At 56.4% G+C, this 230,686-nt stretch carries 201 protein-coding genes, 1 pseudogene, 1 riboswitch and 1 other annotated feature (1 of these 204 cut by a window edge); of the genes and pseudogenes, 93 read left to right on the forward strand and 109 right to left on the reverse strand.

All coding sequences use genetic code 11. The features are described from left to right. Positions 1–27: 27 nt before the first annotated feature. Together tsf and rpsB are read right to left on the reverse strand one after the other, a co-directional pair. Entirely contained in the window at positions 28–879 is an 852-nt protein-coding gene (gene tsf / locus NG99_RS21110) for a translation elongation factor Ts (RefSeq protein WP_034897376.1), read from the reverse strand. Positions 880–1,076: 197 nt separating this feature from the next. After that, complete coding sequence (gene rpsB, locus NG99_RS21115) at positions 1,077–1,802, reverse strand: 30S ribosomal protein S2 (RefSeq protein WP_157032673.1); 726 nt, start codon at positions 1,800–1,802, stop codon at positions 1,077–1,079. Positions 1,803–2,134: 332 nt separating this feature from the next. Here rpsB and map point away from each other — a divergent pair, with 332 nt between their 5' ends. From map to NG99_RS21135, 4 genes are all read left to right on the forward strand, one after another. Beyond that, positions 2,135–2,929: a type I methionyl aminopeptidase gene (gene map / locus NG99_RS21120; protein WP_034897382.1), complete on the forward strand. Its 795-nt coding sequence runs from the start codon at positions 2,135–2,137 to the stop codon at positions 2,927–2,929. A gap of 122 nt (positions 2,930–3,051) precedes the next feature. Continuing rightward, entirely contained in the window at positions 3,052–5,697 is a 2,646-nt protein-coding gene (glnD, locus tag NG99_RS21125) for a bifunctional uridylyltransferase/uridylyl-removing protein GlnD (protein WP_034897385.1), read from the forward strand. A 115-nt stretch (positions 5,698–5,812) separates the two neighbouring features. Beyond that, a complete protein-coding gene (dapD, locus tag NG99_RS21130; protein WP_034897389.1) occupies positions 5,813–6,637 on the forward strand; it encodes a 2,3,4,5-tetrahydropyridine-2,6-dicarboxylate N-succinyltransferase in 825 nt (274 codons plus the stop codon). A gap of 339 nt (positions 6,638–6,976) precedes the next feature. Next, on the forward strand, positions 6,977–7,369 hold the full coding sequence (locus tag NG99_RS21135; protein ID WP_034897392.1) for a DUF3461 family protein: 393 nt from the start codon (positions 6,977–6,979) through the stop codon (positions 7,367–7,369). A gap of 91 nt (positions 7,370–7,460) precedes the next feature. On the opposite strand, the gene NG99_RS21140 is transcribed toward NG99_RS21135, so the two are convergent. From NG99_RS21140 to dgt, 3 genes are all read right to left on the reverse strand, one after another. Next, positions 7,461–8,618 carry a CdaR family transcriptional regulator gene (locus NG99_RS21140; protein WP_034897394.1) on the reverse strand — a complete coding sequence of 386 codons (1,158 nt, stop codon included), beginning with the start codon at positions 8,616–8,618 and terminating at the stop codon, positions 7,461–7,463. Between the two features lie 181 nt (positions 8,619–8,799). Continuing rightward, positions 8,800–10,236 (reverse strand): serine endoprotease DegP, encoded by a 1,437-nt coding sequence (degP, locus tag NG99_RS21145; RefSeq protein WP_034897396.1) that lies wholly within the window; start codon positions 10,234–10,236, stop codon positions 8,800–8,802. Between the two features lie 146 nt (positions 10,237–10,382). Further along, positions 10,383–11,888 carry a dGTPase gene (dgt, locus tag NG99_RS21150; protein WP_034897399.1) on the reverse strand — a complete coding sequence of 502 codons (1,506 nt, stop codon included), beginning with the start codon at positions 11,886–11,888 and terminating at the stop codon, positions 10,383–10,385. A 129-nt stretch (positions 11,889–12,017) separates the two neighbouring features. Between dgt and mtnN the strand changes: the two genes are divergently transcribed. Both mtnN and btuF read left to right on the forward strand, forming a co-directional pair. Further along, positions 12,018–12,716, forward strand: coding sequence for a 5'-methylthioadenosine/S-adenosylhomocysteine nucleosidase (mtnN, locus tag NG99_RS21155; protein WP_034897897.1), 699 nt, complete (start codon positions 12,018–12,020; stop codon positions 12,714–12,716). After that, entirely contained in the window at positions 12,709–13,506 is a 798-nt protein-coding gene (btuF, locus tag NG99_RS21160; protein WP_034897402.1) for a vitamin B12 ABC transporter substrate-binding protein BtuF, read from the forward strand. The genes mtnN and btuF overlap by 8 nt, the downstream gene beginning before the upstream one ends. A gap of 53 nt (positions 13,507–13,559) precedes the next feature. Here btuF and erpA read toward each other — a convergent pair whose 3' ends face one another. Together erpA and clcA are read right to left on the reverse strand one after the other, a co-directional pair. Further along, positions 13,560–13,904 (reverse strand): iron-sulfur cluster insertion protein ErpA, encoded by a 345-nt coding sequence (gene erpA, locus NG99_RS21165; protein WP_034897405.1) that lies wholly within the window; start codon positions 13,902–13,904, stop codon positions 13,560–13,562. 116 nt (positions 13,905–14,020) lie between these two features. Further along, entirely contained in the window at positions 14,021–15,433 is a 1,413-nt protein-coding gene (gene clcA / locus NG99_RS21170) for a H(+)/Cl(-) exchange transporter ClcA (protein ID WP_034897408.1), read from the reverse strand. A gap of 170 nt (positions 15,434–15,603) precedes the next feature. On the opposite strand from clcA, the gene hemL reads away from it, so the two are divergent. Next, positions 15,604–16,887, forward strand: coding sequence for a glutamate-1-semialdehyde 2,1-aminomutase (gene hemL, locus NG99_RS21175; protein WP_034897411.1), 1,284 nt, complete (start codon positions 15,604–15,606; stop codon positions 16,885–16,887). Positions 16,888–17,036: 149 nt separating this feature from the next. On the opposite strand, the gene fhuB is transcribed toward hemL, so the two are convergent. From fhuB to hrpB, 6 genes are all read right to left on the reverse strand, one after another. After that, a complete protein-coding gene (fhuB, locus tag NG99_RS21180) occupies positions 17,037–19,016 on the reverse strand; it encodes a Fe(3+)-hydroxamate ABC transporter permease FhuB (RefSeq protein ID WP_034897414.1) in 1,980 nt (659 codons plus the stop codon). Beyond that, positions 19,013–19,894, reverse strand: coding sequence for a Fe(3+)-hydroxamate ABC transporter substrate-binding protein FhuD (gene fhuD, locus NG99_RS21185; protein ID WP_034897417.1), 882 nt, complete (start codon positions 19,892–19,894; stop codon positions 19,013–19,015). The genes fhuB and fhuD overlap by 4 nt, the downstream gene beginning before the upstream one ends. Before the next feature lie 16 nt (positions 19,895–19,910). Then, entirely contained in the window at positions 19,911–20,705 is a 795-nt protein-coding gene (gene fhuC / locus NG99_RS21190; RefSeq protein WP_034897420.1) for a Fe3+-hydroxamate ABC transporter ATP-binding protein FhuC, read from the reverse strand. A 48-nt stretch (positions 20,706–20,753) separates the two neighbouring features. Then, positions 20,754–22,982 (reverse strand): ferrichrome porin FhuA, encoded by a 2,229-nt coding sequence (fhuA, locus tag NG99_RS21195; RefSeq protein ID WP_157032674.1) that lies wholly within the window; start codon positions 22,980–22,982, stop codon positions 20,754–20,756. Between the two features lie 282 nt (positions 22,983–23,264). Continuing rightward, entirely contained in the window at positions 23,265–25,769 is a 2,505-nt protein-coding gene (gene mrcB, locus NG99_RS21200) for a bifunctional glycosyl transferase/transpeptidase (protein ID WP_034897422.1), read from the reverse strand. A gap of 107 nt (positions 25,770–25,876) precedes the next feature. Continuing rightward, positions 25,877–28,318, reverse strand: coding sequence for an ATP-dependent helicase HrpB (gene hrpB / locus NG99_RS21205; RefSeq protein WP_034897900.1), 2,442 nt, complete (start codon positions 28,316–28,318; stop codon positions 25,877–25,879). A 76-nt stretch (positions 28,319–28,394) separates the two neighbouring features. Here hrpB and thpR point away from each other — a divergent pair, with 76 nt between their 5' ends. The 9 genes from thpR (at position 28,395) to panD (ending at position 35,407) form a co-directional block, all read left to right on the forward strand. After that, positions 28,395–28,934, forward strand: coding sequence for an RNA 2',3'-cyclic phosphodiesterase (gene thpR, locus NG99_RS21210; protein ID WP_034897425.1), 540 nt, complete (start codon positions 28,395–28,397; stop codon positions 28,932–28,934). Continuing rightward, positions 28,931–29,635 (forward strand): DNA/RNA nuclease SfsA, encoded by a 705-nt coding sequence (sfsA, locus tag NG99_RS21215; RefSeq protein WP_034897428.1) that lies wholly within the window; start codon positions 28,931–28,933, stop codon positions 29,633–29,635. The genes thpR and sfsA overlap by 4 nt, the downstream gene beginning before the upstream one ends. Positions 29,636–29,815: 180 nt before the next feature. Further along, positions 29,816–30,271, forward strand: a complete 456-nt coding sequence (dksA, locus tag NG99_RS21220) for an RNA polymerase-binding protein DksA (protein WP_034897431.1) — start codon at positions 29,816–29,818, stop codon at positions 30,269–30,271. Beyond that, positions 30,271–31,212: a tRNA glutamyl-Q(34) synthetase GluQRS gene (gene gluQRS, locus NG99_RS21225; RefSeq protein ID WP_052130826.1), complete on the forward strand. Its 942-nt coding sequence runs from the start codon at positions 30,271–30,273 to the stop codon at positions 31,210–31,212. The genes dksA and gluQRS overlap by 1 nt, the downstream gene beginning before the upstream one ends. A gap of 124 nt (positions 31,213–31,336) precedes the next feature. After that, the gene (pcnB, locus tag NG99_RS21230) at positions 31,337–32,758 is read left to right on the forward strand and encodes a polynucleotide adenylyltransferase PcnB (RefSeq protein ID WP_232298356.1); all 1,422 of its coding nucleotides are present in this window, start codon (positions 31,337–31,339) and stop codon (positions 32,756–32,758) included. Further along, complete coding sequence (gene folK / locus NG99_RS21235) at positions 32,758–33,237, forward strand: 2-amino-4-hydroxy-6-hydroxymethyldihydropteridine diphosphokinase (protein ID WP_034897902.1); 480 nt, start codon at positions 32,758–32,760, stop codon at positions 33,235–33,237. Before pcnB ends, folK begins: the two co-directional genes overlap by 1 nt. A 60-nt stretch (positions 33,238–33,297) precedes the next feature. Beyond that, positions 33,298–34,092, forward strand: coding sequence for a 3-methyl-2-oxobutanoate hydroxymethyltransferase (gene panB, locus NG99_RS21240; protein WP_034897436.1), 795 nt, complete (start codon positions 33,298–33,300; stop codon positions 34,090–34,092). Between the two features lie 15 nt (positions 34,093–34,107). Beyond that, on the forward strand, positions 34,108–34,962 hold the full coding sequence (gene panC / locus NG99_RS21245; protein ID WP_034897438.1) for a pantoate--beta-alanine ligase: 855 nt from the start codon (positions 34,108–34,110) through the stop codon (positions 34,960–34,962). Positions 34,963–35,026: 64 nt separating this feature from the next. Then, positions 35,027–35,407 carry an aspartate 1-decarboxylase gene (gene panD / locus NG99_RS21250; RefSeq protein WP_034897440.1) on the forward strand — a complete coding sequence of 127 codons (381 nt, stop codon included), beginning with the start codon at positions 35,027–35,029 and terminating at the stop codon, positions 35,405–35,407. Between the two features lie 121 nt (positions 35,408–35,528). On the opposite strand, the gene NG99_RS21255 is transcribed toward panD, so the two are convergent. After that, positions 35,529–36,299, reverse strand: a complete 771-nt coding sequence (locus tag NG99_RS21255) for an ABC transporter permease (RefSeq protein WP_034897444.1) — start codon at positions 36,297–36,299, stop codon at positions 35,529–35,531. Further along, on the reverse strand, positions 36,296–37,222 hold the full coding sequence (locus tag NG99_RS21260; protein WP_034897448.1) for an ABC transporter ATP-binding protein: 927 nt from the start codon (positions 37,220–37,222) through the stop codon (positions 36,296–36,298). The genes NG99_RS21255 and NG99_RS21260 overlap by 4 nt, the downstream gene beginning before the upstream one ends. Positions 37,223–37,328: 106 nt before the next feature. Between NG99_RS21260 and can the strand changes: the two genes are divergently transcribed. Next, positions 37,329–37,991 (forward strand): carbonate dehydratase, encoded by a 663-nt coding sequence (can, locus tag NG99_RS21265; RefSeq protein ID WP_034897451.1) that lies wholly within the window; start codon positions 37,329–37,331, stop codon positions 37,989–37,991. Positions 37,992–38,062: 71 nt separating this feature from the next. Here the strand turns inward: can and hpt are convergent, their stop codons facing one another. The 10 genes from hpt to NG99_RS21315 form a co-directional block, all read right to left on the reverse strand. Further along, the gene (hpt, locus tag NG99_RS21270; RefSeq protein WP_034897454.1) at positions 38,063–38,599 is read right to left on the reverse strand and encodes a hypoxanthine phosphoribosyltransferase; all 537 of its coding nucleotides are present in this window, start codon (positions 38,597–38,599) and stop codon (positions 38,063–38,065) included. A gap of 322 nt (positions 38,600–38,921) precedes the next feature. After that, positions 38,922–39,119 carry a hypothetical protein gene (locus NG99_RS21275; RefSeq protein ID WP_034897457.1) on the reverse strand — a complete coding sequence of 66 codons (198 nt, stop codon included), beginning with the start codon at positions 39,117–39,119 and terminating at the stop codon, positions 38,922–38,924. Positions 39,120–39,127: 8 nt separating this feature from the next. Further along, positions 39,128–40,789 (reverse strand): terminase large subunit, encoded by a 1,662-nt coding sequence (locus NG99_RS21280; protein WP_034897461.1) that lies wholly within the window; start codon positions 40,787–40,789, stop codon positions 39,128–39,130. After that, positions 40,773–41,129 (reverse strand): phage terminase small subunit P27 family, encoded by a 357-nt coding sequence (locus NG99_RS21285; protein WP_034897464.1) that lies wholly within the window; start codon positions 41,127–41,129, stop codon positions 40,773–40,775. The genes NG99_RS21280 and NG99_RS21285 overlap by 17 nt, the downstream gene beginning before the upstream one ends. Before the next feature lie 264 nt (positions 41,130–41,393). Then, the gene (locus NG99_RS21290; protein WP_034897468.1) at positions 41,394–41,831 is read right to left on the reverse strand and encodes an HNH endonuclease; all 438 of its coding nucleotides are present in this window, start codon (positions 41,829–41,831) and stop codon (positions 41,394–41,396) included. Continuing rightward, on the reverse strand, positions 41,832–42,125 hold the full coding sequence (locus tag NG99_RS21295; RefSeq protein ID WP_034897471.1) for a head-tail connector protein: 294 nt from the start codon (positions 42,123–42,125) through the stop codon (positions 41,832–41,834). Beyond that, entirely contained in the window at positions 42,118–42,456 is a 339-nt protein-coding gene (locus tag NG99_RS21300) for a phage head closure protein (RefSeq protein ID WP_034897473.1), read from the reverse strand. The genes NG99_RS21295 and NG99_RS21300 overlap by 8 nt, the downstream gene beginning before the upstream one ends. Then, complete coding sequence (locus NG99_RS21305) at positions 42,453–43,670, reverse strand: phage portal protein (protein ID WP_034897475.1); 1,218 nt, start codon at positions 43,668–43,670, stop codon at positions 42,453–42,455. The genes NG99_RS21300 and NG99_RS21305 overlap by 4 nt, the downstream gene beginning before the upstream one ends. 1 nt (position 43,671) lies before the next feature. Continuing rightward, a complete protein-coding gene (locus NG99_RS21310; protein ID WP_034897476.1) occupies positions 43,672–44,235 on the reverse strand; it encodes an HK97 family phage prohead protease in 564 nt (187 codons plus the stop codon). A gap of 51 nt (positions 44,236–44,286) precedes the next feature. Beyond that, positions 44,287–45,459, reverse strand: a complete 1,173-nt coding sequence (locus NG99_RS21315) for a phage major capsid protein (protein WP_034897478.1) — start codon at positions 45,457–45,459, stop codon at positions 44,287–44,289. Positions 45,460–45,786: 327 nt separating this feature from the next. Between NG99_RS21315 and NG99_RS21320 the strand changes: the two genes are divergently transcribed. Further along, entirely contained in the window at positions 45,787–46,263 is a 477-nt protein-coding gene (locus NG99_RS21320) for an Hcp family type VI secretion system effector (RefSeq protein WP_034897480.1), read from the forward strand. After that, positions 46,260–46,844: a glycoside hydrolase family 19 protein gene (locus tag NG99_RS21325; RefSeq protein WP_034897482.1), complete on the forward strand. Its 585-nt coding sequence runs from the start codon at positions 46,260–46,262 to the stop codon at positions 46,842–46,844. Before NG99_RS21320 ends, NG99_RS21325 begins: the two co-directional genes overlap by 4 nt. Positions 46,845–46,871: 27 nt before the next feature. Here NG99_RS21325 and NG99_RS21330 read toward each other — a convergent pair whose 3' ends face one another. The 11 genes from NG99_RS21330 to NG99_RS21380 all read right to left on the reverse strand — a co-directional run bounded on the left by NG99_RS21330 (position 46,872) and on the right by NG99_RS21380 (position 55,008). After that, positions 46,872–47,348, reverse strand: a complete 477-nt coding sequence (locus NG99_RS21330; RefSeq protein ID WP_034897483.1) for a hypothetical protein — start codon at positions 47,346–47,348, stop codon at positions 46,872–46,874. Positions 47,349–47,630: 282 nt separating this feature from the next. Continuing rightward, positions 47,631–49,310 (reverse strand): DUF5906 domain-containing protein, encoded by a 1,680-nt coding sequence (locus NG99_RS21335; protein WP_034897486.1) that lies wholly within the window; start codon positions 49,308–49,310, stop codon positions 47,631–47,633. A 9-nt stretch (positions 49,311–49,319) separates the two neighbouring features. After that, a complete protein-coding gene (locus tag NG99_RS21340; protein ID WP_034897488.1) occupies positions 49,320–49,697 on the reverse strand; it encodes a hypothetical protein in 378 nt (125 codons plus the stop codon). Beyond that, entirely contained in the window at positions 49,694–49,870 is a 177-nt protein-coding gene (locus NG99_RS28460; RefSeq protein WP_072017641.1) for a DUF4222 domain-containing protein, read from the reverse strand. Before NG99_RS28460 ends, NG99_RS21340 begins: the two co-directional genes overlap by 4 nt. Continuing rightward, entirely contained in the window at positions 49,863–50,063 is a 201-nt protein-coding gene (locus NG99_RS21345) for a hypothetical protein (RefSeq protein ID WP_034897490.1), read from the reverse strand. Before NG99_RS21345 ends, NG99_RS28460 begins: the two co-directional genes overlap by 8 nt. Beyond that, positions 50,053–50,259 (reverse strand): hypothetical protein, encoded by a 207-nt coding sequence (locus tag NG99_RS21350; RefSeq protein WP_034897493.1) that lies wholly within the window; start codon positions 50,257–50,259, stop codon positions 50,053–50,055. The genes NG99_RS21345 and NG99_RS21350 overlap by 11 nt, the downstream gene beginning before the upstream one ends. After that, positions 50,252–51,535, reverse strand: a complete 1,284-nt coding sequence (locus tag NG99_RS30290; RefSeq protein WP_332308365.1) for a host cell division inhibitor Icd-like protein — start codon at positions 51,533–51,535, stop codon at positions 50,252–50,254. Before NG99_RS30290 ends, NG99_RS21350 begins: the two co-directional genes overlap by 8 nt. Then, complete coding sequence (locus tag NG99_RS21365; RefSeq protein ID WP_034897500.1) at positions 51,532–52,344, reverse strand: antA/AntB antirepressor family protein; 813 nt, start codon at positions 52,342–52,344, stop codon at positions 51,532–51,534. Before NG99_RS21365 ends, NG99_RS30290 begins: the two co-directional genes overlap by 4 nt. Before the next feature lie 138 nt (positions 52,345–52,482). After that, on the reverse strand, positions 52,483–52,767 hold the full coding sequence (locus NG99_RS21370; protein ID WP_034897501.1) for a helix-turn-helix transcriptional regulator: 285 nt from the start codon (positions 52,765–52,767) through the stop codon (positions 52,483–52,485). Positions 52,768–53,137: 370 nt separating this feature from the next. Next, complete coding sequence (locus tag NG99_RS21375) at positions 53,138–53,788, reverse strand: hypothetical protein (protein WP_034897503.1); 651 nt, start codon at positions 53,786–53,788, stop codon at positions 53,138–53,140. Continuing rightward, on the reverse strand, positions 53,785–55,008 hold the full coding sequence (locus NG99_RS21380; RefSeq protein ID WP_034897505.1) for a tyrosine-type recombinase/integrase: 1,224 nt from the start codon (positions 55,006–55,008) through the stop codon (positions 53,785–53,787). The genes NG99_RS21375 and NG99_RS21380 overlap by 4 nt, the downstream gene beginning before the upstream one ends. A gap of 445 nt (positions 55,009–55,453) precedes the next feature. Between NG99_RS21380 and NG99_RS21385 the strand changes: the two genes are divergently transcribed. Then, on the forward strand, positions 55,454–56,737 hold the full coding sequence (locus tag NG99_RS21385; protein WP_034897507.1) for a cystathionine gamma-synthase family protein: 1,284 nt from the start codon (positions 55,454–55,456) through the stop codon (positions 56,735–56,737). A 51-nt stretch (positions 56,738–56,788) separates the two neighbouring features. On the opposite strand, the gene cueO is transcribed toward NG99_RS21385, so the two are convergent. Beyond that, positions 56,789–58,405: a multicopper oxidase CueO gene (gene cueO / locus NG99_RS21390; RefSeq protein WP_034897509.1), complete on the reverse strand. Its 1,617-nt coding sequence runs from the start codon at positions 58,403–58,405 to the stop codon at positions 56,789–56,791. Positions 58,406–58,590: 185 nt separating this feature from the next. On the opposite strand from cueO, the gene NG99_RS21395 reads away from it, so the two are divergent. The 3 genes from NG99_RS21395 to speD all read left to right on the forward strand — a co-directional run bounded on the left by NG99_RS21395 (position 58,591) and on the right by speD (position 60,739). After that, positions 58,591–58,938, forward strand: a complete 348-nt coding sequence (locus NG99_RS21395) for a YacC family pilotin-like protein (protein ID WP_034897512.1) — start codon at positions 58,591–58,593, stop codon at positions 58,936–58,938. Between the two features lie 107 nt (positions 58,939–59,045). Continuing rightward, a complete protein-coding gene (gene speE, locus NG99_RS21400) occupies positions 59,046–59,915 on the forward strand; it encodes a polyamine aminopropyltransferase (protein ID WP_034897514.1) in 870 nt (289 codons plus the stop codon). A 14-nt stretch (positions 59,916–59,929) separates the two neighbouring features. Continuing rightward, complete coding sequence (gene speD / locus NG99_RS21405) at positions 59,930–60,739, forward strand: adenosylmethionine decarboxylase (RefSeq protein WP_034897516.1); 810 nt, start codon at positions 59,930–59,932, stop codon at positions 60,737–60,739. 56 nt (positions 60,740–60,795) lie between these two features. Here the strand turns inward: speD and NG99_RS21410 are convergent, their stop codons facing one another. From NG99_RS21410 to dtnK, 3 genes are read right to left on the reverse strand one after another with little or no spacing between them, the layout of a single operon-like run. Next, entirely contained in the window at positions 60,796–61,560 is a 765-nt protein-coding gene (locus tag NG99_RS21410) for a DeoR/GlpR family DNA-binding transcription regulator (protein ID WP_034897519.1), read from the reverse strand. Positions 61,561–61,566: 6 nt separating this feature from the next. After that, positions 61,567–62,547, reverse strand: a complete 981-nt coding sequence (locus NG99_RS21415) for a D-threonate 4-phosphate dehydrogenase (protein WP_034897522.1) — start codon at positions 62,545–62,547, stop codon at positions 61,567–61,569. Then, complete coding sequence (gene dtnK / locus NG99_RS21420; RefSeq protein WP_034897524.1) at positions 62,540–63,850, reverse strand: D-threonate kinase; 1,311 nt, start codon at positions 63,848–63,850, stop codon at positions 62,540–62,542. Before dtnK ends, NG99_RS21415 begins: the two co-directional genes overlap by 8 nt. A gap of 209 nt (positions 63,851–64,059) precedes the next feature. Between dtnK and NG99_RS21425 the strand changes: the two genes are divergently transcribed. From NG99_RS21425 to NG99_RS21450, 6 genes are all read left to right on the forward strand, one after another. Continuing rightward, positions 64,060–65,208, forward strand: coding sequence for an iron-containing alcohol dehydrogenase (locus NG99_RS21425; RefSeq protein ID WP_034897526.1), 1,149 nt, complete (start codon positions 64,060–64,062; stop codon positions 65,206–65,208). Between the two features lie 17 nt (positions 65,209–65,225). Then, positions 65,226–66,110, forward strand: a complete 885-nt coding sequence (locus NG99_RS21430; protein WP_034897528.1) for a dihydrodipicolinate synthase family protein — start codon at positions 65,226–65,228, stop codon at positions 66,108–66,110. 51 nt (positions 66,111–66,161) lie between these two features. Next, positions 66,162–67,112, forward strand: a complete 951-nt coding sequence (locus tag NG99_RS21435; protein ID WP_034897530.1) for a phosphoglycerate dehydrogenase — start codon at positions 66,162–66,164, stop codon at positions 67,110–67,112. 85 nt (positions 67,113–67,197) lie between these two features. Next, positions 67,198–68,517 (forward strand): MFS transporter, encoded by a 1,320-nt coding sequence (locus NG99_RS21440; protein WP_034897533.1) that lies wholly within the window; start codon positions 67,198–67,200, stop codon positions 68,515–68,517. A gap of 87 nt (positions 68,518–68,604) precedes the next feature. Then, complete coding sequence (locus NG99_RS21445) at positions 68,605–69,927, forward strand: MFS transporter (RefSeq protein ID WP_052130827.1); 1,323 nt, start codon at positions 68,605–68,607, stop codon at positions 69,925–69,927. Then, the gene (locus tag NG99_RS21450) at positions 69,927–70,976 is read left to right on the forward strand and encodes a cyclase family protein (protein WP_034897537.1); all 1,050 of its coding nucleotides are present in this window, start codon (positions 69,927–69,929) and stop codon (positions 70,974–70,976) included. The genes NG99_RS21445 and NG99_RS21450 overlap by 1 nt, the downstream gene beginning before the upstream one ends. Before the next feature lie 101 nt (positions 70,977–71,077). Here the strand turns inward: NG99_RS21450 and yacL are convergent, their stop codons facing one another. Continuing rightward, positions 71,078–71,440, reverse strand: a complete 363-nt coding sequence (gene yacL, locus NG99_RS21455; protein WP_034897539.1) for a protein YacL — start codon at positions 71,438–71,440, stop codon at positions 71,078–71,080. A gap of 214 nt (positions 71,441–71,654) precedes the next feature. On the opposite strand from yacL, the gene NG99_RS21460 reads away from it, so the two are divergent. The 8 genes from NG99_RS21460 to NG99_RS21495 all read left to right on the forward strand — a co-directional run bounded on the left by NG99_RS21460 (position 71,655) and on the right by NG99_RS21495 (position 80,847). Then, the gene (locus NG99_RS21460; protein WP_034897907.1) at positions 71,655–72,572 is read left to right on the forward strand and encodes a LysR family transcriptional regulator; all 918 of its coding nucleotides are present in this window, start codon (positions 71,655–71,657) and stop codon (positions 72,570–72,572) included. Between the two features lie 137 nt (positions 72,573–72,709). Then, positions 72,710–74,137, forward strand: a complete 1,428-nt coding sequence (locus NG99_RS21465) for an amidohydrolase (RefSeq protein ID WP_034897541.1) — start codon at positions 72,710–72,712, stop codon at positions 74,135–74,137. A 26-nt stretch (positions 74,138–74,163) separates the two neighbouring features. Further along, complete coding sequence (locus tag NG99_RS21470) at positions 74,164–75,759, forward strand: ABC transporter substrate-binding protein (protein WP_034897543.1); 1,596 nt, start codon at positions 74,164–74,166, stop codon at positions 75,757–75,759. A gap of 12 nt (positions 75,760–75,771) precedes the next feature. Then, positions 75,772–76,836, forward strand: a complete 1,065-nt coding sequence (locus tag NG99_RS21475) for an ABC transporter permease (RefSeq protein WP_034897545.1) — start codon at positions 75,772–75,774, stop codon at positions 76,834–76,836. Continuing rightward, entirely contained in the window at positions 76,833–77,768 is a 936-nt protein-coding gene (locus tag NG99_RS21480) for an ABC transporter permease (RefSeq protein ID WP_034897547.1), read from the forward strand. Before NG99_RS21475 ends, NG99_RS21480 begins: the two co-directional genes overlap by 4 nt. Continuing rightward, positions 77,761–78,627 carry an ABC transporter ATP-binding protein gene (locus NG99_RS21485; RefSeq protein ID WP_034897549.1) on the forward strand — a complete coding sequence of 289 codons (867 nt, stop codon included), beginning with the start codon at positions 77,761–77,763 and terminating at the stop codon, positions 78,625–78,627. Before NG99_RS21480 ends, NG99_RS21485 begins: the two co-directional genes overlap by 8 nt. Continuing rightward, positions 78,624–79,382, forward strand: coding sequence for an ABC transporter ATP-binding protein (locus NG99_RS21490; protein WP_034897552.1), 759 nt, complete (start codon positions 78,624–78,626; stop codon positions 79,380–79,382). The genes NG99_RS21485 and NG99_RS21490 overlap by 4 nt, the downstream gene beginning before the upstream one ends. 157 nt (positions 79,383–79,539) lie before the next feature. Further along, entirely contained in the window at positions 79,540–80,847 is a 1,308-nt protein-coding gene (locus NG99_RS21495; protein ID WP_034897554.1) for an MmgE/PrpD family protein, read from the forward strand. Positions 80,848–80,927: 80 nt separating this feature from the next. Here NG99_RS21495 and acnB read toward each other — a convergent pair whose 3' ends face one another. The 4 genes from acnB to NG99_RS21515 all read right to left on the reverse strand — a co-directional run bounded on the left by acnB (position 80,928) and on the right by NG99_RS21515 (position 86,623). After that, on the reverse strand, positions 80,928–83,525 hold the full coding sequence (gene acnB / locus NG99_RS21500; protein ID WP_157032675.1) for a bifunctional aconitate hydratase 2/2-methylisocitrate dehydratase: 2,598 nt from the start codon (positions 83,523–83,525) through the stop codon (positions 80,928–80,930). A 299-nt stretch (positions 83,526–83,824) separates the two neighbouring features. Further along, complete coding sequence (locus NG99_RS21505; protein ID WP_034897558.1) at positions 83,825–84,742, reverse strand: substrate-binding domain-containing protein; 918 nt, start codon at positions 84,740–84,742, stop codon at positions 83,825–83,827. Between the two features lie 88 nt (positions 84,743–84,830). Beyond that, entirely contained in the window at positions 84,831–85,610 is a 780-nt protein-coding gene (locus NG99_RS21510; protein ID WP_034897560.1) for a TIM barrel protein, read from the reverse strand. Beyond that, positions 85,610–86,623, reverse strand: a complete 1,014-nt coding sequence (locus NG99_RS21515) for a Gfo/Idh/MocA family oxidoreductase (protein ID WP_034897563.1) — start codon at positions 86,621–86,623, stop codon at positions 85,610–85,612. The genes NG99_RS21510 and NG99_RS21515 overlap by 1 nt, the downstream gene beginning before the upstream one ends. 326 nt (positions 86,624–86,949) lie before the next feature. Between NG99_RS21515 and NG99_RS21520 the strand changes: the two genes are divergently transcribed. The 4 genes from NG99_RS21520 to NG99_RS21535 all read left to right on the forward strand — a co-directional run bounded on the left by NG99_RS21520 (position 86,950) and on the right by NG99_RS21535 (position 91,694). Beyond that, positions 86,950–88,911 (forward strand): sigma-54-dependent Fis family transcriptional regulator, encoded by a 1,962-nt coding sequence (locus tag NG99_RS21520; protein WP_034897564.1) that lies wholly within the window; start codon positions 86,950–86,952, stop codon positions 88,909–88,911. A gap of 340 nt (positions 88,912–89,251) precedes the next feature. Next, positions 89,252–90,058, forward strand: a complete 807-nt coding sequence (locus tag NG99_RS21525; RefSeq protein WP_034897565.1) for a DcrB-related protein — start codon at positions 89,252–89,254, stop codon at positions 90,056–90,058. Continuing rightward, positions 90,055–91,308 carry a polymorphic toxin type 46 domain-containing protein gene (locus tag NG99_RS21530; RefSeq protein WP_034897566.1) on the forward strand — a complete coding sequence of 418 codons (1,254 nt, stop codon included), beginning with the start codon at positions 90,055–90,057 and terminating at the stop codon, positions 91,306–91,308. Before NG99_RS21525 ends, NG99_RS21530 begins: the two co-directional genes overlap by 4 nt. Then, positions 91,305–91,694 carry an immunity protein Tsi6 family protein gene (locus NG99_RS21535; RefSeq protein ID WP_034897909.1) on the forward strand — a complete coding sequence of 130 codons (390 nt, stop codon included), beginning with the start codon at positions 91,305–91,307 and terminating at the stop codon, positions 91,692–91,694. Before NG99_RS21530 ends, NG99_RS21535 begins: the two co-directional genes overlap by 4 nt. A gap of 1,249 nt (positions 91,695–92,943) precedes the next feature. On the opposite strand, the gene lpdA is transcribed toward NG99_RS21535, so the two are convergent. The 4 genes from lpdA to pdhR all read right to left on the reverse strand — a co-directional run bounded on the left by lpdA (position 92,944) and on the right by pdhR (position 100,029). After that, complete coding sequence (lpdA, locus tag NG99_RS21540; protein ID WP_034897567.1) at positions 92,944–94,368, reverse strand: dihydrolipoyl dehydrogenase; 1,425 nt, start codon at positions 94,366–94,368, stop codon at positions 92,944–92,946. A gap of 182 nt (positions 94,369–94,550) precedes the next feature. Then, positions 94,551–96,443 (reverse strand): pyruvate dehydrogenase complex dihydrolipoyllysine-residue acetyltransferase, encoded by a 1,893-nt coding sequence (aceF, locus tag NG99_RS21545; protein ID WP_034897569.1) that lies wholly within the window; start codon positions 96,441–96,443, stop codon positions 94,551–94,553. Between the two features lie 13 nt (positions 96,444–96,456). Next, a complete protein-coding gene (aceE, locus tag NG99_RS21550) occupies positions 96,457–99,120 on the reverse strand; it encodes a pyruvate dehydrogenase (acetyl-transferring), homodimeric type (RefSeq protein ID WP_034897570.1) in 2,664 nt (887 codons plus the stop codon). A 144-nt stretch (positions 99,121–99,264) separates the two neighbouring features. After that, positions 99,265–100,029 carry a pyruvate dehydrogenase complex transcriptional repressor PdhR gene (gene pdhR / locus NG99_RS21555; RefSeq protein ID WP_034897911.1) on the reverse strand — a complete coding sequence of 255 codons (765 nt, stop codon included), beginning with the start codon at positions 100,027–100,029 and terminating at the stop codon, positions 99,265–99,267. A gap of 503 nt (positions 100,030–100,532) precedes the next feature. Here pdhR and aroP point away from each other — a divergent pair. Then, complete coding sequence (gene aroP / locus NG99_RS21560) at positions 100,533–101,888, forward strand: aromatic amino acid transporter AroP (RefSeq protein WP_034897573.1); 1,356 nt, start codon at positions 100,533–100,535, stop codon at positions 101,886–101,888. Between the two features lie 97 nt (positions 101,889–101,985). Here the strand turns inward: aroP and ampE are convergent, their stop codons facing one another. Both ampE and ampD read right to left on the reverse strand, forming a co-directional pair. Further along, entirely contained in the window at positions 101,986–102,840 is an 855-nt protein-coding gene (gene ampE, locus NG99_RS21565; RefSeq protein ID WP_034897576.1) for a beta-lactamase regulator AmpE, read from the reverse strand. 5 nt (positions 102,841–102,845) lie between these two features. Beyond that, positions 102,846–103,412 (reverse strand): 1,6-anhydro-N-acetylmuramyl-L-alanine amidase AmpD, encoded by a 567-nt coding sequence (gene ampD / locus NG99_RS21570; RefSeq protein WP_034897579.1) that lies wholly within the window; start codon positions 103,410–103,412, stop codon positions 102,846–102,848. Positions 103,413–103,608: 196 nt separating this feature from the next. Here ampD and nadC point away from each other — a divergent pair, with 196 nt between their 5' ends. From nadC to hofC, 4 genes and pseudogenes are all read left to right on the forward strand, one after another. Continuing rightward, a complete protein-coding gene (gene nadC / locus NG99_RS21575; RefSeq protein ID WP_034897582.1) occupies positions 103,609–104,499 on the forward strand; it encodes a carboxylating nicotinate-nucleotide diphosphorylase in 891 nt (296 codons plus the stop codon). Between the two features lie 205 nt (positions 104,500–104,704). After that, positions 104,705–105,157, forward strand: a pseudogene (gene ppdD, locus NG99_RS21580) (prepilin peptidase-dependent pilin). Continuing rightward, a complete protein-coding gene (gspE, locus tag NG99_RS21585) occupies positions 105,157–106,554 on the forward strand; it encodes a type II secretion system protein GspE (RefSeq protein ID WP_034897914.1) in 1,398 nt (465 codons plus the stop codon). Before ppdD ends, gspE begins: the two are co-directional and overlap by 1 nt. Then, complete coding sequence (hofC, locus tag NG99_RS21590) at positions 106,547–107,746, forward strand: protein transport protein HofC (RefSeq protein ID WP_034897585.1); 1,200 nt, start codon at positions 106,547–106,549, stop codon at positions 107,744–107,746. The genes gspE and hofC overlap by 8 nt, the downstream gene beginning before the upstream one ends. A gap of 42 nt (positions 107,747–107,788) precedes the next feature. On the opposite strand, the gene NG99_RS21595 is transcribed toward hofC, so the two are convergent. Next, positions 107,789–108,829 (reverse strand): GMP reductase, encoded by a 1,041-nt coding sequence (locus tag NG99_RS21595; RefSeq protein WP_034897587.1) that lies wholly within the window; start codon positions 108,827–108,829, stop codon positions 107,789–107,791. 236 nt (positions 108,830–109,065) lie between these two features. Between NG99_RS21595 and coaE the strand changes: the two genes are divergently transcribed. From coaE to NG99_RS21615, 4 genes are all read left to right on the forward strand, one after another. After that, positions 109,066–109,677, forward strand: coding sequence for a dephospho-CoA kinase (coaE, locus tag NG99_RS21600; protein ID WP_034897589.1), 612 nt, complete (start codon positions 109,066–109,068; stop codon positions 109,675–109,677). A 4-nt stretch (positions 109,678–109,681) separates the two neighbouring features. Then, on the forward strand, positions 109,682–110,425 hold the full coding sequence (gene zapD, locus NG99_RS21605) for a cell division protein ZapD (RefSeq protein WP_034897591.1): 744 nt from the start codon (positions 109,682–109,684) through the stop codon (positions 110,423–110,425). A gap of 10 nt (positions 110,426–110,435) precedes the next feature. After that, entirely contained in the window at positions 110,436–110,651 is a 216-nt protein-coding gene (gene yacG, locus NG99_RS21610) for a DNA gyrase inhibitor YacG (RefSeq protein ID WP_034897593.1), read from the forward strand. Positions 110,652–111,026: 375 nt separating this feature from the next. Beyond that, entirely contained in the window at positions 111,027–112,721 is a 1,695-nt protein-coding gene (locus NG99_RS21615) for an RICIN domain-containing protein (RefSeq protein ID WP_084110606.1), read from the forward strand. A gap of 78 nt (positions 112,722–112,799) precedes the next feature. On the opposite strand, the gene mutT is transcribed toward NG99_RS21615, so the two are convergent. The 3 genes from mutT to secM form a co-directional block, all read right to left on the reverse strand. Next, positions 112,800–113,225 carry an 8-oxo-dGTP diphosphatase MutT gene (gene mutT / locus NG99_RS21620; protein WP_034897600.1) on the reverse strand — a complete coding sequence of 142 codons (426 nt, stop codon included), beginning with the start codon at positions 113,223–113,225 and terminating at the stop codon, positions 112,800–112,802. Between the two features lie 244 nt (positions 113,226–113,469). Then, positions 113,470–116,175, reverse strand: coding sequence for a preprotein translocase subunit SecA (gene secA, locus NG99_RS21625; protein WP_034897603.1), 2,706 nt, complete (start codon positions 116,173–116,175; stop codon positions 113,470–113,472). A 63-nt stretch (positions 116,176–116,238) separates the two neighbouring features. Continuing rightward, positions 116,239–116,751 (reverse strand): secA translation cis-regulator SecM, encoded by a 513-nt coding sequence (secM, locus tag NG99_RS21630; protein WP_034897606.1) that lies wholly within the window; start codon positions 116,749–116,751, stop codon positions 116,239–116,241. Positions 116,752–116,771: 20 nt separating this feature from the next. Here secM and NG99_RS21635 point away from each other — a divergent pair, with 20 nt between their 5' ends. Continuing rightward, positions 116,772–117,287 (forward strand): DUF721 domain-containing protein, encoded by a 516-nt coding sequence (locus tag NG99_RS21635; RefSeq protein ID WP_034897610.1) that lies wholly within the window; start codon positions 116,772–116,774, stop codon positions 117,285–117,287. A 7-nt stretch (positions 117,288–117,294) separates the two neighbouring features. On the opposite strand, the gene lpxC is transcribed toward NG99_RS21635, so the two are convergent. The 19 genes from lpxC to ilvI all read right to left on the reverse strand — a co-directional run bounded on the left by lpxC (position 117,295) and on the right by ilvI (position 139,065). After that, complete coding sequence (gene lpxC / locus NG99_RS21640; protein WP_034897613.1) at positions 117,295–118,212, reverse strand: UDP-3-O-acyl-N-acetylglucosamine deacetylase; 918 nt, start codon at positions 118,210–118,212, stop codon at positions 117,295–117,297. A gap of 102 nt (positions 118,213–118,314) precedes the next feature. Then, complete coding sequence (gene ftsZ / locus NG99_RS21645; RefSeq protein WP_034897616.1) at positions 118,315–119,469, reverse strand: cell division protein FtsZ; 1,155 nt, start codon at positions 119,467–119,469, stop codon at positions 118,315–118,317. Between the two features lie 71 nt (positions 119,470–119,540). Beyond that, a complete protein-coding gene (gene ftsA, locus NG99_RS21650; RefSeq protein ID WP_034897619.1) occupies positions 119,541–120,797 on the reverse strand; it encodes a cell division protein FtsA in 1,257 nt (418 codons plus the stop codon). Beyond that, positions 120,794–121,639, reverse strand: coding sequence for a cell division protein FtsQ (gene ftsQ, locus NG99_RS21655; protein WP_034897623.1), 846 nt, complete (start codon positions 121,637–121,639; stop codon positions 120,794–120,796). The genes ftsA and ftsQ overlap by 4 nt, the downstream gene beginning before the upstream one ends. A 1-nt stretch (position 121,640) precedes the next feature. Then, entirely contained in the window at positions 121,641–122,561 is a 921-nt protein-coding gene (locus tag NG99_RS21660; protein ID WP_034897626.1) for a D-alanine--D-alanine ligase, read from the reverse strand. Next, positions 122,554–124,029, reverse strand: a complete 1,476-nt coding sequence (murC, locus tag NG99_RS21665) for a UDP-N-acetylmuramate--L-alanine ligase (RefSeq protein WP_034897629.1) — start codon at positions 124,027–124,029, stop codon at positions 122,554–122,556. Before murC ends, NG99_RS21660 begins: the two co-directional genes overlap by 8 nt. 69 nt (positions 124,030–124,098) lie before the next feature. After that, positions 124,099–125,157: an undecaprenyldiphospho-muramoylpentapeptide beta-N-acetylglucosaminyltransferase gene (gene murG / locus NG99_RS21670; RefSeq protein WP_034897631.1), complete on the reverse strand. Its 1,059-nt coding sequence runs from the start codon at positions 125,155–125,157 to the stop codon at positions 124,099–124,101. Next, on the reverse strand, positions 125,154–126,368 hold the full coding sequence (gene ftsW, locus NG99_RS21675; protein WP_034897634.1) for a cell division protein FtsW: 1,215 nt from the start codon (positions 126,366–126,368) through the stop codon (positions 125,154–125,156). Before ftsW ends, murG begins: the two co-directional genes overlap by 4 nt. Beyond that, positions 126,368–127,684 carry a UDP-N-acetylmuramoyl-L-alanine--D-glutamate ligase gene (gene murD, locus NG99_RS21680; RefSeq protein WP_034897636.1) on the reverse strand — a complete coding sequence of 439 codons (1,317 nt, stop codon included), beginning with the start codon at positions 127,682–127,684 and terminating at the stop codon, positions 126,368–126,370. Before murD ends, ftsW begins: the two co-directional genes overlap by 1 nt. Before the next feature lie 2 nt (positions 127,685–127,686). After that, on the reverse strand, positions 127,687–128,769 hold the full coding sequence (mraY, locus tag NG99_RS21685; protein WP_034897638.1) for a phospho-N-acetylmuramoyl-pentapeptide-transferase: 1,083 nt from the start codon (positions 128,767–128,769) through the stop codon (positions 127,687–127,689). After that, positions 128,763–130,124: a UDP-N-acetylmuramoyl-tripeptide--D-alanyl-D-alanine ligase gene (murF, locus tag NG99_RS21690; protein WP_034897640.1), complete on the reverse strand. Its 1,362-nt coding sequence runs from the start codon at positions 130,122–130,124 to the stop codon at positions 128,763–128,765. Before murF ends, mraY begins: the two co-directional genes overlap by 7 nt. Then, positions 130,121–131,608 (reverse strand): UDP-N-acetylmuramoyl-L-alanyl-D-glutamate--2,6-diaminopimelate ligase, encoded by a 1,488-nt coding sequence (gene murE, locus NG99_RS21695; protein ID WP_034897643.1) that lies wholly within the window; start codon positions 131,606–131,608, stop codon positions 130,121–130,123. Before murE ends, murF begins: the two co-directional genes overlap by 4 nt. Continuing rightward, positions 131,595–133,367, reverse strand: coding sequence for a peptidoglycan glycosyltransferase FtsI (locus NG99_RS21700; protein ID WP_034897645.1), 1,773 nt, complete (start codon positions 133,365–133,367; stop codon positions 131,595–131,597). The genes murE and NG99_RS21700 overlap by 14 nt, the downstream gene beginning before the upstream one ends. A gap of 8 nt (positions 133,368–133,375) precedes the next feature. Beyond that, positions 133,376–133,696, reverse strand: a complete 321-nt coding sequence (gene ftsL / locus NG99_RS21705) for a cell division protein FtsL (RefSeq protein WP_034897647.1) — start codon at positions 133,694–133,696, stop codon at positions 133,376–133,378. Further along, positions 133,693–134,634: a 16S rRNA (cytosine(1402)-N(4))-methyltransferase RsmH gene (rsmH, locus tag NG99_RS21710; protein ID WP_034897649.1), complete on the reverse strand. Its 942-nt coding sequence runs from the start codon at positions 134,632–134,634 to the stop codon at positions 133,693–133,695. Before rsmH ends, ftsL begins: the two co-directional genes overlap by 4 nt. Before the next feature lie 2 nt (positions 134,635–134,636). Further along, positions 134,637–135,095: a division/cell wall cluster transcriptional repressor MraZ gene (mraZ, locus tag NG99_RS21715; RefSeq protein ID WP_034897651.1), complete on the reverse strand. Its 459-nt coding sequence runs from the start codon at positions 135,093–135,095 to the stop codon at positions 134,637–134,639. Between the two features lie 545 nt (positions 135,096–135,640). Continuing rightward, the gene (gene cra / locus NG99_RS21720; protein WP_034897653.1) at positions 135,641–136,651 is read right to left on the reverse strand and encodes a catabolite repressor/activator; all 1,011 of its coding nucleotides are present in this window, start codon (positions 136,649–136,651) and stop codon (positions 135,641–135,643) included. A 195-nt stretch (positions 136,652–136,846) separates the two neighbouring features. Then, positions 136,847–137,338 carry an acetolactate synthase small subunit gene (gene ilvN / locus NG99_RS21725; protein WP_034897655.1) on the reverse strand — a complete coding sequence of 164 codons (492 nt, stop codon included), beginning with the start codon at positions 137,336–137,338 and terminating at the stop codon, positions 136,847–136,849. Positions 137,339–137,340: 2 nt separating this feature from the next. After that, entirely contained in the window at positions 137,341–139,065 is a 1,725-nt protein-coding gene (gene ilvI / locus NG99_RS21730; RefSeq protein ID WP_034897657.1) for an acetolactate synthase 3 large subunit, read from the reverse strand. Between the two features lie 266 nt (positions 139,066–139,331). Between ilvI and NG99_RS21740 the strand changes: the two genes are divergently transcribed. From NG99_RS21740 to leuD, 5 genes are all read left to right on the forward strand, one after another. After that, complete coding sequence (locus NG99_RS21740) at positions 139,332–139,799, forward strand: hypothetical protein (RefSeq protein ID WP_157032677.1); 468 nt, start codon at positions 139,332–139,334, stop codon at positions 139,797–139,799. Between the two features lie 182 nt (positions 139,800–139,981). Further along, complete coding sequence (gene leuA, locus NG99_RS21745; protein ID WP_034897663.1) at positions 139,982–141,550, forward strand: 2-isopropylmalate synthase; 1,569 nt, start codon at positions 139,982–139,984, stop codon at positions 141,548–141,550. 2 nt (positions 141,551–141,552) lie between these two features. Beyond that, a complete protein-coding gene (gene leuB / locus NG99_RS21750) occupies positions 141,553–142,641 on the forward strand; it encodes a 3-isopropylmalate dehydrogenase (protein ID WP_034897666.1) in 1,089 nt (362 codons plus the stop codon). A 2-nt stretch (positions 142,642–142,643) separates the two neighbouring features. Then, positions 142,644–144,041: a 3-isopropylmalate dehydratase large subunit gene (leuC, locus tag NG99_RS21755; protein WP_034897668.1), complete on the forward strand. Its 1,398-nt coding sequence runs from the start codon at positions 142,644–142,646 to the stop codon at positions 144,039–144,041. A gap of 8 nt (positions 144,042–144,049) precedes the next feature. Further along, entirely contained in the window at positions 144,050–144,655 is a 606-nt protein-coding gene (gene leuD, locus NG99_RS21760) for a 3-isopropylmalate dehydratase small subunit (RefSeq protein WP_034897671.1), read from the forward strand. Between the two features lie 32 nt (positions 144,656–144,687). Here leuD and NG99_RS21765 read toward each other — a convergent pair whose 3' ends face one another. Next, positions 144,688–145,866, reverse strand: coding sequence for an MFS transporter (locus NG99_RS21765; RefSeq protein ID WP_034897673.1), 1,179 nt, complete (start codon positions 145,864–145,866; stop codon positions 144,688–144,690). A gap of 262 nt (positions 145,867–146,128) precedes the next feature. On the opposite strand from NG99_RS21765, the gene sgrR reads away from it, so the two are divergent. The 4 genes from sgrR (at position 146,129) to thiQ (ending at position 151,231) form a co-directional block, all read left to right on the forward strand. Beyond that, positions 146,129–147,790: an HTH-type transcriptional regulator SgrR gene (gene sgrR, locus NG99_RS21770; RefSeq protein WP_034897675.1), complete on the forward strand. Its 1,662-nt coding sequence runs from the start codon at positions 146,129–146,131 to the stop codon at positions 147,788–147,790. 35 nt (positions 147,791–147,825) lie between these two features. Beyond that, positions 147,826–147,931, forward strand: a riboswitch (TPP riboswitch). 42 nt (positions 147,932–147,973) lie between these two features. Continuing rightward, complete coding sequence (gene thiB / locus NG99_RS21775; RefSeq protein WP_034897677.1) at positions 147,974–148,960, forward strand: thiamine ABC transporter substrate binding subunit; 987 nt, start codon at positions 147,974–147,976, stop codon at positions 148,958–148,960. Beyond that, positions 148,936–150,546 (forward strand): thiamine/thiamine pyrophosphate ABC transporter permease ThiP, encoded by a 1,611-nt coding sequence (thiP, locus tag NG99_RS21780; protein WP_034897680.1) that lies wholly within the window; start codon positions 148,936–148,938, stop codon positions 150,544–150,546. The genes thiB and thiP overlap by 25 nt, the downstream gene beginning before the upstream one ends. Next, positions 150,530–151,231, forward strand: coding sequence for a thiamine ABC transporter ATP-binding protein ThiQ (thiQ, locus tag NG99_RS21785; RefSeq protein WP_034897683.1), 702 nt, complete (start codon positions 150,530–150,532; stop codon positions 151,229–151,231). The genes thiP and thiQ overlap by 17 nt, the downstream gene beginning before the upstream one ends. Here thiQ and NG99_RS21790 read toward each other — a convergent pair. Next, the gene (locus NG99_RS21790) at positions 151,218–151,985 is read right to left on the reverse strand and encodes a DedA family protein (protein ID WP_034897686.1); all 768 of its coding nucleotides are present in this window, start codon (positions 151,983–151,985) and stop codon (positions 151,218–151,220) included. The two genes, thiQ and NG99_RS21790, sit on opposite strands and share 14 nt — an antisense overlap. A gap of 163 nt (positions 151,986–152,148) precedes the next feature. On the opposite strand from NG99_RS21790, the gene polB reads away from it, so the two are divergent. The 3 genes from polB to rluA all read left to right on the forward strand — a co-directional run bounded on the left by polB (position 152,149) and on the right by rluA (position 158,243). Then, on the forward strand, positions 152,149–154,509 hold the full coding sequence (gene polB / locus NG99_RS21795) for a DNA polymerase II (protein ID WP_034897688.1): 2,361 nt from the start codon (positions 152,149–152,151) through the stop codon (positions 154,507–154,509). 132 nt (positions 154,510–154,641) lie between these two features. Next, positions 154,642–157,548 carry an RNA polymerase-associated protein RapA gene (gene rapA / locus NG99_RS21800; protein ID WP_034897690.1) on the forward strand — a complete coding sequence of 969 codons (2,907 nt, stop codon included), beginning with the start codon at positions 154,642–154,644 and terminating at the stop codon, positions 157,546–157,548. Positions 157,549–157,589: 41 nt separating this feature from the next. Beyond that, positions 157,590–158,243: a bifunctional tRNA pseudouridine(32) synthase/23S rRNA pseudouridine(746) synthase RluA gene (gene rluA, locus NG99_RS21805; protein WP_034897693.1), complete on the forward strand. Its 654-nt coding sequence runs from the start codon at positions 157,590–157,592 to the stop codon at positions 158,241–158,243. Positions 158,244–158,331: 88 nt separating this feature from the next. Here the strand turns inward: rluA and djlA are convergent, their stop codons facing one another. Continuing rightward, positions 158,332–159,156, reverse strand: a complete 825-nt coding sequence (gene djlA / locus NG99_RS21810) for a co-chaperone DjlA (protein WP_034897696.1) — start codon at positions 159,154–159,156, stop codon at positions 158,332–158,334. Between the two features lie 206 nt (positions 159,157–159,362). Between djlA and lptD the strand changes: the two genes are divergently transcribed. From lptD to apaH, 6 genes are read left to right on the forward strand one after another with little or no spacing between them, the layout of a single operon-like run. After that, a complete protein-coding gene (gene lptD / locus NG99_RS21815) occupies positions 159,363–161,765 on the forward strand; it encodes an LPS assembly protein LptD (protein ID WP_034897698.1) in 2,403 nt (800 codons plus the stop codon). 54 nt (positions 161,766–161,819) lie between these two features. After that, positions 161,820–163,115, forward strand: a complete 1,296-nt coding sequence (gene surA / locus NG99_RS21820; RefSeq protein WP_034897702.1) for a peptidylprolyl isomerase SurA — start codon at positions 161,820–161,822, stop codon at positions 163,113–163,115. Then, a complete protein-coding gene (gene pdxA, locus NG99_RS21825) occupies positions 163,105–164,097 on the forward strand; it encodes a 4-hydroxythreonine-4-phosphate dehydrogenase PdxA (protein WP_034897705.1) in 993 nt (330 codons plus the stop codon). Before surA ends, pdxA begins: the two co-directional genes overlap by 11 nt. Then, complete coding sequence (gene rsmA / locus NG99_RS21830; RefSeq protein ID WP_034897708.1) at positions 164,090–164,911, forward strand: 16S rRNA (adenine(1518)-N(6)/adenine(1519)-N(6))-dimethyltransferase RsmA; 822 nt, start codon at positions 164,090–164,092, stop codon at positions 164,909–164,911. Before pdxA ends, rsmA begins: the two co-directional genes overlap by 8 nt. A gap of 4 nt (positions 164,912–164,915) precedes the next feature. Next, positions 164,916–165,293: a Co2+/Mg2+ efflux protein ApaG gene (gene apaG, locus NG99_RS21835; protein ID WP_034897711.1), complete on the forward strand. Its 378-nt coding sequence runs from the start codon at positions 164,916–164,918 to the stop codon at positions 165,291–165,293. 17 nt (positions 165,294–165,310) lie between these two features. Then, entirely contained in the window at positions 165,311–166,141 is an 831-nt protein-coding gene (gene apaH, locus NG99_RS21840) for a bis(5'-nucleosyl)-tetraphosphatase (symmetrical) ApaH (protein ID WP_034897713.1), read from the forward strand. A gap of 29 nt (positions 166,142–166,170) precedes the next feature. Here the strand turns inward: apaH and folA are convergent, their stop codons facing one another. Continuing rightward, positions 166,171–166,650 (reverse strand): type 3 dihydrofolate reductase, encoded by a 480-nt coding sequence (folA, locus tag NG99_RS21845; RefSeq protein WP_034897916.1) that lies wholly within the window; start codon positions 166,648–166,650, stop codon positions 166,171–166,173. Positions 166,651–166,841: 191 nt separating this feature from the next. On the opposite strand from folA, the gene NG99_RS21850 reads away from it, so the two are divergent. After that, positions 166,842–167,456, forward strand: coding sequence for a LysE family transporter (locus NG99_RS21850; protein WP_034897715.1), 615 nt, complete (start codon positions 166,842–166,844; stop codon positions 167,454–167,456). Positions 167,457–167,510: 54 nt separating this feature from the next. Here NG99_RS21850 and NG99_RS21855 read toward each other — a convergent pair whose 3' ends face one another. The 11 genes from NG99_RS21855 to ribF form a co-directional block, all read right to left on the reverse strand. Beyond that, positions 167,511–168,254, reverse strand: coding sequence for an acid phosphatase (locus NG99_RS21855; RefSeq protein WP_034897717.1), 744 nt, complete (start codon positions 168,252–168,254; stop codon positions 167,511–167,513). 176 nt (positions 168,255–168,430) lie between these two features. Beyond that, complete coding sequence (locus NG99_RS21860; protein WP_198138821.1) at positions 168,431–169,531, reverse strand: MFS transporter; 1,101 nt, start codon at positions 169,529–169,531, stop codon at positions 168,431–168,433. A gap of 35 nt (positions 169,532–169,566) precedes the next feature. Further along, positions 169,567–170,094 carry a TetR/AcrR family transcriptional regulator gene (locus NG99_RS21865; protein ID WP_034897721.1) on the reverse strand — a complete coding sequence of 176 codons (528 nt, stop codon included), beginning with the start codon at positions 170,092–170,094 and terminating at the stop codon, positions 169,567–169,569. A gap of 187 nt (positions 170,095–170,281) precedes the next feature. Next, a complete protein-coding gene (gene carB / locus NG99_RS21870) occupies positions 170,282–173,506 on the reverse strand; it encodes a carbamoyl-phosphate synthase large subunit (protein ID WP_034897723.1) in 3,225 nt (1,074 codons plus the stop codon). Positions 173,507–173,520: 14 nt separating this feature from the next. Beyond that, positions 173,521–174,666: a glutamine-hydrolyzing carbamoyl-phosphate synthase small subunit gene (gene carA / locus NG99_RS21875; protein WP_072017644.1), complete on the reverse strand. Its 1,146-nt coding sequence runs from the start codon at positions 174,664–174,666 to the stop codon at positions 173,521–173,523. A gap of 467 nt (positions 174,667–175,133) precedes the next feature. Beyond that, the gene (gene dapB, locus NG99_RS21880; protein WP_034897729.1) at positions 175,134–175,955 is read right to left on the reverse strand and encodes a 4-hydroxy-tetrahydrodipicolinate reductase; all 822 of its coding nucleotides are present in this window, start codon (positions 175,953–175,955) and stop codon (positions 175,134–175,136) included. Positions 175,956–176,263: 308 nt separating this feature from the next. Further along, positions 176,264–177,217: a 4-hydroxy-3-methylbut-2-enyl diphosphate reductase gene (ispH, locus tag NG99_RS21885; protein WP_034897733.1), complete on the reverse strand. Its 954-nt coding sequence runs from the start codon at positions 177,215–177,217 to the stop codon at positions 176,264–176,266. Further along, entirely contained in the window at positions 177,198–177,668 is a 471-nt protein-coding gene (fkpB, locus tag NG99_RS21890; RefSeq protein ID WP_034897736.1) for an FKBP-type peptidyl-prolyl cis-trans isomerase, read from the reverse strand. The genes ispH and fkpB overlap by 20 nt, the downstream gene beginning before the upstream one ends. A 9-nt stretch (positions 177,669–177,677) precedes the next feature. Next, on the reverse strand, positions 177,678–178,178 hold the full coding sequence (gene lspA, locus NG99_RS21895; RefSeq protein WP_198138822.1) for a signal peptidase II: 501 nt from the start codon (positions 178,176–178,178) through the stop codon (positions 177,678–177,680). Further along, positions 178,178–180,994 carry an isoleucine--tRNA ligase gene (gene ileS / locus NG99_RS21900; protein WP_034897739.1) on the reverse strand — a complete coding sequence of 939 codons (2,817 nt, stop codon included), beginning with the start codon at positions 180,992–180,994 and terminating at the stop codon, positions 178,178–178,180. The genes lspA and ileS overlap by 1 nt, the downstream gene beginning before the upstream one ends. A 30-nt stretch (positions 180,995–181,024) precedes the next feature. Continuing rightward, positions 181,025–181,963 (reverse strand): bifunctional riboflavin kinase/FAD synthetase, encoded by a 939-nt coding sequence (gene ribF, locus NG99_RS21905; RefSeq protein ID WP_034897741.1) that lies wholly within the window; start codon positions 181,961–181,963, stop codon positions 181,025–181,027. Positions 181,964–182,278: 315 nt separating this feature from the next. On the opposite strand from ribF, the gene rpsT reads away from it, so the two are divergent. After that, the gene (rpsT, locus tag NG99_RS21910; RefSeq protein WP_034897742.1) at positions 182,279–182,542 is read left to right on the forward strand and encodes a 30S ribosomal protein S20; all 264 of its coding nucleotides are present in this window, start codon (positions 182,279–182,281) and stop codon (positions 182,540–182,542) included. Between the two features lie 64 nt (positions 182,543–182,606). Here the strand turns inward: rpsT and nhaR are convergent, their stop codons facing one another. Together nhaR and nhaA are read right to left on the reverse strand one after the other, a co-directional pair. Then, positions 182,607–183,494, reverse strand: coding sequence for a transcriptional activator NhaR (gene nhaR, locus NG99_RS21915; protein WP_034897745.1), 888 nt, complete (start codon positions 183,492–183,494; stop codon positions 182,607–182,609). A 29-nt stretch (positions 183,495–183,523) separates the two neighbouring features. After that, entirely contained in the window at positions 183,524–184,684 is a 1,161-nt protein-coding gene (gene nhaA / locus NG99_RS21920; RefSeq protein WP_034897747.1) for a Na+/H+ antiporter NhaA, read from the reverse strand. Positions 184,685–185,043: 359 nt separating this feature from the next. Here nhaA and NG99_RS21925 point away from each other — a divergent pair, with 359 nt between their 5' ends. The 3 genes from NG99_RS21925 to NG99_RS21935 all read left to right on the forward strand — a co-directional run bounded on the left by NG99_RS21925 (position 185,044) and on the right by NG99_RS21935 (position 187,086). Then, a complete protein-coding gene (locus NG99_RS21925; protein WP_052130828.1) occupies positions 185,044–185,991 on the forward strand; it encodes an SDR family NAD(P)-dependent oxidoreductase in 948 nt (315 codons plus the stop codon). After that, positions 185,981–186,475: a DUF1097 domain-containing protein gene (locus NG99_RS21930; protein WP_034897750.1), complete on the forward strand. Its 495-nt coding sequence runs from the start codon at positions 185,981–185,983 to the stop codon at positions 186,473–186,475. The genes NG99_RS21925 and NG99_RS21930 overlap by 11 nt, the downstream gene beginning before the upstream one ends. A gap of 125 nt (positions 186,476–186,600) precedes the next feature. Further along, positions 186,601–187,086, forward strand: a complete 486-nt coding sequence (locus NG99_RS21935; protein ID WP_034897753.1) for a DoxX family protein — start codon at positions 186,601–186,603, stop codon at positions 187,084–187,086. A gap of 3 nt (positions 187,087–187,089) precedes the next feature. Here NG99_RS21935 and NG99_RS21940 read toward each other — a convergent pair whose 3' ends face one another. Further along, positions 187,090–188,109 carry a LacI family DNA-binding transcriptional regulator gene (locus NG99_RS21940; RefSeq protein WP_034897756.1) on the reverse strand — a complete coding sequence of 340 codons (1,020 nt, stop codon included), beginning with the start codon at positions 188,107–188,109 and terminating at the stop codon, positions 187,090–187,092. A gap of 201 nt (positions 188,110–188,310) precedes the next feature. Between NG99_RS21940 and NG99_RS21945 the strand changes: the two genes are divergently transcribed. Together NG99_RS21945 and NG99_RS21950 are read left to right on the forward strand one after the other, a co-directional pair. Continuing rightward, positions 188,311–189,399, forward strand: a complete 1,089-nt coding sequence (locus tag NG99_RS21945) for a cellulase family glycosylhydrolase (RefSeq protein WP_034897759.1) — start codon at positions 188,311–188,313, stop codon at positions 189,397–189,399. A gap of 74 nt (positions 189,400–189,473) precedes the next feature. Then, on the forward strand, positions 189,474–190,859 hold the full coding sequence (locus NG99_RS21950; protein WP_034897763.1) for an MFS transporter: 1,386 nt from the start codon (positions 189,474–189,476) through the stop codon (positions 190,857–190,859). Positions 190,860–190,951: 92 nt separating this feature from the next. On the opposite strand, the gene dnaJ is transcribed toward NG99_RS21950, so the two are convergent. Then, complete coding sequence (gene dnaJ, locus NG99_RS21955; protein WP_034897765.1) at positions 190,952–192,091, reverse strand: molecular chaperone DnaJ; 1,140 nt, start codon at positions 192,089–192,091, stop codon at positions 190,952–190,954. A gap of 109 nt (positions 192,092–192,200) precedes the next feature. After that, positions 192,201–194,117, reverse strand: coding sequence for a molecular chaperone DnaK (dnaK, locus tag NG99_RS21960; RefSeq protein WP_034897769.1), 1,917 nt, complete (start codon positions 194,115–194,117; stop codon positions 192,201–192,203). Between the two features lie 326 nt (positions 194,118–194,443). On the opposite strand from dnaK, the gene satP reads away from it, so the two are divergent. Continuing rightward, positions 194,444–195,064, forward strand: coding sequence for an acetate uptake transporter (gene satP, locus NG99_RS21970; protein WP_034897775.1), 621 nt, complete (start codon positions 194,444–194,446; stop codon positions 195,062–195,064). A 1-nt stretch (position 195,065) separates the two neighbouring features. Here the strand turns inward: satP and NG99_RS21975 are convergent, their stop codons facing one another. The 3 genes from NG99_RS21975 to tal all read right to left on the reverse strand — a co-directional run bounded on the left by NG99_RS21975 (position 195,066) and on the right by tal (position 198,181). Beyond that, the gene (locus NG99_RS21975) at positions 195,066–196,373 is read right to left on the reverse strand and encodes an MFS transporter (protein ID WP_034897777.1); all 1,308 of its coding nucleotides are present in this window, start codon (positions 196,371–196,373) and stop codon (positions 195,066–195,068) included. A gap of 127 nt (positions 196,374–196,500) precedes the next feature. Next, on the reverse strand, positions 196,501–197,088 hold the full coding sequence (mog, locus tag NG99_RS21980; protein ID WP_034897779.1) for a molybdopterin adenylyltransferase: 588 nt from the start codon (positions 197,086–197,088) through the stop codon (positions 196,501–196,503). 139 nt (positions 197,089–197,227) lie between these two features. Continuing rightward, a complete protein-coding gene (gene tal / locus NG99_RS21985; protein WP_034897781.1) occupies positions 197,228–198,181 on the reverse strand; it encodes a transaldolase in 954 nt (317 codons plus the stop codon). A gap of 245 nt (positions 198,182–198,426) precedes the next feature. Between tal and yaaA the strand changes: the two genes are divergently transcribed. The 3 genes from yaaA to NG99_RS22000 all read left to right on the forward strand — a co-directional run bounded on the left by yaaA (position 198,427) and on the right by NG99_RS22000 (position 201,977). After that, positions 198,427–199,203: a peroxide stress protein YaaA gene (gene yaaA / locus NG99_RS21990; protein WP_034897783.1), complete on the forward strand. Its 777-nt coding sequence runs from the start codon at positions 198,427–198,429 to the stop codon at positions 199,201–199,203. A gap of 157 nt (positions 199,204–199,360) precedes the next feature. Then, positions 199,361–200,362 carry a type III secretion system chaperone gene (locus NG99_RS21995; protein WP_034897786.1) on the forward strand — a complete coding sequence of 334 codons (1,002 nt, stop codon included), beginning with the start codon at positions 199,361–199,363 and terminating at the stop codon, positions 200,360–200,362. Between the two features lie 16 nt (positions 200,363–200,378). Then, positions 200,379–201,977: a hypothetical protein gene (locus tag NG99_RS22000; protein ID WP_052130829.1), complete on the forward strand. Its 1,599-nt coding sequence runs from the start codon at positions 200,379–200,381 to the stop codon at positions 201,975–201,977. A 29-nt stretch (positions 201,978–202,006) separates the two neighbouring features. Here the strand turns inward: NG99_RS22000 and thrC are convergent, their stop codons facing one another. From thrC to NG99_RS22020, 5 genes are all read right to left on the reverse strand, one after another. Next, positions 202,007–203,293, reverse strand: coding sequence for a threonine synthase (gene thrC, locus NG99_RS22005; RefSeq protein ID WP_034897787.1), 1,287 nt, complete (start codon positions 203,291–203,293; stop codon positions 202,007–202,009). 3 nt (positions 203,294–203,296) lie between these two features. Next, the gene (thrB, locus tag NG99_RS22010; protein WP_034897789.1) at positions 203,297–204,226 is read right to left on the reverse strand and encodes a homoserine kinase; all 930 of its coding nucleotides are present in this window, start codon (positions 204,224–204,226) and stop codon (positions 203,297–203,299) included. 2 nt (positions 204,227–204,228) lie between these two features. After that, the gene (gene thrA, locus NG99_RS22015) at positions 204,229–206,691 is read right to left on the reverse strand and encodes a bifunctional aspartate kinase/homoserine dehydrogenase I (protein WP_034897791.1); all 2,463 of its coding nucleotides are present in this window, start codon (positions 206,689–206,691) and stop codon (positions 204,229–204,231) included. A 25-nt stretch (positions 206,692–206,716) separates the two neighbouring features. Continuing rightward, positions 206,717–206,838 (reverse strand) — a sequence feature (Thr leader region). Beyond that, a complete protein-coding gene (gene thrL / locus NG99_RS30400; RefSeq protein ID WP_072017646.1) occupies positions 206,774–206,845 on the reverse strand; it encodes a thr operon leader peptide in 72 nt (23 codons plus the stop codon). (Overlaps the previous feature by 65 nt.) 193 nt (positions 206,846–207,038) lie before the next feature. Beyond that, positions 207,039–207,737, reverse strand: coding sequence for a tRNA/rRNA methyltransferase (locus NG99_RS22020; protein WP_034897793.1), 699 nt, complete (start codon positions 207,735–207,737; stop codon positions 207,039–207,041). Between the two features lie 599 nt (positions 207,738–208,336). Between NG99_RS22020 and arcA the strand changes: the two genes are divergently transcribed. Further along, positions 208,337–209,053 (forward strand): two-component system response regulator ArcA, encoded by a 717-nt coding sequence (gene arcA / locus NG99_RS22025; RefSeq protein ID WP_034897795.1) that lies wholly within the window; start codon positions 208,337–208,339, stop codon positions 209,051–209,053. 58 nt (positions 209,054–209,111) lie between these two features. Here the strand turns inward: arcA and creA are convergent, their stop codons facing one another. Beyond that, positions 209,112–209,582: a protein CreA gene (creA, locus tag NG99_RS22030; RefSeq protein WP_034897797.1), complete on the reverse strand. Its 471-nt coding sequence runs from the start codon at positions 209,580–209,582 to the stop codon at positions 209,112–209,114. A 189-nt stretch (positions 209,583–209,771) separates the two neighbouring features. Between creA and robA the strand changes: the two genes are divergently transcribed. Then, positions 209,772–210,662: an MDR efflux pump AcrAB transcriptional activator RobA gene (gene robA / locus NG99_RS22035; protein ID WP_034897800.1), complete on the forward strand. Its 891-nt coding sequence runs from the start codon at positions 209,772–209,774 to the stop codon at positions 210,660–210,662. A 64-nt stretch (positions 210,663–210,726) separates the two neighbouring features. Here the strand turns inward: robA and gpmB are convergent, their stop codons facing one another. After that, the gene (gpmB, locus tag NG99_RS22040) at positions 210,727–211,374 is read right to left on the reverse strand and encodes a 2,3-diphosphoglycerate-dependent phosphoglycerate mutase GpmB (protein ID WP_034897803.1); all 648 of its coding nucleotides are present in this window, start codon (positions 211,372–211,374) and stop codon (positions 210,727–210,729) included. A gap of 50 nt (positions 211,375–211,424) precedes the next feature. Between gpmB and yjjX the strand changes: the two genes are divergently transcribed. Next, complete coding sequence (yjjX, locus tag NG99_RS22045) at positions 211,425–211,970, forward strand: inosine/xanthosine triphosphatase (RefSeq protein WP_034897805.1); 546 nt, start codon at positions 211,425–211,427, stop codon at positions 211,968–211,970. On the opposite strand, the gene trpR is transcribed toward yjjX, so the two are convergent. Both trpR and sltY read right to left on the reverse strand, forming a co-directional pair. Next, the gene (gene trpR, locus NG99_RS22050) at positions 211,956–212,285 is read right to left on the reverse strand and encodes a trp operon repressor (protein ID WP_034897808.1); all 330 of its coding nucleotides are present in this window, start codon (positions 212,283–212,285) and stop codon (positions 211,956–211,958) included. The two genes, yjjX and trpR, sit on opposite strands and share 15 nt — an antisense overlap. A 53-nt stretch (positions 212,286–212,338) precedes the next feature. Beyond that, a complete protein-coding gene (gene sltY / locus NG99_RS22055; protein ID WP_034897811.1) occupies positions 212,339–214,261 on the reverse strand; it encodes a murein transglycosylase in 1,923 nt (640 codons plus the stop codon). Between the two features lie 333 nt (positions 214,262–214,594). On the opposite strand from sltY, the gene atzF reads away from it, so the two are divergent. From atzF to urtE, 8 genes are all read left to right on the forward strand, one after another. After that, entirely contained in the window at positions 214,595–216,397 is a 1,803-nt protein-coding gene (gene atzF, locus NG99_RS22060) for an allophanate hydrolase (protein WP_034897815.1), read from the forward strand. Next, complete coding sequence (uca, locus tag NG99_RS22065) at positions 216,390–220,007, forward strand: urea carboxylase (protein ID WP_034897817.1); 3,618 nt, start codon at positions 216,390–216,392, stop codon at positions 220,005–220,007. The genes atzF and uca overlap by 8 nt, the downstream gene beginning before the upstream one ends. 11 nt (positions 220,008–220,018) lie before the next feature. Continuing rightward, complete coding sequence (locus tag NG99_RS22070) at positions 220,019–220,729, forward strand: GntR family transcriptional regulator (RefSeq protein WP_034897819.1); 711 nt, start codon at positions 220,019–220,021, stop codon at positions 220,727–220,729. A 27-nt stretch (positions 220,730–220,756) separates the two neighbouring features. Then, positions 220,757–222,025: an urea ABC transporter substrate-binding protein gene (gene urtA / locus NG99_RS22075; protein ID WP_034897821.1), complete on the forward strand. Its 1,269-nt coding sequence runs from the start codon at positions 220,757–220,759 to the stop codon at positions 222,023–222,025. Positions 222,026–222,154: 129 nt separating this feature from the next. Continuing rightward, the gene (gene urtB / locus NG99_RS22080; RefSeq protein ID WP_034897824.1) at positions 222,155–223,729 is read left to right on the forward strand and encodes an urea ABC transporter permease subunit UrtB; all 1,575 of its coding nucleotides are present in this window, start codon (positions 222,155–222,157) and stop codon (positions 223,727–223,729) included. Next, positions 223,729–224,805, forward strand: coding sequence for an urea ABC transporter permease subunit UrtC (gene urtC / locus NG99_RS22085; RefSeq protein ID WP_034897826.1), 1,077 nt, complete (start codon positions 223,729–223,731; stop codon positions 224,803–224,805). Before urtB ends, urtC begins: the two co-directional genes overlap by 1 nt. Beyond that, positions 224,798–225,589: an urea ABC transporter ATP-binding protein UrtD gene (gene urtD / locus NG99_RS22090; RefSeq protein WP_034897829.1), complete on the forward strand. Its 792-nt coding sequence runs from the start codon at positions 224,798–224,800 to the stop codon at positions 225,587–225,589. Before urtC ends, urtD begins: the two co-directional genes overlap by 8 nt. A 1-nt stretch (position 225,590) precedes the next feature. Next, on the forward strand, positions 225,591–226,289 hold the full coding sequence (gene urtE / locus NG99_RS22095; RefSeq protein ID WP_034897832.1) for an urea ABC transporter ATP-binding subunit UrtE: 699 nt from the start codon (positions 225,591–225,593) through the stop codon (positions 226,287–226,289). Positions 226,290–226,371: 82 nt separating this feature from the next. Here urtE and NG99_RS22100 read toward each other — a convergent pair whose 3' ends face one another. The 3 genes from NG99_RS22100 to rbsK are packed head-to-tail and all read right to left on the reverse strand — an operon-like array spanning position 226,372 to position 229,641. Further along, positions 226,372–227,391: an aldose 1-epimerase family protein gene (locus NG99_RS22100; protein WP_034897834.1), complete on the reverse strand. Its 1,020-nt coding sequence runs from the start codon at positions 227,389–227,391 to the stop codon at positions 226,372–226,374. Next, positions 227,388–228,713, reverse strand: a complete 1,326-nt coding sequence (fucP, locus tag NG99_RS22105; protein WP_034897837.1) for an L-fucose:H+ symporter permease — start codon at positions 228,711–228,713, stop codon at positions 227,388–227,390. Before fucP ends, NG99_RS22100 begins: the two co-directional genes overlap by 4 nt. Positions 228,714–228,726: 13 nt before the next feature. Further along, positions 228,727–229,641 carry a ribokinase gene (gene rbsK / locus NG99_RS22110; RefSeq protein ID WP_034897839.1) on the reverse strand — a complete coding sequence of 305 codons (915 nt, stop codon included), beginning with the start codon at positions 229,639–229,641 and terminating at the stop codon, positions 228,727–228,729. Between the two features lie 181 nt (positions 229,642–229,822). On the opposite strand from rbsK, the gene deoC reads away from it, so the two are divergent. Both deoC and deoR read left to right on the forward strand, forming a co-directional pair. Further along, positions 229,823–230,503 (forward strand): deoxyribose-phosphate aldolase, encoded by a 681-nt coding sequence (deoC, locus tag NG99_RS22115; protein WP_034897842.1) that lies wholly within the window; start codon positions 229,823–229,825, stop codon positions 230,501–230,503. Positions 230,504–230,527: 24 nt separating this feature from the next. Next, positions 230,528–230,686: the beginning of a DNA-binding transcriptional repressor DeoR gene (deoR, locus tag NG99_RS22120; protein ID WP_034897844.1), read on the forward strand. Its footprint extends 618 nt past the window's final position; 159 of the gene's 777 nt are visible here — the first part of the coding sequence; its start codon is at positions 230,528–230,530; its stop codon lies off the right edge, out of view.

Here is a 230,686-nt window from a genome sequence, read left to right on the forward strand (position 1 = left end):
CCGCCGATTGGCGGTTCTTTTCGTTCATTAAGACTGCTTAGACATGGCAGCAACTTCTGCTGCGAAATCCGTTTCAGCTTTCTCAATGCCTTCACCCACTTCGAAGCGGATAAAGCTGACTACGTCTGCATTTTTCTCTTTCAGCAGCTGGCCCACGGTTTTGCTCGGGTCCATAACGAAAGGCTGGCCGGTCAGAGACACTTCGCCGGTGAATTTCTTCATGCGGCCTTCAACCATTTTCTCTGCGATTTCTTTCGGCTTGCCAGACTGCATGGCGATGTCCAGCTGAACCTGGAACTCTTTTTCAACCACGTCAGCAGAAACGTCTTCTGGCTTAACGAATTCTGGCTTGCTGGCGGCAACGTGCATCGCCAGTTGCTTAACCAGCTCTTCATCAGCGCCGGTAGCCGCGATCACAACGCCGATGCGCGCGCCGTGCAGGTAGCTGCCCAGCACATCGCCTTCCAGCGCAGAGACGCGGCGAATGTTGATGTTTTCACCAATTTTAGCCACCAGCGCAACGCGCTCTTCTTCAAACTGGGCTTTCAACACTTCAACATCGGTGATTTTGCCGGCAGCCGCAGCATCCAGCACTTTGTCAGCAAACGCCTGGAAACCGGCGTCTTTAGCCACGAAGTCAGTCTGGCAGTTAACTTCCAGAATCACACCGTAGTTGCCTACGATCTTGGTTTTGATCACGCCGTCAGCAGCCACGTTGCCTGCTTTTTTAGCCGCTTTGATCGCGCCAGACTTACGCATGTTCTCGATCGCCAGCTCGATGTCGCCGTTGGCTTCAGTCAGTGATTTTTTGCAATCCATCATGCCAGCGCCAGTGCGCTCGCGCAGTTCTTTTACCAGAGCAGCGGTAATATCAGCCATTCTCTAATCCTCGGTTAGCTTGCATCTGCCAGCGATGCCCAAACGGCGATCGCCACAAATGCCTGGTCTCGGGAGAAACATTCTGCCCCGCCGGTTGTGACAACCGGCAAAGCGAATTCGAATAAATAAAGGGGCCAATGCAGGCCCCTTACAGATTAACATCTGATGTCTAAGGGCTCTCTGAGGAGCGATCCTTATTACTCAGCTTCGGCGAAAGTTTCTTCAGCCTGCTGAGCCAGATCCTGAGAGCGACCTTCACGCACAGTGGTAGCCACTGCGGTCAGGTACAGGCTTACAGCACGGATTGCATCGTCATTACCAGGAATGATGAAGTCAACGCCGTCTGGATCAGAGTTGGTATCAACGATAGCAAAGACCGGGATACCCAGGTTGTTTGCTTCTTTGATAGCGATGTGTTCGTGGTCAGCATCAACAACGAACAGTGCGTCAGGCAGGCCGCCCATATCTTTGATACCGCCCAGGCTGTTTTCCAGCTTGGCCAGTTCGCGAGTACGCATCAGCGCTTCTTTCTTGGTCAGCTTATCGAAGGTACCGTCCTGAGACTGGATTTCCAGGTCTTTCAGACGTTTGATGGACTGACGAACGGTTTTCCAGTTAGTCAGCATGCCACCCAACCAGCGATGGTTTACGAAGAACTGGTCACAGCTCAGCGCAGACTCTTTTACCGCTTCGCTTGCAGCGCGCTTAGTACCGACCATCAGGATCTTTCCTTTACGGGAAGCGATCTTGTTCAGTTCAGCCAGAGCTTCGTTGAACATTGGCACGGTTTTTTCAAGGTTGATGATGTGAACTTTGTTACGAGCGCCGAAGATGAATGGCTTCATTTTCGGGTTCCAGTAACGGGTCTGGTGACCGAAGTGTACACCGGCCTTGAGCATGTCGCGCATGGAAACAGTTGCCATGATTACCTCTATAGAATGATTTGGGGTTAAGCCTCCATGTATCCCATACAACCGACCCGGCAGTCTGCTTGCGCAGCCATTAAGGCACCCCGGCGTACGTGTCGATACATGTGTGTTATTTACACATAATGAGATTTATGCGTTCCCCTGCTAAACTGGCTCGCAGAGAATCGTCGGCGCGCTTTATACCACAAAGCGCCCTGTGAAGCCAATAGTTGTTCTCCAGGCATCCGCCTGCCACAAACTGCAATTGGCAGAGCAAAGGTGGCCTGCTACCATTGCTGCACTTCCTTTATTAGTGTCGAAATTAGCGACAACTGCGGACAAAATTAATGGCAATTACCATCAAAACCCCTGAAGAAGTCGAGAAAATGCGCGTAGCGGGCCGCCTGGCCGCTGAAGTTCTCGAAATGATTGAAGAACATGTTAAGCCCGGTATCAGCACCGGCGAGCTGGACCGCCTGTGTCACGATTATATCGTCAACACTCAGCATGCTATCTCCGCCAGCCTGGGCTATCACGGCTTCCCGAAATCGGTCTGTATCTCAATTAATGAAGTGGTTTGCCACGGCATTCCCAGCGACGAGCGGATCCTGAAAGATGGCGATATCGTCAATATCGACGTGACGGTGATCAAAGATGAGTATCACGGCGATACCTCAAAAATGTTTATCGTCGGCAAGCCGACCATCCAGGGCGAGCGCCTGTGCCGCATCACCCAGGAGAGCCTCTATCTGGCGCTGCGGATGGTTAAGCCTGGCATCCGCCTGCGGACCCTTGGCCGCGAGATCCAGAAATTTGTCGAGGCGCAGGATTTCTCCGTGGTGCGTGAGTACTGCGGCCACGGCATTGGCAAGGGCTTCCACGAAGAGCCGCAGGTGCTGCATTACGATGCGGACGATGGCGGCGTGGTGCTGCAGCCTGGTATGGCCTTCACTATCGAACCGATGGTCAACGCGGGCGATTACCGCATCCGTAGCATGAAAGATGGCTGGACGGTAAAAACCAAAGATCGCAGCCTGTCAGCTCAGTACGAGCACACCATTGTGGTCACGGAAAACGGCTGCGAAATTATGACGCTGCGTAAGGATGACACCATTCCGGCCATCCTGACTCACGATGTCTAAAAGCATAGAGCAATAAAAAACCGGCGAAAGCCGGTTTTTTTTGATCTCAGGCTGGCGCTGGCGCTATTGTCAGTGGAGATTTTCTTATTCTGGCTCGCAGAGCATTTAGCAGGAGCAGTGGCGTGACCAAAACCCTCAAGGATTACAAGAAGTCCGGCTCCCCTACCCACTGGGTTGATGCCGAACTGACCCGTGAATCCCTTAAGCAGCATCTTGACCAGTTTCAGCAGTTGATGGCCGCCGCGTTTGACGCTGGCGAAGAAGTTGAAGTCCTTGTTGATGCGCGCACGCTGTTTATCGACCGGCTTTTAAGGCGCCTGTGGCGCTTCTTTGGCTTCCCGGAAAAGAAAGGTATCGCTCTGGTCGCCGTCGGCGGCTATGGCCGTGGAGAGCTGCATCCGCTCTCCGATATCGACGTGCTGATCCTCAGCCGCCAGCCACTTTCAGAGAAGAACGCCCAGCGGACCAGCGAGCTGCTGACGCTGATGTGGGATTTGAAACTGGAAGTGGGCCACAGCGTACGCACGCTGGAAGAGTGCCTGCTGGAGGGGCTGTCGGACCTGAGCGTAGCGACCAACCTGATTGAATCCCGCATGCTGACCGGCGACGTAGCCCTGTTTCTCGAACTGCAAAAAAACGTGTTCAGCGATGGATTCTGGCCCTCTGACCGCTTTTTCGCCGCCAAAATTGAGGAGCAGCAGCAGCGCCACCTGCGCTATCACGGCACCAGTTACAATCTGGAGCCGGATATCAAAAGCAGTCCCGGCGGCCTGCGAGATATCCATACGCTGCTGTGGGTGGCGCGTCGCCATTTCGGCGCCACCTCGCTGGACGAAATGGTCGGATTTGGCTTCCTGAAAGAGGTTGAACGCAACGAGCTGAACGAGTGCCAGAGTTTCCTGTGGCGCATTCGCTTCGCGCTGCACCTCACCCTCCCCCGCTATGACAACCGGCTGCTGTTCGACCGCCAGCTGAACGTGGCCCAGCGCCTGAACTATCAAGGGGAAGGCAACGAGCCGGTTGAGCGGATGATGAAAGATTTTTACCGGGTGACCCGCCGCGTCAGCGAGCTTAATCATATGCTGCTGCAACTGTTTGATGAGGCCATCCTTGCGCTGGGAGAAGACGAGAAGCCGCGCGCCATTGACGATGAGTTCCAGCTGCGCGGCTCGCTGATCGACTTGATTGATGAATCGCTGTTCTCCCGCGAGCCGGTAGCCATCATGCGGATGTTCTACGTGATGGTGCGGATGCAAAAAATCACCGGGATTTACTCGACGACGCTGCGCCAGCTCAGGCACGCGCGCCGCCATCTTAAGCAGCCGCTCTGCACCATCCCAGAGGCTCGCCGCCTGTTTCTCGCCATCCTGCGTCATCCTGGCGCGGTCAGCCAGGCGCTGGTGCCGATGCATCGCCACAGCGTGCTGTGGGCCTATATGCCGCAGTGGGGCAATATTGTCGGACAGATGCAGTTTGATCTGTTTCACGCTTATACCGTAGACGAACACACCATCCGGGTGCTGCAAAAACTGGAAAGCTTCGCCAGTCCGGCCACCCGCCCGCGCCATCCGCTTTGCGTGGAAATCTGGCCGCGCCTGCCGCAGGTTGAGCTGTTGCTGATGGCCGCCTTATTCCACGACATTGCCAAAGGACGCGGCGGCGACCACTCCATACTTGGCGCGCAGGACGCGCTGGAGTTTGCCGAGCTGCACGGCCTGAACTCCCGAGAAGCCCAGCTGGTAGCCTGGCTGGTGCGCCACCATCTGCTGATGTCCGTGACCGCGCAGCGGCGTGATATTCAGGACCCGACCGAGATCCAGCAGTTTGCCGAGGTGATCCAGAATGAGAATCAGCTGCGCTACCTGGTGTGCCTGACGGTTGCCGATATCTGCGCCACCAATGAAAACCTGTGGAACAGCTGGAAGCAGAGCCTGCTACGCGAGCTGTTCTTCGCCACCGAGAAGCAGCTGCGCCGCGGCATGGAGAACAGCCCGGATCTGCGCGAAAGGGTTCGCCATCACCGGCTTCAGGCGCTGGCGCTGCTGCGAATGGATAATATCAACGAGCAGGCGCTGCACCACATCTGGAGCCGCTGCCGCGCCGATTATTTCCTGCGCCACTCGCCAAATCAGCTGGCCTGGCACGCCCGGCACCTGATGGATCACGATTTGACCCAGCCGCTGGTGCTGGTCAGCCCACAGGCCACGCGCGGCGGCACCGAGATCTTTATCTGGAGCCCGGACCGGCCTTATCTGTTCGCTACCGTGGCGGGAGAACTGGATCGAAGAAATCTCAGCGTCCATGACGCCCAGATCTTTACCAGCCGGGACGGCATGGCGATGGATACCTTTATCGTGCTTGAGCCGGACGGCAGCCCTCTGGCGGGCGATCGGCATGGGGTTATCCGTCAGGCGCTGGAGCAGGCCATTAGCCAGACCAGCTGGCAATCACCCAGGCCGCGCCGCCAGTCGGCCAGGCTCAAGCATTTCAGCGTGGAGACGGAGGCCAAATTTTTGCCTGCTCATACCGACAGCCGCACCTATCTGGAGCTGATCGCGCTGGATCAGCCAGGGCTGCTGGCGCGCGTCGGCGAAGTTTTCGCCGATTTGGGCGTGTCGCTGCACGGCGCGAGGATCAGCACCATCGGCGAACGGGTGGAGGATTTGTTTATTCTCGCTAACAGTGAACGGCGCGCGCTGAGCCCGGAATTGCGCGTAGAGTTACAACAACGGTTGACAGATGCCCTTAATCCAAACGATAAAGTGTGACCCAGATTGAATTTTTAACACGTCTTGTGGGACAACCTCGCCGGGCTTGTGGCGCAGTAAACGGCCCGGACGGTCCCGCAGCTGGAACATGATTTGACACAGGAAATCGGAATTAATGCAACAATTACAGAATGTTATTGAGAGCGCTTTCGAGCGTCGCGCTGAAATCACCCCGGCGAACGCTGACACCGTTACCCGCGAAGCGGTCAGCCAGGTTATCAGCCTGCTGGACAGCGGGGCGCTGCGCGTCGCAGAAAAGATCGACGGTCAGTGGGTAACGCATCAGTGGCTGAAGAAAGCCGTCCTGCTCTCCTTCCGCATCAATGACAATCAGGTGATTGACGGCGCCGAAAGCCGTTTCTACGACAAAGTGCCGATGAAGTTTGCCGACTATGATGACGCGCGATTCAAAAAAGAAGGCTTCCGCGTAGTGCCGCCAGCAGCGGTACGCCAGGGGGCGTTTATCGCTCGCAATACCGTGCTGATGCCTTCTTATGTCAACATCGGTGCTTACGTTGATGAAGGTTCGATGGTGGATACCTGGGCCACCGTCGGTTCCTGTGCTCAGATTGGTAAAAACGTGCACCTGTCGGGCGGCGTGGGCATTGGCGGCGTGCTTGAGCCGCTACAGGCCAACCCAACCATCATCGAAGATAACTGCTTTATCGGCGCGCGCTCAGAAGTTGTTGAAGGGGTAATCGTTGAGGAAGGCGCGGTGATCTCAATGGGCGTCTATATCGGTCAGAGCACCAAAATCTACGATCGCGAAACGGGCGAAGTCAGCTATGGCCGCATCCCTGCGGGTTCGGTGGTCGTTTCCGGCAACCTGCCATCTAAAGACGGCAGCTACAGCCTGTACTGCGCGGTGATCGTCAAGAAAGTTGACGCGAAAACTCGCGCTAAAGTGGGCATCAACGAACTGCTGCGCACCATCGACTAATCTTTCCGGGCCATGTTCCGTGGCCCGTAATCTTTTCTTTACACTTCCCCGGGCAACAACCTGTTTCGCGCAACGAAATAACTGATGCTATTGCGCAACAACTAAGCGATAATCCGCGCCGTTGATTTAAACCCATAAACAATTATCGTGAACCGGACTGCTATTTCACCGCTAAAATTTAACGCTGAAGTACGGAACGAGCGAGCTAAGTGAAGACAAGGCGTAAGCGCGCAGCCAGCGGGACGGACATTCGGTCCCTGAGTATGGCGGGCACTGCATAACGCAGTATTCACGACGCGCAGCCGGAGCGACAATCATTTCACTTAGGAACACATGACTATGTATGACAATCTGAAAGGCCTCGGCATCTCTTCTCCCGACGATATCGACCGTTATAGCCTGCGTCAGGAAGCCAGCAACGATATCCTGAAAATCTATTTCCGTAAGGACAAAGGCGAGTTCTTTGCCAAGAGCGTGAAGTTCAAATATCCACGCCAGCGCAAAACCGTGGTGGCCGACAACGCCAGCCAGGGTTACAAAGAGATTCAGGAAATCAGCCCAAACCTGCGTTACGTTATCGATGAGCTGGACCAGATTTGCCAGCGCGACCAGGTTGAAGTGGATCTGAAACGCAAAATTCTTGAAGATCTGCGTCATCTGGAAAACGTGGTTTCCAATAAAATCAGCGAGATCGAATCCGATCTGGAAAAGCTGACCCGCAGCGGCCGCTAATCCCAGCCAGTTGCTACAAAAAGGCGGAGAATTCTCCGCCTTTTTTGATCCTGAAATTCGCCTTTCCCTCCCAGCCGGGAGCGCTCTATGCTCAGGGCTGCTCGTCCAGTTGCAGAGCAACGTACAGCAGCAGCCTGTCGTCGAAATTACTCAGATTAAGCCCGGTCAGTTCGGAGATGCGGTTCAGCCGGTACTCCAGCGTATTGCGATGAATATACAGCGCTTTTGCCGTAGCCGAGGGCTGAACGTTGTTGCTGAACCAGGAAACTAACGTTCTTCGCAGCAGCCCGTTGTTGTCCATCGACTTCAGCTTTGCCAGCGGGCGGGAAAGTTCGTTAGCCTGCCAGCCGCCGCGCAGGCTGTCCAGCAGCACCGGCAGCACTAAATCCTGATAAAAATAGCTGCGCTGATCGGGCATACGCTGTTTGCCGACCAGCATGGTGGTATGCGCCGTGCGGTACGAACGCGCAATGCTGCCCGGTCCGGTGAAGAAATTTCCCAGCGCGATGCGCATTCGCAGATGACCGCTCTCCTTCATCCGCGACAGTAGCAGCTCGACCCGCTTACGATGGTCATCGGCATCATAGCGGCCATGAGCATTAAACGCCGGTTTCAGCACCACCATTTCCGTCAGCGAGACGATAGCGATCAGATTATCTCTCTCCGGCGTGGTCAGCAGCGTTTGCAGTTGCTGAAGCTCGGACATGGCGCTGTCCACGCCCAGTTGGCCGCTGTCCACCTCCACAACCGCCACTACTCTGGGCTGATTGAGATCGATCCTCAGGCGCTGCGCCCACTCGACCAGCGCAGGAGAAAGTGTATCGCTGCGGATCAGGTTCAGCACCAGCTCTTCGCGCAGGCGACTGTCCTGCGCCAGCATATGCAGCAGGCGTGCCTGCTCAAGCATCATCTCGGCGGTCATGCACACCAGCTCGCCATAATGCCTGAGCGTTTCTGGCTCGCCGGTCAGGCCGATAACGCCGATGATATCGCCGTCGATTCGCATTGGAAGATTGATTCCGGGCCGGACACCGTGCAGGTGTTTGGCTACGCCTTCATCAATATCCACCACGCGCGCCTGCGAAAGCGCCAGCAGCGCGCCTTCGTGCATTTCACCAATACGTTCACGGTCGCCGCTGCCAATGATGCGGCCGCGCGCGTCCATCACATTGACATTGCTGTCAATAATTTGCATGGTGCGGGCGACAATGTCCTGTGCCAGACGAGCGTCCAGATGATAGGTAGCCATTTACTGCTCCAGAAAAGCATCATCCGCCAAGCATACCTGCGGGACCAGAGCGAAACATTGTGCATCTGCACTAAGCGCGAATCGGGCTGTGAAAATTGCGGGGAGTATCACAAAGAGAAAGGTTGAGGCGGCGGGGAAAAGCGAAAGAAGTGCCGACGGCTGGCGTCGGCACCCGGAGAGATTACTGCATCAGCAGATAAATGGAGCTGTCGCCACGCTGAATGTTCAGCGCCAACACCGAAGGTTTGGTATCAAGGATCTTGCGCAGCTCACCCAGGTTAGCAATCGCCTGTTGATTCACGCCGAGGATCACGTCATCCTTCTTCAGACCAATGCTGGCAGCGGCAGAGCCGGCCTTCACATTATCGACCTTCACGCCCTTCACGCCTTTTTCATCAAAGTTGCTCAGATCGGCCCCTTCGATACCGGTGTAAATCGTGGCCGATTCGACTTTAGTCTGGGTGCTCTGCTGAAGCTCAACGCTGACCGACAGCGGCTTGCCGTCGCGGATCAGGCCCAGAGACATTTTTGTCCCCACCGGCAGCGATCCAATCTGGGCACGCAGCGCGGCAAAGCTGGAGATCGCCTTACCGTTGATCGAGGTCACAACGTCCCCGGCCTTCACGCCGGCTTTGGCGGCAGAAGAGCCAGGCAGAACCTGGCTGACAAAGGCGCCGCGCTGTGCGTCCACCTTCATGGCTTTCGCCAGCTCGGAGTTCAGCTCGGTTCCCATGATCCCCAGTTCGCCACGTTTCACCTGCCCATATTCCACCATCTGCGCGGTCAGGTTTTTCACCATAGTGCTTGGGATAGCAAAACCGATACCAATGTTGCCGCCGTCCGGCGCCAGAATCGCGGTATTGATACCAATCAGCTCGCCGTTCAGGTTCACCAGCGCGCCGCCGGAGTTCCCACGGTTAATCGCGGCGTCGGTCTGAATAAAGTTTTCGTAGTTTTCCACGTTCAGGCCGCTGCGGCCCAGCGCGGAAACGATCCCTGAAGTGACGGTTTCGCCCAGGCCGTATGGGTTGCCGATCGCCACGGTGTAGTCGCCCACGCGCAGATCGTCAGAATCGGCAATTTTAATTGCCGTCAGGTTTTTCGCGTCTTTCAGCTGAATTAACGCAATATCCGAACGCGGATCTTTGCCGATCACTTTCGCATCGTATTTACGTCCGTCGCTGAGCTGAACCTGAATTTTGGTGGCGTTATCCACCACATGATTGTTGGTGACAACATAACCCTTAGTCGCGTCGATCACCACGCCAGAGCCCAGCGCGCGGAATTTCTCCTGCTGAGTATCGGCTCCGCCCTGGTTCTGCCCCTGACCGCCGCCCTGACACATTGGCGAACTCTGGAACGGCGAACCGTCCTGACAGAATGGCGAATTATTGCCAAAGAACTGCTGGAACTGCTGCGGCATCCTCGGTGTTTTAACCGTCGTGCTGCCTTCAACATTGATGCTCACTACCGAAGGCATCACTTTTTCCAGCATTGGGGCCAGGCTTGGCAGCTGCTGGCTGGAAGAAGAAGCGGTTTCGGCGGCCGTTGCCATCAGCGGGGTCATCGCCATTCCCAGGCTCAGAGCCAACGCGCTTGCTAAAAGTGTTTTTTTCATGCGTCTGTTTCTCTTGATATCCAATTATGCAACCATTGCTGTGGTCGTGATGATGAGAGTCACTTTTTATCGCGAAGTTCATGAAAAAGTTTCTGACAAAAGTAAATATTTATTGTCTGACTTTACAATTCATACAGTTTTTCGCGTTATTCCACCGCCATCAGGCGACGGTACTCATCCCAGGCATAGAGATCCGTCATGCCGCTGACATAATCCTGCAACATTCTCGCCCGGTAATAATATTCCCAAATGGCAATATCCTCCGCGCGATTATCCAGACGGCCCACGGCTTCACTGTAAGCCAGACGAAATCGGGTAGAAAGTTTATGGAACAGACGTGTCTCAATCGGGTAGCCTTTCAGGTAATCCTTTTCCACCAGTTCTGAAAATTCCGCCAGGCTCAGCTTCAGCAGTGGATGATAAATATCTAACAAACCGCTAATAACCCGATAACCCTGAAGCTCCAGTTGCTCGACGTCAGGATGATTAAACACATGACGGAAAGCGACTTTTTTAAAAATTTCCAGTAACTGATTCTGCTTGCTGCCGTCTTCCAGCAGCGCCTGGTTGAATTTTCCGTCGAACACTTCCGGCAAATTATCAATAAAGCGGCTGGCCGCATGCGGAACCAGGCGGGCAACGGTATTCACCCGTAAATACATAAAAAACTGGTCTTCACTGCTGCGGCTGGTTTGGGAACTTCTGGATTTATCCAGCGCGTTAGTCACGACCAGGCTAAATAAATCACCAGGCTGATGGTCAGGCCAGAGTTCAAATAAGTATTCATAAAGTTTTTCAACGGTGAAAATATTTTTTTCTACCGCATCTTCCAGATCGGCAACGCAATAAGAAATATCGTCAGCCGCCTCCATGATATAGGTCAGCGGGAAACGACAGTGTGGTTGCAGATCCAGTTCTTTACGCAGCCGGGCAACGTATTCTTCTTCCGCCAGATAATATCCTGGTTTTTTCATCAGATAATCGTGGCCCGGCGGAATTTTTCCACTGTGCCAGGCCGGGCGGGTATATTTCAGGATGCAGCCGACCTGCGCCCAGGTCAGGTTCATTTTCAGCAGCGAATGCACCATGCGAATCGCCTGAGCATTGCCTTCAAAATGAGATAAATCTTGACGAATCTTTGCACGCAGATCGTTAAATCCATCGGTTTTATAGTGCAGCACCGTCGGCTCACAGCGATCTTCATGCGCTTCCTCCGGCTGATAACCGGTATCCAACCGCTGGCGGAACCAGTCATTAATCGCGGATTCACCAAAATGACCAAACGGCGGGTTGCCGATATCGTGCATCAGGCAGGCCATTTCAACAATACTTTCGAACGGCCCGGTCAGCTGGGACAGGCCATAGTTCTCCAACTGCCCCAGCTCTTTCAGCCGGGTGAGAACCTCTTTAGCGATATAGCGCCCGACCTGCTGCACCTCCAGCGAATGGGTCAGCCTTGAACGCACGGCGGCATTGCGCTCCAGCGGGAAAACCTGGGTTTTCTGCTGCAGCCGACGAATCGCCGCCGAGTTGATAATGCGCCCGCGATCGCTCTCAAAAATACGCAGAATTTCATGCTCATCTTTCAGACCCTGCATCGGGCGATAGCGGCGCTGATAATTGATCTTTTTTCTGAAATCGATTTCGGTCATGCCTGCTTCCCATTGTCCGGCACCGGATTCATGCCCTGGATGCGCGTTGCGGATTATGTCCCTTATCCTGCCATGATAGACTATGCGCCGAAACCCCAGATTAATTCCACAACATTAGCGAGTATCCCTATGAAAGCAGGCATTATTGGTGCAATGGAGCAGGAAGTTACCCTGCTGCGCGACAAAATTGAAAATCGTCAGACGCTGACGCTGGCGGGCTGCGAGATTTACACCGGCACGCTCAATGGCGTTGAGGTGGCGCTGCTGAAATCGGGCATTGGTAAAGTGTCGGCCGCGCTGGGCACCACCCTGCTGCTGCAACTTTGCAAGCCGGACTTCGTGATTAACACCGGTTCGGCAGGCGGCCTGGCGGCTTCGCTGAAAGTCGGCGACATTGTCGTGTCAGACGAAGTGCGCTATCACGATGCCGACGTTACCGCATTCGGCTATGAACCTGGTCAGATGGCTGGCTGCCCGGCCGCCTTTACCGCAGACGCCGGGCTGATTAAAGCCGCTGAAGCCTCGATCAAACAGCTGGGCCTCCATGCGGTACGCGGCCTGGTGCTCAGCGGTGATGCCTTTATCAACGGCGCGGAACCGCTGGCGCGCATTCGCGCGACCTTCCCCCAGGCGGTTGGCGTAGAGATGGAAGCGACGGCAATTGCCCACGTTTGCCACCAGTTCGGCGTGCCCTTTGTGGTGGTTCGCGCCATTTCTGACGTAGCTAACCAGGATTCGCACCTCAGTTTTGAAGAGTTCCTGACCGTGGCGGCGAAACAATCCTCTCTGATGGTTGAAACGCTGCTAACCAATCTGTCACATGGCTAAGCGTTGGCTTTTTCTGCTGCTGCTGGCCTGCTTTAGTTCGCTGGCGGCAGCGCCGCGAGTGGTTACGCTGGCCCCCAGCCTGACAGAGCTGGCCTTTGCCGCAGGCATTACTCCGGTAGGCGTCAGCGCTTTTTCCGACTATCCTCCTGCCGCCAGCCGCCTTGAACAGGTGGCGAACTGGCAAGGCATCAATACCGAGCGCATCCTGGCGCTTAAGCCTGATGTGGTGCTGGCCTGGCGGGAGGGGAATCCCCAGCGCCAGGTTGATCAGCTCACAGCCTTCGGTATTCACGTAGTCTGGATCGATCCCGCTTCCATCAGCCAGATCGTCGCCAGCCTTCGTCAGCTGAAAGCCTGGAGCCCTGCGCCAGAGCAGGCCGATCGCGCCGCCGATGCGCTGCTACAGCAGCAGCTGGCGCTGCGTCAGCGTTATGCCGCGCTGCCGAAGAAAAAAGTTTTTCTCCAGTTTGGTCAGCATCCCCTTTTCACCGCCTCCGGCAAAACGTTGCAGAATGAGATTTTGCAGCTCTGCGGCGGCGAAAACATTTTTGCCGACAGCCGGGTCGCCTGGCCTCAGGTGAGCCGGGAACAGGTGCTGATGCGAAAGCCGGTGGCGATTGTGGCGGGAGGAGACGCGAAGCAGATTGCGCAAGTTGAGGCTTTTTGGCGTCCTCAGCTAACGGTGACGACGATTGCCGTCAATGATGACTGGTTTAGTCGTCCGGGCCCCCGCATTCTGCTGGCCGCACAACAGTTATGCAGTCAGCTGCATCCAGAACAGCAACCCTGAGGATTTAAAAGAGGGGTCATCACCCCGGCAGCGGACGCGCCGGGGCGGCAGTATCAGATACTGAACGAAGATCCGCAGCCGCAGGTAGTTTTAGCATTCGGGTTGGTCACAACAAACCGCGACCCTTCAAGGCCTTCGGTATAGTCGACCGAGCCGCCTACCAGATATTGCAGGCTCATCGGATCAACCACCAGTGCCACGCCAGCCTTTTCGATGGTCATATCGCCGTCGTTGATCTTGTCGTCAAAGGTAAAGCCGTACTGGAAGCCGCTACAGCCGCCGCCGGTGATATACACACGCAGCTTCAGATCTGGATTTTCTTCATCAGAAATCAGATTTTTGACTTTACTGGCCGCAGCTTCGGTAAACTGCAGGGGCAGAGCTATGTCTTCACTCATTTATTACTCCGGTATGCATTCAGGCGGTTGCCTGTCAGGTCATAATTCGACCTTCTTTCGCCTCATTATCTTATACACAAGTATAGCAATCAAGTATCCGCCGTTTTCCCTTCCGGCTATGTGGCACTCTGTGCTGCCACTTTTTCGTCATCTTTTTGCTGCTGTTTAGCCAGTGTCCGCGCCAGCAGCGAAGAGTAGAGCGGCTTACCGCCAAGAAATTGTGCCACCAGGGTTGCCCCAAGACAGGTAATAATCATCGGCAGAATGAGCTGATAATTGTCGGTCATTTCCAGAACCAGCACGATCCCGGTCAGCGGCGCCCGCACCGAGGCGGCGAAAAGCGCCCCCATTCCGGCAATAGCAAAGGTGCCAGCCTGGAGATGACTGGCGGGAAAAAGTGACGCGCTCGCCATGCCGAAGGCCGTGCCCAACAGCGTTCCTAGCGCCAGCATTGGCGCAAAAATACCGCCCGGCGCGCCGGAGCCAAAGCACAGCAAGGTAGTCACCACTCGGGTGATAAAAATAAACAACAGCATACCGAGCGTATAATTCCCGGCTGCGGCAATCGGGATCAGACTAAATCCGCCGCCCGCCGCCTCGGGCTCAATCACGCCCAGTACGCCACACACGCCGCCCAGCACGCCGCCAATAATCAGGATCTTGCGCAGGTTGCCGCCATGCAGGCGCTGGAACAGGTCCTGGGTGCGGAAGATCAGAGCGTTGAACAGCACGCCAACGCCGCCGAACAGCATTCCCAGCAGCAGATAAAGCCAGAGCGTATTCACTGGCGCACTGGCAAGCTTGCCCACGACGATCACCGCGCCCTCGCCGTTAAAGATGCGGAACACAATGCTCGACATGATCACGCCGATAAAGACGGCTTTGATCGAGATAACGCTGTAGCGAAACTGGAGCCTCATCTCTTCAATAATGAACAGAATGCCAGCCAACGGCGCGTTAAACGCTGCGGAGAGTCCGGCGGCGGCCCCCGTCGCCAGCAGCGAGTGGCGGGCTTCCGTGCTTTTCATGCGAAAAATATCCAGCACCATTCTGCCAATATTGCCTCCCAGCTGCACGGTAGGCCCTTCGCGGCCCAGCACCATACCCGCGCCCAGGGCGCCCATGCCGCCGACAAACTTAACGGGGATAACTCGCCACCAGCGGACGGGGCGCAGCTCTTCCAGCGCCCCTTCTATTTCAGGGATACCGGAGCCGGACGCTTCCGGCGCGAAACGCCTGACGAGGTAATAGCCCACCATTGCCAGCAGGGCCGAGAGGATAAACGCCAGCGGAAAAACCAGCAGCCAGTGATGCTCAACGGTCGCCAACATCGCCAGCCGCTCAGTGGTAACGGCGTTCACCGCTTTTTCAAACGCTATGCCAACCAGCCCGGCCAGCGTCCCCACTATCGCCGCTACAACCAGCACGGCGCCGGGCGTTTTATCTTTTCGCAGGAGCAAGCGGAGAAAGTCACCGCGCCTGGCTGGCACCGTGTTTAACTGCTCAGTAGATGACGTTGATTCGCTCATATCCCATTCATGGTTAAGTAAAGGCAGGCCCGTATCTTACTCCGCTGGCGCGAGCTGTCCCGGGAAAATTCATCGCTAATCGTGTCAAAAGAGCGACTGACCTTTTAACCCGGCCCCATGTTCCCTTAGAATGGCGGGGTTTTTCTTAATGTATTCTCAGGAGCGGAACCATGAGTAAGTCTGAAAATCTGTATGCTCAGGCGCAGCAACTAATTCCCGGCGGCGTGAACTCCCCGGTACGCGCCTTTAGCGGCGTTGGCGGTGTGCCGCTCTTTATTGACCGCGCCGACGGCGCTTACTTATATGATGCCGACGGTAAAGAGTACGTAGACTATGTCGGTTCCTGGGGACCAATGGTGCTCGGCCACAATCATCCGGCAATCCGTAATGCGGTGATTGAAGCAGCAGAGCGCGGACTGAGCTTTGGCGCGCCGACCGAGATGGAAGTGAAAATGGCCAGGCTGGTCACCACGCTGGTGCCAACCATGGATATGGTGCGGATGGTGAACTCCGGAACAGAAGCCACCATGAGCGCCATCCGCCTGGCGCGCGGTTTCACCCATCGCGATAAAATCATTAAGTTCGAAGGCTGCTATCACGGCCATGCCGACTGCCTGCTGGTAAAAGCCGGGTCGGGCGCGCTGACGCTGGGCCAGCCGAACTCTCCGGGTGTCCCGGCGGATTTCGCGAAGCACACCCTGACCTGCACCTGGAACGATCTGGCTTCCGTGCGGGCCGCCTTCGAGCAGTATCCGCACGAGATCGCCTGCATCATCGTTGAGCCGGTCGCTGGCAACATGAACTGCATCCCGCCGCACGCCGACTTCCTGCCAGGCCTGCGCACGCTGTGCGACGAGTTTGGCGCGCTGTTGATTATTGATGAAGTGATGACCGGTTTCCGCGTCGCGCTGGCTGGCGCGCAGGCGCATTACGGCGTCAAGCCTGACCTGACCTGCCTCGGCAAAATCATCGGCGGTGGAATGCCTGTAGGCGCCTTCGGCGGACGCCGCGAGATCATGGACGCGCTGGCACCGACCGGCCCGGTTTACCAGGCTGGCACGCTCTCCGGCAATCCGATTGCGATGGCCGCCGGTTTTGCCTGTCTGAGTGAGATTGCTAAGCCAGGCAACCACGAGAAGCTGGCCGCGCTGACAACCCAACTGGCCGAAGGGCTGCTGGCCGCAGCGAAAGAAGCCGATATTCCGCTGGTCATCAACCATGTGGGCGGCATGTTTGGCCTGTTCTTCACCCCGGCCAAAGAGGTCACCTGCTATCAGGACGTCACGGAGTGCGACGTAGAGCGCTTCAAAACGTTTTTCCACCTGATGCTGAAGGAAGGAATTTACCTCGCGCCTTCAGCCTTTGAGGCAGGTTTCATGTCGCTGGCCCACAGCGAAAAGGACATTGAGCGGACTATTGATGCGGCACGCCGCAGCTTCGCAAAATTAGCCTGACAGCCGGTCATTCCGGCTGCGAGGCGATCCCCACCTCACAGGCATAAAAAAACGCCGGATGAGCCTTTCATCCGGCGTTTTTTGTCGGCTGCCCTGGTGGAGAGTACCGACCTCAGCCCGCCATGTGCTGCTGCAAGCGTCTGTGCTGCTCAGACCTTACGCAGCAGATAAACAAAATAAGGCGCGCCGATAAAGGTAGCCAGCAGCCCTGCCGGGATCTGATTCGGAAACGCCACGATGCGTCCACACCAGTCGGCAATCGCCATCAGCATACCGCCCATTAGCGCCGCCATCATTAGCTGCGGCATTGCCCGGCGGAAGCCAAGCATTCGCACAATATGCGGCGCCATCAGCCCGATAAAGCTCAGAGGACCGATGGTCAGCGTGGCCGCCGCCGTCAGCGCCGCCGCCAGCAGCAGCAGCGAGAAGCGCGAAGGCTTGAGCGCCATGCCCAGCGAACGGGCCGTCTCGCCGCCCAGCGGCAGCAGCGTCAGCCAGCGGCGGCATAGCGGCACCAGCGCCAGCAAAATAACGGCGATGCCCACCGTGCGCCAGGCCTGGGCGGCATCCACGCCATAGGTTGAACCTGAGATCCACGTCATCAGGTTTGCCATTCGCGGGTCGCCGCTCGCCAGCAGCATCAGCAGCAGCGTGGCAAATGCCGTGCTCAGCGCCATCCCGGCCAGCAGCATACGTTCCGGTGAGAAACCGCCCCGTCCGCCCACGACGGTGATAATCAGCAGCGTGATCGCCGCGCCAAGGCTTCCCGCCGGCAGCAGCCAGCCAAAGGCATCGCCTGGCACCAGAAATAGCATCACCACCACGCCAAAGGCCGCGCCGGAGCTGATCCCCAGCACTTCCGGGCTGGCCATCGGATTCCCGGTGAGGCGCTGAACGATACAGCCTGCCGCGCCAAGCATCATACCGGTGGCAATGGCGGCCACCAGCCGCGGCATACGCCACGGCAGCAGCTGGTGCCACAGCTCGCCGCTTACCCAACTCCAGCCCTGCGCGTCGCGACCGAAGCCCAGCGCCGCTACGGAGAGAACCAGCAGCGCAATGCCGCCAATCGCCGCCCACAGCAGCACATGGTGTCGTTCAGCAGGCACATGGTCGCCACGGTTCATCGCCGGTGGCACGGCTGCGGTGCGCAGACGCGGCAATAACCACAGCAGCAGCGGCGAGCCAATAATTGCCGTAGCCGTACCGGTAGAGACCTCTCGCCAGTTATCGGTCAGCCACACCACCACCTGGTCGGCCAGCCACAGCAGCAGCATACCAATCACCGGCGCCAGCAGCAGGCGGCTAATTAACCGTCTTGCCCCCAGCATTTTTGCCAGCAGCGGCGCGAAAAGCCCAATAAAGCCAATGATCCCGGCGGCATTAACCAGCTGCGCGCTGAGCACAATAGCCAGCGCCAGCACGCCAAGACGGGCCGCCGACAGCGCCAGTCCCAGGTTTTTAGCCACGCCGTCATCCAGTCCCATCAGCGTCATCGGCCGCAGCAGCAGTAACGACAGCACAAACCCCACCAGCAGTTTGGGCCAGATAAAGCTGACGCTGTGCCAGTCCATCTGGTTGAGCGTGCCGGTGCTCCACAGGAACATGTTTTGCAGGCGCTCGTGGTTAAACAGCCCAAGAAGCTGGTTTACCGCCCCACAGTAAAGCGACATCACCAGGCCAGCGAGGATCAGCGTGACCGGAGAGAGCCGTTTACCCCAGGCAATGCCAAACACGATCAGCCCAACGACAATCGCCCCGACCATCGCGGCCACCTGTTGGGTAAACAGGCCGCCCGGCAGGCTCCAGAGCGTGACCACCGTCAGCCCCAGCTGCGCACCGGTCGCGACCCCCAGCGTTGTTGGCTCGGCCAGAGGGTTGCGCAGCACCTGCTGGAACAGCAGCCCCACCAGCCCCAGCCCCGCGCCCACCAGCAGCGACAGCGACAGACGCGGCAGCAGGCTGTAGTGAAAGACCATCTGGTCAACGCTGTTTTGATCGACGGCAGAGATCGCGCTTTGCCATTGGCTAACGGGAAGATGCTGGCTGAAGTTGTAACAGGTCAGCGCGACGGCCAGCAGCAGCAGCGCCGTCAGCAGAACGATGGGGAAACGCAGAGACGTTTTCATGCGGCCACCAACGCGCTGTCCAGCAGCCGACAAAAGCGCATCGCCGAGAGCGTGCCGCCGTAAAACCAGACCTGCGGAACCCGATGAAAGCGGTTCTGACGGACAAAAGGCATCGACTGCCAGAGCGGCGTGACGATCACCTGATCCATCATCAGATCCTCGCCGTGATCGAAGCAGACCACATCAACATCCTTCATCGACGCCAGCCTTTCAATGCCAATCACCGCGCTGCCCCAGAAGTTCGTCTCTCCCTGCCAGGCATTCTCAATGCCCAGATTGTCCATCACTTCCAGGAACAGACTGCCCTTACCAAATACCAGCGTATGGCGAGGGTCCAGTACCGACATCAGCAGCAGAGGTCTTTTAGGGCGGTTTGCCAGCCGGGCTTTGGACTGAATAACAAAGGCATCATATTCCGCCAGATGCTGCTGTGCCTGAGGCACACGATCGAGCTTTCTGGCGAGCTGCATCAGGGACTCTCTGGAGACGGTCAGCGGCTTGCCCCGATCGTCGCTAAAGGCAAACCCCATGCTCGGCGCGATTTTATCAAGGGTTGTTACTGAAGGGCCGTAGCCAGAAGAGTAGAGAAGCAGCGAGGGCTTCATCTGGATCATCAGTTCGATATTGGGTTCGGTTCGCAGCCCTACGTCCACGGTTTCTGGCGGCAGCGCCGGCTCACCTACCCACAACCCATAGTTATAGATCTCCGCCGCGCCCATCGGCGACACGCCAAGCGCCATCAGCAGCTCGGTCGGCCGCCATTCCAGAGAAATAATACGCTGGATATCCACAGAAGATTCTGCCTGGGCGCGCCAGGCCGGAAGCAGGGGGGAAAGCGCCATAGCCATCAGCAGGCGGCGGCGAAATAAATCAGGCATTGAGAAAGTCATTCCCTTAGTAAACAAAGCTCACCGGCGCACCGCCGTTAGGGTGAGGCAGGATCCCCATCGGGATACCATAAATTTTCTTGAGCACGTCGGCCTGCATAATCTCACTGGCATCGCCTTCGGCAATGACCCGACCGCTGTGCAGGGCAACCATGTGGTCGCAGTAGCGGGCGGCAATATTAATATCGTGCAGTACCGCGATCACCGTCAGGCCGCGCTCGCGGCTCAGACGCTGGATCAGGGCCAGCACTTCAATCTGATGCGCAATATCCAGCGCTGAAGTCGGTTCATCCAGCAGCAGGCAGCGGCTGTTCTGCGCTACCAGCATGGCGATCCATGCACGCTGACGCTCGCCGCCGGACAGGCTGTCGACCAGGCGTTGAGCAAAAGGTTTGAGTCCAACCAGGGTGATAGCCTCCTCCACACGCTCACGATCTTCTGCGCCATAGCGCCCCAGCGCGCCGTGCCACGGATAGCGGCCCATCGACACCAGCTCGCGTACCGTCATTCCTTCGGCAGCAGGAAGCTGCTGCGGCAGGTAAGCCACCTCGCGGGCAAAAGCTTTACTTTGCCAGTCGGAAATCGCCTTGCCGTTCAGCAGCACCAGCCCCTCAGCGGCGGGTTGATGACGACCCAGCAGCTTCAGCAGCGTCGATTTCCCTGAACCATTATGACCAATCAGCCCGCAAACTTTTCCCGCAGGAAAGGTTAACGACAGCGGCTGCAACAGCGTTCTGCCGGGTACGGTAAACGAGGCGTTATCAAGCGAGAAGATAGTTTCTGATGCGTGAGGATGAGACATAGGGGTCTTCTGATTGGTGGGCGCGGCGAACCGCGCCCGATTTAAAGATTAGAAACGGAAGGTTGCAGTACCGACAATTTGACGGCCTGCGCCCCAGAAACAGCCGTAAGTCTGGAAGCAGCTGGCGACATAATCACGATCCAGCAGGTTATTCACGTTGATTGCCAGGCTTGAGCCATAAAGACCAAAACGTCCCAGATCGTATTTCACCACGGCATCCATCACCGCCGCACTGCCGACCTTAAAGGTATTGTTCGGGTCGCCGTAGCTTGAACCGATAAAACGTCCACCGGCACCCACGGTTAAGCCGCTGATAGCCCCGCTGTTAAAGGTGTAGTCGCCCCACAGTGAAGCCATATGCTTAGGCACCTGCTCTGGCGTGTTGCCTTTCAGCGTGGTGTCTTTGGTGAACTCCGCTTCGGTGTAGGTATAAGAGGCCGTCATATTGATATTCGGCGTCAGCGCAGCTTTGCTTTCCAGCTCTACGCCACGAGCACGAACTTCACCTGATGGCACCTGATTGAGGGCGTTGTTCGGGTCTGCCGTCAGGTTGTCGCTTTTAGTCAGCTGATACACCGCCGCCGTCATCACAATCGGCCGGTCTTTCGGCACATATTTCACGCCCGCTTCATACTGCTCGCCTTTGGAAGGCGCGTACGCTACGCGCGGCGTGCTGTAGAGGCTAAAGGCGTTCGGCTCGAAGGACTGGCTGTAGCTAAAGTAAGGAGATATGCCGTTATCAAACAGGTAGTTAACGCCACCACGCCAGGTAAACTTACGGTCATTACGTTCAATATAACCGTTGTCAGCGCGCACGGTAGTCGCCTGAGTTGACCAGTCGTAACGGCCGCCCAGGGTGAAGACCCATTTGTCCCATTCGGCCTGATCCTGAACATAGATACCGGTCTGTTTGGATTCGTTCATCTGATAAGGCACGGCGTCGCCAAAATCAACGTCGTTCATTGATGGCAGATTATCCAGATCCAGCGACGGCGCATTGCCAAACAGCGCGCTGATATCATTACGCATACGGGAGTAGTCCACGCCCGTTAACAGCGTGTGGTCCATATCGCCGGTGGCGAATTTGCTCTGCAACTGTGTATCGACGCTGAAGTTCTGTAAGCGTTCATTATCCACAACGGTACCACGGCCCAGGTAGTGCGCCTGCTGAGCTGGGGTCAGCGACTGGCAGTAGCTGTTGAAGCCGTTCATGCTGTTGTTACACAGCCCGGTGCCATAAGCACTCTTCTGAGCCGTTTTCATTTCAGTGTAACGAAGGTTCTGACGCACGGTGAAAGTATCATTGAAGCCATGTTCAAAGGCATAGCCGACCATTTTCTCGTTACGGGAATAGGTATTGTTGGTGGCGCCTTCATTAAAGTCAGTCGGCAAGTGACCACCGTTCGGCAGCGGCTGAACGGTCCCCTCTTTCGGCAGCCAGCCGTAGTACCCGGTTTCTGGCTCGTTCTGGAAATAGGAGAGGAAGGTAAAGTTAGTTTTGTCATCCGGGCGCCAGCTGAACGAAGGCGCGATGGCATAACGCTGGGTTTCCGCATTGGTCTGCTGTTCGTTGGCAGAGCGGGCCAGACCGGTCAGGCGATAGGAGAACTCACCGTTATCGTCCAGCGAATCGCTGAAGTCAAAGCCGGTTTGCATCAGGCTATCGGTACCCATTTTGAACTGGATTTCGCGCAGTGGCTCGGTAGTCGGACGCTTGCTGACCATAGAGACGATACCGCCAGGACTGCTTTTTCCGTACAGCACTGACGTTGGGCCGCGCATTAACTCAACGCGCTCCAGGAAATAAGGGTCGATCACCGCATCATTATAGAAGTCGCCCTGTAACTTCTGCCCATCCAGATAGTTGTTCTGGTTCAGACCGCGTGAAGAGAAGCCACGGATGATCACGAAATCATAGGTGTTAGAGGCGCCGCGGCTGCTCACGGTCACACCCGGCGTATAGCCCAGCGCTTCCTTTACCGACAGCGGCTGACGGGTATCCAGTTCCTGGCGGGTAACGATTGAAACAGACTGCGGATTCTTTTCAATCGGCGTATCGGTTTTGGTGCCGGTCGCGCTGTGCTTGGCGGCAATAGTTGGAGCGGGTCCCCACGCACTCTCCTGCGCTGCCGCGCTGTTCGCGTTAGCATCTACGGTGATGGTTTCTTCTCCGGCGGCGAAAACAGAAGAAGAAAGGGCCATTGCAACAAGGAGTGCCAGACGACGAATAGAGGTATTCACTGGCAAGGATAAACGGTTGAAAGACAAAGTAGCCATTTCGCTTTTCTCTGAATGAGATTGGTTGAATGTAAACGTAAACGAGAATTATTATTATAACGATTGGATAATATGCGAAAGAACGGCGGTTCTGCAAGCAGAAATCCCACGTCGGCAGGCCGTTTGCCGCAGGAATAACCCAATGTAAAGTAGGGGAAATGAAGCGGTAGCCATAAGGTTATGTCGAAGAGCCGAAATGTTATGCCTTTTCTCTCGCCCACCCGCTATCACGGACAAAAAAAACCGGCTCATCGCGAGCCGGCTTATTGGGATCGGCAAAGGCTATTTGCCGAACATATCCTTGATCCAGCCAGCCACGCCGTTACTGTCTTTCTGCTCGTTCTGCTGCTGCTGTTGCAACTCCTGTTGCTGCTGTTGCTGCTGCTGAACCTGCTGCTGTTGCTGCTGGCAGAGCGCGTTGGCATCGGTGGTCCAGACTGGCAAAGTCCGCCAGGTGCTGCTGCCCGTGCCGCAGACGAAGTTACCGGCTGAATCAACGCTCATTGGCGCAATGTCCTCCGGCGGCGTTGGCATCAGTGGCATCGGAGCCTGGTTATCCAGATAGCGACGATATAACTGCATCGCACCGCTGGCACCATACAGCTTGGTTGGCTGGTTGTTGTCGCGGCCTACCCAGGTAATCGCCACTTCTTTGCCATCCACACCGGCAAACCAGCTGTCGACCAGATTATTGGTAGTCCCGGTTTTACCGGCCAGATGCGCTTTTGGATAGCGCGCGCCCAGCGCACGCGCGGTGCCGTGATCGGCAACCTGCTGCATGGTGTAAAGCGTCAGATAAGCGGCCTGAGCCGGCACTGCGCGCTCCGCCTGAGGGAAACTCTGGAACAGCACCGTTCCATCTTCCGCAATCACCGAGCGCAGCGCCGAAACCGGCGCGCGATTCCCGCCGCTGGCGATCGTCTGGAACGCCTGAGCCACCTCAATCGGCGTCAGGTTCAGCGCGCCCAGCAGCATCGCCGGAACCGGGTGAAGCTGATCTTTACCCACGCCCAGTTTTGTCCAGGTATCAATCACCTGCGGCAGCCCCAGCGTCATGCCCAGATTCACCGTTGGCACGTTCATGGAGTTGGTCAGCGCATCCACCAGCATCACCTGACCACTGAAACGGCGATCGTCGTTCTCCGGTTTCCACACCTGGCCATTAGGCTGCTTCAGCGCAATCGGGTTATCGGCTATCCAGGTATTCAGGCGGTACTTATCCGGCTGGCTCAGCGCCGTCAGATAGGTGGCCGGTTTTGCCAGTGAGCCAATCGAACGGCGTGCCTGCAACGCACGGTTGTAGCCGGCAAATTGCGGATCGGAACCGCCAACCATCGCGCGCACTTCGCCACTGAAGCGGTCAACAACAACCATTGCCGTTTCCAGATCCTTCAGCCCACGCTGTTTACGCAGCGCCGGGATCCCCTCTTCAACCGATTTCTCTGCCGCATCCTGCGAGACCGAATCCAGCGTGGTAAAGATCTTCACGCCGGAGAGATCTTTGACCTTATCGCCCAGCTTCGCCTGTAGCTCGTTACGCACCATCTGCATAAAGGCGGGCTGAGGCGTGATCACCCCGCCCTTAGGCTGCACGCCCAGAGGACGAGCGCTGAGCATGTCGTACAGCTCCTGGTCAATGACTTTTTGCTGTTGCAGCAGACGAAGAACCAGATTGCGGCGCTCCAGCGCCAACTTCGGATTGCGCCACGGGTTGTACAGCGACGCCCCTTTCACCATGCCGACCAGCAGTGCCTGCTGATCGAGGCTCAGTTCATCAACCGGACGGCCGAAGTAATAAAGGCTGGCCAGCGGGAAGCCGCGGATCTGATCGTTACCCGCCTGACCGAGGTAGACCTCGTTGAGATAGAGCTCCAGGATGCGATCTTTGCTGTAGCGCGCGTCCATTATCAGCGCCATGTAGGCTTCATTAGCCTTACGCCACAGCGAACGTTCGTTGGTCAGGAACAGGTTTTTCACCAGCTGCTGAGTCAGCGTACTGCCGCCCTGCACCGCCCTTCCAGCGGTAATGTTAGCCAGAAACGCCCGGCCAATCGAATACAGGCTGATGCCATCATGGGTATAGAAGTGGCGGTCTTCGGTCGCCACCAGCGTGTCCACCAGCAGATCCGGGAATCCGGCGCGCGGGACGAACAGGCGCTGCTCGCCGTTCGGTGATTGCAGCATGGTGATCAGACGCGGATCGAGACGGAAGAAGCCAAAGTCACGACCGCTGTCGAGGTTTTTGATCTCGTTGAGCGAATCACCGCTGAAGCTCAGCTTCGCGCGGATTTGCCCTTCTTTACTGTCCGGGAAGTCAAACGGCCGACGGATCATCTCAATGCTGTTAGCCTGCACGGTAAACTCGCCGGGACGCGTCATTTTCGTCACTTCGCGATACTGCGTGCCTTCCAGCAGGGCGATCATCTCTTTTTTGCTGTAAGACATACCGGGCTCGAGGTTGACCATGCGGCCATAAACCGTTGCCGGAAGCTGCCAGACTTTGCCATCGATACGGCTGCGGATTTGCGAGTCGAGGTAAACCCCGTACACGGCCATCACCACGATAAAGACCAGCAGCAGCTTGATAAATAAGCTCAGCCAGCGCCTTTTCTTGCCGGGCGGACGCCCTTTTCCTTTACGTGGCACCGGTTCTACCTCCTCGTCATCCTGAAAATCATCATAATCATCCTCGTATTCCTCTTCCCTGCGGCGACCTCGGCCCGCCGCCTTACGCGGGGGTTTGGGCTGTTTTCCTTTGCGCCCAATGGGTTCGCGATCGTCAGACATGCGTTTTTATTCTCCAGGAACGGCTGTCGGCAGCGCCGACTACTTTGTTCTTACTCAGTTAGCTTCGGAACGGGAACCTTCCGAAATGCGTACTCCGGCGACCTCGATCAGGAAGGCGCTGAAAACTTTTTAGTTCGCCGCGTGGGCAACGCGGTTGCCGGATCGTCCGGCCATGCGTGTTTCGGATAACGCCCTTTCATCTCTTTCTGCACCTCGCGCCAGGCTCCCTGCCAGAACCCCGCCAGATCGCGGGTGATCTGCAAAGGTCGCTGAGCCGGTGAAAGCAGCTCAAGCACCAGAGGAATCCGCCCATTCGCCACTGTGGGATTTTGCGCTTCGCCAAACATCTCCTGCAGGCGAACGGCCAGCGCCGGGGGCTTCTCTTCATCATAACGGATGGGAAGCCGACTTCCGGTCGGCACAGTGTAATGAGTTGGCAGGACAGTATCCAGTTGCTGACGCTGTGACCATGTGAGCAATTGTAATAAAGCGCCTGCCAGATCAATCTGTTTCAGCCCTTTCGCATCGCGCACGCCGCTCATCGCCGGTAGCAGCCACTGCTCCAGCGAGGCCAGCAGATCCGCCTCGCCGACGGCTGGCCACGCCTCTTCCGGCAGCCACTGGCGGGCGCACAGCATACGGATACGCAGTTGCCCGGCCAGCGGAGTCCAGTTCAGGACGGAAAGGCCTTTAGCGCGGACCCAGCGTAGCATCGCCGGATGCAGTTCGGCCTCCTCGGGCTTACTCAGCGGTTGAGATTTTATCACCAGCTCGCCGATTTGCTCACGCCGCCAGGCGCGAAGCGTGCCGCGTTCTTCATCCCACTCCACTTCCGTACGCGTCTCTGACAGCGAAGGGCACTGCGCGATTAGCGTGCCGATCTCGACCGGCAGCGCCTGTAGAATACGCGCGTCGGGCTGTGCGCTGCCCTGCAACAGAGCAGGAGCAATCAGCCACTCATAGCGGGTTAACGCGGCGTCGTTGTCCAGCATCGCGCCCATGCCGTTAGCCAGCTGATAGCGCCCTTCGCCACCGCGCCGCCTGGCGATCCGGTCGGGAAACGCGCTTGCCAGCAGCGGAGCGATAAGATCGCTGTCCGCTATGCCGCCGGCTGTGTTAAGACGCCGCTGCAACTGCGCGGCACGCTTTTGCCAGTTTGGCTGGCGGCGGTGGAAGCTGTCCCGCAGGTCTTCACTACCCCGCGCAGGCTCCTCCAGCATCGCCACCAGCCAGGCCGCCGTGGCGACTTTATCCGCATCGCCCTCAGCCTCAACCAGCAGCGCGGCGAAACGCGGTTCGCTGCCCAGCCTGGCCATGCTCCTGCCTTTAGCGGTAAGCATTCCGGCTTTATCGGTCGCGCCCAGCTGATGCAGCAGCCGCCGCGCCTGCTGAAGGTTATACTCCGGCGGCGAATCCAGCCAGCTTAGCTGGCTGACGTCGTGACAGCCCCACTGCAACAAATCCAGCCACAGCGACGCTAAATCGCTGTGCAAAATCTCGGCTTCGGCATGGCTGGCCGCGCGTTCGGCCTGTTCTTTCGCGATCAGATGCAGGCACAGCCCCGGCTCCAGTCTGCCAGCACGCCCCGCACGCTGAGTCATCGAGGCCTGACTGACCCGCTGGGTTTGCAGACGGGTTAATCCCGTACGCGTATCAAACACCCCGGATCTTTCCAGCGCGCTGTCGACGACCAGACGTATCCCTTCAATAGTCAGGCTGGTTTCGGCAATATTGGTTGCCAGTACCACTTTGCGCCGTCCCGCAGGCGCAGGCAGGATCGCCTTCCGCTGTTCGTTCAGCGGCAGCGCACCGTATAAAGGGCAGAGATCGATATCGCTATCGACAGTGGAGCTAAGCAGCGTTTGTATCCGCTGAATCTCACCCACGCCGGGCAGAAACAGCAGCAGCGAACCGTTCTCTTCTCGCAGCAGCTGACTGACCTGACGCGCTACCGCTTCATCAAAGCGCAGGTTTGCCGCCAGCGAGGCATAGCGCCGCTCAACGGGAAAAGAGCGTCCTTCAGAGCAAATCATCGGCGCGGCGGGCAGTAGCGTTTGCAGGCGCTGATTGTCCAGCGTGGCGGACATCAACAGGATTTTCAGGTCATCACGCAGCCCCTGCTGCACGTCCAGCAGCAGCGCAAGCGCAAGATCCGCCTGCAAACTGCGCTCGTGGAACTCATCGAGGATCACCAGCGACACCCCTTCCAGCATCGGATCCTGTTGCAGCAGCCGGGTCAGAATCCCTTCGGTCACCACTTCAAGACGGGTTGCTGGCCCGACCCGGCTCTCCGAGCGCATCCGGTAGCCAATGGTTTCGCCTGGCTGCTCGCCCAGCTGTTCGGCCAGCCGCTGCGCGACGTTGCGCGCTGCCAGCCGCCGCGGCTCCAGCAGCAGGATACGTCCGCTAAAGTCGGCCTGTTGCAGGATCTGTAGCGGAAGCCAGGTGGATTTGCCCGCGCCGGTTGGGGCCGCCAGCAGCACCTGCGGAGAACAACGCAGCGCCGCAAGCAGTCCGGTTAATACCGCGCTTACCGGTAATGAACTCACGTTTTGCTCCATAACGTCATGGTCTAAATCTGCCGGGCATTGTAGCATCCCTGTTTCTGGAAAACCGGAGAGCACCATGAGTGAGCAAAAAAGGCTGTTTTTCGCCATCACTTTGCCGGAAGAGAGCAGGCAAAGCATCATTCAGTGGCGTGCTGATACTTTTCCTGCAGAAGCTGGTCGCCCGGTTGCCGCCGCGAATTTACACCTGACGCTGGCGTTTCTCGGCGACATCGGCGAAGAAAAAACCCAGGCGCTGATGCAACAGGCCGGACGCATCCGACAGCAAGCCTTTTCCCTGACGCTGGACGACGCCGGGCACTGGCCACGATCGGGCGTAGTCTGGCTGGGACCAAAGCAGTCGCCGCGCGGGCTACTCCAGCTGGCGGAACTGCTGCGGTCGCAGGCCGCCAGAAGCGGCTGTTCTCAAAGCCCTTTGCCCTATCATCCTCATGTCACATTACTGCGTAACGCTACGCACCCAGTCTCGTTACCACCGCGGAATTTTAGCTGGTCGTTGCGCGTCGAGCGTTTTGCGCTGTTTCAGTCGGTCTTTGCACAGGGCCGTACGCGTTATCAGCAGCTTGCGGACTGGGCATTAACACAGGAAAGAGTATGAAGTTTTCACCTGCGCTACGTTCTGCGACGTTGATTAAGCGCTATAAACGTTTTCTGGCCGATGTGATCACGCCAGAAGGCGAAACGCTGACCCTCCACTGCGCCAACACCGGTGCCATGACCGGCTGCGCCACGCCCGGCGACACCGTGTGGTACTCCACGTCGGACAGCCTGACGAGAAAGTATCCGCACAGCTGGGAGCTGACGGAGACGCAGCAGGGCGACTGGATTTGCGTGAATACCTTACGCGCCAATAGCTTAGTAAAGGAGGCATTTACGCTGGGGTTTCTTCCAGAATTGTCCTGTTATCAAAGCCTGCGTGCCGAGGTGAAATATGGCGCGGAAAAAAGCCGCATCGACTTTCTGCTGCAGGCAGACAACAGGGTAAACTGCTATATTGAAGTCAAATCCGTGACGTTACTTCAGCAAGGTAAAGGGTATTTCCCGGATGCGGTTACCGAACGCGGCCAAAAGCATCTTCGCGAACTGGCGAAAATTGCCGAAAATGGTGAGCGTGCGGTTCTGTTTTTTGCCGTTCTGCACTCGGGGATTGAGGACGTTTCCCCGGCGCGTCACATTGACGCGCGTTACGCAGAACTACTGGCACAGGCTCAGCAGAGTGGGGTTGAGGTGCTTTGTTATAAAGCCCAGTTATCGCCGGACGAGATGTTACTGATACAGCCGTTAAGGGTAGAGTTGTAAAATCAGGCGCAATTTGCTGTTATAGACTTGGTCTAAGCGGGCGCTAAATACGCTTTTCCTCACAGGCTTGTCAAGGTATGTTCAGGAATAATTGCCAACCTCGATCGCTTCTGCTATTTATAGCGGCCTGTTTTTATCCCCTTTGGGGATCGATAGTGCGTGTTATCCAGGAGAAACAACATGCAAGAAGGGCAAACCCGTAAAACCTCGTCCCTGAGTATTCTCGCCATCGCTGGGGTGGAGCCTTATCAAGAGAAACCGGGCGAAGAGTACATGAACAAAGCCCAGCTGGAGCATTTCAAGAAGATCCTTGAAGCCTGGCGCAACCAGCTCCGGGATGAAGTTGACCGCACGGTCTCTCATATGCAAGATGAAGCCGCCAACTTCCCCGATCCGGTTGACCGCGCTGCACAAGAAGAGGAATTTAGTCTTGAACTGCGTAACCGTGACCGCGAGCGCAAGCTGATCAAGAAGATCGAAAAGACGCTGAAGAAAGTAGAAGACGATGATTTCGGCTACTGCGATTCCTGTGGCGTTGAAATCGGTATCCGTCGTCTTGAAGCACGTCCTACCGCCGATCTTTGCATCGACTGTAAAACGCTGGCGGAAATCCGCGAAAAACAAATGGCCGGTTAATGGCTACCAGATTGTGCAGTGAGGCACCCGCTTCACTGCCTGTCTCTACTCCCGTGAGCACTTCCTGCATTGGGCGTTTTGCCCCCTCTCCCTCTGGTGAATTGCATTTTGGCTCCCTGATTGCTGCGCTAGGCAGCTTCCTGCAGGCGCGTGCTCAGCACGGTCAGTGGCTGCTGCGTATTGAAGATATCGATCCGCCCCGCGAAGTGCCGGGTGCGGCAAAACGGATCCTTGAACAGTTGGAACAGCACGGGCTTGGCTGGGATGGCCAGGTACTGTGGCAGTCGCAGCGACATCAAGCCTACCGGGAAGCGCTGGCCTGGCTGCAAGAGCAGCAGCGCAGCTATTACTGTACCTGCACGCGTAGCCGTATTCAGCAGTTGGGCGGCCTTTACGATGGCTACTGTCGCGATCGGCAGGTTGGCCCGGAAAATGCCGCCGTACGTCTGCGACCAGACCAGCCGGTCAGCCGTTTTCAGGACGAACTGCGCGGAGAAATAGTCGCGGATGCGGGCATGGCCGGCGAAGATTTTATTATTCACCGCCGTGACGGCCTGTTTGCCTATAATCTGGCCGTGGTCGTGGACGACCATTTTCAGGGCATTACTGAAGTGGTCCGGGGAGCGGATTTGATCGCCCCCACCGTCAGGCAAATCACTTTATATCAGCAGTTTGGCTGGACCGCTCCGGCTTATCTGCATCTGCCGCTGGCCCTTGGCCCCGACGGCAATAAACTGTCAAAGCAGAACCACGCCGCGCCGTTAGCCGCTGGCGATGCACGTCCTGCGATAGCGCGGGCATTACGTTTTCTGGGTCAGCCGGTGAGCGAAGGCTGGCAGGATCTGCCGCTGTCAGAGATAGTACAGCAGGCAATTACCCGCTGGGATGTGGCTAACATCCCGCTTCAGAGCGCCAGTAAGAAGAGTGTCGATATCCAATAAATTCCAGGCTTCCGCCCGGAGGATACGAGGATTTCAGATGAGCATTCTCAAATGGGCCACACTGAGCTATGATTAGCCGCTGTTTTTTATCGCCCAGCTTTTAATGTCACTATCGAGGTGTCCCATTTTTACCCGAGTTGCTAATTTTTGCCGAAAAGTTTTGAGTCGCGAAGACGAGGCGCCAGCCGGAATTGCTGAAGTGCATCAGATGACCGTGATCCCTCGCGATCGTCATACTATTTCGCGCAAAGACATCAGTGAAAATGCCCTCAAGGTGCTGTATCGCCTGAATAAAGCCGGTTACGAAGCCTATCTGGTCGGCGGTGGCGTCCGCGACTTATTGCTGGATAAAAAACCCAAGGACTTTGATGTCACCACCAACGCTACGCCGGAGCAGATGCGCAAACTGTTCCGCAACTGCCGTCTGGTTGGCCGCCGCTTCCGCCTGGCGCATGTGATGTTTGGCCCGGAAATTATCGAGGTCGCCACCTTCCGCGGTCACCACGAGGCTGAGCAGGTGGTTGAAGATCGCAACACTTCGCAGCGCGGCCAGAACGGCATGTTACTGCGCGACAATATTTTTGGCTCGATTGAAGACGATGCCCAGCGCCGCGATTTAACCATTAACAGCCTCTATTACAGCGTGGCGGACTTCACGGTACGCGACTACGTCGGTGGCCTGAACGACCTGCAGCAGGGCATTATCCGCCTGATCGGCGACCCGGAAACCCGCTACCGTGAAGATCCGGTACGAATGCTGCGCGTTATCCGCTTCTCGGCCAGACTGGATATGACCATTGCAGCCGAAACGGCGGAGCCTATTCCGCGGCTGGCAACGCTGTTGCACGACATCCCTCCCGCCCGCCTGTTTGAAGAGACGCTGAAGCTGCTTCAGGCCGGCTATGGCTACAGCACCTGGTTGCAACTGCGCGAATACCAACTGTTCCAGCCGCTGTTCCCGACCATTACCCGTTACTTTACGGAAAAGGGCGACAGTAATATGGAGCGGATGATCGTACAGGTGCTGAAAAACACCGATAACCGCATCCATAATCAGATGCGTGTTAACCCCGCCTTCCTGTTCTCGGCAATGTTCTGGTATCCGCAGCTGGAAGCGGCGCAGAAAATTGCGCAGGAAAGCGGCCTGGCCTATTACGACGCCTTCGCGCTGGCGATGAATGACGTGCTGGATGAGGCCTGTCGTTCGCTGGCGATTCCAAAGCGCATCACCACGCTGGTGCGCGATATCTGGCAGCTTCAGCTGCGTCTGTCGCGCCGCCACGGTAAACGTGCCTGGAAACTGATGGAGCATCCTAAGTTCCGCGCCGCCTATGACCTGCTGGCCCTGCGTGCGGAAGTCGAAAATAATCAGGAGCTACAGCGCCTTACCACCTGGTGGAGCGAATTCCAGGTGTCCGCGCCGCCGCAGCAAAAAACGATGCTGAACACGCTGGGTGACGATCCGGCTCCCCGCCGCCGCACTCGCCGTCCGCGCAAGCGCGTTCCCGGCCCACGCCGTGACGGAAACAACAGCAGCAACGCATGATGACCCGCGTTTACCTCGCGCTTGGCAGTAATCTTGCCGATCCTTTGCATCAGGTGCAGGCTGCGCTTGATGCACTGGCGGCGATCCCGCAGACCACGCTGGTCGCCACCTCTTCTTTTTACCGCACGCCGCCGTATGGCCCTGCCAATCAGCCGGACTATCTTAACGCTGCCGTCGCGCTGGATACCGCGCTGACGCCAGAAGAATTACTGGAACATACCCAGCGCATTGAGCTGGAGCGGGGACGAGTTCGCAAAGACGAACGCTGGGGACCGCGCACGCTGGATTTAGACATTATGCTGTTTGGCGATCTGACGTTAAGTACTCCACGCCTGACCCTCCCCCATTACGACATCGGCAACCGCGCGTTTATGCTGGTTCCTTTAGTCGAAATCGCTGGCGATCTTCACTTCCCGAATGGCGATTCGGCCGCTGAGATGCTGGCCAGGCTGGACGCGAGCGCTATTCAGCGCTGGTAGTGCAAACCCGTTCCCCTTCCATTAAGATACGTCCTCCAGAACACGATTACAGAGGTTGCGATGAAACCGACCACGGTCTCGACCCTTCTCCAGTGGAAAAAAAGCGGACGCAAGTTTGCCTCCATTACCGCCTATGATTTTAGCTTTGCCCGGCTGTTTGCCGATGAGGGCATCCAGGTCATGCTGGTGGGCGACTCGCTGGGAATGGTCGTTCAGGGCCATGACTCCACCCTTCCCGTGACGTTGGCTGACATCGTCTACCACACGCGAGCAGTACGACGCGGCGCGCCTCAGGCGCTGCTCCTCTCTGACCTGCCGTTTATGACCTACGCCACGCCTGAGCAAACCTTTGACAACGCGGCGCAGCTGATGCGCGCCGGGGCCAATATGGTCAAGCTGGAAGGCGGCAAATGGCTGGCAGAAACGGTCAGACAGTTAACCGAACGTGCGGTGCCGGTTTGTGGCCATCTGGGCTTAACGCCACAGTCGGTTAATATTTTCGGCGGCTATAAAATTCAGGGGCGTGAAAGCGAAGCGGCTGATGCGCTGTTGGCCGATGCGCTGGCGCTGGAAGCCGCAGGCGCGCAGATGGTGGTGCTGGAGTGCGTACCGGTTGCGCTGGCAAAACGGGTGACCGAAGCGCTAACCATCCCAACCATCGGCATTGGGGCAGGCAACGTCACCGACGGCCAGATCCTGGTGATGCATGACGCCTTTGGCATTACCGGCGGCCACATTCCTAAATTCGCTAAAAATTTCCTCACTCAAACCGGCGATATTCGTGCCGCCGTCAGGCAGTATCTGGCGGAAGTAGAGGATGGCAGCTATCCCGCTGAAGAACACAGTTTTCACTAACACAGGAGAAGGTCCGTGTTGATTATTGAAACGCTGCCGATGCTGCGTCGCGAAATCCGGCGCTGGCGGCAGGACGGCAAACGCATTGCGCTGGTGCCGACGATGGGTAACCTGCACGACGGGCATATGACGCTGGTCGACGAGGCCCGCGAGCAGGCGGATATTGTGGTTGTCTCGATTTTTGTTAACCCAATGCAGTTCGAGCGCCCGGACGATCTGGCCCACTACCCGCGCACCCTGCAGGAAGACTGCGAGAAGCTGAATCGCCGCAAGGTGGATTTGGTCTTCGCGCCAGCGCCAGCCGATGTCTATCCGCAGGGCCTTGGCGAGCAAACCTATGTTGACGTGCCGGGCCTCTCTACCCTGCTTGAGGGCGCCAGCCGTCCGGGGCATTTCCGCGGCGTGTCGACCATTGTCAGTAAGCTGTTCAATCTGGTGCAGCCGGATATGGCGCTGTTTGGTGAAAAGGACTATCAGCAGCTGGCGCTGATCCGCAAGATGGTGGTAGATATGGGCTACGACATCAGCATTGTCGGCGTGCCCACCGTCAGGGCCAAAGATGGCCTGGCGCTCAGCTCGCGCAATGGCTACCTGACCGCTGAAGAGCGCAAGATCGCGCCCGCGCTGAGCAAGGTGATGAACAGCATGGCCGAACGGTTGTCCAACGGAGAGCGGCATGTGGATGAGATCGTGGCCGATGCCGAAGCCGCGCTGGCAGAAAAAGGGCTACAGGCCGACGGCCTGGCTATCTGCGATGCCGATACGCTGCTGCCGCTGAACGTTGGCAGCCAGCGGGCGGTGATCCTGATGGCCGCCTGGCTGGGCAAAGCGCGTCTGATCGATAACCAGCAGGTTGATCTGACGCAGTAACGGTCACTCGCGCTGGATAAGTCCGGCGTGCGTTTTTGTGATTTCCGAGAAAGGTAATAAGGCTATGAACCGTACTATGCTGCAGGGCAAGCTCCACCGGGTTAAAGTCACCCAGGCGGATCTGAATTACGAAGGCTCCTGCGCCATCGATCAGGATTTTCTCGACGCTTCCGGCATTCTGCAATACGAAGCGATCGATATCTATAACGTCAATAACGGCCAGCGCTTCTCCACGTATGCTATTGCGGCGGAACGCGGCTCCAAAATCATCTCCGTAAACGGTGCCGCAGCCCGCTGCGCCTGCGAAGGGGATATTTTGATTATCTGCTCTTATGTGCAGATGCCGGACACCGAGGCCCGCAGCTGGCAGCCGAAAGTGGCCTACTTTGAGGGCGACAATGTGATGAAGCGTCTGGCGAAGGCCGTTCCGGTGCAGGTTGCCTGACCCTTGCCGAAGCGGCTGCCTGGCGTTGGGCAGCCGTTCGGCGCGATATCAGTAAAAAGGCCGATGCAAACTGGTTTTTTAACTGGAAATTCCCCTTCAGGACGAAGGGGAAGCAAAAAAATCAGGTACGCAGACCGCGGCCTCGTTGAATCAGGAACCAGACAAGAATATAAAACGCCACGATAAAGGCAATCAGTACCCCTAGCGTAAAGGCCAGCGGCACGTCAGAAATGCCGAGGAAGCCAAATCGAAAGCCGCTAATCATATAGACAATAGGATTAAGTTTGGAAACCAGTTGCCAAAACGGCGGCAGCAGCGTCAGGGAATAAAACACGCCGCCCAGGTAAGTCAGCGGGGTCAATACAAAGGTCGGGATCAGGCTGATATCGTCAAACGTTTTGGCAAACACCGCATTCAGCAGCCCAGCCAGCGAGAACAGAATTGCCGTCAGCAGTAAAGTGATGGCGACCATCAGCCAGGAGTGAACCTGAAACGGCACGAAGAACAGTGAGATAGCCGTCACCAGCACGCCAACGCAAATCCCACGCGCCACGCCGCCGCCGACGTAACCGGCAATAATGACGTGCGTCGGTACCGGGGCCACCAGCAGTTCTTCAATATTGCGCTGAAACTTAGCGCTGAAAAACGATGACGCAACGTTGGCATAGGCGTTCGTAATCACCGCCATCATAATCAGGCCAGGCACAATAAACTGCATATAGCTAAAGCCGTGCATATCGCCGATGCGGGCGCCGATCAGATTACCGAAGATGATGAAATAGAGCGTCATGGTGATCACCGGCGGCACCAGCGTCTGCACCCAGATTCGGGCAAAACGGTTAATCTCTTTTCCCCAGATGCTTTTCAGGGCGACCCAATAAAGATGTGTCATGCTTTTTCTCCTTTGCGACCGTTCACCAGGTCGACAAACAGCTCCTCAAGACGGTTCGCCTTGTTGCGCATACTTAAAACCTGAACGCCCTGGTGGCTGAGCTGGCTGAACACGCTGTTCAACCCCTGCTCGCGCAGCACTTCAACCTCCAGCGTGGAAGTATCCACCAGCCGGTACTGGAATCCTTCAAGCTGCGGCAGCGGACTTTTCGGCGCAAGATCGAGAATAAATGTTTCCGACTTCAGCTTCGCCAGCAGCCCTTTCATCGTGGTGTTCTCCACCAGTTCGCCGCGCTGAATGATCCCGATGTTGCGGCACAGCATTTCAGCCTCTTCAAGATAGTGAGTGGTCAGAATGATGGTGGTGCCTTTGGCGTTCAAATCCTGCAGAAAGGTCCACATTGACCGGCGCAGTTCAATATCCACGCCCGCCGTCGGCTCATCAAGGATTAGCAGTTTTGGCTCATGCATCAGTGCGCGGGCGATCATCAGTCGACGCTTCATGCCGCCTGACAGCATACGGGCGCGATCGTGGCGTTTTTCCCATAAATCCAGCTGCTTCAGGTATTTTTCGGCCCGTTTCAGCGCATCGGCTTTCTCAACGCCGTACAGACCAGCCTGGCTGACGACGATTTGCAGCACGGTTTCAAACTGGTTGAAATTGAACTCCTGCGGCACCAGCCCCAGCTGACGCTTGGCATTGACCACGTCCAGTTGAAGATCGTATCCAAACACCCGCACCTTGCCCGCCGTTTTGTTGACCAGCGAGCTGATAATGCCAATGGTGGTGGATTTGCCCGCCCCATTTGGGCCAAGCAGCGCATAGAAGTCACCGGCTTCGACATTCAGATCGATTCCCTTGAGAGCCTGAACGCCGCCTGCATAGGTTTTGGTCAGTTTTTCGAGTTCCAGTGCATAAGTCATAGGTAAAAGAGTGCCCTGTTTTGTATGGTTTTCTTGTTTGCCGTTTTAAATCACGTCGCGTTGGCCTATATTGTCGCAACGCATTTTTGTTTTGGTTGACACTAACATGAAAGACATTGATACCCTCATCAGCAACAATCGCGAATGGTCAAAGCTGCTGAAAGAGGAAGACCCGGGATTTTTCGAGCGTCTCTCGCTGGCTCAAAAGCCCCGTTTTCTCTGGATTGGTTGCTCTGACAGCCGCGTACCTGCCGAACGTCTGACGGGGCTGGAACCGGGCGAACTGTTCGTTCACCGTAACGTGGCCAACCTGGTCATCCACACGGACTTAAACTGTCTGTCCGTGGTGCAGTACGCCGTTGAGGTGTTGGAGGTAGAACACATCATCATCTGCGGTCACTACGGCTGCGGCGGCGTGCAGGCGGCGGTAGAAAACCCCGAACTGGGGCTGATCAACAACTGGCTGCTGCACATCCGCGATTTGTGGTACAAGCATAGTTCGTTGCTGGGCGAGCTGCCGCCGGAAAAACGCTTCGACAAACTGTGTGAAATCAACGTGATTGAGCAGGTGTACAACCTGGGTCACTCCACAATTATGCAATCAGCATGGAAACGCGGTCGGAAGGTCACTATTCACGGCTGGGTCTACGGTATTCAGGACGGCTATCTGCGCGACCTCGAAGTTGCCGCCACCAGCCGGGAAACCCTTGAGCAGCGCTATCGCCACGGCATTGCTAACCTGCTTAACGATCTCGAAAGCCCCAACTAAGGGCGGGCATTTTATATCAGGCCGGAAAATCCGGCCTTAGTCGTTTGTGCGGTAAGCCAATCCTGGTCAGCCTACTCCTCCAGCATCACCACTTTGCCGACGAACGGCAGATGACGATAGTGCTGGGCGTAATCAATGCCATATCCCACAACAAATTCATCCGGGATGGTGAAGCCGACGTACTCAACGGTCACGTCCACTTCACGCCGCTCGGGCTTATCCAGCAGCGTACAGATCGCCACCGACTTGGGCTGGCGCAGGCGAAGAATTTCCCGCACTTTGCTCAGCGTATTGCCGGAATCAATGATGTCCTCAACAATCAGCACGTCTTTGCCACGAATATCCTCATCCAGATCCTTGAGGATTTTAACATCCCGCGTGGTGGACATGCCGCTGCCGTAGCTGGAAGCCGTCATAAAATCGACCTCATGCGACACCTCAATTTTGCGGCACAGATCGGCCATAAACATGAAGGAGCCGCGCAGCAGGCCGACCAGCACCATGTCGCTGCCGCTGTCGCGGTATTTCTCGCTAATCTGCTGACCCATCTCAGCAACGCGTTTGGCAATCTCGGCTTCGGAGATCATCACTTCTACGGAATGTTTCATTTTCTATATATCTCACTGATTTTATTCAGTTATATTCCATGTAATTCGTGTATAAAAATCAGATATTGATACACCGATTGATATACGGAGTATCGCACAATCATGTACAACAGCGAAAGCATGAGAACCGTTTGAGGCGAGGATTATATCAGGGAAGGTGATAAGATGGGCTGTAAGCATGAGAACAAATCGGGGCTTTTGGCGGTTTTGCTGTTTTTGCTGTACCACCTGTACCACTTTGCGCTCAGCCCAGTACTGGCGCGGCTTCCAGCTGGTACAGGTGGGGTGGTACAGCTAATTTCGACCTGTGCCACCTGTACCACTATCGGCGGCGGGGATTTGAGGGTTTATTCCAGGTGTAGGTAGTGCTGGCTGAACGTTCACGCTCTGCCCTGCGGCGCTGTGCGGTCAGTGCGCGTGCGAGAGTTTGCCGGATAATCAGACGGTCGCAGGCGTCCAGCTCGTAGCCTTCGTCCTGCATGGTGGCGGCCAGTTGGGCGGCAATGTCGTTATGCTGCATGGGTGGCCTCATACGCCTGTGAAGGTTGCAAGGCGCTGTTTATGGGCCTCGGACATATCAAAGCTGAAATCTTCGTGCTCAGCCTGCCAGGTACCGAACGCCATTAATCCCGCTATCGCCGGGTCTATCTTGTTGGCCGATTTCTTTTTGTTCGGCTTGATATTGGCGTTGGCGTCAGACTCCATCACCACGTTACCAATTGCCCAGGCCAGAACCGGATCGCCGTTGTGCCGGATAACCCTGCGGTTAACGAACACCTCCAGCGACTTCGCTACCGGACTGAACTTGAGGTAGGTCTGCGGGAACGGCTCAACATCGAGTCCCGCCCCCTGTAGCTGGGTACGTAAGTGCGTGGCGTTCCAGGTATCAAAGCCCACCAACTTTATGCCGAACACCTCAGCATCACGGAGAATATCGTCACGGATGCGGTCATAATCGATACAGTCGCCAGGTGTGGTGCGTATCCAGCCCGCTTTGGCCCACTGGCGGTAAATGGCGCGGTTTTTATTGGCTACGTTGTTGAGTTGCGCCTCAGGCAGGTAGTGACGGGTCAGCAGCCGGATTTCGCGGTCAGACGGGAACGCATAGCAGACGCTGGTAATATCCCCGGTAGACGACAGGTCAAGCCCGGCGTAACACTCCATCCCGGCAAGGTCGGATTCGCTGTAGTCGTCCTTACAGGCGTCCCATGCACCGGAACCCATCCACGGCGTGGCACCCTGACACCAGATATTAAAGCGCTTGGTCAGCATTTCCACCCACTGCGAGGGTATGCCTCGGGCCTTCTGGATGGTGTCAGCCAGCGCCGCACCGTCAACGGACACGTCGAGATTAGGATTAGCCTTTATCCACAGTGACATATCGTCAATCTCGCTTTCGTCGTCCAGCTCGTAAATAAGCGCAAACAGCGATTCGTTGGCTTCCTCTCCGGCCAGTATCTGGCAGCAGTAGTCATAGTGCTGCTTACAGGCTGATACCACGTTGCTGCCTGCGGTGGTGATGGCAAACAGAATACCTTCAGGCCGTGCGCCCATGCCCAGCTCAAGCGCGGAGTACACGCCGTTATCCGGGTGCAGGTGGTATTCGTCCACAATCGCCAGGCTGGGGTTAGTCCCTTCGATGGTCGCCGCTTTGGCCGCCAGTGGCCTCAGCAGGCTGTTGGACTTTGCGTAAATCATTTTATGCTGCTGAATGGTCAGGCGCTTTTTCAGCGGTTTTGACAACAGGCACATCTGGCGCGCATCGTCGAACACGATACGGGCCTGATCACGACTCACGGCAGCGGTGTAAATGTCCTGCTGGCCGTGCTCCATCACCAGAAACCAGTTAGCCAGCATCGCGGCCACGGTTGATTTGGCGTTCTTGCGCGGCACCTGAATATAGGCGCTCTTAAACTTCCTGCGTCCGGTTGCCTTCACCCTGAAGCCCAGCAGGCAGGCAAAGGCGAACTGCTGCCACGGCTCCAGCACTATCGGCTGTCCACGCAGCGGGCCTTTGACGTGCGGACAGAGGCGGGAAAAGACAATAAACCGCTCAACCGTTGCGCTGTCGAAACAGTACAGAGGATTATTCAGGTCGCTGAAGTAGCGCTCAACGGCCTGTTTGACGCGCTTACAGGCGGGTATAGCCCCACTTTGTACCGATTCGGCGTAATTATGCCAGGCGGTCAAGCTCGTCTTCCTCGTCAGTCTCAACAGGCGTTTTGCGTCGACTGACCGGATCGAAGCCCAGCAGCGAAGACATTTTAATCATGATCTTCTCTGCATCGGCCTTGGCGCTCAGAGACGGGTTGCGGCTCTCCCCGCCCTGACTGTTAACAATGCTGAAGCCGCGCCGGGCAAGGTCTTCTACCGCTTTGCGGTACATCGAATAATTGACGCAATACAGCTCCAGATTATTCCAGTCGGCGGCGGTCAGATCGCCCCGTTCGGCCAGCTGTTTCGCTTTGGCCTTCCACTGCTGCTGTGCAATGTCATCGAGATAGGCCGGGGGTTTCGGTGCTCCGCTCATAATATATTGTTTTTCCTGTCGTTTTATTTTCAAAAAAATTACCGCACATAAAAATTTGAGGGAGCGGGTGGTTCCTTCCGGCGGGGCGGTCGTCTTTAAAACTCCCCCCACCCGTCAGATGATAATCATTATCGATTTCGGAAGGCGTCCCGAATGTCGCGCTCTCTCTCGTTCATGCGCTTTGGTGTCTTTGCGCTGCTGCGCCTGCTGCTGAACTGCTCACGGCTGCGGGTCAGTGCGGCCACAAGCTGCCTCATCTCCTGCTCAGTCATGGTCATACATCCAGTCTTTGCGGTGACGTGCGGCTTCTTCCTGCTCACGGTACTTACCTGCCCTGCGCTGCTCCTTGGTCACCGGGTCGGTGGTGGTGGTCTTGCGGGAGTGGCAGGAATGGCACATCGGCTGGTGATTGCTGGCAGGCCAGAACAGAACGTCACCCTCTCCGTCAATGGGGATGATGTGGTCAACAATGGTTGCGGCTGTGTAGAGTTCCAGCTTCAGGCAGTGAGCGCACAGCGGATTAGCCTTAAGGAACTGGCGGCGGTATTCGCTCCATCGGTTGGAATAGCCGCGATCGGTACGTGTGCCGCGTCTGGCCGTCTTTTGCGCGTTAGCCTGTCGTTTGTGCTCATCACACTTACCTGACTGCACACGCTTATTGCATCCCGGCTCTGTGCACCTGCGTAAGGGTTGCCACGGCATTTAATAAACTCCTGCGTCACGATAGACAGACCAGAGCGCAGATATCGCCAGTGGCACTACGCTGGTTTCCACATCGTTGATGGTGGTGCGGTACTCGTACAGCTGCGAGACGTACATCAGGCAGCCCACTTTCACAGCCGGGGTAAACTCAAGCCCGTCATCAAACCGTTTACCGATATGCTTCTGGCAGACCTCCAGCGCGGCAGCGATATACCCTTCAATCAGGGTGTCTTCATCATCAACGTCAATGCGGCAGTGCAGCTTTACCTCATCCAGTGTTATCAGGTCAGCCATTGGAAATACCTCCCTTGCAAATCAGCTCCAGCCGTGAATGGTCAGCATCGGGTATGACAGCCAGAAGGCTGAACACCTGACCCCGGACATTCGGCAGGCGATAGAGAATGCGGTTAGCGGTGGTGATATCGGCGCGGTAGCGCGTCCAGATACGAACAGTTGCCTCCGAATAAACCGTTCCGAATGTCATCCGCTCACGTCCGCTAATCTCACGGATTTCAGCCCAGACAGTGGTAAGGTCGCGCCATTCACGAATGACTTCGCCCAACTCTCCCCGGCGTTCTTCCGATACCTGAAAAGTGATGCGGCGTTTCATCTTCCCGGCTCTCATTCGCCACCTGCTTTGCCAGTAGTCTTGACCTGAAATTCCTGCTTCCATGCCTGGCTGAATTCGTCACCGCCTTCACGGGGCGGCATCCCCTCGCGTTCGCGGGCCTCGTTCGGACACATCACGCCGGACTTGATACCCTTCTCATAAGTGGCGTAACGGTCGGTTGGCGTTGCGCGGAGAAGGTCAGCGGAATCAAACTCCATCTGATAACGAATGCCGGGTACGCGGGGAGCCACCAGCAGCGAGGCTTTAATCTGCTGCTCAAAATTGGCGAGCCATGGCCGCATGGTGATGGTGAGAAACGCACGGCTGGCTTCGCTGAAGTTGCTGTAGGTGCTGTTGCTGTATTCCTGGAGGAAGATCGGCGACACGTTGAACATGCGGGCGATATCTTCAATCGTGAAGCGGCGACTCGCTAACCACTCGGCATCCTGATTGCTCATGCCCAGCTGTTCGTACTCCATGCCGCCTTCAATAATTGGCGTTTTCCCGGCGTTCCTGGCCCCTTTGTAACGTTCCAGCGCATCAAGTATCTTTTTGCCGTTGGCGCTGTCCATCCAGTCTTTGGTTTTGATAACACCAGATGACATCATGCCGTTTTTCATCACGCTTGCGCCGTGCCGCTGCTGAGCCAGACCCAGCCCTAACGTTTCCCGGCAGACGGTGATCGGAGAACGGCCAAGAAAGCCATCGTCCGTTGCGTAGCGCAGATGCAGGATTTCTTCCTGAAGGTAAGTACGAACCTCTCCGGTGAAAGGTTCGGTAATGGTGTATTTATAGCGATGTTCGGAGATACGCTCAGGCACAACCGCCCCCGGCGCATACGGATGTAATGATTGCGGTTGTCCGTCACGCCCCCAGCGGATAACCGCGTAGGCGTTACCGTTCAGCAGACAATGGCGCATCATGGTACGTTTGAACTGGTAGGCGGTCTGGCAGTCGTTGGGCGTTTCGTTCAGCAGGTGATCTACCGGGTGATCGTCCAGCCATTCCCGCGCCTCTCGCCCTTTATCATTGCGCACTTTGTACAGATAGCAGGGCATTGTTGCCACCGCCTCACTAATCACCGCTACGGCATTCATGACCGCCGGCAGAGATTCCGCTGTACCCGCAGACACGTACTCGCCTGAACCGGTATTTGGAATCCCTGCCATCGACAGGAACTCGTCTATAGTCATGCTCCGCTGTTCGTCTTTCCTGCGAAAAGGCCACATATCACAACCCCGCGAGTTCAGCCTGACGGCGGCGCATATCGAGACTGAGGCCGGACAGTGAAGGATGTTGTGCCAGCAGAGAGCGAAGGGCAATCTCCACACTGCTTTGGGTGTAGGCGGGCATACTGGTGACGGTGATTTCCCGCAGCTCGGCAGCGGTTACGGTGCGGACACAAGGCGCGACTTCAATGTTCCATTCCTCACTGATCGCCCTGAAAGCGAAGGACATACCAGAAATATCGCCACGTTCCACCAGCGTAAGCACATCGCGGCCAAGCTGGGTATCTGGCGGCGTCAGCTCAAAGCGGAGGCCTGTATTATCTTCAGTGAGTACCAGCGTGCCGGACGTGGTGCGGCCCAGCAGTTGCATATGGTCATGCTCATACAGTGCGCGACAGTCAGCACCCGAGGCCAAACTGGCAGTAAAGGCTCCGGGGGCGAACTGCTCTACAAACTCTCCCCAGATAACTTCTGACAGGCTGTTGTAACGGACCGCATAGCCCACCAGCTTCTGAGATTCAGCGTTCAGGCTGGCAGTGCGGATTTCAAAATCATTATTTTTCATGGGTCGGACTCCAGAAGGCAGGAAAGGGGCCGCAGCCCCCTGAACATCGGATCAGGAACCTGAACCCGGAATTTCCAGTACCTTAATGGCGTTGGAGTCCACCAGCCCACCGCCCAGATATTTATCGGTGTGAACCTTGTAGAAACCCGGCTCGGTGATGTTGTCCGGGCGGGTGCGTACTCCGGTAGTGTGGTCCACGATGTAGTAACCACGTTTGAAGTCACCCACGGCCAGCACCGCCTCACCTGCTGCTGCATCTGCCATATTTTCGAGGTAATACACCGGGCGGCCCAGCAGCAAATCAGGGGAACCCTCAGTCAGCCGATCACGCCAGATATAATCACCGTTGCCGTTCTTCAGCTTTTGCAGCGCAGCGGCTGAATTCGAGTTCATCACCCATACGGCATTTTTGCGGTATTTAGCCTTCAGCTTAAACAGCAGGTCGATCAGCTCATCAGCAACGGGCGAGGCTCCGGCTGTCTCCATTTTCTCCAGCGTGCCGAACGGGCGGGTTTTGTCGCCAGTGGCCGCGCGGGGATAGGACAGGAAGCCCGTAGCCTTTTTAGCGCCGTCTCCGGTCAGCAGGTCGGTTTCTTCAGTCTCGGTGAAGGTGTCGCTGATTTCAGATGACAGCCAGCCCAGAATATCCACATCGCTGAAATCAAGAATTTCCTGGGTGGTTTTCGGGTAGGCGTAGATTGGGAACAGCTTAATGCTCACTTCTTCCAGCTTCGGCGTACTGGTTTCGGTGCGGGCTGTGCCTTCCTCGCCATGATTGACAGTCGCGCCGCCCACGGATACCAGCTTTTTGTATTCGTTGCTGGTTGTGGTCTTCACCGTAGCGATCTGACGCATCACAGAGTCATCAGACAGCTGGCGCATGATCTCTTTGTCGAGTTCAGGGATAACGGTATAGCCGCCATCAGAGCCAACAGCAGTGGAGAGTGCGCGGGTTTCGCCCGTCAGAATGTAGTGACGCAGCTCGTCGTTAGATACCGTCTTGCCGTCTGCTGGCTTGCCTGGCTGGTTGCGTTCTTCATCGGCCAGCGCCTCAAGGCGGGTAATATCAGTATTAAGGGATTCGGCTCTGGCGCGGAGTTCGTCGAACTGTTTGCCCTCGTCAGCGTTCAGGTTGCGTTTTTCCTCAGTCGCTTTGTCCATAATGGCACGCATCTGAGTTTTGAGGGCGGTTTTCTCCTGGCGGAGTTCAAGCAATTTTTTCATGTCGTGGTTTCTCGTAACAGTGAGTATTGAGACGTGAAACCAGCTCGGAATGGGGAGGCCGAAAAATCACTGTACCCGACGCGGTGGATTTTACGGCCTGTGGCGGCTCACGTCTGAGTGCCACCATTCAATATATACATGAAAAATATTAAGAAAACCCCGCACAGAGGCAGCTAAATACACGAGAAAGCACAAGTACAAATACTTTACAAACGAGATGCAGATAACGGGCCGCTGGCTGGCCGTTTTTGATTTAAATCAAACGCATTACCAGCCAGAACACCTACAGTTGACGCTGTTTTTAATCAATACAAGGAATTGAATAAAATGGCTATACCTGCTTACCTGTGGCTTAAAGATGATGGCGGCGCGGATATCATTGGATCTGTTGACGTGCAGGGGCGTGATGGTAGCGTGGAGATATCACAATTCGGACATAACCTGAAGATCCCAACTGACGGAAGGACAGGGAAACTGACCGGAACTCGCATTCATGGTGAAATGTGGTTCGAAAAGGCTTTTGACTCTTCTTCTCCGTATCTGTATCGGGCTGTAGCGCTGGGACAAACGCTTAAATCGGCAGAAATTCGCTGGTATCGCATCAATGATGCAGGTCAGGAAGTTGAGTATTTCAATATGCTCATGGAGGGTGTGAAAGTTGTGTCTATTTCACCATCAATGATAAATGAGCCTAAAAGTAATCATACTGAGCACGTCTCATTGCAATATGAGAAAATCACCTGGAAATACTGTGACGGGAATGTCCAGTTTTCGGATGCATGGAACGAACGAGTTACGGCATGATTACAGTCACCACCGAAATCTTGAGCGCTATCGCTGTTCCATACAGAACAAACAAAGCTCGTGGGGTGGCGCAGAAAGCTAATTTCAGCGTATTGCCATATCATCTTAACCACTGGTTCACTGTATTCAACATCAATGACAATAAGTTACGTGTAGCTCATTTTCTTGCTCAGTCATGTTGTGAAACTTCTCAGTTTTTATCCCTGACGGAAATCCCGAAACATGGAGGAAAGGAGTACGAGCCTAATACAACCGCTGGTCACAATGTAGGGAATAAATATCCGGGGGATGGCCCCAAATTTATTGGTAGAGGGTTACTTCATCTAACCGGGAGGGAAAACTATCAAAAATATGGTAATAAAATACATCAGGATTTGGTATCTCACCCGGAAGTCGTGGCGTCTAATATCTCAATCGCCGTTCAAACCTCCTGTTTGTTTTGGTCAAAGAGAGATTTAAATACTGCTGCCGATAATGATGACTTTGACACCGTAATGAGTCGTGTGAATGGAGGCGTAGCTAATGGCAGGGATGAAAGGTTAGCCGCGTTAAAGAGAGCAAAAAAAACATTAGGCATTTAGATTACAAAGGGGCTTAGCCCCTTTTTCTCAACCTTCATAACTTACTATGTCAACATTACCGATCGAGTCGCACCTGAACAAATCATCCTCGGGGAAAACGTTGAATGTTTCATATATTGCAACAGCCCCCTGATTATTTTTTACTTTATAATATTCCTTATAAATACTCCGCCCTTCAATCTCATTTTTTTCGAAATACTTCAGGCTTTCTTTCTCAGACAAAATTTGCGAGGAAAGCCGACTCACCGTAAATTTTATTTTTTTGTTGTCAGAATCGAATTCATTCAAATAGCCCCATATTCTATCGCGCAACTTCGCGATCTTCTCATCTTCTTTTTTCCTGTAATCAACTTCCGGCAGACCAGATTTCAGGGCAGTGTACACCCCTGAGACAATTGAATTTTCTGGACAAATTTTTGGCATAAAGGAAACCGATTGTTCCCCAGCTTGGGCAACGCCAGTACAAACTACCGATAAAATCAGGGGTAACAGAATTTTTTTCACGACAGGCAATTCCTTTTCAACCAATTAGCAGTACCAGCAATAATAGTACGGGATAGTTCAATAAAAGCTATCCAGAACTCGGGTAAATCCTTACCCCGCATGATTATTGGCTCCATAAAATCATAAACCAGCAAATTCTCCAGTTGTGTGCTTATGGTACAGGTGGTACAGCAATGGTATAGGTTAGTAAATGACCTGTACCATACTCAAAGCCTTGTGTGATGCGGGTTACAGGCAATGTGGTACAGGTGGTACAGGTCAAATGGCTATTTTGCAAAAATATCAGTTAAACACGATCCCGGCGTCCTCCCCTATCAACCCTGCGAAGCGTTCCTGCAAGTCCACCAGCAGCGGCATTTCATAGTGCTTGCCAATGCCCCGACCTGAGCGCCCCATCACTGCCAGACCCAGCCGTGACATAACCTTACCAATGGCTGAGCGTGCGGCGGCCTCTTTAATATCTTCGCCCTGCGTTTCGCACCAAAGCATAAAGCGGTTGACCAGCTCGGCGGCGGTAACGTTAGCCTGACCATTAAACGGGTTGCCACTCCATATCTCGCTGTAGATGTACTGGTATGCCGGGGGCAGGCTTGCCAGCTTTTCTTCCACCAGCGCAGAGGTAACAGGCGGTCGGCGGGGGTCAAAGTTGCCAAGGTCATAATCCAGCAGCCAGGCCAGCAGCTTTGCCGAACCGTTCTCTTTGATCCATTGGTGCAGGCGGTCAAAGTAACCCTTCTCCTGAGCCTTGCTCCCGTCCGGCTCCAGCACCAGATAGCGGCGCTCACGCATACCTGCGCGGATCACCCTGTCATGATTGCTGGCGAACACGAATCGGGCATAGTTCGGCATCGGCTCCGGGTCTTTCCCTTTGCGCTCAAGGTTAATCGTCGGCTCACTGATAATCGCTTTCAGCCTGTCGGATGCGCGGGGATCGGTCAGTTCAGCTTCATCAACAAAAACGAACAGCTTGTTGGCAATCGTCCCGTTGAACCGCCCCGCTATCTGACCGGGGCCGTTCACCTGAACGCCATACATACCCAGCGCTTCAATGATGGGCTTTACCATCGTGCCTTTACCCGTCCCCTCTATCGACTTCATCACCACGGCCACGGAGGGCTTCTCCTGCGGCTTCTGAAACAGATGGGCCAGCCACCCCACCAGATACTGATAGGCTTCTTCATTGCCCGCGCAGATAACGGTTCGGAGGTGATCGAGATAGGGCGAACAGTCACCTGATTCAGGCTCCACAGCCAGACCGTTGAACAGGTTATAAACTCCTTCCGGGCAGAGGTCAGGATTTGGATAAAAGCCCACCCCCGCCAGCTTCTTGGCGTGGCCTGGCCACTGAAGCCAGGCTTCGCCCAGACGACGATTGGCAATGCGCCGGGTATCGAGAAAATTGTTCCTGAATGAGTTCAGCGTCTGGAAAGTGTGCGTTTCCCCGGTCACAGGGTTAGCACGCATACTGGCAACATGGTGATCGCCAAAGGCCAGAACGTGAGTATAAATTTCGTTCAGTTCCTGCAATGCCTCCAGCTCGCCGCCATCAATAGCCGTACCATCCCCCAGATGATGGAGCGCGGGCAGGTTCTCGCTTTCCCACTGCTCTTTCATTGCCGGAAGTTGCCCCGTCCAGTCCTCCAGCATTTCCCCCGCCTCAGAATAAAGCTGAACGCTTTTTACCCCCTCGGCTGCAAGCTTACGGGCAAGCATCGTTAGCCTGTCCTGGCTGATTTTCCCGGAACGGTATACCCGCGCAAACTTGCGCCCGTTATCGATAACGTTAAGCGTTTCAAGCTCGGCAAGCTGGCGAACGCCCAGGGTGATCGGCGGGATGGTATCCCCGGTCTTGTTGTTGCTGGCGTAGTCCTTTGACAGTATCCAGGCGTTGGCCCCGGCGAAGATTACCGCTTCTTCGTTTTTGTCATCCGGGAGATGTTTAAGATTCGGTGCGTTTTTCATCTCATCACCTCAGTGGATCACTGGTTCAGGCACCTGCCCGGTTGCCAGAAACCCGGCAAGGCTTTCCATCGAGGTGTCAACGGCCCATACGCCCGTTTCAGACAGGCAGTTATCCTTTCTGTCGTCCAGCGCGTCCATATCCAGCATCTGCCAGAACTTGCCAACGGTGCGGATTAAACCTTCATCAGGCCCGAACATTTCCACCAGCTTCTTCTCTATCGATTCGGTCAGCACCCAGAACAGCAGCGGCAGCGTGAGAGGCAGACACTGAGAGCCATGAACATAGACCGGCACACCGTTACGCTCAATGTTCAGGGTGATGTAGCTGTCTGCGATGATTTTTTTCGCCCAGAACAGATCTTCAGCTGTCAGCATTTCTTCGCTCATTTTCCGGCCTCCGTTACAGGTGAAAACTCTTTAACAAAACGCTCAGGTGAATAGGTTACGGGGAATTTGTAACCGTCACGGATGAACCTGACGAAATTGAAGGCAACATCAGTAACGGTCACCAGTTCCCCGCGTCCGTCTTTCCAGCGGCTGTTAACTTGTGGTTCACGCATGAGTATTCTCCCGCTGTGCCTGTTCTTCGATAAGCCAGCCAGCAGCATGACCCGCCAGTTTTTTAACCAGTGCCGCAATAGCTGATACATCGCCATCGGTCATGTGGTGAGGATGGTCTTCCAGCATGGCGCAAACTATCTCGGCTTGATGGGCCATTTCAGCAGCCTGTTCCAGTGTGATTTCATGCGACATGACGCACCTCCGTAGCTTTCTGAATGTGTTCAAGCGCTGCATGGATCAGGGTATGAATGGCGGCAACCTTATTCGCTTCATACTCATCATGGTTGGTGAGCGTATCCATCCACATATCGAGAACGGCAATCGCCTGAAGGTTTAGCGCACGGGCATTTTCAGCGTGGCAAATGGCCTCAAAGGTTTGCTTATGCATTGCACACCCCCTGTGCAGGCAGGCGAGCCGCCAGTGAGAGAATGAAATGAGGGGCCAGAATCCGGCGGGCTTCACGTTCGGTTGGAGCCTCAACAGACAGGCGGCAGGGTCTGGCGTTCTTGTCGTGACGGTTGAGCGCCAAAAAGCGCCAGGTGTAGGAATGCCGCCCTTGCGGGTGTGTGGTAATATCTTTCATAGCTGCCTCGTTATCGAGATTAACGGTGGTGGTTAGACGCCCTGGTACTGTTCGAGCAGTCCGGGGCGTTGTTTTAATAGACTCACACATGTTAGTGTATATGCCTATTTGAATTAACCATAAACCTATAGGCATATGCATGTCAATATCGAGAGACAAACAACCAAAAGGCAATGGAAGATCCCCAATGCTGCCTATCCGCATTCCTTCGGAGCTACGTAAGCAATTTGACGACTTGGCCCAAGAGGAAAACACCAGCACCAGCAACTGGTTAAAGGAATTGGGGCGAGAGGCTTTACGTATGAAAGGCATCGAACCAAAGGGCTGACCTACAAAATTTTCGTAGGTTACTGACCCGATATCGTCGGGGTTGTGAGGCTCCCCGATAATTTCGGCGTACAAAGTTTGTGCAACTCTTGAAGAGTTTTGCAGGTGACAGTGCGTTACCTGCAAGCGCTGAGCCTCCCCTCTTAAAGAGGGTGAGTTATCCGATTCGCTAAAAGATAGTCGGTTAACCTGCTGATATTCCGCGTTATGGTTTTTTCCATCATCCCTAAGGGCGGCATTCGCAGTGCTGCCTTTTTCATGGCGCAAATCTGCGCCATCTCCAACCGTCTGATTTTGCTTGATACATCCGAACGGAATGATTGCCGAACCTAAGCACTGTTTATGTTCAGATGAACCGGAAAATTGTTCCTGTTCAGGTGAACCCGAATACTGTTCGTGTTTACCGTGCCATGAGCTACAGGTTTGTGGAAGAATCAATGAGTTAGCCAAAAGAGGGGTAAACATTCTTTTATCTGTAATCAACGACTTAGCCGATTCTCGCGATTCGCGATAATCAACTGAGTACGTATTTCGTACCCGGTTGACTGAACTCGGCATATCACCGAGTTTGATATGTGCGTGCATTAAAGGAACGCGCAAACTTTGAGCGGGACTCAAAGACCCGTGCAGGCTTTGAGCGTCATAATTGTTGTCTGGTAACTGCCCCGAAAAAACCGGGCCAGTCTGCACAGTTACCGCTGAGGCCTTGCGGGCTGCGGGTTCTGCTGGGCATACCCCCTGTTGAATGTTCACGATAAGCCTCCCACACGTTTAACCAGCCAGCGTTGGGACAGCTCAGTGAGTTTTGTCTTTCGTTCTTCGGTAGCCGTATCCAGATCCAGCAAGGCGCAATCCCGGCTTTCCAGATAGGCCACCAGCGCCAGTTGGTCAGCATTCATATGGTCGCGTACCTTTTTGGCCTGTACGCCATTCTGTTTAGCCCACACTGGCGGGTGCATACCCAGCACCAGGCGATTGATGAAGGTGCTTTCATTGCTGTAGGCGAATCCTTTCTGGCTGTCGCCAGTGCGCTCAATGTAGCCCTTCATGGCATCTGTCATGCTCTTGTGGTCTTCACAAGCTGCCACGCGGTTTTGTCGCCATGTGGTAAGCGCTGCCTGATGTTCTTCGGGGGCTACACGGCGCAGGCGTTCTTCACAGTCGATAAAATATTGGCGGGCGAGTTTGCCCTGATAGTTGCGCTCAACCATCGAAAGCTCTTTACCCATGTTCAGGCTCAGGATGTAGTCATGTTCAATTCTCTGGCGAGATTTTGAGCTCCCCCGTTTGGGGGCGGTCAAATCTTCGACAACTACGTAATCAACACCCTCTACAAAACCGTATTGCTTAACTCGTGCTTTAATCCATGTAGTGAAGTCACGCCCTACCGCCAGAAAGGCATGAAGTTTGCGACCATGCACAGACTGAATGTCTTTGCCGCCAATATTGCTGATCGTCACCGGGATACGCGCAGCAAAGTTATTGTCTGAAATACCATTCTGGCTAGCCTCAGGGTGAGTTGGGGCGGTGCCAGTCAAGGCACTTAATTTTCTCTGAGTCATTTCTGTAGCTCCGAATTAGTCTTTAATTAGAGCCGCCGCGACAGCGTTAGGGATACTGCAATATTTTTTGCGCAACACCACGCAACATTTTCTTTTCGCTGATCAGGCGATTTTGCGTGTGATTGCACGGTGAGCTTACTAAGCCGATTTGCGGCTGTATGGGTTATTAACGTTCTCTACCGCCGGGGGATTACGAACCCACCACAGCACATCGGAGAGAAGCCAGGCGCAGCTATTGCGGCCAAAATGGCAACGGGCGGGGAAGCGGCCTTCCTGCTCCATCTTCCAGCGACTGGAACGGGAAAGGCTGGTGATCTCGCCGCATTCGTCCTCACGGATACGCTTGTCATACTTGAAAGCGTATTCCTCAAGGATGGTGCGGCGCTGCTCAGGAGTTGGCGGTATGAAGATAAGATTTTGCATGGTGCCTCCACTGTTTCTGCGTTATGGAAGCAATAGTACTGTATGGTTGAACATGAATCCAACAAGAATGGAATCTATTAAAAAAACCATTAAATCTACTGAAATAAATTAAATCCACTGAGAAATTGCAAAACTACAACAGTTCATAATTATGTTACTAATGCATTGAATTTAATTAATAAAAACAGTTAGATGGAATCAAAACTTCATAATATAAATGAACAACAAGGAACGACAGCGAACGGACACGAACAGTAATGAACAACAATGAACAGTTATGAGACACAATGAGAGACAACCAGAGACAATGGAATGCAATGATGTGCATTCATATGCAAAAACTTGCAAAAACATGCAAAAAGTTTTGCTGTCAGTTTTCATCATATACAGCTTTCAATGCCGCAGACGCTTTAGCATTGAAAGTCGCTCTCTTAATTCCTTTATCGGAAATCTTCTCCTTTTCTGCGAGCGCCAAGACATCTTTATAAATTTCAGAAATCTTTGGTTTATGGGTTTCCCCATATTTACCACTGGAGTGTTTATCGGCTAAAAGTTTTATTAGTAGCCCCATCATTTTTTGATTTCCTTTCTCCTCATCACTCTTACGGTGTTGACCACGCCCCGTTTTCCTTACCTGTCCCACGATTTCAACTAATGATCTTCCGCCGAAAGCCATCATGTAATTTTGCCAATCATTACTATAATGAAAAGCGATAACAGCGTCCTTTATTCTTTCAATGATTTCTTTCGGTGTTATGTCTTCACTGATATAATCGTAGGCCGCTGCAAAGGCTAAATCGGCGTCTAACTCCTCGTTCACGCTTCCTACGCGTATTTTTAAATAACGTATGTTCCTTGTTACTGCTTTCCTTATATCCTGTATTTCCTCAACATCATCTTCATTTAAATCTTTTACTTTAGTATTAGGGTTTATTGCGTATATAGCATTAACCACCTCAGCAATGGTAACTAACCTTTGAGCTGCCAATCTCTCGAATGCATTTATATTTAATATTTTCATTTCACACCTGCTTTTAAAATAATAATATTCTCATGGCTGCCAGCCAGAATCTCGAGCCGGGCATACCACTTATCAAGCGCATCCAGCTTCTCCGGCAGATACAAGCTACGGTTGTAAACCGCCATCACGCCAGGCAATGCATGACCAAGTAGTAGTTCAACGATATGTGGAGCAATACCCATATTGTTCAGCCCGGTGGAGAAGGAACGGCGTAAATCGTGAAGCGTCCACGGCTCTTTATGGCTGAAATCTTTATACAGCCTGCGCCCCTTCAGCGATACAGATGCGCGGGTGCGGTCTTCACCAAGCAATAATCCAGATGTGCCAGTTTCCCGCTTCAACTCTTTCAGCCAGGGGCGAATACCTTCGGGAATGGAGCGAATTATTTTTTCTTTAGTTTTGCTGTGTTCCTTTGGAACAGTCCAGATCCACGAAGTGAAATCCCATTCAGACCATCGGGACAACCGGACTTCCATTGTTCGGGCACCAAACAGGGTAAGCACTTTAAGCAGACGCAAATAATACGGGTGCTGATCATTGCTATAGGTGCAACGCCATACGTCCGCCAGCTCGGTATCAGATAATACCCGGTCACGCTGCCCGGAAGGTTTACCCACATCTTGTATTGTGAGGATAGCCAGCGCATCACTGGAAGCATAACGACGAACCCGGCAGAACCTGAGCGCCTGCTTAGAAATCTGGAACATTCTCCCAGCGGTAACCGGCTGCTTTTTATTTATCTCATCAAAACAGGCGATCCAGTGGCGGGTTTCACATCGAGTAAGCGGGTAATGCCCAATACGTGAATAGATGTGTTTACGCAGTTGAGCGCGGGTCATATCTTCGTCGCTGCGTTTATGCCGGGCATAATTCACCAGCCAGTATTCGAGAGCATCTTGGACAGTTACAGGCTTCAGAGTTTCTTCAGTGCTTATGACAAGTTCAAGCTTCGGATCGAGTCCACCAGCAAGCCATTGCCTGCACTGCTCACGCTTGTCACGCGCCATCTTCAACGACATGTCTGGATAACGACCCAGCGTCAACCTCTCCAGGCGGCTACCACGCCCACCCAGACGATAAGAGAACACCCAACTTAGTTGTCCCTGCTTAGAAGCCCGGACACTCAACCCTTCACCATCAGCGAACATTGCCGGGGTTTCTCTTTCGGCTCCGGCCAGCGACCTGAGTTTTTTATCACTCAGTTTATTTGTGCCTGACATACCCCTCCAGAACCGCCAGCTGTTGATACACCGATTGATACACCGTTCGTTGCTACAGCCCGAAAAAGTGAATAAACACAAAAACAGAAAACGCTCTAATTATTTGATTTTACATCAAGAAAATGAGTTTTCAAGAAAACACCTAACAGCATGAAAACCATATATTTTTTACTTCTACGGTATGTTTCATAACTTTTGTTGGTCTTGATTGCTTAGGGGAAGCGCCGAAGTTTATCACAAATCCTCCGGTGATTTCCCGTTGTTGCAAAGCGAGGCCCACCGAATCGCACACAGACGTATAGACTTCCATTTTAGCGACAGACAATATTTAATGATGCAAATGGTTTTAAACTTAGAACGATAATTCATTTACCAGCGCAATTATGCGCATGTTAACGTATGCTGACATTATCCCCTTCAGTATGCCTTAACGGCAGGAGTTTGCATGGCCTCCCTCCCTTCGAAAAAAACCCATATCGGCACTCGTGAACTGCACCCCGAAACCCAGATGCTTAACTATGGCTACGACCCTGCGCTGTCTGAAGGCGCGGTCAAACCTCCGGTGTTTCTCACCTCGACTTTCGTGTTCAATTCAGCCGAAGAGGGGCAGGACTTTTTTGACTATGTTTCCGGCCGTAAAGAGCCACCCGCCGGTGGCGCAAATGGGCTGGTCTACTCAAGATTCAACCATCCCAATAGCGAGATAGTGGAAGATCGGCTGGCGATTTATGAACGCGCGGAGAGCGCCGCGCTGTTCTCTTCCGGCATGTCGGCTATCTCCACCGCCCTGCTGACTTTTGTCGAGCCTGGCGACGCCATTCTGCATTCGCAGCCACTCTATGGCGGCACGGAAACGCTGTTGAGCAAAACGTTTAGCAAGCTGAACGTCGCGGCCGTAGGCTTTGCCGACGGGCTGAACGAAGCTACCGTGCAGGCGGCGGCGGCCGAGGCGATGAAGCGCGGGCGGGTTTCCGTCATCCTGATAGAGTCGCCAGCGAATCCAACCAACAGCCTGGTGGATATTGCGCTGATCCGGCGCATAGCAGACGAGATTGAGATAAAACAGCAGCATCGCCCAATCGTCGCCTGTGATAACACCCTGCTCGGCCCGGTCTTTCAGCGCCCGATTGAGCATGGCGCCGATTTGTCGCTCTATTCGCTGACTAAATACGTCGGCGGACATTCAGACCTGATTGCTGGCGCGGTAATGGGCAGCAAGGCGCTGGTCAGGCAGATTAAAGCGTTGCGCAGCGCGATTGGCACCCAGCTCGACCCGCACTCCAGCTGGATGATTGGTCGCTCGCTGGAAACGCTGGCGCTGCGTATGCAGCGGGCCAACGACAATGCCGTGGCGGTGGCGGAATTTCTTCGCGGTCATGAGAAAATTGAGAAACTTCATGCGCTCTCGTTGCTGGAGGCAGACTCTCCGGCGGCTCAGACGTTCAGCAGGCAGTGCAGCGGCGCGGGATCGACCTTCTCTTTTGACGTAGTCGGCGGCCAGGCAGCCGCCTTCAGGCTGCTGAATGCGCTCCAGCTGTTCAAGCTGGCGGTCAGCCTTGGCGGCACGGAATCGCTTGCCAGCCACCCGGCCAGCACCACCCATTCCGGCGTGCCTGCTGAGGTCAGGGGACGCATCGGCATCGGTGAATCCACCGTTCGCGTATCGATTGGCATTGAGAACAAGGATGATTTGATCGAGGATTTAAGGCTGGCGCTGAGCACGTTATAAGCTCGGGCAAAAGGATCGGGGCCAGCAATACGCTGGCCCCGCTTAACGAGATTAGCTCACCGTAAAGCCAAGCATCATGCCGGTGTCTTCATGCTCAAGCAGATGACAGTGCGCCATATAGGCCTGGTCTTTATTTGCCGTGTGATCGAAACGCACCAGCACTTCGCTACGCCAGCCTTCCACCCTGACAATGTCCTTCCAGCCGCTGCGGTGCGCGGCCGGAGGCTTGCCGTTTTCAGAAAGGATGCGGAACTGGGCACCATGAATATGGAACGGATGCAACATTTCATCGCCCTCGCCTGAAATCGTCCACTTTTCCACTTCACCACGCTTCACGTCGAAGGCTGGCGTGCGCATATCAAACGCCGCGCCGTTGATTTTATTGCCGCTGTGGAAATTGTAGGGTTCTGGCTTATTGCCAGTCGGCATTGCGCCGCCCTTCATGCTGCCGTGATCCATGCCGGGCATCGAACCGTTGCTGCCGGACTTGCCCGGATCGTCGTCGTTATCATGCGCGTCGCCGCTCATGTCAGCCATTGCCGCATGACCATACTTTTCCATCAGCGCCAGCATACCGCGACGATCCAGTTCGGGGTCCATCGTCAGCTTGAGCAGGCGTTGATTAAGACCCGCCGTGGCAGGTAAGGCAGGCACCTCAACCAGCCGGTCCGGCAGCGAACCGCTGGCGAGAATTTGCAGCGGCACAATATGCAGCACCGGCAGCGGCTGATTAAAAGGCGCCAGCGACATGCCCATCTGCCGTACCGGCAGCGTCTGCAAATCAAACTCTTTGCCGTCGCGGGTATCCACCATCAGTTCAAAACGCTCGCCGGGCATCATCGGTAGCTCTTTCAGCTCGACCGGCTCCGCCAGGTATCCGCCATCGCTGGCGATGACGTATATCGGGCGACGATCGCTGGTCGTCAGGTTCAGCGAGCGGGCATTGCAGCCGTTGAGCAGGCGCAGGCGCAGCCAGCCGCGCGGCACCGCGTGCTGTGGATAAATCGCGCCGTTGGTCAGCATCGTATTGCCGAACCAGCCTACCGCCGCGCTCATAATATCCAGCTGATAGTCAATTTTGCCGCCGTCGCTGCTCAGCCTTTTATCCTGGAGGATCACCGGAATATCATCCACGCCCCAGATTTTAGGCAGCAGCAGCTTTTCACCGTCCGTATCTTTGACAATCACCAGTCCGGCCAGGCCCTGCGCTACCTGATAACCCGTCTTGCCGTGCTGGTGCGGGTGGAACCAGCAGGTGGCGGAAGGCTGATCGGGCGTGAAGCTGACGGTGCGGGTTTTTCCCGGCGCAATCAGCGCCTGCGGGCCGCCGTCCACCTCCCCCGGTATCGCCAGGCCGTGCCAGTGCACCGTCGTCGCCTCCGGCAGCGTGTTGCGCACCTTCAGCGTCACCGGCTTGCCGCGCTCCAGCTGTAGCGCTGGCCCAAGCAGGCTGCCGTTGTAACCCCAGGTTGGCACCTTTTTGCCCCGCCAGACCTGCGTTCCGGCCTGTGCGGTAATATTCATCACGCCGCGCGGGTCCGGCATCAGCAGTGCCGGAATCGGCAGTTCAGGGCGGCGTTCCGCCGCCATCAGCGCACGGCTCCACAAGGGCAGCGCGCTGGCGGCGCTGACTGCGGCGGCCAGCTTAATCAAATCACGACGTTGCATTATCCCAACTTTGGTTTTGCAAAAATTTCTGGCGAAAGCATAAACCCTCCCCCACCGGGAAGGTCAAGCTTTGCCGTCGCTGGAGCGGTAAATTGACCGAATATAGACATTTCTAAGGTAAAATTGTCTGAAGCCTGTGAATAACTGTGCTAACGTCTGACTATTGCAATCGGTTGAGATCAATTATGAAGAAAAGCATCAGGGCTCTGTTGTTGTTGAGCCTCTTTGGCTTCTCGTCGACAAGTTTCGCACTGAGCGAATCTGAAGCGGAAGATTTGGCCGATTTGACGGCCGTGTTTGTTTATCTGAAAAATGACTGCGGATATCAGGACTTGCCGGACGGGCAGATACGTAAAGCGCTGGTCTTTTTTGCACAGCAAAACCGCTGGGATTTAACCAATTACAGCAGTTTCAATATGAAAGCGCTCGGCGAGGACAGCTACCGTGACTTAAGCGGTATCGCCGTTCCCAACGACACCAAGTGTAAATCCCTGGCAAGAGATTCTCTCAGCCTGCTCGCTTACGTGAAATAATCCCTCCCTTTGTTTGCTATCTGTTGATAATTTGACCGTGCAACCACGGTCAGAGTTAGCTATTATTGCGCGCTCATTTTTCGAGGCTGTTAAGAGGAGAATCCCCCGTGTCCGAAAAAGAGATGTGGTATGAAACGCTTCATGCCGGGTTTGGACAGTACTTTTCTGTCGATAAAATCCTCTACCGTGAACAAACCGATCACCAGGATCTGATCATCTTTGAAAATGCCGCGTTAGGTCGCGTGATGGCGCTGGATGGCGTGGTACAAACCACCGAGCGCGATGAGTTCATTTATCATGAAATGCTGACCCACGTTCCCCTGCTGGCCCACGGCGCGGCGAAGCGCGTGCTGATTATCGGCGGCGGCGATGGGGCAATGCTGCGCGAAGTCAGTCGCCATAAAGATATTGAGCAGATCACCATGGTCGAAATCGACGCTGGCGTGGTGACCTTCTGCAAACAGTACCTGCCCAACCACAGCGCTGGCGCGTATGACGATCCGCGTTTCAATCTGGTGATTGATGATGGCGTGAATTTTGTGGGTCAGTGCAGCGAGAAGTTTGACGTGATTATCTCTGACTGTACCGATCCTATCGGTCCAGGTGAAAGCCTGTTTACCTCAGAATTTTATCAGGGCTGCCGGCGCTGCCTTAATGAAAATGGCATCTTTGTCGCGCAGAATGGCGTCTGTTTCCTTCAGCAGGACGAAGCGATCGACAGTCATCGCAAGCTGAGCCACTATTTCGGCGACGTCAGCTTCTATCAGGCTGCGATCCCAACCTATTACGGCGGCATCATGACCTTTGCCTGGGCCAGCGACAACCCGGCTTTGCGCCAGCTGGATACGGCCACCTTGCAGGCACGCTTTGACGCGGCAAACCTGAGCTGTCGCTACTACAATCCGGCGATTCACACTGGCAGCTTTGCCCTGCCGCAATATCTATTAAATGCGCTGGCCAGACAGCCGGGCAGTTAAGGGGGTGAACAAAATTGCAAAAGCTTAAACTACATGGCTTCAATAATCTGACGAAAAGCCTGAGTTTTTGTATCTACGATATCTGTTACGCCAATACAGAGGCAGAGCGTGACGGATACATTGCGTACATTGATGAGCAGTATAATGCTAACCGCCTGACGGAGATCCTCAGCGAAACCTGCTCGATTATCGGCGCTAACGTGCTGAATATCGCCCGCCAGGATTACGAGCCGCAGGGAGCCAGCGTCACCATTCTGGTCAGCGAAGAGCCGATCGATCCTAAAGATATTGATAACTCGGAGCACCCAGGCCCGCTGCCAAACTCGGTGGTTGCCCATCTGGATAAGAGCCATATCTGCGTGCATACCTACCCGGAGAGCCATCCGGAAGGCGGTCTTTGCACCTTCCGTGCCGATATTGAAGTGTCAACCTGCGGCGTCATCTCGCCGCTGAAGGCGCTGAACTATTTAATACACCAGCTGGAATCCGATATTGTCACCATCGACTATCGCGTACGTGGCTTTACGCGTGACGTAAACGGGGTGAAGCATTACATCGATCATCAGATCAATTCGATTCAGAACTTTATGTCGGATGATATGAAATCGATGTATGACATGATGGATGTGAACGTCTATCAGGAGAATATTTTCCACACTAAGATGCTGCTGAAAGAGTTTGATTTAAAACACTATCTCTTTAATACCCGCCCGGAAGACCTGAGCGCGCAGGAGCATAAGCGCATTACCGACCTGCTGTGGAAAGAGATGCGTGAAATTTACTACGGACGCAATATCCCAGCCGTTGGATTAAAAACGCTGTAGCGCTTTTTGAGCGGCAATAAGCGGGTGGCCCGGAGCCGCCCGTTTTTCTTTCTGCTTTAGCTACGGGTCAGCGTCAGATTGAAGGCCTGATCGCGCAACGCGCTAAGCCCTTCTTCGCTGAGATGCGCATCGGTGATGATATCGGTGAGATTTTGTAACGGCGTGACGCAGAACAGTGACCAGGAACCATACTTACTGCTGTCCGCCAGCAGCACGCGGCGGCGAGCGTTGAGCAACAGATCCTCTTTCAACCCAGCTTTCTCTTCCGTGGGCGTGGTGATGCCCTTCTCCAGACTCCACGAGTTACAGCTGACGAACGCGACGTCAGGATAGATATTTTTCAGCAGTCTGCGTCCGTGATCGCCAATGCAGGACTGGCTCGAATCATCGATCCGACCGCCAATGATGATCACTTCAATCTGCTTAAACCCGGAGAGAAACAGCGCGATATGCAGATCTGAGGTAATGACCCGCAGCTGTAGATGCGTCAGCTGACGAGCCAGCTCCAGCATAGTGGTGCCGGCATCCAGCACCACTGAATCCCCCGACTTCACCAGGCTGGCCGCAGCCTGAGCAATGGCCTGCTTTTCGGCCAGATTGCGCTGCATTTTCTCAAGCGTGGTAGGCTGAGCAGGAATAAAACGGTTAAGCGTCACGCCGCCGTGAGTGCGGCTGATAACCCCTTCCTGATCGAGCTTGATTAAATCCCGTCGGATCGTCGCTGGCGAGGCGGAAATTGCCGCCACCAGCTGATCGACGGTAACCAGATTATGGCTTTTCAGATAGTCCATAATCTGATCGAGGCGGCTTTGTCCCTTCATACGTCCTTATGCGAGCTGCATCGCGAGCTGGATGGAGATAGCCATGCTCTCAGACTTCGCTTTACCTGTCCAGGCAATATCAAAGGCGGTGCCGTGGTCTGCGGAAGTCCGGATAAACGGCAGTCCGGCGGTAATGTTCACCCCATCATAGAAGCCCAGCAGCTTGAGCGGGATATGCCCCTGGTCGTGATACATCGCGACTACAATATCAAACTGGCCTTCGTAGCATTGCAGGAACACCGTATCCGGCGGGCAGGGGCCGGTGACGTTTAAACCTTTCGCTTTCATCGCTTCAACCGCAGGACCAACGGTAACAATCTCCTCATCGCCAAACAGGCCATTTTCCCCCGCATGAGGGTTGACCCCGGCGACGGCGATGCGGGGGTTTTCAAAGCCGACCCGCTTCAGGAAGGTATCCGCCATGCCAATCACCGTTTCCACACGCTCGCGATTCAGCGTATCCAGGAATTTGCGCAGGGCAATATGGGTGGTGACGTGAATCACCTTCAGCCGGTCGGTGAACAGCACCATGCCGTAGTCTTTGGTATCGGTCAGCTTCGCCAGCAGCTCCGTATGGCCTGGATAAAGGTGCCCGGCTGAATGCAGCGCTTCTTTGTTCAGCGGCGCCGTCGCTATCGCCTGAACCTCACCGGCCAACGCCAGCTCGGTAGCGCGTTTTACACAGCGATAGGCGAGATCGCCAGCCTCAACCTGCACCACTCCCGCCTTTAACGATTCAGGGTTTGCCAGCGGCTCGTCGATGATATTAATGATGCCGGGCGCAAAATGCGCATCAGCCACGCTATCCAGCACCCGCAGTTCTGCCTGCGGCGTGATGCCTAAGGCCAGGATACGGCGCAGCGTACTGGCGCAACCCACCACCACCGCCGGTGCGCCGGACAGCTCCCCTTCTGCCAGTGATTTGATGATAATTTCCGGGCCAATGCCCGCAGGATCGCCCATGGTAACCGCAATAATTTTACTCACTCGCCTTCTCCTCAATAAAACGAAAAACTTCTACCAGGGTGGTGTCATCACCAAAGCCGCCAGCCTTGGTAAGCACCAGCAGGTCATTTTTTGCCTTTAACAGATGGCCATATGGCACGCAGCCCGCCACCTGTCCTTCAATTCGGAACCCTTCAGCGCCCAGCCCGCGAGCCACCGCAATCGCCACATCGCCGCCGGAGAGATACAGGCCTGAAGGGACGATCGCCGCCAGCACATCGCGGGTTAACCCGGCCAGGAAGGCGCAGATCTGCTCGCCAAGCTGCTGACGGCTGAGGGCATAACGCTCACAAAGCCCGGCAATCGCCTGCCGCTGGCTGGCCTGCTGACAGGTACGGATCGCGCAGTGCTGGCCCTGTTGCAACGCATCGACCGCACGCTGTCGCCAGGCGTCTGCGTCGGGCCAGCCGCTAAACAACTGTTCGATATCCACATCAATCAGGGTTAAATCGTGATGGTGCTGTAGCTGGGTCAGCTGGCGCTGGGCGATCTCGCTCATCGATCCCACCACGGCCAGTACCGGGCCATTTTTACCGGCGCCGTCTGCTGCACAGGCTTTACCGACACCTTCGTTAAGCAGCAGGCTCAACGCATCGCTCAGTCCGGCGGCTCCCGCCAGTAAAGGGCGCTGCGGTAATTCCGCCGCCGCCGCGACGATCAGTTGCAGATCCCGATCGCTTTCAGCATCAATCACGATCAGCCGCTGCCCCTGTTCGATAGCCGTAGCGAGCGTCGCCGCCAGCGTCGGCAGGCGAACCGCCTGTAGGGGGATCAGCCCGGTAGCAAGCGCACTTTGCTCCTGCAAACGCGCCGCCACGCTGGCGTGGTTAACCGGCGTTTTCGGGTCGCTGGCATACTCCGTTTCAGTGAGCAGCACATCGTAAATAAAGCAGTTGCCGTCACGGGTGGTTCGCCCCAGTTTCGGCACCGCCGGAACCACCAGCGCAGCGGGTGCGCCGCTGGCCCGCAGCGCGGCGTCAATTTCCGCGCCGGGGTTGCCGCGCAGCGTTGAATCCATCTTCTTGAATATCCAGCCGTCGCGGGCAATGTTTGCCCAGCGTTCAACCGCTGTACGGGTGCATTCGGCTGCCCGCGCTGCGCTAACGGCCCGGCTGTCGGTGCTGATCACCCAGACATCGGCGCTCTGCCCGTCGGCCTGTGCCGCCGCATCAAACAGGACGTTAACCCTGGCGCCCGCTCTGGCCAGTCCGCTGCCAGCATCGTTAGCGCCGGTAAAGTCGTCGGCGATAACCAGCACCGGTGTTTTCCACTGAGAGCGCGTCATATCTTCTCCTGCGATGACGGGAAGGACCCCGTCGCCTCCACCGTTAATGATTATATTCAATCATGATTGATTATATGTGAGCAAGATCAAATTAATCGAAATCGATATGTCCTATAAAATTAGGCATGTCTCGTGAGGCTAACGCGAGTAAATGATGAAATACAATCACCCAGCAACGCCATAGAGCAGGCAGAGGCAAGGTAAGACGAATGAATATTAACAGCACGGTAATCAGTGGCTATCAGACACTTAATGATATTGGCTATCTGCTTAAGGACCGACAGCATGTCCTGTTAGTGACCGATAAAAACATCGGCGGCATCCCGCTGGTGCAGGAGCTAATCAAACAGGTATGCGATAAGGTCGCGACGGTCAAAATGGTTGACTCCGTTCCGCCAGAACCCAGCCAGCATGATGTGGCCGCCATTGTGGCCTCGCTGGATACCAGCGGGGTTGATCTGGTGATCGGCGTCGGCGGAGGGAGCGTACTGGACGTCGCCAAACTGCTGTCCGTACTCTGCGTGGCGCACTCTCCAACGCTGGAAGCGTTGCTGAACGGTGAGAAGCCGCAGTCGCGCACCGCCTCTTTACTGATCCCAACCACCGCCGGTACTGGCTCTGAAGCCACGCCAAACGCCATTCTGGCTATCCCGGAAAAAGAGACCAAAGTGGGCATTATCTCTCCGGTGATGCTGCCTGATTACGTGGTGCTGGCGCCGGAACTGACCACCAGTATGCCCGCGCACATTGCCTCTTCAACCGGTATTGATGCTCTCTGCCACCTGATCGAATGCTTTACCGCTACCGTGTCTAATCCGGTCAGCGATAACTATGCGCTGATTGGTCTGCAAAAATTGTTTGCCAGCCTGGAAACCGCCGTGGCGGAGCCGGGCAATCTGGCCGCGCGTCTGGATATGCTCTGGGCCTCCTACTACGGCGGCGCGGCCATTGCTCATGCCGGGACGCATCTGGTACATGCAATGTCCTACCCGCTGGGCGGCAAGTATCACATTCCCCACGGGGTGGCGAACGCCATCCTGCTGGCCCCCTGTATGCGCTTTGTGCGTCCAGCCGCCGTCGCCAAATTTGCCCAGGCCTGGGATCTGGTGCCGGGCGCCGACCTCTCGCTGAGCGATGAAGAGAAATCCGTAGCGCTGGTCGACTACTTCGCTGCGCTGGTGAAGCGCCTGAAGCTGCCAGCCAGTCTCGATGAGCTGGGCATTGGTTCCGATCATCTCCCTTACCTGGTTGAAGCCGCGCTGGACGTGCAGCGCCTGATGAAAAATGTGCCGGCTCCGGTCAGCGCCAGCGACGTGCGTGACGTTTATCTGACGCTGTTCCCTACCCAGAATCACTAATTGATTACGAGGACATCATGAGCAAAAAAATTACCGGCGTGCTGACCGCCATCGTCACCCCGTTCACCGCTGAAGGTGATTACAACGAACCGGCTCTGCGTCAGCAGATCCAGCGTCAGCTGGCGGCAGGAAACGGCATTTTCTGCGGCGGCACCAACGGCGAATTCTTTGTGCTGAACGAGCAGGAAAAACTGGCCGTTACCAAAACCTGCGTTGAAGAAGTGGCCGGAAAAGCCTTTGTCGTCGCCCACGTAGGGGAGATATCCACCCGGGAAACTATCCGCCTGGGTCAACAGGTTGCTGCGCTTGGCGTCGATGCGGTTTCGGTGATCACCCCGTACTTTGTCCCGCTGAAGCAGGATGAGCTGATCGCTCATTACCGCGCGGTGGCCGATGCGCTGAGTGTTCCGGTGTTTCTGTACAACATCCCGGCCCGCACCGGCAACACGCTGGAACCGGCCACCGTCCGCAAACTGGCGGAGCACCCCAACATTATCGGCATCAAGGACAGCGCGGGCAGCTATGAAAGCCTGAGCGGATTCCTGGAAGCAGTCAAAGGGATTGAGAATTTCGATGTGCTGAACGGTCCGGATTCACTGATTCATCAGGGCTTTGTCGACGGCTGTTCTGCCTGTATCTCCGGCCTGGCGAACGTAGCGCCAAAAGAGATCAACGCCATCTGGGAGCGCTTCAGCGCCGGAGATCGTGAAGGTTCCCGTAAAGCGCAGGAAAACGTTACCGGTCTGCGTACCGATCTCTATAGCGTGGCGTTTTCACCTGCCGCGGTGAAAAAAGCCGTCGCGCTGATGGGATATGACGTGGGTGAAAGCCGCTATGCCGTGCGCTTCAGCGCCGAAGAAGAGCAGCGCATTCGCCAGATCGTCAATCAGTACACCCACTAATTTTTGCGGCAGCGCACCGCCGCTGCCCGCGTTAATACCAGGAAAACGATGATGAAAGTGATCTGTACCTCACCTTCTTTCGCCAAATACGATGCGCAGCCGGTTAACGATTTGCGGGCGCAGGGCTTTGAGCTGATTACCCTGCCGGCAGATGCGCCGCTGAGCGCGCTTGAGCCGCATCTGGCCGATACCGTAGCGATGATTGTGGCGTTCACCGATGTTAATGAAGCCTTGCTGGAACGCGCGCCTCAGCTAAAAATCGTCTGCAAGCATGGCGTTGGCGTCGACAATATCGATCTGAACGCTACGCGGGCGCGCGGCATCTATGTCACTAACGTACCCGATGCCAATAAACATGCGGTGGCCGATTTTGCCTTTGCGCTGATCCTCAACGCCGCCCGTCAGGTGACCACCGCCGCCGTGGAAACCCGAGCAGGTCAGTGGCCGCGAATTTTCGCTACCGATGTCTATGGCAAAACGCTGGGGATTATCGGGCTGGGCAATATTGGTAAGCAGGTTGCCCTGCGCGCCAGCGGATTCAATATGCGCGTGCTGGCCTTTGATTTTTATCCCGATGAAAAATTCGCCAGCGAACATAACATCCAGTTTGTCTCCATGGATCAGCTGACCGAAGCCTGTGATTTCATCACGCTGCATACGCCGCTGACCGATGAAACCCGCAATCTGTTCGATGCTGCCCGTCTGCGCAGAATGAAAAAATCCGCCTTTCTGATCAACGTCTCTCGCGGCGGCGTGATCAACGAGAGCGATCTCCATCAGGCGCTGGCCGATAACGTCATTGCCGGTGCCGCAGCCGATGTGTTTGAACACGAACCGCTGAAAGAGCATCCGCTGTTCTCTCTGCCGAACTTTATCCCTACTTCACATATCGCGGGATATACCGACGGCGCGATCAGCGCCATTGGCGAGCGCTGCGTGCAGCAGATTATTCAGTGCGTAAAAGCGCAGCAGCGGCCAGTCAACGTGATGAATTCACTGTAATCAGGCCCGGGGCGCTGTTGCCGCCCCGCGAAACAAAGCTGGACCACGATCCAGCGAATAACCTCCTCTGTACCGGGCTCAGACTATGAATACTCTTGCTGGAAATAGCCGTATACGCTGGTGGATCGCAGGCCTGATGTGGCTGGCGATCGCCATCAACTATATCGACCGTACCGTACTGTCGGCAGCGGCTCCTCATTTGATTGACGAGCTGAAGCTGACCCCTGAAATGATGGGCTTCATCATGGCGGCGTTCTTCTGGTCCTATTCGCTGCTGCAAATCCCGGCGGGCTGGTTTGCTGACCGCTTCGGCCAGAAAAAAGGCCTCGGGCTGGCCGTGGCCTGGTGGTCAATCGCCACCTCAATCATGGGGCTGGCGACCGGCTTTAAATCTTTGCTGGCGCTGCGCCTGGCGTTAGGCGTGGGTGAAGCGGCGGCCTATCCAAGCAATGCCGGGATCACCGCCCGCTGGTTCCCGGATAAAGAGCGCGCCACGGTTTCCGGCCTGTTCGACAGCGCGTCGAAGTTTGGCGGCGCGGTGGCGATGCCGCTGATCGTCTGGATGATCTATATGTTCGACTGGCGGCTGACCTTTCTGATCATTGGTAGCGTCGGGCTGCTGTGGGTGATCGCCTGGTACTTTATCTACGCCGAAAACCCGGAAGAACATAAGTACATCAGTAAGCAGGAAGTCAGCCTGATCCGCGAAGGCCAGGCCCGCCAGCACGGTGATAAAAGCGTGCGTCCGATGAAGTGGTACAAGCTGCTGCGCTACCGCAACATCTGGGCGATGTGCATCGGCTTCTTCACCATCAACTACACCTCCTATTTCTTTATCACCTGGCTGCCAACCTACCTGGTGAAGGAAAAAGGGATGGACTTCATTAAGATGGGGATGATCGCCGCCCTGCCGCTGCTGTGCGGGATGATCATTGAAGTGCTGGCTGGCTGGGCGTCAGACCGGATTGTGCACAAAAAAATCCTGTCACTAACCGCAACCCGTAAGCTGTTCCTCACTATCGGCCTCCTGATGGCGCTGTGCATTGGTTTTGCGCCGTTTACCGACTCGGTGTTTATGACCGTATTCCTGCTGTGCGTGGCGAAGTCCGGGACTACCGTGGCCGCCTCTCAGGTTTGGGCGCTGCCTGGCGACGTTGCGCCTAAAAACAGCGTGTCCATCGTCGCCGGATTGCAAAACACCGTCTCCAACCTGGGCGGCGCAATCGGCCCCATTGTCACGGGCGCCATCGTTGCAGCAACCGGCTCCTTCACCTGGGCGCTGGTCTTCTCTGCCATTCTGGTGGTGATTGGCATTCTCAACTACCTGTTCCTGATGGGCAAAGTCGAGCCTATTTCCGATAAAGAACAAGCCCCGGCACACCAGGCTTCGATGGGCCGGGCATAACTCTGCGACCTGCTGCATCCCCCAGCAATGGGGGATGACAGGGTCTTATCCGCTTAAAACCATAAAAACTCTGTACCGGAGCCGATCATGTCAATCAATTCTCATGATAATGCTGTGATTGCCAACGCAGGTGAAAAAAAAGCCAGTGGGAAGATGCGGTTTGTCATTTTAACCGTCCTCTCGTTCGGGATTGCGATCAACTACATTGATCGTGCCGCAATGAGCGTGGCGATCCCGTTTATGTCGCACGACTTACAGTTATCCAGTACCGACAGCGGCCTGCTGCTATCGGCCTTCTTCTGGAGCTACGTGCTGTTTCAACTGCCCGGCGGCTGGCTGGTGGATAAGCTCGGTCCGCGAATTACCTTTGCGGTCAGCAGCCTTGGCTGGGGCCTTGCCACGGCGGTCTGCGGCCTGGCGAACAGCTTAACTGCCCTGGTCGGCGCCCGCTTTGTGCTTGGCGCGGTTGAAGCCCCGAGCTACCCCGCCAGCTCCTCGACGGTGACGCGCTGGTTTCCCCGTCAGGAACGCAGCTTTGCCGCCGCCACATTTAACAATGGCAGCAAGATCGGCGGCACGCTGGCGATCCCGATCATCTCCTTTTTGATCGCGCTGGTCGGCTGGCGCATGACCTTTGTGATCTCCGGCATGGTCGCGGTAGTCTGGGCAGCAGGCTGGTATTACTGGTATCGCGATCCTCGCGATCACAAAACCGTCTCCGCCGCCGAAGTGGAATTTATTGAGGCCAATCAGGACCCGCAAACCGGCGAGCCGATGAGCATCCGCCAACTGCTCAGCCAGCGGACCATGCAGGCGATGATGGCCGGCTTCTTCTGCATCAATTTTGTTTCTTACTTCTTCTTCACCTGGTTCCCCACTTACCTGGTGGAAACCTTCCATCTGTCGCTGTTGAAGTTCGGCCTGATCGGCATGTTGCCGGGCATTGCCGCCATTATCGGCGGCTGGTGCGGCGGCCTGCTTTCCGACAGCCTGGTACGCCGTGGCGTTTCGCTGACCGTGGCGCGAAAAATTCCGCTGGTTGGCGGCATGTTGGGTAGCGCGGTGATTGGTCTGGCAGCCTTCTCGCCGACGGTGACGCTGGCGCTCAGCGCACTCTGTTTTGCCAACTTCGCCGCCACCTTCGCCTCCGCCGCGCTGTGGGCGCTGCCGTCGGACGTTGCGCCAAACCGGGCCAATGTCGCCACCATCGGCGGCATTCAGAACATGGCGGCCAACCTTGCCGGTATTATCTCGCCGATCCTGATCGGCGTACTGATGCAGTTCACCCATTCCTTTGTTATCCCGCTGGTTCTGGCTGGCATTGTCGGCCTGCTGGGCGCGTTGATTTACGGCTTCTGGCTGCCGCGCGTTACCCCAATGCAGCTGAACAGCACAGGAGAAAGTGCCTGATGAACATCTCATCCCGCTGGAAACAGCGCCCCGAACTCTCAACCTGGGGCGACTTTGGCCCGGACGATCAGTTAGGACGACTCAATCTGCTGACCGCGCAAAAAGTAAAAGAGGGCATTGCCGAGGTGCAGACCGGGCAGACTTTCTGCCTCAGTCTGCCGCTGGATCTGCCCGGCGGCACAGCGATGAACCCGCGCCGCCCGCCACCGCAGCTGGCGGCCACCCGCCGCGGTGACAACGCCAATATGACCTATCCGCTGTCGCGGGATGATGCGCGCCTCAGCGATATTATCTGCGACGATAGCGTCACCCTGGCCCTGCAATACTCCACGCAGTGGGACAGCCTGGCACATATGGGCCAGTGGTTTGATGTGCAGGGCAACGGCGAACCAGAGATGGTGTTCTACAACGGCTATAAAGCCGGTGTGGATATCGTTGGCGAAACGGATTACCGCGGCGGCTGCGGCTGCTCACAGGGCAGTCATCTCGGCGCGAAGGCGCTGGGAATTGAGAATATGGCGCAGCACGGGATTCAGGGCCGGGCGGTGATGATCGACATCAAGCGCCACTTTGGCAGCGAACGGTTCGCCTTTGGCTATGCGCATCTGCAACAGATTATTGCGGCCGATAACATAGTGATTCGCCCCGGCGACCTGGTCTGCTTTCGCACCGGCATGGATGAAGCCATTCTGGCGATGAACGGCGAACCGGATATGGCCTTTCTCAACAGCCATTTTGCCGGTCTGGACGGCAGCGATGCCCGCCTGCGCCAGTGGGTACATGACAGCGGCGTCGTCGCGCTGCTGGCCGATAACCCGGCGGTAGAAATTCTGCCCGCCACGCCGCTAAATGATGCGTTCTTTCCCTCTCATCCCTTACACGATCTCTGTCTGTTCCGCCTGGGGGTTTACCTTGGTGAACTGTGGCTGATGAGTCCGCTGGCGGACTGGCTGGCAGCACAGCAGCGGCACGCTTTCCTGCTTACCGCTCCTCCTTTGCGCCTGCCTGGTGCGGTGGGCTCGCCCGCCACGCCCATTGCTACGGTCTAGCAATGTTCACCTTACTTCAGCGGTGGCGACCAAAAGCCGCGCAGAAGGTTAAAGGATATTGAGACGGTCTGACCTCAGAGGCGCCTGCAAGGGCGCCTCTTTTACCTGCCGTGCAAAAAATTCCGGTAAGCGGCAATCACCGCCAGAAAATCCTCAACGCCGCAGAAGCACAGGCTCTCTTCATCGTAGTAATTCATTCCCTCTTCCATCTCATCGCCTTCAAGGCTGAGCAGGTTGGCGCGGATTATCACCTCTTCCTCATCCATCCACAGCGTGTATTCGTGGCCCACGCGCTGCCACTGCCGCTCGCTGCCCTTTACGTCTCCTGCCGCAGCTTCAACGTCGTCCAGCAGCGCGAGGTTGCCCTCCACCTCTTCATTAAACCAGTGGCCGACGGCTTCATGCCCCATCGACATGCGCACCTTCACCGCGCCGGTGAGGTCACGTAAAAATTCATATTCCATGCTGGCTGTCCTCTTTGCTGCCTGACCTGAAGTGCACTGATAAAGTGCATTTTCCGCGTTTTGTGCGCTTTTAATGGGGGATAGTCCGCATTATCGCAGCCTGTCGCATGAAAAACAGCGATTTCAGGGCCAAATTTCACAGTGGCGCGTTTTTTGCGTGTTTCTGACGTCAGTTGAAAACGCCTTCCCCTTTCGTCCAGAACGAGGTTTTACTATGGAATTGAAATGGTTCGAAGATTTCCTGAGTGTTGCACGCTGCTGTACCTTCACCCGCGCCGCCGATGAGCGGCATATCACCCAGTCCGCGCTCAGCCGCCGCATCCGCCAGCTGGAAGAGTGGCTGGGCGTTTCGCTGTTTGACCGCAAAACCTATCCGGTCACCCTGACGCCTGAAGGCCAGGCTTTCCTGATCGCCGCCAGCGAGACGGTTTTTTCGCTAGGACATTTGCGCAGCGATCTGCACCAGCGCTATGAGAAACGCACCTCGGTGCTGCGGTTTGCCATGCTAAATACCCTGTCGCTGACCTTCTTCCCGGACTGGATAGAACAGCTAAAGCACCAGAAGCCGCTAGGCTACATCCGCCTTTGCGATCAAAAACCGACGTTTGTTGAGCATATTGCTTTGCTACATTCTGACGAGACCGACTTTCTGCTCACCTATGCCCATGATTCCGTGGCCTTAATCCAGCAGCTTAAGCACTATCCCATGCTGCAACTGGGCAAAGAGCGGGCCGTCGCCGTCTGCCGCCCTGACAGCGACGGCAAGCCCCTTTACCCGATTGGCGTCAGCAGCGATCCCATTCCCTTCCTGAGCTACGGCCATCACTCGTTCTTTGCCCACGCGCTGGCAAAGTCGGAAACCATCCAGTCGCTGCCGCTGGTCGCTATCTATGAGAACAGTATGTCGATCAACCTCAAGGCAATGGCTATGGCAGGCAGCGGCGTCGCCTGGCTGCCTGAAAGCCTGCTGAAGGCCGAGCTGGAAAGCGGTGCGCTGGTGCGGGCGGGCAGCGCCTGCTGGGATATGCCGCTGGATATTCGCCTCTATCGCCAGCCGGTGCTGCGGGCGGAATCCGCCGAGGCATTCTGGCAATGCGCCCTCGACGGTGAGAAAACCCCTTCCGCTGCCTGACGGGCAGAAACTATGCAATTTTGGAATGGGGCAGGCGAATTGCTCATTGGTAATCCGCCTCCCCTCTCTTGCATGCTGAAACCAGCCGGGCCACCGCGGCACCGTTTCTTACCCACTCACGCTCACTGGGGACTGTCATGCAAAACAAAGAGTTAGTCTGGAAGCTGGTCGATGAACACCGTGACGAATTCTGCGATCTTAGCGATCGCGTCTGGGGAATGCCTGAGATTTGCTATACCGAATACCGCTCGGTAGCAGAGCATACGGCAATGCTGAAGCAGCAGGGTTTCCGCGTGACGGAAAACGTGGCAGGGATCCCCACGGCGGTGATGGGCGAAGCGGGAGAAGGTGGTCCAATCATCGCTATTCTCGGAGAGTATGACGCGTTGCCAGGACTGAGCCAGGAGTCGGGCGTGGCGTATCCTTCTCCGCTCCCCGGCAATGGGCACGGTCACGGCTGCGGACATAACCTCCTCGGCTCAGCAGCGCTGCTGGCGGCGACCGCGCTGAAGGAGTGGCTGGCGGCAACCGGCCTGCCTGGCCGCGTGCGCTATTACGGCTGCCCGGCGGAAGAAGGCGGCGCGGCGAAATCCTTTATGGCGCGGGCTGGCGCCTTTGACGGCGTGGACGTGGCTATCACCTGGCACCCTTCCGGCCATCACGAAGTGGCTAAAGCGCTGTCGCTGGCTAACACCCGTATGGATTTCTTCTTTACCGGCCGCTCTTCCCACGCGGCGGCTTCGCCGCACCTGGGACGCAGCGCGCTCGACGGCGTTGAGCTGATGAACGTCGGCGTGCAGTTCCTGCGTGAGCACGTACCGCAGGATTCACGCATCCACTATGCCATGCTGGACTCCGGCGGCATTGCGCCAAACGTGGTGCAGGCCAAGGCAACCGTACGCTATGCCATCCGCTCTCGCGATGTGCAGGCCATGTTTGAACTGAACGAACGGGTGAAACGCGTGGCGCAGGGCGCGGCGATGATGACCGACACTCAGGTCGAGATCAGTATCATGAGCGCCGTTTCTAACCTGCTGGGCAATCGTCCGCTGGAAGAGGCCATGCAGCGTAATTTCGAGGCGTTGGGCACCGTGCCGTTTGATCAGGCCGATCTGGCCTTTGCGGCCGAAATCCAGGCAACGCTCAGCCCGGAAGAGATCGCCAGCGATTACCGCAAGGCGGGCGTAAAACCCGCCAATCCTAAACCCCTGAGTGATTTTATCATCCCGCTGGATACTCATGGCGAAACCATGATCGGCTCAACTGACGTAGGCGACGTCAGCTGGGTGCTGCCGACCGTTCAGGCGCACGTTCCGACGATGGCGCTGGGCACGCCGGGACACTCCTGGCAGCTGACAGCCCAGGGGAAAATGCCTGCCGCCCATAAGGGCCTGACCCACGTAGCGAAAATCATGGCGGCGACGGCGATCGATGTCCTCACCGACAAGGTGCTGCTGGCGCAGGTGAAAAAGGCCCACTTCGAGCAAACCAGCGAAACGCCTTATCACTGCCCTATTCCTGCTGAGGTGAAACCGCCGGTTCAGCCGCGCCCGGAAACCCTGTAATTCATCGACTCTGGGAGTCAGACTCAATGCTAAAAATAGATCGTCTTACCGCCGCCCTGCTGGCTGCGGGCTGTTTCAGCGCCGCTTCGCAGGCCGCCACGCCGCCAGACTCGCTGGTGATGGCGTGGAACATTGACGCCATCAGTACCTGGGACCCGGCGCAGATTGGTGAAGTAGTCACCAATGAAATTGTGCTCAATACCTGCGACACCCTGGTCTCATTTGATATGCAAGACGAGAAGAAAGTGGTGCCGGATCTGGCGAAAAGTTGGGAGGTGTCGGCAGACCGCAAGCAGATCACTTTCCATCTGCAGCCCAACCTGAAGTTCCCTGATGGCTCGCCAGCCAGCGCCAGCGATTACGCCTGGTCGCTTCAGCGCGTGGTCACGCTGGGCTACGGCAACGCCGCGACGCTGACGGAATACGGCTTCACCAAAGAGAACGTCGGCCAGTTAATTACCGCGCCGGATGCCACCACGCTGGTGATGAAGTTCGACAAAGCCTACCCGACCACGCTTCTGTTGCAGGCAATTGCCGCGAATAATGTCGCCACGCTGCTGGATCGTAAGCTGCTGGAGAAGCAGGCGGCAGGCAACGATCTGGGGCATAAATATCTCTCCACGCATACCGCCTGCGTCGGCCCATATCAGCTGATGCGCTGGAATGCGGGCGAAGGCGTCGTGCTGCAAGCCACGGCAAACTACTGGGGTCCCCAGCCCAGCATGAAGCGCATTTTGATTCGCCACGTCGCTGAAACCGGCACCCAGCGCCTGCTGCTGACCCAGGGCGACGTGGACGTTGCCCGCGATCTCTCCGCCGACGATCTGAAGACGCTGGATGAGGGCGGCAAGGTGAAGGTAGAAAAAGTGCTGAAGCCCCAACTGTTCTTCTGGACCTTCAATAACGAGGATCCGATTTTCAAGAATGAGAAAGTGCGGCTGGCAATGCGCTATCTGATTGATTACGACGGGCTGGCAAAAAGCGTGATGCCGTACCTTGGCGTACCGCGCGCCAGCTTTGCCCAACAGGGCGCGTTTGGCGCGCTGGATGCAAAAGAGGGCCAGCCCTTTAAGCTCGACCTGGCGGAGGCCAAACGGCTGCTGACCGAGGCGGGCTATCCCGACGGTTTTTCAGCCTCGGTGATTTTCGGCACCCTTCCTCACTCCGCGCCGATAGCGCAAAGCATTCAGCAAAATGCGGCGAAGGTCGGGGTAAAACTGTCGCTGGAGCGCATGGCTAACGCCCAGCTGTTCAGCCGGGCTCGCGGCCGTGAATTCCAGAGCGCCATGATGGCCTGGCAGACTTCGGTGCCGGATGCTTACGGCAACGCTTCTCGCCTCGTTTATAACCCGGATAACCGTAAAGAGGCCCGCGCGACGCAGTATCCGAGCTGGCGTGCCGCCTATTACGATGAGGCCATGAACAAAGCGGTCAATGCCGCATTGCTGGAGCCCGATGATACAAAACGCATCGCTATGTATGCCGATTTGCAGCGTGAACAGATGCAAAAAGGCCCGATGGCGATCATGTTCCAGATGTACAACTCCGCAGGCATCAGCCCGGCGGTGAAAAACTGGACCTGGAACGGTTTCCGCGTCTGGTACGGCGCCGCAACGAAATAACGGGAGGCGGTCATGTCGCAAGTCATACCGGAAGTCGCTGGCTCTTCGCCTGGCTGGATGAGCGTTAAACGGGGGCTGAAAGGCGCATTCTCCATCTTCTGTACGCTGCTGGGACTGGCGGCGCTGACCTTTTTTATTGGCCGTCTGCTACCGATTGACCCGGTAGTGGCGGTCATCGGCGATAACGCCAGTCAGGAAGCCTATAACCAGATGTTTCACCAGCTCGGCCTGGACCAGCCGCTGTGGCGACAGTTTATTGACTACCTCTGGCAGCTGGCGCATCTGGATTTCGGCACCGCGCTGACCACCAGCCAGCCGGTGGCGCAGGATATTGCCCGCGTTTTTCCGGCGACGCTGGAGCTGGCAACGGTAGCGGCCATCATTGGCGTCGGCCTGGGTATCCCGGCTGGCGTGCTGTCGGCAATGTACCGCAACTCGTGGTTTGATCATCTGATCCGCTTTATTGGCCTGCTCAGCTACTCCACTCCGCATTTCTGGCTGGGATTGATGGGGCTGCTGCTGTTCTATGCCTCTCTTGGCTGGATTGGCGGACCGGGCCGCATTGATTTTATGTACGAGTTCGATCTGCAACCGCTGACCGGCTTCTGGCTGATCGACAGCGCGCTGAGCGGCAACTGGGCGGTGTTCAAAAACGTTTTCGGCCATATCATCCTGCCCGCCTCCATTCTCGGCCTCAGCTCGCTGGCCTATATCAGCCGGATGGTGCGCAGCTTTATGATTGAACAGCTTTCGCAGGAGTACATCATCACCGCCCGCGTCAAGGGACTGTCCTGGGCGCGCTGCGTCTGGAGCCATGCCCTGCGCAATATTGCCGTGCCGACGCTGACCGTGGTCGCGCTCTCCTGGGCCTGGCTGCTGGAGGGCGCGGTCCTGACCGAAACCGTGTTTGCCTGGCCGGGTTTTGGCCGCTATCTGACCAACGCCCTGCTTGCCGGAGATATGAACGCCGTCGTCGGCTGCACGCTGCTGACCGGCGCGATCTTCGTGGCTATTAATCTGATCTGCGATTTGCTCTATCGCCTTTTCGATCCACGCACGCGTCAGGAGGATCAATGACCGATTCCCTCAACAAACCCCTGCCAGTCCCGGCTCGTTCGGCGCTGCGCGGCTGGCTAAGCGCGCCCGCGCCCGCCTCGCCGTTTCAGGCCAGAATGCAGCAGATGTGGCTACAGTGGCATCGCTTCTGCGCCAACCACTCCGCCCTGTTCGGCCTGCTGGTCCTGCTGGTGATTGTCTTCGCTGCGCTGTTTGCCCCGCTGTTGAGCCATCACGATATCTTTGCGCAAAACCTGACGCACCGCCTGCAACCGCCCAGCGCCAGCTTCTGGCTGGGGACCGATGAGCTGGGCCGCGATATCTACAGTCGCCTGCTTTACGGCGCGCGGATCACGCTGTATATCGCCTGCCTGACCGCAGTGATTATCACGCCGCTGGGCCTTTTGGTCGGCACCAGCGCGGGCTACCTCGGCGGCTGGGTGGATACGGTGCTGATGCGGCTGGTGGATATTTTCCTCGCCTTTCCCAGCCTGATCCTGGCGCTGGCGTTTGTTGCCGCCTTAGGTCCGGGCATCGAGAACGCCATTATTGCCATCTCGCTCTCTTCCTGGCCGCCGATTGCCCGCCTGGCGCGGGCGGAAACGCTGTCGATTCGCAAGATGGACTATATCGCCGCCGTGCGCTTACAGGGAGCCAGTTCGCTGCACATCATCCTGCGCCACATTATCCCGATGTGCCTGCCGTCGGTGGTCGTCCGCGTCACGCTGAATATGGCCGCGATTATCCTCACCGCTGCCGGGCTGGGCTTCCTTGGCCTTGGCGCACAGGCGCCCAGCCCGGAATGGGGCGCGATGCTGGCCTCCGGGCGGGAATTTATGCTGAACAACGGCTGGATTGCCGCCATCCCCGGTTTAGCGATCCTTTTCACCAGTCTGGCCTTCAACCTGCTTGGCGATGGCCTGCGTGACGTAATGGATCTTCGCCATGACTGAGAGACTGCTACAGGTTGAAAACCTGAATATTATTTTCAAAGGTGCGCATGAGGATCATCATGCCGTGCGCAATGTCTCTTTCAGCGTGGGCCGCGAGAAACTGGCGATCGTCGGCGAATCCGGTTCGGGCAAATCGCAAACCTGCCGGGCGCTGCTGAAGCTGACGCCAAAGTCTGGCCGGATCGACGCGGATGTGATGCGCTTTGGCGAGCTGGATCTGCTGCGCGCCAGCGAGCGGCAGATGCGAACCATCCGCGGGAACCATATTTCAATGATCCTTCAGGACCCCAAATTCTCCCTGAATCCGCTGATGCGCATTGGCGATCAGATCGCTGAAGCCTATCGCCTGCACAGCAAAGCGCCGAAAAGCGTGGCAAAAGCGCGGGCGCTGGCGATGCTTGAATCGGTGCATATCCGTGAGGTGGAAAAGGTCTATCGTCTCTATCCTCACGAGATCTCCGGCGGCATGGGGCAGCGAGTGATGATTGCGATGATGTTGATCCCCGAGCCGGACCTGATCATTGCCGATGAACCGACGTCTGCGCTGGATGTAACCGTCCGCCAGCAGGTGCTCGGCATTCTGGATGAGCTGCTGGCAAGGCGAAACACCGGGCTGCTGTTTATTACTCACGATCTCAACCTTGTTTCGCGCTTTTGCGATCGGGTACTGGTGATGTATGCCGGACGGATCGTCGAGGAGATAGCCGCCAGCCGCCTGCATGAAGCACAGCATCCCTACACGCAGGCGCTGCTCGCCAGCCAGCCGCGCCTGCATCAGCCAACCGACACGCTTAGCGTGCCAACGCGCGATCCCGCCTGGCTTAACGGCCCAGTCTGGCGCAATGGAGTCGCCTTATGATCCCAACCCAGCAGCGCAGTATTGAAACCGTCGATCTGACCATCGCCTTCGGCCACGGCAGCCAGCGCCGTCAGGTGGTGGACCGCGTCAGCTTTACCCTGGCAGCCGGTGAGTCCTATGGGCTGATTGGGGAGTCAGGCTGCGGCAAGTCCACCATCCTGCGGGCGCTGGCCGGGCTGAACAGCGACTACCAGGGCGCGATCCTGTTTGATAATAAAGAGCAGCGCCCGGTTCGCGACCGCTCTTTCTATCGCCAGGTGCAAATGGTTTTTCAGGATCCCTACGCCTCGCTACATCCGCGAAAAATGGTCTACAACGCGCTGCTGGAGCCGCTAACGCTGCACGGTCTGGATCGGCATGAAGCGCGCATTAGCGAGGTGCTTCAGGCGGTAGGCCTCAGCGATGCTTTCCGCTATCGCTATCCACATCAGCTCTCCGGCGGCCAGCGCCAGCGAGTAGCCATCGCGCGGGCGCTGATTATCGAACCTTCAGTGCTGCTGCTGGATGAGCCCACCTCAGCACTGGACGTTTCCGTGCAGGCTGAGATCCTTAATCTGCTCACCAGCATGCGTCAACAGCGGCAGCTGACTTATCTGATGGTCACTCACGATCTGGCGGTGGTTACGCACCTCTGCCAGCGCGTGGCGATCATGCACCAGGGAAAACTGCTGGAAGAGCTGACCGCCGATGCCGTTCGCAGCGGCGACGCACGGGAAACCTATACCCAGCGATTTCTCGCCGCCAGCGAAGCCTGAGCGGCAAGCGTGTTCAGCCTGTCAGAGCGCTGCATCGGCCCGGACACGAGGCTGGTAACTCACCGGCGCAGTACCGCTACCCCGTAAGAGAAGTAAAGCGCTTCGGGAGGGGTAAATAACCGCAACGGCTGTTGGACAAACTTAAGGAACTTCAGTGATGACCGTGATTGAAACCATTGCCGCCTGGTGCGCCGGAGAGCCCCGATTCAGCCCCGCCGCCCGCCGCCTGGCAAAAGAGGCGATTACCGATACGCTGGCCTGCCTGTACGCCGGGCGAGGTGATTTTTCCACCCTGGCAGTGAGCCAGGCCTTTGCTCATTATCAAAACCAGCCAGCGGCGGTCGTGGCGCTGCTGAACGGCACGGCTGCCCATGCTATTGATTACGACGATAATTTTGGCCCCGGCATGAGCCACGCCTCGGCGGTGCTGGTCCCGGCATTGCTGGCAGTAGCGCTGGAGAAGAAGGCCAGCGGAGAGGCGCTGATCGATGCCTATCTGATCGGCCTTCAGGCCCAGGGCTTTGTCGGCGATGTGGTCAGCCCGGCGCATTACACGGCAGGCTGGCACGGCACTTCCACCGTTGGCTGCATCGGCACGGCTGCGGGTGTTGCCTGGCTGAAGGGTCTGGATCGGGCTGGCATTGCCCGCGCGCTGAGCATTGCCGTCAGCCTCGCCAGCGGAACAAAGGGCCAGTTCGGTACGCCGCTGAAGCCCTTTCACGCAGGAATGGCCGCCCGTAATGCTGTGGATGCGGCAGAGCTGGCCGCCACCGGCATGAGCGGCAGGCTGGATATTCTGGAAGGTGAAATGGGCTTCTTTGAATTGTTTGCCGGGGCGGGCGCCTGGCCAGAAAAAGTGCAGGGCTGGGCCAACGCCAGCCAACACATTATCGAAACCGTGGGCGTGATGCCGAAAAAACATCCCTGCTGCGGTTCCACGCATCGGGTGCTGGACGCCATCGCTGATTTGCAGGCGAAGCATGGCTTCAGCGCGGCAGAAGTGGAATCCGTCAGCTGTAAGGTAGGGATTTCTAACCGACGCAATCTCGCCTATACCGTGCCGGAAGATGAGATGCAGGCCCGGTTTTCCATGAACTACTGCGTAGTGCGGATGCTGGAGGCCGGCGCGCTGAGCGTGGCGGACTTTACCCCGGAGCAGGTGAAAATCCACAGCAGCCATCCGCTGATAACGAGAGTTACAATGGAAAGCTGGCAGCCGGAAGAAGAGGCGCTGGAGGGGAATCTGCCGCATCTGGTCACCCTGACATTGCTGGATGGCCGCACGTTACGCCATCAGCGGCTGAGCGCCAGGGGATCGCTGGCTGAACCGTTCAGCGCAGTGGAGCGTCGCCAGAAATTTGACGATTGCTGCGCAGAGTTAAGCGGTTTTGAGCAAATTTACCCACGTTTGCAGGCGCTTGAAGCGGAGGAGGAGGTTGATTTCCTGCGTGTGATGCTGATGTAAATTAGCGGCGGCGCGAATTGATCGGGGGAAAAATGCGTAAAAAAAAGGAGGTCAGATGACCTCCTCTGTGACTCACTCCGTTACACGGCGGTCTGGAAAATCACGCCGTCCGCTTTATCCGTATACTGGGTAAGGCGGTCGAAGTTCAGGTAACGGTAGGTGTCTACCGCGGTCTTATCAACCTGTAACATAAACTTCTGGTACTCTTCCGGCGTTGGCAGCTTGCCTAACAGCGACGCCACCGCAGCCAGTTCAGCCGAGGCCAGATAGACATTCGCCCCCGTGCCAAGGCGGTTCGGGAAGTTACGGGTTGAGGTGGAAACCACCGTCGCACCGTCCGCCACGCGCGCCTGGTTACCCATGCACAGTGAACAGCCCGGGATTTCGACACGCGCGCCGCTCTTACCAAAGACGCTGTAGTAGCCCTCTTCGGTCAGCTGGGCGGCATCCATCTTGGTTGGCGGCGCCACCCACAGACGGGTCGGCAGCTGGCCTTTGTGGCTGTCCAGCAGCTTGCCTGCGGCACGGAAGTGGCCGATGTTGGTCATGCAGGAGCCGATAAATACTTCGTCAATCTTCTCGCCCTGCACGTCAGACAGCAGACGGGCATCGTCAGGATCGTTTGGCGCGCACAGGATCGGCTCTTTGATTTCAGCCAGATCGATCTCAATGACCGCCGCGTATTCTGCATCCGCATCGCCTTCCAGCAGCTGCGGGTCTGCCAGCCATTTTTCCATGCCCTGGATACGGCGCTCAATAGTACGACGATCGCCGTAACCTTCAGAGATCATCCACTTCAGCAGCACGATGTTGGAGTTCAGGTATTCGATAATCGGCGCCTGGCCCAGCTTGATGGTACAGCCAGCAGCAGAACGCTCGGCTGAAGCATCAGACAGCTCAAACGCCTGCTCAACTTTCAGATCCGGCAGGCCTTCGATCTCCAGAATACGCCCGGAGAAGATGTTTTTCTTACCTTTTTTCTCAACGGTCAGCAGACCCTGCTTGATAGCGTACAGTGGGATAGCGTGCACCAGGTCGCGCAGGGTAATCCCCGGCTCCATTTTCCCTTTGAAACGCACCAGCACCGACTCCGGCATATCTAAGGGCATCACGCCAGTTGCGGCGGCAAACGCCACCAGGCCGGAGCCTGCCGGGAAGGAGATGCCGATCGGGAAGCGCGTATGGGAGTCGCCGCCTGTTCCCACGGTATCCGGCAGCAGCATACGGTTCAGCCAGCTGTGGATGATGCCGTCGCCAGGACGCAGCGAGACGCCGCCGCGGTTCATGATAAAGTCTGGCAGCGTATGGTGAGTTGAGACGTCAACCGGCTTAGGATACGCGGCAGTGTGGCAGAAGGACTGCATCACCAGGTCAGCGGAGAAACCGAGGCACGCCAGGTCTTTCAGCTCATCACGGGTCATCGGACCGGTGGTGTCCTGAGAGCCAACGGAGGTCATTTTAGGCTCACAGTAAGAGCCTGGACGCACGCCGTCAGTACCACAGGCGCGGCCAACCATTTTCTGCGCCAGCGAGAAACCACGGGTGCTTGCCGCCACGTCTTTCGCCTGACGGAACACATCGCTGTGCGGCAGACCTAAAGATTCACGGGCTTTAGTCGTCAGGCCACGACCGATGATCAGCGGAATACGGCCACCGGCGCGCACTTCATCCAGCAGAACTTCGGTTTTCAGCGAGAAGGTCGCCAGCACTTCGCCGGTTTCGTGGTTTTTCACTTCGCCTTTGTACGGGAAAATGTCGATGACATCACCCATATTCAGGTTCTGAACATCCACTTCAATTGGCAGTGCGCCCGCATCTTCCATGGTGTTGAAGAAGATTGGCGCAATGTTGTTGCCCAGTACGACGCCGCCGCCTTTCTTGTTCGGTACGTAAGGGATATCGTCGCCCATAAACCACAGCACGGAGTTAGTGGCGGATTTACGGGAAGAACCGGTCCCGACAACGTCTCCAACATAGGCCAGAGGGAAGCCTTTCGCCTGCAGCGCTTCAATCTGCTTGATCGGACCCACGTTGCCGACGTCGTCTGGCTCAATGCCTTCACGGGCATTTTTCAGCATCGCCAGCGCGTGCAGTGGGATATCAGGGCGGGACCAGGCATCCGGCGCCGGAGACAGGTCATCAGTGTTGGTTTCGCCCGTCACTTTAAACACGGTGACGGTGATTTTTTCTGCCAGCTCGGGACGTGACAGATACCATTCGGCTTCAGCCCAGGACTTGAGGATTTGCTGCGCGTGAGGGTTACCGTTTTTCGCTTTCTCTTCCACATCGTAGAAGCTGTCAAACATCAGCAGCGTGTGGGACAGGGCTTTTGCCGCGATCGGGGCCAGCTTCTCATCGTCAAGCGCATCGATCAGCGGATGAATGTTGTAGCCGCCCTGCATGGTACCCAGCAGCTCTACGGCTTTTTCAGGCGTAACCAGAGGAGAAGTCGCTTCGCCTTTGGCGACGGCGGCCAGGAAGCCGGCTTTCACGTAAGCCGCTTCGTCCACGCCAGGTGGGACTCGATTGATTAACAGATCGGACAGGAATTCTTCTTCACCCGCTGGTGGGTTCTTCAGCAGTTCAACCAGCGCGGCCATTTGGGAAGCATCTATCGGTTTAGCAACGATCCCAACGGCTGCACGCTCGGCAACGTGCTTACGGTATTCTTCTAGCACGACGTTCTCCTCGCTCACATTGTAATAGCTTACCGGGTGCCCTCAGGTTCACAGCGTTTGGGATGCGTTTATTCTGTAGGGTAAAGCGCCCGGTTGCGCGTGGGCCAGCATAGCAGGATTTCGTGCCGATGTTAATCCGTTTACAAAAAAGCAACATTATTTGTAGCCTGACGGCTGAGTGAGGAGAAATTTCACTTTACGGATAACCTGACGTTATTTCGCGCTGAAAGAGTCGCTGGTCTGGTTATCGATTTGCAACGTTTTGAGCAATGCGGGCTTCAGCACCCGCATATTATTCTTCAGTTCTTCGCGGCAAATTCTGCGTAGGTTTCTGGCGTAATAATTTTGTAGGGTATCCAGTTGTTAACCTGCACTTTCTGCTTTTCCAACAACGCTTTAGTGACTTGCACCGCACCGATCGCCTGCCCCTTTGCGTCCTGAAAGATGGTGACCGCCATTTTGCCGCTCTTGATAAATTGCTGCCCATCGGGCGTACCGTCAATGCCCGCTACAAGGATCTTTTCACTTTTCGCCTGATTCAACGCCATGATAGCGCCGATCGCCATTTCGTCATTATTGGCGGCAATGGCATCGATGGGGCGCTGATTGAGCAGCCAGCTGGAGACTACGTCAACCGCCTCGTTGCGCTGCCATTGGGCGCTCTGCTTCTCAATCACCTTCATACCCTTATATTTAGCGACCACCGCTTCCACTGCGCGCGTGCGTTCGCGCGCCTCTTCATTAGACAGCGCCCCCATCAGAATCGCCACGTTCCCTTTGTAGTTCATCTTTTTTGCCAGCGCTTCCATCTGCATTTCACCGCCCAGCGCAGAGTCTGAACCAACATAAGCCATATCCGCTGGCAGCTTCACTTCCGGTTTACGGTTAACAAACACCAGCGGAATACCGGCTTTTTTCGCCGCGTTAATCATCGGCAGCACGCCCTGTGTATCGACCGGATTGAGGATGATGGCGTCAACGCCCTGGTTGATAAAATCATCCACCTGCTGTACCTGCAGCGCAACATCGCCCTTGGCATCAACAAACTGGCCGTTTAACTGGCTGGTTTTGAGTTCCTGCTGCATCTGCGTTCGCAGAATAGAAATGAAGTTGAGGTCGAAATTGGCCAGCGCCACGCCGACGGTAAAGGTTTTCGCGCTGACGCTGACGCTCAGCAGCAGTGAGCACAGAATAATAATGACGTTTCTGATGTTCATGGTTTATTCCTGTAGGGTTAAGGTCGTTATTGTTTTCAACGGGGTTATTTAACGTCGGGCAACAGGCAAATACCCGACGTGGGAACGCTTATACAGTGAAATGATCGCGGAACTGCTGTAGTGCTGCCGTGGTGTCGCCGCTCGCCCAGCCCTCCATAGCAACGGTGCCCTGATAGCCCACTTCCTGCAGCGCGTGGGCAATGGCGCGATAGTTTATCTCGCCAGTGCCCGGCTGATGCCGCCCTGGCACATCCGCCACCTGAACCTCGCCAATTGCCGTACCACAGCGACGAATCAACTCGATAAGATTTCCTTCGCCGATTTGCGCATGATAGAGGTCGAGATTCATCTTCAGCGCCGGGCTGTTTACCGCTTCAACCAGCGCCAGCGTATCGGCTGCCAACGCAAACGGCGTGCCGGGGTGGTCGAGCTGTAGATTAAGGTTTTCGAGCGTGAAAACTCGCCCGGCACGCTCGCCAAGCTGCGCCACCTTACGCAGCGTGTCGGCAGCTTTCAGCCACATCGCGCCGGTCACCACCTGCACGGATTTCACCGGGAGTCCTTTATCATCCAGACCGGTCCCGTGCAGATTCAGTACCGGACAATTCAGGCGCCCGGCCACCGCCAGCGACGCTTCGGCGCTTTCCAGCAGCTGTTCAATTTCAGCATCGTCCGTCAGATTGCCACTCAGATAGCCGGTCATTGAGGTAAAGCGCGCGCCGGTCGCTGCCAGCGCATCAATATCTTTGTCAGCCCATCCCCAAATTTCGACGCCGAAACCCAGGGCATGAATACGTTTTACGCGCTCGTTAAACGGCAGTTCAAGAAACACCATTTCGGCGCAGACCGAGAGTTGATAGCTGGCCATCAGTGCGCCCCCAGTTTCACGGGCTGATTGCCCTTGACGGATTCAATGCAGGCCAGCGCGATTTCCAGCGCGTTGCGCGCATCTTCGCCGGTGGCGCGCGGCGTTTCACCGCTGCGGATACAGCGGGCAAATTCAGTCATCTCTGCCACGTAGGCTTCGCGCAGCAAATCTGAATCCATCCGCGAGGTGTCGACAGCAATGCCGCTCGCGGTATAGCGCACGCAGTGGTTGGCGTTAATGTGCCCCGCCTGCAGCATGCCCTTGCTGCCAAACACTTCACCACGCACGTCGTAGCCATACACCGCCTGGAAGTTCGCTTCGGCGACCGCCATCGCGCCATTATCGAAGCGGAGAGTGACGACGGAAGTATCCAGCAGTCCTTTATCTTTGAAGTCAGGGCGTACCAGCGCATCGGCCAGCGCATAAACCTCCACCGGCTTCGCGCCGTAATTGAAATGCAGCAGAGTGTCAAAGTCGTGGATCAGCGTTTCAAGGAAAATAGTCCACTGCGGAATCGGAGCCGGATCGTGTAATCCAGGATCGCGCGTAACCGAACGGCTTAGCTGCGTGGTGCCGTTTTCACCGGCTTTAACCGCCGCAATCGCAGCGGCAAACCCGGAATCAAAGCGGCGGTTAAAACCAACTTGCAACACCACACCGGCCTGCTTCGCGGCGGCTATGGCGCGATCGGCTTCATCAAGCGTCACCGCCATGGGTTTTTCACAGAACACATGTTTTCCCGCGTTAGCCGCTGCAATCACCCACTCAGCATGGGTACGCGCCGGTGCGGCAATCACTACCGCATCGATCTCCGGATCCTGTAGCAGCGTATGCAGATCGCCACAGGCTTTACTCACCCCCAGCCGGGCGGCAAGCTTCTCTGCCGCGCCCGGTAACGGATCGGCCACTGCTGCCAGCGTAGCGCCCGGCACCCGATAAGCCAGGTTTTCAGCATGGAAGCTTCCCATGCGGCCTGCGCCGATTAACCCCACACGCACTGTTTGACTGGTCATAAAAACTCCTTGTGATTTAGCTTTCGCCCATTCAGGCGAGGAAGAGGGCTCTTCCGGTCGCTGCGCCTCAATGGATAAACGACGGGATTTGGAGAGCATCAATGGCTCGACAGGCTTAAGCAAAACGCCCTGGGACTCCGGCAGGACTTGTTTCCTTCTCGGGCCCGATTCACCTGGCTGAACGACTTATTGCAAAGCTAATGCCAACCAGAAACAGGGAGATTTTGTGATGGCGAACACAGTGTCAGATCACAAACCGGCAACAAAATTTACATGTCAACTTTGCATGTCAATAGAATGGACATTCCATCTGCCGGGAGCGTTCTATGAATCAACGTCCGCCATTAAAGGAAGAAAGTGATGCCATCTTCAGCCTGCCGGAGGGTGCCGAAGTGGCTAGCTGGGATGACCTTTTGTGGCAGGGATGGCACAGCTTCATACGCGGTGAACAGCCGAAATCGATACGCCGCAGCATTTTGCAGTCGTGGCAACGTTCAAAGCAGCACAACATCGATCCGAACACCTTTGTCTATATCTCCCCGCCTGCCAGCGAGCTGGCAGCCATTCTGGAACACAGCGCCGAGCTGATTCTGGTAGCGCGCAGCATTATGGAAAACCTACTGGCCTATAACCCTGAGGGGCATATCAACCTTACCGATGCGCAGGGCGTGACGCTGCATTACTGCGGCGCAGACCTGACGCCGGTCGGCAGTATTCTGCGCGAAGAGGTGCTCGGCACTAACTGCACTGCGCGTTGCCTGATTGAGCAGCGGCTGGTGTATGTACTGAGCAGTGAAAACTGGAAAATCGATCTGCGCCATCGCCATCGCCAGTGCGCTGCCGCGCCGGTGAGAGATGCCAGCGGCCAGCTGACTGGCGTACTGACGCTGACCGCCACGCCGGATAAATTCAACGCCCACACGCTTGGCACGGTGCAGGCGGCGGCGGAAGCGATCGGACAGCAGCTTACGTTACGGCGTCTGCTGGCGGAGCAGCAGTCGATTCTGGAAACGCTGAATGAGGGGGTGATCGTTTGTGATAAACATGGGCGCATCAAAACCCTTAACCGCTACGCCCGGCAGTTATTCAGCGGCCTCGATCCGGACGCGGCGATGATTGACGTGCTGCTCCAGCCCCAAGGCGGCTCGCTGTTGACCATGCCGTTCTGCAATGACCGTGAAATTCAGTTTATGCCTGATAACGCGGCGCCCCTTTCCTGCCTGATCTCGCTGATGCCCGCGCCGGATGACGGCCGCGTGCTGTCACTGCGCGAAAATCAGCGCATTCGCGCCATCACTCGACGGCTAATGGGCGTCAGCGCCAGCTACACATTTGAAATGATTCGCGGACACGCGCCGCGCATGCAGCAGGCCATTCAGAAAGCGCGCGCCAGCAGCCGCGCAGACAGCACTGTGCTGCTGAGCGGCGAAAGCGGTACGGGCAAGGAGCTGTTTGCTCAGGCTATTCACAACGCCAGCCCACGGCAGCAGGAAGCCTTTATCGCCCTCAACTGCGGCGCGTTGCCGCGTGATTTAGTACAAAGCGAATTGTTTGGCTATGTTGATGGCGCATTTACCGGTTCGCGGCGCGGTGGTTCGGCGGGCAAGTTTGAGCTGGCCGACGGCGGCACGTTGTTTCTCGACGAGATTGGCGAGATGCCGCTGGAAGCGCAAACCAGCCTGCTGCGCGTGCTGCAGGAGAGCGAAGTGCTGCGCATCGGCGCGGCCCGCCCCCTACACGTCAATGTGCGCATTATTGCCGCCACCCACTGCAATCTGCTGGACGCGGTGGAGAAGGGAGCTTTTCGTCGCGATCTCTATTATCGCCTCAACGTTATTTCGCTGGAAATTCCTCCGCTGCGCGATCGTCGGGAGGATATTCCGGAGCTGGTAAACAATTTTATTCAGGCGCTGTGTGCCCGCCAGAAGCGTATTCCGCCTTCCGTATCACCGGATGCAATGGGCTGTTTGCAGTCGTGGCACTGGCCCGGCAACGTGCGTGAACTGGAAAATGTGATTGAGCGCGTGGTGAATCTTTGTGAAGGGCTGCAAATTGCTCGTTCTGATTTACCAGAACAGCTACTGGAACTGCCAGCGAACAGTGTTGTAGCGGACGCCCAGTCTTCTCTGCAATCGTTGGAACGCCTGCATATTTTGCAGGTGCTTAACGAACAAAAGGGTAACCTCAGGCAGTCTGCTCAACGACTTGGGATCTCCCGCACAACGCTTTATAACAAGTTGAATAGCTGGAAAGTTAATTATCAGATGCTCAGGAAGAATAATCATTAATGAGCAGTGAATGGCATGAAGCGTTAATTCCGCAGACACATCTGCATGAATTAACATTTTTTTCCAGGATATTGGGCTTGATGGTTAAGGAACTCAAGCGAGGTTTTTAAGAATGCCTGAGCGTGAAACGCAGCCTGAGTTTTTTGCTGGATGATACCTAACTTTTTGTTGTTTATCCTCGCTTACGCGGGCTCCTTACCGGTTGAATTACATGAGACCATTTTTTTCGCCTTCATGCGCTGACGCGCATCCCCCGGGCACAATCATTTGCAATCCAGAAGGATCATTAATGTAATCGCTGTTATTATGAGCCAGTTTCACGGACCGGAGAAACGTATAAATGTCTGATTATACCCTGCAGGACTGCAACATTACTGTGCCAGATACCTTCCGCGATCGCACCATGAACCTCTTTACCCTCAGTCATACCGGCGCAAATGAATTCACCTTCGTTATATCCCGCGCCACTGCCAGCGCAGATGACACGCTGGAGTCGGTCTCCTCACGTCTGGCAGCAGAGCTGGACACCACACTTGAGGATCTGTCGCTTTTTCATGCTGAGCTGATCACGCTGGCGGGCAAACAGGCGCTGGAGCTGTTCTATCGTTTCAAATCGGGCCAGCGGGTTATTTTCCAGAAACAGCGCGTGGTACTGACCGGCGACGGGGAAACGGGGAAAAAGCTGCTCTGCTTTATCGGTACCTGCCCGGATGCTTTCGATGATTATCACGGCCGGATTTATGACAGCATTACGGATAGCGTCACGTTGCCGGGGGAGCCAGCCGTATCCCCGGCAATCGGTCACCAGATACCTGGTGACAGCCAGGCGCTGTTCTTTTCCTTTGACCGTGACAGCCGCGAACTGGCCGTCTTTCAGGGTATATCCGGTCTCTATAACAGCATCGACCTCGGCCGGGCGCGAAACGGGGATTACCTTTTCTTTGACGCCGACGGCGCGTCGCTGACGCTGGCCCCGGTTGACTCAGAGGATAAACCCGGGCGCTATGCATTGTGGGAAGCGGCCGGGGAACGTAAGGCCACCATCATCTCCAGCCTGTTGCTGACCCGGAGCGTCCGGGGTATTCCGGGGATGGAAAGTACCGAAGCCGTTGAGGCTCACATCAGCCAGAGGATCAATCACGGATGAGCAGCAGCACGGAGCCCTTCGCGGCAGCGCGCGAGGGGGATGGCATTGAACATACGGCCTCGAAAGGCTGGCTCGTTGTCGGTCTGATTGGCGGCGCAATTGCGGGCGCGGCGTTTACCCTGGTTACCGGCGGAGTGGGAACGGCGGTGCTGGCCGCGACGATTGCCGGTGCGGCAGGCGGCGGCGGGCTGGGTGAAGTGCTCGGCAGCATGTCATGGGCGCCAACCCATGAAACCGGCAGGCTGACCGCCGGATCGCCCAACGTATTCATCAATGGCAGACCGGCCATTATGGCGCATGCCTCCGTGGGCGAATGCGATGAACATGGCCCGGCGCCACAGCTTGTCGCTGAAGGTTCCTCCCGTGTGTATATCAACGGCCTTCCGGCAGCCCGCACCGGCGATTTGCTGACCTGCAGTGCGGCCATCAGCGAAGGTTCTCCCAATGTGTTTATCGGGGGAGAAAAAGTCCAGACTGACCCCATCAGCCCGGAAATTCCTGACTGGGTGAATAGCGTGTTGCTGGGCGTGGGGCTGGCCGCTTCGGCTGTACTTGCAGGACCTGCTGTTGCGCTGCTTGGCCTTGCGGGAGGAATGGGCGGGGGGTATGCCGGTGCATTTATTGGTGGCCGGGTCTATGGCGAAGGTAGTGACGGGCAGAAGTGGCTGGCACTAGGCGGGTCATTCGCAGGGGGTATTGCCGGTGCCAGAGCTGGGATGAAATGGAATGCGGGCAGCGGTGTGAAAGCGCCCGCTGTTTCGGAACGTCGCGCTTATCTTAACGAGAAATTCGGCAGAACCGGGGATATTAACCGTGATATCAACATCAGGAGCAATACAGAAACTGTAACTAATTTCATGAAAGAACAAGGCGTACCTGAGAATAAAATACCGGAATATATGGAAGGAATAAATCTTGATGAAAGGGTTTCAGTCGAATCCATAAACAGTGGGAAACTTGCATATCAGAATCAGTCACCGGGTAACTGGCAGGGTAACTGGTATTCACTGAATGAAAACACACCGCCGACAAAACTTGGTATTAATCCCGAAGGTAATTTACGGGGAACTGAAATAAAAGTCCCCAAAGTGACAACAGCTTTTGAATCACAACAACCAGTGGAGATGCTACGCAGTACTGCCACACCGGCCCTCGATACCTGGTCTGTACCTAAAGAACCTTTCCAGACCGAAGGGGGAGGAGTACAATGGTTTAGTACGAATAAAGACGCATGGATACCGAAAAAATGAACAATGATACTGCACTGAATTACGTAGATAGGGCACTGCGACTGGCCCGAAAACGTCACAACCACATTAAGTTTCATGTCATCGGCGGTGAAACGCTCGAGCCTATGTATAACTCGATTGTCCAGCAACTGGTATATCTGCATAACGTCATTACCGGTGAAGAAAAAGATAAAGCAAAACTTTGGAAGCTTACTTTCGGCATGTATGCAACAAAAGAATTTGAAGCAACTGACCCTATTTTCGAGGACCGTTTGGGTGACGCTTTTTACATTGCATCACAAATAAGAAAAGGTCTCAAAGTACAGCTACCTCATCAGGTAGACCCAAATTTTCAGGATAAGCAGAAAAAATTGAAGACATTATATCCCGATGATTTTGACATCTGATAAAGGGCTGGCACTTATGGGGGCTGGAGCCAGACCGTACAAAACATACGCCAACTACGTTTCTTTAACTGATAAATATTCCAAGCTGAGACCGCGCCACCCAAGACATAGCGAAAATCGCCCTAAGACCCATTGATTCAAAAATAACTATTTTCTGGAAAAATTCATTAATAATTATTACGTTTAATATAATTATTAGATTGAACACAACTTAAAAAGACAATCACCTCAACCAGGTGCCCTGCAGATCTCCTTTATTATTTTTCAAACCATTTCTTGAAGCGTACCATGGTATTAATCTGGGAAAATTCACCTTTACCTTTCACCTTCCCGCCGTCCACTGACGCATACATTTTTCCGGATAAAGCTAATGATTATGGCAATCATTCCGTTAACATAGACTAAAAAACCATCCATAAAAGGAGGGGTAAGATAAAAAACAACAGGAGCCTGTTCATATATAATGTTTGATATTAATAGTAAGAAAGTTAAAATTTAGGGTGAAATGATCGTCGGAGGATTCATTGCGGGAAAAATCGATGAAGGAATTTTAACCCCCCTATAAAAATGAATCCGAGACAGACTCTATTCGTAATAGATATATTGGTGAGGCTGTAAAAAAAACACAGGAGTTTCATCTGAGAATTGTGACGCAAAGCTTTTTGAGACCGAGCTGCTTATTGACCTGCTGGCGCTCAGTGAGCTGGCCCCGATACTGACGGACGACGAGCCGCGGCGTGCGCTGCTAGTACAATGGCTGCTAGTACAGTGTCTGAAATACGGGGATGACGATCGCACAGACCTCTGCTCCGTGCTGCGGACCCTCAGCGATACCGCTTACGCAGCCTTTCTGTCCGAAGCAAGCTATCGCAGCATCGGATTTTCGGAGCCCATGTGGCAGTTGGCCATCTGCCTGGAAAGCTGCGAGTTTATTGGCCGGGCTAAAAAGATGCATGAAAGTACACACATCCGTATCGAAGCGACATGAGGTGATAAGGAAAAATAAGTTTCATACTGATCTTCGCAGGTAATCCGCAATCAGTATTATCTGCTGAATTTTTAGTATTAAGCATCTATAAACCACACAGCTTTTATAAAAGCTACGCAGTCTGTGTACCACTCGCTCCACTGTATCGCACATTTTTTTAATTTGTTAATCAATCGGGAGCAGGTCTGCTCCCCCACCGAACGTTAAAAACGCCCCAAAAAAAAGCTCCCATATCGGGAGCTTTCTTATCAGCAAAGCAACTTACTTTTTCTTCGCTTTCGGGTTTGGCAGGTCGGTAATGCTGCCTTCAAACATCTCGGCAGCCAGGCCTACAGACTCATGCAGCGTCGGGTGCGCATGGATGGTCAGCGCGATATCTTCGGCATCACAACCCATTTCGATAGCCAGGCCGATTTCACCCAGCAGCTCGCCGCCGTTGGTGCCGACAATCGCTCCACCGATCACGCGGTGAGACTCTTTGTCGAAAATCAGCTTGGTCATGCCGTCGGCACAGTCGGAAGCAATAGCGCGACCGGAAGCCGCCCATGGGAAGGTCGCCGTCTCGTAGCTGATGCCCTTCTCTTTCGCTTCTTTCTCGGTCAAGCCAACCCAGGCCACTTCTGGCTCGGTGTAAGCAATCGATGGGATCACTTTCGGGTCGAAGTAGTGTTTCTTACCGGAGATCACTTCTGCTGCCACATGGCCTTCGTGCACGCCTTTGTGCGCCAGCATCGGCTGACCAACGATATCGCCGATAGCGTAGATGTGCGGAACGTTAGTGCGCATCTGCTTGTCGACGCGGATAAAGCCACGGTCATCCACTTCCACGCCAGCCTGACCGGCATCCAGACCTTTACCGTTCGGCACGCGACCAATCGCGACCAGCACCGCGTCATAACGCTGCGGCTCGGCAGGCGCTTTTTTGCCTTCCATCGTCACGTAGATGCCATCGTCTTTTGCTTCAACGGCGGTCACTTTGGTTTCCAGCATCAGGTTGAACTGCTTGCTGATGCGTTTAGTAAAGACTTTCACCACGTCTTTATCGGCAGCAGGGATAACCTGATCGAACATTTCAACCACGTCAATCTGCGAACCCAGCGCGTGGTAAACGGTGCCCATTTCCAGACCGATGATGCCGCCACCCATAACCAGCAGGCGCTCTGGCACTTCTTTCAGCTCCAGCGCATCGGTAGAGTCCCACACGCGAGGATCTTCATGCGGAATAAACGGCAGCTGAATCGGACGAGAGCCGGCAGCAATAATAGCGTTGTCGAAGGTGATGGTCGTTGCCCCATTCTCCCCTTCAACCACCAGCGTGTTAGCGCCGGTGAATTTACCCAGACCGGTGACCACTTTCACTTTGCGGCCTTTCGCCATCCCCGCCAGACCACCGGTCAGCTGAGTAATGACTTTCTCTTTCCAGGTACGAATCTTGTTGATATCGGTCTCTGGCTTACCAAACACGATACCGTGCTGTTCCAGCGCTTTGGCTTCTTCAATCACTTTCGCGACGTGCAGCAGCGCTTTAGAAGGGATACAGCCCACGTTCAGACAAACCCCGCCCAGGGTGCTGAAACGCTCAACGATAACGGTCTCCAGACCTAAATCGGCTGCGCGGAAGGCTGCAGAGTAGCCTGCAGGACCTGCCCCAAGTACCACGACCTGAGTTTTAATTTCTGTACTCATCATGACCTCTTAGTTAACCGCTGGGATATTCATTCATCCACCGGTACGTTTTCACCGCAAGAGTTTACAGAATTGTTAACGGACTGCAAACCGCTTGATACAAAACGTTTTCAACTACCTTGTCGACTCAGACATCGAAAGTCGGCTATGAGAAGGCCGGCAAAAGCCGGCCTTGTAACTGATTACATCACCAGTCGGCGGATATCCGCCATGATGGTAGCGATGTAAGCAGCGAAGCGGGCACCGGCTGCGCCATCGATCACCCGGTGATCGAAGGAGAGCGACAGTGGCAGCATCAGGCGAGGAACGAACTCTTTACCATTCCACACCGGTTCCATCGACGATTTAGACACGCCGAGGATTGCCACTTCCGGCGCGTTGACGATCGGGGTGAACGAGGTTCCGCCGATGCCGCCAAGGCTGGAGATGGTGAAGCAGCCGCCCTGCATATCGCTGGCGGTCAGCTTGCCGTCGCGCGCCTTTTTAGAAATCACCGACAGCTCATTAGACAGCTCAACAATACCTTTCTTGTTAACGTCTTTGAACACCGGAACCACCAGACCGTTTGGCGTATCAACCGCCACGCCGATATTGATGTATTTCTTCAGCGTCAGCTTCTGGCCGTCTTCAGACAGAGAGCTGTTGAAACGTGGGAACTCTTCCAGCGCTTTGGCTGCCGCCTTCATGATGAACACCAGCGGGGTGATCTTCAGATCCAGTTTCTTTTTCGCCGCTTCATCGTTCTGCTGCTTACGGAAGTTTTCCACTTCGGTAATGTCGGCCTTGTCGTGCTGGGTAACGTGAGGGATCACGATCCAGTTACGGCTCAGGTTAGCGCCAGAAATTTTCTGGATGCGGCCCAGCTCGACTTCTTCAATCTCACCGAACTTGCTGAAGTCCACTTTCGGCCACGGCAGCATACCCGGAATTCCGCCACTCGCAGCGGCAGCAGGGGCGGCCTCGGCACGTTTCACCGCATCCTTAACGTAAGACTGAACGTCTTCTTTCAGAATACGACCTTTACGGCCGGTCCCTTTGACCTTCGACAGATTCACGCCAAACTCACGGGCCAGGCGGCGGATAACCGGCGTCGCATGGACGTAGGCATCGTTCTCGGCAAACTCGCCTTTCGCTTCGGCTTTGGCTGGCGCAGGCGCGGCTTTCGCCTCCTGCTTAGCCGGGGCGGCCTGTTCTTTTTTCGCTGCCGGTGCGGCGGCTGGCGCTGTGCCTTCCACTTCAAAGACCATGATCATTGAGCCAGTACTGACTTTATCGCCGGTGCTGATTTTGATCTCTTTCACCGTGCCCGCGAACGGCGCAGGGACTTCCATTGAGGCTTTGTCGCCCTCAACGGTGATCAGCGACTGCTCGGCAGTCACTTTATCCCCTACTTTCACCATGATTTCAGTGACTTCAACTTCGTCGCCGCCGATATCCGGCACGGCAACATCCTTCACGCCGCCAGCTGCGGCTGGGGCGGCAGCCGCTTCTTCTTTCACTTCTGGCTTCGCTTCAGCCGGAGCCGAGCCAGAACCAGCCGTTTCAAAGACCATAATCATCGAGCCGGTGCTGACTTTGTCACCCGTGTTGATTTTGATCTCTTTCACTGTCCCGGCGAAAGGCGCTGGCACTTCCATTGAGGCTTTATCGCCCTCAACGACGATCAGCGACTGCTCGGCTTCTACCTTGTCGCCGACTTTGACCAGAACCTCGGTCACTTCAACTTCATCGCCGCCGATATCCGGGACGTTGACGTCTTTGCTTTCTGCGGTTGCAGGCGCCGCCGGTTTCGCTTCTTCTTTCTTCTCTTCCACCTTAGCCGGAGCCGCTTCTGCTGCCCCTTCAGCCGCTTCAAAGATCATGATCAGCTTGCCGGTTTCTACTTTGTCGCCGACAGAGATTTTAATCTCTTTCACTACGCCAGCCTGAGGAGAAGGCACTTCCATAGAGGCCTTATCGCCCTCCACGGTGATCAGCGACTGCTCAACGTCTACCTTGTCACCCACCTTGACCATAATCTCGGTGACTTCCACTTCGTCTGCACCGATATCCGGTACGTTAATTTCGATAGCCATTAATCTTTACCTCTTATGCCAGACGCGGGTTGACTTTATCGGCATCAATATTGAATTTGCTGATGGCTTCCGCCACCACTTTCTTATCGATTTCACCGCGTTTAGCCAGTTCACCCAGTGCCGCAACCACTACGTAAGACGCATCCACTTCGAAGTGGTGACGCAGATTTTCACGGCTGTCGGAGCGTCCGAAACCGTCGGTGCCCAGCACGCGATAGTCGCTCGCAGGCATGAAGGTGCGGATCTGCTCGGCAAACAGTTTCATGTAGTCAGTTGAGGCTACGGCCGGCGCATCGCTCATGATCTGCGCAACGTACGGCACGCGTGGCGCTTCCGTTGGGTGCAGCATGTTCCAGCGCTCGCAGTCCTGACCATCACGAGCCAGCTCGGTGAACGAGGTCACGCTGTAAACGTCAGAGCCCACGCCGTAGTCTTTCGCCAGAATCTGCGCCGCTTCACGCACATGACGCAGGATCGAACCGGAGCCCAGCAGCTGAACTTTGCCCTTGCTGCCTTCAAGCGTTTCCAGCTTGTAGATCCCCTTACGAATCCCCTCTTCCGCACCCTGCGGCATCGCAGGCATGTGGTAGTTTTCGTTCAGCGTGGTGATGTAGTAGTAGATATTTTCCTGCGCGTCGCCGTACATGCGCACCAGACCGTCATGCATGATGACCGCCACTTCGTAGGCATATGCCGGATCGTAAGAGATACAGTTCGGGATAGTCAGCGACTGAATGTGGCTGTGACCATCTTCGTGCTGTAAGCCTTCGCCGTTCAGGGTAGTACGACCGGAGGTTCCGCCGACCAGGAAGCCGCGAGCCTGCTGATCGCCTGCTGCCCAGCACAGATCGCCAATACGCTGGAAACCAAACATAGAGTAGTAGATGTAGAACGGAATCATCGGCAGGTTATTGGTGCTGTAAGACGTTGCCGCCGCCAGCCATGATGCGCCTGCGCCCAGTTCGTTGATCCCTTCCTGCAGAATCTGGCCCTTCTCGTCTTCTTTGTAGTAGGCAACCTGCTCGCGGTCCTGCGGGGTATACTGCTGACCGTTCGGGCTGTAGATACCGATTTGACGGAACAGACCTTCCATACCGAAGGTACGCGCTTCATCGGCGATGATCGGCACCAGACGATCTTTGATCGACGGGTTCTTCAGCATCACATTCAGGGCACGCACGAAGGCGATAGTGGTGGAAATCTCTTTATTCTGCTCGTCCAGCAGCTGACGGAAGTCTTCCAGCGCGGGCATGGTTAGCTTTTCGCTGAAGGTAGGCTGGCGGGTTGGCAGGTAGCCACCCAGCTTCTCACGCTGGCCGTGCAGATATTTGTACTCTTCAGACTCTTTATCGAAGGTCACGTACGGCAGTTTTTCGATGTTGGCATCGTCAACCGGCACGTTGAAACGATCACGGATGTAGCGAACGCCATCCATGTTCATTTTCTTCACCTGGTGAGCAATGTTTTTGCCCTCAGCGGTTTCACCCATGCCATAGCCTTTGATGGTGTGGGCGAGGATAACCACCGGTTTTCCTTTGGTATCCTGCGCTTTTTTCAGCGCCGCGTAGACTTTCTTCGGATCGTGACCGCCACGGTTCAGAGACCAGATCTCGTCGTCGCTCATGTCTTTAACCAGCGCGGCGGTCTCCGGGTATTTACCAAAGAAGTGTTCACGCACGTAGGCGCCGTCACGGGATTTGAAGGTCTGGTAGTCACCGTCAACGGTTTCGTTCATCAGCTGCACCAGCTTGCCGCTGGTGTCTTTACGCAGCAGCTCATCCCAACGTCCGCCCCAGATAACTTTGATCACTTCCCAACCGGCACCGGCAAAGATGCCGTCCAGCTCGTTGATGATTTTGCCGTTACCGGTGACCGGGCCATCGAGGCGCTGGAGGTTACAGTTGATGATGAAGACCAGGTTGTCAAGCTTCTCACGGGTGGCGATAGTGATCGCCCCTTTGGATTCTGGCTCATCCATCTCACCGTCGCCCAGGAAGGCATAAACGGTCTGCGCCGCGGTGTCTTTCAGACCACGGTGCTCAAGGTATTTCAGGAATTTAGCCTGGTAGATCGCGCCGATAGGGCCAAGGCCCATAGAGACGGTCGGGAACTGCCAGAACTCAGGCATCAGTTTAGGGTGCGGATAGGAAGAGAGACCCTTACCGTGCACTTCCTGACGGAAGTTGTTCATCTGCTCTTCGGTCAGGCGGCCTTCAAGGAAGGCACGAGCATACACGCCAGGGGAGATGTGGCCCTGAAAGTACACCAGATCGCCGCCGTCTTTTTCGCTACGCGCACGGAAGAAGTGGTTAAAGCACACTTCATAAATGGTGGCGGAGGACTGGAAGGAGGACATGTGGCCACCCAGCTCCAGATCTTTCTTCGATGCACGCAGAACGGCCATGATAGCGTTCCAGCGGATCGCGGAACGAATACGGCGTTCGAGAGAAGTATTACCCGGGTAGTCCGGCTCGTCTTCAACGGCAATAGAGTTGATGTAGTTGCGGGCGCTGATACCTGCCGCAACCTTCACACCACCTTTACGTGCTTCGCTCATTACCTGGTCGATCAGGAACTGCGCGCGCTCAACACCTTCTTCACGGATGACCGATTCGATCGCCTGTAGCCAGTCGCGAGTTTCGATCGGATCCACGTCATTGTGTAAACGTTCTGACATGGGGGTATTCCTTATCTGTGTCTAATACGTTGAATTGTCTGGAGCCTGTCCCGCTATACCCGGCGTAATGTCCAGACACAGTGAGACAGGCTCATCGTTAATACCCAGGCCTGAGCTGGGCTGGTTTCGCGTTATGCTTACGCGTTAGTCCTTACGTTGCTGTAATCGTCGTAAGGAGCGCTCTCGGCGACTCTGCTCGCGACTTCTGTCCAGCAATATTTCCTCAATAAACGCCAGGTGACGGTGTGAGGCTTCGCGGGCCTGTTCGGGTTCGCGTGCCACAATCGCCTGAAAAATACTGGCGCGGTGACCGCTCACTTTCGCCAGCATTTCGCGGCGCGAGTAGAGCAATTCAAAGTTCTGTCGTACGTTCTGTTCGAGCATTGGCCCCATACAGCGGAGCAAATGCAGCAGCACCACATTATGCGCGGCCTCTGTGACGGCGATCTGGTACTGCATCACCGCATCCGCTTCCGCGTCCAAATCGCCATTGTCCTGAGCGGTCTGAATCTGCAGATGGCAGTGGCGAATACGTTCAATATCGTCGTCGGTGCCGCGCAGCGCGGCGTAGTAAGCCGCGATCCCTTCCAGGGCGTGGCGGGTTTCCAACAGATCAAACTGGGATTCAGGATGACCGGCAAGCAGTTCAACCAGCGGATCGCTGAGGCTTTGCCACAGGCTGGTTTGCACGAAGGTGCCGCCGCCCTGACGGCGCAGCAACAGACCTTTGGCTTCCAGACGCTGGATAGCTTCACGCAGGGAAGGACGGGAGACATCGAACTGTTTAGCAAGCTCGCGTTCTGGGAGCAGCTTTTCACCCGGACGCAGGGTCCCTTCCATAATCAGGGACTCGAGCTGCTGCTCGATAGCATCGGATAGCTTTGGTTGGCGGATTTTGCTGTAGGCCATCATCCCTTCTTCTGCCTTGCCGAAGTAAATTGGTAATACCAATTGCAAAAAGGTGCCCGTAAAGTAACAAAGTATTCACCCCATGTCCATATGGCAACCGACCGAATTCGGACCCAAGTCTCTTTTACCTATAAAGGGTTAACCGCTAAAAAATCGGCAGAAAAGCACCTCGCTAAATGTTAATTTTTTTAACTTTCCTGAAAGCCTGCAAGCAGTTGTGGGCAAAAAAGTGGCTAAGCCTGAAGCCAGGTTATCTCTATTCTAACGGTGTTGATGACATAAACATGAATTGTGACCGGGCGGGGAAATTTTAGGCGTTCTGCCGCACAAAAAGAGAAAGCGAGTGCAATGGCGACCGCTTATCACTATTCTTGTCGCAAAGGTAGCATGAGCCTCTTTTTCGTGTCTCTGGCACTGTAAATCTTTCAATACGTTACCTGGAAAAACGAACTTACAGAGGGCGGCCCTTTGGTAAGAATAATAACGACATCATGAGGTTTATTATGGAACAACAGCAGGGCGAAACGCTGAAGAGGGGTTTAAAGAACCGCCATATTCAGCTGATCGCGTTGGGAGGTGCCGTGGGTACCGGCCTGTTTCTGGGTATCGCCGATACTATCCGTATGGCGGGTCCGTCGGTACTTCTGGGTTATGCTATCGGCGGATTTATCGCCTTTCTGATTATGCGTCAGCTCGGTGAGATGGTGGTGGAAGAGCCGGTCGCCGGTTCATTCAGTCACTTCGCCTACAAATACTGGGGCAACTTTGCCGGCTTCGCCTCCGGCTGGAACTACTGGATTCTGTATGTTTTGGTGGCGATGGCTGAGCTGACCGCCGTCGGCAAATACATTCAATACTGGTATCCGGAAATTCCTACCTGGGTATCGGCTGCTGTGTTCTTCTTACTGATCAATGCTATCAACCTGACTAACGTTAAAGTCTACGGCGAGATGGAGTTTTGGTTCTCCATTATTAAAGTCGCGGCCGTAGTGGGGATGATCCTGTTCGGTGGCTGGCTGCTGTTTGGCGGCCACGCTGGCCCGGAGGCGAAAGTCTCTAACCTTTGGGATCGGGGCGGCTTTTTCCCGAACGGCATCTCCGGCCTGGTGATGGCGATGGCGGTCATCATGTTCTCCTTTGGCGGCCTTGAGCTGGTGGGGATCACCGCTGCTGAGGCCGACAACCCTGAACAAAGTATTCCCAAAGCGACCAACCAGGTGCTGTACCGCATCCTGATTTTCTATATCGGTTCGCTGAGCGTGCTGCTCTCGCTTTATCCGTGGACTAAAGTGATTGGCGGCGCCAGTCCGTTCGTGATGATTTTCCACGACCTTGGCGACAGCCTGGTGGCTAATGCGCTCAACGTGGTGATCCTGACGGCGGCGCTGTCGGTCTATAACAGCTGCGTTTACTGTAACAGCCGGATGCTGTTCGGCCTGGCGCAGCAGGGTAACGGCCCGAAAGCGTTGCTGAAGGTGGATACCCGCGGCGTACCGGTGATTGCCATTGCGGTTTCCGCAGCGGCGACGGCGATCTGCGTACTGATCAACTATCTGATGCCTGGCGAGGCCTTTGGCCTGCTGATGGCGCTGGTGGTTTCGGCGCTGGTGATCAACTGGGCGATGATCAGCCTGGCCCACCTGAAGTTCCGCCGCAAAAAAGATCAGCAGGGCGTGGAGACCCGCTTTAAAGCGCTGCTGTACCCGCTGGGTAACTGGATCTGCCTGCTGTTCCTGGCCGGTATCCTGGCGATCATGGCTATGACGCCGGGCATGGCGATTTCCGTATGGCTGATCCCGGTATGGATTGCCGTTCTGGGCATTGGCTACCTGCTAAAATTACGGACGCAGAAAGCCTGATCGCAACAGGGCGGCACCTGCCGCCCTGTTCTTCTATCCACTTAGCTGTAACGCGTAAGGGAGGCCAGAATCTGGCTTCCCTCCCCCCCCCAGGCACTCAGACCAGCGTGCCGTAAATCGTTAGCAGCGCCACCACCACCACCAATACCAGTGAAACTTTCTTCGCCAGCGCTACGGCCACGCGAGGCGTTTCAACTTTATCGGTGTGCGGATCGCGGGCCAGCGAGAATTGTGCCAGGCGGGTCAGCACCTGATATTGTGAAGTATGGCGATCGCCAAGCGAAGCAAACCAGGCCGGCAGCGCCCGCTCGCCGTGCCCCAGCAGCGCATAGGCCGCACCGGCCAGGCGAACAGGTATCCAGTCCACCACATGCAGAATGGCATCAACGCCGGACTGCGAACGCTCAACCGGCGAGTGATGGCGCGCCATCCACGACTGCCACGCGCGGAGAGAAGCGTAACCCACCAGCAGCACCGGCCCCCATGGGCCGCCCACCACAAACCAGAACAGCGGCGCCAGATAGAAGCGAAAATTGATCCACAGCAGCGCATTTTGCAGCTCGCGAAGATATTCGCGTTCATCACAATCGACCGGGATGCCGTGGATCAGCGTCAGCTCTTCCGCCATCGCCTTATGCGCATCCACATCGTTGTGGCTCGCCGCTTTCAGATAGGCGTGATAGTGCAGCCGGACCGAACCGGCGCCAATGCAAAGTAGCCCGACCACAATCCAGAACAGCAGCTTAAGCACGCCAAAGAACAGCCCTTTCAGCGCCAGCAGGCAGACAAAAACGATCGCCATCGCCACCAGCGTCATCAGCAGGGTACGCAGCAGTGAGAATTTATGTCTTCCGCGAAACAGTGGCGTCAGCAGGTGATCCAACTGCCAGTGTTCGCCCATTTTAAACAGGCGCTCCCAGCCCAGAACCAACAGCAAACTAAAAAGCGTCATGCCTGTTACTCCTTTAAAGGGGCCGCAGAGGGGGCATCCAGCGCATCCCTAAACCTTATCCAGTCAAAAGCCGGTCCGGGATCGGTTTTGCGCAATGGGGCAATATCGCTGTGCCCGGTAATGTGGTTCGCTATAGCCGGATAATGCGCGATAAGCAGCTTAGTTAGCGCCTGCAAAGCCTGATACTGCGCATCGGTATAGGGCAAAATATCCGTTCCTTCCAGCTCAATACCGATAGAAAAATCGTTGCAGGCTTCGCGCCCCTGATAGCAAGACACGCCAGCATGCCAGGCCCGAAGATCGAAAGGCACGTACTGCACGATCTCGCCATCACGGCGGATCAGGCAGTGAGCCGACACCCGCAGCTGGGCGATATCCGCAAAATAGGGATGCGCCTCGGGATCTAAATTTCCAGTGAACAGCGCATCAATCCAGGGACCGCCAAACTCGCCAGGCGGCAGACTGATGTTATGGATCACCAACAGCGATGGCATTTCGTGATCCGGACGCTCGTTGAAATGCGGTGAAGGAACCTGCTTCACCCCCTGGAGCCAGCCCGCTTGCAGCTGCATACCCTGCTCTCCTTTTTTAACAATATCATCAGAGTAGCATGAATCATTTTTGGAAAACCAAACTTCTGGTGGTCAGGTTCAGCGCTCAGGTCTCGCCGATCTGATGTATGGCGGCACGACGCGGCAGTGGCTGGCAAGGCGCCGTTAAACAGGCTAGCATGGTTGAACTCTCTATCCGACCTTTCGGAGTTCGATCATGACTACCCGCCGCTACGATCCGGACAGCCGCCGCGCGCTGCTGCTGGAGCGTATTGAGGACGATATTCCCCCCAGCGTGGCTCAGGCCCTGCGGGAAGATTTAGGGGGGGAAATCGATCCCTGCAATGATATCACCGCCAGCCTGCTGCCAGCCGATGCCACTTCCCATGCCGTGGTGATTACCCGGGAACCGGGAATTTTTTGCGGCAAGCGCTGGGTGGAAGAAGTCTTTATTCAGCTCGGCAACAAAACCCAGATTATCTGGCACGTTGACGACGGCGACACAATCGCAGCTGACCAGACTCTGTTTGAAATTACCGGCCCTTCAGCCCTGATCCTCACCGCCGAACGCACCGCGCTGAACTTTGTGCAAACGCTTTCTGGCGTGGCAACGGAAGTCAGCCGTTACGTAGCGCTGCTCAAAGGCACGCGTACCCAGCTGCTGGATACCCGTAAAACGTTGCCGGGAATGAGAACGGCGCTGAAATACGCGGTGCTTTGCGGCGGCGGAGCTAATCACCGCCTTGGGCTTTCCGATGCTTTCCTGATCAAAGAAAATCACATTATCGCTACCGGCTCGATTCGCGAAGCGATCGAAAAAGCCTTCTGGCTGCATCCGGACGTACCGGTTGAAGTGGAGGTTGAGTCACTGGATGAACTGGAACAGGCGCTGGCTGCCGGGGCAGACATTGTGATGCTCGATAACTTCTCGGTCGGGCAGATGCGTGAAGCCGTGAAGCAAACCGACGGCCGCGCGCTGCTTGAAGTCTCCGGTAACGTCACCGATGAAACGCTGCGGACCTTTGCCGAAACCGGCGTCGACTACATTTCCGTCGGCGCGCTGACCAAGCATATTCGCGCCTTAGACCTCTCAATGCGTTTCAAATAATTCCCTTCTTCCTCCACGCCATCGCTGCTGCAGTGGCGTGCCGTTATTTACCGCTCAATCTGCGAGCCAGCTTGCCGTTAATTTGCTGGCTACTGCAACAGGTGAAACTTCATTACGACCGGCCCCGCGCCTGACTTTTTTGTCGCTGGCTGGCTGAATGTCGCCGCGTTATCTTGCCAGCCTCTCAACCACATGGAGGTTAGCTATGAAACATCAACAAGGATTTACCCTGATTGAGCTGATGATTGTCATCGCCATTATTGCCATTTAAAGCGCCATTGGCCTGCCCGCGTATCAGAGCTACCTGCAAAAAGCCGCGCTGACCGATATGCTGCAAACCGCTCTGCCCTATAAAACGGCCGTCGATCTTTGCGCCATTGAGCGGGGAGGAACCGGCAACTGTAGTGAAGGCAGCAACGGTATTCCGGCGGGCAAAGGCTCTCGCTACGTCGCTTCGGTAGGCATCAGCGCGGGGGTTATTTCTCTGGTTGGACAGGAGAGCCTGAGCGGGCTTAGCGTCGCAATGCGCCCCGTCTGGGAGACCGCACAGGGGCAAATCAGCTGGCAGCGAAGCTGCACCAGTAGCCAGGCAAACCTGAAGGCAGCCTGTGAAAACGTCTTCCGCTTCGATGAGGATACCAGCGAGGTGGCAGAGTGATCGCTCATTCCACCCGCAAGGCCGTTGAGGCCCTGTGTCTTCGTCACCAGGCGGTGATCCTGGATTTTACGCCGCGTCAGCTGCGGCTGGCGATGGCGAACACGCCGGAAGATGGGCTGATGGAGGCGCTCCGCTTCGCCACACAGGGCGCCATTGAGGTGGAGTGCTGGCCTCAGGCGCAGCTTGAGCAGTTTCGCCAGCAGCCCTCAGCCGTTGATCCACAACCATCGCCGGGGGCAGGAGGGAGCGATGCTGCACCAGAGAAAATCCAGCATCTGCTCCAGCTGGCCGTACAGCTAAGGGCTTCCGACATTCATATCGAACCTCAGTCTACTTCACTGCGCGTGCGCTTACGTATTGACGGCGTCCTGCAAAACGTCCCTGGCAGCGAAAAAGATAACGCGGCGGCCCTGCTTGCCAGACTAAAAATATTGGCGAACCTGGACATTACCGAGCGGCGTATCCCACAGGACGGGCAATTTACGGTAGAGCTTGGCGGCAAGATGGCCTCGTTTCGCCTGGCCACGCTGCCGACGCACTACGGCGAGAAGGCCGTCCTCCGGCTGCTGCAAAGCGAACCGCAGGCGGTCGCGCTGGAGACGCTGGGGATGCCCCCGGCAGCATTGAAAATATACCGTCAGGCACTCGCCCGCCCGCAGGGGCTAATCCTGGTCACCGGCCCAACTGGCAGCGGAAAAACGCTCACGCTTTATAGCGGACTGAGTTCGTTGAATTCTCCGCACCGCAACTTGTGCAGCGTGGAAGATCCTATTGAGATCCCGCTCCCCGGCGTTAACCAGACCCAAATCCATCCTAAAGCAGGTCTGGATTTTAACCTCGTGCTGCGGGCTTTGCTGCGCCAGGACCCGGATGTGATCATGCTTGGAGAGATCCGCGACCGGGAGACAGCTGAAACCGCAGTGAAAGCGGCACAAACGGGTCACCTGGTCCTGTCGACGCTGCACACCAATTCCACCACCGAGACGCTAACGCGGATGGGCCAGATTGGCATTCCGGGGTATCTGCTGGCTTCGGCGCTGAAGCTGATTATCGCCCAGCGGTTAGTTCGCCGCCTTTGCCCCTGGTGTCGCCAGCAGAGTGAGGCGGTGGCCCACTTTCCACCGGCCATCTGGCCCGGCACGGTACAGAACTGGCAGGCCCCCGGCTGTGAACGTTGCTACTCTGGCTTCTATGGTCGGCTGGCACTGTTTGAAATGCTCCCGATAACCGCTCCGCTGCAAAACGCCATTGCCGCCAACGGCTCAGCTGAGCAGCTTGCGGAGATTGCCCGTCAGCAGGGAAGGAACTCTTTGTTTGTTGAGGGACTGCACTGCGTTAATCGTGGCGACACCACGCTGGAGGAGCTGAACCGCATCACAGGGAGCGGCGATGGCTAACGCATTGCTGTTTCGCTGGCAGGCGATGGATAAGAGTGGGGCGATGGTTCAGGGCGCCTTCTTTTGCCACAACCAGCAGGAGGTTATGGAGAGGATGTTGGCAAAAGGGCTAACGCCGCTAACGCTCTCCTCCGGCAAGCGCTATCGCGCAAAAGAGTGGCAGTGGCAGCAGAAAATTGCCCTCTTTCGCCAGCTGGCGACCCTACTTAAAGCTGGGCTGACGCTCTCGGCCAGCCTGCATCTGCTGGGGGAAGAGCATCAACATCCCGGCTGGCAGGCGCTGTTAAGCCAGCTACAAACAAGCGTCGCGGAAGGCATCCCGTTCTCCACGGCGCTGGCTATGTGGCCGGAGGTGTTTCCTCCACTTTTCCCAGCCCTGATGTCCGTTGGCGAAGTGACCGGGCGCATCGAAACGTGCTGTCAGCAGTTGGCCAGCCAGCAGGAGCGTCAGCAGCGGCTGCAAAAGAAGGTCGCTAAGGCCCTGCGCTACCCTCTTTTTATTCTGCTGTTGGCCCTGATGGTCAGCGTGGGGATGCTGGTCTTTGTCCTGCCTGAATTTATATCCGTCTATCAGGCGTTTGACGCTCCTCTTCCTGCCTTCACGGCTGGCGTGGTGGCGCTTGCCGAATGGCTACAGGAATACGGCCTGACGCTTCTGATTGCCGCAGGCATTTTGGGGTTCGGCTGGCGCTGGCAAACCCAACGCTCGTCGGGCTGGCAAAGGAGAGAACAGCGCTGGCTGCTGGGTTTACCGTTGATGGGCAAACTTTATCAGGGTGGGCTGCTCAGCCGGATATTTATGACTCTGGCGCTAACGCAGCAGGCCGGACTGACGTTGTTACAGGGGCTACAGGCGGTGGAGAAAACGCTGGTTCCTCTGCTGTGGCGGGAAGCTATTCAGCAGCTTCAACGGCATATTGCTTCCGGTCATCCTCTCCATCAGGCGCTGAAGCAGCACCCGCTCTTTAACCCGCTTTGCTATCAGCTGATTAAGGTGGGTGAGGAGTCCGGCTCCCTCGACAACATGCTGGCCCGTCTGGGCAATATGCATGAAGAGATGACAAACGACCTGGCCGATAATCTGGCTGCCGCTACTGAGCCGCTGATGATGGTGATAACCGGCGTTTTGGTAGGCGCGCTGGTGATCGCTATGTATCTGCCCATTTTTAACCTGGGAAATGCGATGGGATAAGGGATAACAGCCTGCCTTTCGTCCAGGCAGGCTGTTTCTGCGTCAGCGGTTAAAGACGCGGTTTTCCTGTTCCGCAACGCGAATAAACGTGGTGCGCTTGGTCAGCTCTTTTAAACGTTCTGCCCCAACGTAGGTGCAGGCTGAACGCAGGCCGCCAAGAATATCGCGCGCTGTGTGCTCAACCGGCCCACGCAGCGGCAGCTTCACGGTTTTGCCCTCGGCTGCACGATAACCTGCCACGCCGCCTACGTGACGCTTCATGGCAGATTCAGAACTCATTCCGTAGAACAGCATGAACTGCTCGCCATCTTCCTCTACCAGCGTGCCCTCACACTCTTCGTGCGCAGCCAGCATCCCGCCTAGCATGACAAAATCCGCCCCGCCGCCAAAGGCCTTCGCCACGTCGCCCGGCACGGAGCAACCGCCATCGCTGACAATCTGCCCACCCAAACCATGAGCCGCATCCGCGCACTCAATCACGGCAGAAAGCTGGGGATAGCCGACGCCGGTTTTAACCCTGGTGGTGCAGACCGAACCGGGGCCAATCCCGACCTTCACAATGTCGGCACCTGACAGAATAAGCTCTTCAACCATTTCGCCGGTCACTACATTGCCAGCACAGATGGTTTTACCCGGACAGGCCTCGCGGGCGCGGTGCAGGAACTCGACAAAATGTTCGGAATACCCGTTGGCAACGTCAATACAGATAAAATTCAGCAGCGGTGAGAGCGCCAGAATCTGCTGCATTTTGATGAAATCGGCATCCGAAGTACCGGTAGAAACCATGACGTGTTTCAGCACGCTGTCAGGAACTCGGGAGATAAATTGCTGCCACTGCTCAACGCTGTAATGTTTGTGCACGGCGGTGAGCACATCGAAAGACGCCAGGGCCTCGGCCATACTGAAAGTGCCGACAGTATCCATATTAGCTGCGATGATCGGTATGCCAGACCAGGCCACAGCAGAATGCTTGAAGGTAAATTGACGGGTAAGTTCTACCTGAGAACGGCTTTTTAGCGTGGAACGCTTTGGCCGGATAAGGACATCTTTAAAGCCTAATTTAATATCTTCTTCAATACGCATGATGAGTTTCCTGGTTGATGGCGCAATAGTTAGCGGGTCCCAGCTCCAGTGACGCTATCATACGCGGTAAATTCGTATGAGCAAGACTGCGAAAAACGCTTTATATACGCTACAATCCCATAAATTTATCCGCTATCCCCTGGTGTGATCTGCACCACCTTTTGAGCCTGTAATCGCTGAGTTTATCTGACGCGATGCCGACTTCAGTCACAACAGGGTCGGGAGAGAGAGGGCTTATGCGCTATACTGTTGCGCTGACTGGTGGCATCGGCAGCGGAAAAACCACCATTGCGAATGCCTTTGCCGCAAGAGGTGTGGACATCGTCGATGCTGACGCGATTGCCCGTCAGGTTGTGGAGCCCGGCCAGCCAGCGCTTGCCACGATCCAGGCTAAATTTGGTCAGGAAGTGATCCTTAGCGACGGGCACCTCGATCGCAAAGCTATGCGCGAACGCATTTTCACCTCGGCGGAGAACAAAGCCTGGCTCAATGCCCTGCTGCATCCTCTGATCCAGCAGGAAACGCGCCGCCAGCTGGCGTTAACCCACTCCGTCTGGTGTCTGTGGGTTGTGCCGCTACTGGTTGAAAATAATCTTCACCAGCTGGCGAATCGGGTACTGGTCGTCGACGTGGATCGTGAGACCCAGCTAAAGCGCACCATGAGCAGGGATGGTATCAGCCGCGAACAGGCGGAACATATTCTGGCCGCTCAGGCAACGCGTGAACGTCGCCTCGCCGTGGCGGACGACATTATCGATAACGGCGGATCACCCGAGTCGGTGGCCGCGCGCGTTGCCCTGCTGGACCAGCACTATCGCAGGCTGGCCGGGGCCACAAATCAGGATTAACAGCATGAGCACAACCGTCTTATTTGAGTATCCACTTAACGAAAAAATGCGTACCTGGCTGCGAATTGAGTTTTTGATCGGCCAGTTAGAGAGTAGCAGAACCATCACCGACAACCTTGGCGCGCTGACCTTTTTCCGCAACGCGGCAGAGCTGCTCGACGTATTTGAACGCGGTGAATTACGCACTGAGATTGTTAAAGAACTGGAGAAGCAGCAGCAAAAATTACGCGCCTGGGCCGACGTGCCGGGGGTTGATATGGCGTTAATCCTTACCCTGAGTGACAAGCTTAAGGCCTGTTCCAGCGTGCTGATGGCCGCGCCACGCATGGGTCAGCTAATCCGTGAAGATCGCCTGATCGGGCTGGTTCGCCAGCGCTTAAGTATTCCCGGCGGCTGCTGCAGTTTCGATCTTCCCACGCTGCATATCTGGCTGCACATCGGGCAAGAGCAGCGCGACGCTCAGGTTGCCGTCTGGATGGAGTCACTGACGCCAATTAAAAACGCCCTGACGCAAATTCTTGATTTGGTCCGCCAGTCAGGAGGATTTCGTCATCAAACCAGCCTGAACGGTTTTTTCCAGGACAATGCGGAAGGCGCCGAGCTGCTGCGCCTACAGCTGTCTCTGGATGATTCTCTGTACCCACAGGTTTCCGGTCACAAAAGCCGCTATGCTATTCGTTTTCTGCCGCTAGACAGCGAACGCGGTGAAGTGCCGGCACGCCTGGATTTTGAACTCGCCTGTTGTTAAGGTTTACCTGATGAATAAAGATGATGTGATGATAGTCAACTGCCCAACCTGTGCAAAAGAAGTGATTTGGGATGAGCTAAGCCCGTGGCGGCCGTTTTGCAGCAAGCGCTGCCAGCTGATCGATTTAGGTGAATGGGCTGCTGAAGAGAAACGGATTGCCAGCAGCGGCGATCTCTCGGAAAGCGATGAGTGGAGCGAACAAGACCCGCGCCTGGACAGAGAGTAAAGTACAGTACCCGCCGTGCTCACCCCAGAGCCATCGGCGGGTAAACGACGACCATTCAAATCAGACAGACAGCCCGCATTGCTTAACCAGGATCGGCGATGTACTTCCCAGACTAAAGACCAGAATACCTTGCCTTAAATTAAATCACTTCAGTTTATTCCAGCTAACAGCGCGAATTTTCCTGTCACCTCTGGGCGGAAAAGCATGATTATGGCTTTCAACTTAAAACACAGTATTAAAGCAATTATTTAACATCTTATTTACTGTTCTTTGCCATAAGAAAAAAGCCTTCAGCTTAAGGAAAAACAAGTTTGTAAATCCCCCTTCTGCAGTCAGAATTTCAGCTCGAGGACCTAAAAATTACACAGGGATATTATGAAATTCACGCTAAGTCTTATTACTACATGCATTATATCATGTAATGCATTTGCTTTACCTTCAAATAATGCAATCGCTTCATCTTCGAGTTACAGTATGGATGCAGCATTCAGAACCAATCAATCGACCAACTATATTATTATGGCCGACCCCCAGGCATGGCGAATGGGGCAAGGTAATGCTTACCCAGACCCAAACAGCCCAAATACGGCCCACACATGGAAAGACTTCAATCGCCGGGTAGTCAGGGGAATTAACACATTACACATGACAGTAAAGGCTCGTTTCGGTGTTATTAATGGCGACATCACAGAATTCGGCAGGCCCACCCAACGCGCATCATTCAACGAAATTTACAACGGAGTTATGTTTCCTTTATTGATAGGATTAGGGAACCATGATTATGAGTCAAATATCAATGACTGTGCCATCCCATTTGCGCTAAATTTCAGTATGAATGCCTGCGCATATTCTGCTGCACACGACTTAGAAAACCGCATAAGTCAATATCGAAAAAATTTTGAAAATTTCTCTGCAGACATTACTCAATCGGAAAACAGCGTTACGCAGGGAAGCATGGGCTATTCCTGGGACTCGAATTCATTTGGCGTATCCAATCATTTTGTCCAACTCCATCTCGCTCCAGGCTATAAAGTCTGGATCAACAATATGATTAGTTCTCATAATTATGATATTCTGGATTCCTTGTCCTGGTTACGTCACGATCTTGATAAAGCCAGAAAACGCGGCGTTAATAACATTTTTCTTAACTTTCATGCGATGGAATGGTTAAATCGCATGCCAGATTCACAGCAACAGCAGTTAAAGTCCATAATAGATGAATATAAGATTTCTGCAATATTCGTTGGGCATTCCCACTATCCATTATTGCAAACCCATCGTCCTTTTGGCAAGGTTCCAATATATACTAGCGGCGCACTGTATTCTGGTTATGTCGATGTTTTGAACGTGGATAAAGAAGGATTTCAAGTCAAAACATATATGACTAAGACTGGAAAGCCGGAAGAAGTCATCATCCGAGATAAAGTCGCCACACCTAAGCCTCCATCCCGGTGCTATAAACATGGCACTAAAATTTCGGCAGGTAATTTTGTCCGCACTGAGCCATTCAATAAAAACTTTCAGTATGTCTACCTGAGGCAGAATAATACATCGAATGCTCTGGATGCCAATATGGCTGAGGATGTTTACACGAATAAGTTTTCGTCCAGCAACCCTTATATGCGTTGGAAGTTAAAGTCCTACTGGACGAATGCCGAAGGAGAAACTTATTATACATTAACGCATCTGAAATCGGGTAAGGTGCTTGACAGTAATAGTGCGGGTAAAGTTTATACTAAAAAATGGAATGGCGGAAGATATCAACAGTGGAAATTGTTGAAATATTCTGATGGCAGCCAAATCCAGTTAATCAACGTCGCTACTGGTCGTATCCTGGATGCCAATTCAAATAAAAATATATATACTAAGAAAAGCTCACTGAAATTTACCAATGGTTATCAAAACTGGCAGATCGTTAATCCAGGAGGGGCCAAAGCTGATAGCGTCAAATATTTCGAAGCAAAAAGCGCCAATTCATGGAGCCAGGCACTACCTCAAGGTACATCCAGTAATCAGCATTGGTCATATGCAGGTGAAAGGAGTTTGACTCAGGCAGCCCCGTGCATCTAACAGCCAGTCACTAATAATACAGATAAAAGATGGCTCACACGGTTAATGGGAGCCATCTTTTTACTTATCATCAGCACGCTACGCGCTGTCCGCACCTGGCGCGGAAAACGGCAAGGCCTCCGCGACTAAACGTCGCACGATCGCGGCATTCGCCGGCGGAAATTCACTTGCCACCAGCTCCCGTTGAGCAACCCAGCGCTGCGGCTGGCCTTCACGGCCATAGGGTTGGCCTTGCCAGCCAGAGACGATAAAAAAATGGAGCGTGACCCGTAGCTCACTGTCACTGTGTTCGGCAACGTCATAGGCGCTGGCGTGTTCAACCTCAATACCCGTCTCTTCATGCAGCTCGCGCTTCAGCGCCTGCTCTGCGGTTTCTCCCGGCTCAATTTTCCCGCCCGGAAATTCCCACATATTTGCCATATGAGAACGGGCAGAACGCCGTGCGAGGAAAATATTTTGTTGTTCGTCGCGGATAATGCCTACCGCTACCTGCAGATGCTTCATTCATTTACACTCTGGGAAACTGTACACCCCGTCACTATTCCAGCGTTATCCGGGAAAGGCAAGTCTGCGTCAGCCTCTTTCAGCCCAGTTCTGAAATCCGTTCAGCAAAGCAATCCGCCTTCCTTTCGTCAGGCTCTCGGGCAAGGATTGCTTCTGCTGGTAGCCTGAACGGCATCGCCTACCGTTTTACCGAAAAAAAAGGGCCGGAGAAATTCTCCAGCCCTCTGATTGTCACCGCCAGCCGTCAGGCAAGACGACCGTGACACTGCTTGAATTTTTTCCCTGATCCGCAAGGGCAAGGATCGTTACGGCCCACCTTGCGCTCGCCGGTCTGATCCGCCACCGAAATCGCCGCCTCGGTTTCTGAGTCAATGTGGCTCAGCTGCTGCTGTTGGGCCAGACGATCGGCCTCTTCGCGGCGCTGCTCTTCCATCGCTTCCACTTCTTCAGGCATACGAACCTGAACCTTGCTCAGCGTGCTAATCACTTCATACTTCAGTGACTCCAGCATCGCGGCAAACATGGCGAAGGATTCACGCTTGTACTCCTGCTTCGGATCTTTCTGCGCGTAGCCACGCAGGTGAATCCCCTGACGCAGATAGTCCATAGCGGCCAGATGCTCTTTCCACAGTGAGTCCAGCGTTTGCAGCATCACGCCCTTCTCGAAGTTACGCATCATTTCGGTGCCAACCACCTCTTCTTTGCGCAGATACTGGTCTTTCGCCTGTTCCATGATGCGTTCACGCAGCGTCTCTTCGTGCAGCTCTGGCTCTTTGTCGAGCCACTCTTTGATCGGCATCTCCAGATCAAAATCGTTTTTCAGACGCTCTTCCAGGCCATCAACATCCCACATTTCTTCCAGCGACTGCGGTGGAATGTAGCCATCGATAGTGGTTTTGAACACGTCATCGCGGATACTGTTGATGGTTTCCGACACGTCAGACACGTCCAGCAGCTCGTTACGCTGGCTGTAGATAGCGCGACGCTGGTCGTTGGCAACATCATCATATTCCAGCAGCTGCTTACGGATATCAAAGTTGCGGCTTTCTACTTTACGCTGCGCGTTAGCAATGGCCTTGGTCACCCAGGGATGCTCAATGGCCTCACCCGGCTTCATACCCAGCTTGCGCATCATGTTAGAGACGCGGTCCGAGGCGAAAATACGCATCAGCGCATCTTCCATCGACAGGTAGAAACGTGAGGAACCGTTATCCCCCTGACGACCTGAACGTCCACGCAACTGGTTATCGATACGGCGGGATTCATGGCGCTCTGTACCGATGATGTGCAGGCCGCCAGAGGCCAGCACGGCATTGTGTCGAATCTGCCAGGCGCTTTTGATCGCCTCAATCTGCTCGGCGGTCGGCTCTTCCAGCGCAGCAATCTCCGCCTGCCAGCTACCGCCCAGCACGATATCGGTACCACGACCAGCCATGTTGGTGGCAATGGTGACCGTGCCAGGCTGGCCGGCCTGTGCCACAATATCCGCCTCACGGGCGTGGAACTTAGCGTTCAGCACCGCGTGTTCAATACCAGCGCGCTTCAGCTCTTCAGAAACCACTTCGGACTTCTCGATAGAGATAGTACCAACCAGTACTGGCTGACCGTTCGCCGTACGCTCGCGGATATCTTCAATGATCGCGTCGATCTTCTCTTTCTCGGTCATATAGACCAGGTCAGGCAGATCTTTTCGCAGCATAGGACGGTTGGTAGGCACAACGATGGTTTCCAGCTTGTAGATTGAGCTGAATTCAAAAGCTTCGGTGTCTGCCGTACCGGTCATCCCGGCCAGTTTGCTGTACAGGCGGAAGTAGTTCTGGAAGGTGATGGAAGCCAGCGTCTGGTTTTCATTCTGAATTTCCACCCCTTCTTTGGCTTCCACCGCCTGGTGCAGACCATCAGACCAGCGACGACCAGCCATGGTACGACCGGTGTGTTCGTCAACGATGATGACTTCACCGTCTTTAACAATGTAGTCAACGTCACGGGTGAACAGCACATGCGCACGCAGTGCGGCAGTCACATGATGCATCATCATGATGTTAGCTGGCGAGTAGAGAGACTCGCCCTCTTCCATAATGCCTTCGCTGACCATCAGCTCTTCAATCGCCACCAGGCCGCGCTCGGTCAGATGCACCTGACGCGATTTTTCATCCACCGAGAAGTGACCTTCCCCCTGGAAAGTGTCGGAGTCTTCTTTTTCCTGACGGATCAGGCCCGGAATGATTTTGTTGACGCGAATGTACAGCTCGGAGCTGTCTTCCGCCGGACCGGAGATGATCAGCGGCGTACGAGCTTCATCGATCAGGATTGAGTCAACCTCATCCACCAGCGCATAGTTCAGCTTACGCTGCACGCGGTCTTCAGGGCTGAAGGCCATATTGTCACGCAGGTAGTCAAAGCCGTATTCGTTGTTGGTACCGTAGGTAATATCGGCAGCATAGGCTTCGCGCTTCGCCGGGGCAGGCATACCGGGCAGGTTGATACCGATGCTCAGGCCAAGGAATTCAAACAGCGGGCGGTTATTTTCCGCATCGCGCGAGGCCAGATAGTCGTTGACGGTGACCACATGAACGCCCTTGCCGCCGAGGGCATTCAGGTAGGCTGGCAGCGTTGCGGTGAGAGTTTTACCCTCGCCGGTACGCATCTCTGCGATGCAGCGGTCGTTCAGTACCATGCCGCCCAACAGCTGCACGTCAAAGTGGCGCATGCCGAACACGCGCTTGCTCGCTTCACGCACGGTGGCAAAGGCTTCCGGGATCAGGTTCTCCAGCACTTCGCCCTTCTCCAGACGTGCGCGGAACTCTACGGTTTTCGCCTTCAGCTCTTCATCGGAAAGCTTTTCAAAATCAGGCTCCATCTTGTTGATGAGATCAACAGATTTGCGCATACGGCGCAGCACGCGATCGTTACTGCTGCCAAAAACTTTGGTTAATAATTTAGTTAACATAATAAATACATTCTCTCAGCCACCACATCATGTGGTGAAACACTTAATTTTCAGTTGGTTGAATTAACTTAAAGGTGACGCGAGAGAGGCTGGTCCGGCACGAATGCCCTGAACCTGGGCAAGCCACAGGCCAGTCTGGTAGCGGGGTTGTGCTGCAACCTGACGTTCAGCGGTATGACGAATGATCGTCGGCGGCCTGGCTTCATGGGTCAGCAGCGCATTTAGCGTGTCCAGCAGCGCAAGCTTTTGCACTTCGAGCGGCACGGCCTGCTCGGTAGTAGGCTGGCTGGCTGGCGTTAGCGTAAAGGAGAGATGGCGGATAACGGTGCGAAGCGCGTGCTGATGCCAGTAGTCAACGTTAAAACCAGGACGACGAACGCTCTCCTGCAGCAGGGCCAGGCTGTCGAAACGCATGCCGCTGCTGATATTCAGGCTTCGTGAGGTGGTTTCTGGTAAAGTTGCTCTGTCGCTGGTGCCGTGAGGCAGGCCAAGACCAGCCGCGACCATCCCCAACAGGAGATGCGGCCAGAAATAACGTCTGCCAAATTGTCGCCAACGATTTAGAATACCGATCACTGTTTCCGCCGGAGCCTGCTATGCGTGATAGTCGCCCGCAATCAATTGAAAATTTATTCGAAGCCACCGAAGGCCAGGGAGTGCTGCAATCTATTCAGCAGCGCGCCATTGCGCTTAACAGGCTGAACCTTGCCGTGCAGGGCGTTCTTCCCGCCCAGATGCATCCCTGGTGCCGCGTGGCGAATTTCCGCCAGGGCATTCTGGTGCTCGAAACCGCCAATGCCAGCTGGATGATGCGCTTACGCTATGAACAGTCCAGCCTGCTGTCAGCTTTACGAGCGCAAATATTACCATCATTGACGGCAATCGACATCACGATAAATCCATCACTGGCGGCAAAAGGACAGGAATCCGTGCAAAAAAACGGCAGTCGGTCTGAAGTGGAAGAAAATTCGCCGGGGCGTCAGCTTAGTGAACAAAGTGCGGAAATTTTACGTGGTGTCGCAAGCCGTAGCCCGGAAAAACTGAAGAGAATAATAGAACGACTGGCCTCACTGGCCGGAGAGAGTACCAGCTCAACCAGTCGTAATAAGTAGTGCCAGCTTATGCCAGCACCAGATTAGGTGCCCTGAAGGTCACCGGCAGCTCGGCTTCGTCTTCAAACGTTGCCCATTCCCAGGCTTCCTGCTTAGCCAGAACCGCCTGCAGCAGCTTATTGTTTAACGCATGACCACCTTTGAATGCGGTAAACGCACCAATGATGTTATGGCCACACATAAACAGGTCGCCAATGGCGTCCAGCATTTTATGACGAACGAACTCGTCCTCGAAGCGTAAACCGTCTTCGTTCAGCACGCGGTAGTCATCCACCACGATCGCACAATCAAAGCTGCCGCCCAGGCACAGGCCGCGGGACTGGAGCGCTTCGATATCGCGCATAAAGCCGAACGTACGGGCACGACTGAGCTGACGTGCGAAGGCTTCAGCAGAAAAATCCATGCTGTAGCGCTGCGAGCTGGAATCGATGGCCGGATGGTTAAAGTCGATAGTAAAATCCAACGTAAACCCATTATGTGGCCTCAGTTCAGCCCATTTGTCGCCATCTTCAACCCGGACAGGCTGCTTGATGCGCACAAATTTCTTCGCCGAGTTCAGTTCTTCAATGCCGGCATCCATTAGCAGGTAAACAAAGGGGGCGGCGCTGCCATCCATAATAGGAATTTCAGGCGCGTTCACTTCCACCACAATGTTATCAATACCCAGACCCGCTAAGGCTGCGTTCAGATGTTCGACTGTCGAAATACGCACGTCATGCTCATTAACCAGGCAAGTACAGAGCATGGTATCACGCACGGATTTGGCATCAGCCGGGAAATCAACCGGTGGATTCAAGTCAGTGCGACGATAGATGACCCCGGTATTTGCCGGCGCAGGGCGCAACGTCAGCGTGACTTTTTTGCCGGTATGTAAACCGACGCCAGTCGTCTGAACGATACGTTTTAATGTCCGTTGTTTGATCATCGTATTATCTCGCAAAAAATTCTCATCCGACCGCCAGTATATCTTACTGACGGGCGAACATTTTAACACAAAGAGCGGAGATTCCTAATTCTCAGGAAATTCTTAGTCTGCCTGCTTGCGCAGGAAGGCTGGAATATCAAGATAATCAGGCTCTTTGTTAGTTTGCGCGCTCGGATCGTTGACCACTTTAGCGGCTGGTTTCTGCTCCTGTGGGAGCGGCGCCATACCGTGCTGCTGATAACGATGATCCATAACTGGCTGCGTTTGCTGCTTGTTGGTCACCAGGGTAATTTCTGGACGTTTGTCCATGCCAATACCGGTAGCCACGACGGTCACACGCAGTTCGTCGTTCATTTCTGGGTCAAGCGAAGTACCAATAACCACCGTCGCATTATCTGAAGCAAATGCACGGATGGTGTTACCCACCGTTTCAAACTCGTCCAGACGCAGGTCGAAGCCGGCAGTGATGTTAACCAGCACGCCGCGCGCGCCCGACAGGTCGATATCTTCCAGCAGCGGGCTGGAGATCGCCATTTCGGCCGCTTCTTCGGCACGGTCTTCACCACAGGCCACGCCAGAACCCATCATCGCGTAGCCCATTTCGGACATCACGGTGCGCACGTCGGCAAAGTCGACGTTCATCAGGCCTGGACGGGTGATCAGCTCGGCAATACCCTGCACCGCGCCTTTCAGCACGTCGTTAGCCGCGCCAAACGCGTCCAGCAGAGAGATACCGCGGCCAAGCACTTTCAGCAGCTTGTCGTTCGGAATGGTGATCAAAGAATCGACGTGCTTGGACAGCTCGGCAATACCCTGCTCGGCGAAAGCCATGCGCTTTTTGCCTTCAAAATTGAAGGGCTTAGTGACCACGGCAACCGTCAGGATGCCTAAATCTTTCGCCACTTCGGCGACAACTGGCGCGGCGCCAGTACCGGTGCCGCCGCCCATACCGGCAGCGATAAACACCATGTCAGCCCCTTCGAGGGCCTGGCGCAGTGCTTCACGATCTTCTTCTGCAGAGTTGCGGCCCACTTCCGGGTTTGCGCCTGCGCCCAGACCTTTGGTAATCCCATTACCAATCTGGATAGTCTGGCCGACCGCCGTTTTACGCAACGCCTGAGCGTCGGTATTCACCGCGAAGAACTCTACGCCTTCGATGCGCTCACGCACCATGTGCTCAACAGCGTTGCCGCCGCCGCCACCGACGCCGATGACTTTAATCACCGCGTCATTGGTTAATTCCATTGGTTCAAACATAATTTCTCTCCGTTATGTGCCTGTCGCCTGGAGATCATAAATAAGTCTAGCATGATCCCCTTTTCTCTAAATTAAAACTCTTTTCTCAGCCAGCTGTTGATTCGTTTAAACCAGTTGCCCACTGAGGCTCTTTTTTCTACATCCGACTCACCGCTGAGGTGAGACTCTTTTCCGTAGTGCAGTAGGCCAACCGCTGTTGAGTAGTACGGCTCCTGCGCGTAGTCCGTTAATCCTGTAATGTTTAACGGCTGTCCGATACGCACCTGCGTGTGGAACACACGCTGGGCGCAAGCCGCTAATCCTTCAATTTGTGCCGCCCCGCCGGTCAGGACGATGCCTGCGGCCAGGTGATGCTTAACGCCCTGCTGACGCAGCTGCTCCTGAAGTTGCAGGATCTCGTCGTTGACCAGATTCAGCAGTTCGGTGTAGCGAGGCTCAATCACCTCGGCCAGCGTCTGGCGCTGTAAGCTTCTCGGCGGACGTCCGCCGACGCTTGGTACCTCGACGTTTTCGTCTTTGCCGACGATTGAGCCCAGCGCGCAGCCATGACGAACCTTAATCGCTTCCGCATCGGTCGGCGGCGTGCCAAAGGCATAGGCAATGTCACTGGTCACAACGTTACCGGCATACGGAATCACCTTGGTGTGACGCAGCGCGCCGCCGGTGTAGACCGCGATATCCATGGTGCCGCCGCCGACGTCAACGACGCAGACGCCCAGCTCACGCTCATCCTCAGTCAGTACGGCAAAGCTTGATGCCAGACCGGCAAAAATCAGTTGGTCAACTTTCAGGCCACATCGTTCAACGGCTTTAACGATGTTTTTCGCCATATCGTTGTGACAGGTGATCAAATGCACTTTTGCCTGCATTCTCACGCCGGACAAGCCGACCGGATTTTTGATCCCTTCCTGATAGTCGATCGCATATTCTTGCGGAATAACGTGGAGGATGCGGTGCTCGTCACGAACACGGACGGATTTAGCGGTATGAACCACATTCTCCACATCTTCCTGGGTCACTTCCTCTTCGGAAATAGGAACCATCCCTATTTCGTTCTGACAACTGATGTGTTTACCCGATAATGCAAGGTAGACCGAAGAAATCTGGCAGTCGGCCATCAGCTCTGCCTGGTCGATCGCCCGCTGCACGCATTTGACCACGGATTCCAGGTCGTTCACGCCGCCTTTATCCATGCCACGGGATGGGCAGCTCCCCACACCAATGATATTGACCATGCCATCGGGCAGAATTTCCCCTACCAAAGCGGCAACCTTCGCGGTGCCGATCTCGAGTCCAACTACCAGTTTTCTGTCCGTCGACTTGATCATTGTTGTTTAACCTGTGCCTGATTCTGTTGCTGATTATTGTCGGGGGTCTGAATTTCTGCCGGCGCCCAGCCTACTGCCGCGCCAGAGTCATACCGCAGGTCGACATAACTGATACGCTTGTTTTCCGCCTGTGCCTGCTGTTGCAGCGTTGGGTAGAGCTGAATGAAACGCTTTAACCGCTTCATATCTTCGTTGCGTCCGAGTTCCAGCCGGACATCATCGCTCAACACCAGTTGCCACGACCGCCGCGCGGTCATTGACGCCACCTTCAATTTAAATTTGCTCGCCGCCAGCAGATCGCTCATCTGGTGATAGCCGGTCAGCACTTCCGTCTCGCTTCCTTCCGGGCCATACAGCATTGGCATCTCTTCTTTGCCAATGTGGCTGGCTGGTACGGTGAATGACTTTCCGTCGGCATCCACCATGTGCAGATCGTTCCAGCGCGCGACGGGAACATACTCAACCAGATGAATCTTTAATTCGTCCGGCCACTGTTTGCGCACGCTGACCTGCTGAATCCACGGCAGGCGTTCAATCTGCTGCTGGATGACATCCACGTCCTGTGACATAAACGTGCCGGGCGCGCCGAGCGCCAGGATAGCCTGACGGATATCATCATTGGTGGTGTAGTGCGTCTGCCCGGTCACCACCAGCTTCGACAGCGGGAGCCTTGAGGCATCATTCATCCACTTCACCACCACCAGGCCGCCAGCCAGCATGACGCCAAGTACCATCATCAAAAAGACGATGCCCGCCAGGCGCGAACCATTACTGCGACCGGATCGCGCCTTTTCCTTCGCTTCACGAACGCGGTTGCGGACATTCAGAGCAGCCTGAGACATATCAGTCCGCCAGCTCCAGAATGCGCGCTACCAGCTGAGAAAAGCTCATTCCCGCCTGCCTGGCCGCCATAGGCACCAGGCTGTGGCCGGTCATACCTGGCGAAGTGTTCACCTCCAGCAGATAAAACTGACCGTCGCCGCCCATCATCACGTCAACGCGTCCCCAGCCGCTACAGCCCAATGCGCGCCAGGCTTTAATCACCATCTCACTCAGTTCAGCTTCTTTTTCAGCGGATAACCCGCTGGGGCAGAAGTACTGCGTCTCGTCAGAAAAGTATTTTGCTTCATAGTCATAGAACTCAGAAGCGGTCTGAATGCGTATCGAAGGCAAAATCTCATCGCCAATCACCGCAACGGTATATTCCGGCCCGCTCAAAAAGGCCTCGACCAGCACCTCGTCGTCATGACGGAAAGCTTCGGTCAACGCGGCCTGAAGCGAGTCAGCCTGATTCACCCGGCTGATACCCACGCTGGATCCTTCGCAGCTTGGCTTCACGAAAACGGGCAGGCCAAGCGCGGCGATTCTGGCTTGCGTTTCCGCCGTCAGCCCGGCGTCCATCTCCTGACGCGAAAGCGCCACATAAGGCGAGATCGGCAGACCACAGCCCTGCCAGAGACATTTGGTGCGCAGCTTGTCCATAGTGATAGCGGAAGCCATTACGCCGCTGCCGGTGTAAGGAATGGATAAAAACTCCAGAACCCCTTGCAGCGTACCGTCTTCACCACCGCGACCATGCAGCGCGATAAAGGCTTTATCGTAGCCTTCGTCTTTCAGTCGCATCACCGGGAAATCACGGATATCGACGGCGTGCGCATTAATACCGGCTTCAATCAGCCCGGCCAGTACCGCATTACCTGACATCAGCGAGACTTCCCGCTCCGCAGAGGTGCCACCCAGCAATACTGCTACTTTCTCAGCCATGATGTTCCCCTTCTTTGTTCTGCGGTTGTAACTTTTGATCTGACAGCGTGCGGGCAATACGACCTACGTTACCTGCCCCCTGAACCAGAATTAAATCGTTGCCTGACAGCTTAGGCATCAGCATGTCGAGTACCGCGTCGTGATCGGAAACCAGAATGGGATCGACCTTCCCGCGACCGCGAATGGTGCGGCACAGAGAACGGCTGTCGGCCCCTGGAATCGACGCTTCACCGGCGGAATAAACATCCAGCATCAGCAGAACGTCGACCTGTGACAGCACGTTGGCAAAATCGTCATACAAATCACGGGTACGGGTGTAACGGTGCGGCTGGAAAATCATCACCAGCTGCTTGTCCGGCCAACCGGCACGCGCAGCTTTAATCGTCACGTCCACTTCCGTTGGATGATGGCCATAATCATCAACCAGCATCGCGGTGCCTGGCTTACCGTTGGCATCGTGCACCGGGTATTCACCCAGGAAGTCAAAGCGACGACCGGTTCCCTGGAAGCTCTCCAGCGCACTCAGGATCTCATGGTCCTCAATGCCTTCTTCTGTCGCCACGGCCACGGCGGCCGCCGCATTGAGCGCATTATGGCGCCCTGGCGCATTCAGCGTCACGCGCATCAACGGCTTATCCTGTCGGGCCAGGGTGAAATGCCCCTGAGCGCCCTGCTGCTCGTAGCTTTCAATCCGCACGTCAGCATCTTCGCTAAAGCCATAAGTCGTGATCTGGCGTCCCACACGAGGGATCAGATCCCGGATCACAACATCATCAATGCAAAGCACCGCACGACCATAGAACGGCAGGTTGTGCAGAAAGTTAATAAACGTCTGCTTCAGGTTTTCGAAGTCGCCCTGGTAAGTATCCATATGGTCGGCTTCGATATTCGTGACTATCGCCACCATCGGCTGAAGGTGCAGGAAAGAGGCATCGCTCTCGTCCGCTTCGGCAATCAGATAACGGCTGCTTCCCAGGCGCGCATGGGTCCCAGCGGCTTTCACCAGGCCACCGTTAACAAATGTCGGGTCCAGGCCGCCTTCAGCATAAATACTGGAAACCATCGCCGTAGTGGTCGTTTTGCCGTGCGTACCGGCAACGGCAATACCGTGACGGAAACGCATCAGCTCAGCCAGCATCTCCGCGCGGCGGATCACCGGGATACGCGCTTCACGCGCGGCGATCACTTCAGGGTTATCCTGCGCGACGGCGGTAGACACAACCACCACGCTGGCATCGCTGACGTTCTCAGGGCGATGGTTAAAATAGATCGTCGCACCCAGCTTGCTCAGGTGCTGAGTCACCGCATTCGGCGCCAGATCTGAACCGCTAATTTCATACCCTTCATTGGCCAACACTTCGGCAATACCGCCCATGCCGGCACCACCGATGCCAACAAAGTGGATGTGCCGGACGCGACGCATCTCGGGCACAATAGAACGCAGTTTTGCCAGTTGTTGTGTATTCATCTCTTCTGCCTGTCGCTACCTTTCAGTACCGTGTTGCGGGCCGAACCCTGTCGGCCCTGAAATTCTCTGTTACAGCGCAGCCTTGCTGACTTCCGCCGCGACCCTTTCGGTCGCATCGGGGATGGCAACGGCGCGAGCTTTCTCTGCCATTTGCAGTAAAGTCGGGCGATCCCATCGGGTCAGCGTGTCTGCCACTACCTCCGCAGTAAACTGCGGCTGTTCATAAATTTTGGCGGCGCCCGCTTTTTCCAGCGGCAGCGCATTCCAGTACTGCTGACGATCTTTATGCTGAAATGGCACAAAAATCGCCGGTAAGCCTGCGGCGGCCACTTCGCTGACGGTCAGCGCGCCGGAACGACAGACCACCACGTCAGCCCAGGCATAGGCCGCAGCCATATCATCAATAAATTCGGTGACGTTATGCTGGGTCTGGTGAACCTGCTCATAGGCCTGGTTCACCTCTTCCAGCGCGCCCTTCCCTACCTGATGCCACAGCGTGACGGCGTCGCCCAGTATCGCTGCCACCTGCGGCATCGTCTGGTTGAGCACCCGGGCGCCCTGACTGCCGCCGACTATCAGCACCCGGATCGGGCCGCTGCGGTCAGCCAGTCGCGCTTCGGGCAAAGGCAGCGCCAGTACGTCGTTACGGACCGGATTGCCTACCACCTCAGCGTCAGGAAAAGCGCCAGGAAAAGCCTGCATCACTTTTTTAGCAATTTTCGCCAGCCACTTGTTGGTCAGACCGGCAATGCCATTCTGTTCATGCAACACCACCGGGATGCCGCAGGTCCAGGCGGCTAAGCCACCCGGGCCGGAAACGTAGCCGCCCATGCCTAACACCACATCCGGCCTGTAGGCTTTCATGATGGTTCGGGCCTGGCGCACGGCGTTGAAGATCCGCAGCGGCGCGCTCAGTTGCGCTTTGAGGCCCTTGCCCCGCAGGCCGCTAATACGAATAAAGTCGATGTCGATACCGTGCTTAGGAACCAGTTCCGCTTCCATCCGGTCAGCGGTTCCCAACCAGCGAACCTGCCAGCCCTGTTCCATCAGATGATGCGCGACCGCCAGCCCGGGGAAAACGTGCCCGCCGGTTCCGCCAGCCATTACCATCAGTCGCTTCCCTTTCATCGACTACCTCGCGTAAACGCCTGCGCTTTAGCCAGACGCGTTTCATAATCAATGCGTAACAAAAACACGATGGCGGTCGACATAATGATCAGGCTCGAACCGCCGTAGCTGATCAGCGGAAGCGTCAGACCCTTGGTCGGCAACATGCCCGCCGCAGCCCCTACGTTCACCAGCGCCTGGAAGCTGAACCAGACGCCGATTGAGCAGCCGAGGAACCCGGCAAAACGCTGGTCGAGTTCAAGCGCACGACGGCCAATGGACATCGCGCGAAAAGCGACGAAGAATACCATTAACAAGGCTAAAACCACACCGATATAACCTAATTCCTCACCGATAATCGAGAAGATAAAGTCGGTGTGCGCTTCCGGCAAATACTCCAGTTTTTGTACTGAATTACCCAGTCCCTGTCCCCAGAATTCACCGCGCCCAAACGCCATCAGTGACTGGGTCAGCTGGTAGCCGCTGCCGAAAGGATCTTCCCACGGATTCCAGAAAGAGGTCACGCGGCGCATACGGTAGGGTTCCGCCACAATCAGCAGGCAGACGGCAAAAATACCGGAGCCGATAATGGCCAGGAACTGCCAGAGCTTGGCTCCCGCCAGGAACAGCATCGCCAGCGTGGTGACGAACAGCACGACCACGGTTCCCAGGTCCGGCTGAGCCAGCAGTAGCACCGCCAGCACCACCATGACGCCCATCGGCTTACAGAAGCCCCAGAAGTTGTTACGCACCTCGTCAACCTTGCGTACCAGATAGCTCGCCAGGTAGCAGAACAGCGACAGCTTCGATAGCTCAGCAGGCTGAATACGCAGCGGCCCCAGGGCAATCCAGCGCGAAGCCCCGTTGACCGAGCTTCCCACTACCAGCACTACCAGCAGCATCACCACCGTCACCAGTAGCATAATGTTGCTGTAGCGCTGCCAGAAATCCATCGGCACGCGAAGCGTAACCAACGCCATACCAACTGCCAGCGCAATGTAAAACGCGTCGCGCTTGGCAAAATAGAACGGATCGTCAGAGAGACGCTGCCCGACCGGCATCGAGGCCGAAGTCACCATCACAAAACCGACGATCGCCAGACCAATGGTCAGCCACAGCAGCGTGCGATCATAAAGAACCATAGAGCTGGCGTCGCTCTCCCTTGGCCCCATCACCCACTCTTTCAGACGATTCGTCACGCCATTGGCCAGGCTTATACCAGGAACATTCATCAGCCCAGCTCCTTAGCCAGTTGAGTAAACGCGTCGCCGCGCTGCTCGAAGTTTTTAAATTGATCGAGGCTCGCGCAGGCCGGTGAAAGCAGAACCATATCTCCCGGCTGTACCTGAGCGGCAATTTGCGTCATCGCCTCTGCCAGCGTCTCGGTCAGCGTAGCAATCTCAGGACGCAGCGCCGCCAGCGCTTCCGCATCACGACCAAAGCACCAGATGCGCACGCTGTCGCCCTGCAAATAGCGGGTCAGCGGGCTGAAATCAGCCGACTTGCCGTCGCCGCCCAGCAGCAGCCACAGCGTGCCTTGCACCTCCAGTCCTTTCAGTGCGGCTTCGGTGCTGCCGACGTTGGTGGCTTTAGAATCGTTAATCCACCGCACGCCATTGCGCTGATGGGCAATCTGGAAGCGGTGAGCCAGACCGCTGAACGTGGTTAATGCCTGCAGGCTGGAGGCTAGCGGCAGTCCTACCGCTCCGGCCAGCGCCAGGGCTGCCAGCGCGTTGGTGTGGTTGTGCTGGCCTACCAGCGTCATTTCGCTGGTCTTCAGGACATTTTCACCCTTAACGTTCAGCCAGCTAACGCCCGCCTCGCTGCTGAGACGATAATCACCGGTCGCAATACCGAAGCTGACGCAGCGTGAGTCCAGGCCGCGCACAGGCAGGGTCATCACATCATCCGCGTTCACCACGCAAACGCTGGCCTGCTCATAAATTCGCAGCTTGGCCGCCCGATACTGCTGCATCCCTAACGGATAGCGATCCATATGATCTTCGCTGACGTTCAGGATGGTCGCCGCCGCAGCCTTCAGGCTACTGGTGGTTTCCAGCTGGAAGCTGGAGAGTTCCAGCACGTACAGCTGAGCAGGCCGATCCAGCAGCATCAGCGCGGGCAGGCCAATATTGCCGCCGACGCCAACCTGCCATCCGGCGGCCTCCGCCATCTCGCCGACCAGTCGGGTAACGGTGCTTTTGCCGTTGGAACCGGTAATAGCGACAATCGGCGCCTGCGCTTCGCGGCAGAACAGCTCGATATCACCCACAATTTCCACGCCGGCATCCGCCGCATCCCTCAGCGCCGGGTGTGCCAGCGCCATGCCAGGGCTGGCAACGATCAGATCGGCGGCCTGTAGCCAGTCGTCATTCAGCGAGCCAAGCCAGCGTTCGACGCTTACCGGCAGCTTGTCCAGGCCTGGCGGGGTGACACGGGTATCCATCACGCGTGGCGTTACGCCGCGCGCTAAAAAGAAATCAACACAGGAGAGCCCGGTCAGGCCCAACCCGATGATGATCACTTTTTTACCCTGATAGTCAGCCATCTTTACCGCACCTTCAGCGTTGCCAGGCCAATCAGCACCAGCATCAGAGAAATAATCCAGAAGCGCACAATGACGCGCGGCTCCGGCCAGCCTTTAAGTTCATAGTGGTGATGGATCGGCGCCATGCGAAAGATGCGCTGACCGCGTAATTTGAACGATCCCACCTGGAGGATCACCGACAGCGTCTCGACCACGAACACGCCGCCCATGATCACCAGCAGGAACTCCTGACGGAGCAGCACGGCAATGGTGCCCAACGCGCCGCCAAGCGCCAGTGAGCCGACGTCGCCCATAAAGACCTGAGCCGGATAGGTGTTGAACCACAGGAAGCCAAGACCGGCGCCGACGATAGCGGTACAGACGATCACCAGCTCACCCGCGTAACGCAGGTAGGGAATATGCAGATACTCAGCAAACTTGACGTTACCAGTTGCCCACGCCACCAGCGCAAAACCCGCCGCGACGAAGACCGTTGGCATAATAGCCAGACCATCCAGCCCGTCCGTCAGGTTGACGGCGTTGCCGGTACCGACAATTACGAAATAAGCCAGCACGACGTAAAACAGCCCCAGCTGCGGCATGACGTCTTTGAAGAAAGGCACCACCAGTTCCGTGGCGGGAGTCCCTTTACCGGCGATGTACAGCGCAAATGCCACGCCCAGCGAGATCGCTGACATCCAGAAATACTTCCAGCGGGCAATCAGGCCTTTGGTGTCTTTACGCACCACCTTACGGTAATCGTCGACAAACCCGATGATGCCGAAACCTACCAGCACCACCAGCACGCACCAGACATAAGGGTTAGAAGGATAGGCCCACATCAATACGGACACGGCAATAGAGAACAGGATCATAATCCCGCCCATGGTCGGCGTGCCGCGCTTGCTGAAGTGCGACTCAGGACCGTCGTTACGCACGACCTGGCCAAATGACATTTCCTGCAGGCGGGCAATCATCCGCGGTCCCATCCACAGTGAAATAAACAGGGCGGTCAGCAGGCTGACAATGGCGCGAAACGTCAGATAGGAAAAGACGTTGAAGCCAGAATAAAAAGTGACCAGATGTTCGGCCAGCCAGACTAGCATGTTCCTTTCTCCTGTAAGCTCTGTACTACCTGCTCCATGGCGGTACTACGCGAACCCTTGACTAATATCGTGATGGCTGGATGCTCAGCGAGCAGCGCCTGAAGGCGTGCCGTAACGGCGGCCTTATCTTTAAAATGTTCACCCACGCCGCTGGCTTCACTCAGGATTTTGCTTAGCGTGCCAACGCTCAGAACTTTATCGATACCGACCAGACGAGCGGCTTCGCCCACTTCGCGATGGCACTCTTCTGCTTCATCGCCCAACTCGCCCATATCGCCTACCACCATCACCCGGTAGCCAGGCATCTCCGACAGCACCTGGGCCGCCGCGGTCATTGACCCGACGTTGGCGTTGTAGCTGTCATCCAGCAGCAGCTGGTTTTCCGCCAGCAAAATAGGGAACAAACGGCCCGGTACAGCTTTCAGCTGGCTTAATCCCTGTTGAATAGCGCTCAACGGGGCGCCTACCGACAGAGCCAGCGCGGCCGCAGCCAGCGCGTTAGCGATGTTGTGACGACCCGGCAGCGGCAGCTGAATGCCGATGCTGCCCTCAGGCGTGATCATCACGAAATGCGTGCCGGTGCTGGTTACCTTGACGTCGGTGGCGGCGAAATCACTGTCCGCCTGGGGCGCAGAGGAGAAGCGCCAGACCGTTTTGCTGTGCAGCGCCTGCTGCCAGTGCGGCCAGTCATTGCTGTCCGCATTGAGGATCGCCGTGCCGTCGATCGGCAATCCCTGAAAAATTTCGCCCTTGGCCTTCGCCACGCCCGCCAGCGAGCCGAATCCTTCCAGATGCGCGGCGGCGAGGTTATTCACCAGCGCAGTTTCGGGACGGGTAATATTCGTGGTATAGGCAATCTCACCCTGATGGTTAGCGCCCAGCTCAATCACCGCGAAGCGGTGAGTTTCGTTGAGACGCAGCAGGGTCAGCGGCACGCCGATATCGTTATTCAGGTTGCCAGCGGTATACAGCGTTTCGCCACATTGCCGCAAAATCGAGGCGGTCATCTCTTTTACCGAGGTTTTACCGGAGGAACCGGTCAGCGCCACGACGCGGGCGGTTGACTGCTGACGTACCCAGCCAGCCAGCTGCCCCAGCGCAATGCGGGTATCCGTCACGACCACCTGAGGCACGGCAACAGGTAAGTGCTTACTCACCAATAAAGCTGCCGAACCGGAGGCGAGCGCCTCGCCGACAAAATCATGAGCATCAAAACGCTCGCCCTTAAGGGCAACAAACAGACAGCCCGCGCTGACTTTGCGCGTGTCAGTGGTCACTTCCGCCACGGACAGGTCGCCGCCATACAATTTGCCGCCCGTCAGTTCGGCCAGCGTTTGCAGCGTTACCGCAATCATGCCAGCACCCCCAGCAAGCGGGCGACCGTAAGCCGGTCTGAATAATCCAGACGGCGGTTGCCGACAATCTGATAATCTTCGTGCCCTTTACCAGCAACCACCACGATATCGCCTTCCTGCGCCTGCATGACAATGTTAGTGACCGCTTCCGCACGACCCGGCAGGACGCGCGCGCGGCTGGCGTTCAGTAGCCCCGTCAGCACATCCGCAACGATAGCGGCCGGATCTTCACTACGCGGGTTATCATCGGTGATCACCACCACGTCGGAGAATTGCTCGGCAATAGCACCCATTAGTGGGCGCTTACCTTTGTCGCGATCGCCGCCGCAGCCGAAGACGCACCACAGCTTGCCTTTGCAGTGCAGGCGAGCCGCCAGCAGCGCTTTCTCCAGCGCGTCCGGCGTGTGGGCATAGTCCACCACCACGGTCGGTTTGCCCGGTGCGTTGAACACTTCCATGCGGCCGGTAACGGGCTGGAGCTGGTGACCGGTGGCGATCAGCGAAGCCAGCGGATAGCCCAGCGCCAGCAGCGTGCCTAACGCCACCAGCAGGTTACTGACGTTGAATGCGCCCATCAGGCGGCTCTCGATTTCGCCTTCGCCCCAGCTAGAGTCAAAGCGAATTTTGGCGCCGTTGTCGTGGTAATCGACAGCGGTCGCCTTCAGCCAGCGCCCGTGGCAGCCAAGCTGGAGATTGTCTTCCATGGTGACCGCAACAGCATCCGGCAGCTTTTGCAGCCAGCGGCGCCCGACCTCATCGTCTGCATTGACGATGGTCTGCCCCACCAGATGCTCGGAGAATAGCAGCCATTTCGCCGCTTCATAGCGGGTCATGTCACCGTGATAATCCAGATGATCGCGGCTCAGATTGGTGAAGGCGGCAGCAGCAAAGGGCAGCGCGGCTACGCGGTGCTGCACCAGACCATGCGAGGAAATCTCCATCGCCGCCAGCGTCGCGCCCTGCTCTACCAGCGAGGCAAGCGTCTGCTGAACGTCAACAGCCGAACCGGTAGTGTTTTCGGCCGGAACGAGGTGACCATACAGGCCGTTACCCACGGTCCCCATCACCGCGCCGGTTTCGCCCAGCAGTTGGCCCCACTGCGCCAGCAGCTGAGTCGTGGTAGTTTTACCGTTGGTCCCGGTTACGCCAATCAGGCGGAGCTTGTCGCCCGGCTGCTGATAGAAACGACCGGCCAGCGCGGACAGGCGCTGTGCAAGCTGTGCGAGATAGATAACCGGCACGCCGTGCATTTCGACAATTTCACCGTCTTCGGCCTCGCCTTCAGCATCGGCAATCACGGCCGCAACGCCCTGGGCAATGGCCTGCGGGATAAAACGGCGGCCGTCTGCCGCATGACCTTTAATGGCGACGAACAGATCGCCGGAAGCCGCCACGCGGCTGTCCAGGATCATTTCATGCAGCGCCCGCTCCGGTGCGCCAGGCACCCACGGGGCCAGTAAGTCGCGCAGGCTACGATCGGTCACTGGAACCCTCTCTTCTGTTTTCTACCATCTCGTTTTTTTCACTTGGCGCTGGAGGCAGCGCGTCAGGCTCAATGTTCATGGTGCGCAGTACGCCGCCCATAATGGCGCCAAACACCGGCGCAGAAACGGCGCCGCCGTAATATTTCCCGCCCTGAGGGTCGTTAATCACCACCACCAGCGCAAAACGCGGGCGGCTTGCTGGCGCAACCCCTGCGGTATAAGCAATATATTTGTTGACGTAGCGCCCATCCGGCCCGACTTTCTTCGCGGTACCCGTTTTAATGGCGATGCGGTAGCCCTTGATAGCGGCCTTCACGCCACCACCGCCGGGCAGAGCCACGCTCTCCATCATATGCATCACGGTACGCACCCGCTCTTCAGGGAAAACGCGCTCGCCCGCCACCGGCGGATCAACTTTGGTAATAGACAGCGGACGGAAAACGCCATAGCTGCCGATCGTTGCGTAGACACGCGCTAACTGTAACGGCGTTACCATTAGCCCGTAGCCGAAAGAGAAGGTGGCCCTCTCTATGTCAGACCACCGTTGTTTTTGAGGATATAAGCCACTGCTTTCTCCGACCAACCCCAAATTGGTCGCCTTTCCCAATCCAAAGCGTGCGTAAGTTTCTACTAACGCTGAGGATGGCATCGCTAACGCCAGCTTAGAAACGCCAACGTTACTCGATTTCTGCAAAACCCCGGTCAGGGTCAGCTCGTTGTAGCGCGCTACATCTTTAATTTCATGACCATTAATACGATACGGAATGGTATTAAGAACGGTATTTTCCTTCACCACGCCACGCTGAAGCGCCGTCATCACCACCATTGGCTTCACGGTAGAGCCAGGTTCGAAGATGTCGGTGATGGCGCGGTTGCGCATCACGTCTTTAGTGGTGCCGGTAAGATTGTTTGGGTTATAAGCCGGGCTGTTAGCCATCGCCAGTACTTCACCGGTGTTCACATCCACCAGCACGGCGGTGCCAGACTCGGCTTTGTTAAAGGCCACCGCGTTGTTCAGCTCACGGTAAACCAGCGCCTGCAGACGCTCGTCTATGCTCAGCGCCAGGTTATGCGCCGCCCGACTGTCGACGGAGGAGACGTCCTCAATGACGCGACCAAAGCGATCTTTTCGCACCGTGCGCTCGCCGGGTTGACCGGTCAGCCATTTGTCGAAGCTTTTCTCGACGCCTTCAATGCCCTGCCCGTCGATATTGGTGAAGCCAATCAGATGCGAGGTGACCTGCCCTGCCGGATAGTAACGGCGGGATTCTTCGCGCAGGAAGATGCCCGGCAGCTTCAGCTTTTTGATGTAGTCGCCAATAGCAGGATTGACCTGGCGAGCCAGATAAACAAAGCGGCCTTTCGGATTCGCATTCACGCGGGCAGCAAGCTGGTCGAGCGGAATGGACAGCGCGTCTGACAGCGCCTTCCAGCGGCTGTCGAGCGTGATGCCGCCCTTATCATGAAGTTCTTTCGGGTCAGCCCAGACCGCATTAACCGGGACGCTAACCGCTAATGGCCGTCCGGCACGGTCGGTGATCATGCCGCGAGCCGTGGGAACGGCCTGCACGCGCAGAGAACGCATATCGCCTTCCCGCACCAGCTTATCGGGGTTGATCACCTGCAAATAAGCCACGCGCGCCAGCAGACCAGCCAGGCCGAGGAAAATGCCGCCGCACAGCAACGCAAAACGCCAGCTGACAAAGCTGGCCTGATCTTCATTGCGTTTTAACTTCTGCGTCTTTGTTGCGGCTTTCATTCAGCCCCTTAAGGTTGTACCACAATGTTTTCCTGCGATGGATCGACATGCTGCATTTGCAGTTTTTCCGTTGCCGTCCTCTCAACCCGGCTATGATCGCCGAGGGCATTCTCTTCCAGGATCAGGTTGCGCCACTCAATATCCAGCGCGTCCCGTTCCAGTACTAACTGTTCGCGCTGAGCGGTGAGCAGGCGCGTTTTATGCGCGGTGGTCACTACCAGCACCGCCGAGACCAGCACCGCGATGGCCAGCAGCACCGGGATTTTACCGTGGCGAAGAATGTCGCCGCCGATGACGCCAGGTAAGCTGTGCCGCTCGTTGCCAATCATGAGGCCGTCCGCTCAGCGATGCGTAATACCGAACTGCGCGCCCTTGGGTTTTCCGCCACTTCCGCCTCGCCCGGCATCATTTTGCCCAGCGCTTTCAGATGACGACCGCCGAGCTTATTCAACTGCGCTTCGGTCATCGGGATACCGGCAGGAACCTGAGGTCCCCGGCTCTGCTCGCGCATAAAGCGTTTCACGATACGGTCTTCCAGCGAATGGAAACTGATCACCGACAGGCGCCCTTCAGGCGCCAGCGCGTCCAGCGCCCCCTTGAGCGCCTGCTCAATCTCTTCCAGTTCGCTATTGACCCAGATGCGGATCGCCTGGAAGCTGCGGGTGGCCGGATGCTTAAATTTGTCCTTCACCGGCGTCGCTGCGTAAATCACTTCGGCCAGCTCTTTCGTGCGGGTCATCGGCTGTTCGCGATTACGCTCAACAATCGCGCGGGCAATGCGTTTGGCAAAGCGCTCTTCGCCAAAGGTTTTCAGCACAAACGCGATATCACTTTCTTCGGCTTGCAGCAGCCACTGCGAGGCTGACAGGCCTTTGGTCGGGTCCATACGCATATCGAGAGGACCATCGCGCATAAAAGAGAAACCTCGTTCCGCATCATCCAGCTGCGGCGACGACACGCCAAGATCCAGCAAAATACCGTTGATCTTGCCAGTCAGCCCGCGCTCTTCGGCGTAGCCAGCCAGCGCGGAAAAAGGGCCGTGAATGATAGTGAAACGTGGGTCGGTAATCTCTGCTGCTGCGGCAATCGCCTGTGGGTCGCGGTCTATGGCGAAAAGACGCCCATGCTCTCCCAACTGAGAGAGGATCAGGCGCGAATGTCCACCTCGTCCAAAGGTGCCATCGAGATAGATGCCGTCAGATTTGATCCTGAGACCGTTTACCGCCTCGTCTAACAGCACCGTGGTATGTTTGAAATTTTCCTGCATAGCTATAATGACAAGTCCTGTAAACGCTCAGATAAAGGTTCCTGAGTCGACTGTTCCGCGTCAATATCCTCCCTGACTTGTTGATACCAGGTCTGTTCGTCCCACAGCTCAAACTTGTTGAACTGCCCAACCAGCATCACTTCTTTGGTCAGATTCGCGTGCTGGCGCAGCGTGTTGGCGACCAGCAGGCGTCCTGCGTTATCCATTTGGCATTCACTGGCGTGCCCCAGTAACAGACGCTGAACGCGGCGCTCTGCGGGGTTCATGCTCGATAAGCGGGCCAGTTTACGTTCGATCACTTCCCACTCGGGCAGGGTATAAAGCAGCAGGCACGGCTGGTGGAGGTCAATGGTACAAACCATTTGCCCCTGCGATTCCCCGATCAGCGTTTCGCGATAGCGCGTAGGCACGGCGAGCCGTCCCTTGCTGTCGAGATTGACTAACGTTGCCCCACGGAACATGCCAGCCTCACCCTCCAGTTACCCCTGTTCACCACTTTACACCACAAATTCCCACCAAAGGAGTGTACGGAGCGAAGGAAAACATTGTCAAGCCGCTAGCTGCCGCAATGAGAATTATTTCTTTACTGGTTAAAACCGTAGGGAGTTAAAAAGAACGCGATTCGGGCAGGAATTTAAAAATAAACTAATGAATAGTGGCAGGAATTTCTGCATGAAAATTAGATTGTTCAAAAATATGCCAGTTTTACGCCTTAAATTTCACGTCCTCAACTTTGCGACGTGGTGCGCATTTTAGGGTATTTCTTAAGAGATTCCTAGCCTGGACGCAGCGCATCTGGGCTACAGAAAGCGCATCGTCGCTAAGTTTTTAATATTGGGACGGACTTAGATAAAGATTAGCGGGAGACTCTTTTAGACTTTACCGTTATTTACGCCCGGACTGGCACCGGGAAGCCTGGCAATTTTAATCACAGAGAAGGTTTTGATGAGGAGGGAAATAGATCGTTAAGAAAAAGGCAGCATGGCTGCCTTCATGTGTCGCTATGTTAAGTTACCTTGCGGCTTAAGCGGCCACGACGATAAAGATTACGCCGTATCCGCGTTAACCCCGGCTTAGGCTTGCGCGGTTCATCAAGGCTTGCCAGCACCAACTCCAGTACCCGCTCCGCCACGTCGCGATGACGCTGGCCCACCGCAAGTACCGGACAATCAAGGAAATCCAGCAGTTCATGGTCGCCAAAGGTCGCTATCGCTAAATCGCTCGGCAGCCGCCCTTCGCGCTTGAGGGTCACGTCCATCACCCCTTGCAGCAGGCCGAAAGAGGTGGTGAACAGCGCATCCGGCATCCGGTTCGTTTCCAGCCATTTTTCGAACAGGGTGGCAGCGGCCGAGCGCTCAAAGCTGTTGGCGTAAATGTAATCGACCGGGCGGGGGTCTCCTTTCCAGGCATCACGAAAGCCCATCTCGCGCAGGAAGCTAACCGACAGCTCCGGCAGCGCGCCCAGGAAGAGAATCGATTCCGCCGGCTGCTTGCGCAATTCCGCCGCCAGCATCTCTGAATCATCCTGATCGGCACCGACTACGCTGGTGAAATGTTCGCGATCCAGCGCGCGGTCAAGGGCGATAATCGGCAAAGGATCGTTAATCCAGCGCTGATAGAAAGGATGCTCAGGCGGTAATGAGGTAGAGACGATAATGGCATCCACCTGCCGCTGAAGCAGGTGCTCGACGCAGCGCATTTCGTTATCAGGCTGATCTTCGGAACAGGCAATCAGCAGTTGATAGCCGCGCTGGCGAGCCTGACGTTCAAGGTAGTTAGCAATCCGCGTATAGCTGGTATTCTCTAAATCAGGAATAACCAGTCCTATTGAACGCGTGCGCCCCGCGCGCAGACCTGCCGCCACCGCATTGGGATGGTAATTATGCTCGCGCACCACCGCCATTACCTTTTCCACGGTTTTATCGCTGACACGATACTGCTTAGCTTTGCCATTAATTACATAGCTGGCCGTCGTGCGCGATACACCGGCAAGGCGCGCAATTTCATCCAGTTTCACAATAACCCCACGCTAGCACCGGGACGGCGCAAAAAATAGCCATATTACGGCTATGGATAAGACGTTTGTTACATCTAACAGCAGAATAGTTTAGCGAGCAACCGCTTTTGCTTCTGTGCGTTAGCTTTCAGACAAAAATAAAAAACCCAGCATTACGCTGGGTTAGCAGAAAAGAGCGGGTGTCAGGCCGGAAAATTAACGCATAATGCGGTCGCCGCGCGACACGCCAACGATGCCGGAGCGGGCGACCTCAACAATTTCGGCCACTTCACGAACCGTACTGAGAAACGCGTCCAGCTTGTCGCTGGTGCCCGCCAGCTGAACCGTATAAAGCGACGGCGTGACGTCAACGATCTGCCCACGGAAGATCTCCGCGCTGCGTTTGACCTCTTCACGGCCGTAACCGGTCGCCTGGATTTTCACCAGCATCACTTCACGCTCAACGTAGGCACCCTGCCCGAGCTCGGTCACTCGCAGCACGTCTACCAGCTTGTGCAGCTGCTTTTCGATCTGCTCCAGCACTTTCTCGTCGCCGACGGTCTGGATCGTCATGCGCGACAGCGTTGGATCATCCGTCGGCGCCACGGTCAGGCTTTCAATGTTATAGCCACGCTGGGAGAACAGGCCCACCACGCGGGACAATGCGCCGGATTCGTTTTCCAGCAGTACTGATAAAACACGACGCATAATTAAGTCCTCTCCGTTTTACTAAGCCACATTTCATCCATTCCCCCGCCGCGGATCTGCATCGGGTAGACGTGCTCGGTGCCATCAACGTTAACATCGACAAATACCAGACGCCCTTTACCTAACTCTTCAAGAGCCTGCGTCAGCTTGGTTTCCAGCTCTTCCGGATGGCTGATGCCGATGCCGACGTGACCATAGGCTTCCGCCAGCTTCACAAAATCAGGCAGCGACTGCATGTAGGACTGCGAATGGCGGCCCGAATAGATCATGTCCTGCCACTGTTTGACCATGCCGAGGAAGCGGTTGTTCAGGCTCAGCACCAGCACCGGCAGATCGTACTGCAACGCGGTAGACAGCTCCTGGATGTTCATCTGGATACTGCCATCACCGGTGACGCAAACCACCGTCTCTTGCGGCAGAGCCAGCTTGACGCCCAGCGCCGCTGGCAGGCCGAACCCCATCGTGCCGAGGCCGCCGGAGTTGATCCAACGACGAGGCTTGTCAAACTGATAATAGAGCGCGGCGAACATCTGGTGCTGGCCGACATCGGAGGTCACGTAGGCCTCGCCTTTGGTCAGGCGCCAGATAGTCTCGATCACCGCCTGAGGCTTGATCTTTTCACTGCTGCGATCGAACTCCAGACACTGGCGGGCACGCCATTGATCGATACTTTGCCACCAGTCCCGCAGGCTGTCGAAATCCTGCTCTTTATCACTCTGCCCCAGCAGTTCGATCATCTGGGTCAATACCTGTTTAGCATCGCCCACGATCGGCACGTCTGCCGGCACCGTCTTGGAGATCGACGTCGGATCGATGTCGATATGCAGTACGGTCGCATTTGGGCAATACTTGGCGAGATTGTTGGTCGTACGGTCGTCAAAGCGCACGCCGACGGCAAAAATCACGTCCGCATTATGCATGACCATGTTGGCTTCATAGGTGCCGTGCATACCCAGCATACCGACGCTCTGACGATGCGTGCCGGGGAAAGCGCCCAGCCCCATCAGCGAGCAGGTGACCGGCAGGTTCAGCTTTTCAGCAATCTGACGAAGCTCATCATGACATTCCGCATTCACCACGCCGCCGCCGGCATAGATAACTGGCTTTTTAGCGGCAAGCAGAGTTTGCAGCGCGCGCCTGATCTGGCCTTTATGCCCCTGAGTGGTAGGGTTATAAGAACGCATACTGACTTCTTCAGGCCAGACGTACGGCAATTTATTGGCCGGGTTCATCATATCTTTCGGCAGATCGATCACCACCGGCCCAGGGCGTCCGCTGGCCGCCAGCCAGAACGCTTTCTTCATGATGGTCGGGATCTCTTCCGCCTGCTTCACCATAAAGCTGTGCTTCACCACCGGCCGGGAAATCCCAACCATGTCGCACTCCTGGAAGGCATCGTAACCAATTAGCGAAGAGGGAACCTGGCCGGAGAGCACGACCAGCGGGATAGAATCCATATAGGCGGTGGCGATGCCGGTAATGGCATTGGTCGCGCCAGGGCCGGAGGTGACCAGCACCACGCCCACTTCGCCGGTCGAACGGGCGTAGCCGTCCGCCATATGCACTGCGCCCTGCTCGTGGCGTACCAGTACGTGATCGATACCGCCGACGGTTTGCAGCGCGTCGTAGATATCCAGCACGGCCCCGCCGGGGTAGCCGAATACATGCTTAACGCCCTGATCGATCAACGATCGGACGACCATCTCGGCTCCTGACAACATCTCCATTTTTGCCTCCAGGCTTTAAGGTGCTGATTTATCTGTTAGCGCGAAATCGCTCGCTGGACATCGCAAACGGGCGTAAAGATAAGGTCAAAACCTGTGTTTATGCAAAGACTTTGGAAATCATTTCCAAAGTCCAGGTACAGGGTCAATCCCTGGCTATTTTTATGCGTTTGATGAAGTACCATAACCGTAGAAAAGTTAGCAGGCAAACCCCTTCCCCACGCTTTTAGTCAAACGCAGGGCCGCAAGGCACTACGCCTTAAGGGGACTTGTCGACAATTACACTGACCAAAAGGCAAAAGAAAAGCGGTTTGTTCTGGGGAGGAATTCATTTTCAGTGCGATCGTTTTGTTATTAAAACGCTCCTGACGCGAATTCAAGCGCACCTGTTCAAACAACGCGGCTATTTTGGTTTTATCTGCTGTCAGAAGATATTTATCAAAAACAATTATCTGAGCGCGGCGAAATTATCTTCACAACCCGATCATAAGATTTCCCTGTCAAACCTCTTAATTAACAGATTGTTAACTGACATCTTCAGCGCAAAAAAACCTGTTCTATCCCACAGAAAACCAGGACGGCGGCTCGCCCTTCCCTTTTGTTCTGCTCAGGGCCAGCCCGTCAGAATATTTTTCCTGAGCCGCTTCTTACGCAACCAATATAACCTTACAGCTTTGGTTGACATCCCCACCGGAAATCAAGTATCAATAAGGGAACAGCAAATTTACGAGGCCTGATTCAATGATTCATACCGCTCGCCTACTTGGTCTACTACTTAACGCATCTCCATTGCGCGGTAGGCTTGTGGGCGAAGAAATGAATCACTGATTCAGGCTTGCAAAACTAAAGAACCCGCGCCAATGCGCGGGTTTTTTTATGCTCGTAGCACTGGCAAAGCAAACACGACAAGGAATACCCAATGAGCCAACAAGTTATTATTTTCGATACCACACTGCGTGATGGCGAACAGGCGTTACAGGCCAGCCTGAGTGTGAAAGAAAAACTGCAGATCGCCCTGGCGCTGGAGCGCATGGGCGTGGACGTGATGGAAGTCGGCTTCCCAATCTCCTCTCCGGGCGATTTCGAATCCGTACAAACTATTGCCCGCCAGGTGAAGAACAGTCGTGTTTGCGCCCTTGCCCGCTGCGTAGAAAAAGACATTGATGCCGCTTATGAAGCTCTGCGCGTTGCCGAGGCGTATCGCATCCATACCTTCCTGGCTACCTCGCCCATGCACATCGCCACCAAGCTGCGCAGCACGCTGCCTGAGGTGATTGAACGCGCGGTGACGATGGTGAAACGCGCCCGTAACTACACCAGTGACGTGGAGTTTTCCTGTGAAGACGGCGGACGCACGCCAATTGACGATCTGTGCCGCGTAGTTGAAGCCGCGATCAACGCTGGCGCCACCACCATCAACATTCCGGATACCGTCGGTTACACGCTGCCGGAAGAGTACAGCAACATTTTCACCCAGTTGCGCAACCGCGTGCCGAATATCGATAAAGCCATCCTGTCCGTGCATACCCATGACGACCTGGGTATGGCAACGGGCAACGCGGTTGCCGCCGTTCAGGCTGGCGCGCGTCAGGTTGAGGGCACCATTAACGGTCTGGGCGAGCGAGCCGGAAACTGTGCGCTGGAAGAAGTGATCATGGCGATCAAAACCCGCAGCCAGCTGATGAACCTGAAAACTAACGTCAATCACCAGGAAATCTACCGTACCAGCCAGCTGATCAGCCAGATTTGTAATATGCCGATCCCCGCCAACAAGGCCGTGGTTGGCACCGGCGCCTTCGCTCACTCTTCTGGTATTCACCAGGACGGCGTGCTGAAAAACCGCGAAAACTACGAAATCATGACCCCGGAATCGATCGGGCTGAACAAAATCCAGCTGAACCTGACCTCTCGCTCCGGCCGTGCCGCCGTGAAGCACCGCATGGATGAAATGGGCTATAAAGAACACGACTACAGCCTGGACAACCTGTACGACGCCTTCCTGAAGCTGGCGGATAAAAAGGGCCAGGTCTTCGACTACGATCTGGAAGCGCTGGCCTTTATCAACAAGCAGAATGAAGAGCCGGAGTACTTCCGCCTGGATTACTTCAGCGTGCAGTCCGGCTCCAGCGTGATGGCAACCGCGTCGGTGAAACTGGCCTGCGGAGAAGAGGTGAAGTCTGAAGCGGCAACCGGTAACGGCCCTGTCGACGCGGTTTATCAGGCGGTGAATCGTATTACCGAATTTGATGCGGAGCTGGTGTCCTATCAGCTCACGGCGAAAGGCCACGGTAAAGATGCGCTGGGTCAGGTTGATATCGTGGTGAAATACAATGGCCGCAAGTTCCACGGCGTAGGTCTGGCAACGGATATCGTGGAATCTTCCGCCAAAGCAATGATCAACGCGCTGAATAATATCTGGCGCTCGCGTCAGGTTGAGCAAGAGTTGCAGCGCAAATCTCAAACTAACGGTCAAAAGGAAGCGGTGTAATCATGTCAGGGACTTACCATATTGCAGTGTTGCCGGGTGACGGTATCGGTCCGGAAGTGATGGCACAGGCCAACAAAGTGCTGGCCGCCATTCGCGAGCGCTTCAACCTGCGCATTACCACCAGCGAATATGACGTTGGCGGGATTGCGATTGACCGCCACGGCGAGCCGCTTCCGCGGACCACCATTGCCGGCTGCGAGCAGGCTGACGCGATCCTGTTTGGCTCGGTGGGCGGCCCGAAATGGGAACACTTACCGCCAGCCGAACAGCCCGAGCGCGGCGCTTTGCTGCCGCTGCGTAAACACTTCAAGCTGTTCAGTAACCTGCGCCCGGCCAGCCTGCACAAAGAGCTACAGGCGTTTTGCCCGCTGCGCAGCGATATTGCGGCCAAAGGATTCGATATCCTGGTGGTGCGCGAGTTAACCGGCGGCATCTATTTTGGCCAGCCAAAAGGCCGTGAAGGCAGCGGCCAGCACGAGCGCGCCTTCGATACCGAGGTCTATCACCGCTTTGAGATTGAGCGCATCGCCCGCATCGCCTTCGAATCCGCGCGTAAACGCCGTAACAAAGTGACCTCGATCGACAAGGCTAACGTGTTGCAGTCCTCTATCCTCTGGCGTCAGATCGTTAACGAAGTGGCGCAGGACTATCCGGACGTAGAGCTGAGCCATATGTACATCGATAACGCCACCATGCAGCTGATTAAAGAGCCGTCGCAGTTCGACGTGATGCTCTGCTCCAACCTGTTTGGCGATATCCTTTCCGATGAATGTGCGATGATCACCGGCTCAATGGGTATGCTGCCCTCGGCCAGCCTGAACGAACAGGGCTTCGGCCTGTTTGAACCGGCAGGCGGCTCGGCCCCTGATATCGCCGGAAAAAACGTTGCCAACCCGATTGCCCAAATCCTGTCGCTGGCGCTGCTGCTGCGCTTCAGCCTGAATGCCGCAGAGGCCGCCGATGCGGTTGAGCAAGCCATCAGCCGCGCGCTGGCTGAAGGCCACCGCACCGGCGATTTAGCTGGCGGCGGCCCGTCAGTCGGCACTGAGGAAATGGGCTCGATTATTGCCCGGTACATTCGCGAAGCCTGACTATGAAAACATTATACGAGAAGCTGTTTGATGCCCATCTGGTGTACGAAGCGCCAGACGAAACGCCGCTGCTGTATATCGACCGTCATTTGGTTCATGAAGTGACGTCCGCGCAGGCATTTGACGGCCTTCGCGCACACGGTCGCCCGGTGCGTCAGCCGTCAAAAACCTTCGCCACGATGGATCACAACGTCTCGACGCAGACGCGGGACATCAATGCCAGCGGCGAAATGGCGCGTATCCAGATGTCGATGCTGATCAAAAACTGTGAAGCGTTCGGCGTGCGGCTGTACGATCTTAAGCACCCTTTCCAGGGCATCGTCCACGTAATCGGCCCCGAGCAGGGGCTGTCACTGCCGGGCATGACGATTGTCTGTGGCGACTCGCATACTTCGACACACGGCGCTTTTGGCGCGCTGGCCTTTGGCATCGGCACCTCTGAAGTCGAGCATGTGCTGGCTACGCAGACGCTTAAGCAGTCCCGTGCCAGGACGATGAAGATTGAAGTCGTTGGGCAAACCGCACCGGGCATTACCGCTAAAGACATTGCGCTGGCGATTATTGGTAAAACCGGCAGCGGCGGCGGCAACGGTCATGTGGTGGAGTTCTGTGGCCCGGCGGTTGAACAGCTGAGTATGGAAGGCCGCATGACGCTGTGTAATATGGCGATTGAGCTGGGCGCTAAAGCGGGCCTGGTCGCGCCGGACGACACGACGTTTAACTATGTTAAAGGCCGCCAGTTTGCGCCGAAAGATGCCGCCTGGGATCAAGCGGTAGCTTACTGGCGCACGCTGAAATCCGATAGCGACGCGCGCTTTGACAAAGTAGTTACCCTGAATGCCGCAGACATTGCCCCGCAGGTCACCTGGGGCACCAACCCAGGCCAGGTGATTGCCGTAAACGACTTCATTCCCGATCCGGCTTCGTTCAGCGATCCTGCCGAGCGCGCCTCGGCTGAAAAAGCGCTGGCCTATATGGACCTGAAGCCGGGCATCAGACTGACCGACGTGAAGATTGATAAAGTCTTTATTGGCTCGTGCACCAACTCACGCATTGAGGATTTGCGGGCTGCCGCTTCAGTGGTGAAAGGCCATAAAATTGCCGCTGGCGTGCAGGCGTATGTCGTTCCAGGCTCCGGCCCGGTCAAAACTCAGGCCGAGGCGGAAGGATTAGACAAAATCTTCCTGGATGCGGGGTTTGAATGGCGTCTGCCGGGCTGCTCCATGTGCCTGGCGATGAACAACGACCGTCTGAATCCGGGAGAGCGCTGCGCCTCCACCAGCAACCGTAACTTTGAAGGCCGCCAGGGCCGGGGTGGCCGCACGCACCTGCTCAGCCCGGCAATGGCCGCAGCGGCAGCGGTCGCAGGCCATTTTGCTGACATCCGCGAACTGATTTAGGAGGCCGTATGGCGAAGAAGTTTACCCAGCACACCGGTATCGTTGTCCCGATGGATGCGGCTAACGTTGATACCGATGCGATCATTCCCAAGCAGTTCCTGCAAATGGTGACCCGCACCGGTTTTGGCCGCAATTTGTTTTACGACTGGCGCTATAGCGACGCGGAAGGCCAGATCCCCAACCCGGACTTCGTGCTGAACAAGCCAGAATTTCGCGGTGCCAGCATTATGCTGACGCGGGAGAACTTCGGCTGCGGCTCTTCCCGCGAACATGCGCCCTGGGCGCTGACGGACTACGGTATTCGGGCGATTGTCGGCAGCGATTTCGCCGATATTTTTGCCAACAATTCATTTAATAACCAGCTGCTGCTGGTGACGCTGAGCGAAGCCGAGGTCGACGCGCTGTTTCAGCGGGTTGCCAGCCAGCCGGGCTGCAGCATTACCGTCGATCTGGAGCAGCAGGTCGTGATTGCCGGTGACCAGCGTTACCCGTTCAGCATCGACAGCTTCCGCCGCCACTGCCTGATTAACGGACTGGATAATATTGGTCTGACTCTGCAACATGATGCCGAGATCTCGGCTTATGAGCAGCAGCAGCCCGCCTTTCTGCGTTAACTACCGGGCAGGACGATCACCTTCGCCCTGCCTCACACATCCCTCACCCTGACCGACATCGCCAGCGCACCCAGCGACAGCAGCAGCGCCGCCCAGTACACTGAATAGTGGCCGAAGCTTTCCGCCAGCGTGCCCTGGAGTACCCCAGCCAGAATCACGCCGGTGGAGATGCTATTGGTAAACAGCGTGGTTGCGGCGCCGGGCCTGCCCGGCATCAGATCCTGAAAATACAGCATGCCAATGCCGGCGACGATGCCGATAAAAATAGCGTTGAAGATCTGTAAAACCATCAGCGCCGCCCGCGACTGGAACAGCACCAGCCCCAGATAAAAAACGGCCCCGGAAGCCACGGCAAACAGCATCATTTTGCGCTTGCCGAAGCGCTTAACGTAGTGACCGGCCAGTAGCATAGCCGGGATCTCCAGCCCTGCCGCCACGCCCATCAGCAGCCCGGCAAGCCGTTCCGGCAGCCCCAGTACGCTGCTGATATAGAGCGGCATATCGATGATATACATCGTGTTGCAGGTCCACATCAGCAGCGAAGCCAGAAACAGCAGCCTGACATCTTTATTCTTCCAGGCGCTGAGTTGCGCTATCGCCACCTGCGAGGCTTGCTCAACGCGGGCCACGGAAGGCAGCGCAAACCAGATCAGCCCGATGCAGGCCACAAACAGCACGGCAGCAACAATAAACATCGTGGCGAAGCCGTAGTTCAGCGCCAGCGCGAACGACAGCGGCGGCCCGATAACCCAGGCCAGCGACAGCTGAGCGCGCATCACGGAGCTGAACATCACCACTTCCCGCGCGGAGCTGTCGGCATATTCACGGGCCAGGGCAAAGATCTGCGGCATCGCGACGCTTGCCAGCGCGGAGAGCAGCACGCCGACGGTGATCAGCGTCAGATAGTCACGGTTGAAGGCAAACAGCAGCGCGTTGCCCACCGCCATCAGACAGCAGAACAGGATCAGCATCCGGCGATCGCCCTTATTATCCGAGCGCTTCGCCAGCAGCAGGCTGACCGCAATCCCGGCAATCGCATTCACGGTATAAAAGAGACCAACCCAGAAGGGACGTACGGCCACCTCTCGGGTCAGAAACAGGCTGAGGGTCGGTGCCTGAAGTGCGCCAGCCACCCCAACCATAAAAGAGACGGCCATAAAGGCGAGGTAAACAGGGTTGACGCGACGGCGACGCGTGAGGAGCGATTTCATACCTGATCCTTCGGGGAGAAAGGTCGCCACAAGAGTGTGTCCGACAAACAGCAAGCATAGAAGAAAACACGCTCCAGCGAAAAAAGCCAGCAGGTAAAAAACCCGCTGGCTGGTGAAGTCGCACCATACTCAGAATCATAAATGAATGTCAGAGCGCCATTCCAGGAATCCGGGAATGCCTCCCGCTCTTTCATCTGGGACCATTATCGGCCTAATATAAGGCAGAAAAAACAGGCCACTTTTAGCAGGGAGTTCCCCTTTTATGTCTTCCGCCCGTTTACAGCAACAGTTCATCCGCCTGTGGCAATGTTGCGAAGGCCAGTCGCTGGACACCACGCTCAACGACCTGGCGGAGCAGCTCAGCTGTTCACGTCGTCATATGCGCAACCTGCTGAACGCCATGCAGCAGGAGGGCTGGCTGGAGTGGCAGGCGGAGGCCGGGCGCGGAAAGCGCTCCAGGCTCCACTTCCTCTACACCGGTCTTGCGCTCCAGCAGCAGCGGGCTGAAGAGCTGCTGGAGCACGATCGCATCGATCAGCTGGTGCAACTGGTGGGGGATAAAAACGCGGTCAGACAGATGCTTATCTCCCACCTTGGCCGCAGCTTCCGCCAGGGTCGGCATATCCTTCGCGTCCTTTACTATCGCTCACTGCTAAACCTGCTGCCCGGCACGCCGCTGCGCCGCTCTGAAACTCACCTTGCCCGTCAAATCTTCAGCAGCCTGACGCGGATAAATGAGGAAAACGGGGAAATCGAAGCGGATATTGCCCACCACTGGCAGCAGCTCTCTGCTCTGCACTGGCGGTTTTATCTGCGTCCAGCCATCCACTTCCACAACGGCCGGGAACTGGTCATGGCAGACGTTATCAGCACGCTGACGCGGCTGAAGCCGCAGCCTTTGTTCTCCCATTTCAACCGCATTGAGTCGTCGGCTCCCTGGACGCTGGATATCCATCTGCACCAGCCGGACGGCTGGCTGCCATGGCTGCTGGGCAGCGTCAGCGCGATGATTCTACCGGAAGAGTGGCGCTTCCTGTCCGACTTCGCCCGCCAGCCCGTGGGCACCGGCCCCTACGCCGTGGTGCGCAACCAGCGCTCGCAGCTGAAAATCCAGGCCTTCGACGACTACTTCGGTTTTCGGGCGCTGATTGATGAGGTGAATATCTGGGTGCTACCGGAAATCAGCGATGAGCTGGTCTATTCAGGCGTGAAGCTGGAGGGGAAAAGCCTCGAAGAAAAATCCGAAGAGAGCCGACTGGAAGAAGGCTGTTATTTCCTGCTGTTCGACCAGCGTTCCGAACGCGGGCGGGATGAGCAGATCCGGCGCTGGGTCAGCATGTTGTTTAACCCCATCGCCCTGCTGAATCATGCCGGTATTGGCTATCAGCGTTACTGGTTCCCGGCTTACGGCCTGCTGCCGCGCTGGCACCACCGACGCGATATGACCACCAGCGAGAAGCCCGAGGGACTGACCTCCCTCACCCTGACCTGGTACAACGATCATGTTGAGCATCAGGGTATTGCCAACGCGCTGAAGCCGTTGCTGGCCTCGCACGGCGTGGAGCTGGTGACTCAGCAGGTGGATTATGACGTCTGGCATCGTGGTGAAGCCGAAAGCGATATCTGGCTGGGCAGCGCGAATTTCACCCTGCCGCTGGAGTTTTCCCTGTTTGCGCTGCTTTATGAAATTCCGCTGGTTCACCACTGCGTCACGCTGGACTGGGAAAAGGATGCGCAGCGCTGGCGGGAGCAAAAGCTGCCGCTGGCGGACTGGAGCAGGCAGCTGATTAATAGCTGGAGCCTGCATCCGCTGTTCCACCACTGGCTGCTGCTGGAAGGCCAGCGAAGTATGCGCGGCGTGCGGATGAATACGCTTGGCTGGTTTGACTTCAAGTCGGCCTGGTTCGCGCCGCCCGAATCATGACGCTTTCGCTACGGTCAGGAAATCTCTAGAATAGGTCGTTCTCAACGGGGTGCGCTGCGGTGCTTCACCGCCAGCGCTGAGACAGACCCGTCGAACCTGATCCGGATAATGCCGGCGTAGGGATTTGAGAGTGATAAGCCTGCTCAGATCCTTTGCGACCCCCTAACCTTCAAGGAACGCAAAGTGTTAAAAAAAGTTCTGCCTCTGCTGATCCTCAGCGCCTTTCCTGCCTTAGCCGCTAAACCCGTGTTGACGGTCTATACCTACGACTCTTTTTCAGCCGACTGGGGACCCGGTCCCGCCATTAAAAAAGCCTTTGAGGCAGACTGCGGCTGCGAGCTGAAATATGTTGCGCTGGAAGATGGCGTCTCCCTGCTCAACCGCCTGCGGATGGAGGGGAAAAACAGCCAGGCTGACGTGGCGCTGGGGCTGGACAATAATCTGCTGGATGCCGCAGCGAAGACCGGCCTGTTTGCACCGAGTCAGGTCGACACCGCGCAAACCAGCGTGCCGGGAGGCTGGAGCGATAAGACTTTCGTGCCCTATGATTACGGCTGGTTTGCCTTTGTTTATGACAAAACCAAACTGCAAAATCCGCCCGGCAGCCTGAAGGAGCTGGTAGAAACCGACCGCCCGATCAAGGTGATTTACGAAGATCCGCGCACCAGTACGCCAGGCCTTGGCCTGCTGCTGTGGATGCAAAAAGTCTTTGGTGACCAGGCGCCGGAAGCCTGGCAGAAGCTGGCGAAGAAAACCGTTACCGTCACCAAAGGCTGGAGCGAGGCTTACGGGCTGTTCCTGAAAGGAGAAGGCGATATGGTGCTGAGCTACACCACCTCCCCGGCTTATCACCTGATTGAAGAGAAGAAAGATCGCTATGCCGCCGCCAACTTCAGCGAAGGCCACTACCTTCAGGTGGAGGTGGCGGGCCAGCTGAAAGCGAGTAAACACCCCGAGCTGGCGCAGAAGTTTATGCGCTTCATGCTGGATAAGCCGTTCCAGAACAGCATTCCCACCGGCAACTGGATGTATCCCGTGGTGAAAAGCACGCTGCCCGCAGGGTTTGAGACGCTAACGATACCCGCTAAATCCCTGCAATACAGCCCGCAGGAAGTGGCCAGCCAGCGTAGCCAGTGGATAAGCGCATGGCAACGCGCCGTCAGCCGCTGATCCCCGGCTGGCTGGCGCCCGGCGTCCTGGCGGCTACGCTGCTGGTTGCCGTGGCCCTGACGGCTTTCTCCGCGCTGTGGCTGAATGCGCCGGGGGTTCACTGGCGGGAACTCTGGCAGGATGACTATCTGTGGCATGTGCTGCGGTTCTCATTCTGGCAGGCATTTCTTTCTGCCGCACTCGCCGTCGGCCCCGCTATTCCGCTGGCGCGGGCGCTCTATCGGCGGCGATTTCCCGGCCGGGACGCGCTGCTAAGGCTGTGTGCGATGACGCTGGTGCTGCCGGTGCTGGTCGCCGTTTTCGGCATTCTAAGCGTGTACGGAAGGACGGGCTGGCTGGCTGACCTCAGTTCTCTGCTGGGTCTCCATTACGCCTTCACGCCCTACGGCCTGCAGGGCATTTTGCTGGCTCATGTGTTTTTCAATCTGCCGCTGGCCGCAAGGCTGCTGCTTCAGGTGCTGGAGCAGATCCCTGGCGAGCAGCGTCAGCTGGCCGCCCAGCTGGGCCTGCGCGGCTGGAACCACTTTTCGATCGTCGAATGGCCCTGGCTGCGGCGGCAGATCCTGCCCGCAGGCGCGCTGATCTTTATGCTGTGCTTCGCCAGCTTTGCCACCGTTCTTTCGCTGGGCGGCGGCCCGAAGGCGACCACTATCGAGCTGGCCATCTTTCAGGCGCTGAACTTTGATTACGATCCGGGCCGCGCCGCGATGCTGGCAATGATCCAGATGGTCTGCTGTCTCGGGCTGGTAATGCTGAGCCAGTGGCTGAGTAAAGCGATCCCTTCCGGCACGGCGAGCATTAGCGGCTGGCGTAATCCTGAAGACAGCTGGCCCGCGAAGATGCTGGATAGCCTGCTGATCCTGTGCGCGCTGCTGTTACTCTTGCCGCCACTTCTCGCTGTGGTGGTGGCCGGGCTGAACCAGGGGCTGCCAGCCGTGTTGCAACAGCCTGCGCTCTGGCAGGCGACCTTCACCTCGTTACGCATTGCGCTGAGTGCAGGCATACTCTGCACGATCCTGAGCATGATGCTGCTGTGGAGCAGCCGTGAGCTGAGGCTGCGGCAGCGCGAACTGCCCGGCCACGCCATCGAGCTTAGCGGAATGCTGATCCTGGCGATGCCGGGGATCGTGCTGGCAACCGGCTTTTTCCTGCTGCTGAACGCCACCGTTGGGCTGCCCGCCTCGGCCGACGGCCTGGTTATTTTCACCAACGCGCTGATGGCGATCCCTTACGCCATGAAAGTGCTGGAGAACCCGCTGCGCGATCTCGCCGAGCGCTATAACAGGCTGTGCCTGTCGCTGGATATCCACGGCTGGAACCGCCTGCGTTTGATCGAGCTGCGCGCGCTGAAACGCCCCCTCGCCCAGGCGCTGGCATTTGCCTGCGTACTGTCGATCGGCGATTTTGGCGTGGTGGCGCTTTTTGGCAACGAGAATTTTCGCACGCTGCCGTTTTATCTTTACCAGCAGATTGGTTCCTATCGTAGCGAGGACGGCGCGGTTACCGCCCTGCTGCTGCTGCTGCTCTGTTTCCTTCTGTTCACCCTGATAGAAAAACTGCCGGGACGCCATGCTGACGCTGACTAATCTGACTTATCTCTATAACCATCTGCCGATGCGTTTTTCACTCAGTATGCAGGCAGGAGAAAGGCTGGCGATACTCGGCCCCAGCGGCGCTGGAAAAAGCACCCTGCTGAGCCTGATTGCCGGTTTTCTGGCGATTAGCAGCGGCAGCCTGCGGCTAAACGGCGAGGATTGCAGCCACGCGCCGCCGGCGAAACGGCCGGTCTCCATGCTGTTTCAGGAAAATAATCTGTTCCCCCATCTGACGGTTGCACAAAATATCGGCCTTGGCCTGCATCCGGGGCTGAAGCTGACCCCATCGCAGAAGCAGACGCTGCAAGATATCGCCCGTCGGGTAGGACTTGAAACCTATCTGGACCGCCTGCCTGCCCAGCTTTCCGGCGGGCAGCGGCAGCGCGCGGCGCTGGCGCGTTGCCTGGTTCGCCAACAGCCGCTACTGCTGCTTGATGAGCCGTTCTCGGCGCTGGATCCGGCGCTGCGTAAGGAAATGCTGGAGCTGGTCGATGAAGTCTGTCGGGAGAGAAATATCACGCTGCTGATGGTTTCACACAGCGTTGAGGATGCCGCGCGGATTGCGCCGCGCAGCATCCTGATCGTTGACGGACGAGTCTACTGGGATGGCAGCACCGAAGCGCTGCTGAAAGGAGAAATAGCCGAAGCCGCGGTGCTGGGCATCAGCGTCCGATAAACACCTGCCACAGCAGCTGACGAAAGACCGGCATCATCGGGTGGAACTGTAGCGCCACAAGGCTGGCAACCGCCAGCAGGATGACCAGCGGAGCCAGCCAGCGCAGACGGCTCAGCGGCAGCCAGGCCGTCGCCCAGTCGGACTGTTTTTTCGAGCGCAGCCAGCGCCAGCCAAGCCAGCAGCCCAGCCACACCAGAATCGCCACCGCCAGCAGCAGCCATTTGAACATGCCGCTGCTGGCGTCCCTGGGAACGTCAATCGCCACGCCAGCCAGAATACCCGGCAACAGGTACAGCGGCGGCCAGAGCACGCAGCCAATGATATTCGGCGGAATAAACTTTTTTACCGGCAGCTCAAGCATTCCCGCCACCAGCGGGATCAGCGGACGCGTCGGCCCGACAAAGCGCCCGACGATAATGGTGAACATACTGTGCTGATGCAGCGCGTGTTCGGTTTTATCCATCAGCGCCTGGTGCTTCCTGATAAACGACCAGCGGTGCAGCGGCCCCTTAAATTGCCAGCCAATCAGCCAGGATACCCAGTCTCCCACCAGGCAACCGACCGTACCGGCCAGCCACGCGGGATACAGACCGATCTGCCCGCTGCCAATCAGCGCGCCAAAGGAAGCCATCAGTACCGTTCCCGGCAGCAGCAGCCCAACCAGCGCCAGAGATTCAAAAAAAGTGATCAGCCCTACGGCAAGCAGCGACCAGGCAAGTGATTGCGTTATAAGATGTTGCAGCCAGGCTTCCATACTTTCCACATTCTATGTTGATTGAGGTCGGATTGTCCTGAGAGCTTCGGAGTCCGTCAAGGGCTGTTTTGTATGCAGGCTTGACGGACCGGCCAGTTGCCACAAGAACTGTATAAATAAACATGCTATTATTGTTTATTGATTCGGCAATAAAGGCTTCCAGGTGAACGACGCACGCGCAGGCTTTCTGCTTACCCGCCACTGGCGGGATACGCCTTCAGGCACCGAAGTGGTGCTGTGGCTGGCTACCGACGCTGGCCCACAACGGGTGGTGCTGCCGCCGCAGGAATCCGTCGCCTTTATTCCGCAAGAATACCAGCCTCAGGCTGAGGCGCTGCTTAAACAGGAGCGTCATTGCCGCCTTGTGCCGCTCAATCTGCAAGACTTCCGTCATCGTCCGGTGATCGGCCTTTATTGCCGACAGTACCGTCAGTTGCAGAAGCTGGAAAAGCTGCTGCGCGAGCAGGGCATAATGGTCTATGAAGCGGATATCCGCCCCCCCGAGCGTTATCTGATGGAGCGCTTTATTACTTCACCGGTGTGGTTCAGCGGGCAGCCCGCAGGCAACAGCCTGATCAACACTCGCCTGAAGCCAAACCCGGCGTATCGCCCGCCGCTGAAATGGGTCTCGCTGGACATTGAAACGACCCGCCACGGCGAGCTGTACTGCATTGGCCTGGAAGGCTGCGGCCAGCGCGACGTTTATATGCTGGGACCGGAGAACGGCGATGCCAGCGGGCTGGACTTCAATCTGGAATATGTTTCCAGCAGGCCGCAACTGCTGGAAAAACTCAACGACTGGTTTCTGCGGCACGATCCTGACGTACTGATTGGCTGGAACGTGGTGCAGTTCGATCTCCGCGTCTTGCAAAAGCACGCGGATCGTTACGGCATTTCTCTGCGGCTGGGGCGCAACAACGAAGCGCTGGAGTGGCGCGAGCACGGCTTCAAACCCGGTATTTTCTTTGCTCAGGCCACCGGCAGGCTGATTCTGGACGGCATTGAATCCTTAAAATCGGCCTTCTGGAATTTTGACTCATTCAGCCTTGAGGCCGTCTCCAGGGAACTGCTGGGCGAAGGCAAAGCGATTGGCAATCCCTGGGACCGAATGCAGGAGATCGATCTGCGCTTTGCGCAAGACAAACCCGCCCTCGCCCACTACAACCTTAAGGACTGCGAGCTGGTTACCCGTATTTTCCAGCATACGCAGCTGATGCCGTTCCTGCTTGAGCGCGCCACGGTTAACGGCCTGGCCGTCGACCGTCACGGCGGCTCGGTGGCCGCCTTCAGCCACCTTTATTTTCCGCGAATGCACCGCGCAGGCTTCGTCGCGCCGGGGCTGGGAGAAGTCGCGCCGGAGGCCAGCCCCGGCGGCTACGTTATGGACTCACGGCCAGGCCTGTATGATTCGGTGCTGGTGCTGGATTACAAAAGTCTTTACCCGTCGATTATTCGCAGCTTCCTGATCGATCCGGTCGGGCTGGTTGAAGGCCTGGCCCACCCGGATGATAAAGACTCGGTCAGCGGCTTTCGTGAGGCCCGGTTTTCCCGCACAACGCACTGCCTGCCGGAGATCGTCAACCAAATCTGGCAGGGGCGCGAAGCCGCGAGGAAGCAGGGCAACAAGCCGCTCTCCCAGGCGCTGAAGATCATCATGAACGCCTTTTACGGCGTGCTGGGCACCAGCGCCTGCCGCTTTTTCGATCCGCGACTGGCTTCCTCAATCACCCTGCGCGGCCACGAAATTATGCGGCAGACCAGGGAACTGGTGGAAGCCGAAGGCTATGACGTGATTTATGGCGACACGGATTCCACCTTTGTCTGGCTAAAAACGCCGCACGACCAGGCGTCGGCAGCCACTATCGGCCAGCAGCTGGTAGAAAAAGTCAACGCATGGTGGCGTCAGCATCTTCAGCAGACGTTCGGACTGGAGAGCGCCCTTGAGCTGGAATTTGAGACCCACTTCAGCCGTTTTCTGATGCCGACGATCCGCGGTGCCGAGCAGGGCAGCAAAAAGCGCTATGCCGGGATGATCCGTGAAGGCGAAACGGAACGAATGGTATTTAAAGGACTGGAAACCGTTCGTACCGACTGGACGCCGCTGGCGCAGCATTTCCAGCAGGAGCTCTACCGTCGCATCTTTAAAAAGCTGCCTTACCAGGATTACATCCGGCAAACGGTCCGTCAACTGCTGGATGGCGAGCTGGACGACCAGCTCACCTACAGCAAGCGGCTGCGTCGTCCGCTGAATGATTATCAGCGCAACGTGCCGCCGCACGTACGCGCAGCAAGGATCGCCGACGAGCAGAACGAGAAGCTCGGTCGCCCCCTGCTTTACCAGAACGGCGGCAAAATTCGCTACGTGATGGCGACCTCCGGGCCTGAACCGCTGGAGGCGCGTATTACCCCGCTGGATTACGATCATTACCTGACAAAACAGCTCCAGCCGGTGGCAGAGGGCATACTCCCCTTCCTGGAGGATGACTTTGCTACACTGGTAACAGGTCAGTTGGGGCTTTTTTGACAGGTGACGAACGCGTCACCTTCCAGTACCATAGCGCCCTTCCTGAACATCAGAATTTTCTGCCTGGCACCGGGTGCCGGGCAGTCGAGCTATTGCCTGTTATAACCTCTAAGAAAATCGAGCCGAATATTTATGCCTTTTACACTTGGTCAACGCTGGATCAGCGATACGGAAAGCGAATTGGGACTGGGCACTATCGTCGCGGTGGATACGCGCATGGTGACCGTGCTTTTTCCTGCCATCGGCGAAAACCGTCTTTATGCTAAAAATGATTCCCCTATTACCCGCGTCATTTTTAATCCTGGCGACACCATTACCTGCCACGAAGGCTGGCAGCTGGAAGTCGTTGACGTTATCGAAGAAAAGGGGCTGATTGCCTATCTCGGCACGCGACTGGACAGCGGAGAGACCGGCGTGACCCTGCGCGAAGTGATGCTCGACAGCAAGCTGGCGTTCAGCAAGCCGCAGGATCGCCTGTTTGCTGGGCAGTTGGATCGTATGGATCGCTTCGCCCTGCGCTTTCGCGCCCGTAAATACCAGAGCGAGCAGTATCGCCTTGCGGTCAGCGGCCTGCGCGGGATGCGCACCAGCCTGATCCCTCACCAGCTGCATATTGCCCACGACGTTGGCCGCCGCCATGCGCCGCGCGTACTGCTGGCGGATGAAGTCGGCCTGGGTAAAACCATTGAGGCCGGGATGATCGTCCACCAGCAGCTGCTGGCTGGCCGCGCCGAGCGCGTGCTGATTGTCGTGCCGGAGACGCTACAACATCAGTGGCTGGTTGAGATGCTTCGCCGCTTTAACCTGCGCTTCGCCCTGTTCGACGATGAGCGCTATGCTCAGGCCCAGCTCGACAGCGATAACGCCTTCGAGACCGAACAGCTGGTGATTTGCTCGCTCGACTTTGTGCGCCGCAACAAGCAGCGTCTGGAAATGCTGGCGGACGCCGCCTGGGATCTGCTGATTGTCGATGAAGCCCACCACCTGGCGTGGGAAGAGGGCCAGCCAAGCCGCGAGTATCAGGTCATCGAACAGCTGGCGGCGCACATTCCCGGCGTACTGCTGCTGACCGCCACGCCGGAGCAGCTGGGTATGGAGAGCCACTTTGCGCGCCTGCGCCTGCTCGATCCTAACCGTTTCCATGATTTTGCCGCTTTTGTCGAAGAGCAGCAGCATTTCCGCCCGATTGCCGATGCGGTGACCGGTCTGCTGGCCGATAAGCCGCTCAGCCAGGATCAGATGAATATGCTCAACGAGCTGGTCGGCGAGCAGGATATCGAGCCGCTGCTGCAAACCGCCAACAGCGAGCGCGACGGCAAGCTGGAAGCGCGTCAGGAACTGATCGCCATGCTGATGGATCGCCACGGCACCAGCCGCGTGCTGTTCCGCAACACCCGAAACGGCGTGAAGGGTTTCCCCAAACGCGAGCTGCACGAGATCCGCTTGCCGCTGCCAACGCAGTATCAGACGGCGATCAAAGTGTCTGGCATCATGAGCGCGCGTAAAGCCGTTGATGAACGCGCCCGCGATATGCTTTACCCGGAGCAGATTTATCAGGAGTTTGAAGGCGACAGCGGCACCTGGTGGAACTTCGATCCCCGCGTGGAATGGCTGATGGGCTTCCTGACCAGCCATCGCGATCAGAAGGTGCTGGTGATCTGTGCGAAAGCCGCCACCGCTCTCCAGCTTGAGCAGGTTTTGCGTGAGCGCGAAGGTATCCGTGCCGCCGTCTTCCACGAAGGTCTGTCGATCGTTGAACGTGACCGCGCGGCCGCCTGGTTTTCCTCAGAAGAAGAGGGCGCTCAGGTTCTGCTCTGCTCTGAAATCGGCTCCGAAGGTCGCAATTTCCAGTTCGCCAGCCAGATGGTGATGTTCGATCTGCCGTTTAACCCGGACCTGCTGGAGCAGCGCATTGGCCGTCTCGACCGCATCGGTCAGGCGCATGATATTCAGATCCACGTCCCTTATCTGGAAAAAACCGCCCAGTCCGTGCTGGTGCAGTGGTATCACGAAGGGCTGGACGCGTTTGAGCACACCTGCCCTACCGGCCGCGCGATCTATGATCGGGTTTATACCCAACTGGTTGAGTATCTGGCTTCGCCAGAAAATAGCGACGGCCTGCAGGCGTTTATTGCCGACTGTCGTAAGCAGCATATCGCGCTGAAAAGCCAGCTGGAGCTGGGGCGCGATCGCCTGCTGGAGCTGAACTCTAACGGCGGCGAGCAAGCCCAGGCGCTGGCGGAGAAAATCGGCGAGCAGGATAACGACACGGAACTGGTGAACTTTGCGCTCAACCTGTTTGATATTGTCGGGATTAACCAGGAAGATCGTAGCGATAACCTGATCGTGCTGACGCCCGGCGATCATATGCTGGTCCCGGATTTCCCCGGCCTGCCGGAAGATGGCTGCACCATCACCTTCGATCGCGGTCAGGCGCTCTCCCGCGAAGATGCTCAGTACGTGACCTGGGAGCACCCGATTGTGCGTAACGGTCTGGATCTGATCCTTTCCGGCGACACCGGGAGCTGCGCGCTCTCCCTGCTGAAAAACAAGGCGCTGCCGGTGGGCACGCTGCTCCTTGAGCTGATCTACGTGGTGGAAGCGCAGGCGCCGAAGCACCTACAGCTGACCCGTTTCCTGCCGCCAACGCCGGTGAGAATGCTGGTTGACCGCAAAGGCACCAATCTTGCCGGTAAGGTCGAGTTTGAAAGCTTTAACCGCCAGCTCAACGCCGTTAATCGTCATACCGGCAGCAAGCTGGTGAATGCCGTCCAGCAGGATGTGTATGCCATCCTCCAACTGGCGGAGGAGGAAGCCGCGGCGCAGGCTCGCCAGCTGATTGACGCTGCCCGTCAGGAAGCCGATGAAAAGCTGAGCGCCGAGCTGTCGCGTCTGGATGCGCTGAGCGCAGTGAACCCGAATATCCGTCAGGATGAGATCGATGCGCTGGAAAGCAACCGCGAGCAGGTTTTGTCGGCGCTGAACGAGGCAGGCTGGCGGCTTGACGCGCTACGCCTGATTGTCGTGACGCATCAGTAACCCACTACGGGGCGGCACAGGCCGCCCCAGACAGGCACGAGATGGAACCCTATAACCCACCGCAGCAACCCTGGCTTCATATCCTGTATCAGGATCAGCACATTATGGTTGTTAACAAACCGAGCGGCCTGCTGTCCGTTCCAGGCCGCCTTGAAGAGCATAAAGATAGCGTGATGACCCGCATCCAGCGCGATTTTCCTGCGGCGGAATCAGTACACCGGCTGGACATGGCGACCAGCGGGGTGATGGTGGTAGCGCTGACCAAGGCTGCCGAACGCGAGCTTAAGCGCCAGTTCCGCGAGCGCGAACCGCAAAAGACCTATGTGGCAAGGGTCTGGGGTCATCCCGAAAAAGAGCGGGGATGGGTGGATCTTCCGCTGATCTGCGACTGGCCAAACCGGCCAAAGCAGAAGGTGTGTTTCGAAACGGGGAAGTCGGCGCAAACCGAATATGAGGTGCTGGACTACGCGGCTGACAGCAGCGCCCGTGTTCAGCTAAAGCCGATTACCGGGCGCTCGCATCAGCTGAGGGTACATATGCTGGCGCTGGGCCACCCGATTCTCGGAGACAATTTTTATGCTCACGAGCAGGCAAAAGCGATGGCGCCTCGCCTACAGCTGCATGCCGAAATGCTGACCATCACCCATCCGCAGTACCACACGCCGATGACCTTCCGTCAGCCCGCCGACTTTTGAACAAGCGCTATCGTTAGGCGCGGGACGCTGGCATTCGTCCCCCACGCCAGCGGCCAAAATTGCAGGGCTGCATTAATGCAGCCCTCACTTATTTAAAGCCTTTCTCACGCTTAATCAGATCGTAAGCTGACTGAATTTCCTGCGCTTTCTGCTTCGCCATTTCCATCATCTGCGGCGGCAGGCCCTTCGCCACCAGCTTGTCAGGATGGTGCTCGCTCATCAGCTTGCGGTAAGCGCGTTTGATCGTCGTGGCGTCATCGCTGCTTTTCACCCCCAGCACGCTACAGGCATCTTCCAGCGTCGGCCCGCGTCCCGGCTGGCCAAAACCACCCTGCGAACCCGCCCCGCCGTGATACTGCCCGCCGCCAAACTGCTGGCCGCCTTCCATCATGCGCAGAAACTGGTCGAACTGCGCTCTGGAAATCCCCAGCTCTTCGGCGATGACGTACAGCACCTGCCGCTCGTTGGGATGCAGAGAGCCATCCGCAAACGCCGCCTGAATCTGAATTTCCAGAAACATCCTAATCAGATCGAAACGACCAAAGCAGGCGCTACGCAGTTCACGCAGCTTGCTGCGCAGCGGATAGTCGCCCTCTTTGCCTTCGCGAAAGGCGCGCTGAGCCGATGTTCTGGCCTCGCCATGCAGCTGCATACGCTCCATCAGCAGCGATGCCATCTGAATATCCGCGTCGGTGACCCGCCCTTTGGACTTGGTCAAATGCCCCATCACCTGGAAAGTCGTGCGGAAAAACAGCGTCTGTCTGGTTTGCTGATTAGCAAAATAGCCCTGTCCTTTAACCGCTCGCGCTTTATCAATCAGATGGCCGATCAACAGGCCGAATGCTAAACCCCAGAAGCCGGTGCCGCTTAATAAACCGAGCACAAGACCAATTACTTTTCCCCAATAGCGCATATTCTCCTCATTTCGCCATGCTGAAGGCTGGAAATTGCATTATCATACCTGTCATTTATCTCAGAGCCTAACGGCAACGCGGCCAAACAAGTCAGAATGGCCCATCGCTTTCACCTTTGCAGCCAACCCGGCGGCAATTTGAAAGATGAGGGGTTTAACACTAGCGCAACGCAGTTGAGTACGTTAGTCTCTGACCGTTTGTCGGCATGATGCCAGCTATCACGGAATTTTCGATACCGCGTATGAAAAAACGACTACCTACTTTGCTGGCCACGCTTATCGGCGCAGCGCTTTACAGCCAGCAGAGTCTGGCCGACGACCTCGCATCGCAATGTATGCTGGGCGTCCCAAGCTATAATCGTCCTCTGGTGCAGGGAAGTAATCCCAATGACCTGCCGGTAACGATCAACGCGGATAATGCCAAGGGCAACTACCCGGATAACGCCGTTTTCACCGGCAATGTTGATATCCAACAGGGGAATAGCCGCCTGCTCTCTGACGAGGTGCAGCTGCATCAGAAGCAGCAGCCTGGCCAGGCTACGCCCGTGCGCACCGTAGATGCCTTAGGCAATGTGCACTATGACGACAATCAGGTCATCCTGAAAGGTCCTAAAGCCTGGTCAAACCTGAACACCAAAGACACCAACGTCTGGAATGGCGATTACCAGATGGTCGGTCGTCAGGGCCGCGGGACTGGCGATCAGATGAAGCTGCGCGGCCAGAACCGTTACACCATTATGGAGAACGGCACCTTTACCTCCTGTCTGCCGGGCGACAACAGCTGGAGCGTCGCCGGGACGGAAATTATTCAGGACCGCGAAGAGCAGGTTGCTGAAATCTGGAACGCTCGCTTCAAAATTGGCTCGGTTCCGGTGCTGTACAGCCCTTACTTGCAGCTGCCGCTGGGCGACCGCCGCCGCTCGGGCTTCCTGATCCCGAACGCGAAATACGGCAGTTCCAACGGCTTTGAGTTCATCCTGCCTTATTACTGGAACATTGCGCCGCAGGCCGATGCCACCATCACCCCGCACTACATGAGTAACCGCGGGCTCCAGTTGCAGAATGAGTTCCGCTATCTCACTAAGGCCGGCGCTGGCCTGATGGAACTGGACTATCTGGGCTCGGATAACCAGTATGAGAAGGACGCCGCGTCGCGAAATATTTCGGACGATAAAGACTCCAAACGCTGGCTGTTCTACTGGAAACACTCCGGCGTGTACGACAAGAACTGGCGTTTTAACGTCGATTACACCAAGGTCAGCGATCCTTACTACTTTACCGACCTTGATTCTACCTACGGTAACTCGACCGACGGCTACGTGACGCAGAAATTTAGCGTGGGCTACGCCGAGAAAAACTGGGACGCCACGCTGTCGACCAAGCAGTTCCAAATCTTCTCCACCAATGCCAATAACGATGTCTATCGTGCAGAGCCGCAGTTTGACTTTAACTATTACCAAAATGACGTCGGTCCCTTTGACACGCACCTCTACGCCCAGGCGGTCAAATTTACCAACGTGAACGAAGAGCTGCCTGATGCAACCCGTTTGCACCTCGAGCCAACCATCAACCTGCCGCTGTCGAACGGCTGGGGCAGTCTGAATACCGAAGCCAAACTGCTGGCGACGCATTATGAACAGAATGACATTGATTATTACAACAACAGCGTCGACACCAGCAAAGTCAACCAGCTGAAAAGCAGCGTGAACCGCGTTATGCCGCAGTTCAAGGTAGACGGCAAGATGGTGTTCGACCGCAATATGGACTGGTCAGAAGGCTACACGCAAACGCTTGAACCGCGATTGCAGTACCTGTATCTGCCGTATCGCGATCAGAGCGACATCCGTGCCTATGACTCCACGCTGCTGCAAAGCGACTATACCGGCCTGTTCCGCGACCGTACCTACAGTGGTCTGGATCGCATCGCCTCAGCCAACCAGCTGACCAGCGGCGTGACCACGCGAATTTTTGATAACGATCTGGTTGAACGTTTTAACGCTTCCATAGGTCAAATCTACTCGTTCACTCCTTCCCGTACCGGTTTGGAGAGCGCAGACAGCGATGACCGCGGTAGCCTGGTGTGGGCTGGTGATACCTACTATCGCATCAGCGATCGCTGGAGCACCCGCGGGGGCCTTCAGTACGACACCCGCCTTGATAATATTTCGCAAGGCAATGCCGTACTGGAATATCGCCGTGATGCTGACCGGATGGTGCAGTTGAACTATCGCTACACCAGCCCGGAGTATATTGCGCAAACGTTGAGTACAGTGACTAACCCAGGGTATCAGGACGGTATTTCGCAGGTAGGCGCAACGGCAAGCTGGCCAATCGCTGATGCCTGGTCGGTAGTGGGCGCGTGGTATTACGATACTAAAGCGAAACAGCCGGCCGATCAGCTGCTTGGCATACAGTACAGCTCCTGCTGCTACGCCATCCGTCTGGGCTACGAGCGTAAAATCACCAGTTGGAATAGCGAAAACAGTACCAGTAATTACGACAATAAAATCTCGTTCAACATTGAGCTACGTGGCCTGAGTCCTTCTTATAGCCTCGGCACCGATCAAATGCTGCGTCAGGGCATCCTGCCTTATCAGCGCTCTTTCTGATGTAGTGATAATTAGTATGCAAACCCGCAGTGCGGATAAAAGAATGGAAAAAGTATGAAGAACTGGAGAATGCTGATCCTTGGTGCCGCGCTGACAGCCAGCACCGCGTTTGCAGCCCCGCAGGTTGTTGATAAAGTCGCCGCCGTGGTAAACAACGGCGTGGTTTTGGAAAGTGATGTCGACGGCATGATGCAGTCGGTAAAGGGTCAGGCTCAGCAGGCTGGTCAGCAGCTTCCTGACGACAAAACGTTGCGCCATCAGATCGTTGAACGCCTGGTAATGGACAACATTCTGCTGCAAATGGCTAAAACCGCCGGGATTCAGATTACGGATGCCCAGTTGGATCAGGCGATTCAGAACATTGCTGCGCAGAACAACATGTCTATGGACCAGTTGCGTAGCCGCCTGGCTTACGACGGCATGAACTATGGCACCTACCGCGAGCAGATCCGCAAGGAGATGACCATCGCGGAAGTGCGTAACAACGAAGTGCGCCGTCGGATCACCATTCTGCCGCAGGAAGTTGACTCCCTGTCGAAGCAGGTTGCCTCGCAGAACAATGCCAGCACCGAGCTAAACCTCAGCCACATCCTGCTGCCGCTGCCGGAAAACCCAACGCAGCAGCAGGTGGATGACCAGGAAAACCTGGCTAAACAGCTGGTAGGCGAAAGCAAAAGCGGCGCGGACTTTGGCAAGCTGGCGATTACCTACTCTGCCGATCCTCAGGCGTTGAAAGGCGGCAACATGGGCTGGGGCAAAATTCAGGAACTCCCTTCCCTGTTCGCTCAGGCGCTGGTGACCGCGAAGAAAGGCGATATCATTGGTCCGATTCGTTCAGGCGTGGGCTTCCATATCCTGAAAGTCAACGATATCCGTGGCGACAATCAGAGTGTTTCGGTGACCGAAGTTCACGCTCGTCATATTCTGCTGAAGTCTTCGCCCGTGATGACCGACGAGCAGGCGCGCCAGAAGCTGGAGCAGGTTTCTGCTGATATCAACAGCGGTAAAACCACCTTCGCCCAGGCGGCCCGCCAGCTCTCGCAGGATCCAGGCTCGGCTAATCAGGGCGGCGATTTAGGCTGGAGCTCGCCAGAAATGTACGACCCGGCCTTCCGCGATGCGCTGCTGAAGCTGCAAAAAGGCCAGATGAGCGCGCCTGTGCACTCTTCCTTTGGCTGGCATCTGATTCAGCTGCTGGACACCCGCAAGGTGGACAAAACCGACGCGGCGCAGAAAGAGCGGGCTTACCGCCTGCTGTTTAACCGTAAGTTTGCTGAAGAAGCGCAGACCTGGATGCAAGAGCAGCGTGCTTCAGCCTACGTGAAGATTCTGGACGCTAATGCTCAGTAACGTACGCGTGGCGATCACTCCCGGCGAACCCGCCGGGATTGGTCCTGATGTTACCCTGCAACTGGCCCAGCGCGACTGGCCAGTTGAGCTGGTAGTGTGTGCCGATCCCGCGTTGCTGCGCGAGCGAGCGGCAACGCTGGGTTTACCCCTGACCTTAAGAACCTGGCAGCCCGGCGTGCCCGCTCAGCCGCAAAAGGCCGGAACGCTTACCGTGCTGCCCATTCCCCTTCGCCAGCCCGTTAAGGCTGGTGAGCTTTGCATAGCGAACGGCCATTACGTTCTGGAAACCCTGACGCGAGCCTGTGACGGCTGTCTGACGGGAAAATTTTCCGCCTTAGTGACCGGCCCGGTGCACAAAGGCGTCATTAACGATGCGGGCATCCCCTTCAGCGGTCATACTGAGTTCTTCGCCGAGCGTTCAAAGCGCGAGCGCGTAGTGATGATGCTGGCGACAGAAGAGCTGCGCGTGGCGCTGGCCACGACGCATTTACCGCTGAAGGCAGTGTCTGACGCCATTACTCGCGAAAGTCTGCACGAAGTGATTGGCATTCTGCACGCGGATTTGCAAAGCAAATTCGGCCTGGCCTCACCGCACATTTTTGTCTGCGGCCTGAATCCACATGCCGGTGAAGGCGGTCATATGGGCCGGGAAGAGATTGACGTCATCATTCCCGCGCTGGATGAGCTTCGCCAGCAGGGGATGCAGTTGACCGGCCCTTTGCCAGCCGACACGCTGTTCCAACCCAAATATTTGCAACATGCCGATGCCGTGCTCGCGATGTATCACGATCAGGGGCTTCCGGTGCTAAAATATCAGGGATTCGGCCGAGCGGTGAATATCACCCTCGGCCTGCCCTTTATCCGTACCTCCGTTGACCACGGCACCGCTCTGGAGCTGGCAGGCAAAGGCAACGCAGAGGCGGGCAGCTTTATTACGGCGCTTAACCTCGCCATCACCATGATCAAGAGCAGTAATGAATAATCGCGTCCACCAGGGGCACTTCGCCCGCAAACGTTTCGGGCAGAACTTCCTTAACGACAAGTATATTATCGACAGTATTGTCTCCGCTATTCACCCGCAGAAAGGCGAGATAGTCGTCGAGATCGGCCCCGGGCTGGCGGCGTTAACCGAACCGGTTGGCGAGCGTCTGGACGCCATGACGGTGATCGAAATTGACCGCGATCTGGCGGCCCGTCTGCAAACCCACCCGTTCCTGGGCCCTAAGCTGACCATCTTTCAGCAGGATGCGATGACCTTTGACTTTGCCGCGTACGCCAAAGAGAAAGGCCAGTCGCTGCGCGTGTTTGGCAACCTGCCCTACAATATCTCTACGCCATTGATGTTCCACCTTTTCAGCTATACTAGTGCGATCCGTGATATGCATTTCATGCTGCAAAAAGAGGTGGTAAACCGCCTGGTTGCGGGCCCTGGCAGCAAGGCCTATGGCCGTCTTACCGTGATGGCGCAGTATTACTGCCAGGTTATCCCGGTGCTGGAAGTTCCGCCGGAATCCTTCACGCCAGCGCCAAAAGTAGAATCAGCCGTGGTGCGTTTAATGCCGCATACCACGATTGCCAATCCGGTGCAGGATATGCGCGTCCTCAGCCGGATCACTACGGAAGCCTTTGGCAAGCGTCGCAAAACGCTGCGCAACAGCCTGGGCCATCTGTTTTCGCTGGAGGCATTGCAGGAGATGAACATCGACCCCACGCTGCGGGCGGAAAACATCTCCGTCGCACAATACTGCCAGCTGGCTAACTGGCTGATTGCGCATCCCCCGACGCAGGAGAGTTAGAGCGATGATCAATACGCCCCGTGTTTGTGTCCACGTACAGAGTGCTTATGTTCCCTCGCAGTCTGTCCCTGAAGAAGAACGCTACGTTTTTGCTTATACCGTCACAATACGCAATCTGGGGCGTAGCGCCGTGCAGCTGCGGGGCCGCTACTGGCTGATCACCAACGGAAACGGCCGCGAAACGGAAGTTCAGGGCGAAGGCGTGATCGGCGAACAGCCGCACATTGAGCCCGGTAGCGAGTTTCAGTACACCAGCGGCGCCGTTCTCGAAACCCCGATGGGCACCATGCAGGGACATTATGAGATGTTCGACAAGGAAGGGGGAACCTTTCTTGTCGATATTCCGGTGTTCAGGCTGGCCGTTCCCAGCCATATCCATTAATTGATCTGAAAGGTTTAATGAGCACTTATCTGATCGGCGATGTCCACGGTTGCTATGACGAACTTATCTCCCTGCTGGATCAGGTCGCCTTCGATCCGACGCAGGATACACTATGGCTGACAGGCGATCTGGTCGCACGAGGTCCCGCCTCGCTGGAGGTACTGCGTTACGTCCGCTCGCTCGGCGATTCCGTGCGCCTGGTGCTGGGCAACCACGATTTGCACCTGCTTGCCGTGTTTGCCGGGATCGCCCGCAACAAACCGAAAGATCGCCTGACGCCATTGCTGGAAGCGGACGATGCGGACGAGCTGATTAACTGGCTTCGCCGCCAGCCTTTGCTCCAGGTTGATGAAGAGAAAAAGCTGGTGATGGCCCACGCCGGGATCACGCCACAGTGGGATATTGAGACGGCAAAAATCTGCGCTCGCGAGGTGGAGGCCGTGCTGTCCAGCGATACCTACCCGCTTTTTCTTGATGCCATGTACGGCGATATGCCAAACAACTGGACGCCAGAGCTTAGCGGGCTGGCTCGCCTGCGGTTCAGCACCAATGCCCTGACGCGTATGCGCTTCTGCTTTGCTAACGGTCAGCTGGACATGATCAGTAAAGAGTCGCCAGAATCTGCGCCGCCGCCGCTGAAACCGTGGTTCGCGATCCCCGGTCCCGTCGCGCGTGATTACACCATCGTGTTTGGTCACTGGGCTTCGCTGGAAGGAAAAGGCACGCCGGAGGGGATTATCGGGCTGGATACCGGCTGCTGCTGGGGCGGGCCGCTAACCCTGCTGCGCTGGGAAGATAAGGCCTGGTTCATACAGCCTTCAAACCGCTCTCGGGCGATGGAAGCGTAAAACAGAAAAGGGCCTGAGGCCCTTTTTTATTAGCGACGCTCCAGGATTTCGAAGCAGTAGCTGTGGGTATTTTTGTCGTCCGCATCATGGAACTCGCTAAAGCTGGAGCGCCACTCTTCCGGCTCGAAATCCGGGAAGGTGGTATCACCAACCACTTCAGCATCAATATGCGTCAGATACAGACGATCGGCACGCGGCAACAGCTGCTCATAAATGCGGCCGCCGCCGATGACCATCACCTCTTCAACATCGCCAGCCGCCTTCAGCGCCTCGTCAATCGAACTGACCCAGGTTGCGCCTTCAGCCTCAGCGGCCTGGCTACTGATCACAATATTCAGCCTGCCGGGCAGAGGACGTCCAATGGACTCCCAGGTACGACGACCCATAATGACGGGTTTATTCAGCGTCTGGCGTTTGAACCAGGCCAGATCGGCCGGCAGGTGCCACGGCATGGCATTGTCCATCCCAATAACGCGGTCGGCCGCCAGGGCGGCAATCAGGCTTATCATCTTAGCAAACTCAGTAAGGTATAAAATTGGCGCCATCATACGGAAAGGTGAAACTTTCGTCGATACCCCCACCGGGTGATTTGCGTAAAGGTTCTTAAGGTTATCGTTTGCGTTGCATTTGCTCTGGCTAAGGGTCAATAAACGCGGTGAACGTGCTAAAATCCTGCCCTCATTTGCTACAGGATGCCATCATGTTAGAAACCAGCCTGATCATCGCCACGATTGCGGCTCTGGGCATGCTCTCGCCCGGCCCCGACTTCTTCCTGATTATCAAGAATGCCGCACGCTATCCGCGCAGCGCGGCAATGTTTACCGCGCTGGGGGTTAACTGTGCCGTGGCGACCCATATGGCCTACTGCGTGGCGGGCCTGGCGGTAGTGATTACCACCACGCCCTGGCTATTTATGCTGTTGAAATATGTCGGTGCGGCGTATCTGATCTACATCGGCGTTCAGGCGCTGCTGTCACGCGGCGGGGGCAAAATGGATCTCAGCAACGTGGTCGCTGAAACAACCTCGCTGAAAAAGGCGTTCCTGCAGGGCTACCTCTGCAATCTGCTGAACCCGAAAGCTACGCTCTTTTTTCTGTCGATGTTTACCCAGGTGCTAAACGTTCACTCAGGGCTGGGCGAGAAAATCTGGTACGCCGGGATCATTCTGACGCTCTCCTCAATCTGGTGGCCGCTGCTGGTTATCATCATTCAAAGCGCGCCGGTGCGTCGTGGCCTGGCGAAGGCGCAAAAGCTGATCGACAAACTGCTGGGCGGCGTGCTGATTGCCCTCGGTATTAAGGTCGCGCTGTCGTGATAACGTGCTGACCGGCCCCCGGTAATTCAGGGAGCCGGTCAGGCAGAGGGGAAATTAAGAAGGGGTTTTATTCAGGCTGGCATACTCTGCTTTGGCTTTGCGCAGCTGTTCCGCAAACGCGGGGTCAGCGTGCAGGCGAGCCACCACCGCAGAAGCAACGATGCGCGCAGCCGTCACATCGCTCTGCCAGTGATAGCCGCATATCACCCGGCTCTGCCCCATCTCGTAGCCACGCTTCAGGATCTCGCCTTCCCTTGCGGTATTGACCTCCGCCAGCACCAGCGCAGTGGCCCAACCGATGGTGGTGTGTCCTGAAGGGTAAGAGCCATTTTTAGACAGCGTGCTCTCTTCATCCGAGCGACAGGTTGGTTCGTTGTAGAAGGCAAAAGGCCTGACGCGCATGTAATGCTCTTTTGCCGAACGGGTAGCTAAATCGCCCGCATCCTCACGCATTTTCATCACCAGCCGGTAAATCTCCGGCGTCTTGTCTTTGGTAATCGCCACGCCAAACGCTTCGGAGAAGGCCTCGGCCACGCCGTCACCCGCAACGTGGGCATCTTTCCACGCCTGCTTGCCCCGCGGGGTATTTCTCAGCATCTTCCCGACGTCATACTGAGCCTTGTCGTTGAGGAAATCGATACTGTCCATGGCTGGCGGAGGCGGCAGCAGCTTCAGGCTGTCGACAACCTGTGATTCTTTCAGGAAATAGGCATCAGGATTAGTGGTGACATCTTTAGCGGCAAACGCCGTCTGTAATGAGGCGGCGCAGATCAGTGTGGCTAACAATATTTTTTTCATGCGAGGTCCCTGGTATTGTGGCTGGGCATCGATGCCCTGAATGGAGGTCGTAAAAAGAGGTAAAGCGCTGGAAGGATAAGGGAAAGAGTCAAAAGAGACTTTTATCAATTTCACAAAAATGACATTTTTATGACAACCGCTAATAGCCAGTTTGTCCGGCTGGCTCGCCGGTCAACTCAGCAGGGCTTGAAACGGGTGCTGCCTGCGCGCAGCAGGCCCGCCGGGAGGGTTAGCAGGGCAAAGGCGATGACGGTGCCCTCCATTGTAAGCCTGCCGGCAAGAAAGCCGAAGAGTGGGGCACCGACGGTCTGACCCATCGCGATGGTAAGAAAACCGATCGTCAACCCTGTCGCGGGCCGCTCAGGCTGCGCTGAAATCCCCCACACCAGGTATACCCCCGTGAGCATGATGTAGGCCGCGCCAAACAGTGCTCCGCCGCCCAGCGTCAGGGCAGGCATATTGCTGCTCGTGCCGACCAGCAGAATACCGGCAGCCAAAGCGCCGAGGAACACCCGATGTACAAGATCGATCCCCAAACGCGCGGTTAGCATCCCGGCTCCGGCACCTGCAATACCAGCCGTGCCGATAACGACCCAGAGAAGGCTCGCGCCTGCGCTGCGCCATCCCAGCTGAAGCGAAACAAGCTGGCTGCCAAACGACCACAGCGAGGTACTGGACGCGCCCATCAGAAAAGCGGCAAGGATCAGACGCCCTAGCACACCATTGAACGCAGGTAATCCGCCAACGGATTTCTCCCGTGGCCCCGTTTGCTTCGGTACAGTGAATGCCGCCAGGAGCGCCACCGCAAAAGCCACAGCCGCAAAGATTGCAAAGCCCACGCGCCACTGGCTGCCCATCATCAGCGCCACTGGGCCGGAAAGCACCACGCCAGCGCTTGTCCCGGCATTGATAAATGTATTGGTCGCATCCTGCCGATCGTGGCGGACAATTGCCGCCACGGCTGCCGCCATCGGCGGTGACGCCAGCCCGGTGCTCAACCCTGCCAGCAGCACCGAAGCGGCAAGCCAGGCGGTCGAAGGTGCCCAGGCGATGCCTGCCATCCCCGTAGCCGCGATGACCGCTGCGCCCACGGCAACCGCACGAGCGCCGAAACGCTCAGTTAAATACGCGGCGGCGATAATGGCGATGCAATAGCCCAGAAATGATCCACCGGAGATCGCCCCGGCCAGGTCCGAAGACAAGGAAAGCTCGGCATCAATGCGCGGCAGAAAAAGTCCGAACGCGAAGCGGGCGAAGCCATAACAGACGGCGATCAAGCCGAAGCCAGTGGCCCCAAGGCAGGCACCGGGACTCAAGACCGCGCTCGCGCCATCAGCAATGCCGCCACGCTCCGCGCGGTAGCGACTGCCTCAACGCCGCGATAGACGGCTGCCGCTGTCGCTCCCTCAATCAGGATGAGAATCTGTTCAGCCAACTCATCGCCGCCTTTGTCGCCCAGCTCCGAGCGGACAGCAAGCCGAACCTTCTCGCTTAGCTGTATCTTGTGGGCGAGCACCACCGCAGAAATCTCCGCTATTTCGCCACCGGTCTCCCCCTGAGCGCGCAGAAGCAGGCACCCTCTGGCGCCCTCTTCCCGAATCCAGCGTTCCAGTGCCTCAAAGAGCGCGTCAATCGTGCTTTCGCTCAGCAGCAGCAGGAACCTCTGACCGCGCTGGGTTAGCACCGCGGCGATGAGCGCCGTTTTGCTGCCCGCGTGTTTGTACAAAGTCCGGCTGGACATGCTGGCGGCCTGAGCCAACCGATCCATTCCGGTCGCGGTAAAACCGTGCCTGTCGAAAAGCTGCTCGGCCACTGCAATAAGTTTGTGGTCTGTATTCATTGACTCAGTGTAAAACGATCGTTTTACATCGTCAATGATCAAGTGAAAAAGGCACGTCAGGCCGGGACATGGCGGCGAGGTCCTGCCCAGTTTTTCTTTCCTCAAGGCGCGCATCGGCGCAGTACAGGACTGGCGTCATCAAAAAAAAATCCCCGCCTGAGCGAGGATTTTTTCATATCGGACCTTATTAGCCGTTAATCTGCGCGTGCATTTCCTGCACGGAGATCACCTGCTCGGTTGGGTCTGCGCTCAGGGAGTTCGCGGTAGCGAAGCCGCCGTTCAGCGTGGTGTCGTAGTGCACCTTATATTGCAGCGCGCTGCGGCGGATCAGCTTGGAATCCTCAATCGCCTGGCGTCCTGCGGTGGTGTTAACGATGTAAGCATACTCACCGTTTTTCAGGCGGTCCTGGATGTGAGGACGACCTTCATGCACCTTATTGACCAGGCGAGGGTTAATCCCCGCTTCGCCCAGCACCACCGCCGTGCCGTGCGTTGCATCCAGCTCAAAGCCCAGCTTCTGCAGCTTGGCGGCCAGGTCAACGATGCGCTTTTTGTCGCCTTCGCGAACGGACAGCAGCGCACGGCCGGATTTCTTCATATTGCTCTGCGCGCCGAGCATCGCCTTGGAGAAGGCTTCGGCAAAGGTCCGACCTACACCCATCACTTCACCGGTTGAACGCATTTCAGGGCCGAGGATAGGGTCAACGCCCTGGAACTTGTTAAACGGCAGCACCACTTCTTTAACCGAGTAGTAAGGCGGGATAATTTCTTCGGTCACGCCCTGCTCTGCCAGCGATTTGCCTGCCATGACGCGGGCCGCGACTTTAGCCAGCGGCAGACCGGTGGCTTTAGAAACAAAGGGGACGGTACGAGCCGCGCGAGGGTTCACCTCAATCAGATAAACCTCGTTATCCTTCACCGCGAACTGCACGTTCATCAGGCCGCGAACGCAGAGTTCGAAGGCCAGCTTCTCCACCTGCCGACGCATCACGTCCTGGATCTCTTTGCTCAGCGTGTAAGCTGGCAGGGAGCAGGCCGAGTCGCCGGAGTGCACGCCAGCCTGTTCGATATGTTCCATGATGCCGCCAATCAGCACCCGCTCGCCGTCGCAAATCGCGTCAACGTCCACCTCAACCGCATCATCCAGGAAACGGTCCAGCAGCACTGGCGCATCGTTTGAAACGGACACCGCATTCTGGAAGTAACGCTTCAGGTCGATTTCGTCATACACGATTTCCATCGCGCGGCCGCCCAGCACGTAGGAAGGACGCACCACCAGCGGGTAGCCAATCTCGATGGCTTTTTCAACGGCCTGCTCGATAGCGGTTACCGTGGCGTTAGCTGGCTGCTTCAGGCCAAGGCGATCGACAGCCTGCTGGAAACGCTCGCGGTCTTCTGCACGGTCAATAGAGTCCGGGCTGGTACCGATAACCGGCACGCCTGCGGCATCCAGTGCGCGAGCCAGCTTCAGCGGCGTCTGGCCGCCGTACTGAACGATCACCCCTTTCGGCTTCTCAATACGCACGATTTCCAGCACGTCTTCCAGCGTCACCGGCTCGAAGTACAGACGGTCAGAGGTGTCATAGTCGGTAGAAACGGTTTCAGGGTTACAGTTGACCATAATGGTTTCGTAACCGTCTTCACGCAGCGCCAGCGACGCGTGCACGCAGCAGTAGTCAAACTCAATGCCCTGACCGATACGGTTCGGACCGCCGCCCAGCACCATGATTTTCTCACGGTCGCGGTTGGGATTAGCTTCGCACTCTTCTTCATAAGTTGAGTACATGTAAGCCGTGTCGGTCGAGAACTCAGCGGCACAGGTGTCCACGCGCTTATAAACCGGGTGCAGATTATACTGCTCGCGCAGCTTACGGACTTCAGATTCAGACACGCCAGCCAGCGCTGAGAGGCGCGCATCGGCAAAGCCTTTACGCTTCAGCGTGCGCAGGAAGTCAGCCGTCAGGCCGTTAACGCCGTCGCGGGCAACCTGTTCTTCCAGCTGAACCAGCTCTTCAATCTGCACCAGGAACCAGCGATCGACGTTGGTCAGGCTGAACACGTCTTCTACGCTCATGCCGACACGGAAGGCATCGGCGATGTACCAGATACGGTCTGAACCCGCATCCTTCAGCTCACGGCGGATTAAGGTGATGGCTTCCGGGTCGTGGCGGTCGACTTTCGGGTCGAAACCACTAGCGCCCACTTCCAGGCCGCGCAGCGCTTTCTGCATCGATTCCTGTAGAGTGCGGCCAATCGCCATCACCTCGCCCACCGACTTCATCTGCGTCGTCAGGCGGTCGTTAGCGCCAGCAAATTTCTCAAAGTTGAAGCGCGGGATTTTGGTCACAACGTAGTCGATAGAGGGTTCGAACGAGGCCGGAGTCAACCCGCCGGTAATATCGTTCATCAGTTCATCCAGCGTATAGCCCACGGCCAGCTTGGCGGCGATTTTAGCAATCGGGAAGCCGGTGGCTTTGGAGGCCAGCGCAGAAGAACGGGAGACGCGCGGGTTCATTTCGATGATGATCAGACGACCATTTTCAGGGTTAACCGAGAACTGGACGTTAGATCCCCCGGTTTCCACGCCGATTTCACGCAGCACCGCCATCGAGGCGTTACGCATGATCTGGTACTCTTTATCAGTCAGCGTCTGAGCTGGCGCGACGGTAATGGAGTCGCCGGTATGGATGCCCATCGCATCGAAGTTTTCAATTGAGCAAACGATAATGCAGTTGTCGTTCTTATCACGCACCACTTCCATCTCGTACTCTTTCCAGCCAATCAGCGACTCATCGATCAGCAGCTCATTGGTAGGGGACAAATCCAGCCCACGTTCGCAGATTTCTTCAAACTCTTCGCGGTTATAGGCAATGCCGCCGCCGGTGCCGCCCATGGTGAATGAAGGGCGGATGATGCAGGGGAAGCCAACGTCAGCGGCAACCGCCAGCGCTTCTTCCATGGTGTGGGCAATGCCGGAACGCGCGGTTTCCAGACCAATTTTTTTCATCGCCACGTCGAAACGGCGGCGGTCTTCCGCCTTATCAATCGCGTCGGCGGTGGCGCCGATCATGGTCACGCCGAATTCAGCCAGCACGCCCTGACGTTCCAGCTCCAGCGCGCAGTTCAGCGCGGTCTGGCCGCCCATGGTTGGCAGCACCGCATCCGGGCGCTCTTTCTCAATAATTTTGCGCACCACTTCCCAATGGATCGGTTCGATGTAGGTCGCATCGGCCATGTCCGGGTCGGTCATGATGGTCGCGGGGTTGGAGTTAACCAGCACCACGCGGTAGCCCTCTTCACGCAGGGCTTTACAGGCCTGGGCGCCAGAGTAGTCGAATTCGCAGGCCTGGCCGATAACGATCGGGCCAGCGCCAAGGATCAGGATACTTTTTATGTCGGTACGTTTTGGCATTGTCTCGCTCCTGATTATTTTGCGGTTGAACGGTAAGCTTCGATCAGTTCGATAAAGTGATCGAACAGCGGCGCGGCGTCATGCGGGCCCGGGCTGGCTTCAGGGTGGCCCTGGAAGCTGAACGCCGCTTTATCGGTGCGGTGAATTCCCTGCACCGTGTGGTCAAACAGCGAGGTATGCGTCACCCGCAGGTTGGCCGGCAAGTTGCCGTCATCTACCGCAAAACCGTGGTTCTGCGCGGTAATCATCACGGTATTGTTATCGAGGTCTTTCACCGGATGGTTGCCACCGTGGTGGCCCAGCTTCATTTTAACGGTCCCTGCACCGCTGGCCAGCGCCAGCAGCTGGTGTCCCAGGCAGATGCCGAACACCGGGATATCGGTTTCCAGCAGCGTTTTGATTGCCGAGATCGCGTAATCACAGGGTTCCGGGTCGCCCGGCCCGTTAGACAGGAAGATGCCGTCCGGGCTAAGCTTCAGCACCTCTGCTGCCGGGGTTTGCGCAGGAACGACCGTCAGGCGGCAGCCGCGGTCAACCAGCATCCGCAGGATATTGCGCTTAGCGCCGTAGTCGTAAGCCACTACGTGGAACGGCAGTTCGGCCTCTTCTTTCGCTTCCGGCAGGCCGTCCAGCGTCCAGCTCCCCTGCTGCCAGCGGTAGGTTTCACCGGTGGTCACTTCTTTCGCCAAATCCATCCCTTTCAGGCCAGGGAAGGCTTTAGCCTGCTGTAAAGCCAGCTGCGCATCAGGCGACTCGCTGGCAATAATGCAGCCGTTCTGGGCCCCTTTTTCGCGCAGCAGACGGGTCAGCTTACGCGTATCGATATCGGCAATAGCGACAACATTGTGACGCTTCAGGTAGTCGGACAGCCCTTCTTCATTACGGAAGTTGCTGGCAATCAGCGGCAGGTCGCGAATAACCAGCCCCTGAGCGTGTACCTGGGAGGATTCTTCATCAGCGGAGTTGGTGCCGACATTGCCGATATGGGGATAAGTGAGAGTAACGATTTGGCGGGAATAGGAAGGGTCAGTGAGGATTTCTTGATAACCGGTCATTGAAGTATTGAAAACAACTTCCCCCACTGCCGATCCTGTTGCCCCGATGGCCCGACCGTGGAATTGGGTTCCGTCTTCGAGAACCAATAGCGCTGACTTAATCAAAACATCCTCCTGAGAATAAACAGTCACATTATTTGCATATTAATTCATTACCAAGGCATAAATCAATGCAAAAACCGCCTGAATTCTCGATTTTTGGCAAATTGCGCGCATTCTAATGATCGCTCACCCGGTTGTCTACCCCGAAGGTGAGTTTTTCATGGTTTTTTACTCAACTGGTGAGTAAATCGGAAGATTCCCCCTGAAAAGCACAGACATCCCGGGAATAAAACCGCTCAAATGAACAGATGTGCATAGCAAAGGAAAAAAGGGGGGAGAAAAGTGGACCAAATGGTCAAAATTAACATCTGACGCGAAAAAAAACGATGATAACAGCCAACAACAGAGCCTTAGATGAAAAAAACCAATAAAATCGATAATTCTACAAAAATAAAAAGGGCAATAAAATTATTGCCCTTCCAATCAGAACATTATGATTGAAATAACCACATCACGATGGTGCACAACACTTATAAATCGTCTAAATTCAGCACGCTTCTCATATCATAAAAACCTGCTTTACGAGAACTTAACCATTCAGCCGCACGAACGGCGCCTTTTGCAAAGGTCATGCGGCTGGAAGCCTTGTGGGTAATCTCTACACGCTCGCCAATATCTGCAAACATTGCGGTATGCTCACCCACAATATCGCCAGCGCGAACGGTAGCAAAACCGATAGTTTGCGCCTTGCGCTCGCCGGTATGGCCTTCCCGGGCATAGACCGCGTGCTCATTTAAGTCCCAATCCATTGCATCAGCAATCGCTTCGCCCATTGCCAGCGCGGTCCCTGACGGCGCATCTACTTTATGCCGATGGTGAGCCTCGACGATTTCGATATCGGCATACTCTCCCATCACTTTGGCAGCCTTCTCCAGCAGCTTGAGAACCAGGTTGACGCCCACGCTAAAATTCGCCGCAAACACGATGCTAATGTCCCGTGCCGCTTCGTCGATCGCCGCTTTGGCGGCGTCATCCAAACCTGTGGTGCCGATTACCATCGCCTTCTGGTGCGCGCGGCAAAAATCCAGATAAGCCAGCGTGCCTTCCGGGCGGGTAAAATCGATCAGCACGTCGAAATCGTTCACCACGGCTGCCAGGCTATCGCTGACCTTAACGCCCAGCGGCCCCGTACCAGCCAGCTCTCCGGCGTCAACGCCTACCAGCGAAGATCCTTCACGCACCAGCGCGGCCCCTAAGCACGCGCCTTCCGCCTCATGGGCTGCCTGAATTAACTGACGCCCCATGCGTCCTGAGGCGCCCACAACGGCAAGGCGGATTTGTGCAGTGTTCATAATGACTCCCTGTGTAAAGTCTGTAGCGGCGAAGCGCACACAGGTTAACCATGCGTTAACCCCTGCGCCACAATAAAAACATCATAATAAGAATTTTATGCCAGGCGCGGCGGATTATCAGTAAAACAAATTTTGTCAGGTTTTTGATCGGAGGAATGGAGGGGCTGAAGTCAACGTAGCCGGGGCGGTGAGGCAGGAGTTCCACGCAATAATTTCAGCAAGACTGATGAGCGTTATGCACACACAGGCTCAAACCTGAGCGGTTTTACCTGCGTGTCCATATAGCAAGACAACGGTACGGGTAGCGGTTATTCGACCTGGCGGATATCGACGCGCAGCTCTTTCGGCACTTCGAAGACGATATTTTCTTCCCGACCGATCAGCTCAATCGCCACTTCACCACCAAATTCGCGCAGGCGCTGGATCACTTCCTGCACCAACACATCCGGTGCGGAAGCCCCGGCGGTAACGCCAACGCAGCTGACGCCTTTAATCCACTCTTCCTGGATATCATCCGCCGAGTCGATCAGTCGCGCCAGTTTCCCCGCGCGCTGAGCCAGCTCGGCCAGCCGGTTGGAGTTGGAGGAGTTACGCGACCCCACCACCAGCACCACATCGGCATCTTTTGCCAGCGTGCGCACCGCTTCCTGCCGGTTAGTCGTCGCATAGCAAATGTCATCTTTACGCGGCCCGACTATCTTTGGAAAACGGGCGCGCAGCGCGTCAATCACTTCGTAAGTATCGTCCACCGAAAGCGTTGTCTGGGTCATAAAGCACAGGTTGTTTTCATCCTTAACCTGTAATTTATACACATCCTCTGGTGCCTCGACGAGATACATTCCGCCTTTAGGGCTGTTGTACTGCCCCATGGTGCCTTCCACTTCCGGGTGCCCGGCATGGCCAATCAAAATGGCTTCGGTGCCTTTACGACTGGCCCGCGCCACCTCCATATGCACTTTTGTCACCAGCGGACAGGTGGCGTCAAACAGCATGGTCAGATCGCGCGCTTTGGCTTCGGCCCTTACGGCCTGGGAAACGCCGTGCGCGGAGAAGATCAGGATCGAGCCATCCGGCACTTCGCCAATATCTTCAATAAAGATCGCGCCGCGCTCGCGCAGGCTGTTAACGACGTAGCGGTTATGCACCACTTCATGGCGTACGTAGATCGGCGCGCCGTACATCTCCAGCGCGCGCTCCACGATACTGATGGCGCGATCGACGCCAGCACAAAAACCGCGGGGGTTAGCCAACAGGATTTGCATTTGTCGCCTCCAGTAACGGATCGATTTCCAGCACTTCAACCTCAAAGTGGATGGTCTGCCCAGCCAGCGGATGATTGAAATCAACGGTGATCGAATCGCCGGAAATTTCGCGGATCACGCCGGGCATTTCGTTACCATCCATGCCGCTGAACAGCATGATAGCGCCGATCTCAGGCTCGCCTGCCTGAGTAAAATCACGGCGGGAGAAGTACTGAATCAAATCGGGGCTGCTCTGGCCGAAAGCGTCGTCCGCGCTCAGCGAAAAGGCTTTCTTCGCGCCGACTTCCAGCCCCAGCAGCTGTGACTCCAGCGCGTCAGACAGGCTGCCGTCTCCCAGGCTAAAGAGCGCGGGTTTACCGTTGTTGCGCGTGGATTCTGCCGTTGAGCCGTCTTCCAGCTTCAAGGTGAAATGCACCAGCACCGCGCTCTCGCGCTGTACAGAATCAGTCATGCCCTGCCCTTAATTTTTAGCCTGTTTGCCGGACGGGCTAAAGAAGCCCTCCAGCACGATCAGTGCGGCGCCAATGCAGATGCCGCAGTCGGCGACGTTGAAGGTGGCAAAATGCCAGTCGCCCACGTAGAAGTCGATAAAGTCGACCACAAAGCCGTGATACGCGCGGTCAAACAGGTTACCCAGCGCGCCGCCGATAATCAGCGCGTAGGCAATGTTGTTTAACTTATTACTGGCGGCGGTGCGATACATCATCACCAGCAGCGCCACCACAATCGCCACGGCTATGCCAGCAAAGAACCAGCGCTGCCAGCCGCCTTTATCGGCGAGGAAGCTGAACGCCGCCCCGTAGTTGTGCGCATAGAAAAAGTTGAAAAATGGCATCACCGACATCGACTCATGCAGCATCAGCGTGTCCATGATCCACTGCTTGCTGGCAAAGTCGATGGCGATCACTACCAGCACCAGCCAGACCCAGCGTAAACCGGTCGAGAAGATTGGCTTACTCATCAGGCGAACTTACGCTGTTCGCCAGCGCCGGCAATGTTTGTCACACAGCGCCCGCACACTTCCGGATGCTCCGCACTCTGACCAATGTCGCTAGTGTAATGCCAGCAGCGCGGACATTTCTCGCCTTCTGCTTTATGCAGGGCGATTTTCAGACCTTTTACCAGTTCGCTCTGCTGCGCTTCTTCGGTAGCCAGCGCATAGTCAGCCACCTGCGCGCCGGAGGTGAGCAGCACAAAGCGAAGTTCGTCGCCCAGACTGTTCAGCTGCTGCGCCAGCTCTGCGTCGGCATACAGCGTTACCGTAGCTTCCAGCGAGCCGCCTACGCGTTTATCCGCGCGCGCCTGCTCAATCACCTTGTTGACTTCGCCGCGCACTTTCAGCAGCTCAGCCCAGAAGCTGTCGTTCATCGACTCATTGTCCGCCAGGCCAAACAGCCCGTCATACCACTCCTCGGTGAACACATACTTCTCGCGCTTGCCCGGCAGTTCACCCCAGATTTCATCAGCGGTAAACGACATGATCGGCGCCATCCAGCGAACCAGCGCCTCGGCGATGTAATACAGCGCCGTCTGGCAGCTGCGGCGCGCCAGGCCATCCGCTTTCGCGGTGTACTGACGGTCCTTAATGATGTCCAGATAGAACGAGCCCATCTCAATCGAGCAGAACTGCATCAGGCGCTGGACCACCTCGTGGAAGTCATAGCTGGCGTAGGAAGCAATGATGGCATCCTGAGCGGCTTTAGCGCGACCCACCGCCCAGCGGTCCAGCACCACCATCTCTTCCGGCTTGACGCTGTCGGTTTCAGGGTTGAAGCCGTTCAGGTTTGCCAGCAGGAAGCGCGCGGTGTTACGGATACGACGATAAGAGTCGGCGGAGCGTTTGAGGATCTCGTCCGACACGGCCATTTCGCCGGAGTAATCGGTAGACGCCACCCACAGACGCAGGATGTCGCCACCCAGCTTGTTCATTACCTCCTGAGGGGAGACCGTATTACCAATAGATTTCGACATTTTGCGACCCTGACCATCGACGGTGAAACCGTGCGTCAGGACCTGGCGGTAAGGCGCTTTGCCTTTCATCGCCGTCGAAATCATCAGGGAAGACATAAACCAGCCGCGGTGCTGATCCGATCCTTCCAGATACATATCTGGCGCGTGGCCGTCGAATTCAGGGCGGGCATCCACAACCGAATAGCTGGTTGACCCGGAGTCGAACCAGACGTCCAGGGTATCAGGCACTTTGACATAGTTATCCGCATCCGCGCCCATCAGTTCTCTGGCGTCAAGATCCCACCAGGCCTGGATGCCATCCTGCTCAACGCGCTGGGCCACTTTCTCCATCAGCTCAAGGGTATCCGGGTGCAGCTGCTCGGTGTCTTTATGCACGAACAGCGCCATCGGCACGCCCCAGGTACGCTGGCGAGAGATACACCAGTCCGGGCGATTAGCCACCATCGATTCGATACGCGCCTGGCCCCAGTCAGGGATCCACTGCACGCCTTTGATCTCGCTCAAGGACTGCGCACGCAGGCCTTTATGATCCATGCTGATAAACCACTGCGGCGTCGCGCGGAAGATGATCGGCGTTTTGTGACGCCAGCAGTGCGGGTAGCTGTGCAGCAGTTTTTCGACGTGCAGCAGCGCGCCTTTTTCACGCAGCAGCTCAACGATAACGTCGTTGGCTTTAAAGACGTTCATGCCATCCAGCCCTGGATAAGTGCCCGGCAGGAAGCTGCCGTCTGGCCCCACTGGGTTAGCGGTTTCGATACCGTATTTCTGACCGATAACGAAGTCGTCAGGGCCGTGACCAGGCGCGGTATGCACTGCGCCCGTACCGGCATCAAGGGTGACGTGATCGCCCAGCACCACGGGAGAGGTGTGGTTCAGGAACGGATGCTGGAACGGCTGTAGCTCAAGATCGGCGCCTTTCGCCTCGCCCAGCACCTGCCATTCAGCAATCCCGGCGCGCTTCATCACGCTTTCGACCAGATCCTTCGCCAGGATCAGCGCGCGACCGTCGATTTGCACCAGCTGGTACTCAAATTCCGGGTGCAGAGAGATAGCGCGGTTGGCCGGCATGGTCCACGGCGTGGTAGTCCAGATCACCAGCGCAATCGGGCCGTCTACATGATGAGCGGCAAACTTGGTCTGCACGGCTTCCTTGTTGACGGCATTGAACATCACGTCGATAGACGGGGAGGTTTTGTCGTAGTACTCGACTTCCGCCTCGGCCAGTGCGGAGCGGCAGTCCATACACCAGTGCACCGGCTTAGCGCCCTTGTGCAGGTGGCCGTTGCCGATAATTTTACCGAGCGCGCGAATGATGTTGGCTTCGGTTTTAAAGTTCATGGTCAGGTAGGGACGATCCCAGTCGCCCAGCACGCCCAGACGGATAAAGTCCTGCTTCTGGCCTTCCACCTGCTCCGCCGCGTATTTGCGACAGGCGGCGCGGAATTCCGCCGCGGTGACTTTTTCGCCCGGCTTGCCGATCATCTGCTCGACCTTATGCTCGATAGGCAGACCGTGGCAGTCCCAGCCCGGCACATAAGGCGAGTCGTAGCCCGCCATGCCTTTGGACTTGACGATAATGTCTTTCAGAATCTTATTAACCGAGTGACCAATATGAATGCTGCCGTTCGCATAGGGAGGGCCGTCATGCAGGATAAAGGTTTTTTTCCCTTTTTTGGCTGCGCGGATGATGCCGTAGAGATTGTCATCATACCAACGTTGCAGCATTCCCGGTTCGCGTTTGGCCAGATCGCCACGCATCGGGAACCCCGTTTCCGGCAAATTCAGGGTAGATTTATAGTCACTCATCAGATTCTCGATTCCGTATTTCGGTTCGGTTTAAACCGGTGTTTTCAGCCCAAAAAAGGTTCGGGCGCTCACCACATCTTTAGCAATTTGCTCTTTGAGCGCGTCCAGCGAAGCAAAACGCTGCTCATTACGTATTTTGTCACGAAGCACCACTTCTATATGGCGTCCGTACAGATTCATTGCAACGTCCAGCAGGTGAACTTCCAGCTGCTGGCGCATACCGGCGACCGTCGGACGCGTGCCGATGTTGGCTACGCCGGGGAGCGGTCTGTCGCCCAACCCGAGCACTTCAACGGCATACACGCCCTTCACCGGAGAAACATAGCGTCTCAGCGGTAAATTCGCGGTAGGAAAGCCCAGAGTTCGGCCCAGTGCATCACCGTGCACCACCCGGCCTGAAATGCTGAAGGGATGTCCAAGAAGTGAGGCCGCCAGCGGCAAATTATCGTCTGCCAACGCCTGACGGACTGACGTACTGCTGATGCGTTTACCCGCATCGCAGAAGCTCTGGGTGGCGATCACGTCAAAGCCATACTCGACGCCCGCATTCTGTAATAACAGGAAATCCCCCTGGCGACCAGCGCCAAAACGGAAGTCGTCGCCCACCGCCAGGAACTTCACGCCCAGCTTATTGACCAGCAAATCGGCCACAAAGCTTTGTGCGGTCAGCGCGGCGAAGCGGCGGTCAAAGCGCACGCACAGCACCGCATCCACCCCGGCTTCGCTAAGGTAGCGCACTTTGTCGCGCAGGCGCGTCAGCCTGACCGGCGCCTTATCCCCCGCAAACAGCTCAATCGGCTGCGGTTCAAAAATCATCACCACCACCGGCAGATTGCGCTGGCGTCCTTCTTCACACAGTCGGGCCAACAGTGCCTGATGGCCGCGGTGCACGCCATCGAAATTACCGATGGTCAGTACGCAGCCGCGATGCTGCTCCCTAAGGTTATAAATGCCGCGGATAAACTTCATGGCTGGCTCAAATTTGTGGAAATCGGCGGATTATACCAAGTACCGCCAGGAAGGTTAACCCGCGAATGCGGCTTTCCCCAGTTTATCGCGGCATTTTCTGCGGCAAACCGCCTCTGAGCGCGGCATTCGCATTTATCTTGTGAATAAGCTGTATTCGTAGGGATGAAGCTGATAGAATCTTGCGCCATCGAAACGTAACCAGGTGTCGTTTTTTTAGCGGCGCTTATTTGCACAAATCCATTGACAACCATGGGCGAAAGAGGCATATTCCTCGGCCTTTGAATTGTCCTCATAGAACTATTTGGGAGTTGGACCTTGGCTAATATCAAATCAGCTAAGAAACGCGCAGTAACGTCTGAGAAGCGTCGTAAGCACAACGCTAGCCGTCGTTCAATGTTGCGTACTTTTATCAAGAAAGTGTACGTTGCTATCGCCGCTGGCGACAAAGCTGCTGCGCAGAATGCATTTAACGATATGCAACCAATTGTGGACCGTCAGGCAGCTAAAGGCCTGATCCACAAAAACAAAGCGGCACGTCATAAAGCAAATCTGACTGCACAGATCAACAAACTGGCTTAATCGCCACGCTGTTAATCCGCTTTGATGAAGAAACCGGCTATGCCGGTTTTTTTATGCCTGCGATTCAGGAAAACTGCGCGCTAAAGTCCCTGCCGCAGATCCGCTTCACCGCTGGATGCTGGATCATGCGCTCGGCAAAAATTACGTGATACTCCTCAACCGCGCTTTCAACCCTGCCCAGCTCGACAATGTCTTTTTGCTGGAAATGCTCTTCGGCGTAGCATGAAGGCGCCACAAAAATCGCCTGATGACTCTCGCCAAACGCCTTCATCAGCGCGGCATCATCGAACTCGCCAAGAATGTCCACTTTCAGTCCCAGGGTTTGAAACCAGTTAAGCAGCTTGCGACCAAGCATCGAACGGCGGCTTGGGATCAGCAGCTTTCGCTGTTCAAGGCAGGCGGGAAACGGTAAATCCGGTAACGGCGTCTGGCACCAGAAGCTGATGGCCGACTCACCCAACTTGACGGAAAACAGTCCCTCCTGCTGAGTGGAATCTATCGGGCAGTCAGAGAGGATCATGTCCAGCTTATGCTGGCTGAGCTGCTCAAGCAGCATCTCATGCGTGGATTCAAAGCAGCGCAGGTGGATTTTATCTTCCCCGACCACCGCGGTTTGCAGCACGAGGCTGACCAGCCGCTTGGAAAGCACGTCCGCGACGCCAACGTCGAACAGCAGGCTGGCCTCTTTGCGGTAGTTGACGATATCCAGCATCTCCTGGCTGAGCTGGAACATGCGATCCGCGTAGCGGAACACCAGTTGCCCAAGCTCAGAAGGCACCAGTCCTCTGCCCTGCCGCTTAAACAGCTTGCCCTGCAAACGATCCTCAAGCGCCTTGATCTGCCCGGTAATGGTCTGCGGCGTAAGATTGAGGGCCTCTGCCGCGCCAACCACCGAACCCGCCTTGCACACCTGCCAGAAGTAATAGAGGTGGTTATAGTTTATGTACGACATTTGCGCCTCCCCGGCAGTGGCTGAACCTGTTACCTGAGTTTGACCCGCAGCAGCGAATAGCCGACCACGGCTGACACAATCGAACCGGTCAGAATGCCCAGCTTCGCCAGCGTCACCATTTCTTCATGGGCGGCATCAAAGGCCAGCGAAGCAATGAATATCGACATGGTGAAACCAATGCCGCACAGCAGACCAATGGCGGAAATGTCCTGCATCCGCGTGCCATCAGGCAGCGCCGCAATCCGCAGTTTCACCGCCAGCCAGCAGATCAGCGTGATCCCCAGCGGCTTGCCGATAAACAGGCCCAGCACAATCCCCATCGGCACCGAGGAGAGCAGACCGTTGATCGACACGCCGGTTAACGAGACGCCCGCATTGGCAAAGGCAAACAGCGGCAGGATCAGCCAGCTTACCCACGGCGCGAGGCCGTGCGCCAGATGCACTGAAGGTGAGTGTCCATTCTCTTTCTTCAGCGGAACAAAGAAGCCGACAATCACCCCCGCGATGGTCGCGTGGATGCCGGATTTCAGCACCGCCACCCACAGAACCATTCCCACCAGCATATAGAGGGAGAGGCTGCGCACGCCCATCCGGTTAAGCAGCGCCAGCAGCACAACTGCCCCGCCAGCCACCGCCAGCGACGTCAGGGAGAGATCCTGAGTGTAGAAGAAAGCGATAATCAGGATCGCCCCAAGATCATCAATCACCGCCAGCGCCATCAGAAATATTTTCAGCGCTGGCGGCACGCGGCTGCCTAACAGCGCCAGTATCCCCAGGGCAAAAGCGATGTCCGTAGCCGTTGGGATCGCCCAGCCATGAATAGCCAGCGGATGCTGATGGTTGACGGCGGCATAGATCAGGCCCGGCGCCAGCATCCCGCCCAGGGCGGCAATCAGCGGAAACAGGGCGCGCTCACGCGTAGCCAGCGATCCAGAAACCAGCTCGTGCTTTACCTCAAGGCCAATCATCAGGAAGAACAGCGCCATCAGCGCATCGTTGATCCACAGCAGCAGGTTTTTACTGATATCCAGGCTGCCGAAGCGAAACTCAACCGGCATGGCGAGAATCGACTGGTAAGCCTGCTGGGTTCCGGCACTATTTGCCAGAATCATCGCTAACGCCGCCGCGATAATTAAAATCACCCCACCTGTAGCTTCATTTTTCAGTAATCGTTTTAGCGCCGAGCTCATCAGGCATTCCCTTAGCAGAGTGAGGAAGAAAAGAGCGGTAAGTATACGCGTTAAAATTACTCGCAAAAAACAGTTTATACCCGCTTTATAACTCGGAATTTCCGATTATATCAACTCTGTTCCTCACCCGCCGTCTCGTCTGGCGCGGTATTGTTGTCAAATACGCTAACTATTGTCTCCTGCTTGCTGTCACCCAACCGCCTGCACGGCAGCTCACTGGCGAAAACCACCCTGGAATACCCCGATTGTTGAGAATTGTTGCACAGTGATATCCATTTTGGCCGATTTATCTTCGCCGACAACGATGCGACTCTCGTGGATGAAAACCTGTCCTTTTTATCAGCCAGACGGAGTGAATTATGAGCCTGAATAAGCAAAAGGTCCCCCTCGCCACCGGTTCCACTATTCTCGTCACCGGCGCCTCGTCAGGCTTTGGCCTGATGGCGGCACGCGCACTCGCCGGAGCCGGGCATACCGTTTACGCCTCCATGCGTGAAACCCAGGGCCGTAACGCACCTCGCGTGGCGGAGATCGCCCAGTGGTCCTCGGCCACGTCTTCCGATCTGCGCACCGTCGAGCTTGACGTCCAGTCTGAAGCGTCTGTCGCGGCGGCTATTGCGGCCATTCAGCAACAAAGCGGCGATCTGGACGTCATTGTGCATAATGCCGGACATATGGTCTTTGGCCCGGCAGAAGCCTTTACGCCTGAGCAGTTTGCCCAGCTTTACGATGTTAATGTTCTGGGGACCCAGCGGGTCAACCGTGCCGTCCTGCCGCTACTGCGCAGGCAGGGTTCCGGGCTGCTACTGTGGGTGGGCAGTACCAGCCACCGTGGCGGTACGCCGCCCTGGCTGGCGCCCTACTTCGCCGCCAAAGCCGCAATGGACGCGTTGGCAGTCAGCTACGCGGGAGAGCTGGCGCGCTGGGGAATTGAAACCAGCATCGTCGTTCCGGGCGCTTTCACTCAGGGCACCAACCATTTTCTGCACGCCGGAGCGCCCGCAGACCAGCAGCGCCAGGCCGACTATGATACGGGCCCAACCCAGGGCCTGGCCGATGAAATCCTCACCAACCTCGCGGCCTGCGAACCGCCGGATGCGGCCCCTGAAAGCGTGGCGCGCGCCATCGTCGAAGTGGTGAATACGCCCAGGGGACAGCGGCCATTCCGTGTCCATATCGATCCGTCTGATGACGGCTGCGCGGTAGTAGGAGCGGTGGCCGACCGTATCCGTGCCGAATTCCTGCGACGCATAAACCTCGGCGATCTGCTTTCACCTCGTCAGAAGGAGCCTTCTCATGAACAGTAATGCCTTCAGCCGGTATCTGAAGATCGTGTCAGGCGAATCCGTGATCGCTTCGTCGGCCGCCACCGTCAGTACTCTGCTGCTGGAGCTGCCGGTCTGGGCCATGTTCATCGGGTGGATCGCCTTCTTCACTCGCGGTTTAAACTGGCGCAGCGGTCTGGTGAACCTCAGCTGTGTCCTCATCGGTTTGCTGCTGGGTATTGGCGCCGCACACGCTTTGGGCGCCCTTAACCCGTTGTTCGGCACCTATGCAATCAGCGTGGTAGTGGTGGTGGTCACCGGCATTGCCTTATCACTTGCCAGAGCACCGGTATTCAACAACCTGCTGGGCTTTTTCCTCGGTCTGGTGGCCTATTTTGCCTCGCATTTGCCGCCTTCGCCCGCTACGTTGCTCACCCTCGGGCTGGCCGTTGCCATCGGGACGGCGGCGGGATTCCTTGCTCATGCCTGGCAACACTATATCAACGCGGCCGCACCGGTTCGCTAGCGTTACGCTTTATCACGTCAGCGCAGAAAAAATAACCTGCAAGTAGCCAACGATCGGTCCCCGACAGGCATTCTGTATTATGCCCGTAAGGAAGAAATCATCCATCTGGCAAAAGAGAGGAGAGTATGACCTACAGTCTTATCCGGCAGTTGCGGCATCTTTATCACGGGCTGGCCTGTCAGGCAGCCCGTTTCGAACCCGCCCTGTATGCGGTGCTGCGCATCAGTTTCGGTATTGTGCTGTTTACACATGGGCTGCCTAAAGCGCTTGGTGATGCGCATGGCTCAATGGCGGACCCGATGATGGCGTCAACCCGACTGATTGGCGAGGGAATGGGGCTGCCTTTTGCCCCACAGTTAGCCTTGCTGGTTATGCTGCTGGAGACCATAGGTGCTGTTATGCTGGTGCTGGGGGTGATGACGCGTGGCATCGCGCTGATCTTTGCAGTAGAGATGGTAGGGATCTGCGTGGCACTTGGGCCAACCTGGCCGTGGATCGATCGCGGTATTGAATACCCGGTGCTGATGGGATTCCTTGCGCTTTACATCGTGACACGCGGTGGCGGTATCTATGCGGTGGATAGCAAAGTGGCTCAGATTGCTCCACGCTGAAGGCTAAGCCTGCCCGGGCCCCAGGCTGGAGCTACGCACTTTCAGCCGCCCGGCCAGCGTCACATGCGTGGCGGCATCCTCCTGATTGTACAGATACTCCACCGCCAGGCGGCCCAGTTCATCATACGGCAACCTGATGCTGGTCAACGGTGGCATCATCTGTTCCGATATTTTCTGGTCGTCATAACCGGCTACCAGAATATCCTGCGGAATACGCCTGCCGTTTGCCGCCAGCGCCTGATAGCAACCAATCGACAACCAGTCGCTGGCACAAAAAATCGCATCAGGAGGTTCGGGCAGCGCCAGCAGTGATTGCGTGGCGAGGTAAGACTCGTTGAACTGCCAGTTAGTCTGGCGCACCCATTCTGTCACTGGCGCAATACCCGCCTGCGCCAGCGCATCCTGATAGCCCGCCAGCCGGTTCCGGGTCGCATCCATCCACTCTTCCCCAGTAATATGGGCAATACGTCGGGCCCCCTGGGCGATCAGATGACGGGTAATCTGGAAGGCATTGGCATAATCATCCGGGATAAATGATGGCGTTAGCGGCGAAGCGGGATCGCGTTGATTAAGCAGAACTACCGGCAAACGCGTGCACCCTTCATACTCACTCATATCGATAGCGGCAGTGACCGGCGAGGCAAGAATGATGCCGATGCAGTTACGCTTTTCCAACTGGCTAATAATATTAAGCGCCAGCTCGGTATCATCGCCGTAATCGTACACCGTTAGCAGGACTTCGTTACGCCACGCCGTTTCACGAGCCTGGCTGATAGCATCAATGAAGGGATCGTAACTTTGTAGCGAGCTGATTAACAGGGCAATTTCTTCCTGATTATGCGGCGTGTGAACGGCGGGTAGCCGCGTATAGCCCAACTCTGTCGCCACGGTAATCACCCGACGGCGGGTGTCATCACTCAGCTTAATATGGCGTGACTGATTCAGCACCAGCGATACCGTCGCCTGAGAAACGCCAGCGGCGCGAGCGATATCATTCATCGTCACCTTATTTTTTCGCTTCATCTGCCCTTCCTGACGCCCTTGAGAAACAACATCATACCCTTCCTCCCTGCGCTACGGCAGCCCCCTGCGCGGTCGGTCACGTTTTTGCGTTTTCGTGCAGTGAAATCTGTGATTGCAGTCGCTTTTCTCCGCCGTGGCATTTGCTCACTTTAGCGACAACTAATATTTATTAGCTAAACATTATCAGCTAATGAGGCGATCATGAAACAGCAGTGGAGTAAAGAACAGGCGCAGACGTGGTATCAGCAACAGGGATGGCTTTGCGGCTTTAATTATCTGCCGTCCACGGCCGTGAACTGGACCGATATCTGGCAATCAGAAACCTTTGATGCGGCCACCATCGATCGCGAACTGGGCTGGGCGGCGGCAGCTGGCTACAACACGCTACGCATCAACCTGCCATTTATTGTCTGGGAACACGATCGGGAGGGATTGTTTACCCGTATAGAGCGCTTCCTGACGCTGGCCGGGAGCCACGGATTTCGCACCATGCTGACCTTACTGGATGATTGCGGTTTTTCCGGCGATGAACCCTACCTCGGACCGCAAAAACCGCCGGTGCCCGGCAAACACAACAGCCAGGCCGCGGCCAGCCCCGGACGAGCAAAAGTGTGCGATCGCGGCTGCTGGCCGGGCATTGAACAATATGTTCGCGATGTGATCCGACAGTTTCGCCGCGATCGCCGCGTGCTGCTGTGGGATCTCTATAACGAACCGGGCAATCGCGGCATTTTCGCCACCGGGACGCAAGAGGTGCAGTATGACGAAAAACTGGAACGCTATGCCCATGAATTGATGCAGCTCGCCTTCCAGTGGGCGCGTGAAGAAGATCCCGATCAGCCGCTGACCATCTGCGCATGGCGTCTGCCAGCGGAAGAGGAAAACGAACGGTTCTATCAGCATCCGATGGATCAAACGGCGCTGGCGCTGTCCGATGTGATTAGCTTCCATGCCTACACCAATACTGCCCGGATGGTCGCCATCATCCAACAGCTACAGCAGCTGGGGCGACCGCTGTTTTGTACCGAATGGCTGGCCCGCCACGTTGGCAGTACCGTTGAGGAACAGTTGCCACTGATGCATGTCGCCAATATTGCCTCCTATCAGTGGGGGCTGGTGCGGGGCAAAACCCAGACCTGGCTGCCGTGGCCGGAAGTGATGAAGAGCGCTACCGACTATTGCCGACTGTGGTTCCATGACGTATTTGACGAGAACGGCATTCCTTTCTCCCGTAGTGAAATGGCCTTGCTGAGCAAACTCAGCAAAATTACGCGGCATCCCGCCGCCTGAAGTAAGAATGTCGGCAAGTACAATCCCGGCAGTCCGCTGCCGGGTAATAAGGGACACACCAGGATACAACGACAATGAAAATACCCTCTCGTGAGTTGTGGTCTTATTTTGGCTATGGTTTAGGTCAATGTTTCAGTTTTGGCTTAGTGGGTTCATTTATTAATTACTTTTATACCGATGTACTGGGCATTTCTGCATTGGCGGCAAGTACTATTTTTCTTATCGCCAGAGCCTGGGATGCGATTCACGATCCGCTGTTCGCCAGCATCATGGATACCATCAACAGTCGGTTCGGCAAATTCCGCCATTTTATGCTGATTGCCCCGCTGCTGATCACCGGCGTCACTCTTCTGTCCTTTTATAAAATTGAAGCGGACACCACCACCAAAATCCTCTATGCCGGTGTGACCTATATTCTATGGGGAACGCTGTATGCGATTTCAGATATCCCATTCTGGTCAATGTCGTCGGTGATGACCAATGATTCCAGCGAACGCACCCGCGCCGTTACCGCCGCGATGCTGGGCGTCAATGCCGGGATCGCCTGCGCCAATATCTTCTTTCCTAAGCTGTCCACCTTTTTCGCGCAGTACAGCAATGATAAAGGCTATTTTATGGCGGCGCTGGTCATGATGTTATTTGGCCTGCCGCTGATGCTGAACGGATTCCTACAAATTAAAGAACGCGTCCCACCCAGTCTTGAAAAAGTGACCATTCGCGATACCTTCGGTAATTTAAAAAGGAATAAGCCGTTATTTATTATTCTGCTGTCCTTCTTCTTTTGCGTCTTTCATAACGTCGCCAATGGCATTTATATCTACTTTTTCATTTACAACCTGGGAGACGCCAGTCTGCAAATGGCCATCGGGATTATGGGCATCGTTGCGGCCATCATTTGCCTGATAGCGCCGATGCTGACCCGCAGGTTACAGAAACGCAAACTGTTTATGATCCTCTGTGGTCTGGATATCGTCGTGCGGGGCATCATGTGGTTTGCCGGCTATCAGCACACGGTACTGCTGTTTATTCTGCTGGGGCTGAGTACGTTGTTTGTGATGATGACCAATATCCTCACCTCATCAATGATTGCAGACACCATTGAGTATGCGGAATACCACACCCACAAACGCTGTGCGGCGATAACGTTCTCCGGTCAGACCTTTACCGGCAAGATGTCCGTGGCCGTCGGCGGCGGGTTGATTGGGGTCTATCTGACCACCATCGGCTATGTGCCGCAGGCGCAGAGCCAGGGCGGCGCGGTGCTGAGCGGTCTGTTCTTTGGCATCTGCCTGCTACCGGCGATAGGCTCGCTGATCCGCATGGGCATCATGTCTCGCTTCACTTTCACTGAAGAGAAACACGCCGAAATTTGCCGCCTGCTGGCCGAGCGCCGTCGCCAGGCGACAGACGTAGCAAGGGATAATCAGGAAGCGGCTACGCGACCAGTCACGACAAACTAATGCGTCCTGCGCAGACCACGTTCAGGTTTAACCTCGACAATAAAAAACGGGCAGCGTATCAGGCTGCCCGTCTTAGTCAGTAAACCGTCAGCTTAACGGGTTAAATCATCAAAGAACTTCTTCACGCCGTCGAAAAAGGTTTTCGAGCGCGGGCTGTTCTTCTCGCCGCTTGGGCCGCCAAAGCTCTCTTCAAGCTCACGCAGCAGCGCCTTCTGCTTGTCGTTAAGGCTGACCGGCGTTTCTACCACTACGCGACACAGCAGGTCGCCCTGCGCGCCGCCGCGCACGGATTTCACGCCTTTGCCACGCATGCGGAACAGCTTGCCGGTCTGCGTTTCGGCAGGGACTTTCAGCTTCACCCGGCCATCAAGCGTCGGCACTTCGATTTCGCCACCCATTGCCGCCATCGCGAAGTTGATCGGCACTTCACAGTAGAGGTTGTTCTCTTCGCGTTCGAAGATCGGGTGCTTGCGCACCTGCACCTGAACGTACAGATCGCCAGCGGGCGCGCCGTGCTCGCCCGCTTCGCCTTCGCCGCTCAGACGGATGCGGTCGCCCGTATCTACACCGGCCGGAATTTTCACCGACAGGGTTTTAGACTTCTCAACGCGGCCGTGGCCGTGGCAGGCATGACAAGGATCTTTGATCACCGAGCCGCGACCGTGACAGGTCGGGCACGCCTGCTGCACGGTAAAGAAGCCCTGGCGCATCTGTACCTGGCCCTGACCGTGACAGGTTCCGCAGGTCTGCGGTTTGGTACCCGCTTTAGCGCCGCTACCGTGGCAAACCTCACACTCTTCTAAGGTAGGAATGCGGATCTCTTTGGACACGCCGCGGACAGCTTCTTCAAGCGTCAGCTCCATGTTGTAGCGTAAATCGGCGCCGCGCGCAGCACGCTGCTGACGGCGTCCTCCGCCAAAGATATCGCCGAACACGTCGCCAAAGATATCGCTGAAGTCGGCACCGCCGCCGCCAAAGCCGCCGTGCCCGCCGCCCATTCCGCCCTGTTCAAAGGCCGCATGACCATACTGGTCGTAGGCTGCGCGTTTCTGCCCGTCGGTCAGAATTTCGTACGCTTCCTTAACCTCTTTGAATTTGGCTTCGGATTCTTTATCACCTGGATTACGGTCAGGGTGGAATTTCATCGCCAGGCGTTTATAGGCCTTTTTGATTTCACGCTCATCCGCTGAACTGGAAACGCCTAAAATCTCGTAATAGTCTCTCTTCGCCATTCTGCTGGTCCTGCCCTTAACATGCGTGCACGGGCGTGGAGAAACTCCGCGCCCGTGGCTGGTTATCATCAGTGGCCCTGTTCAGGCCACCGTGCCCGCTCAAGGGCGATTATTTTTTGTTGTCTTTCACTTCTTCAAATTCAGCGTCAACAACGTCGTCATCCTGCTTAGCGGAAGCCTCACCGGCATCGGCTGCGCCACCAGCGGCCTGCTGCTGCTGAGCGAACTCCATCAGCTTGCTGGAGACTTCCATCAGCGCCTGCATTTTCGCTTCAATTTCGGCTTTGTCTTCGCCTTTCAGCACGGTGTTCAGCTCGGTCAGGGCTGCCTCAATAGGCGCCTTGTCGTCTGCTGGCAGTTTGTCGCCGGCTTCATCCAGCTGTTTACGGGTGCTGTGAGACAGATGATCGGCCTGGTTACGAACCTGAACCAGCTCCTCGAATTTACGGTCGGACTCGGCGTTAGCCTCGGCGTCACGCACCATTTTTTCGATTTCATCGTCGTTCAGACCAGAAGAAGCCTTGATGGTAATCTTCTGCTCTTTACCGCTGTTTTTGTCTTTAGCCGATACGTGCAGGATACCATCCGCATCGATATCGAAGGTGACTTCAATCTGCGGCATACCGCGCGGTGCAGCCTGGATACCGTCCAGGTTGAACTGACCCAGTGATTTGTTATCACCGGCACGCTTACGCTCACCCTGCACCACATGAATGGTTACAGCAGACTGGTTGTCTTCCGCAGTCGAGAACACCTGGCTGTGTTTGGTTGGGATCGTGGTGTTTTTGGCGATCAGCGCGGTCATTACGCCGCCCATGGTTTCGATACCCAGGGACAGAGGCGTAACGTCCAGCAGCAGAACGTCCTTAACATCACCCGCCAGCACGCCACCCTGAACCGCAGCGCCAACGGCAACCGCTTCGTCCGGGTTCACGTCTTTACGTGGTTCTTTACCAAAGAACTCAGCAACTTTCGCCTGCACCATTGGCATACGAGTCTGACCACCGACCAGGATTACGTCGTTAATGTCAGAAACAGACAGACCAGCATCCTGCAACGCCACTTTCAGCGGATCGATAGAGCGGGCTACCAGGTCTTCCACCAGCGATTCCAGCTTCGCACGGGTCACTTTGATGTTCAGGTGCTTAGGCCCCGTCGCATCGGCAGTGATGTACGGCAGGTTAACGTCGGTCTGCTGAGCTGAAGAGAGCTCAATTTTGGCTTTCTCTGCGGCTTCTTTCAGACGCTGCATAGCCAGCGGATCGTTGTGCAGATCGATGCCTGAATCTTTCTTAAATTCAGCCACCAGATAGTTGATCATCCGGCTGTCAAAGTCTTCGCCGCCGAGGTGGGTATCACCGTTGGTAGCCAACACTTCGAAGGTTTTTTCGCCGTCAACTTCATCGATTTCGATGATGGAAATATCGAAAGTACCGCCGCCCAGGTCATAAACCGCGATGGTGCGGTTGCCCTGGCCTTTATCCATACCGTAAGCCAGCGCGGCAGCGGTAGGTTCGTTGATGATACGTTTTACGTCCAGACCTGCGATGCGGCCGGCATCCTTCGTTGCCTGACGCTGCGCATCGTTAAAGTAGGCTGGTACGGTGATAACCGCTTCAGTCACTGGCTCGCCCAGATAATCTTCCGCCGTTTTCTTCATTTTTTTCAGCACTTCAGCCGAAATCTGCGGCGGTGCCATTTTCTGGCCTTTTACATCGATCCAGGCGTCACCGTTATCAGAACCGGCAATTTTGTAAGGCATGATTTTGATATCACGCTGAACTTCTTCGTCCTGGAAGCGGCGGCCAATCAGACGCTTAATCGCAAACAGGGTGTTCTGTGGGTTGGTCACGGCCTGACGCTTGGCCGGTGAACCGACCAGAATCTCGCCGTCCTGGGTGTAAGCAATAATGGAAGGGGTGGTGCGATCGCCTTCCGCATTTTCCAGCACGCGCGCTTTGCCGCCATCCATAATCGCGACGCAAGAGTTCGTCGTACCCAGGTCAATACCAATAATTTTACCCATCTACACATCTCCCACTTAAATTCATGTCAAATCAGTTTATGAACACTTAATGCGGGCTTTATTTGCCGTTTCAACCATCGGCGCCGCGCTTTTTTTCCAGGTTCATAACCTTGGATGCCAAATAAGATGGGGACATCCCTGACGGCATCAAGGGGGAGGATGAAAAAAAATTTGTTTTTTCTACTCTCCAGATCAAGGTTTACCGCATACAGGATCATTATGATGCGGCGCTTGCCGAGTGAGATGGACAATTCTTCTGCGAAATCAGGGAAAAGCAGCCATTAATCTCACGCTTTTGTGACTTTTCCGTAACACCAGAGGACAATATGCATAGTAATAAACTGGCGAATCCCGGCCCTCTCGGCCTGATGGGGTTCGGGATGACCACCGTCTTACTCAATCTGCATAACGCAGGATTTTTTCCGATGAACGCCGCCATCATCAGCATGGGGATTTTTTTCGGCGGGCTGGCGCAGATTCTGGCGGGCCTGCTGGAATATAAAAAAGGCAATACTTTCGGGCTGACGGCCTTTACGGCCTATGGCTGCTTCTGGCTGAGCCTGGTGGGAATTTTACTGCTGCCCGCCATGGGGCTGGCATCAGCAACCGATCCGCTGGTGCTGGGTATCTGGCTGGCGCTTTGGGGCGTGTTCACGCTGTTTATGTTCTTCGGCACGCTGCGCGCGAACCGCGCCCTGCAATTTGTATTTGCCAGCCTGACAGTGCTGTTCGCCCTGCTGGCATTCGGCAATCTCACCGGCCGCGCCGGGGTGCTGACGCTGGCGGGCTATGAGGGGATCCTCTGCGGCGCCAGCGCGATTTATCTGGCGATGGCGGAAGTCATCAACGAGCAGCTGGGCCGCACGGTGCTGCCAACGGGCGAACCTATGGCGGCTGCCCGCGCTCAGAAAGCGTTGTGCCCCGCCGACGAAAGTTGCAGGGCCTGATTTAGCTGAAGGTATTGGCGCGGTCGGCAAGGTTACTGCGCCTGAGATCGCGTTGCAGATAGAGGCCCACCAGCAGACCAATGGCGGACAGCGCCAGCACATACCAGGCCGGAGCCAGCGGCGTGACGGCCATAATCAGCGTAACGAAGATCGGGGTTAAGCCGCCGAAAATGGCGTAGGCGACGTTATAGGAAAAGGCGATCCCGGTAAAACGCACCCTGGCGGGGAACGCCCTCACCATGACGTAAGGCACCGCGCCGACCACGCCCACGCTGAATCCTACCAGCGCATAGCAAGGGAACAGCATCTCCGGGTGTTCACCTACCGTCCGGTAAAACAGCCAGCTGCACGCGGCCAGCAGCAGGCTGCCCACGATAAAAGTCTTGCTGCCGCCGAAGCGATCGGCGGCAAAGCCAGCGCAGATGCAGCCAACCAGCAGCATTACCGTCGCCAGGCTGTTAGCCTGAAGCGCCTGAGCGGTGGCTATGCCAAACTGCTTTTGCAGCAGCGTCGGCGTCATCAGGATCACTACCACGATGCCGGCAGAAAGCAGCCAGGTCAGCAGCATACTGACGGCAATCTCTTTCTTGTGGCTTAGCACCACCGTTTTCAGCGGCAGCTCCGCAGCCAGCGCCTTTCGCGCCTGAAGCTCAACGAAGATCGGCGTTTCTTGCAGCCAGCGGCGTAAATACAGCGCGATAAAGCCAAACACGCCGCCCAGCAGGAAAGGAATTCTCCAGGCGCCAGCGACGATGCCCTGAGGCCCAAATGCGGTATTAATCAGGGTGGCAACTACCGATCCCAGCAGAATGCCAGCGGTCAGCCCGGCGGTTAGCGTGCCGCAGGCAAACCCGATACGCTTTTCCGGAACGTGTTCAGCGACGAAAACCCATGCCCCCGGCACTTCCCCACCAATCGCCGCGCCCTGTAGCACGCGCAGCAGCAGCAACAGAATCGGGGCAGCGATGCCCAGCGTGGCGTAGGTGGGCAGCAGGCCCATCGCCAGCGTAGGTAACGCCATCAGTAAAATGCTCAGGCTGAACATTTTTTTGCGCCCCTGGCTGTCACCGAAGTGCGCCATGATAATGCCGCCCAGCGGGCGAGCCAGGTAGCCAGCGGCAAATATGGCAAAGGTCTGCACCTGACGCAGCCAGTCAGGAATATCCGGTGGAAAAAACAGGTCGCCAATTACCGCAGCGAAGAAGACGAAGATGATGAAGTCGTAGAACTCCAGCGCGCCGCCCAGTGCCGCCAGAGAGAGGGTTTTATAATCCTGCCGGTTTAAGCGACGAACGGTATCTTGAGACATAATGGTTCAGGCACATCCAGAAGTAGAAGAAAAAAGTATAGCTGCAAGTTGTAAAGCTATGCTTACTATACCGTTCAATTTCCGCTACACCAGCGCGGCTGAATATTATGCCTGAATTACGCCATTTTTAGCCTTTTGTTTCGCGTCGGGCGCTTTTGGGGCGAAAAGCTGCTACTACCGCCGCGTTCGTTTCCACGTAAGGCCCTTCCAGCAGTTGGATGCAGTAAGGGACGCTGGCAAAAATGCCCGGCACTTTTGCCCTTCCCTCCGCATCCTTCAGCCCTTCCAGCGTCTCCCTGATCGATTTCGGCTGGCCGGGAAGATTGACGATCAGCGACTGCTTGCGGATCACCCCCACCTGACGGGAGAGGATCGCGGTAGGCACAAAGTTGAGGCTAATCTGCCGCATCTGCTCGCCAAAGCCAGGCATCTCCCGGTCGGCAACCGCCAGCGTGGCATCCGGCGTCACGTCACGACGGGCCGGGCCGGTTCCGCCGGTGGTCAGCACCAGATGGCAAAACAGTTCGTCGACCAGCTCGCAAATAGCCTGCTCAATCATCGGCTGCTCGTCAGGCACCAGCCGCTTTTCGATCTCAAAAGGGGTGGCGAGCGCCTCAGTCAGCCAGGCTTCGAGCGCGGGAAGCCCTTCGTCCTGATAGATACCGTTGGCGGCGCGATCGGAAACCGAGATCAATCCTATACGTAGTGTATTCATCGTGTCGTCACTTCTGTTACGGCCGTGATAATCCACGGGCGCAAGTTATGCAAGGGGATAGCGAGAAGGATAAACGATTACAAAGCGGGATGTACAGCGAGGCAAAACGGTGGCCGGACTGGCGGCCACCGCCGGAAACTTACAGCAGTTCGGCAATCATTTTATCCAGTTTGCCCTGGTCGATGGCAAAGTTACGAATGCCCTGAGCCAGTTTGTCGACCGCCATTGGGTCCTGGTTGTGCTGCCACAGGAACTCGGACTCGGTCATCTTCGCCGGACGCGCTTTCACTTCGCCAGTGTAGGACAGCTTGCGCTCCAGCGTCCCTTCGCTTTCCGCCAGCTCTTTCAGCAGGCCCGGAGAGATAGTCAGACGGTCGCAGCCTGCCAGCTCAATAATTTCGCCAACGTTACGGAAGCTGGCGCCCATGACCACGGTTTCGTAGCCATGCTGCTTGTAGTATTCGTAGATTTCAGAGACGGAAATCACGCCTGGATCTTCGTTAGCCGCGTACTCTTTCTTGTCGGTGTTAGCTTTGTACCAGTCCAGAATACGGCCAACGAACGGTGAAATCAGATACACGCCGGCTTCGGCACAGGCACGCGCCTGAGCGAAGGAGAACAGCAGCGTCAGGTTACAGTTGATGCCCTCTTTTTCCAACTGTTCGGCGGCGCGAATGCCCTGCCAGGTCGAAGCCAGTTTAATCAGGATACGGTCATTGCTGATACCGGCATCGTTATAGAGTTTGATCAGCGAGCGGGCTTTGCTGATGCTGCCTTCGGTATCGTAAGAGAGACGAGCGTCGACCTCGGTAGAGATGCGGCCCGGCACCAGCTTGAGGATTTCCAGACCGATATTGACCGCCAGCTTATCCGCCGCGAAGTTAATCTGCTCTTCTTTCTTGCTGCTCTGATCGCGCGCCCAGCTTACCGCTTCGTCAATCAGCTTACGATATTCAGGGATCTGCGCGGCGCTCAGGATCAGGGAAGGGTTGGTGGTCGCATCTTGCGGCTTGTACAGCTTCATCGCTGCAATGTCGCCGGTATCGGCAACAACGGTCGTCAGTTGACGCAGGGAAGTCAGTTTGTCCGTCATGGGTGTCATTCTCGTCAGAGTAGAGTTATCGGGTTCTTGAAAATGTCTGACACGGATAATATCACGCGACACCTGCCATGCAAGGTAAGGTTTCCAACAGGCCACGCAGAGCTAAATTCCCCTGCAAAGCGCCGGGAATCAGCCCCGACGATGGCAGTGATTGCTGCGGTTGCCGCATTTTATTTGCTAGAGTAGAGGCAGAAAAACTTTTGCCCTCTGCGGCGTATTGATACAAGGACTCAGGCATGTTGATGGTTATCTCTCCGGCCAAAACGCTGGATTTCGAAAGCCCGCTGGCAACCCAACGCTTCACTCAGCCTGCGCTGCTGGACGATTCCCAAAAGCTGATTGAGGTCGCTCGCCGACTCACGCCCGCGCAAATCGGCTCGCTGATGCACATCAGCGACAAGCTTGCCGGACTCAACGCGGATCGCTTCCATCACTGGCAGCCGCCCTTTACCCTGGACAATGCTCGCCAGGCGATTCTGGCGTTTAAAGGGGATGTCTATACCGGTTTACAGGCCGAGACCTTCAAAGAGAAAGATTTTGATTTTGCCCAGCAGCATCTGCGGATGCTCTCCGGCCTGTACGGGCTGCTGCGCCCGCTGGATCTGATGCAGCCCTATCGTCTGGAGATGGGCATCAGGCTGGAAAACCCGGCGGGGAAAGATCTCTACACCTTCTGGGGCGACAGGCTGACCGACGCGCTGAATGCGGCACTGGCCGAACAGGGCGATGACGTCCTGCTGAATCTGGCCTCCGATGAATACTTTAAAGCGGTGAAGCCGAAAAAGCTGAATGGCCGCATTATTAAGCCGGTATTTCTGGACGAGAAAAACGGCAAGTTTAAGGTGATCAGTTTCTACGCGAAAAAAGCGCGTGGCCTGATGAGTCGCTATGTCATTCAGCACCGCTTGAGCAAACCAGCCCAGCTGAAAAAATTCGATCTCGACGGCTATTTTTATGTGGCTGAAGAGAGCAGCGATGCCGAACTGGTGTTTAAACGCCGCGAGAATGCATAACTTTTCCTGATAGATAACCCGGTCCGCAGTCGCTGCGGGCCGCTTTCACCTCCCTTTTTCACTCCCAACCATAGCATTTAATTATAAGCACCCTCACTGGCAGAACCCCGGGAATAGCTGGCCCACTCAAGACTTAATCAGTCACGAGGGGGAAGGTATGGATCAGGATGCGTTGCGTAAAGCCATCAGCGATCGGGTCTGGCAGACCAGTCACCAGCAGGAAGAGAGCGGCGAAAGGCTGGAAAATCCGCTTCCTTCATCGGCACAGGCGTGGCTCCGCGCCGCAGCGGAACAATTTGGTGCTGATAGCGCTGAGCAGCAGCAGTTTGCCTCTGGCGGCCCGCTCAGGCTGGAGGCGCTCCACGTCATTCTGATTTGTCAGAGCGAAGAGCCGGTGCCGCTGTGGCTGGCCGTTGGCTGGCTGGCCGCCCCTGAAGCGCTACATCCGGATGTCTGGCAGGAGGCGCTGCTGCGCGCCAATGATGTGGCGATGGCCCAGAGCGGAATCGGCCTGTCTCTTGAAGAGAATGGCAATGCGCTGCTGACAAAGCGCCTGCCGCCGGATAGCTATGGAGATGCGGACGAACTGGCAAGCGTCATAAATGACTTCAACTCGCTGAGTTCGAGCCTGATCGATTTGCTGCTGTCGCTCGGCCAGCAGCAGGCTGTAGAGGCGGAGAACAGCCCCCCTTTACCCGGCTGGATTGCTGGCTGGCAGCAGCAGATGGCAGAGCGTGTTGATACGCTGGCCCGCCAGGCAATCGCAACCGAGTGGCATTACCCCCTGCTGCGCGAAGCGTTTTCACATCTGGAACTCTCCGACAGCAATAGCAATTACCTGCTGGAGGGCTGTTTCTGCACGCTGCGCTTCCCCGAAAGGCTCATCTCCGTGCTGGCCGATGGCGATTGTCGCCATCTTCTGCTCAGCACGCCGCTGGCTCTTGATCCCTCAGCCGGGCCTCATCAGCGCCAGTATCTGCTTGCCAACCGCGAGCTGAAAGTTTTAACCCAGTGCAGCCTTGCTCTTTGCGGCGAAAACATCTGTCTGGTCAGCCGCTGGGATTCGCTGGGGCTGGACGGCGAAGATTTCGCCAGTTGGCTGGCCGATTTCATGACGCTTAGCGTCGCTTTCGATCGCCGCGAACAAACCGCGGCCTGAACAGAGAGGTAACGCTATGAGTAACCCTATTCAGCATCCCGCCGTAAATATCCCGATGGTCGCGCCCGGCGTGCGCGGCGATGAGGAGAGCGGTCCACTGCCCGATAATGGCCCAGGACGAGCGACCAGGGCCGCCGCCAGCGCGGGGCAATTTTTATCAGGCCTGAAGGAAGGCGCGGGGTCGCTGGTCAACAAAGGATCGACCGCCGCCTGGAATGGAATGAAAACCGGTGGCAATGCCGCGTGGGATAAGGCAAAAACAGCAGGCAATACCACCTGGGGCGGGATGAAAACCGGCGGCAGCATGGCCTGGAACGGCGGCAAAACCGTCGGGAATGCTGGCTGGAAAGGGGCCAAAATTGCCGGTAAGGCGGGCTGGGCAGAAACTAAAGCATCGGCCGTAAGTCTGGGCAAATTCACCCTGACTCCGTTACAGAATAAAGCCTGGGGCGCGCTTGGCGGCCATGCCCTGCAACAAATGGTCACCTGCGGCCTGCCAACGATGATGCGGGAAGAAGCGTTTATTGAAGCCTACAACGCGATGCTACCGCATCTGGTCGAGAAGCACCCTGCCGTCGCTGTCGGTTTGCAGGTTGCCGTTTCGCTGGCCAACGTCGCGGCGCAGCACCACCTGCGGGAACCCAGGCTGGAAAGAGACCCGGATAACAACCAGGTGGCCGTCAGGGGCCAGTTTGGCCTCAGCCCAGGCCAGGCGGATGTGATGCGCCGGGATCACCCAAATGAGTGGGCGCGCCTTACGGAGCAGAATAGCACCGACTCAAAACGCGTGACCGGGCAACAGGTCGCCGCCGAGCTGCTGAACATCGGCATGTCGGTAGCGGGCGTGCTGACCAAAAACCCCGGCCTGACCGCCCGCGTGCTCAGCACCCAGCTACGTAACGTTATCTACGCCGGTACTCGCGAATCCCTCCAGGCCACGGGCAGCATGGTGGCCTCGCGCGATGGCAAACCCAGCCACGGCGTCAACGATGACAATATGGGCACTAACGGCGCCTGGTACACCCTGAATACGCTGGCGATGGGAATGTTGCAGGATGGGTTGATTCAGAAAGCGCTGCCAAAAGGCTATAGCGTGTCAGGGCCGGAGATCCGCGACGCGTCGGGTCAGCGGCTTAGCGGTAAAGACCTGCACGAAATGGGCGCTATTGTTTCGGCGCTTCGCGCTGCCTGCAATACGGTTATTGAAACGGGCGATGCTTTCCTCGGCAAGCATTACGATGCCAAACAGGTTGGCGATTCGCAGAAATTTTCCCCTTCCCTGCCGATGAAAGATTATGGCCGCCTGCTGGATCACTCGATTGCCCGCCTGAGCTGGAATAATTTTGCTAACGGCAGCACGCTGGCCGCCCAGCAAATTATGGGCGCGATCACTAAAGGCAATATGTCGCCGGTACTTTCAAGCCTGTTCAACAACGCCGGGACGGCTGCCGCGTTTGGCCTGACCTACAAGATGGTCAATCAGATCTATCAGGCGCACAGCAAAGTCCGCGGCGCCGTCGCGGCGGCGGCATCTGCACCCGCCCAGCAGCCAGCCAATAACCCGCCAGTTGGCGGCCGACAGGCCATCGCGGCTGGAGATGACGGGAACGTATAAAGAAACGGCCCTGAACAGGGCCGCTGAGATTATTTATGTAGCAGGAATGCCCGTAGCTCGGTGAAATCCGCCGCCATTTTGTGCGACAGTAGCGGCAGCTTAGCACGCTCCGCCAGCGCTTCTGGCACAGGCAGCTTGCGGTCGAGGATCGCTTCCACGCTCTCAATAAATTTAGCTGGATGCGCAGTGCCAAGGAACAGGCCAAACTCCCCTTCCTTCAGCTGATCGCGCAGCATACGGTAGGCAATCGCCGCGTGGGGTTCGGAAACATAGCCCAGATCCGCCAGCTCGCGCAGGGTTTCCTTAGTGGTTTCATCATCCACCGCACCATAGCCAAGATCGGCCAGGCGCCAGGTTTTGCGGCGAAAAATTTCCTCCACGCGCGGCCAGTTATTCGGCTGGCTGACGTCCATGGCATTAGATAAGGTCGCCACGGTCGCGTTCGGTTGCCATTCGCCATTCACGAGGAAGCGCGGCACCGTATCGTTGGCATTGGTCGCCGCGATAAAGCGTTTCACCGGCAGGCCGAGCGACTTCGCCAGCAGTCCAGCGGTCAGATCGCCGAAGTTGCCGCTGGGGACCGAGATAACCAGCTGATTACGCTTCTCCTGCGGCAGTTGGGCGACCGCCTCGAAGTAGTAGCAAATCTGCGCCAGCAGGCGGCTGATATTGATGGAGTTAGCCGAGTTCAGGCCAATCGCCTTCTTCAGCGGCTCATCGTCAAACGCCTGCTTAACCAGCGCCTGGCAGGCATCGAAATCGCCGTCGATGGCAATGGTCTGGATGTTGCCACCCAGCGTACAGAACAGTTTTTCCTGTAGCGGGCTGATTTTTCCCTGAGGGTAGAGGATCACCACCCGGACGTTTTCCATACCGTAAAAGGCATGGGCCACGGCCGCACCGGTATCACCAGAGGTGGCGGTCAGGATAGTGATTTTTTCATCAGCGCCGCTGACGTAAGAGAGCATCTGCGCCATGAAGCGGCCGCCGAAGTCTTTAAAAGCCAGCGTCGGACCGTGGAACAACTCCAGCGCGGCGATATCACCGGTGACTTCTTTGACCGGCGCGGGGAAGCTGAAGGCCGCTTTCAGGCGCTCGTGCAGCTGGCGAGGCGCGATCTCATCGCCAACAAAGGCCGAAAGAATTTTGCTACTGCGGGTAACGAAATCCATTTCCAGCATCTCGTCGATATCGGTCAGTTCAAACTCCGGCAGCTCCAGCGGAAAAAACAGGCCCTGCTGTTTGCCCAGACCTTGTTTGACGGCCTGTGAGAAGCTTACCTGCTCGTTATGATCCTTTAGGTTGTACAGTTTCATGCGTTATCCCAGTTTACGTGCGCCTGCCGTGTCTACACGACAGATATGAACGAAGCCTTCATCATTTTGCAGATAGTGCTGGCTGAGCCACTCAGCCATACGCTGCGCCGTGTCCATCTGGTTACAGACGGCAAACAGCGTCGGGCCAGAGCCTGAAATGCCGCAGGCCAGCGCGCCAATATCCTGCGCGGCCTGACGGGCTTCAGCAAACCCCGGTAAAAGTTTGGTGCGGTAAGGCTCGGCGATCACATCGCGCATCAGCTTCGCCGCCAGCTCCGGCTGCTGCGTGTGGCAGGCATGAATAAACCCACCCAAATAGCGGCCGTGCTTAATAATATCTTCTTTCCGGTACTGCGCTGGCAGAATCGCCCGCGCTTCGGCAGTGGAAACCTTAATGCCGGGATAGGCCATTACCCACAGCCAGTCATTAAAGCCTGGCACCGACTGGCTGATAATCCCATTTTCTTCCAGCATCAGCTGAATGCCACCCAGGAAACAGGGCGCCACGTTATCGTAGTGCACGCTGCCGGAAATACGCCCTTCCAGTTCGCCCATCAGCGCCAGCAGCTCGGTGTCGCTCAGCGGCTTACCGCAGTGCTCGTTCATCGCCATCAGGCCAGCTACGACCGAACAGGCGCTGGACCCCAGACCTGAACCAATCGGCATGTTCTTTTCCAGCGTCATCGCCACCGGCACGCGCCTGCCGATCGCTTCACAGAAGCGATCCCAGCATTGCCAGACGATGTTTTCCTCGGCTTTGGCGGGCAGCTTGCTGACAAAACGGCCCTCGTTGCGCAGGCTGAACTCGCTGGCCGCTTCCACGGTGACGCAATCCCCCAGCAGCGAGCCGTCAACAGGCGAAACGGCCGCGCCCAACACATCAAAGCCCACGCTGACGTTGCCGATTGAGGCAGGGGCATAAATCTTAACCATTGTTAAACTCCCAACTTCCATGACAAGGTGCGCAGCAGATCGGCGAATACGCCCGCCGCAGTCACATCATTACCGGCGCCGTACCCCCGCAGAACCAGCGGAATAGGCTGATAGTAGCGACTATAGAAAGCCAGCGCATTCTCACCGTTTTTCACTTTATACAGCGGATCGTTGCCGTCCACGGCATCAATTTTCACCCGACAATGGCCGCCCTCTTCAATTACGCCAACAAAACGCAGCACTTTCCCCTCTTCGCTGGCTTTTGCCACCCGGGTCGCGAAAGCGTCATCCAGCTCCGGCAAACGTGCCATAAAGGTATCCACATCGGCAATCGCCGTGAGCGATTCTGGCAGCACGGCCTCGATGTCAATATCGCTCAGCTCCAGCTGATGGCCCGCCTCGCGCGCCAGGATCAGCAGCTTACGCGCCACGTCCATACCGGACAGATCGTCACGCGGGTCCGGCTCCGTGAAGCCCAATTCACGGGCGACCTTCGTCGCCTCAGACAGCGAAACCCCTTCGTCCAGCTTGCCAAAAATAAAGGACAGCGAACCGGAGAGTATCCCGGAGAAACGCAGCAGCTCATCACCGGCGTTCAGCAGATTTTGCAGATTCTCAATGACCGGCAGGCCCGCGCCCACGTTGGTATCATAAAGGAATTTACGGCGTGAATTTGCGGCCGCGGCCCGCATCTGCTGATAGTAATTCCACGAGGAGGTGTTGGCCTTTTTATTCGGCGTCACTACGTGGAAACCTTCGGCAAGGAAGTCCGCATACTGATCGGCAACCGCCTGGCTGGAAGTACAGTCAACAATCACCGGGTTAAGCAGATGATACTCTTTCACCAGGCGGATCAGACGGCCCAGGTTGAAAGAGTCCTTTGCTTCTTTCAGCGACGCCTGCCAGTTTTCCAGCGGAATGCCGTGTACGTTGGTCAGCAGCGCTTTGGAATTGGCAATGCCGCAGACGCGCAGATCGATATGCTTGTTCTTCAGCCACGCCTGCTGGCGATGAAGCTGCTCGATCAGTGCCGCGCCCACGCCGCCGACGCCAATCACGAAAACTTCGATCACCTGATCGGTGGCAAACAACATCTGATGCACCACGCGCACGCCGGTCGTGGCCTGATCGTTATCCACGACGACCGAGATAGATCGCTCTGAAGAGCCCTGGGCGATAGCGACGATGTTGATGTTGGCCCGCGCCAGCGCGGAGAAGAATTTCGCGGAGATGCCGCGCAGCGTGCGCATCCCGTCGCCCACCACCGAGATCACGGCCAGATGTTCCATCACATCCAGCGGCTCAAGCAGGCCATCTTTCAGCTCAAGATAGAACTCTTCCTCTAACACGCGACGCGCGCGCGCCTGGTCGCTTTGCGGTACGCAAAAGCTGATGCTGTATTCTGAAGAGGACTGGGTAATCAGCACCACTGAAATGCCGCTGCGCGACATCGCTGCGAACACTCTCGCCGCCATGCCGATCATCCCTTTCATCCCAGGGCCGGAAACGTTAAACATCGCCATGTTGTTAAGATTGGTGATGCCCTTCACCGGGTTATCATCATTCGAACTGTCGCCGCCAATCAGCGTGCCAGGCGCCTGGGGGTTGGCGGTATTCTTGATCAGGCAAGGGATCTGGAACTGAGCAATGGGCGTGATGGTGCGCGGGTGCAGAACTTTTGCGCCAAAATAAGAAAGCTCCATCGCTTCCTGATAGGACATCGATTTCAGCAGGCGGGCATCGGGAACCTGACGAGGATCGCAGGTATAAACGCCGTCGACATCGGTCCAGATCTCGCAGCAGTCCGCACGTAAGCAGGCTGCCAGCACGGCAGCGGAGTAGTCTGAGCCGTTACGACCCAGGACCACCAGCTCACCTTTGTCGTTACCCGCGGTGAAACCGGCCATCAGGATCATATTGCCCGGCGGGATCTGGCTGGCGGCAATGCGGCGGGTGGATTCAGGAATGTCGACGGTGGATTCAAGATAGTGACCGACGGCCAGCAGCTTCTCAACCGGGTCGATCACGCTGACGCCGTGGCCGCGCGCCAGCAGCAGCGCCTCCATGATAGCGATAGAGAGCTTCTCTCCCCGGCAAATGATTGCCGCGTTGACGCTGTCCGGGCACTGCCCAAGCAGGCCAATACCGTGCAGAACCTGCTTAAGCTGAGCAAACTCCTGGTCGACAACCTTTTTCAGCCTGTCGTACTGGAAGCCCGGCTGCGCTTCTGCCAGACCTTGCAGCAGCGAGGCAAAAATGCTCTCCGCATCGCTGAGGTTTGGCAAGGCATCCTGACCGCTGATGGTTTTTTCAATCATTGCCACCAGGTGATTGGTGATCTTAGCTGGCGCGGACAATACGGTAGCAACCTGTCCCTGCTTCGCATTACTCTCCAGAATGTCAGCCACGCGCAAAAATCTTTCCGCATTGGCTACTGAGGTTCCACCGAATTTCAGCACTCGCATAATCAAACTCTCCTGAATTTTTGCCGAAAAAAAAGCCCGCACTGTTCAGGTGCGGGCTTTTTTTTGATGTTTCCTGTATGCGTCAGCCCGCACCGTTACCTGGGGTAATGGTGGTGGTAATAATGATTGTTGTCATCAGGCTGTGATTACGCATTATAGATTTGTCGTCTGTCTGGTTATCAATTCTGTCGGCCTTCAGAAGTAAAGCAAACGCCCGGCCAAGTCAATTTTTTTATCGCCCGGCAGTAAAAATCCAGCCGGAGAAGCGTTTTGCACCAGGCGGAAAAGACAGAACCAATCTGTCAGCCGGTGAAATATTGACAGTCAGACTCACTGCCACGGACGTTTTAGTCAGATTTTTTATCTATAAGTTTTTTTTCTACGTCCTGCACCAGTCGGTGCAGCATGGCGCTGTCGCGCTGCGTCAGCAGACCGATACGCTGCGCCAGCCAGTCCACCATTTTACGGTCGTCGTTAACCTCAAGACGAACCAGCAGGCGATCCAGCCGCTGACGCAGCGCGTCCAGCTGCGGCACATCGGCCGGGGCGTCTGTTGTCGCGCTGACCTGCCTTAGCGCCGAAAGCTGATAACAATACACCATCACGGCCTGCCCCAGGTTGAGGGAAGGATAGTCGGCGGTCATTGGCACCCCGGTCAGGACGTCCGCCAGCGCAAGCTCTTCATTGGTCAGCCCGGTGTCCTCGCGGCCAAACACCAGCGCCGCGCTGCCAACCCACTGCAGTTTCTCTTCTAACAGCGTCTGCACCTGCTGAGGCGTGGCGTAGTAGCGGAACTTCGCCCGGCTGCGCGCGGTGGTCGCCACGCTGAAATCAATGTCTGCCAGCGCCTCGGCCAGGGAGTTCCAGTGCGTGGCGCTGTCCAGAATCTCTCCGGCGCCGTGCGCCACCCAGCGAGCGGCCGGCGCAAGATGAGCCTGGCTATTAACAATCCGCAGCTCGTTAAATCCCATAGTTTTCATGGCGCGGGCTGCCGCGCCGACGTTTTCTGGCCTGTGCGGCGAGACGAGAATAATTGGAAAACGCATAGTTGCCTTAAAAACGGGGCTGGGCGGGAAATCCTCCGAGCCAAGATTGTAAAAAAATTCGCCTGCTCGCAACAAACAAATAACATCCACGGCGTGGAGGCTATCCGGTCATACGCAAATTCTATGACTAGTTTGCAACGAATACCTTAATAAAAACAATTATCAAGATATAAAGCCATACACTTCAACCAATTACTAAATGTTAAATTTTGCCCTGGAATTTCTTATCCCCCTCTTCACTTTCCTCAGTGAACAGGGCATATTTGTGAGCTAAGCTGGCATTCTGGGAAGAGTTTTTCACAAAGTTGTTAACGTGCTACAATTGGTTTGATATAAGTCAACTTAGCGTTGTTTATTACATTTTGCTCAGGCCTTGTACTGTTATATTGCTGTTAATGAGGCTAAGATGTACCCCATTTTTAAGCAGGCCAGAACAGGATGCGCCCTTCTCTGTAACCGAATGCGCTGCCTGATCTTTAATGGCAAGAACATATTCTGTACGGCTGACGTTTCACACCGGATGACTCTCTGCACGATCGGGTCCCATTGCAGCTGTATGCCCTGTTTCAACTTTGTTGGCAATTTTAGGTAGCGAACACATGCAGACCCCGCACATACTTATCGTTGAAGACGAACTAGTAACTCGCAATACTCTCAAAAGTATTTTTGAGGCCGAAGGCTACATGGTTTATGAAGCTACGGATGGTGCCGAAATGCACCATATTCTGACCGAAAATGATATCAACCTGGTGATCATGGATATCAACCTGCCGGGGAAAAATGGCCTGCTGTTAGCCCGCGAACTGCGCGAACAGGCTAACGTCGCCCTGATGTTCCTGACCGGTAGGGATAACGAAGTCGATAAAATTCTGGGCCTGGAAATTGGCGCAGATGACTACATCACCAAACCGTTTAACCCGCGAGAGCTGACTATTCGCGCACGCAACCTGCTTTCGCGCACCATGAACCTTGCGCCGCACAGCGAAGAGCGCAAGCTGGTCGAGAGCTACAAGTTCAACGGTTGGGAGCTGGACATCAACAGCCGTTCGCTGATCGGCCCTCAGGGCGAGCAGTACAAGCTGCCGCGCAGCGAATTCCGCGCCATGCTGCACTTCTGCGAGAATCCGGGAAAAATTCAGACCCGCGCCGATCTGCTGAAAAAAATGACCGGTCGCGAACTGAAGCCTCATGACAGAACGGTAGACGTGACGATTCGTCGCATTCGTAAGCACTTCGAATCCACGCCGGATACGCCAGAAATCATCGCCACCATCCACGGTGAAGGCTACCGTTTCTGCGGCGATCTGCAGGACTGAGCCAATCCGTCTGTGAGAGATTGAGGGCCGGAAGTCCGGCCCTTTTCTATGCAGCGGCCTATTTCCAAGGCATAATAGGAACAGCGCTCAGGGCATTTTTAGGTGAACCGTCCACAACTTTATCGGAATAGCTCAGATAGATCAGTGCATTACGTTTTTGATCGTAAAACCGCACCACCTGCAGCTTTTTAAACACCAGTGACGTACGCTGGCGGAACACGACCTCACCCTCAGCATCACCCTTGGCAATTTTATCGCTAAGTTCAACCGGACCAACCTGCTGACAAGAGATGGCCGCGTCTGAGGTATCCTCAGCCAACCCCAGCCCTCCCTTGATGCCGCCTGTTTTGGCCCGACTGATATAACAGGTTACATTTTTTACATCCGGGTCGTCGAAGGCCTCAACGACGATCTTATGATCGGGCCCGAACATCTTAAATACCGTATCTACTGAGCCGACCTGCTCGGCCTGAGCCGTTAAGGATGTAAAAATTACCGACGTGACTATTAACAATTTTCTCATTGTCATAACGTTACCATTGCTTAGAAAATAGATGACATTGTAAGGTAAACCTCTCTGGTACTTGCCGCATGGTAACACCTCCCCGTGGTTTGACGCGCATCAGCACAGGGTCAAAGTCTGCTTACAGACTGAATGCGTAAAGAAACCCGTAATGGAAATTTCCCTGAAGCAATTTTAACATGGTAAGGATGACTTATGGATCAAGCCGGTATCATTCGCGATTTGCTTGTCTGGCTTGAAAGCCACCTCGATCAGCCGCTGTCTCTCGACAACGTGGCGACTAAGGCTGGTTATTCAAAATGGCACTTGCAAAGAATGTTTAAGGAAGTCACCGGGCACGCGATCGGCGCTTATATACGTGCCCGCCGTTTGTCAAAGGCAGCGGTAGCACTTCGCCTGACCAGTCGTCCCATTCTGGACATTGCCCTACAGTATCGTTTCGATTCTCAGCAAACGTTTACCCGGGCATTTAAGAAGCAGTTCAACCAGACGCCAGCCTGGTATCGCCGCTCGTCTGACTGGAACTCTTTCGGCTTACGTCCCCCGATCCGCCTGGACGATTTTCACATGCCGGAACCGACCTGGGTTAACCTGCCGGAAACCGTGCTGGTTGGGCAGACGCAAAGCTACACCTGCACGCTGGAGCAGATCTCCAGCGCGCGTGGCGAAATGAGGATGCATTTCTGGCGCCAGTTCCTGACTGAAACCGACATGGTGCCGCCGGTGCTGTATGGTCTGCACCAGTCGCGCCCAAGCCAGGAAAAAGATGACGAGCAGGAAATCCTCTACACCACGGCGGTGCCATCGGACAAGCTTTCGCAGCCGATGCAGTCTACTCAGACGGTGCTGCTGGAAGGGGGTGAATACGTGCAGTTCACCTACGAAGGCCCGCACACAAGTTTGCAGGAGTTTATCCTGCTGATTTATGGCACCTGTATGCCGACGCTGCGGCTGACGCGCCGCCAGGGACAGGATATCGAACGTTTCTATACCCACGGCGGCAAGAAGCGCGCAGAGCCGCCGAAAGAGATCCGCTGCGAATATCTGATCCCGATCCGTATGCCCTCTGAGTCAGAAACGGCATAGCAAAAGCGGAGTCCGGCCCCTACAGAAAGCGCCCTTCTTCCGTAGGGGCGCATCGGTTAGCCGCCTAGCGCTGTAGTTCGTCCAGCGCAGGTTCGTCCAGATGTGAAACATCTCCGGCCGTTTCCACCACCCATCCCGCCGCCAGCCAGGCGCTTTGCTGGTGATCGACGCGTGAGATTGAGCAGTTGCGCAGGCGCAGACGGCGCTCCGCATGGGCTGGCAGGCCTAATAGCGTGCTGACCAGCACGCCCAGCGCCATGCCGTGGCTGACGATCAGCGGGCGGCTGCCTTCGGGTAGATGCAGGCAGGCATTCAGCGCATTGTGCATCCGTTCCGCCATCTCGGCCATTGACTCGCCCTGAGGAATACGGCCATTTTCCGTGCCGTCGACCAGCGTTTTCCGCCAGGCTTCTTCTTCTTCACTGAGGGAATCCAGCGGGCGCTGCTCAAGCACGCCCATGTTCAGCTCACGCAGCCTGGGGTCCAGCTCCACGCGGCAGCCACAGGCATCGGCAATGATCTCGGCGGTGTGTTTAGTACGCCCCAAATCGCTGGCGATGACGTGCGTGATGCCAAGGTGTTTCACCCGCTCACCCACCTGACGAGCCTGCTGCTCTCCTTTTTCCGTCAGCGCGCTGTCTGACTGTCCCTGAATGCGGCGGGCTGCATTCCAAAGCGTTTCTCCGTGGCGAACAAGATAGACCTGTAACATGCGATTTTCCGTTATACTGCGACAAATTTGCCTAAAGGGTTCAAACAATTATGTACCATGTTGTCGCTGCTACCATCAATCCAGCCAAAATTAAGGCGATTTCTCAGGCATTCAGCGATGTTTTCGGGGAGGGATCCTGCCATATTGAGGGTGTCGAGGTCGACAGCGGCGTAGCCGCTCAGCCCATAACAAATGTGGAAACGAGAACTGGCGCACGTCATCGCGTGATGAATGCCCGACAGGTCAGGCCAGAAGCCGACTTTTGGGTAGCGATTGAAGCCGGTATCGAAGAGGACAGCGCCTTCGCCTGGATGGTGATTGAAAACCACCAGCTGCGCGGCGAATCCCGCTCCGCCAGTTTCACCCTGCCAGCTATCGTGATGAAAGGCATTCACCAGGGGCGGGAACTGGGGGAAGAGATGTCGCGCCTCACCGGCATTGAAAATATTAAGCACAAGGGCGGCGCCATTGGTGCTTTCACTGGCGGTCTGCTGACGCGGACCAGCGTCTATCATCAGGCATTGATTCTGGCGCTGTGCCCGTTCCACAATGATATCTACCAGATGAACCCGACCAACAATTCAGATCCTGTCTGATCCGCTGAGCAGCTGCGCCTCCAGCCAGGTCTTCAGCGCTGGCGGCGCGCTCTTCAGACTGTTCGATCCCCTGGTGATCGTCGCAATACCGACGCCCAGATCATTCTTCAGCTCACGCTGGCTCAGCTCGCCGCGCATCAGTTCTTCAATAATTCGCAAACGGGTGCCCAGCGCTTCGCGCTCGTCAGGCGTCGTCATTAGCTGGAGCAGCGGCAGATGCAGCCCATTGCCAAAGGCACGTTGCAGCAGCGTCACAAAACGCTGCCACTCTTCGTTGTGCGGTTCCATGGTGACGGGAATGGAAGATTCGCTCATGTGTGGCCCATACTATTCAACTAGTACAGTAGCATAGCACAGGCCAGTCGGAATCAGTAGCGCCGCTGCCACTCGCCGTCGGCGAGTATTTTGTCTGACTTATTCATAAAATGGCGATAGTAAGCGTCATAAGCCAGCACGTTTTTCACGTAGCCGCGCGTTTCGGAGAACGGAATGGTCTCGATAAACGCCACCGAGTCCAGCCGTCCTGCACTGTTGCCCAGCCAGGTTCTCACCCTGGAAGGCCCGGCGTTATAGGCTGCGGAAGAGAAGATGCGGTTCTGACCAAACTGCTGATAGACCGACTCCAGATACTGTGTGCCAATCTGGATGTTGGTTTCGGGGTCTAACAGCTGGCTGCTGTTGCTGTAGCCGGGCAGAGCGTATTTAGTTACCGTATGCTGCGCGGTTGCCGGCATAACCTGCATCAGGCCGGAAGCGCCAACCGGCGAACGGGCCTTTGGATTCCAGGCGCTCTCCTGGCGGGCAATAGCCATGGCATAGCTGACAGGGATGGCCTTGCCGTCAGCATAGCGCTGAAACTGCTGCTGGTAAGCCAGCGGGAAACGCTCCTGCAAATTGTTCCATAATTTACCGGTAATGGTCGCCTGCACGCTCAGATCCCACCAGTTTTGCTGCCAGGCGTAACGCGCCAGCTGCTGCTGCTGGCTGTTGGTCTTGCTGGCAACCAGATAGCTCCATTCGGTGCGGGCCAGATTATCCATGCCCCAGTACATCAGTTCCCGAACGCGTGAGATCTCGGTGCCCTGAGTCAGGCTACTGTCAGGGGTAGGGGCACGATCTATCTGCATCGTATAATCTTCACCCAGCCGCTGGGCCGCCACCATCGGATAGAAACCGCGCTGCTGCATCAGCGTACGCAGAATTTTGTCCGCCTCCTCTTTCCGTCCCTGTTCTATCAGCAGGTCGGCCTGCCAGTACTGCCACTCATCCTTCTGTTTAGCCTCGATCGGCAGACGGGAAATCCAGGTATTCAGCCCGCGGCGATCGTTATTGCCGAGCGACATTCTGACCCGGCGCTCGATAAGCGAGGTAGAGTCGCTGCGCATCACCACGTTATCGCGCCAGCGAGCCTGATCTGAGGTGATATCGTTGCCCATCAGTCGCCAGGCGACGGCCTCATTCAGCTCCTGCTCCTGCTGCTCGCTCATCTTCTGAGCGCTAACCAGTGAAGAGATCATCGCGCGGGCATTTTCGGCATCCTCACGCGCTACGCGGGCAAAGGCGATGGAGGTTGCCTGACGAGTGAAATCGGTGGGACCAACCGCGCGGGCAAAGGTGACGACAGTTTGCGGATTGTTCTGCAGATCCATCACCGCGTTGGCCATGGTCTGATAATCTTCCGGCAGCTGTTTGGCGAGGAAATTCACCAGGCTGCTGTTCCCCTCCTTCATGGCCAGCCGGATGCGTTCCAGCGTAGCGATTGGGGTTTGCTCTCCGGCCGCCTGCCAGGCGTTGAACAGCTTGTCGCAGGTGGTGGGCAGAGACGTACCGCGCAGCCAGATACTCTTCGCACCCTCCCAGGCGACCTGCTGCTGACCGGTGGCCCACTTGGCGTAATACCAGTTGCAGCGGGCGGAGACCGGCTTAGGCTCTTGCGGGCTGAACGCCAGCAGGCCCTGCCAGTCCTGGCGTCGCGCCAGCTCGTTGACGAAGCGTGAAGAGAGGGAGCGCACCGGCGGCAGAGTGGGATACTTCTGGATAAAAGCGTTAACGGCCAGCCCGGTTTCCTGATCCAGATGCTGAGCCAGCTCGCGGTATTCGAGATAAGGATAAAGGGGATAGTCGCGTAGCGTTGGCATCAACTGCGCTACGGTGTCCATTTGATTAGAGTCCCACGCCTGCTTAATTTGCAGGTAACGACTGCGCTGCGCATCCAGAGAGTCCGCGTGCGCCATTCCCGTTACTACGATTAAACAGGCGCCTGCCATCCACAACTGCCACTTGTCCGCCATGACTTTCCCCACGTTAACGCCTCTCTTTGTCAGGAACTTAAGGTACAACTTCCTCCATGCTAACCAGGCTTAGGCCCTACTGCACTGTTCTGCACAAATATTTACTAAACTTTGGTCCGATAGGGCAATTTTTGCTGGCTAAGTCGCCCTTTCAGGTCGCACTGGAGCCTGTTTCCCGCATTACGTCGCCCCATTTTTGTTCAGGCTCTGCCCGACAACTGTGCACCACTCGCGACGCCGCTTATTTTAATCCATTAAAATTCAATGAACTATCAATTGGCACAACTTTTGCTCTGTTGAACCCCATCTTGTATACCAGATGGAATTCAACTTATGGCCCCGACCACCGGCTTCACCCTTAGCGACTGGCAGCAGCACTACCTTCAGCATCCTGACGCCGTTCTCTCCACGCTGGAAAGCCTGACCAACGGCTTATCCAGCGAGGATAACGCCTGGATTTACCTGGCTACCCCGGCGCAAATCCGCGCTCAGGTGGAGCCTCTGCTGACGGCCTGGCAACAGGACCCTTCCTCGCTGCCGCTGTTTGGGGTGCCGTTTGCGGTGAAAGACAATATTGACGTGGCGGGCTGGCCGACGACGGCAGCCTGTCCGGCGTTTTCCCATCTGGCCGCGGCGGACGCGACCGCAGTCGCGAAGCTCAAGGCGGCGGGCGCGGTAGTTATAGGCAAAACCAACCTCGACCAGTATGCCACCGGCCTAGTAGGCACACGCTCACCGTTTGGCGCGGTGAAAAACACCCTTAATCCTGACTATGTCAGCGGCGGCTCCAGTTCAGGCTCCGCTTCGGTCACCGCTCGCGGCCTGGTGGGCTTTGCACTGGGAACGGACACCGCCGGTTCAGGGCGCGTTCCGGCTGGATTCAACAATATTGTCGGCCTGAAACCAACCAAAGGCTGGCTGTCGGCAACGGGCGTGGTGCCTGCCTGCCGCCTGAACGACACCCTTTCAGTCTTTGCCCTGACGGTGGAAGATGCGTTCCTCGTGGCAAGCTGCGCCGGAGGCTATGACGCCAGCGACGCCTATTCTCGCAGCAATCCGGGACTGGCTCCCGCCTCGCTTCCTGCCGCTCCCCGGCTGGCCGTTCCCTCCACGCTGGAATTTTTCGGCGACGCTCAGGCCGAAGCCGCCTGGGAAAAATCCGTGGCGGCGCTGCAGGCGCTGGGGGCTACGCTGCACCCGATAGATTTTTCGGCTTTCCATCAGCTTGCTGAACAGCTCTATTACGGCCCGTGGGTGGCCGAGCGAACCGTCGCCGTTGGCGACATGCTGGAACGCAAAGAGGAGATGGACCCGGTAGTTTACGGCATCGTCGCCAGCGGCCTCAACTACAGCGCGGTAGACGCTTATAAAGCAGAATACCTGCGGGCGGAACTGACCCGCCAGATCCAGCAAACCATGAGCCAGTTTGATGCGCTGGTCGTGCCAACCTCCCCGACCATCCACACGCTGGAAGAGATGAAGCAGGAACCGGTGCGCTTCAACTCGCAGTTTGGCACCTATACCAACTTCACCAACCTGGCGGATCTTTCCGCCCTCGCGCTGCCCGGTCCGTTCCGGGACGACGGATTGCCGGCGGGGATCACCCTGATTGCCCCGGCCTGGTATGACCGTGCGCTGGTCACCTTCGGCCAGCGCTTGCAGGCCAGCCAGGCGCTGAGCCTCGGTGCGACGGGTAAAGCCCAGCCTTCAGCCCGGTCGCTACTGGCGGCCTCATCCCTGCACGTCCGCGTGGCGGTAGTCGGCGCTCACCTGACCGGCATGCCGCTGAACCATCAGCTCACCACCCGCGATGCGGTGCTGGTTGAAGAGACAAAAACGGCGGCCTGCTATCGCCTCTATGCGCTCGCCAATACCAAACCGCCTAAGCCCGGCCTGGCGAAAGGCAGCGACGGCGCGGCGATCGTTGTCGAGCTGTGGGACATCCCGCTGGCCCGCTTCGGCGAGTTTGTGGCGGAAATTCCCGCGCCGCTGGGTATTGGCACGCTGGAGCTGGCCGACGGTCGGCTGGTGAAAGGCTTTATCTGTGAACCCGCCGTGCTGGCGGAGGCAACCGACATTACCGAATTTGGCGGCTGGCGAAACTGGCTGTCCCGCAAGGAGACTCGCAATGTTTAATACCGTCCTGATAGCCAACCGTGGCGAAATAGCCTGCCGCGCTATCCGCACCCTGAAACGCCTGGGCATCACCAGCGTGGCGGTTTTCTCGGCAGCGGATAAGAATGCCCAGCATGTGAAGGATGCTGATATCGCCATTGCCCTCGGCGGAGAAAAAGCCAGCGACAGCTATTTGCGTATCGACAAGATCCTCGCGGCAGCGAAAGAGACGGGCGCGCAGGCCATCTGGCCGGGCTATGGTTTTCTTTCCGAGAGCCTGCCGTTTGCCGCCGCCTGTGAAGAGGCCGGGATCGCCTTCGTCGGCCCTACCGCTCATCAAATCGGCGAGTTTGGCCTCAAGCACCGCGCACGCGAACTGGCTGCCGCCGCAGGCGTTCCGATGACGCCAGGCACGCCGCTGCTGGCGTCGCTGGAAGAAGCGCTGAGCGCGGCCGATCGGGTTGGCTATCCGGTGATGCTGAAAAGCACCGCTGGCGGCGGCGGCATTGGCCTGACTCGCTGTGCGGATGCCGAAGCGCTGCGCAATGCGTGGGAGAGCGTTCGTCGTCTGGGCGAACAGTTCTTCAGCGATGCTGGCGTCTTCCTGGAGCGCTGCATCGATCGCGCCCGCCACGTTGAGGTGCAAATTTTTGGCGATGGCAAAGGCAAGGTGATCGCGCTCGGCGAGCGCGACTGCTCGCTACAGCGCCGCAATCAGAAAGTGGTTGAAGAAACACCCGCGCCGCAGTTGCCGGAAGCGACCCGCTCGGCCCTGCTGGCGTCAGCGGTTAAGCTCGGGGAGCTGGTCAGCTACCGTAGCGCCGGCACGGTAGAATATATCTATGATGCTGAGAGCGACGAGTTCTTCTTCCTGGAAGTGAATACTCGTCTACAGGTCGAGCACCCGGTGACCGAATGCGTAACCGGACTGGATCTGGTCGAATGTATGCTGCGCGTAGCCGCAGAAGAGGACATTGACTGGGCGCGCCTGGCGCAGGCCCCGCAGGGCGCTTCGATTGAAGTCCGTATTTATGCCGAAGATCCGCTGAAAAACTTTCAGCCAAGCCCTGGCGTGCTGACGGAAGTCTGCTTCCCGGAAAACGTGCGCGTGGATGGCTGGATCGATAGCGGAACGGAAGTTTCTGCTTTTTACGATCCGATGATCGCCAAACTGATTGTCCATGCCGAAAACCGCGAGGCCGCGCTGGCAAAAATGCAGCAGGCGCTGAGTGAAACGCGCCTGCACGGCATCGCAACAAACCTTGATTACCTGCGCCAGGTGGTGGCTACCGAAGCGTTCCACACCGGTAAGGTCTGGACCCGTATGCTGGACAGCTTTACCCCGGCGTCAAAAGTGATTGAAGTTGTCCAGCCGGGAACCTGGAGCAGCATCCAGGATTACCCTGGCCGCCTCGGCTACTGGGATATCGGCGTGCCGCCCTCAGGTCCGATGGACGACTTCGCCTTCCGCCTGGCAAACCGGATTGTCGGCAACGCCGAAGAGGCGGCGGGGCTGGAGTTCACTCTACAGGGGCCAACGCTGCGCTTCCACAGCGATACGCTGATTGCGCTGACCGGCGCAGAATGCCCCGCTACCCTGGACGGAGAGCCCGTAGCTTACTGGCAGCCGCTGGCCGTCAGCGCCGGACAAACGCTGACGCTGGGCCGCGCCCAGATGGGCTGTCGCACCTATCTGGCGGTACGTAACGGCTTTGACGTGCCGGAATACCTCGGCAGCCGCTCGACTTTTGCGCTGGGCCAGTTTGGCGGTCACGCCGGACGTACGCTGCGCGTGGCCGATATGCTGGCCATCTCTCAGCCTGAACTGGCCGCCTGCACCACGCCTGCGCCAGTGAGCGAGCCGCAGGCCATCGACGCTTCTCTGGTGCCGGACTACGGCGACGAATGGCGAATCGGTGTTCTCTACGGACCGCACGGCGCGCCGGACTTCTTTACTCAGGAATCCATCGACGAATTTTTTGCCGCTGAGTGGCAGGTTCACTACAACTCGAATCGCCTGGGCGTGCGTCTGGTCGGGCCGAAGCCGGGCTGGACCCGCGCCAACGGCGGCGAAGCCGGGCTGCACCCTTCCAACGTGCACGACTGCGAATATGCCATCGGCGCGGTGAACTTTACCGGTGACTTCCCGGTGATCCTCACCCGCGACGGACCGAGCCTCGGCGGCTTCGTCTGTCCGGTCACCATCGCCAAAGCCGAGCTGTGGAAAGTAGGTCAGGTCAAGCCTGGCGATCGTATCCGCTTCCATCCCATCAGTTTCGAAGAGGCCCACGCGCTGGAGCTGGCGCAGGCGAAAAGCGTTGAGCAGCTACATGCCGCCCCGCCGCCAGCCTGGGAGGTCCCTTCACTGGCGGAAACTGAATATGGCTCGGCCACGGTGCTGGCGGCGATAAAGGCCACCGCGCTGACGCCAACCGCCGTTTATCGTCAGGCTGGCGATAACTACATCCTGATTGAATATGGCGACAACGTGCTCGATCTGGCGCTGCGCCTGCGCATCCATCTGCTGATGACCGCGCTGAAGGAGAGCGGCCAGCCGGGCATTGAGGAGCTGTCGCCAGGGGTGCGCTCGCTGCAAATCCGCTACGACAGCCGCATTCTCAGTCAGAAGCAGTTGTTGACTCTGCTGCTGACGCTGGAGAAAAACCTCGGCGACGTCAGCCAGATGAAAGTGCCTTCCCGCATTGTGCATATGCCAATGGCCTTTGAGGACAGCGCCACGCTGGGCGCGGTTGAACGCTATCAGGAGACCGTGCGGGCCAGCGCGCCGTGGCTGCCAAATAACGTCGATTTTATCCAGCGTATCAACGGCCTGAACAGCCGCGAGGAAGTTCGCGACACCATTTTTGAGGCCAGCTACCTGATTCTGGGCCTGGGCGATGTGTATCTCGGAGCGCCTTGCGCAGTACCGGTCGATCCTCGTCATCGCCTGCTCAGCTCGAAATATAACCCGGCCCGAACCCATACGGCAGAGGGAACCGTCGGCATCGGCGGCATGTACATGTGCATCTACGGCATGGACTCGCCGGGAGGTTACCAGTTGGTTGGCCGCACCCTGCCAATCTGGAATAAATTCCTGAAAAACGAACAGTTTGCCGCCAACGAGCCGTGGCTGCTGCACTTCTTCGATCGGGTCCGTTTCTACCCGGTCAGCGAGGAGGAGCTGGAGGTGCTGCGCGAAGATTTCCGCGAAGGCCGCGCAACCATAAAAATCGAAGAAGCCACGTTTGGTTTCGCTGAGCACACGCGTTTCCTCAGTGAAAATGCCGATGCCATCGCCGAATTCCGCGCCAAACAGGCCACGGCGTTTGAGGCTGAGGTCGCGCTGTGGGCACAGGAGGACGAAGGCGCGCCGCTGACCAGCGATGAAAACTTGATGCCGGAAGAAGAAGAGGATGGCGCGCTTCAGGTGAGTGCCGATCTGAACGGCAACATCTGGAAAGTGCTGGTCAAGCCAGGGGATGAAGTCACCGCCGGCCAGCCGGTAATCATCGTGGAAGCGATGAAGATGGAGCTGGCGATCCATGCGCCGCAGGCCGGCCGGGTGAAACGCATTGCCTGTCAGCCGGGCCGCCCCGTCAGTCCGGGCGACGCCCTGCTGTGGCTGGAATAAAGGAGTCAGGGATGCAGGAATATCAGCCGAAACGCGGCAAGGCCAGGCCGGAAGCGCTGGCCGAAAAAGTCTACCAGACGATCAAAAACGACATTTTCGATTTTCGCCTGATGCCGGGCGATCGCTTCAGCGAAAGCGAAATGGCCGGGAGGATGGAGGTCAGCCGCACGCCGGTGCGGCAGGCGCTGTTCTGGCTTGAGCGTGAAGGCTATGTCGAAGTCTATTTTCGCAGCGGCTGGCAGGTACGCCAGTTCGATTTCGAATACTTCGAGGAGCTTTACGATTTAAGGATCGTGCTGGAATGCGAAGCCGTGCGCCGCCTGTGCAGTATGCCTCAGGGGCGTGCCAGCGAGCTGCTGACCGAGCTGCAGCGCTTCTGGGTGGACTCACCTCGCCTGGAGGACGGCAAAGCGGTGTCGCTGCGCGACGAGGCATTCCATATGGCAATTGTGGCCGCCGCTGGCAACAGCGAAATGGCCCGCATTCATGCCGAACTGACGGAAAAAATACGTATTATCCGCCGTCTCGACTTTACCCGCGAGGATCGCATTGAGGCTACCTATAACGAACACGCCCAGATTTTGCTGGCGGTATTACAACAACACACTGAGGAGGCCCAGCGTATTCTGACCGCCCACATTTCGGTGAGTAAGGCCGAGGTCAGAAAGATCACACTTCACATGCTCCAGCAGGCAAGGCTTCAACCGGATTCATCACTATAAACAACAAAACTTTTGAGGGTTCGCCAGATGAAAAGACGTTCACTGCTTAAGGCTTTTGCGCTATCGGCCACGGTGGTCAGTATGGGATTATCTTGGGGTGCGCAGGCTGCGGACACCATTAAAGTAGGCATTCTTTCCTCGCTGTCAGGCACGATGGCCATCTCCGAAACGCCGCTGAAGGATGTCGCGCTGATGACCATTGATGAGATCAACGCCAAAGGCGGCGTACTGGGCAAAAAGCTGGAGCCGGTGGTTGTCGACCCGGCGTCAAACTGGCCGCTGTTTGCCGAGAAAGCCCGCCAGCTGCTGACCCAGGATAAAGCCGCCGTGGTGTTTGGCTGCTGGACCTCCGTGTCGCGCAAATCCGTGCTGCCGGTGTTTGAGGAGCTGAACGGCCTGCTGTTCTATCCGGTGCAGTATGAAGGCGAAGAGATGTCGCCAAACGTGTTCTACACCGGCGCCGCACCTAACCAGCAGGCGATCCCGGCGGTGGAATATTTGATGAGCGAAGATGGCGGCAGCGCAAAACGCTTCTTCCTGCTCGGCACCGACTATGTTTATCCGCGCACCACCAACAAAATCCTGCGCGCGTTCCTGCACTCTAAGGGCGTGAAGGATAGCGATATCGAAGAGGTGTACACGCCATTCGGCTACAGCGATTACCAGACCATCGTATCGAACATCAAGAAATTCTCCGCCGGCGGTAAAACGGCGGTGATCTCCACCATCAACGGCGACTCAAACGTGCCGTTCTACAAAGAGCTGGCTAACCAGGGCCTTAAGGCCACCGACGTTCCGGTTGTCGCCTTCTCCGTAGGTGAAGAAGAGCTGCGCGGCATTGATACCAAGCCGCTGGTAGGCAACCTGGCTGCCTGGAACTACTTCGAATCGGTTGATAACCCGGTGAATAAGAAGTTTGTTGCGGATTACCGCGCCTGGGCCAAAGCGCATAACCTGCCGAACGCGGCCACGGCGGTCACCAACGATCCGATGGAAGCGACCTATGTCGGTATCCATATGTGGGCACAGGCCGTAGAAAAAGCGGGCACCACCGACGTGGATAAAGTGCGCGACGCCATGGCCGGACAGACCTTCAAGGCGCCGGATGGCTTCACGCTGACCATGGATAAAACTAACCACCACCTGCACAAACCGGTGATGATTGGCGAAATCGAAGACAATGGTCAGTTCAACGTGGTCTGGCAGACCGACAAGCCGGTTCGCGCGCAGCCGTGGAGCCCGTTCATCGCTGGCAACGACAAAAAACCCGATCATCCAGTGAAATCAACGCAGTAATCGTGAAGGCGGGCGGATCTTTTCGCCCGCTTAGCCGCCAGGGCGAAAAGATCCGCCCGGCACATTTTACTCTGTTAGGGCCGGTGCTCCGGCCCGCTTTCTGTAACCCTGACCTGGACGGGCTTTGCTATGACGATTCGCCCTTTTATTACGCTGCTCCTTGCGCTGTGCCTGCTGGCTCCGCTGGCTGCCTTTGCCGGGCCGGCAGCGGACTTTGCGTCGGCCAGCCGGACAGACCAAATCAAATTATTGCAGGCCTGGGCGGCAACGCCCGATCCTGCCCGCCTGCCTTTCCTTAAGGCGCTGCGTAAAGAGAACGTGGTGCTTGATGAGAACAAACAGCCGTTCAGTGAGGCTGACGGCAAGCTCACGCCGCTGGACAGCGCGGCTCAGCCCGCTGGCAGCACCAAAAAGCTGTTTATGAATAACCGCCTGCGGGTGATGATTGCCACCACGCTGGCCGCCCATCAGCTGGTGAGCGACGACGTTGCCACCCGCCTGAACGCCGCCCGCGCGCTGCAAAATGACGCTCAGGCTGACCAGCTGCCGCTGCTGACCAGGCGCCTGGCGGCGGAGCAGGACAGCGGCGTACATGCCGTGCTGGCGCAGGCCGTAGCTGGTCTGCAAATTGCCGACGCCAGCCCGCAGATTCGCCTTCAGGCGGTGAAGCTGCTGGGCGAAACCAGCGATCCGCAGACGCAGGCGACGCTCGACCGCTTAACACAGCCGCAGAATGAGCCTGATGCGACGGTCCGCGCCGCCGCTGCCGACGGCTTAAAGCAGATCAAGCATCGCCTGATGCTGGGGGACTTCCTCGGTCAGGCCTTCACCGGCCTGTCGCTCGGCTCCGTGCTGCTGCTGGCTGCGCTTGGCCTGGCTATCACTTACGGCCTGCTGGGCGTGATCAACATGGCCCACGGCGAAATGCTCATGCTCGGCGCCTATTCAACCTGGATGGTACAGACGCTGTTCCAGCGTTTCGCGCCTGAGTGGCTGGCGTTCTATCCGCTGCTGGCGTTGCCGGTGGCCTTTTTCGTGACCGCCGCTATCGGCATGGCGCTGGAACGCACCGTCATTCGTCATCTTTATGGCCGCCCGCTGGAAACGCTGCTCGCTACCTGGGGCATCAGCCTGATGCTGATCCAACTGGTGCGCGTGCTGTTCGGGGCGCAAAACCTTGAGGTGGCGAACCCACCGTGGCTCTCCGGCGGCCTTCAGGTTCTGCCGAACCTGGTGCTGCCGTATAACCGCCTCGCGGTGATCGTCTTTGTCTTCGGCGTGCTGTTCCTCACCTGGCTGCTGCTGAACAAGACCCGGCTGGGCATGAACGTGCGGGCCGTGACGCAAAACCGCGCAATGGCGGACTGCTGCGGCGTACCAACCGGCCGGGTGGATATGCTGGCGTTTGGCCTTGGCTCGGGCATTGCCGGTCTGGGCGGCGTGGCGCTGTCGCAGCTTGGCAACGTCGGCCCGGAGCTGGGCCAGGGCTACATCATTGATTCGTTCCTGGTGGTGGTGACCGGCGGCGTCGGCCAGCTGGCGGGAACGGTAGTGGCCGCTTTCGGGCTGGGGCTGCTCAACAAAGTGCTGGAGCCGCAGATTGGCGCGGTGCTGGGCAAGATCCTGATTCTGGTGCTGATCGTCCTGTTTATTCAGAAACGGCCTCAGGGACTGTTTGCCTTTAAAGGAAGGGTGATTGACTGATGACGCAACCCATGACGCTAACCCTCGCGCAGAAAGCGCCGCGCCTCAGCCTTGGCATCGGCCTGCTGGTGTTACTGCTGTTGCTGGTGCTGCCTTTCCTGGCGCTGCTGCCTGCGGATAACCCGCTGGCCCTCTCTACCTATACGCTGACGTTGATTGGCAAGATCCTCTGTTACGCCGTTGTCGCCGTGGCGCTGGACCTGGTCTGGGGCTATGCCGGGCTGCTCTCGCTGGGCCACGGCCTGTTCTTTGCGCTTGGCGGCTACGCGATGGGCATGTACTTAATGCGCCAGGCGTCAGGGGAAGGCCTGCCGGCGTTTATGTCCTTCCTGTCGTGGAACGAGCTGCCGTGGTTCTGGGCCGGGACGCAGCACTTTGCCTGGGCGCTTTGCCTGGTGATGCTGGTGCCGGGCGTACTGGCGCTGGTTTTCGGCTGGTTCGCTTTCCGTTCAAAAATACGCGGCGTTTACTTCTCGATCATGACCCAGGCTCTGACCTACGCAGGAATGCTGCTGTTCTTCCGCAATGAAACCGGCTTCGGCGGCAACAACGGCTTTACCGGCTTCACTACGCTGCTGGGCTTCCCGGTGACCGCCACCAGCACCCGCATCGGCCTGTTCGCCGCCACCGTACTGCTGCTGGTCGCCAGCCTTGGGATCGGTTTTGCCCTCGCCCGCAGTAAGTTTGGCCGCGTGCTGACGGCGGTGCGCGATGCGGAAAACCGCCTGATGTTCTGCGGCTACGATCCGAAGGGATTTAAGCTGTTTGTCTGGACGCTGTCAGCGGTGCTGTGCGGCCTGGCCGGGGCGCTCTACGTGCCTCAGGTGGGCATCATCAACCCCAGTGAGATGTCGCCGACCAACTCCATTGAGGCGGCGATCTGGGTGGCGCTGGGCGGCCGCGGTACGCTGATTGGCCCGCTGCTCGGCGCAGGGATCGTTAACGGCGCGAAAAGCTGGTTTACCGTCGCCTTCCCGGAATACTGGCTGTTCTTCCTGGGCCTGATGTTTATCCTTGTAACCCTGTTCCTGCCGCGCGGCGTGATTGGGCTGATTCGCCGGAGGAAGCATGACTGAACCCCTGTTTACCCAGCCGCACCCGGCTGACCGCCACCGCGATCGCAGCGATCCGGTGCTGCTGCTGGACAATATCAATGTCTCCTTTGACGGCTTTAAGGCGCTGACCAATCTCTCGCTGGAGATAGGCGTCGGCGAACTGCGCTGCGTGATCGGCCCGAACGGCGCGGGGAAAACCACGCTGATGGATGTGATCACCGGCAAAACGCGACCGGACAACGGCCGGGTGATGTACGACCAGAGCACCGACCTCACCTCGCTGTCGCCGGTGGAGATCGCGCGCATCGGTATCGGGCGCAAGTTCCAGAAGCCAACGGTGTTCGAAGTGCTGACGGTGTTTGAAAACCTGGAAATCGCGCTGAAAACCGACAAATCCGTCTGGGCCTGCCTGCGCAGCAGGCTGAACGGCGAGCAGCAGGATCGGATTGATGAAGTCCTGAAGCTGCTGCGGCTGGGCCCGGAGCGTTTCCGTCCGGCTGGCCTGCTTTCTCACGGCCAAAAGCAGTTTCTTGAGATTGGGATGCTGCTGGTACAGGACCCGCATCTGCTGCTGCTGGACGAGCCTGCGGCCGGAATGACCGATGCCGAAACGGAGTATACCGCCGAGCTGTTTCGCAGCCTGGCCGGTCAACATTCGCTGATGGTGGTGGAGCATGATATGGGCTTTGTCGAAACCATTGCCGACCATGTGACGGTACTGCATCAGGGCCAGGTACTGGCCGAGGGCTCGCTGCGCGAAGTGCAGGCCAACGAGCAGGTTATCGAAGTCTATCTGGGGCGCTAACATGTTACAGGTTGCAGAACTTAATCAGTATTACGGCGGCAGCCACATCCTGCGCGGCCTCTCCTTCGAGGCAAAACCGGGCGAAATTACCTGCCTGCTGGGGCGCAACGGGGTAGGAAAAACGACCCTGCTGAAATGCCTGATGGGCCTGATCCCGGCGAAGTCCGGCACCATTCGCTGGCAGGATACCCTGCTCAACGGCCGCAAGCCCCACCAGCGCGTACAGGCTGGCATTGCCTATGTGCCGCAGGGACGAGAAATCTTCCCCCGGCTAACGGTAGAAGAGAATCTGCTCATGGGGCTGGCGCGCTTTTCCGGCGCCGAAGCTAAACAGGTGCCGGAAGAGATCTACCGGCTGTTCCCGGTGCTGAAAGAGATGAAGCAAAGGCGCGGCGGCGACCTTTCCGGCGGACAGCAGCAGCAGTTGGCGATTGGCCGCGCGCTGGCCTGCAAACCGCAGCTGCTGATTCTGGACGAGCCAACCGAGGGCATCCAGCCTTCGGTCATCAAGGAGATTGGCGCCGTTATCCGTCAGCTCGCCCAGCGCGGCGATATGGCTATATTGCTGGTTGAGCAGTTCTACGACTTCGCCGCCGAGCTGGCCGACAGCTATCTGGTGATGTCCAGAGGCGAGATCGTCCAGCGTGGCCGGGGCGAGAGCATGGAGGCCGATGGCGTAAGAGGACTGGTGGCCATCTGATCGCGACTCACGCTCTCCGCGTCGGGCTTATTCGACGGCTTCCGGCCTGATGCAAGCCGTCGAATAAGCTGGCGACAGCGTGTTACTGTTCTGCCAGTCCGGTTTCCACCGAGAAGTGCCGCTGTTCGCCTGCTTCAAGGGTAAGCAGCGTTCCGGCCCGCCTGGCGGCGGAAAAGCCCTCTGGCCGGCAGGTCGCGGGCAGGACAAACGCCGCTACCTGCTGATCGCTGTTATGCAGGATCCAGCGCGTAGCAAAGTTAAACTGTCCGGTATCAAAGGTGGTGCTAAATGCGTACCCTGCGGGCGAACTCAGGGTGAAGGTCGCGCGGTCACCGTACTGCGCCAGATTATCGGCAAAAAAGACAATTTCCGGATCGTACATCTCCGGCTGTGTCAGGCTGCCGAAGCGTTGGGGCTCAGCCTGGAGCTGACGGGTGTAGGCCAGCCAACCCGGCGTGGGATGTACGTGGCCTGGTATTGAGGTGCGCAGTTGGAAAGCCGTCTCCGGGATGCTCTGACTGAAGCTGCCGTTTGCCACATAGGCATAATTCATATGGCACATGTACTGCAACGGCATAGTCGAGCCGGAAAGGTTGGTGACCGACATCTCGATACGCAGCCTTGGCCGCCCGGCCAGCAGCGTCACGCCAGGCATCGCCCGGTAGTGATGACCAAATCCCTTGATGTACTCCAGCTGGCCCTGCAACGCAACGCCCTGTTCCTCCAGCACGATCCAGGCGCTGTCCAGTCTGGCGCAGGCCATCTCGCCGTGCAGCGCATGAACATCGCCTTCCCCCGGACAGCCATTCGCCAGCAGCCCGGAATGGAAAGCGAAACAGCCATAGGTATCGATAATGTCCTTACCCGGCAGAGGCTGTTTAAAGCCGCTGCCCATCGTCAGCCGGTGCCCGTCAAATACCGCATCCCAAACCATCTGACCGTAAAAGGGCAGTATAATCACATAGCCCCGGCTGTTTTCCATCCGCACCGCCTCAATCCCTGAGGGGTAGCGAAACAGCTCAATGCGAAAACTCGCGTTGTCCAGCAGGGTGCGCGGCGTTTCGCCGAACAGCGCGGGGACAAGCGGCAGCGTGGTTTTCATCGTGCCTCCTCAACCAGACGACCGCTGGCGACGGGCTGTTTTTTGTGGCGCAGTTCGCCCCAGAAGTAAAAGCCCACCCAGGCAAAGCAAATCAGGGAGACGCCAAAGGCTAACTGCATGGAGCCAAGACGATCCGACACCAGCCCCTGCAAGGCAGGAACAAAGGCCGCGCCTACAATCGACATCACGATAAATGCCCCGGCGACCTCGGTGTATTTGTTATCAACGGTAGAGAGCGTCCCGGCGTAGATCGTTGCCCAGCAGGGTCCAAACAGCACGCTGACAAACACCGCGGCATAGACCGCCGTAAAGTTAGGCATCAGCATGACCCAGGCCAGGGTTGCCACACCGACAATCGAATAGGCGATCAGCACCTTCTCCGCCCGAAAGCGCGTCATCAGGAAATTGGCGACAAACTTCCCGATAAAGAAGCAGATAAAGCTGTAAATCATAAAGTTCGAGGCATGACGCTCATTCACCGCGCCCAGATTCAGAGCCAGACGAATGGTGAACGACCAGACGGCGACCTGCATCCCGACGTAAAGGAACTGAGCCATGATGCCGCGCCGGAAGTGGCGGTTCTTCGCCAGATAGCTGAAGGTTTCGCCCAGGCCCGGACGCTTTTTTTCGTTGCTTAGCGGCTTGCAGTGCGGGTAACGAGTCAGCAGGAACAGCACCATGACCACCACCAGCACCATCACCAGATACTTGTAAGGCGCCAGCGTGTGCTCCAGCATCGTCAGGCGGAACTGGTGGAGCTGCCCTGCGTCCATTCCCGCCATCTGGCTGTGCAGGCTGTCGCCATTCTGAAACACCAGATATTTGCCCAGAACAATCCCCATCAGCGCGCCAACCGGGTAGAACGTCTGGCTGACGTTAAGCCGCAGCGTGGCATGGTCGCGATGCCCAATCATCGAGCTGTAGGTATTCGCGGCGGTTTCCAGGAAGCTCAGGCCGATGGCAATGGCGAAGATCGCCGCCAGGAACATGGTGTAGGTTGCCATATGCGACGCGGGATAGAACAGCACGCAGCCAGCAATGTACAGCGCCAGTCCCAGCAGTATCGCGATCTTATAGCTGCTGCTGCGGATCACCAGCGAAGCCGGAATGGCAATTAAAAAATAGCCGCCGTAGAAGGCGCTCTGCACCAGCGCGCTGGCAAAGTCGCTCAGGGCAAACACGCTTTTGAACTGGGTGATCAAAATATCATTCAGGCTGGCCGCGCAGCCCCACAGCGGGAACAGGCAGGAAAGTAAAATAAACTGGAACAGCGGAGTCTTATTTAAATAGCCGTCAGGCTGCTGGACGATGTTCTGTTGCATAGCGAATCCTCAGTTAATCGTTGAGAAAACGGTGGAAGGTATCGGCATCGGGATAAGAACGCTGAGTCCCTCGCCCGGTGACGCTACAGGCGGCGTAGGCGGAGGCAGACTGCATAGCCTGCGCCACGTCGCCATGCTGAACCAGGAAGTGGGCAAAGCAGCCGATAAAGGCGTCCCCTGCTCCGCTGGTATCAACGGCGTTGACCGGTGTCGGGCTGACGCGGTGAACCGCATCGTCGCGCATCCACACTGAACCCCGGCTGCCAAGGGTGATAATCAGATTCTTAAGGCCGCGTCCCAGCAGCATCTGACCAGCCCGCAGCACCTCTTCTTCGCTGCTTACCGGCAGACCGGTGAGGATTTCCAGCTCGGTTTCGTTAGGCATAAAGAAATCGCACTGGCAGGCGTAATCAATATCCAGTTCGGCGACGGCGGGTGCAGGGTTGAGGATCAGCGAAATTCCGTGCTGGCGGGCAAAATCAATCGCGTAATAGACCGTCGGCAGCGGGATCTCCAGTTGAAGCACCAGCAGCTTGCAGCGCCTCAGATCCTCTGCCGCCGCATCAATGTCAGCTGGCGACAGCTGGGCGTTCGCGCCTTTGATAATCAAAATGCGGTTCTGCGACTGATCATCGACAAAAATCGGCGCAACGCCGCTGGAGGTGCCCGGCGCAACGCTGACGAAGCGAGTATCCACGCCGTACTGCTGTAAATTCTTTACCGTGTTCTCTGCGAACAGGTCTTCCCCTACCTTGCTGACCATCATCACGTCTGCACCCAGCTTCGCTGCCGCAACGGCCTGGTTGGCCCCTTTTCCACCGCAGCCCAGCGCGAAATCCTCAGCCTCAAGGGTTTCACCGGCCTTTGGCATCGTATTGGTATAGGTGATCAGATCGACCATATTGGAGCCAATGACGGCAATATCCATGACGTTTCCCCCGTATAAATTCCAGCCATTAAATGTTGTAAAAATAACAATAACAATCTCATCATGTTATTTTTGTGACAACCGTCTCAGGCTTAAAATCGTCACAACCAGAGGGTAATTGCTGATTGACGCCGGGACAGAAATGTTATTATTTTAACAAAAAACCTAATCTGTTGAGGAAATCACCGTGCAAAACCCGGACTACGCCCGCTATATCGATCACACGCTGCTGGCCGCCAACGCGACCAGCCAGCAGATTACAACGCTGTGTGACGAAGCCGTCACCCACCGCTTCTATGCTGTCTGCGTCAATTCAGGCTACGTGCCGCTGGCGGCGAAGCGTCTGGCAGGCAGCGAGGTCAAGGTTTGTTCCGTCATCGGTTTTCCACTCGGTGCGGGACTGACCAGCGCAAAAGCGTTTGAGGCGAAGGCGGCCATTGACGCTGGCGCGCAGGAGATTGATATGGTGATTAACATCGGCTGGCTGCACAGCGGCGAGGTACAGGCCGTCCGCGCCGATATCCAGGCCGTGCGCGAGGTTTGCGGCCCCATCCCATTGAAGGTAATATTAGAAACCTGCCTGCTCAGCGACGCGCAAATCATTCAAATTTGTGAAATTTGTCGCGACCTGAAGGTCGCCTTTGTCAAAACCTCCACCGGCTTCAGCACCGGCGGCGCGCGCGAAGAGCATGTGCGCCTGATGCGCAGCGCCGCAGGCCCGGAGGTGGCGGTGAAAGCCTCTGGCGCCGTGCGCGATCGCCAGACGGCAGACAGCATGATCCGGGCAGGAGCCAGCCGCATCGGCACCAGCTCCGGCGTCGCCATCGTTAAGGGCGACAGCCCGTCGGGCGAGGGATATTAACCGTCTTATCAGGAGTGACTGACCATGGAAACCCGGCGCGACGAGCGCGTAAACAAGCTGACTAAGGCGCTTAAGCGAACCGATAAAATCCATCTGCGAGACGCAGCGCGCCTGCTGGGCGTTTCTGAAATGACCATCCGGCGCGATCTCAACGAGCAGCCTTCGGCAGTGGTGCTGCTGGGG

Origin of the sequence: Erwinia typographi, assembly GCF_000773975.1 — a bacterium.
GTDB lineage: Bacteria > Pseudomonadota > Gammaproteobacteria > Enterobacterales > Enterobacteriaceae > Erwinia > Erwinia typographi.

Bases quoted from the DNA above. Each gene is read 5' to 3' on its own strand.
- tsf (WP_034897376.1), bottom strand. From the start codon at position 879: ATGGCTGATATTACCGCTGCTCTGGTAAAAGAACTGCGCGAGCGCACT.
- rpsB (WP_157032673.1), bottom strand. From the start codon at position 1,802: ATGGCAACTGTTTCCATGCGCGACATGCTCAAGGCCGGTGTACACTTC.
- map (WP_034897382.1), top strand. From the start codon at position 2,135: ATGGCAATTACCATCAAAACCCCTGAAGAAGTCGAGAAAATGCGCGTA.
- dapD (WP_034897389.1), top strand. From the start codon at position 5,813: ATGCAACAATTACAGAATGTTATTGAGAGCGCTTTCGAGCGTCGCGCT.
- NG99_RS21135 (WP_034897392.1), top strand. From the start codon at position 6,977: ATGTATGACAATCTGAAAGGCCTCGGCATCTCTTCTCCCGACGATATC.
- NG99_RS21140 (WP_034897394.1), bottom strand. From the start codon at position 8,618: ATGGCTACCTATCATCTGGACGCTCGTCTGGCACAGGACATTGTCGCC.
- degP (WP_034897396.1), bottom strand. From the start codon at position 10,236: ATGAAAAAAACACTTTTAGCAAGCGCGTTGGCTCTGAGCCTGGGAATG.
- dgt (WP_034897399.1), bottom strand. From the start codon at position 11,888: ATGACCGAAATCGATTTCAGAAAAAAGATCAATTATCAGCGCCGCTAT.
- mtnN (WP_034897897.1), top strand. From the start codon at position 12,018: ATGAAAGCAGGCATTATTGGTGCAATGGAGCAGGAAGTTACCCTGCTG.
- btuF (WP_034897402.1), top strand. From the start codon at position 12,709: ATGGCTAAGCGTTGGCTTTTTCTGCTGCTGCTGGCCTGCTTTAGTTCG.
- erpA (WP_034897405.1), bottom strand. From the start codon at position 13,904: ATGAGTGAAGACATAGCTCTGCCCCTGCAGTTTACCGAAGCTGCGGCC.
- clcA (WP_034897408.1), bottom strand. From the start codon at position 15,433: ATGAGCGAATCAACGTCATCTACTGAGCAGTTAAACACGGTGCCAGCC.
- hemL (WP_034897411.1), top strand. From the start codon at position 15,604: ATGAGTAAGTCTGAAAATCTGTATGCTCAGGCGCAGCAACTAATTCCC.
- fhuB (WP_034897414.1), bottom strand. From the start codon at position 19,016: ATGAAAACGTCTCTGCGTTTCCCCATCGTTCTGCTGACGGCGCTGCTG.
- fhuD (WP_034897417.1), bottom strand. From the start codon at position 19,894: ATGCCTGATTTATTTCGCCGCCGCCTGCTGATGGCTATGGCGCTTTCC.
- fhuC (WP_034897420.1), bottom strand. From the start codon at position 20,705: ATGTCTCATCCTCACGCATCAGAAACTATCTTCTCGCTTGATAACGCC.
- fhuA (WP_157032674.1), bottom strand. From the start codon at position 22,982: ATGGCTACTTTGTCTTTCAACCGTTTATCCTTGCCAGTGAATACCTCT.
- mrcB (WP_034897422.1), bottom strand. From the start codon at position 25,769: ATGTCTGACGATCGCGAACCCATTGGGCGCAAAGGAAAACAGCCCAAA.
- thpR (WP_034897425.1), top strand. From the start codon at position 28,395: ATGAGTGAGCAAAAAAGGCTGTTTTTCGCCATCACTTTGCCGGAAGAG.
- sfsA (WP_034897428.1), top strand. From the start codon at position 28,931: ATGAAGTTTTCACCTGCGCTACGTTCTGCGACGTTGATTAAGCGCTAT.
- dksA (WP_034897431.1), top strand. From the start codon at position 29,816: ATGCAAGAAGGGCAAACCCGTAAAACCTCGTCCCTGAGTATTCTCGCC.
- gluQRS (WP_052130826.1), top strand. From the start codon at position 30,271: ATGGCTACCAGATTGTGCAGTGAGGCACCCGCTTCACTGCCTGTCTCT.
- folK (WP_034897902.1), top strand. From the start codon at position 32,758: ATGACCCGCGTTTACCTCGCGCTTGGCAGTAATCTTGCCGATCCTTTG.
- panB (WP_034897436.1), top strand. From the start codon at position 33,298: ATGAAACCGACCACGGTCTCGACCCTTCTCCAGTGGAAAAAAAGCGGA.
- panD (WP_034897440.1), top strand. From the start codon at position 35,027: ATGAACCGTACTATGCTGCAGGGCAAGCTCCACCGGGTTAAAGTCACC.
- NG99_RS21255 (WP_034897444.1), bottom strand. From the start codon at position 36,299: ATGACACATCTTTATTGGGTCGCCCTGAAAAGCATCTGGGGAAAAGAG.
- NG99_RS21260 (WP_034897448.1), bottom strand. From the start codon at position 37,222: ATGACTTATGCACTGGAACTCGAAAAACTGACCAAAACCTATGCAGGC.
- can (WP_034897451.1), top strand. From the start codon at position 37,329: ATGAAAGACATTGATACCCTCATCAGCAACAATCGCGAATGGTCAAAG.
- hpt (WP_034897454.1), bottom strand. From the start codon at position 38,599: ATGAAACATTCCGTAGAAGTGATGATCTCCGAAGCCGAGATTGCCAAA.
- NG99_RS21275 (WP_034897457.1), bottom strand. From the start codon at position 39,119: ATGCAGCATAACGACATTGCCGCCCAACTGGCCGCCACCATGCAGGAC.
- NG99_RS21285 (WP_034897464.1), bottom strand. From the start codon at position 41,129: ATGAGCGGAGCACCGAAACCCCCGGCCTATCTCGATGACATTGCACAG.
- NG99_RS21290 (WP_034897468.1), bottom strand. From the start codon at position 41,831: ATGCCGTGGCAACCCTTACGCAGGTGCACAGAGCCGGGATGCAATAAG.
- NG99_RS21295 (WP_034897471.1), bottom strand. From the start codon at position 42,125: ATGGCTGACCTGATAACACTGGATGAGGTAAAGCTGCACTGCCGCATT.
- NG99_RS21300 (WP_034897473.1), bottom strand. From the start codon at position 42,456: ATGAGAGCCGGGAAGATGAAACGCCGCATCACTTTTCAGGTATCGGAA.
- NG99_RS21305 (WP_034897475.1), bottom strand. From the start codon at position 43,670: ATGTGGCCTTTTCGCAGGAAAGACGAACAGCGGAGCATGACTATAGAC.
- NG99_RS21310 (WP_034897476.1), bottom strand. From the start codon at position 44,235: ATGAAAAATAATGATTTTGAAATCCGCACTGCCAGCCTGAACGCTGAA.
- NG99_RS21315 (WP_034897478.1), bottom strand. From the start codon at position 45,459: ATGAAAAAATTGCTTGAACTCCGCCAGGAGAAAACCGCCCTCAAAACT.
- NG99_RS21320 (WP_034897480.1), top strand. From the start codon at position 45,787: ATGGCTATACCTGCTTACCTGTGGCTTAAAGATGATGGCGGCGCGGAT.
- NG99_RS21325 (WP_034897482.1), top strand. From the start codon at position 46,260: ATGATTACAGTCACCACCGAAATCTTGAGCGCTATCGCTGTTCCATAC.
- NG99_RS21335 (WP_034897486.1), bottom strand. From the start codon at position 49,310: ATGAAAAACGCACCGAATCTTAAACATCTCCCGGATGACAAAAACGAA.
- NG99_RS21340 (WP_034897488.1), bottom strand. From the start codon at position 49,697: ATGAGCGAAGAAATGCTGACAGCTGAAGATCTGTTCTGGGCGAAAAAA.
- NG99_RS28460 (WP_072017641.1), bottom strand. From the start codon at position 49,870: ATGCGTGAACCACAAGTTAACAGCCGCTGGAAAGACGGACGCGGGGAA.
- NG99_RS21345 (WP_034897490.1), bottom strand. From the start codon at position 50,063: ATGTCGCATGAAATCACACTGGAACAGGCTGCTGAAATGGCCCATCAA.
- NG99_RS21350 (WP_034897493.1), bottom strand. From the start codon at position 50,259: ATGCATAAGCAAACCTTTGAGGCCATTTGCCACGCTGAAAATGCCCGT.
- NG99_RS21365 (WP_034897500.1), bottom strand. From the start codon at position 52,344: ATGACTCAGAGAAAATTAAGTGCCTTGACTGGCACCGCCCCAACTCAC.
- NG99_RS21370 (WP_034897501.1), bottom strand. From the start codon at position 52,767: ATGCAAAATCTTATCTTCATACCGCCAACTCCTGAGCAGCGCCGCACC.
- NG99_RS21375 (WP_034897503.1), bottom strand. From the start codon at position 53,788: ATGAAAATATTAAATATAAATGCATTCGAGAGATTGGCAGCTCAAAGG.
- NG99_RS21380 (WP_034897505.1), bottom strand. From the start codon at position 55,008: ATGTCAGGCACAAATAAACTGAGTGATAAAAAACTCAGGTCGCTGGCC.
- NG99_RS21385 (WP_034897507.1), top strand. From the start codon at position 55,454: ATGGCCTCCCTCCCTTCGAAAAAAACCCATATCGGCACTCGTGAACTG.
- cueO (WP_034897509.1), bottom strand. From the start codon at position 58,405: ATGCAACGTCGTGATTTGATTAAGCTGGCCGCCGCAGTCAGCGCCGCC.
- NG99_RS21395 (WP_034897512.1), top strand. From the start codon at position 58,591: ATGAAGAAAAGCATCAGGGCTCTGTTGTTGTTGAGCCTCTTTGGCTTC.
- NG99_RS21410 (WP_034897519.1), bottom strand. From the start codon at position 61,560: ATGAAGGGACAAAGCCGCCTCGATCAGATTATGGACTATCTGAAAAGC.
- dtnK (WP_034897524.1), bottom strand. From the start codon at position 63,850: ATGACGCGCTCTCAGTGGAAAACACCGGTGCTGGTTATCGCCGACGAC.
- NG99_RS21425 (WP_034897526.1), top strand. From the start codon at position 64,060: ATGAATATTAACAGCACGGTAATCAGTGGCTATCAGACACTTAATGAT.
- NG99_RS21430 (WP_034897528.1), top strand. From the start codon at position 65,226: ATGAGCAAAAAAATTACCGGCGTGCTGACCGCCATCGTCACCCCGTTC.
- NG99_RS21435 (WP_034897530.1), top strand. From the start codon at position 66,162: ATGAAAGTGATCTGTACCTCACCTTCTTTCGCCAAATACGATGCGCAG.
- NG99_RS21440 (WP_034897533.1), top strand. From the start codon at position 67,198: ATGAATACTCTTGCTGGAAATAGCCGTATACGCTGGTGGATCGCAGGC.
- NG99_RS21445 (WP_052130827.1), top strand. From the start codon at position 68,605: ATGTCAATCAATTCTCATGATAATGCTGTGATTGCCAACGCAGGTGAA.
- NG99_RS21450 (WP_034897537.1), top strand. From the start codon at position 69,927: ATGAACATCTCATCCCGCTGGAAACAGCGCCCCGAACTCTCAACCTGG.
- yacL (WP_034897539.1), bottom strand. From the start codon at position 71,440: ATGGAATATGAATTTTTACGTGACCTCACCGGCGCGGTGAAGGTGCGC.
- NG99_RS21460 (WP_034897907.1), top strand. From the start codon at position 71,655: ATGGAATTGAAATGGTTCGAAGATTTCCTGAGTGTTGCACGCTGCTGT.
- NG99_RS21465 (WP_034897541.1), top strand. From the start codon at position 72,710: ATGCAAAACAAAGAGTTAGTCTGGAAGCTGGTCGATGAACACCGTGAC.
- NG99_RS21470 (WP_034897543.1), top strand. From the start codon at position 74,164: ATGCTAAAAATAGATCGTCTTACCGCCGCCCTGCTGGCTGCGGGCTGT.
- NG99_RS21475 (WP_034897545.1), top strand. From the start codon at position 75,772: ATGTCGCAAGTCATACCGGAAGTCGCTGGCTCTTCGCCTGGCTGGATG.
- NG99_RS21480 (WP_034897547.1), top strand. From the start codon at position 76,833: ATGACCGATTCCCTCAACAAACCCCTGCCAGTCCCGGCTCGTTCGGCG.
- NG99_RS21485 (WP_034897549.1), top strand. From the start codon at position 77,761: ATGACTGAGAGACTGCTACAGGTTGAAAACCTGAATATTATTTTCAAA.
- NG99_RS21490 (WP_034897552.1), top strand. From the start codon at position 78,624: ATGATCCCAACCCAGCAGCGCAGTATTGAAACCGTCGATCTGACCATC.
- NG99_RS21495 (WP_034897554.1), top strand. From the start codon at position 79,540: ATGACCGTGATTGAAACCATTGCCGCCTGGTGCGCCGGAGAGCCCCGA.
- NG99_RS21505 (WP_034897558.1), bottom strand. From the start codon at position 84,742: ATGAACATCAGAAACGTCATTATTATTCTGTGCTCACTGCTGCTGAGC.
- NG99_RS21510 (WP_034897560.1), bottom strand. From the start codon at position 85,610: ATGGCCAGCTATCAACTCTCGGTCTGCGCCGAAATGGTGTTTCTTGAA.
- NG99_RS21515 (WP_034897563.1), bottom strand. From the start codon at position 86,623: ATGACCAGTCAAACAGTGCGTGTGGGGTTAATCGGCGCAGGCCGCATG.
- NG99_RS21520 (WP_034897564.1), top strand. From the start codon at position 86,950: ATGAATCAACGTCCGCCATTAAAGGAAGAAAGTGATGCCATCTTCAGC.
- NG99_RS21525 (WP_034897565.1), top strand. From the start codon at position 89,252: ATGTCTGATTATACCCTGCAGGACTGCAACATTACTGTGCCAGATACC.
- NG99_RS21530 (WP_034897566.1), top strand. From the start codon at position 90,055: ATGAGCAGCAGCACGGAGCCCTTCGCGGCAGCGCGCGAGGGGGATGGC.
- NG99_RS21535 (WP_034897909.1), top strand. From the start codon at position 91,305: ATGAACAATGATACTGCACTGAATTACGTAGATAGGGCACTGCGACTG.
- lpdA (WP_034897567.1), bottom strand. From the start codon at position 94,368: ATGAGTACAGAAATTAAAACTCAGGTCGTGGTACTTGGGGCAGGTCCT.
- aceF (WP_034897569.1), bottom strand. From the start codon at position 96,443: ATGGCTATCGAAATTAACGTACCGGATATCGGTGCAGACGAAGTGGAA.
- aceE (WP_034897570.1), bottom strand. From the start codon at position 99,120: ATGTCAGAACGTTTACACAATGACGTGGATCCGATCGAAACTCGCGAC.
- pdhR (WP_034897911.1), bottom strand. From the start codon at position 100,029: ATGGCCTACAGCAAAATCCGCCAACCAAAGCTATCCGATGCTATCGAG.
- aroP (WP_034897573.1), top strand. From the start codon at position 100,533: ATGGAACAACAGCAGGGCGAAACGCTGAAGAGGGGTTTAAAGAACCGC.
- ampE (WP_034897576.1), bottom strand. From the start codon at position 102,840: ATGACGCTTTTTAGTTTGCTGTTGGTTCTGGGCTGGGAGCGCCTGTTT.
- ampD (WP_034897579.1), bottom strand. From the start codon at position 103,412: ATGCAGCTGCAAGCGGGCTGGCTCCAGGGGGTGAAGCAGGTTCCTTCA.
- nadC (WP_034897582.1), top strand. From the start codon at position 103,609: ATGACTACCCGCCGCTACGATCCGGACAGCCGCCGCGCGCTGCTGCTG.
- hofC (WP_034897585.1), top strand. From the start codon at position 106,547: ATGGCTAACGCATTGCTGTTTCGCTGGCAGGCGATGGATAAGAGTGGG.
- NG99_RS21595 (WP_034897587.1), bottom strand. From the start codon at position 108,829: ATGCGTATTGAAGAAGATATTAAATTAGGCTTTAAAGATGTCCTTATC.
- coaE (WP_034897589.1), top strand. From the start codon at position 109,066: ATGCGCTATACTGTTGCGCTGACTGGTGGCATCGGCAGCGGAAAAACC.
- zapD (WP_034897591.1), top strand. From the start codon at position 109,682: ATGAGCACAACCGTCTTATTTGAGTATCCACTTAACGAAAAAATGCGT.
- yacG (WP_034897593.1), top strand. From the start codon at position 110,436: ATGAATAAAGATGATGTGATGATAGTCAACTGCCCAACCTGTGCAAAA.
- NG99_RS21615 (WP_084110606.1), top strand. From the start codon at position 111,027: ATGAAATTCACGCTAAGTCTTATTACTACATGCATTATATCATGTAAT.
- mutT (WP_034897600.1), bottom strand. From the start codon at position 113,225: ATGAAGCATCTGCAGGTAGCGGTAGGCATTATCCGCGACGAACAACAA.
- secA (WP_034897603.1), bottom strand. From the start codon at position 116,175: ATGTTAACTAAATTATTAACCAAAGTTTTTGGCAGCAGTAACGATCGC.
- NG99_RS21635 (WP_034897610.1), top strand. From the start codon at position 116,772: ATGCGTGATAGTCGCCCGCAATCAATTGAAAATTTATTCGAAGCCACC.
- lpxC (WP_034897613.1), bottom strand. From the start codon at position 118,212: ATGATCAAACAACGGACATTAAAACGTATCGTTCAGACGACTGGCGTC.
- ftsZ (WP_034897616.1), bottom strand. From the start codon at position 119,469: ATGTTTGAACCAATGGAATTAACCAATGACGCGGTGATTAAAGTCATC.
- ftsA (WP_034897619.1), bottom strand. From the start codon at position 120,797: ATGATCAAGTCGACGGACAGAAAACTGGTAGTTGGACTCGAGATCGGC.
- ftsQ (WP_034897623.1), bottom strand. From the start codon at position 121,639: ATGTCTCAGGCTGCTCTGAATGTCCGCAACCGCGTTCGTGAAGCGAAG.
- NG99_RS21660 (WP_034897626.1), bottom strand. From the start codon at position 122,561: ATGGCTGAGAAAGTAGCAGTATTGCTGGGTGGCACCTCTGCGGAGCGG.
- murC (WP_034897629.1), bottom strand. From the start codon at position 124,029: ATGAATACACAACAACTGGCAAAACTGCGTTCTATTGTGCCCGAGATG.
- murG (WP_034897631.1), bottom strand. From the start codon at position 125,157: ATGAAAGGGAAGCGACTGATGGTAATGGCTGGCGGAACCGGCGGGCAC.
- ftsW (WP_034897634.1), bottom strand. From the start codon at position 126,368: ATGAATGTTCCTGGTATAAGCCTGGCCAATGGCGTGACGAATCGTCTG.
- murD (WP_034897636.1), bottom strand. From the start codon at position 127,684: ATGGCTGACTATCAGGGTAAAAAAGTGATCATCATCGGGTTGGGCCTG.
- mraY (WP_034897638.1), bottom strand. From the start codon at position 128,769: ATGCTAGTCTGGCTGGCCGAACATCTGGTCACTTTTTATTCTGGCTTC.
- murF (WP_034897640.1), bottom strand. From the start codon at position 130,124: ATGATTGCGGTAACGCTGCAAACGCTGGCCGAACTGACGGGCGGCAAA.
- NG99_RS21700 (WP_034897645.1), bottom strand. From the start codon at position 133,367: ATGAAAGCCGCAACAAAGACGCAGAAGTTAAAACGCAATGAAGATCAG.
- ftsL (WP_034897647.1), bottom strand. From the start codon at position 133,696: ATGATTGGCAACGAGCGGCACAGCTTACCTGGCGTCATCGGCGGCGAC.
- rsmH (WP_034897649.1), bottom strand. From the start codon at position 134,634: ATGCAGGAAAATTTCAAACATACCACGGTGCTGTTAGACGAGGCGGTA.
- mraZ (WP_034897651.1), bottom strand. From the start codon at position 135,095: ATGTTCCGTGGGGCAACGTTAGTCAATCTCGACAGCAAGGGACGGCTC.
- ilvN (WP_034897655.1), bottom strand. From the start codon at position 137,338: ATGCGTCGTGTTTTATCAGTACTGCTGGAAAACGAATCCGGCGCATTG.
- ilvI (WP_034897657.1), bottom strand. From the start codon at position 139,065: ATGGAGATGTTGTCAGGAGCCGAGATGGTCGTCCGATCGTTGATCGAT.
- leuA (WP_034897663.1), top strand. From the start codon at position 139,982: ATGAGCCAACAAGTTATTATTTTCGATACCACACTGCGTGATGGCGAA.
- leuB (WP_034897666.1), top strand. From the start codon at position 141,553: ATGTCAGGGACTTACCATATTGCAGTGTTGCCGGGTGACGGTATCGGT.
- leuC (WP_034897668.1), top strand. From the start codon at position 142,644: ATGAAAACATTATACGAGAAGCTGTTTGATGCCCATCTGGTGTACGAA.
- leuD (WP_034897671.1), top strand. From the start codon at position 144,050: ATGGCGAAGAAGTTTACCCAGCACACCGGTATCGTTGTCCCGATGGAT.
- NG99_RS21765 (WP_034897673.1), bottom strand. From the start codon at position 145,866: ATGAAATCGCTCCTCACGCGTCGCCGTCGCGTCAACCCTGTTTACCTC.
- sgrR (WP_034897675.1), top strand. From the start codon at position 146,129: ATGTCTTCCGCCCGTTTACAGCAACAGTTCATCCGCCTGTGGCAATGT.
- thiP (WP_034897680.1), top strand. From the start codon at position 148,936: ATGGCAACGCGCCGTCAGCCGCTGATCCCCGGCTGGCTGGCGCCCGGC.
- thiQ (WP_034897683.1), top strand. From the start codon at position 150,530: ATGCTGACGCTGACTAATCTGACTTATCTCTATAACCATCTGCCGATG.
- NG99_RS21790 (WP_034897686.1), bottom strand. From the start codon at position 151,985: ATGGAAGCCTGGCTGCAACATCTTATAACGCAATCACTTGCCTGGTCG.
- rapA (WP_034897690.1), top strand. From the start codon at position 154,642: ATGCCTTTTACACTTGGTCAACGCTGGATCAGCGATACGGAAAGCGAA.
- rluA (WP_034897693.1), top strand. From the start codon at position 157,590: ATGGAACCCTATAACCCACCGCAGCAACCCTGGCTTCATATCCTGTAT.
- djlA (WP_034897696.1), bottom strand. From the start codon at position 159,156: ATGCGCTATTGGGGAAAAGTAATTGGTCTTGTGCTCGGTTTATTAAGC.
- lptD (WP_034897698.1), top strand. From the start codon at position 159,363: ATGATGCCAGCTATCACGGAATTTTCGATACCGCGTATGAAAAAACGA.
- surA (WP_034897702.1), top strand. From the start codon at position 161,820: ATGAAGAACTGGAGAATGCTGATCCTTGGTGCCGCGCTGACAGCCAGC.
- pdxA (WP_034897705.1), top strand. From the start codon at position 163,105: ATGCTCAGTAACGTACGCGTGGCGATCACTCCCGGCGAACCCGCCGGG.
- rsmA (WP_034897708.1), top strand. From the start codon at position 164,090: ATGAATAATCGCGTCCACCAGGGGCACTTCGCCCGCAAACGTTTCGGG.
- apaG (WP_034897711.1), top strand. From the start codon at position 164,916: ATGATCAATACGCCCCGTGTTTGTGTCCACGTACAGAGTGCTTATGTT.
- apaH (WP_034897713.1), top strand. From the start codon at position 165,311: ATGAGCACTTATCTGATCGGCGATGTCCACGGTTGCTATGACGAACTT.
- folA (WP_034897916.1), bottom strand. From the start codon at position 166,650: ATGATAAGCCTGATTGCCGCCCTGGCGGCCGACCGCGTTATTGGGATG.
- NG99_RS21850 (WP_034897715.1), top strand. From the start codon at position 166,842: ATGTTAGAAACCAGCCTGATCATCGCCACGATTGCGGCTCTGGGCATG.
- NG99_RS21855 (WP_034897717.1), bottom strand. From the start codon at position 168,254: ATGAAAAAAATATTGTTAGCCACACTGATCTGCGCCGCCTCATTACAG.
- NG99_RS21865 (WP_034897721.1), bottom strand. From the start codon at position 170,094: ATGAATACAGACCACAAACTTATTGCAGTGGCCGAGCAGCTTTTCGAC.
- carB (WP_034897723.1), bottom strand. From the start codon at position 173,506: ATGCCAAAACGTACCGACATAAAAAGTATCCTGATCCTTGGCGCTGGC.
- dapB (WP_034897729.1), bottom strand. From the start codon at position 175,955: ATGAACACTGCACAAATCCGCCTTGCCGTTGTGGGCGCCTCAGGACGC.
- ispH (WP_034897733.1), bottom strand. From the start codon at position 177,217: ATGCAAATCCTGTTGGCTAACCCCCGCGGTTTTTGTGCTGGCGTCGAT.
- fkpB (WP_034897736.1), bottom strand. From the start codon at position 177,668: ATGACTGATTCTGTACAGCGCGAGAGCGCGGTGCTGGTGCATTTCACC.
- lspA (WP_198138822.1), bottom strand. From the start codon at position 178,178: ATGAGTAAGCCAATCTTCTCGACCGGTTTACGCTGGGTCTGGCTGGTG.
- ileS (WP_034897739.1), bottom strand. From the start codon at position 180,994: ATGAGTGACTATAAATCTACCCTGAATTTGCCGGAAACGGGGTTCCCG.
- ribF (WP_034897741.1), bottom strand. From the start codon at position 181,963: ATGAAGTTTATCCGCGGCATTTATAACCTTAGGGAGCAGCATCGCGGC.
- nhaR (WP_034897745.1), bottom strand. From the start codon at position 183,494: ATGTCGTACATAAACTATAACCACCTCTATTACTTCTGGCAGGTGTGC.
- nhaA (WP_034897747.1), bottom strand. From the start codon at position 184,684: ATGAGCTCGGCGCTAAAACGATTACTGAAAAATGAAGCTACAGGTGGG.
- NG99_RS21925 (WP_052130828.1), top strand. From the start codon at position 185,044: ATGAGCCTGAATAAGCAAAAGGTCCCCCTCGCCACCGGTTCCACTATT.
- NG99_RS21930 (WP_034897750.1), top strand. From the start codon at position 185,981: ATGAACAGTAATGCCTTCAGCCGGTATCTGAAGATCGTGTCAGGCGAA.
- NG99_RS21935 (WP_034897753.1), top strand. From the start codon at position 186,601: ATGACCTACAGTCTTATCCGGCAGTTGCGGCATCTTTATCACGGGCTG.
- NG99_RS21940 (WP_034897756.1), bottom strand. From the start codon at position 188,109: ATGAAGCGAAAAAATAAGGTGACGATGAATGATATCGCTCGCGCCGCT.
- NG99_RS21945 (WP_034897759.1), top strand. From the start codon at position 188,311: ATGAAACAGCAGTGGAGTAAAGAACAGGCGCAGACGTGGTATCAGCAA.
- NG99_RS21950 (WP_034897763.1), top strand. From the start codon at position 189,474: ATGAAAATACCCTCTCGTGAGTTGTGGTCTTATTTTGGCTATGGTTTA.
- dnaJ (WP_034897765.1), bottom strand. From the start codon at position 192,091: ATGGCGAAGAGAGACTATTACGAGATTTTAGGCGTTTCCAGTTCAGCG.
- dnaK (WP_034897769.1), bottom strand. From the start codon at position 194,117: ATGGGTAAAATTATTGGTATTGACCTGGGTACGACGAACTCTTGCGTC.
- satP (WP_034897775.1), top strand. From the start codon at position 194,444: ATGCATAGTAATAAACTGGCGAATCCCGGCCCTCTCGGCCTGATGGGG.
- NG99_RS21975 (WP_034897777.1), bottom strand. From the start codon at position 196,373: ATGTCTCAAGATACCGTTCGTCGCTTAAACCGGCAGGATTATAAAACC.
- mog (WP_034897779.1), bottom strand. From the start codon at position 197,088: ATGAATACACTACGTATAGGATTGATCTCGGTTTCCGATCGCGCCGCC.
- tal (WP_034897781.1), bottom strand. From the start codon at position 198,181: ATGACGGACAAACTGACTTCCCTGCGTCAACTGACGACCGTTGTTGCC.
- yaaA (WP_034897783.1), top strand. From the start codon at position 198,427: ATGTTGATGGTTATCTCTCCGGCCAAAACGCTGGATTTCGAAAGCCCG.
- NG99_RS21995 (WP_034897786.1), top strand. From the start codon at position 199,361: ATGGATCAGGATGCGTTGCGTAAAGCCATCAGCGATCGGGTCTGGCAG.
- NG99_RS22000 (WP_052130829.1), top strand. From the start codon at position 200,379: ATGAGTAACCCTATTCAGCATCCCGCCGTAAATATCCCGATGGTCGCG.
- thrC (WP_034897787.1), bottom strand. From the start codon at position 203,293: ATGAAACTGTACAACCTAAAGGATCATAACGAGCAGGTAAGCTTCTCA.
- thrB (WP_034897789.1), bottom strand. From the start codon at position 204,226: ATGGTTAAGATTTATGCCCCTGCCTCAATCGGCAACGTCAGCGTGGGC.
- thrA (WP_034897791.1), bottom strand. From the start codon at position 206,691: ATGCGAGTGCTGAAATTCGGTGGAACCTCAGTAGCCAATGCGGAAAGA.
- NG99_RS22020 (WP_034897793.1), bottom strand. From the start codon at position 207,737: ATGCGTTTTCCAATTATTCTCGTCTCGCCGCACAGGCCAGAAAACGTC.
- arcA (WP_034897795.1), top strand. From the start codon at position 208,337: ATGCAGACCCCGCACATACTTATCGTTGAAGACGAACTAGTAACTCGC.
- creA (WP_034897797.1), bottom strand. From the start codon at position 209,582: ATGACAATGAGAAAATTGTTAATAGTCACGTCGGTAATTTTTACATCC.
- robA (WP_034897800.1), top strand. From the start codon at position 209,772: ATGGATCAAGCCGGTATCATTCGCGATTTGCTTGTCTGGCTTGAAAGC.
- gpmB (WP_034897803.1), bottom strand. From the start codon at position 211,374: ATGTTACAGGTCTATCTTGTTCGCCACGGAGAAACGCTTTGGAATGCA.
- yjjX (WP_034897805.1), top strand. From the start codon at position 211,425: ATGTACCATGTTGTCGCTGCTACCATCAATCCAGCCAAAATTAAGGCG.
- trpR (WP_034897808.1), bottom strand. From the start codon at position 212,285: ATGAGCGAATCTTCCATTCCCGTCACCATGGAACCGCACAACGAAGAG.
- sltY (WP_034897811.1), bottom strand. From the start codon at position 214,261: ATGGCGGACAAGTGGCAGTTGTGGATGGCAGGCGCCTGTTTAATCGTA.
- atzF (WP_034897815.1), top strand. From the start codon at position 214,595: ATGGCCCCGACCACCGGCTTCACCCTTAGCGACTGGCAGCAGCACTAC.
- uca (WP_034897817.1), top strand. From the start codon at position 216,390: ATGTTTAATACCGTCCTGATAGCCAACCGTGGCGAAATAGCCTGCCGC.
- NG99_RS22070 (WP_034897819.1), top strand. From the start codon at position 220,019: ATGCAGGAATATCAGCCGAAACGCGGCAAGGCCAGGCCGGAAGCGCTG.
- urtA (WP_034897821.1), top strand. From the start codon at position 220,757: ATGAAAAGACGTTCACTGCTTAAGGCTTTTGCGCTATCGGCCACGGTG.
- urtB (WP_034897824.1), top strand. From the start codon at position 222,155: ATGACGATTCGCCCTTTTATTACGCTGCTCCTTGCGCTGTGCCTGCTG.
- urtC (WP_034897826.1), top strand. From the start codon at position 223,729: ATGACGCAACCCATGACGCTAACCCTCGCGCAGAAAGCGCCGCGCCTC.
- urtD (WP_034897829.1), top strand. From the start codon at position 224,798: ATGACTGAACCCCTGTTTACCCAGCCGCACCCGGCTGACCGCCACCGC.
- urtE (WP_034897832.1), top strand. From the start codon at position 225,591: ATGTTACAGGTTGCAGAACTTAATCAGTATTACGGCGGCAGCCACATC.
- NG99_RS22100 (WP_034897834.1), bottom strand. From the start codon at position 227,391: ATGAAAACCACGCTGCCGCTTGTCCCCGCGCTGTTCGGCGAAACGCCG.
- fucP (WP_034897837.1), bottom strand. From the start codon at position 228,713: ATGCAACAGAACATCGTCCAGCAGCCTGACGGCTATTTAAATAAGACT.
- rbsK (WP_034897839.1), bottom strand. From the start codon at position 229,641: ATGGATATTGCCGTCATTGGCTCCAATATGGTCGATCTGATCACCTAT.